Below are 216,752 nucleotides of genomic sequence, written 5' to 3'. Positions count from 1 at the left end.
GGGGGGGGGGGGGGGGGGGCGTCGCTGCCCGTGATCGCGGCTGTGGTGGTTGTTTTTTGCCTTCCGAAGGCTGTTGGACAGCGCGGTGTCCGCGGTGCAAGGGGTGTTGACGCCGTTGGTGCGTCGTTCGGCGCAGGACCGGCTCAACATCGCGGTCGCCGAGGTGGAGCTGTTGGCGTGGGAGGATTCCGACTTCCAGGAACTGGCCCGGCAGGGCGGCTACCGAGGTGTTCGGGCGGTCGAGTCGAGCGTGCGCAACATCGCTCAGATCTCCTCGGCGCTGGTGTGGCTGGCAGCCGCGTTGATCACGGCAGGGCTGCTCGACCCGTGGTTGGTGCCCGCGCTCCTGGTGCCCACGGCAGCCGAGGCGTGGGCGTCGATGCTGGTGGCGAAGCAGGGCTACGTGAACTTCCTGAGCCTGGTGACCCGCCGGTTGCGGCTGCACGTCGTGGAAAACGTGCTCGTGGCACGGGGTGTGGGCACGGAACGCATCGCGCTCGGCCTGCAGGAGCCGTTGTTGTCCGAGCACCGCCGCATCGCCGACCAGGTCACCGAAGAGGCGGTCCGCGCCGAACACCGGCAGACCTGGACTCGGTTGATCGGACGCACCTCAGCCGGCATCGGAACGGGTCTGGCTTACTGCTCGGGATGCTCCTCTACCTCGGCGCGATGGCCGTTGGCCATCGCCGGAGCCGCGGTCATCGCGATGCGGGCCGCGGCGAGCTCGCCGGCGACCACGATGGTGTCGGTCAACCGCCTCTACGAGCACTCGTTCTCCCTGCGGTTCTACACCCGGCTGCTCGAGGAGTCACAGCGTCGTCGCAGGCCCACGACCGGTGTGCGGGCTCCGCGCGATCCGAAGACCATCCGCCTGGAGAACGTGTCGTTCCGCTATCCCGACGCCGACGAACCGGCTCTGGTCGGGATCGACCTGACCTTGCACCGCGGTGAGGTCCTGCATTGGTCGGCGAGAACGGATCCGGCAAGACGACGCTGGGGAAGCTGATCACGGGGCTCTACCCGCCGACAGAGGGCAGAGTGCTGTGGGACGAGGTGGACCTGGCGAACGCGGAACCGCGGAGCGTGCACGAACAGGTGGCCCTGATCGACCAGGATCCCGCGCGGTGGCCCATACCGCCGACACCAACATCCGGATCGGGAAGCTCACGGCACCGGAACCCCACGGCACGACGTGGGAGACGGCGTTGGGCGAGTCGGGCGCGGACGAAGTCCTCGCCAAGCTTCCGAGAGGGCCGGGCACCGTCCTGTCCCGACAGTTCCGAGGAGGGCATGAGCTCTCCGCCGTGTCGTGGCAACGGCTCAGCGGGGGCGCGGGATCTTCCGCGACCACGCGACGGTGTTGATCGCCGACGAACCGACCGCCGCGCTCGACGCGAAGGCCGAATCCCGGGTGTTCGCCGGCCTGCAACGTGCGACCAAGGCTTCGCAGGAGGACGCACATCGCACGACGGTCCTCGTCACGCACCGGCTCGCCAACATCCGGAACGCCCACCGCATCGTCGTCGTGGAATCAGGACGTGTCGCGGAGGCCGGTACCCACGAAGAACTGGTGGAGGCCAACGGCCTTCACCGAGAACTGTTCACCATCCAAGCCCGAGCCTGCGCAAGTGAGCCCACTTGCCTCACAGGCGGAACGGTGCCAAGCTGACTGCGGAATTCCGCGGGGCTGAGGGCGGGGAGTCCGCTCGACGATTCCGCCGGGCAGGTGTCCCGCCCTCAGCTTTTCCACACCTCGCTCCGTGGAGCACCCCGGAGACCGCCCGGTCACCAGCGCGGTGCTTCCGCGGGCTGACGACATGTCGCGCGAGATGTCGTCAGCGGCGGCCAAGCCCACGGGATCACGGCCAGCGCGGTCTTGGACACTTCGTCTCCGAGCGCGAAAACCAGTGCGGGTGCTGCGAACGAGGCGATCGCCCGATCCCACCGCAGGAGAGCGACTGCGACCACCTCCGTTCGCTCGCCCCGCTTCCTGGGTGATGGTGAACCGTCGTGAACCTGTCTCGTGTGATGCACCTTCGTGAGTGTGGCCGATGAACCGGTTTGCCCTTCACAGGTGATGATGAGAATTCGAGCAGTGCTCAACTCTGCTCGCTAGAAGGGCGTTCGGCCTCCGCTCGACGGTTTCGCTCGGAGTCGGGATCGTCGTGGCGGTGGCGTCAGTCGTGAGCGAACATCGTGGTGCGTGTCGGCGGCTCTAGCGAACACTCGAGAGCCGAGTCGTCTCCTTCAGCGTGCCTCCACCTCCTGCCGGGTCCGCTCCGGTGGGCCGGATCACCGGGTCGACTGCGGGACCGCCGCGAGGTCGAGGACGAGATCGCGGACTGCGGAGGCGCTCATGCTGTCCCGTCGCGAGGACGGATCGCTGCACAGCAGCACCGGTCCGTCCAGCGGGTCGTCGGGGAGTCGGCCGTGCGTGCCCATGACCCAGCGTCCGGTGGTCGGGACGACGTTCATGGCGTAGCGGAGACCGAGCTTCTTGCGGACGAGGCCGAGTGCGGCGCGCAGCTTCACCGTCCGGTCGGCGGGGTCGAGGAACAGTTCGGCCGGGTCGTAGCCGGGTTTGCGGTGGATGTCGACGCCGCGGGCGAAGTCCGGGGCGTGGGCGTCGTCCAGCCAGTAGTAGTAGGTGAACCAGGAGCGGGGTTCGGCGACGAGGACCAGCTCGCCGGCGCGGTGGTGGTCGATGCCGAAGTCGTGCTGCGCTGCCCGGTCGAGGACCAGGTCGACTCCGGGCAGGTGCCGGCAGAGGTCGCGCACCGGGTCCAGGTCTGCGGGGTTCTGGACGTAGACGTGCGCGACTTGGTGGTCGGCGACCGCGAAAGCGCGCGAGGTCCACGGGTCCAGGTATTCCATGCCGTGCTGGGTGTAGACCTCCAGCAGGCCAGCTCCGCGCAGTGCTCGGTTGATGTCGACCGGGTGCGAGGCGGGGGTGATGCCGTACTCGCTCACCACGACGACCGTGGCGTCCTGCTCCTGAGCGTCGTCGAGCAGCGGTGCCACAGCGCGGTCGACGTCACGGACGGCAGAGAGCGCCTGCGGGCTGTCGGGTCCGTGTCGTTGCAGGTCGTAGTCGAGGTGCGGGACGTAGGCGAGCGTGAGGTCGGCCTCCGGAAGCAGCCGCCTGGTGGCCGCCACGATCCACTCGGTGGAGCGCAGCGACGCGGTCGGGCCCCAGTAGTGGAACAGCGGGAACGGGCCCCACGCGCCGGTGAGTTCCTCGTGCAACTCCGGGGGCCAGGTGTAGCAGTCCGGGGACTTGCGCCCGTCTGCGTGGTAGACGGGCCGCGGGGTGATCGTCCAGTCCGTGCTCGCCCCCATCGCGTACCACCAGCAGACGTTGGCCGTGCGGAAGCCGGGATCAGCGCGTCGAGCTGTTTCCCACACCTTCTCGCCGGTGACGAGCCGGTTGTGCTGGCGCCACAGGTAGACCTCGCCGAGGTCGCGGAAGTACCAGCCGTTGCCGACGGCGCCGTGCTCGCGCGGGGGCAGCCCGGTGAGCATGCTGGACTGCACCGAGCACGTGACCGCGGGCAGCACGGTCTCCAGCGGGGTCTGCCAGCCCTGCTCGGCGACTCGGCGAAGTCGAGGTGCGTGCTGGAGGAGGCGCGGTGTCAGCCCCACCACGTCGAGGAGCAGGACCTTGTTCACGATGGCTCCAATCCGGCGCGTCGCATCGACTGGGCCACCCAGCCCAGTTCGCCCGCGAGGCCTGCGATCAGGTCGGCGTCGTCGCGTGGCCGTTGGTGTTCCGGCAGCACCGACCAGGTGTAGGTCTCGACCTCGACGTGGTCGGTGAGCGCGGCGGGGCCGGCGAACAACGCGTGCAGCGTGGTGTCGAGGTCGTCTTGGGTGGAGCCCAGCGGAGGCTCGGGTCGCCGGTGGATCGGCACGTGGAAGTGCACCCGCCACGGTCCGTCACCGCGCAGGGGCCGATCGCCGTGGAGGGCGTCGGCCAGGTCGTCGAGCGCGGTGATCCCGGCGGGCCCGCGTTCCCGGACCTGGTGCAGGAAGCGGTCTTCGGCGTAGCGGTCCAGCGCGTCCCTGGTGTCCTGGTGGGCGGGCTCGGCGGCGTGCAAGGCGGTGGAGGCCTGGGTCTTCACGATCGGAACCCCGGCGGCGGTGGTGCGTCGCACCGCATCGTGGGGGTCTTCGAACCCCACCGCGAGGTGACAGGTGTCCAAGCAAAGTCCGATGTGGTCGGTGTCCACCTCGCTGAGCAGGTCGATCGCCTCGTCGATGGTTTCGACGACGCACCCCGGCTCCGGTTCGACCGCGACGCGGATCTCCTTGCCGGTGTCCTCGGCCAGGGTGGCGAGCCGCTTGCTGAGCTGCCGCATCGAGTCGACGGCGTGCCCTCGCTGCGCGGCGGACCACGGTTCCCGCCATGCGAGCGGCAGCGTGGAGATGCTGCCGCGTGCGACGTCTTCGGGCAGCAGCCGTGCGAGCACTCGCGCGCAGTCCAGCGTGTAGTCCCACCGGCGCTCGTCCGTCCAATCAGGGTGGTAGACCGCGTGTTTGACGATGTCGGCGTGGAAACGCTGGTAGGGGAAGGCGTTCAGCGTGACGACCTCGAGACCGCACGCCGCCAGCGTGGCTCGGAGGCGGCCGAGATCGGGGTGGGCGACCAGGTGGGCGGCCAGCGGTGCGGGCAACCACAGCCCGACGCCGAGGCGCTCGACGCCGAGTTCGGCGCGGACGCCGCCTCCGAAGGTGCGCAGTTGGCGCAGCAGCCCGTCCAGGTCCTCGGCCGGGTGGACGTTCGTGCAGTAGGCGAGGTGGATCCGGGTGCCGTCGTGGTGGGTGAAGCGCATGTGGGTGGGTCTCCCTGTGGCTCGTTCACCGTGGGCGTTGCCCGCGCAGCACCGAGTTGCCCGCGAAGGTTGCCGTCTGGTCCGCTTCGACCGGGTCGAGCATGAGCCGGCCGCTCTGGTCGTAGAACTCGACCGGGTTGCGCCACAGCACGCGGTCGACGTCGTCCTCGCTGAAGCCCGCGTCGAGCATCGCTCGGCCGGTCTTGGCTGTCGTGAGCGGGTCGCTGCGCCCCCAGTCCGCCGCGGAGTTGACGATCATCCGGTCCAGGCCGTGTTCGGCGAAGATCCGCACCACGCGGTCTTCGTCCACCTTGGTGTCGGGGTAGATGGAAAAACCGATCCAGCAGCCACTTCCTGCCACCAGGTCGACGGTGACCTCGTTGAGGTGGTCGATGAGCACGCGCTCGGGTGGGAGACCGGACGCGGCGACCAGTTCGAGGCTCCGCCGGGTTCCTTCCACTTTGTCGCGGTGCGGGGTGTGCACGAGCACCGGCAGTTCGTGTTCTGCTGCCATGGTGAGCTGCTGGGTGAAGACCTCCTCCTCGTCCGAGGTCATCGAGTCGAACCCGACCTCGCCGACGGCCACCACGCCGTCCTTGGCGAGGTAGCGGGGGAGCACGTCGAGCACCTCGCGGCACCGCGGATCGTTGGCTTCCTTGGGGTTGAGCGCGATCGTGCAGTGGTGGCGGATGCCGAACTGCGCCGCCCGGAAGCGCTCCCAGCCGACCAGGGAGTCGAAGTAGTCGTAGAACGACGCGGGGCTGGTGCGGGGCTGCCCGCACCAGAAGGCCGGTTCGGTGACGGCGCGGACGCCGGCGGCGTGCATGGCTTCGTAGTCGTCGGTGGTGCGCGAGCTCATGTGGATGTGCGGATCGAAGATGCGCATCCGTCCTCCTCGTCATCGCGTGGGCCCGCTGCCGTCGCGGCCCGGGTGCACTGCTGCAGCAGGCGGTGCGCGTCCTGCGGGACGCTTCGCCCGGCGGCCTGCCGCTCTTCGACGTAGGCGCTGACCATGCGCGCCAGTTCGGCGTCGGCCCGCTCGGCGACGCCGACGACCGCGTCGAGCGGCACCCCGGTGAACAGGCACTTGAGCACGCCGTGGCGCCAGGCGTGCTCGTCGAGGTGCCGCGCCGCGTACGTCCCCAGCGCTGCGGCGATCAACCGCAGGTCATTGCTGCGCAGCGCGTCGTGGACCAGCGGGAGGAGCCTGTCGCCGAGGCCGAGGTGGTCGAGCGCGCGCAGCACCGCGCGCTTCTCCTCCGCGTCGCCGTGCCGGTACAGCGCGAGGGTCTCGCGGGTCAGCCGGTCGGTGTCCCACCGGCGCGCTGCGGTCCTCAGAAAGGTGATCCGGACCTCGTCCTCGACGCGGGGTGTGATCAGCCCGTCGGGGTCGGCCGGGTCGACGGGACCGCGGGCGATCGCTCGAGCCGCGGAGGGGAAGAGCACCGCGATCCGGTCCGGGTTCGCCGCCACCTCGTCGACCAGGTCCGCCCACCGCCTCCGGGTGGTCGGTTCGAGCACGTCGGCCACGTTCCGCGCTGAGCTCATCGGGAGACCTCCTCCGCTCGGGCCTGCTCGGCGGCGGCCTGCGCGGTGCGCAGCGCCTGCACCGAGCGTGCGGCGACCGCGGGCGCCGCGTGGGAGTGGCGGGGGAGCTCGACGCTGACCAGGCCCTGGTAGCCGACGTCGAGGAGCGCGCCTAGGGCGGCCGCGAGGTCGACCTCCCCGTCACCGAACTCGAGGTGCTCGTGCACGCCAGGACGCATGTCGTCGGCCTGGACGTTGCCGAGCACGTCGCCCACCTGGTGCACGCAGTCCTGGGGCGGCGCGGGCTCGTTGCACACGCAGTGTCCGATGTCGACGGTCACCGCGAGCCGGGGCGGGTCGCCGAGCCTGCGGCGCAGCTCGGCGACACCGGCGAGGGTGTTGACGAACATGCCCGGTTCGGGTTCGAAAGCGCACCGCACGTCCCGCCGGTCCGCCTCGTGCAGCACTTCGGCGACACCGCGGGTGAGCCGCTCCCACCCCTGCTGCGGGGAAGTGCCCGCCGGCAGCGTGCCGGACCAGAACGAGACGGCTTCTGCGCCGAGCTCGTCCGCGACGCGGACAGCGCGCCGCAGGTAGTCGACGCGCCTCTCGCGGCCGGTGTCGGAGACCAACGTCGGTTCGTGCTTGTGCCAGGGGTCCATGACGTAGCGGGCGCCGGTCTCGACCACGACGGCCAGACCCCGCGCTGCGAGTCGGCGGTGGACGGCGTCGGTGCGCGCCGCGAGGTCGGGTGCGAAGGGGTCCAGGTGCGGTTGGTCGAGGGTGAGCGCGACACCGTCGTAACCCAGATCGGCCAGGACCGCCACGGCGTCGTCGAGGCGATGACCGGTGAACCCGTTGGTGCCGTAACCGAAGCGGAGGTTCATGTCGGCGACACCACCTCCGAGGCCGCGCGCGCCAGCGGTCCTGCGCTGAGCAGGGCCGCGGCGACGCCGAGCGCACCGGTGCCGGCCACGAGCGCCGCTTGCAGTCCGATGACGCCACGCACTCCGACGCCCGTGGCGGCGCGGACGGTGCTCGCGTCCGGGTGCTTCGCGGCGCGGGCCTGGGCCCGGCCGACGGTCACGGCGTAGCCGGCGGCGCAGGCGATGCCGGCGGCCCTCGCGCGGCGGGAGGAACGCGGGAGCAGGGCAGCCGAGGTCGCGGCCGCGGTGGTGGTGGCCAGTGCTGCCCAACCTGCGCGCGGCGCGGCTCCGTGGACCTCTCCACGGCTCAGCCAGGTCACCCCCAGGGTGTGCGCGGCGACCGCGCAGGCGGGCAGGAGCGCCTGGCGTCGCCCGCCGGCTCCGAGCAGCACGTCGCACCCTCGGGCCAGAGCCATGGTCGCGGGCCCGGCGAGGGTCTGCTTGGTCGCGAGGTCGTAGGTCCAGGCCGCGGCGGCCACGGGCACGGCGGCCCGCAGCGCGGTGCGCCCGCCTGCTGCACCGGCGATGCCCACACCTGCTGTGGTCAGCCCGGCGGCCACGGCCAGCGCCGTGCGAGGACGGATGCGGCCGGAGGGGAGGGGGCGTTCGGGGCGCTCCCGGGCGTCCAGGTCCCGGTCGGCGTAGTCGTTGAGCGCCATGCCCGCGAGGTAGAAGCAGCTGGAGACGACCGGCATGGCCCAGCTGCGCCTGCCGTGCGGCCAGCCGGCGGCTGCGGCCCCGGCGAGGCTGTCGCCGGGAGCGGTGAGCACGGCGGGCAAGCGCACCAGTTCGGCGAGGTCCCGCGCCCTCATCGCCGCTCCCCGGAGCCGATCCGGGCGCACCAGTCGAGCAGTGCGCGCCACTGGCCCGCCAGGTCGTGCGCCCCGTCGCCGGCGGGGTCCTTGAAGAAGAACCCGAGCGCTTCGACGGCGCCGACGGCACCTGCCCGGTGCGCGCGTGCCACCAGCCTGGCGAGGTCGAGCACCAGCGGGGCGGCGAGCGCGGAGTCGCATCCCTGCCAGGTGAACTGCATCGACATCCCGGTGCCGAGGAACCCTTCGAAGGACACGTGGTCCCAGGCGGTCTTCCAGTCGCCGAGGTCGGGGAGGTAGTCGATGTGCATCGGCCCGTCGACCGGGTGCCCGAGGATGGAGCCCAGCCCCGTGTTCTTGGAGCGGGTCTTGCTCTCCGCCGTGACCGGGTCGGCCAGGGCTTGGCCGTCGCCACCGCCGAGCAGGTTGACCGACGCCCAGGACCGCACCCGCAGCCCGCGGGTGGCGAACATCGGCGCGAGCGCCGACTTGATCAGCGTTTCGCCCGTCTTGCCGTCCGATCCCGCCCACGGCAGCTGCGTGCGCCGCGCGAGCTGGTCGATCGCGGGCAACCGGGGGCCTGGGCTCGGGGTGAACGCGACGAACGGGCAGCCGGCGCGCAGTGCCGCGTAGGCGTAGACGCCGCTGGCGGGCAGCGGTGACTCGCCCGCGGCCAGGGCCCGGTCGAGATCGTCCAGGTCGCGGTGTTCCGGCGTGAGCTCCAGCGGTGGTTCGGTGGTGGACACGTCGATCACGACCACGCGGTCGAGGCCGTGCGCGGCGCGGAAGCCGGCCAGGTCACGGCTGACCTGCTCGATGGCGTCGCGCTGAGACCCCTCGTGCGAGGTGATGCCCGGGCGGATCCGGCCGTCGACCTCCACCAGTCCACTGTGCACCGCGCGGGCCAGCTCGTGCCCGAACACCCCGCCGGCGGCGAGCGCCTCGGCGCGCTTGGGCAGTGCGTCACCGACGACGTCGTGCCCGCCGATGACGAGGTCGTCCACGCCCGGTGGACCCGCCACCGCCACCTCGGGGAGGTCGGCGACGCATCCCGTGCGCGGGGCCAGCCCCGCGGTCAGGGCGAGCGCGCCCACGGTGGCGGTGGTGGCCACCGAGCCTCGAGCGCCGATGAACCAGACTCCGGTCCTGGGTGCCATCTTCCCGGGCCTCCTCGATGGTGCGGGACGGTGCGTCCACCCGGGTGCGGTCGCCGGACCGGCGACCGCACCCGGAGGGTGTTGATCAGTTGGTCGGCTCCAGCACGACCTCGGCCTCACCGGTCAACGGCGGTATCCCGTCGACGCCCGGGTCGGTGTAGGTCGCCTGGAACACCCCGCGCAGGTTGTCGGTGCCGGGGTCGTGGCCTTCCGGCACCGTGGTCTTGATCGACCCGGAGCAACCGGAGGCTGTCGTCTGCGGGTGGCCGTGGGTGTCGTGCCCGAGGATGTAGGTCACCTCGACCTTCGAGCAGTCGACGGCCTGGTCGTCGGTCACCGTCACCTCGTAGTCGATGACGTCGCCGAACGTGAACTGCTGGCCGTCGACCGGTGTGACGAACTGGACCGCCGGTGCGGAGTTGCCCACCACGACGACGACCTCGGCGAGACCGATCTTGCCGGTGTCCTGCCCGCCCTGGTCGGTCACCCGCAGCATCGCGGTGTAGACGCCGTTCTCCGCGTAGGTGTGGGTCGGGTTCTGCTCCCGCGAGTCGACGGTGCCGTCCGAGTCGAAGTCCCACTCGTGGAGCAGCTTGTTCCCGTCAGCATCGCTGGTGCCCTCGCTGGAGAACGACACCGTCAGGGGCGCGTGGCCGTTGGTCACGTCGGCCGAGGCCTTGGCTTCCGGGCTGTGGTTGCCGCCGGGACCGATGTAGTCGATGCGCGACAGCGCCGCCTCCGGGTTCTCACCGAAGTAGCCCTTGCCGTAGTCGAGCACGTACAGCGCCCCGTCGGGACCGAACTCCATGTCGATCGGACCGGACAACGGGATCGAGGGCAGCACGTCCTCGATGCCGGTGAGCGCACCGGAGCCGTCCAGTCGGAAGCCCTTCATGTAATCGCGTGTCCACTCGTAGAACAGCGGCATGCCGTCGTAGTGCTCCGGCCACGCGACCGGCGCCCGGCCCCGCGTCGCCTCGTAGTCGTAGACAGGTCCGGCCATCGGGCCGATGCCACCGGACCCGAGTTCCGGGAACTGCTCGGACGGGCCGTACCCGTACCAGACCTGCGGCTGCTCGACCGGGGGCAGTTCGGTGAGCCCGGTGTTGTGCGGCGACTCGTTGACCGGAGCCGAGCAGGTGAACGGCTCGCCGGAGGTGCCGGTGGCGAAGTCGTAGTCGACGTAGGGGAGGTCGGGGGTGGCGCAGTAGGGCCAACCGTAGTTCCCGGCCTCGCGGGCGACGAACCACTTGCCGGTGCCGGCCGGACCGCGGTCCGGGTCGGCGCTGTCGGCGTCCGGCGAGTAGTCGGCGACGTAGAGCTCGTTGGTCTCGCGGTTGACCTCGATGCGGAACGGGTTGCGCAGGCCCATCAGGTAGACCTCCGGGCGCGTGCCCGGCGTGCCGGGCGCGAAGAGGTTGCCCGCCGGGACGGTGTAGGAGCCGTCCTCCTGGACCTTGATCCGCAGCACCTTGCCTCGCAGGTCGTTGGTGTTGGCCGCGGAGCGCTGCGCGTCGAAGGCGGGGTTGCGTCCGTCGCGCTCGTCGATCGGCGCGTAGCCGCCGGAGGCGAACGGGTTGGTGTCGTCGCCGGTGGACAGGTAGAGGTCGCCGTTGCCGTCGAAGACGATGTCGCCACCGACGTGGCAGCACAGGCCCCGGTCGACACCGACGTCGAGGATCTTCTGCTTGGTGGACAGGTCGAGCTGGTCACCGTTGAGCTGGAAGCGGGACAGCTGCAGCGTGCCGCGGAAGGGCTCGAACTGCTCGGGGGTGCCGGACTCCGGGGCGTCGCCCTCGTTGACGTCCGGGGTCGAGGGGTCGTCGGTCGGGGTCCCCAGCGGGGGCGAGTAGTACAAGTAGACCCACCGGTTCGTGGTGCCGTTGAAGCCGGGGTCGATCGCGACGCTCTGCAGGCCCTCCTCGTCGTGCAGGTAGACGTCCAGCGTGGCCGCCACGGTGTTGCGGCCGGTGTCCGGGTGGTGCATCCGGACCTCGCCCTGGCGGGTGGTGTGCAGCACCCGGCCGTCGGGGAGGACGGCGAGGTCGACCGGTTCGCCGGGGTGGTCGTTGAGGACGACCTTCTGGAACTCCTCGTCCGGCGGTGGGCCTTCGGCGGCCACCGCGGGGACGCCCATCAAGGCGGTGGTCACCGCGGCCACCGCCGCCAGTAACGGAACACGTCGCATGGCAACCTCTCATCGGTTCGCTGATCGTGCGGAAGTCGGAACGCAGCCGTGCTGCTCCCGCCACCGGAAGCGACTGCGTCGGCGGGGTCGTCGTACCCGTTGAAGGAGAAGGGCGCGCTGGTTCAGGTCTTCAGCGCGCGCAGGTACCGGTAGCCGACGTCGGCCGTCTGCTCCGGGGTGACGTCGGGGGTGTCGTTCTCCACGACGTACTCCAGCACCGCGTGCGCCCGGAAGATGCGGGCGAAGTCGATGTGGCCGGTGCCCAGGTCGGCCATGTCGCCGTCCTCGGGATGCCGGTCCTTGACGTGGTACTGCAGCACCGCCTGCGGCGCGGTCCGGATGACGTCGATGGCGAAGCCCTCCGGGTCGTCCGCCCCTTGCCCGCTCTCGATGCCACCGCGCACGGCCCAGTAGAGGTCGAGTTCGAGGTGCACCAGTGCCGGGTCCAGCTCGGCGGTCAGCACCTGCCACGGTGTCACGCCGCCGAGATCCGTGGTGAACTCGTGCGCGTGGTTGTGGTAGCCGTAGCGCAGCCCGGCCGACCTGGCGACCTCGGCCTCGTGGTTCATCTGCTCGGCCCACCGCTTCCAGTCGTCCCGGTTCGGGGAGTCCAGGTAGGGCACGACCAGGAACGACTGGCCGAGGGTGCGCGCGTTGTCGATCTTGGTCTGCAACGCCTCCTCATCGTCGGAGACCCCGTCGTGGCTCGACGTCGCGGAGAGGCCGATGCTGTCGTAGAAGGACCGCAGTTCCCCGGCGGTGCGGCCGAAGTAGCCGAGCGCCTGCTCGACCTTGGGGTAGCCGATCTCGGCGAGGGTGCGCAGGGTCTCGTCGAAACCGGGTTCACCCTCGAGGGCGTCGCGCATGGTCCACAGCTGGATGCTGATCTGCCCGGGCGGCACCAGGTGTCGCCCGGCCGGCCGCGGGGTCGCGTGTGCGGCCGGCGCGGTGGCACCGGCGGCGAGCAGACCCGCTCCCAACGCGCCGGCGGTGCGCAGCGCGCTGCGCCGGGAGAGTCGCGGGGCACCCAGCGACTGGGCCAGCGCCGCTTCACCGTTGAAACCGAAACACATCGTCCTGCACTCCTTCGTCCTACGTCTGCGGAGAACTGAAGGCCGCGTCGAATGCCGCGTCCGGTGGGTCGAAGAGCTGTGCGCGCACGAACTCGAGCGCTTCCGGGGCACCGCGCAGGCGGTCCATGCCCGCGTCCTCCCACTCGATGGAGATGGGGCCCTGGTAGCCGATCGAGTTGAGCACCCGGAAGCACGCCTCCCAGGGCACGTCACCGCGACCGGTGGAGACGAAGTCCCAGCCGCGACGCGGGTCTGCCCACGGCAGGTGTGATCCCAGCCTGCCGTTGCGGCCGTTGCCGAGGTTGCGCTTGGTGTCCTTGCAGTCGACGTGGTAGATCCGGTCGGCGAAGTCGTTGAGGAAACTCACCGGGTCGACGTCCTGCCAGATCATGTGGCTGGGGTCCCAGTTCAACCCGAAGCCCTCCCGGTGGCCGATCGCCTCGAGGGTGCGCACGGTCGACCAGTAGTCGTAGGCGATCTCCGAGGGGTGCACCTCGAGGGCGAACCGGACGCCTTCGGCGTCGAAGACGTCCATGATCGGGTTCCAGCGGTCGGCGAAGTCCTGGTAACCGGCGTCGACCAGTTCGGCGGGCACCGGCGGGAACATCGCGACGTACTTCCAGATCGACGAGCCGGTGAACCCGACCACCGTGCTCACGCCGAGCTTGGCGGCGACCCGCGCGGTGTGCTGCACCTCCTCGGCGGCGCGCTGCCGCACGCCTTCCGGATCACCGTCGCCCCACACCCGGTCGGACAGGATGGCCCGGTGGCGGACGTCGATCGGGTCGTCGCAGACCGCCTGCCCCTTGAGGTGGTTGGAGATGGCCCACACGCCGAGCCCGTACCGCTCGAGGACCTCCACGCGCGACCGCAGGTAGGCGTCGTCCTCCACGGCGCGCCAGACGTCGAGGTGATCACCCCAGCAGGCGATCTCCAGGCCGTCGTAGCCCCATTCCGAGGCGAGTCGGGCGACCTCCTCGAACGGCAGGTCCGCCCATTGCCCGGTGAAGAGCGTGACCGAACGTCCCATCCTTGCTCACTCCTCGTCGTCGGGGTCTCAGCACGGCGCGCGGTCGAGGGCGACGCGGATGCCGCCGAGCACGTGGCGCACGAAATCGGGTTCGGAGTAGGACTCCTCGGTGTGGCCGCCGCCGGTGTAGAAAGCGCGACCGGCGTCGACGTCGTGGCACCAGGCGATCGGGTGGTCTCCACCCATGGCGCCGTCGCCAGGGTCGTAGGAGCGCTCGTCCAACGCGGCCAGGACGTGCACGCGGGGACGCGGGCTGGCGCGGTAGTTGTACCACTCGTCGGTGCGCTCCCAGCGGTTCGGCAGGTGCGCGGTGGAGTCGTTGCGGTGGTCCTCGACGCGCACCGCGGCGGGTTGGATCTGCGGGTGGGAGGCGAAGTACGCGCCGACGAGCTCGCCGTAGAACGGCCAGTCGTACTCGGTGTCCGCCGCCGCGTGCACGCCGACGTACCCGCCGCCGTTCCGGACGTAGCGCTCGAAGGCGTCCTGTTGCGGCTGGTCCAGCACGTCACCCGTGGTGGACAACCACACGACCGCGTCGTAGCGGGCGAGCTCCCGGTCGGTGAACCTGGTTGAGTCCTCAGTGGATTCGACGTGGAAACCGTCCTGCCGCCCCAACTCCTCGATGGCGGCGATCCCGGACTCGATGGACGCGTGCCGGTACCCGGCTGTCTCGGAGAAGACCAGCACGGTGGCCTGGTCGACCGGTTCCGGTGCCGCCGCCCAGGCCGGCACCGCCATCGTGCCGGCCAGCAGCGTGCCCAGGACCGCGAGCGTGGTGGTGCGCACGGTGAACTCCTCTCGCATCAGGAGGCGAACCCGACGTCGAGGTACTGGTCGACGTTGTCGCGGGTCACCACGGCCGAATAGGTCGTCACCGAACGCGGGACCTCGTGCTCGGCGAGGTCGGACATGCCGCGCGCTTGCGCGAGCAGCCGCGCCAGCGAGACCGCCGAGGAGCACATCGACGGGTTGTAGAGCACGGTCGCGCGCATCACGCCGTTGCCGGCCTTGATCCGGTCCATCACCTGCCGCGATCCCGCGCCGCCGACCATGAAGAACTCGTCGCGCCCGGCGGCTTCGACGGCCGAGAGCACGCCGATGCCCTGGTCGTCGTCGTGGTTCCACACCGCGTCCAGGTGCGAGGCGGCCTGCAGCAGGTTGGTGGCCTGCCGTTCACCGGTCTCGGCGGTGAACTCGGCGGCCACCCGGCGCGTGACCTCGAGGCCGTGCTTGGCGAGTCCCTCCCGGAACCCCGCGCTGCGCTCCTGGGTCAGCGGCAGCGAATCGGTGCCCGCGATCTCGGCGATCACCGGGTTCGCCACGTTCGCCCGCTCCAGCTCGGCGGCGATGTAGTCGGCGGCGTTGATGCCCATGCCGTAGTTGTCGCCGCCGATCCACACCCGGTAGGCGTCCGGGGAGTCGAAGACCCGGTCCACGTTGACCACCGGGATCCCGGCCTGCATGGCCCGCAGGGCGACGTCGGTCATCGCCTTGCCGTCGGCGGGCAGCACCACCAGCACGTCGACCTTCTCGTTGATCAGCGTCTCGACCTGCGCGATCTGCTGGCTGACGTCGGACCCGCCCTCGGTGGGGCGGAAGGTGACGTCCGGCAGCTTCTCGGCCTGGGCGCGGGCGTAGGTCGTCATCGCGGCCATCCAGCCGTGGTCGGCGGCCGGTGCCGAGAACCCGATCGTCACGTGCTTCCCGGGAGCGGCGTTGTCGCCGCCGCCCGCTGCCACGGCGGCCTGGTTCTCCTGCTGCGGTGGGGTGTTGGCCAGGCATCCGCTCAGCACGGCGGACGCGCCGAGGGCCGTTGAGCCGAACAGGAGTCTTCGACGGGTCGTTTCGGGCACGGACATGGTTCCTCCACGGCACGAGGTGGGATGGGGTCAGCGGGCGTCGGCTCGGCGCCGGGATCGCGCTTGGACCAGCACGGCGAGCACGATGATCACGCCCTTGGCGATGTTCTGGATGTCGGTTTCCAGGTTGTTGAGCGTGAAGACGTTGCTGAGCGTGGTGAAGATCAGCACGCCGAGCAGGGTTCCGCCCATGCTTCCCCGCCCGCCGGAGAGCAGGGTTCCCCCGATGACCACGGCGGCGATCGCGTCGAGCTCGTAGAACAGGCCGTTGGTCGAGGCACCGGAGGTCGTCCGGGCCACCACCATGATCGCGGCGATGCCGCAGCACAGACCGGCGAGCGCGAACACCAGGGCGGTGTGCCGGCGGACGTTGATGCCGGCCAGCCGGGCCGCCTCGGGGTTGCCGCCGACGGCGAGCGTGCGACGGCCGAACGTGGTGCGGTTGAGCAGGACCCAGCCCGCGACGAACACGATCGCGAAGATCCACACCAGCACGGGCACACCGAGCAGGTGCGCCTTGAACACGGCCCCGAACCCCGGGGCGTCGACGACCTGGGTCTGCCGGCCGCTGATGCGTTCGGCCAACCCGCGCGCGGAGGCCATCATCGCCAGCGTGGCGATGAACGGCACCACTCCTCCGTAGGCGACCAGCAGCCCGTTCACCAGGCCGCAGCCTGCACCGACCAGCAACGCGCACAGCACCATCACGCCGACGCCGTAGGACTGCGTGGCCCAGGTCGTCATCCACACGCTCGACAGCGCCACGAGCGAGCCGACCGACAGGTCGATGCCGCCAGCCGAGATGACGAACGTCATGCCCACGCTGACCACCCCGATCGCCGCGGCCAGGCGCAGGACGGTGGAGATGTTGCCTTCGGTGAGGAACGCGTCCGGCCGGGTCGCGTAGCCGACCGCGCACAGCGCGACGAGCACGAAGAACAGCGCGGTCAACCGGATGTCAGCGCGCGACCACCACTGGCCGAGCTTGGACGCCGCGGTCGTGGTCGGCGCGGGAAGGGTGTGTTCGTTCATCTCGACGGTGCCTCCACAACCATGTCGAGCACGCTGGACTCGGTGATCTCGTCCGCCGCGGCGGTGTGCACCACGGCGCCGTCCCGCAGCACCAGCACCCGGTCGGACAGCGCCAGCACCTCCGGGATGTCGCTGGAGACGACCACGATCGCCAGGCCGTCGGCGGCGAGCTGCCGGATGAGCGCGTAGATCTCCGCCCGCGCGCCGACGTCGACGCCCCGGGTCGGTTCGTCGAGCAGGAGGACCCGGCAGCCGCGCAGCACCCACCGGCCGATCACGGCCTTCTGCTGGTTGCCGCCGGAGAACGTGGAGATCGGCCGGACCGGGTCGGCCGGACGCAGCTGGAGCCGCGTGGCCACCTCCGTGGTGCCGGCGTGCTCGGCGCTCCGGCGGGTGAACCCCCACCGGCTGTGCCGGGTCAACGACGCCAGCGTCACGTTCTCCGACAGCGCCATCTGCGGCAGCAGCGCCTGGCTCTTGCGCTCTTCCGGGGTCAGCCCGATGCCCGCGGACACCGCCGCGCTGATGCTGCCGGTGCGCACCGGGCGGCCGTCCACCACGACCTGACCGGCATCGGGCACGCGGGCGCCGAAGATCGTCTCCAGCACTTCGCTGCGACCGCACCCGACCAGCCCGGCCAAGCCGACGACCTCGCCCGCGTGCGCGGTGAAGCTCACCTCTTCGAACTCGCCGCGCCGCCGCAACCCCCGCACTTCCAGCACCGGCTGATCGGTCGCGGTGCTGCCGCGGGCCTCCACCTCGGGTGGTGCCCCTCCCGTCATCAGCGCCACCAGCTCACTGGTCGAGGTCTCCGCGACCGGGAGCCCCACCGCCACCGTGCGGCCGTCCTTGAGCACGGTCACCCGGTCCGCGATCCGCCGGATCTCCTCCATGCGGTGGGAGATGTAGACGACGGCGACACCGTCGGCGGTCAGCTCCCCGATGATCCGGAAGAGGTTGTCGACCTCCCCCGCGGACAGCGCCCCGGTGGGCTCGTCCATGATGATCAGCTTCGCCTGGTGGCCCAGCGCGCGGGCCATCGACACCAGCTGGCGCGCCGCCGCCGAGAGCTCGCCGACGGGCTTGTCGGGGGCGATCTCCGGGTGTCCCAACCGGGCCATCAACTCCGCTGCCGCGCGCCGGGCCGTGCCGCGCTGCGTGAAGCCCGCGCTGGCGGGTTCGTGTCCGAGGAAGATGTTCTCCGCGACGTTCAGGCCGGGCACGAGGTCGAGCTCCTGGTACATCGCCGCGATCCCGCGCCGCAGCGCCGCCGCGGGTGAGCCCAGGGTGACCGTCTCACCACGCCACTCGATCGAGCCGCCGTCGGGAGCGTGCGCCCCGGAGAGCACCTTGATCAGGGTGGACTTGCCCGCGCCGTTCTGCCCGAGCAGGCAGTGCACCTCGCCCGAGCGGACCCGCAGGTCGACCCCGTCGAGCGCCCGCACGCCGGGGAAGACCTTGACGATGCCGGACATCACCAGCAGGTCGGTGCCGCCGGTCATCTCTCCTCCTGGAGCACGGAGGTCCACCGGCTGTGCTCGGCGGCGCTGCGCTGCACGGCGTCGAGCACGCGCTGGACGTGCAGTCCCGCGGCGAAGTCGGGGCTCGGCGTGGAGCGGTCGGACACCGCGGTGATGAAGTCGCGCACCTCGTGGACGAAGGTGTGCTCGTAGCCGAGCACGTGTCCCGGCGGGTACCACGCTTCCAGGTAGGGGTGCTGGGGCTCGGTCGCCAGGATGCGGCGGAAGCCCGCGACGTCCGCGGAGTCGGTCCCGTCGTAGAAGGCCAGCTCGTTCATGGACTCGAAGTCGAAGGCGAGACTGCCCTCGGTCCCGTTCACCTCGATGCGCAAGCCGTTCTTGTTGCCGGTGGCGTACCGGGTGGCTTCGAAGGTGCCCAGGGCACCTCCGCGGAACCGCGCGGTGAACAGGGCGGCGTCGTCGACGGTCACCCGCCCGTTCTGCGCGGGGTCCTCGGGCAGGGGCCGCTCACCGATGAACGTCTCCACCGAGCCCGACACCGCGACGATCTCGTCACCGAGGAGGTGTTGCGCGAGGTCGACGATGTGCGCACCCAGGTCGCCGAGAGCGCCGGATCCGGCACGTTCAGCGCGCAGCCGCCAGCTCAGCGGTGCCTGCGGATCGACCAGCCAGTCCTGCAAGTAGTGCGCGCGGACCTGCCGGACCTCACCCAGCCGTCCCTGCTCCACGAGCGACCGCGCCAGGGCCAGTGCGGGGACGCGCCGGTAGTTGAACCCGACCATGGCCAGGATGCCGTTGCGCCGAGCTCGGTCGGCTGCCTCGGCCATCGCTTCGGCCTCGGCGATCGAGTTGGCCAGCGGCTTCTCGCACAGCACGTGCTTGCCGGCGTCCAACGCGCTGACGGCGATCTCGGCGTGGCTGTCTCCCGGGGTGCAGATGTCGACGACGTGCACGTCGTCGCGCATGAGCACGGATTTCCAGTCGTCGCTGCACTCCCGCCAGCCCAGCCGCGTGGCGGCCTCCGCTGCGGCGTCCTTGCGGCGCCCGCAGAGCACGACTCGTTCCGGTCGGGCGGGAAGGTCGAAGACCCGTCCCACGGTGCGCCAGGCCTGGGAGTGGACCGTGCCCATGAACGCGTGGCCCACCAGTGCGACTCCAAGTGTGTTCATCCGACCTCCTGGATCTCGCGGAGCCGCGAAGCCGACGTCCGCCGAGTGGAACGGGGGGTTCACGACTCCGGAGGAACGCCGAGGACGTGATCGCTGATCATCGCGGCGGCGCCGAGGATTCCGGCGTTGTCACCGAGTTCGGACAGCACGATCGGGAGGTTGCTGGTGGCCAGCGGGGTGGAGCGCCGGTACAGCTCGCTCCGCACCTCCGCCAGCAGCACGTGCCCGAGCTTCGACACGCCCCCGCCGACCACGATCATCGCGGGGTTGCAGAAGTTCACCAGCCCGGACAGGACCCGGCCGAGTCGACGTCCGCCGTCGCGGACCAGGCCGAGGGCTTGCGGGTCCCCGGCGCGCATGGCCACGCCGACGTCCTCGGCGGTGAGCACGTCGCGACCGGCGAGGAGTTCGCGCAGCCCGGGCGATTCTCCGCCGCGCGCGAGCGCCGTGGCATCGCGCGAGAGCGCCGCGCCGCTGAAGCACGCTTCGAGGCAACCGGTCCGGCCGCACCGGCACACGGGCCCGGTGTCGTGCAGGGCGATGTGCCCGACGTCCCCCGCACTGCCGTTGCTGCCGCGCAGCACACGGTGGCCGGTGACGATGCCGCAGCCGATCCCGGTTCCGATCTTGACGAAGAGGAAGTCGGCGACGGACTGAGCCAGTCCGCTGTACATCTCACCGACGGCCATGAGGTTGACGTCGTTGTCGACCAGGACCGGGCACTCGAACTGCTGCATGATGTGCTCCCGCACCGGGAAGCGGTCCCACCCAGGCATGATCGGTGGCGAGACGGTGAACCCGTCGCGGAAGCTGACCGGTCCCGGCACGCCGACACCGATGCCGTCGAGCGTCGGCAGGTGGCCGGCCGCGCGCAACTTCCCGATCATCTCCACGGCACGGCAGAGGATCGGTTCCGGGCCGGCCTCGATGTCGATGACCTCGCTGGTCTGCGCGACGATGTCGAGCCGGCCGTCGATCACGCCGACGTCGAGCGACGTGGCACCGATGTCCACTCCGACGAACCGGAGCCGCCCGGAGAGCTGCACCAACCCGGAACGTCGACCGCCGCGCGACTCGGCCTTCCCCGCGCGTTCGACGAACCCCATCTCCTCCAGCCGGGCCAACTCCTGCCCGATCTTGGAGCGCGACAGCGAGAGTTGAGCGGCCAACTCCACGGCCGCCTGCGGCCCGTTGCGCCGCAACGATGTGAGAACCCTGGCTTGGTGAGCGTTTTCCGGTTGCACCGGCTACTCCACTTCTTGCACAGAGCGAATGAAGTGCGTCACAGAGTAGGTCGAACGTCGCGTTCGAGGTCAAGGGAGAACTGACGTTGTCACTCCAACGGCCGCAGGGCGCTGGATCCCGCTTCTGAGTCTCTGAAGAAGCTTGCGCGCCAGGACGTCTCGGATGCGTTCCGCGGTAGTTCGGTCCACTGTGGAAACCGCCCCCAACCTGCGCAAATACCCCGAATTGACCTTGGTCGGTAGCGCGCACAGGTCGCGCGGAGTGCTCGGAACGCACCAGCACCGGTGTCGACTGGACGGCCCTGCCACGGCTGAGCCGTTCGCGCGTGTCCGGAAAGCGCCAGTCCGGATGCCCGACTTGTGGCGAGGAAGCGCCAAGCCGATCCGCGGGCGGGGGTGCGCGCCCTCATCTGCCAAGGAGGACGGCGTCGCGAGTCGACCGCTCTGCCGGGAGTTCTCGAAGGTCCGCCTCCACCGGGAACGGGTCACGGCGGCTGATGTCCAGGGCCGGGTGGTCCTCTGTTCCGAACCACCCCCTGCACGGCTCCGACAGCCCGGTCCCGACGTCTCCAGACCCTCGACGAGTCCAGCTGGGCGCCCGGTGCGGAGGGTGCTCCGGACTTCCCCGGCGGCCTGCACTACGCCGACGACGTCGCGACGATCTTCCTGCAGGGGTCGTCGCAGTACGACGTGCTCGGGCACGTCTGGTACGACGGCAAGATCTGGAACGGCTACGACGCCGACACCACGGTCGAGGGCTTGTCGAAGGCGTCGGTGCTGCCGATCGCCGAGAAGGGCGTCGTCGGCCGGGGCGTGCTGATCGACATGGCCTGGTATCGGGGCAAGGACCACCTGGACAAGGGCGAGACGGTCGACCACGAGGACCTGCTCGCCGCGGCCGAGAAGCAGGGCGTCACGATCCAGCCGCACGACGTACTGCTGATCCGCACCGGCTTCACGGGTTACGGGTACGCGACCACGCCCGAGGAGTTCCACGAGGACGTCACCGAGCCCGGGTTGACCTACTCCCGTGAACTCGTCGAGAGGTTCCAGGAGACCGAGAGCGCCACCCTCGTGACGGACACGATCGTCAGCGAGGTCACCGAGGAACCCGAGACCGGTGTGATGCTGCCGCTGCACTGCGCGCTGCTGCGCCACCTCGGTCTCGTGCTCAGCGAGGTGATCTGGTGGGACGACCTGGCGGAGGCTTGCGCGCGCGACAACCGGTGGAGTTTCCTCTACACGGCCGTCCCGCTGAAGGTCGCTGAAGGCGCCGGCGCTCCGGTCAACCCGATCGTCATCCGATGAGGAGCTGATGTGAGCCTCTACGACGACAAGCCGTGGCTGGCGCGGTACGCCTCGGGGCAGCCCTCCGAGATCGAGGTCGAGCACGACAACGCGGTCGACATGTTCGCCGCAGCGGTCGCGCGCGACCCGGAAGGCGACATCATCCGGTACTTCGACGGCCGGATCACTCGACGGGAGCTCGATGAGCTCAGCGACGCCTTCGCCGCGGGCCTCGCGGATGCGGGGTTCGCGCCGAGGGAGCGGGTGGCGGTCTACGCGCAGAACGTCCCGCAGTTCGTCATCGCCCAGCTGGGGACGTGGAAGGCCGGGGGGATCGCGGTGTCGGTGAACCCGATGAACCGCGAGCGCGAGCTGGAGCTGGTCCTGCAGGACTCCGGGGCGAGCGTGCTGGTGTGCCTGCGGGGGCTCTACCGCGAGGTGGCGCGCAACGTCGTCGCCGGCACGCAGGTCCGCACGGTCATCACCACTTCGGAGCTGGAGCACCAGACCCGCAACGACCAGCGCCTGTTCAGCGGTGTCGACGGTGCGCCCTGCGAGGGCGCGGTCGACATGGCGGAGGTGCTCGAGCGGTACCGCGGTCAGTCCGCTCCCGAGGTGTCGCTCGGCCCGGACGACGTGGCGCTGTTGACCTACACCTCGGGGACGACGGGGCCGCCGAAGGGCGCGATGACCACGCACCGCAACGTGGTGTTCAACGCCCAGACCTACCGGGACTGGATCGGGATCGGCTCCGAGGACGTGATCCTGGGTGTGGCTCCGCTGTTCCACATCACCGGGCTGATCGGGCACGTCGCGGTGTCGTTGCTGACCGGGGCTCCGCTGGTGCTGATGTACCGGTGGGACCCGGCGGTGACCCTGGAGACGATCCGCGAGGAGGAGGCCACCTTCACCGTCGGGTCGATCACCGTGTTCATCGCGCTGATGAACTCCCCCGGGGCGAAGAAGGAGGACCTGGCGAGCCTCACGAAGATCTACTCGGGTGGCGCGCCGATCCCGCCGAGCACGGTCACCGCGTTCCAGAAGACCTACGGTCACTACATCCACAACATCTACGGGCTGACCGAGACGACCTCGCCGTCCCACGGTGTTCCGCTCGGGGCGGACGCTCCCGTCGACCCGGCCACCGGTGCGTTGTCGGTGGGGGTACCGGTCTACGGCACCGTCGTGCGCATCGTCGGGGAAGACGGCGAGGACCTGCCGGCGGGCGAAGTCGGTGAACTGGTCACCTCCGGTCCGCAGGTCGTCTCCGGCTACTGGAACAAGCCGGAGGAGACCGCCCACGCCATGGGCGGCGGCCGGTTCCGCACCGGAGACGTCGGCTACATGGACGCGGACGGCTGGTTCTACCTCGTCGACCGCAAGAAGGACCAGATCAACGCTGGTGGGTACAAGATCTGGCCGCGCGAGGTGGAGGACGTGCTCTACGAGCACGAGGCCGTCCGCGAAGCCGCCGTCGTCGGCGTGCCCGACCCCTACCGCGGGGAGACGGTCAAGGCGTTCGTGAGCTTGCGGCCCGGCGCCACCGCCGAGCCCGAGGAGCTGATCGCCTTCTGCAAGCAGCGCATGGCCGCCTACAAGTACCCGCGCCAGGTCGAAGTCCTCGACGAACTCCCCAAGACGGTCACCGGCAAGCTGCTGCGCCGCGACCTCCGCACTCGGGAACAGCAGCGGTCCACGGCTACCTGACCCCCGTCGGGACGAACTGACACCTGGCCTCACCGCGTCACGTGAGGCAAGGTGCCGTTCGTGCTGGTCCCCTCGGGGCGCTGGCTCCCGGCAGACCGCGGCTCGCGGTTGCTCGGTGTGCAGACCATGCCCGGCGATGGACCGGGTAGGGAAGGCCTGCATGCGGACAGCGGGTGCGACCGCGTCGTCGCGAGAGGACATCCGTGATCGACCTTCCCCGGGGGACCGCCCCGGACGAGGCGGACCCCCGGGGAGGTGCGGTCAGTCGAAACCCATGCCGCGGCGGCCGATCTCGTTGAGCTGGTCGTAGGTGAACCTGCCGTCCCAATCCCGTTCGTAGTGCTCCGCGGGGAAGTCGGTCGGGCTGGAGCCGGTGAGGAACGCGTCGCGGACGCTGGGAGCGTAGGCCTCGTTGCGCGGGCACCACGGGGCTGCCGGGATGTACATGACGTTGCCCCAGCCCTGCTGGTCGGCAACGGGGGCGACGCTGTGGATCATGTCGCAGTGCCACCAGACGGAGTCGCCGGCCTTGACGTCGGGAATGCCGACGAGGCCCTCCAGCAGGTCGCTGTGCCACTTGTGCGTGGCGGGGAAGACCTGGTTGGTGGTCACACCGCACATGTCGTCGTCGGGGACGTCGGGGAGCAGCGGGCGCAGCATCAAGTACGCCATGGCTTCGGGGATCGGGACGGAGTGCAGGACACCCTGGTCGTGGTCCATGTCGGACAGTGCGGTCCAGCCCTGGAAGGTCCGGAACGCCGAGCACATCGTGGATCCCGGGTACTGGGAGCCGGAGGTGCGGTGAGCCGGGTCCCAGGGATCGTACTGCTCGACGGTGCCGTCGAAGAGGTGCCGGAACGCCTGCTGGTAGGAGCGGGTCATCCACAGGTCGAGCGTGCCGGGGTCGCAGTGGGTTCCGAGGCCCGCTGAGTCGGCGCCCGGTGGGCGGCGGCGGATGCGGTCGGGGTACATGGCGTCGCGGTCGGGGTCGAACCACTGGACGCCCTCGGACTCGTTCTTCCAGAAGGAGTTGAGGAAGGCCTGCACGTCGGCTGTGCGCCTGCTCTGGCGGGCCTCCACCTGAGCAGGGGACCAGTAGATCGGGTAGATCTCGGGTTTGGAGCCGACGCTGCCGAAGAAGTCGTCGCCCGGACCCCGGTAGTTCTCGAAGAAGTGGTTGCGCTCGACGTACTCGACGATGCCGGCGTCCCAGGCCAGCGCTTGGTCGCGGTCGAAGTGCCCGCGCACCACCAAGCAGCCTCGTCGCTGGAGCTTGCTGATCTGCTCGGCGCTGACGGTGCCGTTGGCGATGTCCGCGTAGTCGATGACGGGCCAGACCGTCTCGCCGCGTTCCTGCTCCGCCTTGATCTCGCTGACGCGTTCGGCGATGCGCTGCTCCACCACGGCGAAGACCTCGTCGACGCTGCGGCCCGATGCTTCGATGCGAGCGCGCAGCGCGGACTTGATCTTCCGGATCGCAGCGGACAAGTCCTCGGGCGGGCTCTCCCAGTGCGGCAACGCCGGCGTCTGCGGCCGGCCGGATGTGGCGGTCACCTCGAACTCCTTTGGTCAGGGCCCCTAACTAATGAGCAAGGTAGCTGCCGCGTGGTGTTTGGGCAACACTCCTGACTAAACTCCCGGCATGTCCTCCGCCAAGCCTTCGCTGGAGCTCCTGCGCTCGTTGACCGATGAGCACGTGCTGCGGGCGGTCATGGAGGCGCAGCGGATCACCCGGACGCAGATCGCGTCCCGCACGGGGATTTCGAAACCGACGGTGTCCGACAGCGTGCGCAGGCTCAGCGAGGCCGGTGTCCTGGTGGACACGGGGGAGCGGACGACAGGCCGCGGGCGGGCGGGCTCGTACTACTCGTTGAGCGAGGACTGCGGCGCGGTGCTGGTCGCGAGCATCACGCCGAGCGGAGTGGTCGCCGAGGCCGTCGACGCGTTCGGCCGCGTCGTCGCCCGCGAGCAGGAACCGATCGGAAGGGCACCGGGCGCGGAGGTCGCGGCGGACGTGCTGGCGCAGGTGGCGGCCCGGGTGCAGCGCGCGGGTCACGGCCCGCTCCGCTGTGCCGTGGTGAGCGCTGCCGACCCCGTCGACCGCGAGACCGGACGACTGGTGCAGCTGCCGGACGTGCCGTTCCTGGTCGGAGACCTGGACCCGGTCGCGGTCGTGGACCCGCTGGTCGACGGGCCGGTGCTCGTCGACAACGACGTCAACTGGGCCGCTCGCGCTGAGCAGGGCCAGGGCTGCGCCGCAGGTGTCGACGACTTCGTCTACGTCTACTTGGACGAAGGTCTCGGGTGCGCGGTCGTCACCGACGGGTCGGTGCGTCGCGGACACCGCGGCTTCGCGGGCGAGATCGCGCACCTCCACACCGAAGGCCCGGGCGGCACGGCCGTGCCCCTGATCGAGGTCTTCGCCGCCCTCGGACTCCGGCGCCGAGGAACGACTGCTGTCGACGTGGAGGCCCTGCACGAAGCGATCGCGGACGACGGCGCGACGGGCGAGGAGGTGCGGCGGGCTCTCTCGCGCGCGGTCCACGGCGTGCTCGCGGCCGCTGTCGCGCTCGCAGATCCTGAGCTCATCGTGCTCGGCGGATCCTGGGGCGCGGATCCGACGATGGTCCGGTCCCTCGACGAGCAGTTCGCCGAAGCACCGCGCCACGTCCCGGTCGTCCCAGCAGGACTCACCGAACCCGAGATCGCCGGCGCCCGCGCCCATGGCGTGGAGGAACTCCGCAATCACATCATCGCCTCACCTCGCTAGGGGCCGAGTCCCCCACCTCGCGTGCAGCGCTTGCGAACCCCACGGGACGACGAGGTCTTCCCTCCACAGGTCGGCCCGCCCGCCGCGACCTCGGCTCAGAGGCTGAGGGCGGCCAGGAGCAGGGTGGTGACGGCGGCTCGGTGTTCGGGTTCGTCCCGCCACCGCAGGGCGCGGCCGGCTTCGAAGGCGGCGCCGAAGCCGCTGTACACCAGGATCCGGGCCTCGCGGGCGTCGAGTTCCGGGCGCGCTGCTCGCAGGTGCTGCTCCCACACCGCGATGTGCTCCCGCTGCGCGGCGATGAGTGGTTGGCGGAGGTTCTCGGGTAGTCCGCCGAGTTCGGCGTTCGCGACCCTCGTGAGGGCGGTGTGCTCGAAGCTGTAGGCGACGTAGGTCGCTGCGAGCGCGACGACGGCCTCGTGCGGGTCGGCCACGCCGCGCAGGTTCTCCTCCACCGCTTGGGACAGCAGTCCCGCCGCTTGGCGGCAGGCGGCGGCGAGGATGTCGGCCTTGCCGGTGAAGTAGCGGTAGATCGCCGACGGGACGACTCCGACGGCCTCGGCGATCCGGCCGTTGGTCACGGTGGTGAACCCGTCGCGTTCGAACAGCGGGATGGCCGCGGCGAGGATCTCGGCGCGGCGCGTGCGCGGTACGGGTTGGGCTGGCAGTTCGACGAGGTGGGCCTTGTCGACGTCGGCTGTCGGGTCGGTCGCGGCCACGCTGAGCCCCGATGAGAGCAGCGCGTTCTCGATCCGGCGTCGTGCGACCGAGGTCCGGTGCATCGTCACCGACCCGATCACGCCGAGGACCGCCGCGGCGCGCAGGCGCTCGTCGGGGAGCGGGTGCTCGCGCCGCACCGCCTCGGTGACCCGGTTGACCACGTGCGCAAAGGTGGTGTTGAGCGCCTGACGGTCCTGGTCGTTGAGGTACCGGGCCTCCCAGCGGTACAAGCCGCCTGACTCCCGGTGGGCGACGGTGACCCGGGTGAGGGCGGAGAGCACCTCCGCCAGGGGGGCTTCGGCGGGGACCTCGTCCAGCGCGCCGACCAGCGCGTCCGCGGCGGTGTGCGCGCACTCCGCGAGGAGCGCGTACTTGTTGGGGAAGTGCCGGTACAGGGCGGCGGCGGTGATGCCGACGCCGGCGGCGATCTCCTCCATGGACGTCGCGTGGTAGCCGCGTTCGCTGAACGCCCGTCCGGCTGCTTCGGCGATGAGCTGCTTGCGGTTGCGCGGTCGCACGGCCGCGGTCGACTCGGTGATCAACGCGGCCCCAGGGAGCGTGCGCGCGGGAACGAGGCCATGCGGGCCAGTCAACCACGTCGACGACCGGGTCGTCGATGCGCTCCGCGGCCGTCGTCCACCCCGTCGGGGACGCGCCCACCGGGTGGGATCTCGGCGAACCGTCCGCGAGCCACCAAGCCGCACTGGGGATTCGGTGAACGGTGAACCGTGCCGCCGGTCGTTCCAGTGTTCCCGCAGGCCGGGGGCGTCCGCGTCGGCAGCGGACCGGTTCAGGTGCGGAATGGCCCTTGCCACAGATCACCAGGCTGGATAAGTTAATGGAAAATCTCTCGGTGGACGACGGTCTGCCAGAGGTTGCTCACCTGGAACCGCGCGAAGAAGCACCACCTCACGCCTACCAAGGAAGCTAGGTATGTAAATGAGCAATCTCAGCAGGAGGAACTTGCTGTCGCTCGGCGCCGCGCTGGGGCTGGTGGGAGCCACGGGCGCTGCACCGGCTCTGGCGGCTCCCAGCTCGAAGGCGGCCGCGAACGACCCGTGGTGGGTCTGGGACGACGAGTTGGACGCCCTGATGGGGCGCCTCCTCCGCGATGACCAGATCCCGGCGATCAACACCGCCATGGGGTCCTGGGTCAACAACAACGACTCGCTGCCCGAGGGACTGCCTGCCGAGCTCGCCGACTGGCTCCAGGAGGTCAACAAGCTGCCCTCCTGGGCCGACCAGGAGAAGCTGCGCCTCGCCGCCGACCTCAACCGGCGTTGGGACACCTACCAGTTCGTCGTGTACGGCATCGGCAGCGGCATCATGAGCACCGTGATCCCGCGGGAGGCCAAGTCGGTCTACTGGTCCGCGGGCGGTGCCGACATGCAGGACCGGGCGGCCAAGACCTTCACCTTCGGCTACGACCTCAACGAGCTCAACGCCTTCGAACCCGACGGTCAGATGGTGGTCACCGCCAACAAGACCCGTCTGGTGCACGCGGCGGTCCGCAACCTGCTGCCGCAGTCCGCGCACTGGCAGTCGGTCGCCGACGAGCCGTACCGGCTGCCGATCAGCAACGGCGACATCCTGATCACGTTCCACAGCCTCGGCACCTTCCTGCGCAAGAAGTTCCAGGAATGGCAGATCCCGATGACGCCCGAGGAAGAGGAGGCCTTCCTGCACATGTGGCAGGTCGCCATCCACCTGCTTGGTGTCCGGGACGAGTTCATCCCCAAGACGTGGGCCGAGGCGGAAGCGCAGTCCGCGGAAGTCCTCACCCCGCTGATCGCTCCGACCTTCGAAGGCCGCGAACTGGCCGAAGACCTCCTCGGCCTGACCGCGCAGGTCGACCTCGGTGTCAGCCGCGGGTTCCTGAACGAGTTCGTGCGTTACGTGCTCAACGACCAGATCGGCGACTGGCTGAACTTGAAGCGCGATCCCGCGTCGAAGGAGTTCATCCGCAACGGGTTCCCGGCCTACATCGCGTTCCGCGAGGGCTTGATCCCGGTCGCGCCCGCCGGCTTCTACGTCTTCGACCAGTTCATCCGCGCGTTGGCCATGATGTTCCTCAACAAGGGCGCATCACCGACCACCACGCCCATCACGATCCCGACCGGGAACCGGCCGGGCGCCTGAGACCTCGACTGCGCTGTCCGGGTTCGCCCGGACAGCGCTCCCTGGCGGCGTCGTGTCCGAGGTTCACGCTGCGAAGGCAAGTTACCGCCCGCGTGCGCATCGGATGCTGCTCGACGACCCTTCGCCTGCTCGGCTGTGTGATCACCCAGAGCGGCGTCACGCACGGCGAGCGAGGTGCCGAACCCCGGGCGGATCTGAACGGGCACTGTCGTCGAACGACCGCACCAACACCCATCATCACGGCCACCCGCGAGGAAACCGTGAGGAACGCGCCGAGAAGCGACACCGCGTCGGCGTCTCCCGGAGCGGCCCTAGCGAGAGGTGTGTGCCGGGAGGAGTTCTTCGAGTGGGGTGGGTTTGCCGAGGTAGTAGCCCTGTGCGTGGTCGCTGCCGAGGTCGCGGAGGAGGTCGAGTTGGTGGGCTGTTTCGACACCTTCGGCGACGACGGTGAGGCCGAGGGCGTGGGCCATGGCGATGATGCTGGTGACGAGGACGTCGAGCCCGTCGGAGTCGGCGAGGTCGGTGACGAACGACCGGTCGATCTTGAGGCTGTCGAAGGGGAGTCGCCGCAGCTGGGCCAGCGAGGAGTGCCCGGTGCCGAAGTCGTCGATGGCCAGTGACACGCCCAGCTCGCGCAGGGAGTGGAGCACGGGTGTTGCTGCCGAGGGGTCGCGCATGATCGCGCTCTCGGTGACCTCCAGGCACAGGGCGTGGGCGGGCAACCCGGCCTCCGCGAGGGCCTGCTGGACGATGGTCCGCAGACCGGGGTCCTCGAGCTGGCGCGGGGAGAGGTTCGCGTTCAGTCGCAGGTCGAGCCGGTGGCGCTGGCGTGCGGCGGCGAGTTGGCGGGTGGCGGTGCGCAGCATGTGCGCTCCGATGGAGTTGATCAGGTCGCTTTCCTCGGCCAGCGGGATGAACTCCCCCGGCGAGACGGTGCCGTGCAACGGATGCCGCCATCGCAACAGGCCTTCCACGGCAACCGTGCGCTCGGTGCGCAGGTCGAAGATGGGCTGGTACGCCACCCAGAGCTGGTCTTGTTCCACGGAGTGGTGCAGGTCCTGCTCCAGGACCATGTGCCGCTGCACGCGCTCGCGGAGCTCGACGTCGAAGAACGCGCAGCGACCCCCGCCTTGTGCTTTGGCTCGGTACATGGCGACGTCGGCATCGCGCAGGAGGTCTTGGCCGGCGCGGGGGTCGCCGGGTCGGGAGAGCACGATCCCGATGCTGGCTTGGAGGTGCAGCTGCCTGCCCTGCGCGTGGATCGGCTCGGCGAGAGCGCGCAGCAGGCGCTCGCTGAGTTCGCCGAGGGTGCGGGTGTTCTCGTGGTGGGTGAGCACGACGAATTCGTCCCCGCCGAGGCGGCCGACCAACGCCTCGTCCCGGGTGGCCTGCACCAGGCGTTGCCCGATGGTGTGCAGCACCTCGTCGCCGACGACGTGGCCGAGGGAATCGTTGATGCGCTTGAAGTTGTCCAGGTCGAGGAACAGCAGCGCAAGCGGGCGCGTGGGGTGCCGCAGGCGCCCGACGCAGCGCAGCACCAGTGTGCGGTTGGCGAGCCCGGTCAGCGGGTCGTGGGTGGCCGCGTGCTCCAAGCGCTCCTGGGCGGCGCGCTTGTCGGTGATGTCGGTGAACGAGGCGACCACCGCTTGGGGTGGCCGGTCCTGCGGGCCCAACAGGCGGGTGGTCACCGACAGCCACACGCTGCGCCCGTCGGGCCGTTCGAGCCGGACCACCCGTGCGGTCTGCGACACCCCGCTGCGCTGGGTCGAGGCCAGGGGGTGGGCCTCTGCGGGAAGCGGCTGCCCGGACTCGTCGAACACCGACCAGCTCTCGGGCGCCGTGCCGAGGAGGGTTGAGCGGGGCACGCCCAGGATCCGCTCAGCGGCGGGGTTGGCCGAGACGAACAGACCGGTGGGGGCGACCACGAGGATGCCCTCGTCGAGCGCGTCGACCACGGTGGCGAAGTCCTGCTCGGCTCGCCGTCGCGCGGTTTCGTCGGCGCACACCAGCACGTACCCGGAGTCCATCTTCGCGACCGAGAAGCGGATCACGAGGGCGGTGCCGTCGCTGCGCCGGTGCCGCGCTTCGACGCGGCCGCCGGCGGCGAGCACGTCCTCGGGCTGCAGGGGTGCGCCGACCAGCTCGGTGACCGGCCGACCCAGCGCCTGGTCGGCGGGCAGGCCGTAGACGGCTTCCGCGGCGGGGTTCCAGCTGGTGACCACGCCCTCCCGGTCGAGGGCGATGATCGGGTTGTTGACGTGATCCACCAGCGCGGCCTGGTAGCGCAGCGCGGCCTCGGCCGCTTGTTCGGTGGTGATGTCGCGTCCGATGACCTGCACCGCTGGGCGGCCCTCCCAGGTGGTGTGCACCGCCACCAGCTCCACCGGAACCGGGGTGCCGTCGACGCGCAGCAGCTCGGCCCGTGCCCGAGGGGCGACCGCACCCTCGGTCTCCAGTTCCCGGAGCCGCTCGCGCATCGGCGGGATCGAGTCCGGAGCGACGAAATCGACCAGCCGGCGCCCCATGAGCTGCTCGCTGGACTCGACGCCGAGGACGGCACCCATGGCCGGGTTGGCGTACCTGATGATCCCGTCCTGGTGGACGCAGATCGCCTCAGGGCTGAGATCGACGAGCAGCCGGTACCGGCCGGCGAGATCGGTCAGCGCCTGCCGGTCGTGGTGCAGAGCGGTCACGTCGCGGGCAAGCCCGACCAGACCTCCGGGGCGCTGGCCGCCGACCAGGCGGGCGTGGAAGTGGAGCACCCGCGTCTGCCCCTCCGCGGTGACCACCGACTGCTCCAGATCGAGGTCCTGGCCCTGCCCGGCCGTCCGCGCTGCCACTGTCCACGGCGCGAGGAGCTCGACCAACCGAGCCCTGATCTCCTCCTCACCGGCCCTGGGCAGGCCGAGGAGCACGTCCATCCCCTTCGTCCAGGTGATCTGCTCCTCAACGAAGTCGTACGTCCAGCTGACCGCGTCTTGCGCGGACAACGCCACCTCGAGGAGCTCCCGGTCGAGATCAGAACCGCCCGGCAACCCGCCACCAGGGTCAATCTCCATGAGCCGTCCAATGAAGTGCCGTCGCTCCGATGAGAAGTCCTCGATCAGCCGATCAGCAGCCTGCTTCGCCCGCTTCAGCCTTACGCGGCACCTGACCCGATCAGTGCGGTCCGCTTCCACCGCCTGCCAGCAACGCTCCCGATCGTACCGAGGGTTCCCGTACGCGCTGGCCAGACAACCGCGCGAGGAAGAGGGGCGACGACCCGGTCTCCCAGGGCGCCGCCCGCACGATCGTGACAGGTCAGCCGCACAGCCGACGCGGAATGTAGCGGAGTAGCGCCTTCCCTTGGATTGATCTTCATACAGACGTGTGTTAGAGCACGAGAGAGCGAACACAGCTAGTAGTGATCTCGGTGGATCGTTCCCCACGCTGACGAGGTGCCGGGACCCACCTCTGGTCCGTGCGGCGAGCACTGCAGTCCGTCTCGCCCCACGGCTGTGGCGGTAGCTCGAACTGAGCGTGAAGTGGCGGCTCCCGGCGTTGCCACACCTGCCTGCGCGTGATGCACGGATCGATTGATCACAACTCGGGAGATGAGACATGGTCGACCAGCGCTGTGGAATCAGCGGAATCGGAGCGGTGAGCGGCTACGGCTGGGGCCGCGAACCCCTCTGGGAGGGCTTGGCCACCGGCCGGGTGGCTGCCCGACCGACCGAGGGGCACGGCCCCGAGCGGGACCAAGCGGCGTGGGTGGCGACCGTTCCGGACGGCGGTGACGAGTTGGACGGGCCGAGCCGCTTCGCCAGGGCCATGCGGGCCGCCGGCCGCGAGGCGATCACCGACGCCGAACGTCGGGGTTGGGAACCCGGTCGGCGGGTAGGGCTGCTGCACGCCGCCGTGCTCGGCGATGTGGATCTGTGGCGGGACTTCTACGGCGTGCAGGACGCGGACGTGTCGGTCCGCGACTACTTGGCCCTGATGCCCTCGACCCCCATCTCGACGTTCATGCAGGAGTTCGGCTTCCACGGCCCGGCGATGAACATCTCCACGACGTGCGCCTCCGGCAACGCAGGTTTGATCATCGCGAAGGCCTGGTTGGACAGCGGCGTGGTGGACGACGTGATCCTGCTGGCCACCGACCTCTCCTCCGCGCCCGAGACCGTGCTGCACTTCAACCGGCTCGGGGTGGCGGTCACCGACGCCGAGCCGCTGCAGGCGTGCAGGCCGTTCCAGGAGGGCAGCCGGGGCTTCATCATGGGCGAGGCGTCGATCGGCATGGTGCTGTCGAACCGGTCGCCGAACCCGTACGTGCGGGTGCTCGGCGGCGCGATGTCGCACGATGCCCACCACGTCACCTCGGTGGACCCGGGGCTGGGCGAACTGGAGCGGTGCTTCTCCGAAGCGCTGACCAACGCCGGGGCGCAGCCCTCGCAGGTGCGCTACCTCAACGCACACGGCCCGGGCACCCGGCAGTGCGACCGCGCCGAAGCCGCCGTGGCCGATGCGCTGCTGCCAGCCGAAGCCGAGCTCTACTCGGTCAAACCTCTCGTGGGCCACTGCATGGCCGCGGCCTCGGCGGTGGAGATCACTGCGACCGCCCTGGGCTACGACCGCGGGTTCCTCCCGGCTCCGCCTCAGGTGGCACCCGCACACCCGCGGCTGATGGACGGTCCCACCGCCCCCGCCGACGGTCTCACCCTGAAGTCCTCGCTCGGCATGGGCGGCCACAACTCCGCGGTCGTGCTCGCACCCCCGGCCTAGCCACCCGGGGCACGGGTACGAGCTGGTCTGGCAGGACCAGACGGCGAGGCGGGAGAGGCGTTTGGGGGTGGGCCAGCGGACGTGGTGGACTCCACGGGGTCCGCTTGCTCCACCGGGCAGCGCCGTGACGTTCACCGCCTGCCGGGCGTGTGCGCGGGTGGCAGGTCAGCGGGGGTGAGGTCGGCGCGGATGCGCACGACGCGGAGTCGGTGTCGGAAGCGGCCGTGTTCCGCCGCGGTGTCGGCCTCGACTTCGACCACCGTGTCCGGATGCACGGCTTGGTAGACGGTCTCGTCACCGGAGAAACCGCCGACCGTCCCGGGCAGGTGGACGGGGTCGAGGCGGGCTTCGTCGAGCCGCAGCCGCGCAGCGAGCTCGGCGCGAAGGCCCGGCGGCACGGGCAGCGACAGTCCGGTCACCCACCACCCCCTGCTGAGATCCGGTGAGCCGAGGACGAGCGCGTCAGGTGAGGTCACTCCGAGCACCACCGCTTCGACGGTGCGGGTGGTGCGGACCTTGAGCCAGCCGCTGCGCTGGCCGGGTGCGTAGCGGCTGGTGACGGGCTTGGCCATGACGCCCTCGACACCGGTCACGCCCCAGTCCAAGCTCAGCCACTCCCGGGCGGCCTGCGGGTCGAGGGTCTGCTCGACGAGCTGCACGTGCGGCAACGGGCGGGTGAGGAGGTCCTCGAGGACGCCCCGGCGTTCGAGGTGGGGCTTGCCACGCAGGTCCCGCTCGTCGGCGGCGAGCAGGTCGAAGGCCATGAGGACCGCGGTGATCCGGTCGCGTTCCCGCCTCGCTGGACCGGCCTGCAGCGCGGAGAAGTCGAGGCGTCCGTGGCGCCAGGCGACGAGCTCGCCGTCCACCACGACATCGCCGAGCGTGGCGAGATCTGCGACGACCTCGGGGAACCGGCTGGTCAGCGCGGTGTTGCCCTGCCGGGTCTGCAGCAGCCGCCGTGCGGCGAAGCCGACCACGCGGTAGCCGTCGAGCTTCGGCTCGTAGGCCCAGCGGCCCGGGTCGACAGGCAGGTCACGGGTCGAGCCGGCCACGGTCACCGTGACCGGTGGGCGCAGCACCGTCACCGGCCCAGCTTGCGCTGAGCAACCTGAGCGTGCCCGGTGACTCCGGGCCCGCACCGCCGCCTGCGAGGGCGGTGCGAACCCGGAACGGCCTGTCGGCCTCGACCGGTTGTGCGAGCGGTCCGGTGTTCCCCGCGGTCTCAGACCGCGGCTGGCGCCTTCGCCGCCGGAGCGGACTCCGGGTCGTGGCGGCGCAGCGCGACCAGGGCGACCGAGCACAGCGCGACGACGACGGCCGCACCGACGTAGAGCTGGGTCGCCGACGCGCCCGCGTCCTTGAGCAGCCCTGCGATGGTCGGGGAGAGGATGGCGCCGATGCGGCCCATGCCCAGCGCCCAGCCCATGCCCACGCTGCGGACGTTCGACGGGTACAGCGGCGGCCCGACGGTGTACGCGCCGGCGATGCAACCGTTGATCAACGCGCCGACGATGACGCCGATCCCGAAGCCGAGCCACAGGACCGAGGTGCTCAGGATGAACACGACCATCATCGCGGCTGACAGCAGCGAGAACCCGATCAGCACGACACGCGGCGGGCGGAACCGCGCGGCCAGGCCGTAGAGCACGGAGCCGACGGTGCCGCCGATCGAGATCGCCATGCCGGCGGTGACCGCAGCGCTCTTGGACAGCCCTTCCTCGGCGAGGAGGGTCGGGGTCCAGCTGTTGACGAAGTAGAAGCCGAACATGATCGTGATGAACACGATCCAGAGCAGGACCGTGGGGGCCAGCAACCGCTTGAGCCACCCCGATTCCGCCTGCCCCGCTTCCTCCCGGGCGGCGCGCGACGCGTCGAGGTCGGAGGTGCTCGCCGAGTCCATCCCCATGCGCGCCAGCGTCCGGTTGATGCGCTCCAGTGCGCCTCGCGGACGCCGCTGCTCGAGGAAGGCGACCGACTCGGGCAGCAGCACGGCGATGACGACCAAGGCGACGAGCGTGCCGAAACCGCCTGCGTAGAAGACGATCCGCCAGTCACCGGCCACCGTGGTCTTCGCGACGAGGCTCGCCAGGGTCGCGCCGATGCCGTACCCGGCGGTGTAGATGCCGATGGCGAGACCGCGGTTCTTCGTGTTCGAGAACTCGCTGGCGATCACGTTGGTGCTGGCCAGGATTCCGCCCACGCCGATGCCGGTCACGAGCCGGAAGACGCCCATCACCAGCACCGAGGGAGCCATCGCGGCGCCGAACATGCCGATGGTGCCCAGGGCGAGGCTGATCAGGATCAGCGGGCGACGCCCGATCAGGTCGGCGAAGGGGGCGAGCAGCATCGAGCCGAGGGCCATGCCGATCAGGCCGACCGAGACGAGCAGGCCGAACTGGGAGCCGTTGAGACCGAACTCCTCGGTCACCGAGGGGCCGGTGAAGGCGACTGCCATGACGTCGAAGCCGTCGAGGCAGTTCATGAAGGTGCAGAGCGCGACGATCAGCCATTGGTAGCCGGACATGGGCGCCGCGCCGATGCGTGCCGTGAGGGTCATGAGCTGTCCAGAGGTGAGGGCCCCGGAGGACCGGATCAGGTGAGGTGGAGTGTGACGGTAGCGCGGTCGCCGCTGTCGCCGGCCACCGCGCGGGACACGCAGAGGCACAGGTTGGTGCAGCGCTGCTTCTGCGCTTCGCTGAGGAAGACGTCGCGGTGGTCGAGGGTGCCGTCGACCTCGACGATCTTGGCCAGGCAGAGCCCGCACTCGCCTTTGCGGCAGTCCGAGAGCGTTTCGACACCGGCCGCGTTCAAGGCGTCCAGGATCGAGGTGTCGGGTGCGACGGCGACGTCCCGGTCGAGCTGGGGGAGGCGCACGAGGAACTCCTCGGCGCCGAACCGGCCACTGGACCCGAAGGTTTCGAACCGCAGGTTGGTCGGCGGCAGTGCGTGGTCGGTCCAGCTCGACCTGATCGCGTCCATGAGCCCGATCGGGCCGCACATGTAGAGCTCGGTCGTGGCCGCGTTCGATCCCGCGGCGATCTCGCCGACCAGGTCCGGTACCGAGAGCGGCGTGCCCTCGTCGTCGACGTGCACCCGGACCCGGTCGCCGTGCTCGGCGCTGAGCTCGTCGAGGTAGGCCATGACCCGACGACTGCGGCCGAGGAGCACCAGCTCGTAGTCGGCGCCGCGGCGGCGCAGGGCCGACGCCATCGCGACCAGCGCTGTGACGCCGATGCCGCCGGCGACCAGGACGTAGCGGCCGGCACCGACCGCGAGCGGGAAGCTCTGCACCGGACCCGTCACGGTGAGCTCATCACCGACGGCCAGCGCGTGCATGGCCTGCGAACCACCCCGCGAAGCGGGGGAGAGCTGCACGCTGAGCGTGAGCCGACGACCACCGCCCTCGGACCGGACGACGGAGTAGGAACGGGTCTGCTGCCTCCCCTGGGCGGTCAGGGCGACGTCGACGTGCGTTCCGGGCGCGGCGTGTTCGGGGTGCTCGACCTCCAGCACGATCCGGCGGACGCCCTCGGCAACGAGTTCCGCCTCGACGACGTGACCGCGCTGCCAGCGGGCCTGGGAACGGGCCGCCATCAGGCACCCCGCCCCACGGCCGGCGCCGCCGACGGCCGTCCTTCGGCCGCCAGCATCCGCTCCAGGATCTGGCGCACCCACATGCCGCCCGCGTCGATGTTGAGGCTGTAGAACTCGTGCTCCGGGTTGGCGTCGATGGCGCGTTGCTGGGCGCGCAGCATGTCCTCGTCCTCGCCGAAGACGCCGTGCACGCCCTGGCGCAGCTGGGTGGTGATGGTCTGGCTGTCCAGGCGGTAGTTGCGCATGAACGCCCAGAAGTAGTGGCAGGTGCGGTCGGTCTCGGGCGTGATCGTGTTCATCACGTACCCGTTGACGCCCTGGCTGCGGTCTCCCTCGGGCGCGCCGGTCCCCGCCTTGGCGACACCGACGTCGATGCAGATCGTGGACGGTGCCTGGAACTCGATGATCTGCCAGCGGTCGACCTTGCCCTCGAAACCGGGGAACTTGTCGCGCATGTTCTTCAACCAGAACGGCGGGGCGTCGATGCCGCGCATCCAGCGGGTCACCGTGACCGCATCGCCCTCGTGGCTCACGTCGAACTCGGACTCGGAGAGCTCCTCCTGGCCGATGCTCGAGGAGTGCACGAACTCCTCGTGCGTGAGGTCCATCAGGTTGTCGAGGACCAGCTGGTAGTTGCAATCGGCGTGGATGGTCTCGCCGTCCCCGGCCCAGCCCGGGTCGTCCACCTGGTGCATGTCGGGGACGGTCGCCGGATCGGCGAGGTCCGGGTCGCCCACCCACACCCAGACGTAGCGGTAGCGCTCGACGACGGGGTAGGAGGGGACGAGCGCGCTCGGGTTGATCGTTTCCTGAGCGGGCATGGCGGTGCACCGACCGGTCGAGTTGTAGCGCAGGCCGTGGTACGGGCACTGCAGCTCGTTGCCGATGACCTTGCCTTGCGACAGCGGTGCCAGCCGGTGCCAGCAGGCGTCGGCCAGCGCGACGGCGCGTCCCTCGGCATTGCGCCACAGCGCGAGCGGGACGCCCGCGACGGTGCGCGCCAGCGGCTGCTTCCCGGTGACCTCGTGGTCCCAAGCAGCGACGTACCAGGCGTTGCGGGGGTGGTTGAAGATCTTCGCCGCTGCCTTGGTGGGCGCTGCGGCGGCCGTCGGTGCAGGAGGGGTGAGCGTCATTGGCCAACTCCCTATGGAGAGAGGTACGTGTAGCGTGAGCCACAAAGTATCTATCGATATAGTGAGTTGGCAAGGGTGGATACCGTGGTTGATCCGGAGAGGAGGCTGTCGTGTCGCTGCGGTGGGCGCTGATCGCGCTGCTGACGGGTCGCCCGATGACCGGGTACGACATCTCGAAGAGCTTCAGCACGTCGGTCGCGCACGTCTGGCACGCCCCGGATTCGCAGATCTACCCCGAGCTCAACCGGATGGAGCGCGACGGGCTGCTCTCCTCGGTCGAGGTTCCCTGGGGGAAGAAGGGGACCAAGAAGGAGTACCACGTCACCGACGAGGGGCTCGCCGCCTTCCGCGAGTGGATGGAATCGCCCCTGACGCCCCAGCGGCAGCGAGACCCCGCCTACCTGAAGGCCGCGTACTTCGACTTCGCCGACCCGGCGGCGGTGCGCGAACAGCTGCGGCAGCAGCAGACGTACTGGGAAGAGCACCTGACGATGCTCAGGGAAACCCGGAAGACCCTGGTCGACCGCACCCACCCCACCTTGGCGGCGCGCATCGCCAAGCTGGACGAGCGCGAGGCTGAGCTGACCGTCCGCTACAAGGTCCACGCCTACGACGGGCTCATCGCGCGTGCTCGCACCGAGCTGGCGTGGATCGAAGACGGTTTCGCGCTCCTCGACGAGCTCCACAGCACCTGAGGCGACCTCGCGCCTGACTCTCGTCGCTCCCCGCAGCGGTGGGAACCTGCTGTTGATCTCCTTCTTCGGGAAAGGGTCAGCCTCGGCTGAACGAACGAGGCCCGTCCTCACAGGGTTCTGCAGAACCGGACGCGTAGGCTTCGATTCTCGCCGGACCAGCGGATTGGCTCCAGTTGCGCCGCGTCGGCGTTTCCGGAGAATTGCGAGATCAACGGTCGCGAACGCAACTTGCTGCCGTTGCCGTGCAACGGAACTCCAGCCCATTCAGCATGTGATTGACGCACATGCCGAGGACGCGACTGCTCGGATGTCCACCGTGCAAATCCCGCGGGTCTGGGCCGTTCCCATTGCGCTCTTCGGGTGATCTTGGGAAAAAGCCCGGGGCGGCTCTGCTGAGCCGCCCCGGATCGACCGAACTGGTGTCTCGGTCAGGTGTCGCGCTCGAGGTGGCGGGCTTTGAGCTGCTCTTTCACCTCGGAGAGCAGGAACCTGCTTTGCCCGCCTGCCGTAGTGCTCGTGGCCGTGAGCCAGCCGGCACGCACCCAACGGGCGACAGTGCCGGCCGCGACCCCAAGCTCGCGGGCGACCTGTGCGCTGGTGAGCAGCGGTTCCTTGTTCGACATAACTCGAATGTATGAGTTGTTTGTGCTGTGCGCATTAGCCGCGCTAGCCTTGCGCGGAACGTGCGAGTTGTGTGGTTCGAACGGGATGAGCGAGGTGTTTGAGTTGGCGCGGATGCTCGCTCCGCGACCGCGAAAAAGCCACTCGCAGCCCTCTCGTCGTGCCGCCCGCACGTGGAAATCCGGCCACGAGGGCGAGATCTCTTCTCACGCCAGGCTGGCCTGGTCTCTCGGGAGCGGCGAACGCTTCCGATGCCCGCTCGGCCCGGTCGCAGGAACTGCGACGGCGTGCCGCGCGAGTACGAGCTTCCCCCCGGTCGTGGGGACAACGCCGACACGTCGTCGGCACGGGGGGAACCATCAAGTCCGGGCGCGATCGGGGGCCTGGTCCGACCGCGCCCGGGCTTGAACCCCACGCCCGACCCGCAGGCCTCGGCAGGCTCCGCTCGGCAGACGTCCGTGCCGCTCGATCCTCATGCGTGGTGCCGTCCGTCGCGTGCGGTTGCCCGAGCTTGATCGAGCGCCGGTGGCGCATCGATGGCGCGTTCGACCGAATCCGGTGACTCCCTTCAAGATCGGGAGTTCCTCGTCGCCGGCACCGGAGGTGGTCGCTCGTGCTCGACGGGTTCACGCCTCCTGCACGTCACACCGCTCGTCCGGTCGGTCGTGACACCGCCGCGTGGCGGGGACGTGGAGAGCGGTCGCGCGTCCGACAGCTGCAGGGACGGTAGTGCAGATGTCGGGTCTCGAAGGAGCTGGCGACTCGCCTGCTCGGCCCTGTGCCTCCTCGACGCCGAAGAAGGCCCGAAGACCGCGGTCCGCACACGGGATCGTGATCTCGCTCGCCGATCCCAGCCCACGACCCGGGTATGGCGACGGAATGGGACGGGAGTTCTGGGAGGGCGCACTCAGGGTGGGGGTGCGGTTTGCCCACCACCCTGGTGTGGCGCAGGTCGCAGGGCTCGTCGCCCGACTGCGGGAGATCGACCCACGATGCCACCGCGTTCCCGGTGGGGAGTGAATGGGCCCCTGGTGGACCCGGCGGTCCATTGCTCACCGGGTCTGGTCTGCGCCCTACTGGAATCGACCGCACGTCGGCAGCAGAGCGCCTCGAACGAGGCCGAGGGGGAGGACATCATGGTGGATTGCAACACCTACACCGTGCAGAGGGGCGACACGCTCTCGGAGATCGGGAGGTGGTTCCACGTTCCGTGGGAGGAGCTCCAACGCCTCAACCACATCCCTGACCCGGACGAGATCTTCCCGGGGCAGGAAGTGCGCCTCACCCGTGGTCGACCGGTGTGCGAGGTCTACACGGTGCGGCGAGGCGACACGTTGTCGGAAATCGGTGAGCGGCACCGGGTGAAGTGGGAGGAGCTCGCCTACTACAACCACATCACCGATCCTGACGTGATCCGCCCGGGTCAGAAGATCTGCATCCCGCAGCAGAACGGCGCGTGCTGAGCCTCAGCAGCGTTTCCCACGGCCCAGGCTGGGCGAGTCGACCTGAAGCCACGGAACTGATCGCGGGAACGGGCTTCGGCGGGGACGACAGGTGGTGGGTCGGAACCCCTCCCGTGCTTGCACCGCGAGGTGACGCGCCTGGAGCCTCTGCTGTTGCTCCACTTCTGCAGTTGTCGCCCGTTGCGGTTCTCGACATGCCTGGGCTGTGGGGCACGCACGGACTCGTTCCAGGCCACGGACAGGATCCAGTGCGCAGCTGCTCCCACGCGATGTCGGACATCCGTGCCACGGCGTGGACGCGCCGCCGAGGAAGGAATGCCATGAACACCTCCCGTCACCCGATCCAGTGCTTGATCCCCGACTACGTCTTGGTGGAGATCGCCAAGCAAGGCGATGCCGAAGAGCGGGAAGCCGCGCTGAACACGTTGGCGGTGTCCACAACGCTGCGTTCCGCGCGGTCGCAGGCCGAAGCCGCACGCATGGCGGCCGGCCCGGCGGTGGTGGCCACCCAAGGCCTGCGAGAACCGGCTGTCGACCGCATCATCCGCGACGCGAAGAACACCCGCGACACCGGGGCGCCGATCGTCCGCAAGGAGGGCGACCCTCCTGTCGGCGATGCAGCGGTCGACGAGGCGTACGACCACTTCGGACACACCTGGACGTTCCTGTTCGAGGTGCTCGCGCGGAACTCGATCGACAACGCGGGCATGACCCTCGACGGGGTCGTCCACTACGGAAAGAACGTCGACAACGCGTTCTGGGACGGCGACCAGATGCTCTTCGGGGACGGTAGCGGCACCTGGTTCACGCGCATGACGAAATCGCTGACGGTGGCCGCTCACGAGCTCGGGCACGGTGTCATCCAGTGCGACGGGCCGCTGGTGTACCAAGGCGAGTCCGGCGCGCTCAACGAGCACCTCGCGGACGTCTTCGGCGTGATGGTCCACCAGTGGTTGCTAGGCCAGACGGCGGAGGATGCCGATTGGCTGGTGGGCGCGGAGATCCTCGCCGAGGGAGTCCAGGGGAGGGCGCTGCGATCCATGAAGGACCCGGGCACCGCCTACGACGACCCGAAGCTGGGCAAGGACAGGCAACCCGCGCACATGAAGGACTTGGTCATCACCCTGGAGGACAACCGCGGCGTGCACATCAACTCCGGCATCCCGAACAGGGCCTTCTACGAGACAGCCATCGCTCTCGGCGGGTTCTCGTGGGAGCGCGCGGGTCGGATCCACTACGCAACGCTCGGCCACCCGCAACTGCGGCCGAACAGCGACTTCCGCCGCTTCGCCCGGCTCAACCACCGCGTCGCCACCCAGATGTACGGCGCGAACAGCACCGAAGCCGATGCCGTCGCGCACGGCTGGAACGCCGTCGGCGTGGAGCTGTAGGGGGAGTGGTGCACGAGCTTCGGCCTTGGCGGAAGGGTGCGGAGGCTCGAGCTAGGAGATCGCGGGGGCCAACAAGAGGAACCCAAGGAGGCAACCCGAAGGAGGGAGGTGAGCGACAGTGACCACGGTGAACGATGCGCAGCAGGTGCGCGTCCAGGAAGGTGCAGCGGAACCAAGGCTGACGTGGAGACGTGATGAGCAGAACCACTTCGTGCGCCGTTGGCCCTGGGCCCAGCGAACTCTCGCCCACATCCGCGAGTTGCGCACACTCGCGGAGTTCGTTCGCGACCAGACACCGACCTCGGCCGGCAATGCCGGCAATCGTGTGCTTCTGAAGGACGCGGAAAGCCATCTGGATGTTGCCGAGAACGCTGTGCTCGGCGCGCTGGTTGTGGCGTGGTAGTGCGGTGGACGGTGCGTTGGCGAACATGGATGCCGCGCACGCGTTGCTGCTGCAGGTCGCTCCGCGTCAAGACGTGAGGGCCATGCTGCCCGACCTCACAGAGGTGGTCGAAAGCAACCTCCCTCCCCACGATCACCGTCGGAAGGCCATCGTGGAGTGGGTGGAGACCCACACCCGTCCGGCCAGCTGGTTCATCCCACAACAAGCGAGAAGAGGTGTCCCAGAGGGCAACGGGAAGGTCCCCACCACCCTCCAGCGACGAACGATCGCCGACGCCATCCGTGCCGCCTACCGCGTGCGGGAGGACGAAGTGATCCGCGAACGGAGCTTCAACTACCTGGTGTACAAGTGGACCGCCGGGTTGTTCGGCATCGCCTTCCTGATCGCGCTCCTCGGGTTCGCGTTCCCCACAGCGCTTCCCCTGTGCTTCTCCCCCGAGCCGCCCATCCCGCCGGCGGCCGCCACGGTCGCGTGTCCGACGGAAGATTCCCCGAGAGCCGGGGACTACCTCCTGGTTGAACTGGCCGGGTTGATCTCGGCCGCCGTGACCAGCGCTGGAGCCCTGCACGAGATCAAGGGCAGTCCGACGGCCACGAACGTGCCCGTTGCTCTCGCGGTGCTCAAGTTGCCGACCGGGGCTCTCACGGCGGTCCTCGGGATCGTGCTCTTGCGAGGCGAGTTCGTGCCCGGGCTCAGCGCCCTCGACACGCCGGCGCAGATCATCGCCTGGGCCGTCGTCCTGGGAGCCGCCCAGCAGCTGTTCACGCGGTTCGTCGACGCACGCGGTTCCGCGGTCATGCGCGCAGTCCCGGATTCGAACCCGGAACCGCCTCGCAAGTCGGAGGAGAAGACACCGGTCCGGGCCTGATCACCTGCGGCGCTCGTCGAGCGCGCGTTCTTCGAGCCACTCGATCAACGGCCAGAGGTGGTCCGGCACCGCGGTCTGCGACGCGACGACGTCGAAGCGCCGGCCGCTGCGCTCCACGCTCACCTCGTACTGGTAGGTGTCCGCGCCCGGGCCCGTGATCGGCGAACATCGGGCGAGCTCGGCGACGTCCGCCTGCTCCAGGGCGTCTTCGAGCTCGTGGCGTGATCGCTCGTCGAGCTGGTCGAGCAGCACCGAGATCCCCAGCACGTCGCCGGCGAAGAGTCCACCTGAGCGGTGGAAGTCCACCCGGGTCATGTCCTGCTCCACCTCCACGCTCCAAGCCTACGGACCCCGGTGCGTCGTTGTCCTTCACGGTGACTGCGCGGCTCGGACGAGCGCCTGCGGGGACAGCTCGCCGAGCGGCTCGCAGCGGAACACCTCACGGCCGTCGCGCACGACCACCAGCACCGTTCTCGGGCGCTGTTCGAACAACCGCACCAGCACTTCGGCGGAGGTTGGCGGAGCCACGTCGAGGATGACGGTGTTCGCTCCCGCCTCGTCGATCGCTTCGAGGAGCCGGTCCGCGTCCTGTGCGCGCTCACCGACCACGACGAGCTCCGGGTGCTGTTCGACCGCCCTGGCGATGATCTCGCGCATCAGACGAGGCATGCCGATCAGGAAGATCTTGGTGTTCACGCTGCAGAGCCTCCTCACCCCGCTTCCAGCATGCGGTCGTCACCACCGCGGGGACATGAGCAGGCGGCTCCAGGAGGTGTTCATCCTGCGGGCTGGGGCCCAGCTGGGCACTCGTCGGTTCACCGGACGTGGCCGGTGACGGGGTTCAACGGCACCCGGCCGCCGGCCCAGGGAAGCACCACGGAGTGGTCGAGGCGTTGGCGTCGCGCCCACGCCGCCACGTCCGCCCTGTCCCGCAGGTCCAGCTTGGCGAGGATGTTGTGCACGTGGTTCTTCGCGGTCGCCAGGGCGATGCACAACCGACGGGAGATCTCCTGGTTCGACAGCCCCTGCTCCAGCAGCTGGACGATCTCGACCTCTCGCTGGCTCAACACCTCGAACCGGCCGCTGGGCTGCAGTTCGGCGGACAACTCCGCTACCCGGTGGCTCAGGGCGGCGGCCACCCGAGGGGAGCAGCGCAACTCGCCCGTTGCGGCGCTGTCGATGGTGTGCCCGAGCTCGCCGATCGACTGCTCCCGCGTCAGGTAGCCCGCAGCGCCCATCTCCGCGTAGGCGATGATGTCGGCTTCGTCCTCAGGAACACCCAGCACGACGATCTGCCACCCGGGGTGGTGGGCCGCCAGGCAGCTCACCGCACCAGGACCGTCGGGCACGCCCGTCACGTCGAAGAGGACCACGCCGCGCGGGTGTTCCGTCGGCGCGAGGGCGACGTCCTCCGGCCGGGAGACCGCGTCGACCACCTCGAAGTCGCCGATGTGGCGCAGGATGAGGACCAGCCCTTCCCGGTAGAACCTGGTCGGGGCCACGACGACGATCTCGATCATGGTGAACCACCCAGGCCGATGCGGCCGCGCTGCGGTGAGCCGCCGGAGCACGCCGGTTCCAGTGGCGCTGAGCACCGCTCTTCTTCGCCCCACCACGTGGTCCTCCAGTCGGGCGCGGATTCAGGCTATCGTCGCTACGACCTGCGACAACATGGCCAATGGTCCTCCTCGGAGGTGAACCGGTGCGATGCGTCCGGGGCGGCCATGGGCCGTCAGCACGGCGAAGTTGAGCACCTCGTGGGCCGCCAGGCCCATTCCGGTCACCTCGCGAGCCGCCGCACCATGAAGTCGGAACCCGCTGGAAGCGGCGTTCTACGACCTCGACCAGAAGGCGCGATCATGCACTCTTCGCCGATCGAGCTGAGCATTCCGCTCACCATCACGGTGGAAGTGGAGGAATCGGACGGAACAGCTCCGAGGGCCCACGTCGCGAGACCGTTCCCCGAACTCGTCCGCCCCCGCCCCTACTACGACGGCTGCACCGGTTACGACCCCGCCTTCCTCGGGCCGGAAGTAGCGCTGCCGGAACTCTCCGACGAGCAACGCCGCAACGCGGCGAAGAACAGCGCCGCGCCTGCTGGGGAGGACCCGACGGTCCTCCCGTACACGCACTTCAGCGTCGTGGTGAACCGCCGGCGGCAGCTCGCCTACTACACCGTGGTCAACATCGACGGTGCTGAGAGCGCCCGCGTCGGTCGACGGCGGGACGCGTGGTACCTGGATCCGCGCATCGCGGAATCCGAGCAGATCGGCGAATCCCTGTACCTGCGGAACGCCCTGGACCGAGGTCACCTGGTCCGGCGTCTGGACCCGGTGTGGGGCGCCGAGGCGGCGCGGGCGAACGACGACACGTTCCACTTCACCAACTGCTCACCCCAGCACGAGAAGTTCAACCAGGGGAAGGATCTCTGGTTGGGCTTGGAGGACTTCATCCTCGAGCACGCCGAGCTGGAGGACAGGAAGGTCACGGTGTTCACCGGACCGGTGATGAGCGAGGACGACCCGCTGTACAAGGGTGTCCGCCTGCCCTTGGCGTTCTGGAAGCTCATCGCCTACTGCAAAACGGGTGCCGGTCTCTCGGTGTCCGGTTACGTGCTGGAGCAAGCGCGGCTGATCGAGGACGTGCTGGGGTTCGAGGCGCTCTTCGACGCAGGCACCTACCGCGTCCCGCTGGCACACCTGCGTGACCGGACGGGGCTCGACTTCGGGCACCTCGAACCGTTCGAAACCGCTCTGGCGTCGGACGGGCTGTTCGCCCGGGACGACCACGTGCCGGTGAACGACGACTGCTCGAACCTGGTGCTCTGAGGAACCTGGAGGCGGTCGGTGCCGAAAACCCCGCGATGGGAAGGAGAAGAACAGTGACCACTGCTGACTTGGAGAGGGAAACAGGCCTTGCACCCGAGGACATGGAGGCACCCGCAGCCACCGGGATGTGGCGCTGGATGGGAAACTACGGTGATGTGTACGGACCGGTGCAGGCCGCGAACAGCGTGGGAGCCGGACCCGGTGCGATCCACTGCCAGATCATGAGCAACGGCCTCGTCGCGACGTGGCTGTACTACTAGGTCGTGCCGGAGGTGGTCCAGCCGAGCGCTCGCCAGGGTGCACCCCCGCGGTGAACGATCCGCTGGGAAGCTCTGATCGCGGAAGTGCCTTCTCTGCAGGAAGTGGCCTCCCGGCTTGCGGGGATCAACCGAGTAGGGAGGCGCTTTCGCCGCGTCGCGGTGGAAGAGGTGGATGAGCGACCCGATTCAGCCCACCTCCTCCGCTGCGCCGGGCGGGAGGACGCCGAGGACGTGGCGCAGCGCGGAGTCGAGTTCGGGGTGGCGGAACACGTGCTCCTGGGCGAGCAAGCGCGCGGGCCTGACGTTCTGGTCCGCCAGTGCGAGCTCGTCGGCTCCGCGCCGGCCGAGCAGGAGCCTCGGCGCGAGCGCGGGCACGGGCAGGACTGCGGGGCGGTGCAGCACGGACGCGAGCGTCCGGGTGTAGCGCTGGTTCCGCACCGGACGTGGTGCGACCGCGTTGATCGGACCGGACGTGGCCTGGTCGCACACCGCGCGCAGGTAGATGTCCGCGAGGTCGTCGATCCCGATCCAGGACAGCCAGTGCGTCCCGTCTCCGAGGCGTCCGCCCGCACCAGCGGCGAACAGCGGGTACAGCAGTCGCAACGTCCCGCCCTGGGGCGACTGCACGATCCCGGTCCGCACCCGCACGCACCGCAAGCCCGCCTGCTCGGCGGGCGCGGTCGCGGCCTCCCACTCGGCGACGACGTCGGCGAGGAAGCCCTCGCCGCGCTCGCTGTCCTCGGTCAGCGGCTCATCTCCCCGGTCCGGGCCGTAGATGCCGATCGCGGAGGCGGAGACGAAGGCCGTCGGCCCGTCCGGGCTGGTGGCCGCTCGCTGCGCCAGCAGGCGAGTGGGTTCGACCCGGCTGTCGCGGATGGCGACTTCGTGGGCATGGGTGAAACGGCCCGCGATCGGCTCACCGGCCAGGTGGATCACGGCGTCGACACCGCGGAGCAGGTCCGCCGCCGGGTCGAGCGGATCCCAGCGACGTTCCTCCGGAGCGCGGGCGGCCCGGCGCACCAGCCGGAGCACCCGGTGCCCGCCGGTGCTCAACAGGGCGGTCACCGCCTTGCCGACCAAGCCGTTCGACCCCGTGACGGCCACGGTCAGCGCCCGATCGGTCCAGGAACGAGCGCGGGCGTGCGCGGTGAGGTCGTCGGCGAGTTGCGCGTGGCGGTAGCGGAACATGGCTCGCAGAGCGCGACGGGGCACGGGCGTGGCCACCGAGTCCTCCACGCGGGTGCGGTCACCGTCCACCTCCGCGAACCGGTGGGTGTGGCGCCACCGCAGGACCCGGGCGAGGGGCCGTGACTCCAGCACGTCCTCGAACTGGTGCGGCGGGTCGTAGGCATCGGGCTGATGAGCGGCCACCCACCGCAGACCGCCGGGAAATCCCAGCACGGCGTGACCGTCGCGCAGCGACGACGCCTCGGCCACCACCCGCACGGGCTGCCACGGCGGTGTCAGCCGGGTGATCGCGCCAGGCCGGCCGTGCCAGGCGAACACCTCCTCGATGGGCGCGTCCACCACGCTCGAACAAGACAGCCCCACGCTCCGCACGCTCCCCCCGGGTCGACCTGGCACTCACGAGTAGACCACTCGCGCGGCGCTCGCCGCGCGCCGCGAACCGCCGGCGGCACGATCTAGCACAGCTGTGTTGTTCTGAGGGTGTGGTGAACAAGATCGACGCCGTCGGGCGTCGTCGCGTTCTGGCCGAGGCGGTGTGGCGGATCATCCTGCGAGACGGACTGCCGTCGGTGTCGGTGCGCAGCGTGGCACAGGAGGCGGGACTGGCGGCCGGTTCCGTGCGGCACTTCTTCCCCGCGCAGGACGAGCTGGTGAACTTCGCGATGACCGCTCTGGTCGAGGTGGTGACCGCGCGGGTCCAGGCCGCCGCGCAGACGCCGGACGTGCGCGAGCGCGTGTTCGCGATGCTCGTCGAGCTGCTCCCGGTCACGGACCGCACCCACGGCGAGTTCGCCGCCTACCTCGAATTCCTGGGCCGTTCCCGCACCGACGTGTCGTTGCGGGCGGTGGCGTGGGAGAGCATCCGGGCGGTGCGCGAGCTGGTCGTGACGGTCCTGACCGATCTGCGTTCCCTCGGGATGCTGCGTCCGGAACTGGACGTCGAGGTGGAAGCCGTGCGGCTGCACGCCTTCCTGGACGGACTCACCTTGCACCTGATCGTCGCGCCGGAGCTGAACTCCCGCGATGACGCCCGTCGCGCGCTCGGGCGGTGGTTGCAGGACCTCTGGAGCGCGGGGCCGGACGGGGGAGTGGACGCGTGATCGTCGCAGGCATCGTGGGAGCCGAGGTCGCCTTCTGGGTCGTCCTCGGCCTCGCGCTCGCAACCCGTTACCTGCTCCGGCGTCGACGGGCCAGCACGGTCCTCCTGTGGGCACTGCCCCTGGTGGACCTGGCGCTGCTCGGGTTCGTGGTCGCCGACCTCGCCAGCGGTGCCGAGCCCACCCAGTCCCACGCGCTCGCCGCGTCCTACCTCGGTTTCACCGTCGCGTTCGGGCGTCCCCTCGTCCGCTGGGCCGATGCGCGCTTCGCGCACCGCTTCGCGGGAGGGCCACCCGTCGTCAAACCGGCCAAGGGCAGCGCCGCGTACGTGCGAGGGCTCTGGGTCGAGTGGTTCCGGGTGGTGTTCGCCGCTGGGATCGCCGTCGTCGTCCTCGCGTTCCTGGCGCTGGTCGTCCGTCAGGAGCCGATCCCGGCATCGCTGGACCAGGCAGGGCCCAACCCGCTGTGGTCCCAGATGCTCACCCTCGGCATCGTCGTGACCGTCTGGTTCCTCGCCGGTCCCGCTTTCACGCGCCGCACCGTGCACGCTTCGTGATCACCTCGCGGGGCGTGCGGACGACGTGCTCGCCACGAGATCAGGACTTGCGGTCGTACCGGTCACGTCTCACGCCTGGAACACCGGCTCCCGCAGCGGTTTTCGAGCGCTCTCCGATGTTCCAGAGCTCACCCTCCGCCAGCGCGTGGGCGTGGGCCGGGCGCTCATCGGACATCAGGCAGGGGCCCGGCCCTCAAGCCTGACCGACCCAGTAGGCGGTGGTGTGGGCGAAGATGGTGGGCTTGGCGGAGATCCGCAGTTCACCGGGCTCCGAGCTGATCTCCCACACAGTGTGGAAGGAGACGTTCCCTCCGGGAGGGATCTCGACGTCGGGGATGGCGTCGCTGTTGAGGTAGGACTGCGAGGCGACTTGACCACGGTGTTGCGCGGTCAGCCCGACGGAAGCGGCGTTGAACGGGCGGCCGGTGCCGTTGTGCACCGTGACCGTCGTCTGCACCAGCCTCTCGCCCGTCGGCGCATCCGCGTACGGGTTGTCCGCGGGGTGCTCGACGGGACGCGAGATGGTGATCGTCTCCCCTCCGGAGAAGGTGTAGGGCTGGTCGAAGCCCACTTGGACCGCGGTCTCGGAGTCGTCCTGGGTCGCGCCGGGCATCGAGCCGGACGGGGGTGGGGTCGTGGCCACGTAGTAGCTGAACGAGGCCGCGTAGACGATGCACACCACCAGGCCGAGCGCCGAGAGCACGGTCCCCGCGACCGCCATGCCCAGGTTGGTGGCGATTTTGCGGCGGGCGCGCATGATGCCGACGACCCCGAAGATCAGACCCAGGACCACCATCGGCCAGGCCACGACGCCGATCAGCGGGAGCAGGGACATCAAGAACCCCACGATCCCCAGCACCAACGCGGCCACGCCGATCCCGTTCATCGGCGTGACCGAGTACGACGAGTCGCCGGAGGCGGGAGGCGGCTGCTGCGTCGACATGGCGGGCCTCACTTCGACAGGGCGGAAGAGCAGTGATCGGTGGCGCTCGGTTCGTCGGCGCGGGAGGCGTGGGGCCACAGAGCTGACCACGACGGCACGGACGTCGTCATGTGCGCGCGCCCTGTGGTCGCGGCCGTGCTCGTTCGTCGTCGACACCGCGGCGGCAGCCTGCGCTCGCGGCGGTGCACAGCCGCGGCGCCGGCGGGACTGCGAGCGTGCCTGTCACCGTGAGAGCTCTCCTCGGCGGGGAACTGCGCTGCTTCCACCAGGATTCGCAGGGATCAACGTCGATCGGGCAGCCGCGCGGTGAACGGGGCCAAAGTCCCGCGGTACGGGCCGCACGTTCGCGGTGGACGGTTCGGACGGCGCTCGGCGCACCGCGACGGGCGCCAGTTCCGCGATTCCGGCAGTGCGTGAAGCCTCATCAGTAGTTGGCGGTGCACTGCTGCAACTCCTGCTCGGTCTCCGCGCCGTGGAACCGGCACGACTTCTCGATCTCCCCGCTGTCGACGTGTCCGTCGTCGTGCGGTGAGTCGCCCGGGCACTCGTACGGGTCGTAGACGTCCGAGCTGGTGCAGTCGCTCGTCGTTCCGGATTCGGACTCACCGGTGGGTGGTTGAGCCGGAGGCTGACCCGTGCACTCGTCGTAGGTCAGCCCGGCGCACGAGCCCAGGCCCGGGTCGTCGTCGGGCACGTCGAAGTAACCACCTTCCACGCTGTTCCGGCAGTACCACCCCGCTTCGTCGTCCATCCAGCGGCAGTTGTCGTAGGACGGCGGCGGAGCAGTGGTCTCGGCGTCCGAGTCGTCGTTGCCCGGCTCCGACTCCGGCGCGCTGCTGGTGCCCTGCTGCTGCACGGGTGGCGGTGCGGGCACGGTCACCGTCACCGGCGGCGGCGGTGGTGGTGCCGGAGCCGGCGCCGGCGCGAGCCACGGCGAGCACCCGGTCAGCGCGAGCGCCAGCGCTGCGAAGGTGCCGAGGAGGAGTCGGGATGGCATGGACAGAACAGTGCACCACCGTGGTGCAGTCACCCAGGGTCGAAGGGCCCGCGCCTTCCGGGAACCGGAACCGGCGGTGTTGAACCCCCGGTCACCAGCACTGCTCGGACGGGTGACCGTCCGGGATCAGGGGTTGATCCTGATCCCGCTGCGCCCGGCGGCCTTCGCCTGGTACATGGCGTCATCGGCGCGAGCGACGGCCTCTTCCGGGCTGGCGTTGTTGCCCAGCTCGACGTAGCCCAGGCTCGCGCTGACCGCGCAGGAGGAGCCGTTCACGTGGACGGGCTGGCTGAACGCCTGCTGCACTCGCCTCCCGAACGCGTGAGGGTCGTCGGGGGCCGGGTCGAGGAGGATCACGAACTCGTCGCCGCCCATGCGTGCGAGCGTGTCCGTCCGCCGGATGCAGGACCGGACGCGGTCGACGACCGTGCGCAGGACGGTGTCGCCCGCTTCGTGCCCCAAGGCGTCGTTGACCTCCTTGAAGTCGTCCAGGTCGGCGTAGAGGAGTCCGAGGCGCCGAGGGTGGTGGTCCTGCGACAGCGCCCTGCCGAGGTGGAGCAGCAGGACGTTCCGCGTCGTCGCCCCGGTGAGGGGGTCGTGGCTGGCCTGGTGGCTCAGCTGCCGTCGAGCCGCGTGCAACTGCTGGAGCGTGAGCAGCTGGCGCACGGCCACCAGCAGCGCCACGCCGACGAGCGCGTACACCTCGCCGACGTGGGGGTCTCCGGTGGCGACCGTCGTGTAGAGCGTCCACCCCAACACCGCGGCGAACGGCACGTACGGCACGAACAGCAGGGGAGTCCGCGAAGCGATGTGCCACTGCCGACGGCGGCGCGCCGGTGCGGCGAACAGCAGCAGCACCGGCGCCACGACGTAGCCGGCATCCACGGCGAGCGGCGCCGTCGTGTCGTGGGCGAGCGCGTAGAGCCACACCGCGTCCGAGAACTCGATGCCCAGCAGGCCCACGACCAACCACCCCAGCGGGGAACGCAGGGTCCCGTACAACGCGAACGACAGCAGGACCGCGATGATGATGAGGACCAGGTGGGCGAGCGTGTACGAAGCTTCCACGAGGAGCCTGCTCGCGCGGGTGGTGTCCTCTTCCGTCACCAAGCTGAAGGCGATCTTCCAGCTCAGCGCCAGCACGCTCCCCGCGATGATCAACCCGTCGAGCACCACGACCACGCGGGACGGAGCCACGTCGTGCTCCCCGAACACGCCGTGGTCCTCCCGCGTCAGGACGATCAGGGCCAGGAACGAGCACAGCGGAAGGCCGAGGTACAACGCGTTCGCCGCGTTGGGGAAGTGCATCGGGTCGATGCTGCGGTACCAGGTCCACGACCCGTGCGCGGCGGCGAAGCTCGCGAGCGCGACGACCATCCACCAGCGCCAGCGGCGCTCGTCACCTCGCTGGCGCCACCCGGTCCACGCGAAGGTCGCGGCAGCGAGCAGGGCGGCTGACACGCTGCCCAGGTCTGCGACGAGCTGGCTGGTAGCAGCGTCCAGGGCACCCGACAGCGCCAGGACAACCGCGACGAGGCTCGCGATCGTCACGGCGGTGAGGTACACGGCGGTCTTGGTGACCGCCGTCCGGTACCTGGGCTGTCGTTCGTGCATCCTCGCACCCGACCTGGAGTTCCCGACCGTGACGTCAACGCGGCAGGGCAGACCACCGGGCTAGCCAGTCGGCTTCACCCTCACGATAGCGCTCTCCCGACCACGGCTCGTGACCGAAAAGCCGCGCCGCCCGGAGGATTCCACTCCGGTTCCGAGGTGCCATCCCGCCGGCGCTCACGAGCAGACAGCTCCCGTCGCCGCGGATCCGACCAGCTTCGCGTACTTCGCCAGCACGCCCGTGCGGCGCCCCGGCTCGCGTGGGGTCCACTCCTTGCGCCGCTCCTCCCACTCGTGCTCCGGGACCTCGAGGTCGAGGGTCCGGGTGGCCATGTTCAGCACGATCGTGTCGCCGTCCCGCACCAGCGCGATGGGACCACCGTCTTCCGCCTCCGGCGCGACGTGCCCGATGCACAAGCCCGTCGTCGCTCCGGAGAACCGACCGTCCGTCAGCAGCAGCACGTCCTTGCCCAGCCCGGCACCTTTGATCATCCCGGTGACGGCGAGCATTTCGCGCATCCCGGGTCCGCCGCGCGGACCCTCGTACCGGATCACCACGACGTCACCGGCGACGACGGTGCCGTCGGCAACGGCGTCGAGAGCGCCCTGCTCGCCGTCGAAGACCCGGGCGCGCCCGCGGAACTCGGTGGCCTCGAAACCCGCGGACTTGACCACGGCGCCTTCCGGGGCCAGCGACCCGCGCAGGATGGTGATGCCGCCCGTCGGGTGCAGGGGGTCGTCCATCGCGTGGAGCACGGTCCCGTCGAGGTCCGGCGGGTCGATCTCGGCGAGGTTCTCCGCGACGGTGCGGCCGGTGCAGGTGAGGGCCTCGCCGTGCAGCAGTCCGGCGTCGAGCAGGGCCTTCATCACCACGGGAACCCCACCGACCTGGTCGACCGTGCTCATCACGTGCGCCCCGAAGGGTTTGACGTCGGCCAAGTGCGGCACCCGGTCACCGATGCGGTTGAAGTCGTCGAGGGTCAGCGGCACCTCCGCCTCGTTGGCGATCGCGAGCAGGTGCAGCACCGCGTTGGTCGACCCGCCGAAGGCCAGCACGACGGCGATCGCGTTCTCGAACGCCTCCCGGGTCATGACCTGCCGGGCGGTGATGCCCTTCTCCAGCATCCCGATCACCGCCTCACCGGAGGCGCGAGCGATGCCGTCCCGCCGCCGGTCGACCGCCGGAGGGCTGGCCGAGCCCGGCAGCGCCATGCCCAGCGCCTCGGCCGCGCTGGCCATCGTGTTCGCCGTGTACATGCCCGCGCAGGCGCCCTCACCTGGGCAGATGGCGTGCTCGATCTCGGTGAGCTCGTCGCGGGTGATCAACCCGCGGGCACAGGCACCGACCGCCTCGAACGCATCGGCGATGTTCACCTCGCGACCGTCGACGTGCCCGGGCAGGATCGTCCCTGCGTAGACGAAGGCCGCGGCCAGGTCGAGCCGGGCGGCGGCCATCAGCATGCCGGGCAGGGACTTGTCGCAGCCGGCGAGCAGGATGGTGCCATCGAGCCGCTCGGCCTCGACGACCGTCTCCACGGAGTCGGCGATGAGGTCGCGGCTGACCAGTGAGTAGTGCATGCCGACGTGGCCCATGGAGATGCCGTCGGACACCGAGATCGTGCCGAACTCCATGGGGAAGCCGCCCGCGCGGTGCACGCCCTCCTTGGCGGCCTGCGACAGGCGCTGCAGAGGCAGGTTGCACGGGGTGATCTCGTTCCAGCTCGACGCGATGCCGATCTGCGGCTTGGCGAGGTCGGCGTCCCGCATGCCGACGGCGCGGAGCATGCCGCGCGCGGCGGTGCGCTCCATGCCTTCGGTGACCTGGCGGGAGCGGAGCTCGAGATCGGACATCATGCCTCCTCGGCAGGGTGGGGACGGGACGCCTTCACGATCGCACTCCTCGGTCACCCCGGCACGCCTCCCCGCCAAGAGCGGCACTGGGGCAGGGCCGCACGCTCGTCACCCGGTGTACTGCTGGCCGCGGCTACCACGGGGCGACCAGAGACACCCGCGCACAGGCGCGGTGCTGATCGGACACCGCAGCTGTGCCCGCTCGATCCGTGATCACCAGGTGGGAGAGGTGGTCCGGTCTCCCGCCTGGCGGACACGGCGACGTTGAGCGGCGAGCCAGGGGCTGGTGCCCAAACCAGCGGTGGACGGGAGGACCTTCCGATGCACGATGCCGCGAACCAGAAGCCCCTCTCGCCACACCAGCATCACTTCCCGCGCGGATGAGGACGAAGTGCCCGAGGAGCATGGGCTGTGCGCGATCACCGGTCCTACCAGGACCGGTTGTCAGCCCTCCGCAGTGGCTCGTTCAGGCACGAGGTAACCGCTGATGAACGCGACGAGCCCGAAGACGACGCCAGCGGTGATGCTCGGAGTGAGCAGCGTTTCGGAGGCCCACGTGATCCACGTGGGTTGCAGGAGGACCACCCCGGCGACCTGGGTCGTGACCAGGACCGCGGCGAGGGCGAGGAACACCAGGAGTGTGGTGACGAAGGCGGCTCGACACGCGGACTGCGTGCGGCTCGGTGCGGTATCGGTCGGCAAGGTGCGTCCCTTCACGTGGGAGGTGTCAGCGGAGGACGGGGAGCGTGCCCCAGGCGATCAGGCAGCCGATGAGCGTGATCGGGACCATGTAGTAGACGACGAGGGGGAGGAACGTCCTCTCGGGCCTGGCGCCGGTGATGCCGGCTGCGACGAAGATCGACCCCGAGGCCGGCGGCGAGGCACCTTCGGTTGAGGCGAACACCAGGATCGCCGTGACGGCCAGAACAGGGTCGACGCCCACGGAGACGAGGGCGAGCAAGGAGACGTGACCAACCGCGGTGAGGGTGGCGGTCGACGACAGCGGCCCAGCGACGATGGTGATGAGGACGCCCACCAGGACAGCCGTCACGTACATGTTGAGGTTCAGGTCGGCGAGGATGGCGTCGATGTCCTCGGCGAGGTCGAGCTCGCCGAGGATCTCGCTGGCGGCGACAGCGAAGAACAACAGCGCACCGATGCTGGTGAAGCGCGGCATCGCGTCGGCGAGCCAGGTGCTCCAGGCGCGGGCGCCGCGTGGGAGAGTCCGGCGACCGATCAGCAGGGCCAGGCCGGTGACCAGGATGGGGATCCAGGTCAAGATCTCGATGTCCTCGAGGGATTCGCCCAGTGGGCTGCGGGTCATGAGGAAGTCGGCGACGGGGCCGACCGTGATGCCGATCGGGATGAGCGCGCCGAGCACGATGATCAGCGCCGTGCCTCCTTCGCGGAACGCTTGGTGGAAGGGTCGGAGGTCTTCGTCTGGCGTCCGCTGGATCCGGTCGCGACGGACGAAGTAGGCCACGAGCAGCAGACGCCACACGACCTGGTAGATCCCCGCGCACAGCAGGGCGAGGTAGATCTGTCCGGTGGTGACCATCGAGCCCGCGAAGCCGATCATGATGACCATGGAGGCGCTCGGCGGCAGCGCCGCGCCGAGTCCACCGTTGCCGGCCAGGAACGTGGCGCTGCGTTCTGGGGACCACCCTGTGCGGATCATCCAGGGGCCGGTGAAAGCCCCGGTGGCGGCGGTGTTCCCGGAGTTCGATCCGGACAGGGCTCCCATGAGGGCCGACCCTGCGGTGTCCACCAGAACGGGACCACCGCGGACGCGTCCGACCAGTGAGTTGAGGATCTCGAGCAGTTTCTGGATCAAACCCGTGCGGTCGACGACGTAGGCCATGAACACGAATGCCATGGCGGCGTAGAGGACTTCCTCGTCGAGCGCTCCGAGCAATCCGCTGAGCAGGGCTTCCGGGGCTTCTAGACCAGCGAAGGACGCGGTGGCGAGGAGCCCGAGGAGCATTGCCTCGCCCATGTTCCGCTTGAGGACGACGTTCCAGAGGATGATGACGGCGATGAACGCGCTGAGCGCGATGAGGCCGGTGGGCATAGCGGTTCCCTCTTCGGCGCTGGAGCAGGGAGTGGGAAGGGGTAGGGCTGGGAACCGCGCGTCAACCAGCGCGTTCGCTGAGAATTCGCTCGTAGCGGGAGGTTTCGTCGTCGAGGACAGCATGCGCTCCGACGAGGGTTCGTTCCGCGTCGGCCAGCGGTACGACGATGACGCCGTCGGCGTCGGCCACGACGATGTCACCGCGGTGCACGACCACGCCACCGACGGCGATGTCGTCGCCGACGCGGTGAGGGCCGTTCTTGTAGGGACCCGCTGGGGAGGAGCCCACGGCCCACACGGGGAACCTGGCCTCCTGCAGGGCGTGCACGTCGCGGACGGCTCCGTCGATGATCATGCCGCGGACGCCCCGGTTGATCGCCCGGTGAGCGATGAGCTCGCCGATCAGTGCTCGTGCTGGCTCTCCACCACCGTCGACGACCAGGACATCTCCCGGCCCGGCAGCGTTCAGGGCCGCGTGAACGCCCTTGTTGTCCCCTGGCCGGCACAGCACGGTCAGGGCGCGGCCCGCGATGTGGGCACCCGGCCACATCGCGCGCACCTGCGGAGCGACGACACCGAGTCGATCCCGCGCGTCACCGATCGCGGCCGTGGGAATCCGGGAGTAGGCGTCGAGCAGGGCCTCCAGGTCGTGCGGTTCTTCCCGGGACAGCGCCCGGTGCCGGTTGGCCGCCCCTGTGGTGACCAACGGTGTGACGCCGAGGGAAGCCAGCAGGTCGGCCGCGGCTTCGGACTCGTGCGCGCGACGTAGCGCGTGCTTGCGGGTGCCTTGATTGAGCCGGTCGAGCGCGACGTCACCACCGACGAGTTCGGCGGCGATCTGGGCGCGAACCCATTCGATCTCTCCGCTCGCCTTCCCCGCGTCCACGGCCTCGGTGATCACCGCGCCGAGCCCTTTCATGAACACCGTCCGCAGGATCTTGCGGCGCGAGGCGTCCCCCGGGGTTCCGCCGATGGCATCCACTTCGGCTCCCAGGGCGCGGAACTGCTCGGCCACCTCCTCGGCCGCCGGACCCGAGACGACCAGTGCGGTGCGCGCGCCGAACCGGGGCACCGAACCGATGATGGCCACATCGGCGCAGCGTGTTGCGGCTTCGCCCAGGGCTGCGGCTACCTCAGCCTTGCGTTGCGGCGACGCCGCGTTGAGGTCGGCGTACACCGCGGTGTCAGCGAGCTCCGGCGCTACCTCGGCCGCAACGTCCACCGCGTGCGCCGCGGTCACCAGGCTGATGACCAGGTGGGCTCCTCGCACCGCGTCGGTGGTGGTCGGGGCCGAGGTCACGCCGTGCGGCGTCGGTGGGTCCGCCGGATCGAATCCGACGACTGTGGCGCCTATGGCGGCGAAACCTGCGGCGTAAGTGCTTCCGGCCTCGCCCATGCCCAGAACAGCGATCTTCATCTAAACCCGGACTCCCTATCAGTCTATGATAAAGATGAGCAGCTTATGATAGAGAGGAACTATGCGAGCTCCGAGGAAGCTCGTCAAGATGCATGAGAGCGTTTTTCATGCAGTGATAAGTTGAGATCTCTTCCACGGGGAGGTGGCATTGACGACCGCGAAGAACAGTCCGATGCGATCAGTGCACCGGGCGTTCGAGGTGTTGAAGGTCCTGGAGCTAGCGCAGCAGCCGTTGCGGCTGACCGACCTGGCGCAGCGCAGCGGCCTGCACGTCGCGACCGCGCAGCGACTGGTCAACGTGCTCGCAGAGCACGGCTATGCCAGCAGGCACGCCAACGGCTACACCGCAGGCCCCGCTGCACTGTCCACCGCGCACGCCTTCGCCACGACGAGTCCGCTGCGCCTGGTCGCCCGGCCCGTTCTGGAGGACATGGCCACGGCCACGGGGCTGACGGCCTCTCTGTACGTCCGCGTGCAGGACAACCGCGTTCTCATCGATCGCGTCGAAGGCGGGCAGCGTCCCCAGTACTCGCTTCCCATCGGCGAACGGCTACCGCTCTACCCCGGCGCCGCGGGCAAAGTGTTCCTCGCCGGGGACGGTCACTCTGATCTCGAAACCACGGCGGACGCCTTGCGGCACGTCACCTTCGCCAACGGCACCGCCCTCGATTACGCGGGCATACACGCTGATCTGAAGCAGGTCCGCGAAGAGGGGTTTGCGATCTCCGTCGACGAACGTCAGCGTGGCACGACCGCGATCGCAGCACTCATCGCAGACAACGCCGGCCGCGCCCTGGGTTCAGTTGGCCTCAGCGGAGCTACGAACACGCTCAGCAACGTGCGCGGCTCCGCGCTTCCGAACGACGTATGTCGCGCGGCGCGCACCATCGGAGCTCGCGTTCCCGCGACCACCTGACTGCGGGGAACCTTCCACGGTTCCGGCGACGCCGAGCGCGGAGTCGGAGTCGTCGTTCGCGCATCGCTGGCGAACAGCCTGGCCGGGTCCCTGCGCGCCGACGCTGTCCTGGTACGTGACGTTTCCTGGCGCGCTACGAGGACGCCGTCGCCGATGCCCTGCGCCCGTGCCGCAGGAGCTCGCAGGCAGGGTCTCGACGGTCTGCTCGGTTGCACCAGGCCGGAGGGTGGCCCGATTCTTTCGGAGAGTGTCTTCCAGGCCACTCGTATCGCAGGGCTGCTCCCGGCACTCTCGACTGGGTCGACGACAACGACTCGGAGGGAGACCGCTCATGGACGTCGTGGTGGTGTGGCTCGTTCTCGCTGGAGAGGCCGGTCTGGCTCTGCTCGTCGCCGCTCTCGGGGCGGCGTGGGCCCAGCGGCACTGGACGCGCCCGGGCAGGGAGGCGCACACAGCCACCGGCTCCGGCATCGACGCATCGCGGCCGAGCACGACCGGCCGGCGGCTGCTGGGCGCTGTGGCACCTGGTCGCGAGTGCGCGCAGGGGTAGCGCGAGTGCTGCGGCGTCGCGGTCAGCACGGCTGGCACTGGGGGCACCAGACCGTGCTGCGCCCTCCGATCCTGCTCCGCTTGAGGGCGGTGGAGCACCGCGGGCACCGGGCGTCGCGTTCGTCCCGGTGCCCGGTCAGCCAGGACGGCCGGTCGGGCACGTGCCCGACGCGCGAGGAGCTGCGCAGCACCGACCTCAGTCGTGCGTGCAGCCTCGCCCACTGCGCCGAGTCCAGGTCCGCGGTGCTCCGCGTCGGAGCCAGCCGCGAGCGCCAGAGGATCTCGTCCACGCACAGGTTGCCCAGCCCTGCCACGGCCGTCTGGTCCATCAGCGCGGGTTTGAGACGCCGCGACGTGCGGGTCAGCCGCTCGCGGAGGTCGCGGCGGCTGACACCGGCGGCGTCCGGGCCCAGCTCACCGAGCAGCTCCGCCACGTCGGACTCCTCGGTCGCCAACCACAGACCGGTGAGCTTGCGCATGTCGCGGTAGCGCAGCGAGCCGTCGCGGAACTCGAAGACGACGCGGTCGTGCCGGTGGTCGGCATCCTCGCCGGAGGTCCACACGAACGCCCCGGTCATGCCGAAGTGCGCCAGCAGCTGCGGATACTCGGGCCGGCTGCGCGTCGGAACGCGGAGCCACTTGCCCCACCTGATCGGCTCACCGAGCACCCGGCCCTCGAGAGCGCGGGTGAAGCCGGTGGCGGAGGTGTGCACGACACCGGGGTCGAGCACCCGCACCGACCGCACCTCCGAGCCGGTGGCGTGGTCGGCGACCACACGGCGGAATCCTTCGACGTCGGGGAGTTCCGGCATGCGGCGTCACCTAGGGACGTTCCACGCCCGGGGTGTGGGGATCCAATCCCTGCCCGTGGGTGACCAGGCGCTCGACGAGGGTGTCGTCCTCGGGGTCCAAGGGCATCGGCTGCTCCGCGTGCCCGGTGCGGTCGCCGGTGGCGAGCACGGCCAGCCAGCCCGCGGCCTCGTCGGGGTCGGGCAGCATCGAGGCGGCGTCGGCCTCACGTCCGACGCGGTAGTAGCGGCCGCCCCCGGCGCTGAAGCTCCAGCCGAGGTAGGGCGACCACTCCACGGAGATCTCGGGCGCACGCTGCACCGCGATCTCGAGGGTCATGCGCTGCGGGTCCAGCCGAGCCGTGTCCAGCTCGATCTCCATCGCCCGAGCAGCGGCTCGCACGTCGTCCAGGTACCGGGCCATCGCATCCAAGACGCCGAACCGCCCGGCGGTGCGGTCTCGCACGCGAACGTCCAACGGGTCCGGACTCATCACTGCACTCCAAGAACCTTCGTCACGGGCGCCGATCACCGCGCCCACGCATCTTTGGGGGTTCCCACCACCTCGTGGTCACAAACTCGATCACCACGGCCTGGTCAGGGAGCGGCCCGGCGATCTGGCGGCTTGGTGCCCTGCGGGCGCAGACTGGGACCGTGAGCGGTAGGCCACCGAGTCCCGCGTCCCGCGTCGTGACGCCTGCGGTCACCACGGGAGACACCCAAGAGGTCCTCCACTTCCTGGGCCAGCGGTACCGCGTCCGGGTGTCGGGGCAGGACACCGCCGGCACCTTCGCGGTGCTGGACACCGAGGCCACGCGTGGTCACGGCAGTCCGATGCACCTCCACCGGCACGACTGCGAGATCTTCCTGGTGCTCGAGGGCGCGCTGCGGATCGTCGTGGACGGGCAGGAACACGAGGCGGGCGCGGACAGCGCAGCGGTGTTGCCCGCCGGTCACCCCCACGGGTTCGTCGTCATCAGCGAGTCCGCCCGCTACCTGACCATGCACCACGGGCCTGCGTTCGAACGGTTCGTGGCCACCGCCGCTCGACGAGGCGTTGGCCTCTCCGACCCCTCGCACCTGACCGAGGTCGCCGACGCGCACGGCATCGACATCGTCGGTCCGCCCCTCGCCCCCTGAGCGAACAGCGGAGCGAGCGGTGTGGGTTCGGAGCGCGCACCAGGCGCTCCGAACCAACCCCTCCTGTCCCGGCGCTCGTCCGGCCGGGCAGAACACCCGGCGCGGGCTCGGGACAACTTCGTGGGATCCCAGCTGATCGGCCTCACGGACCCCACCGCGCACGCCACCCGCCTGCTGCACCAGGAGGCTGCTCCAGCTGAGCCCGCGGCGCGATTCGAAGCCGCCTCGGCCACCGCCTTTGCCGTGATGCCGTGGTGACCGCGTCGTGTGGCCCGCCCAGCGCGTGGGCCAGGTGTTCTCAGGATCGCTCGATGAGAAGGTGCCCGCCGTCGGTCTCCCAGCGGGCTTCAGGCGAGGTCTCGGCCTGCTTCGGGATGGGCGCGGAGGCCGGGCGCGGATCCTCGGTGAGAAGATCGTGCGGGGAGGCGGTGTTGTCAGGGCTCGAGGCGCGGGCGAGGACGGCGTTCCCGCGCCGTTCGGTCATCGTTGCGGGGATGAGCAGCAGCACCGTTCGGTTCCCCCGCGGGTCGGTCAGGCTGACCGTGTTCTGGTCCATGGCGTGGAAACCTTCGAGACGCACCTCGCGTCCGTCAAGGTCGAGTCGCCTCGGAGCCGCTTTCCACGCGGTCAGGTTGTAAGCGAGCCGGGTGATCGGTCCAGAAGTGGTGACCAGCGCGGTCAGCAACGAAGCGAACTCCGGTGCCGGGTTGTTCGATCGCGGCCACCAGGCACCGTCGACGAATCCTCGTCTGCACGGCGTGGGCTTGAGCGAGAGGCGGACAGCAGTGCTCGGGCCTGAGCGTTCGGGTCCCATGGCGGAACTCCTCCCCGGTCGGGCATCGACCGGTACTGACTCCCAGGGACCGGCGAGCTGGACTGCTCAAGTTGCCGAGAACCCCTGTCATCCCAGCTTACGCCTGGATTCGTCACTGATGTCGCTGCTCTCGCCTCGGTTCATGGGCACCTGGGGCTCCGGCGACTCCCCGGTCCGCGTCCTTGTGCCGGCAGCGAGATCGGGTCATCGGTGCAGGGGTCGGGCCTGGCGGCGCGAACTGCGCGTTCCACCGCCGGTTGTCCGGCGAGGAGGACGATCTTCAAGCCTCGATGCGGTGCGTAGGTGTTGGCGGCGGAGAGCAGCTCCAGCCCGGCGACGCCGAGGAAGGTCACGGCGGTGAAATCGAGTAGAACCGACGAACGTTCGCTGAGAAGCGCAGGCCAGAGCATGCCGGCGAGGTCGGCGGCGTTGCTGGAATCGATGTCTCCTGCTGCGGTCAGCACCGTGAGGTCGGCGCGTGGATGAGTGAGCTGGAGGCACAGTCGGGTCGGTCGCGCTTCCTCCGCGATCGAGGGCGGCGGAGCTGCGGGGACCGGCCAGGCTTCGTGGGGCTGCGTTGGGGTGCGGGTCATGTGGTGCTCCTGGTGTCCCGGAGCGAGCTGGGCTAGGAGGGATGTGCCGTCGGCGGACCAGGGAGCAACCGTGCTTCGCGAAAGGCACGTCGTCTGGAACGGGAAGGTGCTCAACTGGTCACGTTTGATGCTACGCCGCTGGAGCGAAACGATAGGGGCTGCTGGGGCCTGGTGTGCGCCGGGTTCATTCGTCCTCGAAGCCCGGCGGGAGTGCACCTGGTTGTGCTTGCGTGAGGTCGGCGGGCCGGAGCCGGTACAGCTGCATGGTCTGCCCGAAGTACTTGCTGGTTTCTCCGACCCATTCCATGCCGTTGCGGCGAACCGCGGAGACTGCGCGCGTGTTGTCGGGTCGGACGACCGCGTAGAGTTCGTCGACGTCTTGGCGGAAGGCCCATTGCGCCAGCGCGTGCGTCGCCTCCGTCGCGTACCCCTGGTGCCAGGCCGAGGGGTGCAATTGTGCCCCGATTTCGAGATCATCCCCTCCCGGCGGCAGGGGGAGCAGCGCGGCGCCGCCGAGGACGGCATCGTCGTCGCGTCGCTGGATGCACCACCTCCCGGTGGGAGGTTCTGCGCGCAGGTCCTCGATGATCCACTGCCGCAGCAGCACCTGCATCGCTTCCTGGTTCGGGACCTGGTCCATGATCGGGCTCAGCCAGCGAGCGACCTCGGCGTGACCGAAGACCCGGAAGGCTGCGGCTGCGTCTTCCAACTCCCACGTGCGAAGGAGCAGACGGTCGGTGACCAGGCGTTGGGCCATGTACCCAGTCTAGAGACCGGGCGATCCGGACCCCAGCCGGCGTGAGGATCGACCTGCGTCAGATCGGACACGTCGGTCGGTACGGCGCGGCTTGGCGAGGGCGAGGTGCTGAGCCGCACGTGTCCAGCGCGGGACGCACGGGGCGCACCCTGCAATTCGGTGGCGTGCGCGCAGGCGCTCGGTCATTCGTCGCCGGCTCGGCCTGGTTCGGGACCGCCCGGGCGTGCCGCGAGGACCTGGCCGATGAACAGGTCGTAGACGAAGGCCCCGACCACCGCACCGATGAGAGGGCCGACGATCGGGATCCAGAAGTAGAAGCTGAAGTGCTCGTACGTTCCCGGCAGGGCGATGTCTCCCCACCCGGTGAAGAACGTCCACAACCGAGGCCCGAAGTCACGCGCCGGGTTGATGGCGTACCCGGCGTTGGTGCCGAACGTCAGCCCGATCACCGTGACGACCATGCCGATCATGAACGGCCCGAGGTTCGCTGCTGGCGCGCTGTTGCGGTTGTCGATCAGCGCGAAGATGAGCAGCACCAGCACAGCTGTGCCCACGATCTGGTCGAGCAGCGGACCCCACCACGACCCGGCGAAGTACTCGGCGGGGAAGGTCGCGAAGATCGCGAAGGTGTCGAGTGATTGGTCGCGCGCCACACCGGCCTTCGCGTTGAACGCGTCGATCGCCCAGCTGTACACCGAGTACACGAGCGCAGCGGCGACGAACGCCCCCACCAGCTGCGCGAGCATGTAAGGCACGACCTTCACCCACGGGAAGGCCCTTCTCACAGCGAAAGCCAACGTCACGGCCGGGTTGATGTGGGCGCCGGACACGCCTCCGGCGACGTACACGCCGAACACCACGGCGAATCCCCAGCCGAACGCGACGATGAGCCAGTTCGCGGCGCCGAAGGAATCGGCCTGGCGCCCGGATCCCGGCAGACCGGCGACTGCGACCGCGACGGACGCGCAGCCCAGCAGGATGAGCACGAAGGTTCCCAAGAACTCCGCGAGGAGTTCGCCGCCGAGCCCTGCGCGGTAACCGGGGCGGCGTTGCTCTTGCTCGGCCATCGGTTTCTCCACAAATTCGGGCGAAGCGCAGGCGGAACACCGTGCGCGTCGCTGCTCTCCTGCGGGCGACAAGCGATGACGGGAGTGTAGGACTGGCAGCGTGCTGATGCTGTCGCTGCGCGGGTCCGGCTCCCCACGGCTCAGCGACGAACGCCCGAAAGCGTGAAGGGTAGGCGGCTCTGAGCCCGCGATGCGCAAACGGTTCACCAGCGACGCCACTGCCGGCGTGCGAGACGCTCTGCGAGTGCAGCGGCTCCCGCCCCCGACTTCGTGCGGTCCGAAACCTCCCTGCCCACGGTGACGTGGACGTTGCGCGGGCCTGCGGAGAGCAGCTTTTCGGTGGAAGTCAGTGGGGCGGCGGGGCAGGCGGCCACGTGGTGGCAGGCGGTGTTGTCCCTGCTCGTCGGGCTCATCACCGCTGGTGGGGCTTACCTGGGCGTTCGCCACGCCGTTCGAGCCAGCGACCGCAGCACGCGGCAGCGGGAGTGGGCAGCTCGTCGGGAGGAGTGGCGTCAGAGGTTCTCGGTGGCCGTGGAACACGCCTTGGACGACTCGCCCCCGAAACGAGCAGCGGGGTTGGCCATGCTCACCACGTTGGGCCGCTCCGAAGCGAGGGCGGACGACGCGGAACTCCTGGAGCGGACTCGCGGAGCTGTTCGCCTCGACGAAGGCGAAGACACCGCCCGAGCACTGGTGAAGGTGCGCAGGGGCGAACTCGGTGACGAGACCCCTATACCCTAGAAGCGATGAGCGAGCTGGCCAGGGAGTTCGAAGAGCGCGGCAACCTCACGGAAGCCGAGGCGTGCCTTCGCGCGCTGGTAATAGTGCGCCGACGCGTGCTCGGAGAAGACCACCCTGGCACGCTGCGCGCGAAGAGCGACCTGGGGCGGGTCCTCGGTTCCTCGTGCTGAACGCGCGTCGTAGGCCGCCCGGCATCGCATCGCGGGCTCACATGCGTGTTCGAACCGGGGCGAACGTCCGACAACTGGCGCAAGTGGCGACGATCGACCTCGCTCATCTCGCTCCGGCCCGGTCGATGAAGTCGACTTCGCACCGTCCGTCCCACCCCACAGCGGATTCCACGAAGACCCGCCCCTCGCCGCTCACCCACAGCACCACGGATCGGTTGCCGTCGAGCCGGCCGAGGTACCGCCCGGCGGCCGGGAGTGCGGAGTCGGGGACGACCACGAGCTCGCTCAGACCAGGGCCGGCGGGCCTGAGCACGCCTTCGACCCGGTGCGGTCGGCCGAGCGCGGCTTCGGCGCCGCGGAGGTCGCCACTGCGGAGGCACTCCCGGACGCGGGTCGAGGAGCAGCGGGCGTCGAGCTCGTGCAGCAGGTCGACGCTGGTGGTGCTGAACCCGTGCTTCCGTCCCAGGTCGCGCAGGGTGTCCACGGTGCCCGAAGCGCGATGCCCGAACGTGAAGTTGGCACCCACCGCCACCACCTCCGCGCGGAGTCGTTCGACCAGGACGCGTTCGACGAAGGCGGCGGGAGACAGGGCGGCGAACTCACGGGTGAACGGCAGTGCGCAGACGGCCTGCACCCCGAGCTCGAAGGCGAGCGCCGCTCGGCGTTCGAGGGTGCTCAGCCGTGCTGTGTCCCGAGGAAGTCCCAGCACCTGCGCGGGATGGGGGTCGAAGGTGAGCACGACCGCGGGCAGGTCCCTCGCCCGTGCGGCGCGCACCGCGTGGTCGATGAGGTGGGCGTGCCCGCGGTGCACCCCGTCGAACACTCCCAACGTCACGACCGACGGGCCGAAACCTGGTGGTACGTCGTCGAAGCAGCGCCACAACGGCGGTGCTGACGGTTGTGCGGCGAGAGAGGTCATGGGTCAACTCCTGGTGAACGCGCGCACGGCGTCGTGGTCGAGGTCCGCACACCGAGGTCGGGATCGTCGTCCTCGTGGCGCAGGGGAGTGGCCAGCCAGGTCGCAGGGGCGCACACCCCGCCCGGAACGGCCGGCGCACCGGGCGGGGTGCCCGTCCTCACACGGGTTCGAGCACGAAGTCGTACTCGGAGCGCAACCGGCCGTCCTCCTGCCGCTGCGGGGCGAGCACGAGCTCCGGCTTGGTCGCCTGAGCGACGTCGGAGTCGAGCCAGTCACCGCCGGCGAAGTACAGCTGCGTGGTGATGGGCCGGTGACCGGGTGCGCGGACGATCAGGTGCAGGTGCGCGGGGCGCCACGGGTGCCAGCCCGCTGCCTCGACCAACCTGCCCGTCGGACCGTCGGTCGGGATCTGGTACGGCGCGGGTTGCACCGTGCTGATCTCGAAGCGGCCCTCGTCGTCGGCGACCACGACCCCGCGCAGGTTGCCCGCTGGGACGTGCGGGGCGAACCCGGAGTAGTAGCCGGCGTGGTCGGCGTGCCACAGGTCGAGTTCCGCGGCGGGCACCGGTTCTCCCGTCGTGTCGCGGACTTGACCGGCGAACACCAGGGGAGTGCCCGGTTCGTCGTCGCGCATCGGCAGCGTGGCCACCGACGGCAGCCTCGTCGCACCGGGCAGGTAGTAGGGGCCGAGGATGGTTCCCTTGGTGCCCTGCTGGTGCTGCGCGGCGACCTCCTCGACCTCGTGCTCGACGAACACGTCGAGCAGCAGCGGCCATTCCCCTCCTTCGCCGACGTCGATCAGCCACTGCTTGGCCGCGGAGAACTCCGCGTAGGTGACCTGGTGAGCTGTGATCGCTGCGTGCACCCCGTCCAGCACCGCCTTGACGACGGTCGCCACGCGTTCCTGCGAGGTTCCACCCGCGCCGGCGTGGCTGCGCGCCCGGAAGGCTTCCGTGGCCGAAGCACCCGAGCCCGCGGCGGTCGGCGACGGCTGTGTCGTGCTCATCGCGACTCCTCTTCTGCTCGGTGGTCTCAGCGCTTGCCCAGCATCGAGACGTCGTCGTTGTTGATCAGGTCGGGCGCGGTCCACCCGTCGAGGTCGTACTCGGCCATGCACTGCTCGGCAAAACCGCGCATGGCGTCGGCCTGGCCGGAGTTCTCCACAGCGATGAGCTGTTCGAGCCGCACGCCTTCGTGGTTGCCCGCGTAGTTGCGCTCGTAGAGCTCGTGACGCCCACCGAACTCGCTGCCGATCGAGTCCCAGATCAGCTTCATCAGCTTGACCCGCTCGACCGAGTCGTAGCCGTTCGAGCCGCGCACGTACTGGTCGAGGTAGGGGCGCACTTCCTCGGAGCGGAAGTCGCTGGCGTGCGAGGGGAGGTAGATCAGCGCGCTGCCGAGGTCCTGCATGATGATCTCGCGGATGCGCGGGTAGCCGACCGTCATGAACCACCGGTAGGCCAGCCCGTAGTCGAGGTTCGGCAGGAGCGCGCCGTCCTTCCACTCGGTGGGGTTGGCGGCCATGGCGTCCGACAGACCCCAGAACATGTTGCGCCAGCTGATGACTTCGCCGATGCGGGTCTGGATCCCCCGGAAGTCCTTGGTGCCGGTGGCCTCCACGCCCTTGAGCAGCAGACCGGCGATGAAGTCGAGCTTGACGGCCAAGCGCGTGACGCCCTGGAAGGTGAACCGCTCCAAGAACCCCGAACCGGGGACGAAGGTGCTCACCTTGTCCGCGTCGCCGTAGATGAACACGTTCTCCCACGGGATCTTGACCTTGTCCAGGACGAAGATCGTGTCGTTCTCGTCGAGCCGGCTCGACAGCGGGTAGTCGAAGGGGGAGCCCACCTGGCTGGCCGTGCTCGTGTAGGAGTTGCGGCAGATCAGCTTCATGCCGGGCGTGTTCATCGGCACCGTGCACACCAGCGCGAACTCGCGGTCCTTGAACGGGAGTCCGTAGTGGGCGATGAAGTTGTAGTGGGTGAGCGCCGAGCCGGTCGCCACGACCTTCGCCCCGGAGACGACCAGTCCGTCGTCGGTCTCCTTCTCAACGTGGACGAACACGTCCTTGACCTCGTCGGGCTTCTTGTTGCGGTCCACCGGTGGGTGGACGATGGCGTGGTTCCAGTACAGGCACTTCTCCTGCGACTCGGCGTACCAGCGCTTGGCGTTGTCCGAGAAGGGCTCGTAGAAGTCCGAGTTCGCGCCGAGCGTGCCCAGGAAGGAGGCCTTGTAGTCGGGGCTGCGACCCATCCACCCGTAGGTCATCCTGGCCCATTCCGCGATCGCGTTGCGGTCGGCGAAGAGGTCGTCGACCGAGCGTGCGGTCCGGAAGAACGGGAAGGTGAATCCGCTGCTTCCCGTGTCGGTCGGGGCGGTCAGCACGTCCTGCTTCTCGGGGTCGTGCAGCGCGTCGTAGAGGCGCGCGGTCATCCGGATCGGGTTGCGGAACGCCGGGTGAGTCGTGATGTCCTTGACCTTCTCCCCGTACAGGAACACTTCACGGCCGTCCTGCAGGGACTGGACGTACTCCTCGCCGGTGAACGGGCGGGTGACGCGGGTGCCTTCGGACGCGGTCTGGTGGGCGGATTCCTGAGCGGTCATGCTTCTGCTCCTTCGCAGGGGTGCATCTGGTTGGTGGCGGTCAGGCCGACGGCGCGAACCACGAAACTCCTGGGCAATCACCGGATTCCAGCCACGGCGCTGACTCGTGGAGGGGGCCGAGGTGGCGGAACCCGCCGAGGTAGAACACGAGCGGGTCGTTGTCGGCGATCTCGAACTCGGCGACCTCGCCCAGGTAGATCAGGTGGTCACCGCCGTCGTAGCACCGCCACGGAGTGCAGGCGATGGTCGCCAACGCGCCGGTCAGGTGTGGCGCGAGGTGCGGGTCGGGACGGCGCCACTCCAGCTCGCCGTCCATCGGTTTGCCGGCGAAGTGCAGCGCGACCTCGCCCTGTTCCTCGGCCAGCACGTTCACGGTGAAGGGGGAATCGGCGAGGTAGCCGCCGATCTTGGACTTGCGGTCGAGCGACACCAGGACCAGCGGTGGATCCAGCGACACCGCGCTGAAGGCGTTCACGGTGGCTCCGTGAGGTGCGCCGTCGGCTTCACAGGTGACGACCGTGACCCCGGTGGCGAAGTGGCCCAAGCAGCGTCGAAGTTCTCGAGCATCTACGGGCATGGGCGTGACCTCCTGTGCACCGGCGTGGACGAAGTGGACTGGTGGAGAGCGCAGATCGGGTGGTGGGTCACCTCCGTTCACCGCTTGTGGTGTGCTGCCCACCGGGGACGAGACGACCGCTGTGCGCCAGGTTCAGCGGGACCGGGGAGGTGCAGTGCTGGGCGTGTTGGGAGGACGCCTCACCGCGCCACCTCCGCGTGCCACTGCTGGGCCCATTCGCGCAGGGTCGCGGCGCGGATCTTCGTGCCGTTGGTTCCCGACGTCGTCGGCATCCGGTCGAGGACGTGGACGGCTGTGGGCACCTTGAAGCGGGCCAGCGCTGCAGCGCACCAGTCCCTCAGGTCCTGGTCGGTCGCGACTTCTCCGGGCGCGAGCACCACGAAGCCGACCGCGAGCGTGGACCCGTCACCCACCCGCGCGCCGACCACCTTGGCGGTGGTCACCGCGGGGTGCGCCGCGAGCCGGTGCTCGATCTCCGCTGGATCGACGAGGAACCCGCGCAAGCGGAGCACGTCGCCGATGCGGCAGACGTACCGGATCGCGCCGTCCTCGTCGATCTCCGCGAGATCGCCCGTCTTGAACCAGCCGTCCGCGGTGAAGGAGCTCTCGGCCGCCTCCGGGCTGCCGAGGTAGGCGTCGACGACGTTGGGTCCGCGGAGATGAAGCTCGCCTTGCTCGCCCGGGGCGGTCACCTCGTCGGTCGCCGGGTCGGCCGTGCGGGCCTGCATCTCACCTGACACCAGGTGCCCGCCGCCGGTCCAGCGGCGCGGGGCGGGCTCGTCGTCCGGCCAGAAGCACGCCAGGGCGAAGACTTCCGAGGAACCGTACACACCGGAGGTGAGGGTCCCGAACTCGTCGCGCGCCCACGCGGCGACCTCGTGCGAGCGGCCGAGGAAGTCGGCGATCCCCAGCCATCGCCAGCGAGAGAGGTCGAGCGCGTGGCGTCGCCAGGCCGCGGCGATGCGGGTGAGCATGTCGTCGGCGGCGACCACGTGCGTCACGCCCCACCGCGCCATGTCGGCCACCACGCCGTCCTCGTCGAACACCGGCTCCAGCAGGCAGGCAGCGCCGCCAGCGAGGCCGGCCATCGCCGTGCTGAACCCGAAGACACCGGACAGCGGCAACGCGCACAACACCACATCGCTGTCCCGGATGCCCATCCCGTCGGCGTCGGCGCGGGCGTGCGAGACGACCGCCGATGCGGTGTGCGCGGCCAGCTTCGGCTTCCCGGTCGACCCGGACGTGGTGAAGGCGACCGCGAGTTCGTCGTGCTCGTGCGCCCCTGGCGACGGCGCGGCGGCATCGGAGGGCGTCCAGGCACCGGCTCCGACGTCGTAGTGGGTCGGGTCCTCGCAGGGGCGCCCGTGGGGACCGGGGACGACGACCACCGCAGGGGGCGGGGCGGTCGTGCCGGCAGTCCGCACCGCGTCCCGCAACGTCGCGATGAGGTCGAGGCCGTGGAAGTCGTGGGCGATCGCCAGCACCGCGGGCCGGGACCGCTGGAGCACGTGCGTGACCTCCTCGACGTTGTACCGCGTGTTGAGGCCGACGACGTGCGCACCGAGCGAGGCCGCGGCGAACTGGAAGACCAGCGAGTCGGACCAGTTCGGCAGCCACACGGCGAGGCAGTCCCCGCGGCCGAGTCCGGCGTCGGCCAGCTCGGTGCGCAAGCGCTGCACGCGGTCGCGCAGCTCGGCTCGGCGGACCGTGATCGGGCGTTCCGGGTGGGCGTCGATCGCGAGGGTCGCGTCGGGATCACGCCGCACCAGTTCGTCGAGCATCTCCGGCAGGTTCACGCCTTCCCCCTCTCACCAGGACCGGAAGCGCGTTGGAGCTCGCGGATCCAGTCGTGCAGCACGTCGGCGAACCCCACGATCTCCTCCATCGGGTAGTGACCGATGCCGGGAAGCACCACGCAGCTGGCGTGGGGGATGTCCGCAGCGGTGGCGCGCACCCGCGCCGGGTCCACCCACAGGTCGTCCTCACCCGCGACCAGCAGCGTCGGACACGTGATCGCGCCCAGGCGGTCCCGGACGTCGTGCGTGCCCCAGCCGATCAGGTCCGAAGTGGACACGACGGGGTCTTCGCGGCGGTGCATCTGCGCGATCAGCTCCGCGCGTTCCGGCGGGAGCGCGCTGCCGACCACTGCGAGGGTGCCGAGGTAGGTCCGGTCGGTGCGGCTCGCCGCGGCCACGTCTTCCAGCTCGCGCTGCAGGCCGGCGACCCTCACCGAGCCGGTTCCCGCCTCGGCGGCCATCGCGACGACCCCCGACAGCTCATCGGACCACCGGGTCGCCAGGTCGAGGGCGATCTTGCCGCCGATGGAGCAACCCACCACGAAGGGGCGGTCGAGGTCGAGCGCGCTGATGAGCCTCCGCAGCCATTCCGCGTACCTGCCGAGGTCGTCGACGGGCCCGTCGGGCGCCGGTTCGGAGCGGCCGTGGCCGGGGAGGTCAGGCACGACGACGCGATGGCCTCGCGCGGCCAGGTCACCGGTGGTGTGCCGCCACTGGACGCCGCTCTGGCCCGCCGTGTGGACGCACAGCACCGCGGGGCCGTCCCCGGCCACCTCCACGTAGGACAGCGATCCACCGACCTCCACGTAGTGCGCTTCGATCATCGTTCCGCTCCCGCCGCCAGCGCTCGCGCGTTGTCCACGATCAGGTGCAGCACCTTCGTGAGACGGAGGTACTCGTACCCGTTGCCGGACACCTCGAACTGACCGCGCATCGCGCGGTGCACGAGGTCGTTGCTCGGGCCTGTGATCAGCTCGGTCCACACCAGCTCACCCGCCCCGAGCGAGAACGTCGCGCCGAGCGGCGAGCGACGCGCCACGTCGATCACCTGGCCGCGGTAGAGGCGCAGGTGCACTTCGTCCTCGCCGCACCGGAGCCCGATGGTGCCGTCCCAGCTCGACGTCGCCGAGGTGAAGCGCTCGTCGTCGCCGAGCCGTTCCGCGAGTGCGGTCGCCCACCCGACGGTGCCGAACGCGTGCGAGGCGGAGTCGGAGGTGCCGTCGGTGTCCCGGGCTCGGACGAGCACCGCCGCGGTGCCTTCTTGGACGAGCTCGTCGCGTTGGTTGAGCAACGCGACGTGCCGGTTCACCACACCGCGGTCGCCTTCCGCGGTTCGTCGGCACCGCGTGGTCGTCATCTCGAACCTCACCGTGTCGCCCACCCGGATCGGCGCCAGGTAGTGCCAGTGGGTGTCCAGCAGCGCGACCACCGCCTCGTCCTCGGCGAGCTCGTGCAGGATCCCGGTGAACGCCGCCAGGCCGAACGGTCCTGGGAGGGCCTGGTCCGGCCGCGAGTCGGTGCGCAGGACGTCCCGGGAACCGGCCACCTCGGTGAAGGCGGCGAGGTCCCGCTCGGTGACTTCCCGCGGGCCGCTCTTGTGGTGCTGGCCGACGCGGAAGTCCTCGAAGTGCCGGGCCGTCATGACGCTCGTCCGAGGAGCTCGTCGAACGACAGCTCCCAGGTGTGCCAACCGTGGTAGCCGATCTTGCGCACCGGCGTGCCCGTGACGCCCGGGGGGAAGGAACCCCGTTCCTTCTCCACGAGGAAGGCGCTGATGCCGCGGTGCGGCTTCTCGGGATCCACGGCCGGATCGGTGCGGGCGAACAGGACCAGGTAGTCGGCCTGGTCCGCGTAGGTGCACCACATCTTCGTGCCGGTGATGACCCACCCGTCGTCGTCGCGGCGGGCGCGGCAGGAGAGGTGGGCGACGTCGGACCCGGCTTCGGCTTCGGACAGGGCGTAGGCACCGAGGTACTCGCCACGAGCGACCGCGGGCAACAGCCTGTTCCGCTGCTCTTCGGTGAACCCGCCACCCATCCCGTTGCCGCGGGCGAGCAGACCGGAGACGCTCAGCCACGCGCGGGCGAGCTCTTCGGCCACCAGGCAGTACTCGAAGACGCCCCACCCCAGACCACCGTGCGCCTCGGGGATGAGGATGCCGAAGAAGCCCATCTCGGCCATCTGGTCGCGCAGCCGGTCCGGGATCACGCCGTGCACCGGGTCGAGTTCGTCAGCCAGGGGGAGAACCTCGTTCATGGCGAACTCGCGGGCGAGCTTCTGCACCTCCAGCCGTTCCGGCGTGAGGGGGCCGGGTACAGCGCCGACCGGCCTGTCGGGTCGATGGGTCATGCGTTCTCCCAGGTGACATCAGCGGCACATGAACGAACGTTCTTTCTCAAGACAAGCATCCGCGCTTGAGCCAGTCAAGGCGTGTAGCCTGCCTGTATGAACGATCGTTCTCCGGCAGCTACGTTGATCAGCGGTTCGAGCAGGGGCAACGAGGCCGCGATCCTCAACGCGGCCTTGGCCGCGTTCGGGGAGAAGGGCTTCAACGGCGCCTCGATGCGGGACATCGCGCGCGGTGCGGAGACCAGCCTGTCCAACCTCTACAACTACTTCCCGTCGAAATCGCACCTGCTGGCGGAGCTGCTCCAGCGCGCCAACGCGGAGTTGCTGAACCGGACGAGCGCTGCGGTGCGCGATGCCGACTCCAGCGCTGCGGCGCGGCTTCGTGAGGCGGTCAAGGCTTACGTGGGTTTCGTCGTGGACCACCAGACGGCGGCCCTGGTCGCCATCAGCGAGATCCGCTACCTGCACGGAGAAGACCGGAACCAGGTCGTGCGGGCCCGGGACAAGACCCAGGCGATCTTCGGCGCGATCGTCGCCGACGGTGTCGCCGCAGGGGAGTTCGCCACGCCCTACCCGGACGGCGCGGCGCGCAACATCGTTTCGATGTGCTCGGCGATCTCCACCTGGTACAGCAAGCAGGGGCGTCTCTCCAAGGAGCACCTCGCCGAGCAGCACGCCCGGTACGCGCTCGCTCTGCTGGAGGCTCGACCGGACCGCGACCCGACCGGCTGAACACCGCCCGAGCGGTGGGGCGTCGTCCGCTTGATCGGCTCCGTCTCGTTCCTTGTCAGGGGGGCGATCGACGTCTACGTTGATGAACGATCGTTCGTCCCAGGGCGGCGGAGGTGGTTACGTGGACGTGGATCGCGACGCTCACCCGAAGATGGCGCGCCTGGCCGGTGCCGCCGTCCTGGCGACCGGCCTGGAGTGGTACGACTTCCTCATCTACTCCACCGCCGCAGCGCTGGTGTTCGGAGACCTCTTCTTCCCCGAGTTCAGCGGCGTGGCGGGCACGCTCGCCTCGTTCGCGACGTTGGCGGTCGGCTTCTTCGCCCGTCCGCTCGGGGGTGTGATCGCCGGGCACGTCGGCGACCGGTACGGGCGCAAACCACCGCTGGTCGGGGCCATGGTCGTGATGGGCGCGGCGACCTTCGCCATCGGTGTCCTGCCCACCTACGCGCAGATCGGCGTCTGGGCACCGGTCCTGCTCGTGGTGATCCGCCTCGTGCAGGGGCTCGGGGTGGGAGCGCAGTGGGGCGGGGCCGCCCTGCTGCTGATCGAGCACTCCGAAGTGGACAAGCGCGGTTTCTACGGGAGCCTGGTCCAGACCGGCGCCATCTTCGGTGCGGTCGCGGGGAACGCCACCTTCCTCCTGCTCACCACGCTGCTGCCCGACGAGCAGTTCGCGAGCTGGGGGTGGCGCGTCCCGTTCCTGCTCGGGCTGGCACTGGTGGTCATCGGGATCTACGTGCAGCTCAAGATCGAGGACACCCCGGTCTTCCGGCAGATGCGGGAGCGATCGCTCCAGGCCGGTCAGGAGGCAGGGCTCACGAAAGCTCCGCTGCGCGATGCGGTGCGGACCTGCTGGCGGGAGATCCTCCAGGCAGCCGGGGCCTTCTTCGTGGTGAACGGGACCTTCTACATCCTGATCAGCGGGATGCTCGACTACGGGACGACCTACGTGGGCCTGTCCAAGACCGAGGTCCTGGTGCACGTCCTGGTCGCCGGCGGCACCCAGCTCGTCACGATCCCGCTGTTCGGGGCGCTGAGCGATCGGTGGGGCCGCAGGAAGCTCTTCCTGGTGGGGACCGTCCTCATGGGACTGTTCGCCTTCCCCATGTTCTGGTTGGTCGACACCGGTTCCGCTCCTCTCGTCCTCCTGTCCCTGGTGCTGGGGTTCACGATCCACGCCGTGATGTACGGGCCGCAGGCCGCGCTGTACGCGGAGATGTTCCCCGCGGACGTCCGCTACACCGGTGCGTCGTTGGGCTTCCAGCTCGCCTCGATCTTCGCCGGCGGGCTGGCGCCGTTCGTGATGACCGCCTTGCTCGCCGCGACCGGTGCGGCGTGGTCGGTGTCGCTCTACGTCCTCGCCATGGCGGTGATCACCTTCGCGTCGGTGTTCACGATCCGCGAATCGTTCCGCCGCGACCTGCACGAGACCTCGGCCGACGTGGAGGAGAAGGAGGTCATCGCATGAGCGACCTGGAAGCCCGGATCCGGCGGCTCGAAGACGTCCACGAGATCGCGCAACTGCGCGCGAGGTACTGCCAGTACCTCGACGACGGCCGTTGGGACGAGCTGGCCGAGCTGTTCACCGAGGACGGGCGGTTCGTCGGGCTGTCCACCGCGGCGGGCCGGAGCGAGCTGCGCACCTTCTTCGCCGGCCTGCAGGGCGGGCCGCTCGCCGCGTGGTGGCACTTCAGCGCCAACGAAACGGTGACGGTCGAATGCGACGTCGCCAGCGGGCAGACGTGGCTGTACCAACCGTGCGTGGTGGACGGCGAGCCGCACGTCGCCGCCGGCCGCTACACCGATTCCTTGGTGAGGACCGACGGGACGTGGCTGTTCTCCGAACGCGCGGTGACCTTCTTCTGGTGGGTACCGCTGACCGAGGGGTGGGCCAGCGGGAAGATCAGCTGGGGCCCCGCCCGGCCGGCGAAGGACCCCCGCTACGCGGGCTGACCTCGCGCACCTCCTCGGCGGAGCAGGCCCGCGGGGTCGAGGAGGTGACGAGCGCTACCTGGGCCTCGACCGGCTGGGAGACCGGGACGACCACGTGCGGTTCGTCCTCGTCCGGTGGTTGCAGGGCGGCGAGCTGGCGGTCCAGCAGCTCTTCCGGGACGAAGTGCCCTTCGCGGCGCGAGAGCTGGTGGGCCAGAGCCTCTTTGGTGGCATCCAACAGCGCGAACAGCACCGGAGCGCAGGTGCGCCGCAGAGCGTCGCGGTAGGTGCGCGTGAGCGCTGAGCAGGCCAGCACCGCCGATTCGCTGCGGGCGGTCACCGCGTCGAGTTCAGCGCGGAGGCGTTCCAGCCCAGGGGCGGCGGTCTGCGTCGGACAGCGGTGTCCCAAAGCGCATCTCCTCGATGTTGCTCGGTGGGTGGAAGTCGTCGGCGTCCAGGTAGCGCCGGTGCAGCTGTGCCGCCAAGCCCTGACCGGTGCAGCGCTCGGGCCGAGGTGGTCTTCCCGCTCCCCGACACTCCCATCACGACGATGATGTCGGGTGCGCTCGGTCGGGTCGTGCCGCTCACCAGTCCTGCACCGTTCCGTCCAGCAGCTCTGAACGTGGACGGGTCCGGCAGGGCGTCGGCGTCCGCGCTCCCGTGGAGCCGGGAGCCCGCCGAGGTGCCTCGACCTGCGCCCGACCTAGGAACGGCGTACTAGGGTGGCAACTCGTTGCCACGTGTTGTCAGCCGTGGGCCACCAGGACGAGGAGCGGGCAGTGGAACAGGCACGACCGACGATCTACGACGTGGCGCGGCAGTGCGGCGTGGCCGCCTCCACGGTGTCGCGCACGTTCAGCAACCCCGCCCGGGTCAGCCCCGCCACGCGGGAACGGGTGCAGCAGGTCGCCCGCGAGGTCGGCTACGAACCGCGCCCGCTGGCCCGGGCCGAAGCCCCCGGGCGCATCCGGGTGCTGACCCTCGTGGTCAGCGACATCTCCAACCCGTACTACGTGACCGTGATCAAGGCGGCGCAGGCCCGGGCGATCGAGCGCAACTACACGTTGGCGCTGGCCGACAGCGATGAGTCGGCCCAGGTGGAGGCGAGCAACCTGCGGCAACTGCTGGCCACCACCAGCGGCGGGATCCTGGCGACCTCGCGGCTGTCGGACGAGACCGTCCGGCAGATCGCCGGGCACCGGCCGCTCGTGATGGTCAACCGCAGGATCGAGGGCGTGCCGAGCCTGGTGATCGACACCGCCTCCGGGATGCGTCAGGCCGTGCGGCACCTGGCGGTGCTCGGGCACCGCCGCATCGCCTACCTCTCGGGTCCGCGGAACTCGTGGATCAACGGCCGGCGCTGGCAAGCGGTGCGCGAGGAAGCGGCTTCGCTCGACCTGGAGGTGTCGTTCCTGGGCCCGTACGCGCCCCACCGCCAGGGCGGGCACGAGGCCGCGGACGCGCTGGTGCTGGGCAAGGTGACCGCGGCGATCGCCTACAACGACCTCATCGCGATCGGTGTGCTGCAACGCCTCCAGGTCGTGGGGATCCGGGTGCCCGACGACCTCAGCCTCGTCGGCTGTGACGACATCTTCGGCGCTGACCTCACCGTCCCGGGTCTGACGACGATCGCGGGGCCGGCCGACAAGCTCGGCTCGTACGCCGTCGACATCCTGCACTCGCGGTTGACCGGCCACGGCGAGGGGCCGGGCTCGCTCACCTTGGACGCGCACGTGGTGCTCCGGGCCTCCACCGGGCCGGCCCCCGCGTCCTGAGCTGACCCCGGATCACCGGTCGAGCACGCTCGGCGGCAACTGGTGGCAACTCGTTGTCAGCTACGTGTCCGGCCAGCAGGCTGCGGGTCCATGGACGGTGCCACGACAACGACGGCGGGACCGAGCACCGAGCAGCGAGGCTCGACTCGCGCGCCGCTCGCCCCACACCCGGCGCGCTTGCTGCCGAGCGATCCGACCCAGCGGGCCATCGCGCGGCGGCTCCACGACAGCGTGCGGGACCTCCCGCTGATCAGTCCGCACGGCCACGTCGACGCGGCCCTCCTCGATGCGGACCAGCCCTTTTCCGACCCCGCGTCGTTGCTGGTGACGCCGGACCACTACGTCACCCGGCTGCTGCACGCGCACGGGGTGCCGCTCAACGAGCTGGGGCTGCCGGATCGCGCGGGCGCACCGGTCGCCGAGCCCCGCGAGGTGTGGCGGACCTTCTGCGCGCACTGGCACCACTTCCTCGGCACGGCCACGCGGCAGTGGCTCGAATCCGAACTGCACGACGTCCTCGGCGTGCGGTGGCAGCCGTCGGCGGAGAACGCCGACGAGCTCTACGACGAGCTGGTCGCGAAGCTCGCCGAGCCCGCGCTGCGGCCCCGCGCCCTGTACGAGTCGTTCAACCTCGCGGTTCTGGCCACCACCGACGACCCGGCCGACGACTTGCGCCACCACCGCGCTCTGGCGGCCGACCCGACCTGGTCGGGCCGCGTCGTCCCGACCTTCCGGCCAGATCGCTACCTGGACGCGACCAGCGGTGAGTGGCCGAAAGCCCTCGAAGTCCTCGCCGAGGCCAGCGGGGTCGACACCGGGAGCTACCAGGGTCTCGTCCGGGCGTTGGAGGCCCGGCGCGACTTCTTCCGGGAGCACGGTGCGACGGCGACCGACCACGGCGCCCCGGATCCCGAGATGGTGTTCCTGCCGCCGGCCGAAGCGGCCCGGTTGTTCGACTCGGTGCGCTCCGGCACGGCCACCCCGGAGGACGCGCGGACGTTGTCCCGGCAGCTGCTGGGGGAGAACGCTCGGATGTCCAGTGAGGACGGCCTGGTGATGGCGCTGCACACCGGCAGCTTCCGCAACCACCACGCGCCGTCCTTCGCCCGCTTCGGCGCCGACACCGGGCACGACATCCCGACGCGGGTGGACTTCACCCGCGCGTTGCGGCCGGTGCTGGAGCGGTTCGGCACCCACCCGCGTTTCCAAGCGGTCGTGTTCACCCTCGATGAAACAGCGTTCTCCCGAGAACTGGCCCCACTGGCCGGTTTCTACCCCTCGCTGTACCTCGGTGCCCCGTGGTGGTTCCTCGACGCGCCCCGGGCGATGCGCCGGTTCCGCGACGCGATCACCGAAACCGCCGGTTTCCACCGCGGCTCCGGTTTCATCGACGACACCAGGGGTTTCTGCTCGATCCCGGCCCGTCACGACACGGCCCGACGGGTCGATGCCGGCTACTTGGCGAGCCTGGTCGCCGAGCACGTGCTCAGCGAGCAGGACGCGGCAGCGGTCCTGCGCGACCTCAACGACCAACTGCCGAAGCGGGCGTTCGGGCTGTGACGCGCAGGATCAGCAGGGCCGCGGCCGGCCTGGGCCCGGCAGCCCCGGTCCGCGTGGTGCACCTCGGGCTGGGCAGCTTCCACCGCTCCCACCAGGCCTGGTACACGGAGTGCGACCCCGAGTGGGGCATCGCCGCGCACACGTTCCGCAACACCGCACTGCCGCGCGCGCTCACCGAGCAGCAAGGGGCCTACACGCTCCTGCTGCCGGGGGAGGAGGCCAAGGCGGAGGTCGTCGGCTCGATCAGCCGCGCCCACGCCGGCGCCGAGCAGGAACGATGGCTGGCCGACCTGGCTTCACCCGACGTCGCGGTGGTCACCACGACCGTGACCGAAGCGGGCTACGCGGCACCCGTGCCGGGCCAGGACTCGGCCATGCAGCGCCTGGTCACCGGGCTGCGGGAGCGCTACCGCGCCGGTGGCGCGCCCCTCACCCTCGTGCCCTGCGACAACCTGCCGGGCAACGGCGGCGTGCTGCGCGACGTGCTGCGCACCGCGGCGCGGGACGAGCACCGGTTCGCCGAATGGCTCGACGAGCACGTGACTGTGGTGAGCACCGTCGTCGACCGGATCACCCCTGCCCCGACCAGCGCGGACCGGGCGACCGCACTGGCTGCCACCGGACTGCGCGACGAGGTGCCCGTCGTCACCGAACCTTTCGCGGAATGGGTGCTCGCAGGGGAGTTCCCTGCCGGGCGGCCGCGTTGGGAGCAGCGTGGTGCGCGGTTCGTGGACGACGTCGACGTCCACCAGAAGCGCAAGCTGTGGTTCCTCAACGGCGCGCACACCCTGCTCGCCCACGCCGGGCTCGCCCGAGGTCGCCGCACCATCCGCGAGGCCGTGGACGACGACGTGCTGCTCGCGACCGTGCAGCAGTGGTGGGACGTGGCGGCGCAGCACATCGCGATCGAACCGGGGGAGCTCGCCGAGTACCGACGGCGCCTGCTCGAACGCTTCGCTGCCCCAGGCATCGAACACCGCCTGGCGCAGATCGCCTGCGACGGCTCGCAGAAGATCCCCGCTCGACTGCTGCCGGTGCTGCGTGCGGAACGCGCCGCGGGACGGGTGCCCGAACCCGCCGTGACCGTGCTCGCCGCGTGGCAGTCGCACCTGCGCCACGACGACGTCCGGGACCCCCGCGCAGCGGAACTGGTCGAGCTGGCCCGGTCGCGGGGTCCGACGCGACGGCTGCTCCTCGCGCTGGACCAGGAGCTCGGGGCGGACGACGAACTCGTCGCCGCTGTCGAGGACGCCCTGCCCACGCGCCCCACCGGCCCGTCGCGTTAGGAACGGCACAGCAAAGCGGCGACACCGCACAGCTCACCACCGGCGAGGAACCGGCGCAGCTCACGCCGCCGGTACCACCGCAGCGGCAGTTCATCCGCCTGAGGAACCCATCGCTTGCCACAGCCGCACGGCGACCTGCAGCGCCGGTGCGGTCCGCTCGTCGGTGATGTCCCGGCCGAGCGCCCGGGTGATCCGGTCGAGCCGGTGGTAGAGGGTCTGGCGCTGCAGGTGGAGGCGGTTCGCCGTGGCGGTGCGGTTGGCGTCGCAGTCGAAGTAGGCGACGAGGGTGTCCAGGAGCCGCCGCGAGGTGTCGTCCTCCCGCAGGAGCGCGCCGAGCTGTTCGCCCACGAAGTCCTGCAGGACGTCGTGGGCGTCGAGCCGGTGCACGAGCCGCTCCACGGCGACTGCGCTGGCGTCGATGACCGGCTCCGAGGGTTCGTGGCGCAGGAGGAGACAACGACGGGCTTCTGCGAGGCTGTGCCGGATCCCGTGCGGGTCCCGGGAGAGCGGTCCGACCACCACCACGCCCGTCGTGGTGTGGGCGAGGACGTCTTCGACGAGCTGGTGCCTCGCCTGTTCGGGAGAACTCCCGGGCAAGGCGACGACGGCGAGGTGTTCGTCACCCCGCGCGCGGCTCAACGCCAGCCGCCCGCGGTGGCGGAGTGCCTGCTCGACCAACCCGAACTGCTCACCGGTGGACACGACGGCGACGTACGCGCACGCGCCGCCGAGCGACGTGGTCTCGACGAGGTCGGTGGAAGCGGCCGGTGTGGTGTCGGGCCGCTCCAACGCTTCGAAGAACGCGTGGGCCGCCGCCTCGTCCGGGCCGACGAGCTGCGACCGCTGCAACGCCAGGGCCAGCGACGGTGGCGCGCGGTCGAGCGCGGCGTCCAGGAGGTCGGGGTCGGTCGAGGTGAGCGGCTCGATCCGCAGCGTCGCGGCGACGACTCCGTGCACGGCGACCGGCACTTCGCGGTCGGCCGTGGTGGCGCTGGACTCGGTGAGGCTCTCCGCTCCGGCAGTGGCGAGGACGCTCCCCGACGGGTCGCGCACCGACACGCGCGCCTCCAGCTGGTGGGCCAGGCTCCCCACCAGAGCGTGCACGTCACCGCCCGCCAGCAGTTGCTCCGAGAGGTGGTCGGACAGGGAATCGGCCAAGCGCAGCCGGGAGACCGACGCGTGGATGAGCAAGCTGTTGATCGCCTCGGTGATCTCGACGAACGGGACGGTCCGGCGCAACTGCACGAGCGCGAAGTCCTGCTTCCTGGCTTCGTCGACCAGTGCAGCGGGAAGGTCCTGGGAGCGCTCCACGGCGACGGCCGTGACGTCCCGCTCGACGAGTTCCTGGACGTAACGGCGCTGCTGCTCGTCCGAAGCGGCGGTCAGGACCACCGCCGCGGTGAGGACGAGCTCGCCACCGCGCAACAGGTGCGCCAACTCGACGACCTCGCTGGAGTGCACCCACCTGACCGGCCGCGCGTCGTCGCCGGAGAGCAGCACGGGCTCCGCGGGCTCGAGGGCCGGATGGCGCAGCACCTCAGCGAGCGGGATGGACATGTGACGTTCCGTCCAGTCGATCCTAGGACATGTTTGACAGAACGTACCTTGTTCCACGGCTGATCCGCCACAAGTATGGCTGGATGGCTATGCGGAGGCGCCCATGAGGACAGACCCAGCGAGCAGCAACGCGCACCACCACGACGTCGAGCAGGAGCTGCAGTCGATCCCGGAGGAGGCCCGCACCCGCGTGGTGTCCGGGCAGTTCTGGATCTGGGCCGGCGCGAACATCGCTCCCATCAACTGGGTCCTCGGCGCGCTGGGCATCAAGCTCGGCCTGGGGCTGGCCGACGCGGTCCTCGTCCTGGTGGTCGGGAACCTGGTCGGCATGGCCCTGTTCGGCTTGTTCGTGCTGCTGGGCCAGCGCACCGGCGCTACCGGGATGGTGTTGTCCAGGGCCGCGTTCGGGCGGCGGGGAAACTACGTGCCCGCTGCGATCCAGGCCTGCTTGGCCGTCGGGTGGTGCGCCGTGAACACCTGGATCATCCTCGACCTGGTCATGGCGCTGTTGGGCGAGCTCGGCCTGGTCGATCCGGCGGCGCCCAACCACGTCGCTAAGGTCCTGGTGGCCGCGCTGATCATGGCAGTGCAGGTGGTGATCTCCTGGATCGGTTACCGGGCCATCGCCGGCTTCGAGAAGTGGACGGTGCCGCCGACGATCGTCGTGCTGGTGGCGATGTCCGTCGTGGCGTGGACGAAGCTCGACATCGATTGGTCGTACGCAGGGCCGCCGGGCCAACTGCTGCAGGGGTGGGACCGGTTCGCGGCGATGTCCGCGGTCATGACGGCGATTGGCATCGGCTGGGGCATCACCTGGTTCACCTACGCTGCGGACTACTCCCGGTTCGTGAGCAGGCAGGTCCCCCGGCGCAAGCTGTACGTGGCCTCTGCCCTGGGGCAGTTCCTCCCCGTGGTGTGGCTGGGTGTCCTTGGTGCCTCGCTGGCCACCGAGAACGGTGAAGCGGATCCCGGGCAGCTGATCGTGAGCTCCTACGGCGCGCTCGCCGTTCCGGTGTTGCTCCTGGTGGTGCACGGTCCGATCGCGACCAACATCCTCAACATCTACACGTTCGGCGTGGCGGCGCAGGCGCTGGACCTGCGCCTGTCCCGACGCGGGTTGAGCGTGCTGGTCGGGGTGTTCGCGATGGTGTGCGTGGTCTTCTTCATCTACCAGGGCGATTTCGCCACCGTGCTGGACTCGTGGCTGGTCTCCCTCGTCGCCTGGGTGGCGGCGTGGGGCGCGATCATGCTCGTGCACTTCTACTGGCTCGAGCGCGACGACGCCGGAGTGCAGCGGTTGTTCGACCCGGTCGGCACGACCCGTCTCCCCGACGTCAACCCGGCCGCCCTGGTGGCGTTCGCCGCGGGCATCGTCGCGACGTGGTTGTTCATGCACGGCGTCGTCGACGTCTTCCAAGGTCCCTTGGCCACAGCGTTGGGTGGGGTTGACCTGTCCTGGTTGGTCGGTGGCCTGGTGGCCGGTGGCACCTACGCGGTTCTGGGGTCGCGCGTCCACCGCAGGCGGTACGCCTCCGCAGCGGGACTCGACGAGGAGAGGAGTGCGAGGTGACCGAACAGGACGGTGCCGGGTTCGCGTGGCCTGCTGGCTGTCGTGCGGCGAGTGCGTTCACCTTCGACGTGGATGCCGAATCGTGCGTCCTGGTGAACGACCCCGCAGCGGTCGACCGGATGTCGCTGATGGGGCACCAGTCCTACGGGCCGCGCGTCGGAGTGCCCAGGTTGCTGCGGATGCTGGAGCGGCAGGAGGTGCGGGCGACCTTCTTCGTCCCCGGGTTCACCGCGGACTGCTACCCGGACGTCGTCAAGTCCATCGTGGACCACGGCCACGAGATCGCGCACCACGGTTACCTGCACGAACCCATGCGCGGGATCAGCGCTGAGGACGAGGCTGAGTTCCTCGACCGCGGGTTGGAAGCGCTGGACCGGGCAGCCGGCGTGCGCCCGGTCGGCTACCGGGCGCCGTGGTGGGAGACCAACTGGCACACGCCGCGGCTGCTCGCCGAGCGCGGGTTCGCCTACGACTCGAGCTTGCTCGACGACGACGTGCCCTACCGCATCGAGACGAGCGCTCCGGGAACGCCGTCGTTGATCGAGATTCCGGTGGACTGGGCGCTCGACGACTGGGAGCAGTACGCGTTCTACCCCGGCTGGACGGGGAGCGGCGTGATCGAGAGCCCGCTGAAGGTGCTGGAGATGTGGTGGCTGGAGGCACGGGCGCGGCACGCCGAGGGCGGTTGTTTCGTGCTCACCAACCACCCGTTCCTCTCCGGACGCCCTGCCAAGACCCACGCGCTGGAGGAACTCGTCGAGCGCGTCAAGGGACTGGACGGGATGTGGGTGACGACGTTGCAGGAGATCGCCGCGCACGCGGAGGAGGTGTGCGGCCCGGGCAGGGTGCACCAGCGGCCCGAGGTGCGTCCGGCGTGACAGCGGCGGTGTCCCGGCCTGCCGGCCGGGACACCGTCACCTCGTGGGGGCGCCGAGCCGCTCGGAGATGTCGTCCGCAGTGGCCCGGACGACCTGGGCCAGTTGGGTGCGCAAGGACTCCGACACGCGGAAGCTGGGCGCGGACAGCAGGACCGCAGCGGTCGTCTGCCCGCGGTGGTCGCGGACCGGTGCGCTGATCCCGACCTCTTCGACGGAGGTCTCCCCGGCGTTGACGGCGAAGCCGTCAGCTCTGACCTGCTCCAGCCGGTCCAGGTAGCGCTTGGCGGTGTGCTCGTCGCCGTGCGAGCTCGTCACCAGCTTCCGCTCGAGCAGGTCCTGCACGTGCGACGTGGACATCTCGGCGAGGAAGACCTGCACCGACGCGCTCGCAGCGGTCGCGTAGCGAGTGCCGATCGGTGTGGTGTGCTTGACCTGCTTGGGACTGGGCACCTGCTCGACCGACACGGACTCATCCCCGCTCCACACCACCAGGGCGCTGGTCTCGCCGGTGCGCGCGGTCAGCTCTTCCAGCGCCGGGTGGGCGATCCTGCGCACGTCCAGGTTGGCCAGCAGCGGACCGGCAAGCCCGATCAACCCCAGGCCGAGCCGGAAGCGACCGCTCTCCGGGTCCCGGACCACCAGGTCCAGCTGCTCCAGCTGGTTGAGGATGCGCGAGACCGTGCTCTTGTGGAGGTGGACCCGCCGGGAGATCTCGGTGACGCCCAGCGCGGGCTCGCCGACCGAGAAGGCCCGCAGGACGCTGATGCCGTTCTGCAAGGCCGACGGCGGGCTCGCGGTGGTCTCCTCATCGGCGCGGCCGGTCATGCGGGTGCTCCTCCATACCGCCAGTGCCGGTGCGGGACCCTCACCGCACCGGCACCGAGGGCTGCTCAGCGGTTGATGATGTTGTGCTCAGGGCCGTAGGGGAACCCGGTGATGTTCTCGGCTCCGTCCTCGGTCACCACGAGGATGTCATGTTCCCGGTAACCCCCGGCTCCAGGCTGGCCCTCCGGGATGGTGATCATCGGTTCCATGGACACGACCATGCCGGGCTCGAGGACGGTGGTGATGTCCTCCCGCAGTTCGAGCCCGGCCTCGCGGCCGTAGTAGTGGGAGAGCACGCCGAAGGAGTGGCCGTACCCGAACGTCCGGTTCTCCAGCAGCCCTTCGGCCTCGTAGATCGTGTTGAGCTCCTGGGCGATCTCGCCGCACACGGCGCCGGGACGGATGAGTTCGAGACCGCGCTCGTGCACCGCGGTGTTGACCTGCCAGTAGCGCAGGTGCTGGGCCGACGGCTCGCCGTAGAACAGCGTGCGTTCCAGTGCGGTGTAGTAACCGGCGATCATGGGGAAGCAGTTCAGGCTCAGGATGTCGCCGTCGCGGACCTGGCGGCTGGTCGCCCAGTTGTGCGCGCCGTCGGTGTTGACGCCGGACTGGAACCAGACCCAGGTGTCGCGGAGTTCGGCGTGCGGGAAGGTGCGGGCGATCTCGCGGACCATGGCCTGGGTCCCGGCGAGGGCCACTTCGTACTCCGGAACCCCCTCGGTGATCGCGTCGACGACCGCAGCGCCGCCGAGGTCGGCGATCCGGGCCCCGTGCTTGATCAGCTCGATCTCCTCGGGGGACTTGACCATCCGCTGCCGCATGGTCGTCGCGGAGATGTCGACGAGGCTGAACGAGGGGAGGGCGTCGGCCAGCTGCGCGCGCAGCACCGGAGGGATGTGGTCGTCCTCCACACCGAGCCTGCCGGCGGAGACGCCCGCGCGCGCCAGCACGGTGCTGATGGCGTGCAGGTAGTTGTCGCGCTGCCAGTCGGTGTAGACGATGTTGTCGCCGAAGCTGCGGCGCCACGGTTGTCCGGCGTCGATGTTGGCGGAGACGGTGACGTGCTCGTTCGCGGTCACCACGAGCGCGTAGTTGCGGCCGAAGGCGGTGTAGAGGAAGTCGCTGTAGTAGTTGATGTTGTGGTAGCTGGTGAACACGACGGCGTCGACGCCGTCGTCGGCCATGCGCTTGCGCAGCGCCGTGACCCTGCGGTTCATCTCCGCATCGGAGAACGTCGGTGGGACTCGCTCACCGTTGTGGATCTCCTTGAGCCGTTCGAGGTTCATCGAGCACGTCCCTTCGCGTTGCTGTCGTGTGGAGCGTTCCCGCGGTGGCTGCAAGTCCCGTGCGATGTGATCGGACGACGTGGAAGCCACTCGCGCTCACTGCAACGGTGTTGCACTCAACGAAACGTACGGAGGCCTTGTGAGGGTGTCAACCCAGTGCAATCGTGAAGTTCACAGAGACAACGCCAGTCCGGCTCGGCGACCGGGTTGTCTTTGCTGCAACAACGTTGCGCCATGTGAGCGGTGGTGTGAAGTCGATCCGGGCCTGCCGCTGGGGTGGACGGGCGTGGTGCGGAGGAGATCCCGACCGCACCCGCGCAGGCGGGGTCCGGCGCACCCGCCCAGAGTGGGGACGCGCCGGATCCTCGCGGTTCTGCGGACGGGGCCTCAGGCTCCCGGAGAGGTGGCCTCCGCCGGGCGTGAGCGACGGTCGGCGACCTCGGCGGTGATCTCGCGGAACCGGGATTCGGTGAGGGGGTAGGCCAGCATGATCGCGATCGCGATGATCACGCAGGCCGCGGGGACGATGCCGGCCGCGGACCGGATGCCCCACAGCGCGGCTTCGCTCTGCACCGGGGAGCCGCCTGCGTACCCGGCGAGTCCGATCGTGTAGGCCGCGGCCGAGCCGCCGAAGGCTTGCCCGAGCTTGCGGACGAACGAGAAGACCGCGTACGTCGCTCCTTCCATGCGTGCGCCGGTCAACCACTCGCCGTACTCGACGGTGTCGGCCTCCAGCGACCACATGAGGGTGTTCACCAGGCCGAGTCCGACCCCGATGAGCATGAAGCAGCCCAGCGCGATCGAGGGGAGCGAAGCCGGGGCCACTGTGGTGCCGACCGAGCCGACGATCATGACCGCGCCCGAGGCGATGTAGCCGTTCTTCTTGCCGAACCTGCGGACGATGGTCGGCGCCAAGGGCGCCAGCAGGAACATCAGGCCCATCTGGGCCACGGTGATGACGATGTAGTAGTTCGCGTTGCCCAGGACGTCGCGGGCGTAGTAGACGCCGATCGTCTGCAGGGAGAACATCGCGGTCAGGAAGAACAGGGAGCTGACGCACAGCAGGATCAGCGGCTTGTTGCGCCTGATCGTGTTCAGGCTCGCCTTCACGCTGACCTTCTGGACGTCGCGCTCGACCGTCTCACGGGCGGTGGCGAAGGCGAACAGGTAGAGCGCGCCTCCGACCACCACCACCGCGAGGGTGGTCACCAGCAGCGAGTGCTGCAGGTCGGCGGAGTGCTTGATCTGCGGCGAGACGACCATGCTCAGCAGGAGGATGGTCGCGGCGGCGCCCATCGACCGCGCACTGGCCAACTTCGAGCGTTCGACCGGGTCTTGCGTCATGGCCGCAGCCAGCGAACCGTACGGGATGTTGACCAGGCTGTAGGCCGTGCCGACCGCCGCGTAGGTGATCACGGCGTACGCCAGCTTGCCGGTCAAGCTCCAGTCGGGGACGGAGAAGGTCGCCACGTTCACCAGCAGCAGCGGCAGGGCCGCGAACAGCAGCCACGGGCGGAACTTGCCCCACCGGGTCGAGGTCTTGTCGACCAGTCCACCGGCGACGAGGTCGGCGAGCGCGTCCCACACGCGCACGACCAGCAAGACCGTTCCCGCCGCCGCGGCCGGGATCCCCGCCACATCGGTGTAGTACAGCAGCAGGAACATCGACGCCATCGAGAAGGCAAGGTTGTTGGCCATGTCGCCGGCCCCGTACCCGAGGAGCTGGGTGAAGCGGAGCTTCATGGAATTCCTCCTCACTGAGGAATCGCGGGTCACCGGGAGGTTCAGACGTCGTCGCGCCAGCGCTCGCGCAAGGAGAACGCGGCTGCCTTGGGGTGGCGCTCCCGGGTGAACACGCCCTTCTTGTTCCCCTGCACGCGGGCGAAACCGGACGCGGTGGCGAAGTCGGCGAAGTTCCAGACCTGTTCACCGACCACGGCCGGGATCCGGTCGAACACGCGGTGGTACACGTCCAGGAACGCGACCTGGTACTCCTCTGTCCACGGCTGCGGGACGACCGAGTGCAACCCCGCGACGGTGTCGGCTCCGTACTCGGTGACGATGATCGGCTTCCCGTGGCGGTCGGCCCACGCCGTCAGTTCGTCTTCCAGCGCGCGCTCGGCGTTCGCGAGATCACCCGGGTCGACGTACCAGCCGTAGTAGCGGTTGACCATGACCACGTCGGCCAGGTCGGAAACCACGCACGCGTCGGCGGGCGCGAACATGACGTTGACGAACCCGACCGGCCGCGAGGGGTCCAGCCGGCGAGTCTCGGTGAACAGCGGCTCGAAGTACGCGCGCGAGCCTGCGCTGTCCGACTCCGGCTCGTTGGCGACGCTCCAGAGCACCACGCTGGGGTGGTTCTTGTCGCGCGCCACCAGCTCTCGGATCGCCTGCAGGTGGGCGTGTTGCGTCACCTCACCGATCGTGTTCGCGGAGAAGGTCGGCTTCGTCTCGGCGTTCACGATGCCGCCGGCCAGACCGAGGTTCATGCCCACCGCGGCCGTCTCGTCGATGACCACGATGCCGTGGCGGTCGGCGTGGTCGAGCACCTCTTCGGCGTACGGGTAGTGCGACGTCCGCAGAGAGTTGGCGCCGATCCAGTCCAGCAGCGCGAAGTCGTGGACCATGGAGGCGTTGTCGTGGCCCTTGCCGCGCACCGAGTGGTCCTCGTGCATGCCGAAACCGGTGAAGTAGAACGGTTCGCCGTTGATGAGGAACTCGGTGCCGCGCACCTCGACCGAGCGGACCCCGACGTCGAGCGAGTAGGCGTCCACGGGCGAACCCGTGCTGTCGTGCAGTTCGGCCTCGAACCGGTGCAAGTAGCCCTCACCCGGTCGCCACGGGTGCACCTGGTCCACCACCAAGGTCCCCGAGGCGCCCTCACCGCGGGCGACCTCGTGGCCGTCCTCGTCGCGCAGCACCACGTGCGCGGTGAGTCCCTCGGCCGGGCCGGAGGTCTCGATCTCGTAGTCCACGGTCCCGGTGGTTCCGTCCAGGCCGGTGACCACGGTGATGTCGCTGATGTGGGCCGGCGGGGTGGTGTGGAGCCACACCGATCGGTGCAGGCCGGAGTAGTTGAAGAAGTCGTGGTAGTAACGCTGCCTCGGGCCCGCCGGAGTCTGCTCCACGTAGCCGGGCGGGACGGATTCCCAGGAGAGCCGGTTGTCGACGACCACCGTGATGCGGTTGTCCGCTCCGACGGTCACGACATCGGTGACATCGGCCTCGAAGGGCGTGTACCCGCCCTCGTGCTCGACCACCTGCGTTCCGCCCACCCACGCCACCGCGCGGTGGGTTGCCGCGTCGAAGCGCAGCACGATCCGCTGCCCCTCCCACGCCGCCGGCACGTGCACCGTGGTCTGGTACCACACGTCGCCGACGTGGTCGCGCACGGAGCCGTCGGCGAAGAGGTCGTTGTAGCTGGCGGGGACGGCGATCTCCGTGCGCCCGGGCAAGGGGGCCTGCCACCACTCCTGGTCACGGCCGACACCGTCGCTGTCGACCGCGAACCGCCAGAGCCCGTCGAGGCGGCGGCGGTCGCGCAAGGCGTGGGCACTGGGTCGAAGCATCGTCGCTCCCCTTCGTGAGTGCGTGGGCACGGGACCCGAGGCGATCCGTTGACGGCAGAAGCTACGGACGTCACGTGAGGCGCGGCAACGTGTTGCCGCCAGTTGTCACCGAGCTCTGACGCTCGTCCCACCAGGACGTTCACCGCACCTGGCGCGCTCCTGACAACCGGAGCCGTCCTCGCCGCTCCCGCCGCTGCCGTCGCGCGCTCCACGCGCGCGTGGCGGCGTCGGCGTGGCTCCTGAGCTGCGGGGATGTCAAGGGGACTTCCGTCCCTCCGGCAACCACCCTCCCGGTCACCCCTCGGGTGGATGGCCGCCGCGGGCCTGGCTGCTGGGCTGGAGGTACGCCCGTGTCGTGAGTCAGGAGTGGTGAGATGCTGACTGAGCGCTCGACGTTGACCCAGTACCTCATCGAGGAACGCCGGCGCCATCCCGGATCGAGCGGTGAGCTCAACTCGCTGGTCCTCGACGTGGCGCTGGCCTGCAAGGCTATCTCGAAGCGGATCGCCTCCGGCACGCTCACGGGAGTCCTCGGCAGCGCGGGGGCGGTCGACGGGCAGGGCGAGCTGCTCGCCACCGAGATCTTCCGGCGCACCAACGAGTGGGGTGGCCAGCTCGCCGGCCTGGCTTCGGCTGAGCCCCACACGATCCCGGCCGAGTTCCCGCGCGGCAAGTACCTGTTGGTGTTCGAGCCGCTCGACGGGTCGCCGAACCTCGACGTCAACGTCTCGGCGGGCAGCATCTTCTCGATCCTGAGGGCGCGAGAGCCCGGGGATGACGCCCGCGTCGAGGACTTCCTGCAACCGGGGACGGAGCAGGTGGCCGCCGGGTACGCGCTCTACGGCCCGTCGACGGTGCTCGTGCTCACCGTCGGGGCAGGGGTGCAGGCCTTCACCCTCGACCCGGACCTCGGCGAGTTCTTCCTGACCCGCCGGGGCGTCGAGGTGCCGGAGGGGACCTCAGAGTACGCGGTCAACACCGCCCACCGCCGTTCCTGGGACGCCGCGGTCAAGCGCTACATCGACGAAGCCCTGCAAGGCTCCGGCGGTCCGCGTGAGAAGGACTTCACCATGCGGTGGGTGGCCTCGCTGGTGGCCGAGGCCCACCGGATCCTCACGCGGGGCGGCGTGTTCATGTACACGCCGGGAGACGCGGTCATCGAGGAGGCGGGCCGTCTTCGGCTCCTCCGCGCGGCGAACCCGATCGGATTCCTGATCGAGCAGGCAGGTGGTCTGGCCACGACGGGCGTGGAACGCCTCCTCGAAGTGGAACCGGAGGGCCTGGACGAGTGCGTCGGCTTCGTCTTCGGCTCACGCGAGGAGGTCGAACGCATCATCCGCTACCACTCCGAGCCGACCGAGGACACGAACGAGCCGACGTGGAACTGGAACCCGCTGTACGGCGCGCGCGGCCTGTTCCACCCCGTCTGACCCGCTGGAGGAACCATGTCCGTCAAGCACCCAGTCGTCGCCATCACCGGGTCCTCCGGCGCCGGGACCACCTCGGTGATGCGCACCTTCGAGCAGATCTTCCGCCGGGAAGGGATCGACGCCGCCTTCGTCGAAGGCGACAGCTTCCACCGCTACGACCGGATGGCCATGAAGGGTGAGATGGCACGGGCGATCGCCGAGGGGGACCACACCTTCAGCCACTTCGGCCCCGAGTCCAACCTCTTCGAGGAGTTGGAGGAGCTGTTCCGCGAGTACGGCGGGAGCGGCACCGGCAAGGTGCGCAAGTACCTCCACAACGAGGCGGAAGCGGCTCGGTACGGCCAGGAACCGGGCACGTTCACCCCGTGGGAGGCGATCCGGCCCGACACCGACCTGCTCTTCTACGAAGGGCTGCACGGCGCGGTGGTCACCGAGGAGGTCGACGTCGCCCAGCACGCCGACCTGCTGATCGGCGTCGTTCCCGTGGTCAACCTCGAGTGGATCCAGAAGTTGCACCGGGACAAGGCGAAGCGGGGCTACACGACCGAGGCGGTCACCGAGACCATCTTGCGGCGGATGCACGACTACGTGCACTACATGTGCCCGCAGTTCTCCCGGACACACGTGAACTTCCAACGAGTTCCGGTGGTCGACACCTCGAACCCGTTCATCGCCAGGACGATTCCGACCCCGGACGAGTCCATGCTCGTCATCCGCTTCGCCAACCCGCGCGGGATCGACTTCCCCTACCTGCTCTCGATGCTGCACGGCTCGTTCATGTCGCGGCCGAACACGATCGTCTGCCCCGGCGGCAAGATGGACCTGGCGATGCAGCTGATCTTCACGCCGATGCTCTGGCGGCTCTTCGAACGTCGCGACAAGGCCCGATGACCGGAGCAGCGCGAGGCCCGACGTCCGGGTCCGGGGGCACCTCCGGTCGGGCGACCGGGAGGAGGTGGTCACGTGGTCGCTGCCCTCCTCGGAGCAGCCGTCACCGGCGATCGCAGGCGTGCGGTGGCCGGTGACTTCCGGATGTGCCTGGACGTTCCTCCGCCGTAGGCTTGGCACATGACGGCGTCGTCCCCGGAACCCCAGCGCTTGGTGCTCGTCGACGACCACGAGATGGTGTTGCACGGGCTCGGTGCGATGCTCGGCCACTTCCCCGACGAGGTGTCGATCGCGGGGCAGGTGACGACCGCTGCGGAGGCGCTCGCGGTGGTCGTGGAGCAGAAGCCCGATGTCGTGCTGTGCGACGTGCGCATCGGCAAGGAGAGCGGTTTGGACCTGTGCCGCCAGATCACCACGGAGCACCCGGACACCAAGGTCGTGCTGCTGACCGTCTACGACGACGAGCACTACCTCTACCAGGCCCTGCGGGTCGGTGCCTCCGGCTACATCCTCAAGCGCATCGACGGCCAGGAGCTGGTCGGACACCTGCGGAGGGTCCGCGAGGGCGAGACCGTCGTCGACCCCGCGCTGGCCGGTCGGGTGGCGCTCTCAGCCGCGCGGCTGCACGCCGGGGAGTTCTGGTCCGGTGCCCACCTCGGCCTCACCCAGCGCGAGTCGGAAGTGCTGGAACTGCTGGTCGCGGGCCATTCGAACAGGGCGGTCGCGAGCAAGCTCGTGGTCAGCGAGGACACCGTGAAGTCCCACGTCCGCGGCCTCTACCGGAAGCTGGGCGTCGCTGACCGCAGCGGAGCCATCGCGGTCGCGTTGCGGGAGGGCCTGTTCCGTTGAGGCCCGGCAGCTCGGTCCCCAGCGCCGCGGAGCTCGCAGGGCTGTTCGAGGCCGACGGCGTGCTGCTCTACGCCGTCGAGGGCCAGGACCTCAGCGTCGCCGAGATGTGGCCCGAGCACCCCTCCGCGAGCTGCCTGAAGCTGCAGGTCGGCTTCGGAGTCACGGGCCGGGTTGCCCGCACCGGAGAACCGCTCCTGATCGGATCGGACTCACCCCGCAACGCGCTGCACCGCCAGCTGCTGGGGCTGGAGGATCAGCAGACCGTGGCGCGGATGTGCCTGCCGCTGCGCGGGCTCGACGAGGAGGCCGGAGTGGTGGGCGTCCTGGCCGTCCACCGCAGTCCGCAGCGGCCGTTCGGGCAGGACGACCTCGCGCACGCGCGGTCCTTCGCGACCGTGCTGGGCCTGCGGGTGCACGCCGAGCAGTTGTGGCGGGCGGTCAACCGGCACCGCACCGAGCGCGACCGGCTCGTCAAGCAGGCCATCTCGGCGCAGGAGGCGGAGCGGCGCCGGATCGCGTTCGACTTGCACGACGGGGTGACCACCGCGTTGGCGTCGATGTCGTTCCACCTCTCCGCCGCCGACCTGACCGTCTCCGAGTTCGCCGCGCACGACGACGCGGACGATCCGGCGCGGGCGCAGGCGCTGGAGCGCGCGCGGGCCGAGCTGGTGAGCGCGCGCGAGCTGGCCGACATGGCCTATTCGCAGACGCGGGCCGCCATCTCGGGCCTGCACAGCCTGGTCCTCGACGACCTCGGCCTGGTGGCGGCGATGGAGTCGCTGGTGCAGATGGCCACCCGGGACGACGGGCCGTCGATCGAGCTCGTGGTGGATCCCTCGGTGGCCACCGACGACATCCCCGACCACGCGGCCGCGGCGCTCTACCGGATCGTGCAGGAAGCCGTGTCCAACGCGGTCAAGCACGCCGAAGCGGACCGCATCGTGCTCTCGCTGCGCCGGGTCGGCGGCTCGATCGTGCTCGGCTGCACCGACGACGGCAAGGGCTTCGACCCGGTGGAACGCCGCCAGGCGCGCAGCGCGGACGCTGGCGGGGCGCAGCACTTCGGCCTCAGCTCCCTCGTCGAGCGCTGCGCCATCATCGAAGCGTCCTTGCGCGTCGAGTCCCAACCCGGCCGCGGAACCACCGTCCTCGTCGAAGTCCCGCTCTAGCGGGATCGTCCGCGTGACGGTGCGGGCGGCAGGACCTGAGCGACTCCGCGCGCCGCACCTCGAGCACGCGAACACGCGCTGCACCGGCGTGGTCGCCACGAGAACCCCGCTCAGACCCTGTGGCGGCCTCGGTGGACGCGACGCCCGAAGTTCCTCGTCGAGGTTCGCGCGGAATTCGACGGGCTCTGCGGGGCGCGGGACGCCTGGACGGGTGGCTCGGTTCCAGTGGTCAGCAGTTCGTGGTTCACAGGGTTGCGGGAGGGCGGCTCGTGGCTTCTGCGGCGTGGCGGCAGTTGGCGCGCAGCGCGCCCTGGGCCGCGGCGGTGTGCGCCGCGTCGCCGGCCCAGGTGCGCAGCGCGTCGCTGACCAGCGCTCGGCCGAAGGAGAAGGTGACCTGCCACGGGCGCTCGGTGGTGGCGTCGAGCTCGGCGAGGAACGCGCAGGCATCTGCGGTCGGGTGTCCGCCGGACAGGAAGGCGATCCCGGGCACGGCGGGCGGAACGGTGCCGCTGAGCACTTCCAGTGTTGCGGCCGCGACCGTGGAGGCCGGGGCCGCTGGAGCTCCCAGACCGGGCGTCACGAAGTTCGGCTTGAGCACGAGCCCGCGCAGGGCGACCCCGCTGAGCTCGAGCTCGTCGAACACGCTGGCGAGGGCGAGGTGCGTTGCGCGAGCGGACTCCGCCAGGCCGTGGTCGCCGTTGCAGAGCACTTCCGGCTCGACGATCGGGACGATCCCGTGCTCCTGGCACAGCGCGGCGTACCGGGCGAGGGCGTGGCCGTTGGCGCGGGCGCTGTGAGTGGTGATCGTCCGGACGTCGAACACGGCACGCCACTTGGCGAAGGCGGCTCCGCGTGCGGCGTAGGACGCCAGCCGGGTGCCCAGCCCGTCGAGGCCCTCGGTGATGAGCGCCCCACCGAGTCCCGGCAGCGGGGTGGTGCCGGTGTCGACCTTGATGCCGGGCAGGAGTCCTGCATCGCGCGCGGCCTCGGGGAACGTGCGACCGTCGCTGAGGCGTTGGCCGAACGTCTCGTCGCACAGGATGATCCCGCTGATCGAGTCGGACAACCGTTCGGTGGTCAGCAGCAGTTCGCGGTAGTCGCGCCGGGTCGTCTCGTTCGCGGCGATCCCCTCGGCCTGCAAGCGGGCCGACATGGTCTTGATCGACTCGTCGGCGGCGAGGATGCCGCGTCCTCGGCACGTCATCTGCTCAGCGGTCGCTGCCAGGGCGGGCACGGTGCTGGTGGAAGTCGTCATGCTCAGCATGGTCCGAGCCGCTCCGTTCCGCGTGCTCACCCCTCGGGGCGGTGCCGGGTGTGAAACGCCGCCGCACCCACCGCGTCGGACGCGCACACGTGCTCGAGGAACAGCCGGGTCGCCGCGGTCGGATCCGGGGAGGTGCACAGGTGCCACGGGCGGTCGAGCGGAGTTCCCGTCACGGGGGAGGACGCGAGGTCCCCGGCCTCCAGCTGCTCCCGCACGGCCTCCTCGTGGACCAGCGTGACGCCGAGGCCCTCGCGCGCGGCGGCGACCGCGGCACCGGAGGTGCCGAGGGTCAGCAGCGGCGGTGCTGCCTGCAGGCGGGTGAGCAGCGCCAGGGCCGTGTCCCGGGTGCCCGAGCCCACGGCGGTGAGCAGCCAGGTCATCCGCAACGGGTCACCGCGCACCCCCGGCTTGCCGACGACGACCAAGCGGTTGGGCCGCCGCGCTCGGGTCACCAGCCCGGAGCCGCGCGGCGGACGCCCGGCGAGCACCACGTCGACGGCGTGGTCGGAGGCCAGCGAGAACAGCTCCTCCCGCGGCCGGACCGACAGGGACAGCTCGACCTGCGGGTGTTCCGCCGCGAACGACGCGATCAGCCGCGGCAGGACGTACTCGCTGGCCGTCGCGACGGCGCCGATCCGCACGCGACCGCGGTCCGCGTCCTGCACCGCGCTGGCCGCTTCGGCGAGCAGGCCCTGGAGCTTGCGCACGTAGCTCGCGAAGGTCTCGCCGGCGTCGGTGGGCACGATGCCTCGTCCGGACTTCGCGAACAGCGCCGTCCCGAGGGCGACCTCCAGAGCCGCGATGGCGGCGGAGACCGCGGGTGGTGTCACGTGCAGCGCTTCCGCGGCGGCTTTCACGCTGCCCGTCTCGTGGACCGCCATGAAGGTGTGCAGCCGCCCCCAGGTGGCGGCGGCCGGCAGGTCGGCAGGGATCGTCATAGTTCAATGATGCCTTAATCGTCCTCAAGGAAGTTTCCATTGTCGTTGACGGGTTGTCGCCCGAGACTGGTCGTGTGGCCAGCGGACCGGGAGGAACTGCCATGACGATCAGCGAGAACGGTGCGCGGACCGAGCAGCGCTGGGATCCGGGCGTGCAGAGCTACGCGGGGATGGGCTACTTCAACGAGGACTACGTCCCCAAGGACACCGACGTGCTCGCGGTCTTCCGCGTGACCCCCCAGGAAGGGGTGGACCCCGTCGAGGCGGCTGCGGCGGTGGCGGGGGAGTCCTCCACCGCGACCTGGACGGTCGTGTGGACCGACCGGCTCACCGCGCACACCCACTACCAGGCGAAGGCCTACCGCGTCGACGAGGTCCCGGGCCGGCCGGGGGAGTACTTCGCCTACATCGCCTACGACGTCGACCTCTTCGAAGAGGGCTCGATCGCGAACCTGACCTCCTCGATCATCGGCAACGTCTTCGGCTTCAAGCCGCTGAAGGCGCTGCGGCTCGAGGACATGCGCATCCCGGTCGTCTACGCCAAGACCTTCCAGGGCCCGGCGCACGGCATCGTCATGGAGCGCGAGCACCTCAACAAGTACGGCCGTCCGCTGCTCGGGGCGACGATCAAACCGAAGCTCGGGCTGTCGGCCCGCAACTACGGCCGCGTCGTGTACGAGGCCTGCCGCGGCGGGCTGGACTTCACCAAGGACGACGAGAACATCAACTCCCAGCCGTTCATGCGGTGGCGCGACCGCTTCCTCTACGGGATGGAGGGCGTCAACCGGGCGATGGCCGAGACCGGTGAGGTCAAGGGGCACTACTTCAACGTCACCGCCGGGACGATGGAGGAGGTGTACCGCCGCGCGGAGTTCGCCAAGGATCTCGGCAGCGTGATCGTGATGATCGACCTGACGATCGGCTACACCGCGATCCAGTCGATGGCGAACTGGGCCCGGCAGAACGGCGTGCTGCTGCACCTGCACCGCGCGGGCCACTCGACGTACACGCGGCAGAAGACGCACGGTGTCAGCTTCCGGGTGATCGCGAAGTGGTGCCGGTTGATGGGCGTGGACCACGTCCACGCGGGGACCGTCGTCGGGAAGCTCGAAGGCGACCCGGCCACCACCCGCGGGTACTACGACACGCTGCGGGAGGACCACGTCCCGCTCAACCTGCAGAACGGCATCTTCTTCGAGCAGAACTGGGCGTCGTTGCCGGGCGTCATGCCGGTCGCGTCCGGCGGCATCCACGCCGGGCAGATGCACCAGCTGCTCGACCTGTTCGGCGACGACGTCATCCTGCAGTTCGGCGGCGGCACCATCGGCCACCCGTACGGCATCGCCGCAGGCGCGGAAGCCAACCGTGTTGCGCTGGAGGCAGTGGTCAAGGCGCGCAACGAAGGCCGAGACCTGCTGCGCGAAGGTCCTGACGTGCTGCGGCGATCCGCGAAGCACTGCCAGTCCCTCGAGGCGGCGCTGTCCACGTGGGGTGACGTCACCTTCGACTACACCAGCACCGACGCGCCGGACTTCGTCCCGACCCCGCTGCCGACGGCTTGACCCACCACTGAGGCAGGAGCACGCCATGCAACTCCGCTACGGAACGTTCTCGTACCTGCCCGACCTCACCGACGAGGAGATCGCGGCCCAGGTGAAGTACGCCCTGTCCCAGGGGTGGCCGGTCTCGGTCGAGCACACCGACGACCCGCACCCGCGCAACGTCTACTGGGAGATGTGGGGCTTGCCGATGTTCGACCTGGTCGAGCCCGACGGTGTCCTCGCGCAGATCAACGAGTGCCGCGCCGCGTACCCGCAGCACTACGTGCGGGTGCTCGCCTACGACGCCAGCCTGGGCAGGCAGTCGACCGCGCTGCACTTCCTCGTCCAAAGGCCGCAGGAGGATCCGGGTTTCCTCGTCGAACGCCAGGAGGCGACGGGACGCACCCAGCGGTACACCGTGAAGTCCTACGCCACAGAGGAACCGGCCGGTGCTCGCTACGCGAGGAGGTGACGTCGTGGAGAAGCCCACGGGTTTCGGGTTCCCGAGGCCTCCCCAGGCCGACCCGGAGCCGGACGCGCCGATCACCGAGGCGGCCGTGCCCGAACCGAGACCGCTCGGTGACGACGCGGAGCTCGACCTCTCGGCCGACGAGTCGGCGACCCGGGTCGCGGAGACGCTGGCATCGCTCGACGCCGAGCTGGTCGGGCTGGCTCCGGTCAAGCGGCGCGTCCGCGAGATCGCCTCCTTGCTGCAGGTCGACCGCGCTCGCGAGCGGTTCGGGCTCACCTCCTCGACCCCGACCCTGCACATGAGCTTCACCGGAGGACCCGGCACCGGGAAGACCACCGTGGCCATGCGGATGGCGACCATCCTGCACGCCCTCGGCTACATCAGGACTCCGCGGGTCCACGTGGTGACCCGCGACGACCTGGTCGGTCAGTTCATCGGCCACACCGCACCGAAGACCAAGGAGGCGCTCGCGCGGGCGGCCGGCGGAGTGCTGTTCATCGACGAGGCCTACTACCTCTTCCGCCCGGACAACGAGCGCGACTACGGCCAGGAGGTCATCGAGATCCTGCTGACCGAGATGGAGGACGAGCACAGCGACCTGGTGGTCATCTTCGCCGGGTACCCGGAACGCATGGCGACGTTCTTCTCGGCCAACCCGGGCTTGAGCTCCCGCGTTCCGCACCACATCGAGTTCCACGACTACGACCACGCCGAGCTGGTGCAGATCGCGGACCTCATGGTCGCGGAGGAGAACTTCCGCTTCAGCGAGCACGCCCGCGAGGTCTTCGCCGAGTACCTGACCCGCCGGATGGAACGGCCGAACTTCTCCAACGCGCGCAGCGTGCGCAACGCCATCGAGCGCAGCCGCCTGCGCCAGGCCCGGCGCCTGGTGGCGCTGAACCGTCCACTGAGGAAGGAAGACCTCGTCACCATCACCGCGGAGGACATCTACGGGAGCAGCGTGTTCGCGGGAGCGTCGAGCGAGCACTGACCGGGCGGCGGATCACGCGGGTGCGGTCGGCAGGACCTCCTCCGCGAGGTCCAGGACGGCGTGCAGCGCCGCGGACTCGTCCGTTGCGCGCCAGACCAGGGAGACCGGCAGCACCGTTGCGGGCTCGGCGAGCGGGACGAAGACCACGTGCTCCAGGGCGATGCTGCGCGCGGCTTCGACCGTGAGGGCGATCCCGACGCCGGCACCGACCAACGCCAGGAGGGTGAACGAGTCCGGAGCCTCCTGGACGATGCGCGGGGTGAAACCGGCTTCGAGGCACGAGCGCACGCCGAGCTCGCGGACCTCCGACCCCCGTGCGGCCGGGAAGGTCACGAAGTGCTCGTCGGCCAGCTCGCCCAGCGTCACCTCGTCCTCGGCGGCCAGCGGGTGGGTGTCGGCGACGGCGAGCACGAGCCGGTCGTGCCGGATGACGCGGTTGCGGAGGCCGCGGGTGTTGCTGACCGTGGCGAAGGCGAGGTCGAGGCTTCCGTCGGCGACCCTGCCCACGGTCTCGCCCGAGTAGTACGGACCCTGCAGCACGAACTCGATGCCGGGCAGCTCGGCGGTGACGGCCCTGGTCAGGATCGGCAGCGTGACCGCGCTGCTGGTGCCTGCGAACCCGAGCGACACCCGCCCCACCTGTCCTCGACCGGCGGCCCGTGCGGCGCGGCGTGCCACGGCCGCGGCCGCCAGCACCTCCCGGGCCGGACCCAGCAGCGTTTCCCCGGCCGCCGTGAGCTTCACCGACCTGGTGCTGCGGTCGAACAGGGTGGTTCCCAGATCCCGTTCCAGCAGGCGGATCTGCTGGCTCAACGGAGATTGGGAGATGTGCAGGCGCGCCGCAGCCCGGCCGAAGTGCTGTTCCTCGGCGACCGCGACGAACCCCGCCAGGTGCCTCAACTCCACGTGCATCGGTCCTTCGGTCGCCGGTCGCTCCGGAGCGGCCATGTTCAGTGCCGATCCGCGATGAGTCAACCACCGATCCAGACCGGATGCAGCTCGGTGGCCCACCCGCATCGACCTCGCGCACCGCGCTGCCTCGGGCGGTGGTTGCGCGCGACGTGGCGGTCGGCGAGCGCGCAGACCCGCGGAATTGTGCTGGAAGACGTCTCACCGTGCGCTCAGATTGAGGTTGGACCTCCCACGATCACGCTGCGAGGGTGGACCCACCGCGCCGCGGGATCCAGGACGCCGCCACGGCGCCGCGGTCGCCCGCACTGGCACTTCCTGGACGTCGCCGTCCCCGATCTCGTGTGGAGACCACCGTGAACGTCGCTGATGGAGATCCCGCCCTCCGGCCGCTCCTCGACAGCTACCTCTCCGCAGACGACCGCGCCCGCGTGGAGCCGTTGCTCGACGAGCTCGGGGAGATCGCAGGCGGCGAGCTGGACGCCTTGGCGGCGACCGCCGACCGGAACCCGCCTGTGCTGAGGCAGTTCGCACCGGACGGCACGAGGATCGACGAGGTCGAGTTCCACCCTGCCTACGACCGGATGTGCGAGATCGCGTTCGGGACGTTCGGGCTCGCCGCGATGTCGCACCGGCCGGGTGTGCACGGCTGGTCGACCACGACCCCTCACCTGGTCAAGTACGCCCTCTCGTACTTGTTCGTGCAGTCGGAGTTCGGCCTGGCCTGCCCGGTGTCCATGACCGACTCGGCGGCACGGGTGCTGCGCATGTTCGACCCCGAGGCCTTCACGACCGAGATCGAGGCGCTGACCAGCCGCGATCCGGCCGCGGTGGCCACCGGTGCGATGTTCATGACCGAGAAGCAGGGCGGCAGCGACGTCGGCGGGACCGCCACGGTCGCGACCGACCACGGCGACCACTGGACCCTTGACGGCCACAAGTGGTTCTGCTCCAACGTGTCGGCCGACGTGATCCTCACCCTCGCCCGGGTTCCCGGACAAGGCGAGGGGACGCGGGGACTGGGGCTGTTCCTGGTTCCCCGGCACCGGCCGGACGGCAGCCGCAACGGCATCAGGATCGACCGCCTCAAGGACAAGCTGGGGACCAGGTCCATGGCCAGCGGCGAAGTCACCTTGCAGGACGCCTTCGCCCGCCCCGTCGGCGACCTCACCCGCGGCTTCGCTCAGATGGCCGAGATGCTCAACGTCTCCCGCCTGTCCAACGCGATGCGGGCGAGCGCGTTGATGAGGCGCGCGGCTCGGGAGGCCGTCGACCACACCCGGCAGCGCCAGGCCTTCGGCGCGCTGTTGTTCGACCAGCCCTTGATGCGGTCCACGCTGCTGCCGCTGCTGCTGGAAGCCGAGGCGTCCCTGGGTCTGGTGCTCGAAGCGGCGGACGTGCTCGACGCCGCCGATGGCGGGGACGAGCGCGCCCGCGCGCAGGTCCGGGTCCTCACCCCGCTGGCCAAGCACACGGTGTGCAAGCGGGCCCGCCACGTGACCGGTGAGGCGATGGAGGTGCGCGGCGGCAACGGCTACATCGAGGACTGGGTGGACCCGCGCCTGCTGCGCGACGCCCACCTCGGGTCGGTCTGGGAAGGCTCGTCGAACGTGATCGCCCTGGACGTGCTCCGCTGCATGCGGCGCGAGGGCTCCCACGCCCTGCTCATCGGGACCTACCGGGAACGGCTCGCGGCCCTCCACCAGGCGGCGTGCGCACCGGCTGCGAACCTCCTGTCGCGGCACTGGGAAGCGCTGCGCGTGCGGGGTGAGGAGCTGCTGGCCGCGGAGCGGTTCGACCAGGAAGTCGGCGTCGCCGCCTACGCCGACGACCTCAGCGACGCCGTGATGGCCACGCTGCTGCTCGAACAAGCGCACCGCGAGCTGGAGAACGGTCTCGGACACCGCAAGTTGCTCGTCGCCCACACCTGGTTGCACCGGCTCGTCGGAGGACGGCTGGGCTCGGTTCCCGCGCTGGCGGTTCTGCCGCAGATCGCCGACGGCGGCGACGTCGACGCCGAGACCGCACGCGCGGCCTTCACCGCCATCCCCGACAGCGCTCAGGAGGCGCACCGTGTCTGAGTCCACCGTCCCGCCCGGGGCCGGTCCGCTGGCCGGCATCCGCGTCGTCGACCTGTCCAAGATCCTCGCGGGCCCGTACGTCACGATGTCGCTGGCGGACCTGGGCGCGGACGTGGTGAAGGTCGAGCACCCGGATGGTGGCGACCCGACCCGCTCGTGGGGGCCGCCGTTCAACGGTCCGGACGCCACCTACTACCTGTCGGCCAACCGCAACAAGCGGTCCGTGGTCCTCGACCTGAAGTCCGCGGACGGGCACGAGGCGGTGCACCGGCTGATCTCCACCGCCGACGTGGTCGTGGAGAACTTCCGCCCCGGCAGCTCGCTGCACGAGCTCTACAGCTACGAACGCCTCAGCGAGCAGTACCCCGAACTGGTGGTGCTGCACATCTCGGCCTTCGGCGATGCGGGACCGATGCGGCTGGAACCCGGCTACGACATGGTGGCCCAGGCGGCGGCCGGGCTGATGTCGCTCACCGGCGAGCCCGACGGGCCACCGCTGAAAGCCGGGTACGCGATGGCCGACCTCAGCGCCGCGTTGTTCGGCGTCATCGGCGTGAACGCCGCGCTGGTCGAGCGCGCCCGCACCGGCCGCGGCCAGTACCTCACCACCTCGCTGTACGAGAGCCAGCTCGCGCTGCACGTGAGCTGGGCGACCGGGTACTTCGCAACCCGCGAGCGTCCCCGGCGGCTCGGCTCCGGCCACCCCAACCTGGTGCCCTACCAGGCGTACCCGGCCTCCGACGGGAACTTCGTGATCGCGGTCGGCAACCAGGACCTGTGGCGCCGGTTGTGCGTGACCATCGGCCGCGAGGACCTGCCGGCCGACCCGAGGTTCATCACCAACGCGGACCGGGTGACGCACCGCGACGCCCTCAACGCCGAGCTCGAGGTGACCCTGCGCGAACGGACCGTCGAGCAGTGGTGCACCTTGCTCGGCCAGGCGGGCGTACCGGTGACGCCGATCCGCTCCCTCGACGAGATCTACGCGTCCGAGCAGACGCAGGTGCTGGGCATGATCGGCACCGTCGACCACCCGGCGGTCGGTGAGCTCGAGCAGATCCGGTTCCCGGTCACCTTCCGGGGCGAGCGCCCGGAACTGCGCACCGCGCCCCCGGTGCTGGGGGAGCACAGCCGCGAGGTCCTCAGCGAGCTCGGCTACGACGACGCCGAGGTCGACCGCCTCCTCGCAGCCCCCGGTGACCTCCGCGAGGAAGCCCGTCCCCACCAGTAGGCCGACGCCCGTGGAAGCGACGCGGAACCGCAGCGGTGGACGGCGAGACCCCCCGGCGCGCCGGGGAGTTGCCACACCAGTGTCCACGGAGGACGGGACACTGCGCCGTCGTGCGTGCTGCGGGTGCGTCGCGCAACGGGGAAGTGACACGAGAGGACATCGCGATGGAGCGATCAGGAGCGGGCGCGACCACCGCCGCGGCGAGCGCACCTCGTGCGCGGGAGGCGCGCAGGGCGGGCATCACCGCGTTCATCGGGACCACCATCGAGTGGTTCGACTTCTACATCTACGGATCGGCCTCGGCCCTGGTGCTCGGCACGATCTTCTTCCCCGAGGTCACCCCGGCGCTGGGCACGCTCGCCGCGTTCGCCACGTTCTGGGTCGGCTTCCTCGCGCGCCCGCTGGGCGGAGTGGTGTTCGGGCACTTCGGGGACCGCTTCGGCCGCAAGAAGGCCCTCATCATCACGCTGGTGATGATGGGAGGTGCCACGTTCTGCGTCGGACTGCTGCCGACGTACGCCCAGATCGGCGCCGCCGCCCCGGTCCTGCTGGTGTGCTTGCGGATGGTGCAGGGCGTGGCGATGGGCGGGGAGTGGGGTGGGGCGGTCCTGATCGCCACCGAGTACGCCCCGCCCGGCAAGAAGATCCTCTACGGTGCCTTCGCGCAGCAGGGGTCACCGGTCGGCAACCTCCTCGCCACGCTGGCCTTCCTCGGCATCGCCCACCTCTCCGACAGCGCCTTCGCGTCCTGGGGCTGGCGCCTGCCCTTCCTGGTCTCGGCCGTCCTGGTGCTCGTCGGTCTGTTCATCCGGCTCCGTCTCACGGAAACACCGGAGATGCGCGCGGTCCTCGCGTCAGAGCAGCGCTCGAAGCTGCCCATCAAGGACGTGCTCGGGCGCTACCCGGTGCTGGTCGCGCTCGGCGTGGGAGCCGGTACCGCAGGTGTGGCGATCACCTACGTCAAGACGACGTTCGCCTTGTCCTGGGCGACCGAGGAGCTCGCCTTCAGCCGCTCGTCGTTCCTGACCGTGATCACGATCGCGCTCGTGGTGCAGGTCTGCGCGCAGCCGCTCGGTGCAGTGCTGGCGAGCAGGGTCGACCTCAAGCGCGCCGTCCTGTGGATGCTGCTGCCCGAGATCGTGCTGCTGCCGGCGATGTTCGCGCTGGTCAGCACCGGCTCGATGCCGCTCGCGATCCTGGGGATGGCCCTGGCCACGGTCCCGCACGCCACGTACTACGCGGCGCTGGCAGGCCTGCTGGCCCAGGTCTTCCCCGTGGAGGTCCGGTACACAGCGATCTCGTTGTGCTACCAGCTGTGCACCACGCTCTTCGCCGGCACGGCACCGATCGCCTGCCAGTTCCTGCTCGCCCGCACCGGGTCCATCGTGCCGGTCGTGGTGCTGGGCCTGGTCTACGTGCTGATCACCCTGGTCTGCGCAGTCGCCCTCATCCGCCGCAGCGGGGCGTTGTCGAGACGCGCCACCGGTGCGTGACCGCATCAACCTCCTGCGGGACTGCCTCACCCCTGCGGCGAGCTGGACCGCTGGAGGTCGGCCGGGTCCAGCGTGATCTCGGGTTGCATGGCTCCGGCGAGCAACCAGGTGATGGCCTGCCGAGCGTTCGCCTCGTCGCTGAGGACGACGACGATGTCCTCGCGGCCAGGGGCGGTGTAGTGCAGTGTCCACGCGCCGGCGCTGTCCTGGGTGATGTCCAGGCACCCGCCGTCGCCAAGGGGGATGGTGCGGTTCATCGGGGCCTTCTGCTGGATCGGGGCTGCTACTGGCCAGCATCCTCCCTGCGGGTGATCTTGACAGAGTCTTTCGGCCCTCGTTCGTTCCGGTTTTTCTCCGGGTCGCCGTCGGGTGGGCAATTGGCTCGCTCGCCACGCGCGCGGTGGGGTCCGGACGCGTCGGCCTCGGTCGCCTCGTGGGGGGCGGTCGGGACGCTGCGTAACCCACTCGGCGGTGACCCCACCAGCGGGGTGAACAGCGTTTGTCGTCGAGCCGGTGCTGGGCAATCTTGAGGAGCGCGCCGGTACCGGGCACCTGCCGGTGCACAGGATCCCCGACGCGGGTGCGGGCGTGGGCGAGCTGCCGGAGGCGCTGTCCGGACCGACTCGCGGATCGGAGTCCCGTGGGTGTGCCGAAGTGGCTGTCGACGGAGGAGGCGCTGATGCCAGAGCGGAAGATGCTCGGACGACAGTTGGCGCGACGCATGCCGTGGTTGGACCAGGTCGAGGACAAGCTCCAACCGCTGGTGCGCGACGCGTTGAGCAAGGCCATGCCGCTGCGGAACTTCTTGGACGGGACGTGGTTGGGAGCGCCGCTGCACCCCGCGCTGACGCACGTCCCGCTGGGAGCGTTCACGACGGCGCTCGTCCTCGACGCCGCGGAGTCGGTGTCCGGGGATTGGCGGTGCGGCGCCGCCGCCGACCGCGCGCTGACCGTGGGAGTGCTGTCGACCCTGCCCGCTGCGACGACCGGCACCGCCGACTGGCGCGACCTCCTGGGCGAATCGAGGCGGGTGGCCGGGACGCACGCCCTGCTCAACGTGGCGGGCCTCGTGCTCAACGTGGCGTCCCTGGTGGGGCGCGCGCAGGGGAACCGCCGGTTCGCCAAGCTGAGTTCCGGGGCGGCGTTCGCGGCGTCCGCGGTCGCCGGCCACATCGGGTCCGAGTTGAGCTACGGCATGGGCGTCCGGGTCAACCAGGAGTACGCGCACAAGGGCCCGGACGAGTTCACCGACGTGCTCAGCGAAGCCGACCTGGGCTCCGACGAGCTGAGGCGCGTGGAGGTCGCCGGGGAGGCCGTGCTGCTGGCTCGGTCGCGCGCGGGCACTCCCGTGGCGATCGGGGCGGTGTGCAGCCACGCCGGCGGGCCCCTGGACGAGGGCAAGCGGGACGGCGACCGGGTGATCTGCCCGTGGCACGGCTCCTGCTTCGAGATGGCGACCGGCGAGATCGTCGACGGCCCGGCGGTGTTCGACCAGCCGCAGTACGAGACCCGTGTGCAGAACGGCCGGATCTCCCTCCGACGCGTGCACCCATGAGAGCGGGGATCCGCCCCGGGCCGCGCGGTGCGGGCTGGCGTGGCCAGTGGTGCTCCGAGTCCGGTCGGGCCGAGGTGCTGCTAGCTCCTCCCACTACGCGCGCATCCTCGCCGTGGCGGAGGAGGAGGTCGCTGCGCGCGGTGCTGACGCCTCCCTGGAGCAGATCGCCCGCACCGCGGGCGTGGGCTCCGCGACCGTGCGACGGCACTTCCCCAGTCGTCACGCGGTCCTCGATGCCGTGTCCCGCAAGCGGGTCGACGCCTTGCGCGTCCGCGCCGACGAACTGGCGACCGAGCGCGGTGGTCGAGAGGCGCTGGTCCAGTGGCTCAGCGAGGTCGTCGACTACTGCGCCTCCGCACGCGGCCTGGCGGTCGCGCTGGCGTACGACCAGACCGGGGCGGAGGCCGCGCACAACTCCTGCTCGGAGCTGCTCGAGGAAGCGGCGAACCCGCTGCTGCGTCGTGCTGTGCGGGACAACGCCGTGGCGACGAGCACCACCGCTGCCGACCTGATCGCGGCGGCGGTCGGCGTCGCGCTGGCCACCGAACACCACGGCGATCCCGCCGCTGCGGCGCAGCGGCTGTTCCGGCTGATCCGCGCAGGTGTGAGCCCGCAGCGCTGACCACCCGCGGGACGCCTCCGTCCACATCGGTCAACGGTGATCAGCCGGCCGGGCGGTGGTCGGTTTCTGCGCGCCGTGCGGCGGGTAGGGCGTGGGCGACCGCTCGTCAACGGAAGGAGTCGACATCATGGAGCGCGGCTCGGACAAGCACGGACCGATCAAGGACGACGAGATGGAGAAGGAGATGGAAGAGCATCTCCGCCGGGGGCACAGCCAGCGGGCCGACGAAGCGTTGGACCCCGAACCGCCCGCGGACGACGACCCGGAGACCGTCGTCCGGCCCGAGCCCTCCGCGGAAGGCTGAGCGGCAGCCCAGCAGGCGGGTGGCCCGGGGACGGTTCCGTCTCGCGTGGGCCCGGTGCCTGCGGTGGCGATGACGACGAGGGCGCACCCTCCGCGCTAGGCGTGGGAGGGTGCGCCCTCGTCGTGTCCCTCTCTCCCGTCGGCGACCGTCAGCTGTGGTCGGTCTCCGGGTCGGCGCCGGGGTCGCGGCGCTGGTCGCGGGCGGTCTTCCTCGCTTCGGCGGAACTGGCGGCCGTGGGGCTGGAACCTGGGAGCGACCGGCGAGCGGACTCGCGGGTGAACAGCACCGAGACGGCCCCGACGACGCCCGCGATCATCAGCAGGAACGCCGGCGACATCGTGTTGCCGGTGAACCCGATGAGCGCCTCGGAGATCAGCGGCGTCGTACCGCCGAACAGCGCCACCGAGATGTTGAACCCGATGGAGACGCCGCCGTAGCGGACCGGCGTGCGGAACAGCGCGGGGATCGTCGAGGGCAAGGTGCTGCTGAAGCAGACCAGGATCAACCCCAGGACGAGGATGCCCAGGAACACGGCCCACCAGTGCCCGAGGCTCATCAGCAGGAAGATCGGCAAGGCGAGCACGACGAGGGCGACGCTTCCCACGGTCGTGATCGGCAGCCGCCCCCACTGGTCCGACCGCCACCCCAGCCGCAGCACCAAGCCGATCACCAGCAGCAGCGCCGACAGGACCAGCACCAGCGACTGCGGGTGGCTGAAGCCGAGCACGACGGTCAGGTAGGTCGGCATGTACGCCGTGAGCATGTAGTTGGTGACGTTGAAGACCAGCACCAGACCAACGCAGATCAGCAGCGGCCGGAAGTTGTCGACGAAGATCTCGCGGTAGGAGTTGCGCGGCTGGGACTCCTGCTCGGAGCCGCCGCCGCTGGACCCGCCGGCTTGGTCCTCCTGCTGGAAGGCGGGCGTTTCCTCGAGCCGGAACCGCAGGTACAGGCCGATGATCCCGAGCGGCCCGCCGAGCAGGAACGGGATGCGCCAGCCCCAGCTGAGCAGGTCGTCCTGGGGGAGGCTCACCGTCAGGACAGTCACCACGGCGGCACCCAGCGAATACCCGAGCAGCGTGCCGAACTCCAGCCAGCTGCCCATGAAACCGCGTCGCCGGTCGGGTGAGAACTCGGCGACGAACGTGGTGGCGCCGCCGTACTCACCGCCGGTCGAGAACCCTTGCACGAGACGGGCGACGAGCAGCAGGACGGGCGCCCAGATGCCGATGGTGGCGTAGCTGGGGATGAGCCCGATCATGAACGTCCCCGCGGCCATGGTGACCATGGTGATGGCGAGGACCTTCCGCCGGCCGATGCGGTCACCCAGCGGTCCGAAGAAGAACCCGCCGAGCGGGCGCACGAGGAACGCGACCGCGAAGGTGGCGAAGGTGGACAGCAGTTGGGCCGTCGGGCTGCTCGACGGGAAGAAGACCTGGCTGATCACGACGGTGATGTAGCTGAAAACACCGAAGTCGAACCATTCCATCGTGTTCCCGATGGCGGCGGCCGCGACCGCTTTGCGGAGCTTCGGCTCCTCGACGAGGGTGACGTCCTCGGGAGTCGGTCGAGTCCGCTTGCGCTTGCGAGCCCACCGCCCGTGGCGCGCCGTTTCGGCAGCCATGCCGCACCTCTCAGCTGTCGGTGATCACGTCCGCGTCGTCGGCGCCTCGCCGCCGCGTGGGCACTCCGCAGCGGTCGTGCACCGTCTCGTGCACCGCGCTGAACGGCTTGGCTGCCACCGGCTCCTCCTCGTGATCGAGTCGGTCCGGCTATCGGGTTGGCAACCTCGGGGACGTCTAAACCTCCGCTCCGAGCACGCGCGTCATGCGGAGGAGGTCTTGGCGAGCGGGTTTCCCCAGGACTGCGGCTCGGTCCCGCGAATGCTTCACGACCGTGCGGTGCCGGGTGCGCTCATCCGGCGGTGGACGGCGGCGACCAGGCGCTCTGGCAGCACCCGCGACAGCGCGACCTGCACGCGGTTAGCAGACGACCCGGCCACCACGGAATCACGGCCGCGCACCATCGCGGCGTAACCCTGGCGGGCGACCGTGGCGGCTCTGTCCTTCGGGCCGGCGCCGATCTTGGTGTCGCGCATCCGGGCCCGGTTGAAGAACTCGGTGTCGGTGGGCCCCGGCAGCAAGGTCGTGACGGTGACCCCGGTGTCCCGCAGCTCATCGCGCAGGGCCTGTGCGAACGACTGCACGAAGGCCTTCGACGCGTTGTAGACCGCCATGAACGGTCCTGGAGCGGTCGCGGCGATCGACGAGGTGAACAGCACCCGTCCGCGGCCCTGTTCGACCATCCCGGGGAGCAGCAGCTTCGCGAGGTGCACGGTGGCGCGCACGTTGAGGTCGACGACGCGCAACTGCTCGTCGAGCGTGGTGTCGTCGCCGGTGAACGGCCCGCCGACGCCGACACCGGCGTTGAGGGCCAGGACCGCGAGCGGCCGTCCGGTCACCGCGGCTCGCCCGGCGAGCTCCTCGACCCCACCGCGTTCGGCGAGGTCGACCTGGAGGGTCTCGACGTCCGCGCCGACCACCCGCATCTCGCGAGCGGTGTCGGCGAGCTGCGTGTTCTCGGCCGTCAGGAGCAGGTCGTACCCGTCCTGGGCGAGGCACCGCGCCAACTCCCGCCCGATGCCGGTCGACGCGCCGGTGACCAGGGCCAGCGGTTTCGCCATGGTGGAACTCCCTCCAAGGGGCACTGGGCGGAAGCGGCTCTTACACGGATTGCCGCGCGGGGACCTGGTCAAACTCCCTCCGACAGGGGAGTGCGGCGGGGCTGATCGCGAAGGGGCGAGCCGAGCGGTGCGTTGCCGGCCTCGAACGCACGGGCACAGCGGTGGTCCTGCGGACCGTGCGAGGTGCGCCAGGCGGGACACCGCCTGGCGCGGCGTCATCCTCGCTGATCGTGCAGCCGGATCGGTCCGTTGAGGACGAGTTCGTTGGTCTGATCTCCGATTCCGCAGGCGCACAACCGTTTCGCGTCGCGTCGAGCTCAGCGAGCGCGCTGCCCACATGGGACGTGGAACGGGGAAGATCGTCGGCTGAGGTGGAGCGATCCCCGGTCAGGCGCTACGGGCGGTTGCGGGCGGCGAAGGTGCGTGCCTTCTGGCGGTTGCCGCAGACCTGCATGGAGCACCAGCGGCGACTCCGGTTCTTGGTCGAATCCCAGAACACCCAGCCGCAGTCCTCCGCGGGGCAGCGTTTGACCCGCTCCACCTCGCCGGTGATCAGCAGGGTGGCGAGCGCGGACGCGATGGTCGCGAGCGCTCGCTGCGTCGGCGGCAGGTGCGGGTCGGGTTGGAGGGGCGACTCCGGGTCGAGCGACGCCAGCAGGGGCAGCTCGAGGAGCACGGCGTCCGCGTCGGCGAGCACGTGGGAGCGCTGTTCCTCGGTGCCGAGCACTTCGCGGAGGCCTGAGCGCAGGCGGAGTCCCCGATCGTGGTCGGCCTCGGTCACCGCGGGTGTTCTCGGAGTCAGCTCGTGCTCCCGCAACCAGCGGGCGAGGCCCGCGGGCTCGCTCAGCGCGTCGGTGCCGTCCTCGACGTCGAGCGTGTTGGCGAAGGCGATGACCAGCTGGGCGTGCCGGGACGGATCCATGGCGACGCACCTCCTCGGCGGCGCGGAGTAACCGGTCAACCTGATGACAGGTTACCCGTTCGCGGGATGGACGGGCGACTGCCCACCGGTGACACTATCCACCTAAGTGCTTTCACTGGTTACTCGAAGAGGGATGGGCAGCTGTGCACCGACTCGCCGAGCCTCCGGCCGCCGCGCCGTCCCGCGACCGCAGCGGGCACAACGCGCTGGTGCTGGTGGTGTTCACCGCCGTCACCAACTTGGCCGACGGCGTGCTGAAGATGGCGTTGCCGTTGATGGCGACCACGTTGACCAGCTCACCGGCGCTGGTTGCGGCAGTCTCGCTGGCGCTCACGCTGCCGTGGCTCCTCACCGCCCTGCACGTGGGCGTGCTGGTGGACCGGTTCGACCGGCGCCTGCTGCTGTGGCTGGCCAACGGCCTGCGGCTGCTGACCCTCGCGGCACTGCTGGTGGCCTGGCGCTCGGACGCCGTGACGCTGGTGTTGCTGCTGGTCGCAGGCGCGGTGCTGGGCATCGCCGAGGTGATCGCGCTGACCTCGGCGATGGCGCTGACCCCGACCGCGGTGGGGCCGCGCTGGCGCGAGCGGGCCAACGCCTGGATCACGGGTGCCGAAACGGTCTGCAACGAGTTCTGCGGCCCCTTCGTGGGCGGCCTGCTCCTCGCGGTCGGCAGCGCGTTCGCGTTGGGTGCTACCGCCGCCGGGTACGTGCTGGCCACCGTGGCACTGGTGTTCCTCCTCGGCCGCTTCCGCGTTCCGCGGGACGCAGCACCGCAGGCCAGCGTGGCCGGCCGGATCGGAGAGGGGCTGCGCTACCTGTGGCGGCGCCGACTGCTGCGGTTGATGGCACTGGTGCTGACCGTGCTGTGCTCCTGCTGGGGTGCCTGGCTGGCGCTCATGCCGCTCATGGCCACCACCGTGCTCGGGCTCGGACCGCGGGAGTACGGGCTGCTGCTGAGCGCGTTGGGGGTCGGTGGGCTGGTCGGTGCGCTGACCGTGACGACCGTGAACCGCCTCATCGGCCGGCGCTGGGCGTTGTTCGCCGACCTCGTCGGCACCTTCGCCATGGTGATCACGCCCGTGCTGACCACCGAGCTGTGGGCGCTCGCCGCGGGGGCCTTCTTCGGTGGGCTGGGAGGAACGCTGTGGACGGTCAACTCCCGCACCATCGCCCAGTACCTCGTCGAGCCGGAGATGATGGGTCGCTACAGCGCGGTCGCGCGCCTGTTCAGCTGGGGAGCGATGCCCGTCGGCGCCGGCGTGGCCGGGCTGCTGGCCGAGATGGTCGGCATGCGCGTCGCTTTCACCGCCTTCGCCCTCGCCGTGCTGATCACGATCCCACCGTTCCTGCGCACCGTCACCCCGCAGGTCCTCGCCGGCGTCGAGCGGGCGAGGCAGGAGCAGCTCGCCGAGGGCTGACCCGGTGCGCGCGCAAGACGCCGGCGGGCGGGCTGGAGGCGTGGCAGACGTGCTCGGCAGACCGATCGTGATGCTGCGGCTGGAGGGGAAGAAATGCCCTGGTCCCGATGTCCGGCGGCGTTCACGGTGGTCGAGGAACCGGAGTTCGCATGGGGTCAAGGCGATGAGGTGTGCGGGTACCAGCTGGCTCGTCCACGCGCTGGGGCTGGGGCAGAACCCGGTGCGCCGTCGGGTCGACCGGCTCGTGGCCGTGGCGCTGCTCCTCGTGCTCGTCGCCGGTGTGATCGGCGCGCCCGTGCTCGCGGTGTCCTGGGGCCAGGCCGAGTACGCCGCGCAGCAGCGCGAGGCGGCCGTCCTGGCCAGCAGCCAACGCGTGGTCGACGCCGTCGTGCTCACCGATCCCGACGAGGTCGGGTCCGAGGCCGGGGGAGACGTGAGCTCACGCGCTGACGTCCGGTGGACCAGCCACAGTGGTCTCCCGCGCGTCGAGCGCGCCGAGGTTCCTCCCGGCAGCGACGTGGGCGAACACGTCCCGCTGTGGGTCGACGCCGCCGACCACGCGGCACCCGCCCCACCCTCGGACACCACGATCCGTGCGTCCGCCGTGGGCACCTCGATCGGCGTGCTCGCTCTCGGCCTGCTCGCCTGCGCCGGGCTGATGAAGGCCGTGCGCGTGGCCGGGGACGCGTGGGCGCAGCGCCGGTGGGCGCGGGAGTGGGAGCGGGTCGAGCAGGAGTGGTCCGACCCCGGCCGGGGATGACAGGTGCCGCGCGCGCGATCACGCCGGTGCCCAGAGGACGCAGGTGACCTAATGCTCTGAACAGGCCGGGGCCGCACCGCACATCCTGGGGAGGCAGTCCGCTGGAAGGCGGTTCCCCACCGGGGTTTCGTCGGTGCGAGGTGGTTGCGGTGGCCGGGAACGAGCGGATCGTCGTGGGCGTGGACGGCTCGGAGGCGAGCCGTCGCGCTCTGCGGTGGGCCTTGCGCGAAGCCCGGGTGCGCGGGGCTTCGGTGGCCGCGGTCATGGTGTGGCATTCGCAGGCTGTGCTCGCCGGTCCGGCTCCGCTGCTGATGAACCCCCGCTTGGCGCCGCACCACGTGCGCGAGCAGCGGTGGCAGGAGCTGACCCGCGTGGTCACCGAGTGCAGCGCGGGCCTGGCCGCCACCGACGTGAGCGCCGAACTCGTCGAGGGGCACGCCGACGAGGTGCTCATCGAGAAGTCGAAGGACGCCGCGATGCTGGTGCTCGGAGACCACGGCCGGGGGAAGGTCGCCGACGCGGTGCTCGGCAACACGGCGTTGCGGTGCGTCGAGCACGCGAAGTGCCCCGTGCTGATCATCCCGAGCGGTGTCAACGACGCCGCGGGAGCGGAGGACGCCCAAGGCGCGCCGGAGGAGGGCCGTCGGGCCTTGAGGTGACCGCGCTCGGTGCACGTCGAGTGGAGCGTTCTCCTCGAACGGAGCGTCGGTCACGGGCGTGGCCCACCGACGTCCAGATCCGGTTGCGGCGGCTGCGGGCCGCCGTACGGTCGGCGTGAACGCGCCGGGGGAGCGAGGTGTCGGTATGCGGGAAGTGGCGGGCGTCGACGGCTCCGATTCCGCGCTGGAGGCCGTGCGCTGGGCGGCCGTGGACGCCGAGGTGCACGGACGTCCACTGCGCCTGGTGTGCGCCGTACCTCGCGTTCCGCACCTCGCGGGAGAGGGCTTCGACGAGGCCGAACGGCCGCGCTGGCTCACCGAGGCGGTGAGCACCGCGCGTGCCGCTGCCGGCGGTGTGGAGGTCGAGCAGGAGCTCCGGCATGGGACGCCCGGCGAGGTGCTGCTCGACGAGTCCCACGAGGCGCAGCGGCTCGTCGTCGGTGGGCGAGGGCTCAACGAGTTCACCGGGGTGCGGATGGCGCTGGGTTCGACGGCGGAACTGGTCGCGATGCGCTCCCGGTGCCCGGTGGTGGTCGTCCCGGAAACCGCCGGTCACGAGCGCGTGCGCACGGGAACGGTGGTGGTGGGTGTCGACGGGTCGCGGGTGGGCGAGCCGGCGCTCGCTGCGGCCTTCGAGGAGGCGTCGCTGCGGGGAGTGCCGCTGGTCGCCGTGCACGTCTGGAGCGACGTGGCCGTCGACTGGTTCGGGTCCCGGTCGGTCGACTGGGACACCGTCAAGGGCGACGAGGAGCGCGTGCTCGCGGAGCGGCTGGCCGGGTGGGAAGAGCAGTACCCGGACGTCGAGGTGGACCGGGTCGTCGCCCGCGACCGACCGGTCCGCTTCCTGGTCGAGTGCGGGGAGCGGGCGCAGCTGCTGGTGGTGGGCAGCCGCGGACGCGGCGGCATGACCGGGATGCTGATCGGGTCCACCAGCCGGGCACTCCTGCACCACGCCCCCTGCCCCGTCCTCGTCGTGCGCGCCGACCTGCCGTGATCCCGCCCGTGCAGCGGGAGGAACCGACCTCGCGGACAACCCTCCGGTCCGGCAGCCCGGTGCCCGCCGATGTCGGCAGCGGGGCGGGGATCACAAGGCGTGGTGCACTGCTGTTGTGGTCGGTCTGGCTAGTCCGGGTCCGATGAGGACTGCACGGTCCGGTCGCTGGAGGTGGACTGGCCGGCGCTCCCGTGCTGCCTGCCCTGCGGACCTGCACCGCGTCGAAGCCAGGTTCGCGCTCTGCCTCGAACAGCTCGCCGAGCGTCATCACGCTGAGGCCGACGTGCACCACGTGGCACGCGATCTGGCGCCGTGGTCGCGTCGCCACCTCGACGCGCTCCGCCGCGATGCGCGGTGGCACGGCCTCCGCCTGCCGCGCGAAACTCCTGGTGGCTCGGGCACGGGTGGGGCTCGAACGGCTCAGCGCGGTGATGTCGGACCGTGGATTCCCGTCCAGCGTGGAGCTCATCGCCGATCTGCCTCGCGCGCACCTGCGCGCCACGGGGTCAACCTCCTCTGGGAGGTGGTCGGTCCACGCGCGCAGGCCATCAAGACGCCGCGCTCGTCGACACCGCCGCCCAGGCGCGCGCAGAGTGGTGCGCGCCAGTGCCCCTGGCTGGACTCCACGCTCAAAACCCAAACCCCGCAGGCGTTGGCGAACTGAGGTGCCTCGGCTCCAGTTGCGTTTACCTCGCCGATCACGGGGTAACTCACCAGTAGGGAGGGACGCTCCGCATGAAACGCGCTGCGGCGGTTCCCGGCACGGCCGGGAGGTGCCGCACCGGCCCTACGGAGGCGCCATGTCCACGCACGGTGATGCGCGCACCACTTCGACGAACGACAGGTCTGGCGTGGGGCTCGTGCTGGGTGCAGGCGGGGTCCTCGGCGCGTGTTGGAGCATCGGCGCGCTCCGAGCGCTGGAGATGGTGGGCCGGTGGGATCCGCGCACGTGTGACACGATCGTGGGTACTTCCTCCGGTGCCGTGCTCGCGACGCTGTTGTCCCGCGGCATCAGCGTGCAGGCGTTGGACGCAGGTCAGCGCTCGCCCGACGAAGGAGTTCTGGCCGAACACGGGTTCAACTGCGCCAATCCCATGATGCTGCGCACCCCGTTGGGCCTCCTCGGGCTGGGATCACCGCGGCTGCTGGCGCAGTGCCTGGCGAACCCACTCGGCGCGCCCCTGTTGCACTGGTGCGTCGCGCTGGCTCCGTCCGGTCGTGGGTCCTTGGTGGAGCTGCGCGAGTTCATCGACCAGGTCGTGGACCGGAACCCCGTCACGGTGCCCATGAACGTGGTCGCCACCGACTACGACAGCGGGCAGCGCGAGATCTTCCACCCGGGCAGCCACGAGGACCTGGTCTTCTCCGAAGCGGTCGCCGCGTCCTGCTCGGTGCCCGGGCTCTTCCCGCCGGTGTCCATCGCGGGCCGGCGCTACGTGGACGGCGCGATCGGTTCGAGCACCAACGCTGACATCCTGCTCGAGACGGGCGTGGACACGGCCATCGTGGTGGCTCCGATGGCGGCGAACTCCTTCGACCGGCCGCGCTCACCGCTCGCCCAAGCCGAGCGGTTGGTGCGGCGACGGGTCACCGAGGGACTCCGGGCCGAAGTCGACCGGTTGCGCGAGAACGGGATCCACACCACAGTGCTGGCCCCGACCGCGGAGGACCTCGGCACGCTCGGCGTCAACGCGTTCGACTGCACCCGTCGTTTACCGGTCATGGACACGGCACTGCGCACGACGAGCCGGCAGCTGGAGGAAGACGGCACCCCGAGCCCGCACGTGGCGGTCGGGACGACCTGACCCGCCGCTGGAAGCAGGCCGAGAACACCCGCTGCCGAAGGACTTCCAGGCAGCGTCCCGACCCGACCACCTCGAGAGGCGCCCCTGGAGGACTTCCTGCCCTGGGCGCACGCGTGACGGCACGTGCGGGCGGAGCTGGTTCGCTCCTCTTCGCGTGTGCGAAGGGGTTGGTGAACAGGGCGGAAGTCGGTTCCGCTCAGCGGTGTTGCGTGCTGGTCGCCTTCACGAGAGCTCCTGGGCAGCGAACCGTCGTTGATAGCAACGTCGATCGAGGAGACTCGCTGCACAGAGGTCAGATCCGCATCGGTGCGACGGTCGTGTGTTCGATGAGGACGGTGCTAGCCGCGACCTCCCACGCGCTTCCGGGTGCAGGTCGCGGCCGAACGACTGCCGGCGCTCAGCGCGGTGCTGGTGACGACTCTGACCGGGGACGCGGTGCCGGTTCCGCCGGCGCTGTGGCCGGTCGGCTCGTACGGGCAGTGACGTCCGGCTCACGTCGACCTCGAGGCCTGAAGACGAACCCGCTCTTCGGGCGGGCGGGGATCCGGCGCAACGAGATCGTCAGGTCTTGCTCCGGCACCTCGTAGTCCATCCGCGCCAAGCGCCCGGCCAGGCCGGCCAGGATCGCCACCGCGGTGGGCTCCCCCGGACAGCGGTGCCCGGTCGCGGGATCACCCGCACCTTGCGGCACGAGTTCGAACGGTCCGATGTCGCGGCCCACGAACCGGTCGGGCCGGAAGGCGTACGGCTCGTCCCACAGCTCCGGGTCGTGGTCGTGCCCCCACAGGTCGAGCAGCACCATCGCGCCCTGCGGGACCGGTTCGCCGCGCCACGTCAGGTCCCGCACCGCGAGCCCACCGATGAACGGGGCGAACGGGTAGAACCGACGGACCTCGTGCGCGAAGGACTCGGCGAACTCCTCCTCACCGGCGGCGAGCCGCTCGCGGTGCTGCGGCCAGCGGTGCAGCGCGTGCGCCGCGTGGGTGACGAACCAGCTCACCGCTGCGGTCGGGCGGATGATGTTGAGCAGCTCGACGGCGGCGACCTCGGTCGCGAGCTCCCGGCCGTCGGCGTCGCGGTGCCGCGCTGCCGCGTCCAGCGCGGAGTCGGGCGTGACCTCGAGCCGGCCGTTCCGGACGGCGCTGATCAGGTCGCTCATCCACGCCTCGCGGCGGCTGCGCGCGCGTCGCGCCCGCCAGTGCCGAGGCCCGGGCGTGGCGAAGCCGTCGACCATCGCGATCAGGTCGCGCGCCACGTCGTCCGCCTCGGCCTCCGCGAGCGGGATCCCGACGGCACGGCACACCCCGCGCGTGATGGCGCGCGCCGCCTCGTCGAAGAGCACCAGCTCCTGGTCGGGCCGCCAGCCCGCGGCTCTGCGGTCCCAGGTCTCCCCGACGGACTCGGCGATGCCTTCGACGGCGCCGGTCGTGAGCACGGACAGGAAGAAGGCCTTGCGGTCGCGGTGGTCGCGGCCGTCGAGGGTGTGCACGGCGCCCCGGCCGAACAGCGTCTTCTGCAGCGGTATCGGGATCGCCGACCGCCGCTGCACGTGGTCCTCGTCGTAGAAGAACCGCGCAGCGTCGACTCCGCAGAGGCCGACCGCGCGCTGCCCCAGCAGCCGGGTGTGCGCCACGCCCGTGTCCGACCGGGCGCGCAATCCGGGCAACCACGCGTACCCCTCGAGCAGTGCCAGCGCGGACTCGTCGACCAAACCCCGGGGCATTCGCATGCGCCCGGATTACCCGGCGTGGAGCAGGCCAAACAGTGCTCACCCTTCCGGGTGCAGGCTCCGCGGAAGCCTGTGCGCTCGGTGACCCGTCGTGACCTGCTGCGGAGCGTCCTGCGCAGATCGCCGACGCGCACGGCGAGCTCACACGTCGAGACCACCGCGCTTGACGAGCTGGGCGGCGATGACGTTGCGCTGGATCTCGTTGGTGCCCTCGCCGACGATCATCAGCGGAGCGTCGCGGAAGTAGCGCTCGACGTCGAACTCGGTGGAGTAGCCGTAGCCACCGTGCACCCGGACGGCGTTGAGCGCGATCTCCATCGCGGTCTCGGAGGCGAACAACTTGGCCATGCCCGCCTCCACGTCCACCCGCCGCCCGGCGTCGGCCTCGCGGGCCGCGTGCAGGGTCAGCTGGCGTGCCGCGCTGAGCTTGGTCGCCATGTCGGCCAGGTAGTTGCCGACGGACTGGTGCTGCCAGATGGGCTTGCCGAACGACTCGCGTTCCTGCGCGTAGGTCAGCGAGTCCTCCAGCGCGGCGCGCCCGACCCCCAGCGCACGACCGGCGACCTGGAGGCGACCGGTCTCCAGGCCCTTCATCATCTGCGCGAAGCCCTTGCCCTCCACGCCGCCGAGCAGCGAGTCGGCAGGAGCGTGGTGGTCCTCGAAGGACAGTTCGCAGCTCTCGACGCCCTTGTAGCCGAGCTTCGGGAGGTCGCGGGACACGACGAGGCCCGGACCGTGCTCGACCAGCAGGATCGAGATCCCCTTGTGGGCGGGCTCGGCGTCCGGGTCGGTCTTGCACAGCAAGGCGATCAGCTGCGAGCGGCGCGAGTTCGTGATCCACGTCTTGGACCCGTTGACCAGGTAGCCGTCGTCGGTCCGGCGCGCGACGGTGCGCATGGCCTGCAGGTCCGACCCGCCGCCGGGCTCGGTCAGCGCCATGGTCGCGCGGACCTCCCCGGTGGCCATCTGCGGCAGGTAGCGCCGCTTCTGCTCCTCGGTGCCGAAGTGCAGCAGCAGCTTGGCCACGACGGTGTGCCCACCCATCGCCCCGGCGAGGCTCATCCACCCGCGCGCGAGCTCCTCGGTGATGAGCACGTAGCACGGGGTGGACACCGGCGTGCCGCCGTGCTCCTCGGGCACCGCGAGGCCGAAGATCCCGAGTTCCTTCATCTTCTCGATGAGCGCTTCGGGGTAGGTGTTGGTGTGCTCCAACTCCTGCACGACGGGCTGGACTTCCCGGGTGACGAAGTCGCGCACGGTGGTGACGATGAACTGCTCGTCAGCCGACAAGGTGTCAAGAGTGCTCACTCTTACTTTCTCCTTCGCCTGCAGGGGGTCGCTTTGCTTGACGGTGCGGGTGGCAGGACGTGAGCGGCTGCGTGGTCTCCGTGCGCCGCTCCTTGAGCATGTCGGCGCGGCGTCACGGCGTACTCGCCACGAAGCCGCTCAGAACCTGCGGCGGTGCGGGCTGAGTCCCACACCTGACGAGGCGGCTGCCGCCGCGGCCGCCTGGATCTTGCGTGCGGTTCGGGTTGAGTCGCACACCTGAGGAGGCGGCTGCCGCCGCTTGCCGGCTGGGTCTTGCGGTGGTGCGGGGTGAGTTCCACTGGTGGGACAGCGGCGCCGCTGCGGCTCGGCGCCACCAGTCCTGTGTGGACCCCTGCGTCAGACGTGGGTGAAGTCCGGGGGACGGCGTTCGAGGAACGCTGCTCGCCCCTCGGCGAACTGGGGTCCGCCCAGCAGCTCCACCTGCGTGTCGGCTTCGGCCGCGAGCAGGCCCTCGAGGCTCTGGTCGGGCTGCACCAGCAGTCGGCGGACGGCGGTGACCATGGGCGCCGACATCCCCGCCAGCGTCGTCGCGGTGGCGACCGCGGCGTCGAGCGCGGCACCGTCGTCGACCAGGGTCTCCACGACGCCGATCCGCTCGGCCTCCGCCGCGTCGAAAGCACGTGCGGTCAGCAGCAACTCGCGGGTCCTCCCGCGGCCCACGCGCAGCGGCAGCGTGTAGGAGAGACCGGTGTCCGGGGCCAGGCCGATCTTCGCGAAGGACGTGGAGAACGTCGCGCCGCGGCCCGCGACGACCACGTCGCAGGCGGCCGCCAGCGCGAGGCCGAGCCCGTAGGCACCGCCCTCGACGGCGGCGACGAGGGGACGCTCACCGGTGACCACCTGGCGCACGACGGCGTTGACGACCTCGAGCCGCCGCCGCGCGACCTCCGGGTCCTGCGACATCGACCGGATGTCGCCGCCGGCGCAGAACACCGAACCGGCACCGGTGAGCACGATCGCCCGCGCCTCCCGGTCGGCGGCCTTGAGCGCGTCGAGCAGCTCGAGCCGGTCGTCGAGGTCGAGCGCGTTGCGGCGATCCGGACGGTCCAGGGTGAGGACGCGGACGGGACCGCGGTCTTCGACGACGACGGCGCTCACGCGTCGAACTCCTGCACCACCTGCTTCGCGATGATCAGCTTCTGGATCTCGCTGGTGCCCTCGTAGAGCCGGAACAGCCGCGCGTCCCGGTAGAACCGTTCGACCGGCACTTCCCGCATGTAGCCCAGGCCGCCGTGGATCTGCACGGCGCGGTCGGCGATGCGGTCGACCGCCTCGGTGCAGAACAGCTTGCACATCGAGGGCGCCAGCCTGCGGTCGCTGCCGTCGTCCCAGCTGCGCGCCGCCTCGAGCACCATCGCCCGCCCGGCGTAGGCCTCGGTGCGGCTCTCCGCGAGCATCGCCTGGACGAGCTGGAAGTCGGCGAGCTGCTGCCCTCCCTGGCGGTTGGTGGTGGCGTGGCGCAGGCTCTCCTCGATGAGCCGGTCCGCCAGGCCGACGGTCAAGGCGGCGATGTGCAGGCGGCCCTTCGCCAGCGAGCGCATCGCGGCGGAGAAGCCCTCGCCCTCGACCTCGCCGACCAGGTTCTCGGCCGGGACGCGGACGTCGTCGAAGAAGATCTCCGAGGTCACGGCACCGCGCTGACCCATCTTGTGGTCCTTCGGCCCGATCGTGACGCCGGGCGTCCCGGTGGGCACGACGAAGACCGAGATGGTGCGCGCCCCTTCGCTCACCTCGCCGGTGCGGGCGAACACCATGAGCAGGTCGGCCCAGATCGCGTTGGTGATGAACCGCTTCTGACCGTTGATCACGTAGTGGTCACCGTCGCGCACCGCGCGGGTGGTCAGCCCGCTCGGGTCCGAACCGGCCTCCGGCTCGGTGAGCGCGAACGACGCGACCTGCTCGCCGCTGGCCAGCGCGGGCAGGTAGGCGTCCTTCTGCCGGTCGGTGCCGCAGTTGACCAGCACCTGGCCCGCGATGCCGTTGTTGGTGCCGAACATCGAGCGGAACGACGGGGTCGTCCAGCCCAGCTCCACGGCCAGGCGCACCTCCTCCGACATGCTGAAGCCGAGGCCGCCGTACTCCTCGGGGATGGCGTAGCCGAAGAGGCCCATCTCGGCGGCCTGCGCGCGCAACCGGTCGGGGACCTGGTCGGAATCCTCGATCTCGTCCTCGGCGGTGACGACCTCCTTCCGGACGAACTCGCGGACTGCGGCGAGGATGGAGGTGAACTCGTCGGGTTCCATGGCGCTGCTCCTCGGGTGGTGGGGCGGGTTCAGGACGTGGGTTCGGGGGCGGCGGCCGGGCGGCCGAGGACGCCGGAGTCGGTGAGGCGGTTGCGGGTGTCGGCGTCGATGCCCAGCTCGTCGAGCACCACGTCGGTGTGCGCGCCGAGCTCGGGGATGGCGCCCATCGGCAGCTCGACGTCGCGGAAGGTCATCGGGGGCAGCACCCCCTGGACCGGCCCGGTCGGCGTGGTCACCTCGCGCCACCGGTCGCGGGCGGTGAGCTGGACGTGGTCGACCAGCCCGGCCATGTCGTTGACCTGGGCCGCCGGCACACCGGCGGCCGCCAGCCGGGCGTCGAGGTCGGCGGTGGTGAAGCGCCGGGTCTGCTCCGACACGGCCGCGTCGCACTCCTCCCGGTGCTGGACCCGCAGCGGGTTGGTGGCCAGCCGGGGGTGGTCGGCGAGGTCCGGGCGGTCGAAGACGTCGGTGACGAGCGCGCGCCAGCCGCGGTCGTTCTGCACGCCGATCAAGATCTCGCCGTCGCTGGTGGGGTAGGAGTCGTAGGGGGCGATCGCGGCGTGGCTGAGCCCCATCCGCGGGATCTGCCGACCGCCGTACATCCGCATGTACATGGGGTGGCCGAGCCACTCGACGGTCGCGTCGAACATCGAGATGTCGACGACGCCTCCCTTGCCGGTGCGCTCGCGCCGGAACAGCGCCGCCACGACGGCCTGGGCGGTGTAGAGGCCGGCCGCGATGTCGGCGGAGGGGACACCGGTCTTGGTCGGCGTCTCCGGAGTGCCCGTCACCGAGATCAACCCGGCCTCGGCCTGGATCAGCATGTCGTAGGCCTTGCGGTCGCGCAGCGGCCCGTCGGTGCCGTAGCCGGAGATCCCCGCGACCACCAGCCGCGAGTGCCGGGCCGCGAGCTCCTCGGCGCCCAGGCCGAGTCGCTCGGCCGCGCCGGGAGCGGCGTTCTGGAGGAAGACGTCGGCCCCGGCCACCAGCCGACGCGCGATGGCGGCGCCCTCCTCGGACTTGAGGTCGAGCGCGACGGACTCCTTGCCGCGGTTGAGCCACACGAAGTGCGACGCCAACCCGTGCACGGCGTGGTCGTAGTTGCGGGCGAAGTCGCCTTCGCCGACGCGTTCCAGCTTGATGACCCGCGCCCCGAGGTCGGCGAGGTGACGGGTGGCGAGGGGCGCCGCGACGGCCTGCTCCAGGGCGACCACGGTGATGCCCTCGAGCGGCAGGAGGTCGGTGTCCATGACCCACAAGCATGGCCGCGGCCGCTTATGCCCGTCCAATACCTAATGCTTGCAGCACTGTTGCTCGGGGCGTAAAAGTGCACCTCATGGATCTCCACCACGTCCAGGCGTTCCTCGCCGTCGCCGAGGAACTCCACTTCGGCCGCGCCGCCGACCGGCTGCACATCGCCCAGCCGCCGCTGAGCCGGACCATCAAGCAGCTCGAGCGGGAACTCGGTGCGCAGCTCTTCGACCGCACCACCCGCAGCGTCCGGTTGACCAGCGCCGGCGAGGCGCTCATCGAGCCGGCCCGGCAGATCGTCGACGGCTTCCGGGTGGCCCGGCGGGCGGTGGAGTCCGCAGGTCGCGGCAAGACGGGCCGCGTGCGGATGGGTTTCGCGGGCCCGTCGTCGTACCGGCTCGTCGGTCAGCTCGGCCGCACCGTGCGGGAGAAGCACCCCGGCATCGAACTCAGCCTGCGCAGCCGGACTTTCAACGACGAGGCACTGCGCGCGGTGATGGACGGCGACCTCGACCTCGCGATCGTGCGGTGGTCGATCGAGCCACCCGGCATCGACCACCGCATCCTGACCGTCGAGCACCACGTCATCGTCGTCCCCGAGGAGCACCCGCTGGCCGACCGGGACCAGGTCAGCATGGCCGAGCTGCGCCACGAACCGTTCGTGATGCTGCCGGCCGACCCGGGTTCCAGCGTGCGTGACGGGTTCATCCGCAACGCCCACGCCGCCGGCTACGCCCCCAACATCGTGCAGACCGCGCCGGACTCGTGGACGGCCATGGCGCTGGTCGCGGCCGGGGTCGGCATCACCTTCTCCATCGACGTGGCGGTCGCCAACGTCGTGCAGGAGGGGATCCGCGCGATCAAGCTCGAGGAGGGGAGGACCCCCACCTACTCCCGGTTGATCTGGCGCAGCGGCGACACCAACCCGGCCCTGCGGGCCGTCCTCGCCGCCTCCGAGGAGGCGCTCCCGACACCGGACCTCCCGTCCGGCGCGCGCTGAACGACCGCCGCGCGTCGTCAGCGGACGACCTTGACCAGGCCGATCTGCGCGGCGGTGACGACGTGGCCGCCCGTCGGGTCGAAGAGCTCGCCGACGCCGTGGGCGCGGCCGTGCGCCACCGACTCCACGCGGCAGTCGAACTGGTGCCAGGAGCCCAGGTCGGGCTGCGCGTGGAAGGTCAGCACGTGGGTGAGGCTGAGGATCCGGGCGCCGGGAGCGTGGCGGGCTCCGCCGAGCGCCGTGAACGCCGGCTCCAGGACGCTCATGTCGGTCACGTAGGCGACCAGCGCCGCGCGCAGCACGTGGTCGTCGGGCAGCGGCCCGGGGGTGCGCAGGAAGGTGGTCTGCCGGTCGCCCTCCCCGGTCGGCGCGAGGTAGGGCGGTGCCACCACGTGCCGGAAGTGCACCGGCCGCGCCCTCCGCCACCACGGCGGGATGCGCTCGTCGCCGCCGAACCGGTCGGCGAGGTCCGGCAGCTCGTCCGGGTCGGGGGCGTCGACCGGGCGCACCGAGGAGTGGGACGGCTGGTCGTCGCGCACGCGTCCCCACCGCGACACCGCGCTGAAGAGCTCGCCGCCCTCCTCATCGATCAAGCGGGACCGGCGCGTGCAGAGCGACGCCGCGTCGGAAACCCGCTCCACCTCCCACCGCAGCGGCCGGTCGGTGGGCACACCGGCCACGAAGTCGGCCTGCAGGCTCACCACCCGCTGCTCGGGAGCGGCGGTGCGGCCGGCCGCCACCAGCGATTGCGCCAGCAGCAGACCACCGAAGACCCGGTCCGCCGGGCGGGTCTGCGGCCGGCCGGTCCACGTGCTCACCCGGTTGTCCGGGTCGTCGCAGCAGGCGAGGTCGAGCAGGTCCAGGAGGTCGGGCAGCGTCAGCGGAGCGGTGTGCGCCGGATCGGCGAGGTTGGTGTCCACGCGGGGCATCATGCCGCGTTTTCTCCTCACTTCCGATATCTTTCGGGTCCCATTGATGCCCGTTCGTCAACAACGGGTGGCGCAAGAAGTATTGGAGTTCAGCACGTCCGGGACGGCAGATTGGGTCCGACCGACCCTGCGACGCGAGGAGTGCCGATGCCATCTGCGGACAAGGTCACCGACATGGCTTCGGCCGTGGCCGCCCACGTCGAGGACGGGATGACCGTCGCGCTGGAGGGGTTCGGGCACCTCATCCCGTTCGCCGCCGGGCACGAGATCATCCGCCAGGCCATCACCGGCCTGACGTTCTGCCGGATGACCCCGGACCTGCTGGCCGACCAGATGATCGCCGCCGGGTGCGTCCGCCGGCTCGTCGCGTCCTTCTTCGCCAGCGGCTCGGCCGGTTCGCTGCACGAGGTGCGCCGCCGCGTCGAGCACGCCGACCCCGCGCCGCTCGAAGTCGAGGAGTACAGCCACTACGGCATGGTGTGCCGCTACCAGGCGGGCGCGTCCGGCGTGCCGTTCCTGCCGTTGCGCTCCTACGCGGGCAGCGACCTGCCCCGGCTCAACCCGATGATCCGCAAGGTCGCCGACCCCTACGGCGGACCCGACATCTACGTCGTCCCGGCCCTGCGGCCGGACGTGACGATCGTGCACGCGCAGCGCGCTGACCGCTCCGGCAACGTGCAGATGTGGGGGATCACCGGTGCTCAGCAGGAAGCCGCCTACGCCGCGCGCACCGTGATCGCCACCGTCGAGGAGGTCGTCGACGAGGACGTGGTCCGCTCCGACCCCAACCGCACGGTCCTGCCCTCGCACGCCGTCGCGGCCGTCGTCGAGTGCCCCGGCGGGGCGCACCCGTCCTACTCCCAGGGCCACTACGACCGCGACAACGCCTTCTACCGCGAGTGGACGCCGATCAGCAGGGACCGCGACGCCTTGCTGAGGTGGCTCGACGAGTGGGTGCACCAGGTGCCCGACCGGCAGGCCTACCTGGAGAAGCTGGGCGCGGAGCGGTGGGAGACCGTGCGGGTCGCGCCGCGACCCTCCCAGCCCGTGGACTTCGGCCGTCGGCAGGTGATCGCATGACCAGCCAGGCCCTGGGCGCGGAGGCGCTGTCGGACGTCGCGCCGTCGTCCACCGAGTTCCTCGCCGCCGTCGCGGCGCGCCACCTCGTCGGCAAGCAGCGGGTCTTCGCCGGTGTCGGCCTGCCGACCCTCGCGGTCGACCTCGCCCGCCGCACCACCAACCCGGACGTGGAGCTGGTCTACGAGTCCGGCATCTGCGGCGCCCAGCCCGAAGGCCTTGCCGAGGGCATCGCCGACTCGGTGCTGGTCTCCGGGGCGGCAGCGGTGCTCGGGATGCCGGCGCTGTTCGGCTACGTCCTGCAGCGCGGACACGTCGACGTCGGGTTCCTGGGCGCCGCCCAGGTCGACCGCTGGGGCAGCCTCAACACCAGCCTCATCGGGAACTGGGACACGCCGACGGCACGCCTGCCCGGAGCCGGTGGCGCCGCCGAGATCATGCCCAACGCCGGCGAGTGCGTCGTGGTGCTCCGCCGCCACGACCCGGGCGCGCTCCCGGCCGAACTGGACTTCTGCACCTCGCCCAGCCCCGTCCGGGCGCACGCCGAGGACCCGCGGATGGTGCCGCCGGGGCACGGCGTTTCGACGGTCATCACCCCGATGGCCGTGCTGCGCCGCCCCGACAAGCTCGGCGAGCTGGTCGTCAGCGAGGTCCACCCCGGACTGACCGTGGACGACGTGCGCGGCGCGACGGGCTGGGACATCCCGGTGGCCGACGACGTGCGGGAGACCGGGCGTCCCACCGTCGAGGAGGTCCGCCTCCTGCGGGAGGAGATCGACACCGTCCGGCTCTACCTGCGATGAGACGCGGCCGTCCGCGCTCCGCCCCGCCGCCGGCGGCCTACGCAGCGCTGCTGGCGTGCACGACGCTGGGCACCCTGTCGAGCACGATCATCAGCGCGCCGATCAACGTCATCGCGCACGCGATCGGTGCCTCGCCGCGCGGGATCGTGTTCGCGGTCAGCGCTTTCACGCTCGCGATGGTCCTCTGCGCGCCGTTGTCCGGGTGGATGTGCCAGCGCTTCGGCTCGCGTCAGGTGCTGGGCTGGTCGCTGCTGCTGATGGTCGGCGCCCAGGCCGGCGCGGCGTTCAGCCAGGACCTGGCGTTCCTCGTGGTGATGCGTGCCCTGCAAGGCGTGGCGTGTTCGGCGTTCCCGCCCGGGGTGCAGCAGGTCCTCGGCAGGCACTGGGTCGAGCAGCGGAACCGGGTGATGGCCGGGTGGGCCGCCGCCATCGGGGTGGGGCAGGCCCTCGGCCCGCCGCTGGGCGGGTTGGTCGCCGACACGCTCGGGTGGCGGTGGGTGTTCCTCACCCACGCGTCGCTGAGCGCTGTGCTGCTGGTGCTGTGCCTGACCATCGTGCCGGCGGTCCCCGCCGCGCCGGCGCAGCTCCACGTGCCGGGCATGGTCACCTCGGTGATCGGCACCGGTGCTCTCGTCGGCGCGGTCAGCTGGCTCGGACAGCAGGGCTCGCCCTGGGGTGCGGCCGTTCTCACCGCGGTGGGCGTTCTCGCGCTGGTGTGGCACAGCCGGCTGGGTCGCACGAAGGCCGGACCGTTCGTGCCCGCGGGTCTGCTCACCGAGCGCCGGTACGTCGCGAGCACCGCCGCCGCGTGCACGGTCATGGGCTGCCTGGGCGTGGCCATCGTGGCCACGCCGCTGCACCTCGGACGCGACTTGGGCATGGGCCCGGGCCCGATCGGCGTGGTCATGCTGACGCTCGCCCTGGCGATGACCCTCGCCGCCTCCGCGTCGTCCCGCGTCTCCGAGCGGTTCTCGGCCGGGCGGAGCCTGCGCACGGGCCTCGTCGTGCTCGTCCTCGGACTCCTCGCGCTGCTCCTCGCACCGGTGGCGCCCCGCCCGGTCGTCGTGGCCGCCACCGTCGTCGCGCTCGCGGTGACCGGCTCGGCGGTCGGTGTCGTGCAGGCAGCCGCCGGCCAGGACCTGATGGCGTCACCCGCCGCCGCGCACGGTGTCGCGCTCGGCCTGCACAACATGCTCCGCTTCGCCGGCCTCGCCGTCGGCTACTCGTGGGTGGCGATCGCCTACCCGACCGGCAACCTCGCTCTGGTTTACGGCGTCCCGGTCGTCCTCGTCGTCGCCACCTCCGTCGTCGCCCGCAGGACGGCCGCGGTCACCTCCACCGGAACCGTCCCGGCCCCCACCCGAAAGGCAGGCCCATGATCAACGCTGATCCGACTTCCGACCCCGCGCAGCCCGATCCCGCGACCGGTCCGCTCGCCGGGCTCCGGGTCGTGGAGATGTCGAGCTTCGTCGCGACGCCGCTGTGCGGCACGGTGCTGGCGCAGCTGGGCGCTGAGGTCGTGCGCGTCGAACCCCTCGACGGCGCCCCCGACCGGACGCGGTGGCCGCTCACCGACGACGGCGTCAGCCTCTACTGGAACGGTCTGAACCCGGGGAAGCGGGCCATCGCGGTCGACCTCACCCAGGAGGAAGGTCGCCGGCTCGTCTCCGACCTGGTGGTGTCGGGAGGTCCTTCGGGCGGCATCGTGGTCAGCAACAACGAGCGCTGGGCGGAACTCGGGTACGAGGCGTTGCGGGCGCGCCGTCCTGACGTCGTCCACGCGGTGCTCACCGGGCGGCACGACGGCGGCACCGCCGTCGACTACACGGTCCACGCGGCCAGCGGCTTCCCGCTGGTCTCCGGTCCCGAGGACCACGACGGCCCGGTCAACAGCGTCGTCCCGGCCTGGGACCTCTCCGCCGGGTACCAGCTCGCCATCGCCCTGCTCGCCGCCGAACGCCGACGGGCGCGCACCGGAGAGGGATCGGAGATCCGCATCGCGCTCGAGGATGTGGCCTTCGCCGGTGCCGGCCTCCTGGGCTACCTGGCCGAGGCGCAGGTCCGCCCGTCCGAACCGCGCGAACCGACCGGCAACTACGTCTACGGCACCTTCGGCCGCGACTTCACCACCGCCGACGGCGACCGGTTCATGGTCGTGGCCTTGACCCCGCGCCAGTGGAAGGACCTGCTGCGGGTGACCGGGCTCGAAGAAGCCGTCTCCGCGCTGGCCCGGGCGCTGGGCACGGACTTCTTCGACGAGGGGGAGCGGTTCCGGCACCGCACCGTGCTGGCGGGCTTGATCTCGGCCTGGTTCGAGCAGCACTCGACGGCGCACGTCACCGAGGCGCTCGCGGAAACCCGCGTCCTGTGGTCGCAGTACCGCACCTTCACCGACCTGGCGGCCGACGACGCTCGCGCGCTGCGCGAACTCCCGCTGTTCTCCACAGTGGACCAGCCGGGGGTCGGTAGCCTGGTCGCGCCCGGATCACCGCTGGTCGTCGACGGCCGGCGGGCCACTCCCTCGCCCGCACCGCGGATCGGCCAGGACACCGGCTCGGTGCTCGCCGATGCCCTCGGGATCGACGCGGAGAAGCTGAACGACCTGGCGGAGCGCGGCGTGATCGGCACCGCGGGCCCGGGAACGGTGAACCGGTGAACGCTCGAACCGCCGCCGGCACCGCGAGCACCTGGCTCTTCGTGCCCGGAGATCGCCCGGAACGCTTCCCGAAGGCCGCCGCCGCAGGGGCCGACCTGGTCGTGCTCGACCTGGAGGACGCCGTGGCACCGGCCCGCAAGCAGGACGCGCGCCGCAACGTCGTCGACTGGCTCGCCGACCACGACGCACCGTGCGCCGTCCGCATCAACGCGGCCGGAACCCCCTGGTACGCCGACGACGTCGCCGCGCTGGCCGGGGCACGGCCCGTCGTGGTCATGGCGCCGAAGTCCGAGGACGTGCTCACCACGAACGACCTCGTGCGGGCACTGCCGGAGGGGTCGGCCGTTGCCGCCCTCGTCGAGACGGCGCTCGGCGTCCGACGTGGCCACGACCTCGCGGCCGTCGAGGGGGTCCTCCGACTCGTCCTCGGCACCTACGACCTCGCCGCGCAGCTCGGCGTCGACCCGGACCACGCGCCCGCCATCGCTCCCGCGCGCGGTGCGCTCGTGCTCGCCTCAGCGGCGGTGGGGCTCGCGGGTCCGGTCGACGGCGTCACGGGCGACGTGCACGACGCGGACCAGCTGACCGCCGACGTGTCGGCGGCCGCCGCCGTCGGTTTCGCCGGCAAGCTGTGCATCCACCCGGCCCAGGTCGCCCCCGCCGCCGCGGCGCTGGCTCCCCCTGAGGACGAAGTCGCCTGGGCCCAGAGGGTTCTCGCCGCCACCGACGACGAGGGCGTGGTCGTCGTGGACGGGCAGATGGTCGACGCGCCGGTCGTCGCCCGCGCACGGCGCATCGCCGCAGCGGAGAACCACCCGTGATGTCCCACGCCACCGCAGTAGTTGAACTCGGCTGAGGAGCCGGGACGAGAACGACGAAGATCGGAGCACACCATGGCACTGCTCGAGGACAGGACGGCGCTGATCACCGGTGCCGCCCAGGGCATCGGACTGGCCATCGCCGAGCGCTTCGCGGCCGAGGGCGCCCGCGTGGTCATCGCCGACCTGGACGGGACCGCCGCAGAAGCGGCCGCCGAGGGGCTGTCCGCGGAAGCTCTCGGCGTGGCGTGCGACGTGGTGTCGGCCGACGACGTGGAGCGCGCGATCGCGACCAGCTGCGAGGCCTTCGGCTCGCTCGACGTCGTCGTCAACAACGCGGGCATCACCCGCGACGCGACCATGCGCACGATGAGCGAGGAGCAGTTCGACCAGGTGATCGCCGTGCACCTGAAGGGCTGCTGGAACGGCACCAGGTTGGCCTCGGCCCGCATGCGGGAGCAGAAGTCGGGAGCCATCGTCAACATCTCCTCCCTGTCCGGCAAGGTCGGCATGGTGGGCCAGACCAACTACTCCGCCGCCAAGGCCGGCATCGTCGGCATGACGAAGGCGGCCGCCAAGGAGATGGCCCACCACAACGTCCGGGTCAACGCCATCCAGCCCGGCCTGATCCGCTCGGCGATGACCGAGGCCATGCCGCAGAAGGCGTGGGACCAGAAGATGGCCGAGATCCCGATGGGGCGCCCTGGCGAGCCGGCCGAGGTGGCGAACGTGGCGCTGTTCTACGCCTCCTCGCTGTCGTCCTACATGACCGGCACCGTGGCCGAGGTGACCGGCGGGCGGTTCATGTGAACGCGCCGGTCACCTACGGGGAGTGGACCGCGCGCGGGACGAGCTCGGTCGAAGTCCTGGACACCACGCAGGTAACCGGACTGGGAGCCCTGCTCGACAGCGGCGCGCCCGTGCCCGGCGAGGGCGAGCTGCTCCCTCCGCTGTGGCACTGGGTGGCGCTGCCGCGGTGGCCCGTCTCGTCGACCATCGGCGCGGACGGCCACCCCCGGCGCGGCGAACACCTGCCGCCCGTCGAGCTGCCGCGCCGGATGTTCGCCGGGGGAGAGGTCGTCCTGCACGGCGACCTGCGGGTCGGCTCGCGGGTCGTCCGCGAGAGCCGGGTCGAGTCGGTCGAGGAGAAGACCGGGCGGAGCGGACGGCTGGTGATCGTGCGCGTGCGGGTCCACCTGCGCGACCTGGAAGGCGCTCTGCTGCTCGAGGAACGCCAAGACCTGGTCTACCGCGAGGCCGGAGCCACCCCGGCGCCGAGCGCGCTGCCGCAGCCCGAGGCCGCCGCTGCCGCTGAGCCGGTGGGTACTCCGCTGGTGCCCGGTCCGGAGGGGTGGCGCTTCCGCACCGACCCGACCTTGCTGATGCGCTTCAGCGCGGCGACCTCCAACCCGCACCGGATCCACTACGACTGGCCCTACGCCACCCGCACCGAGGGCTACCCGGGACTCGTCGTGCACGGTCCGCTCTCGACCCTCGTGCTCGCCGAGTGCCTGCGCCTGGAACACCCGGACCGCTCCGTGCGGAAGCTGGTCCACCGCAACGCCTCTCCGCTGTTCTGCGGCCAGGACGCCCGCGTGAGCCTGGCGCTGCCCTCCCACGGCACCACCGAGAACCGCCTGCTCGGCGGTGATGAGAAGACGCTCGTCACCGTCTCCGGCGAGCTCGCACCCGACACCGCGAAAGGCACCTGATCATGAACCGAACCGCACCCGACGTCGTGATCTGCGAACCTGTCCGCACCCCGATCGGGCGCTACGGCGGCGTGTTCCGCGACGTCAACCCCGTCGACTTGGGCGTGACCGCGCTGAAGGGGCTGTTGTCGCGCACCGGGGTCGACCCCGGGCGCATCGACGACGTGATCCTGGGGCACTGCTACCCCAACGCCGAGGCACCCGCCATCGGACGCGTCGTCGGCCTCGACGCGGGGCTGCCGGTCGAGGCCGGCGGCCAGCAGGTCGACCGCCGCTGCGGTTCGGGTTTGCAGGCGGTCATCAACGCCGTCATGCAGGTCGCCAGCGGCGCGAGCGAGGTGGTCGTCGCCGGTGGGGCCGAGTCGATGAGCAACGTGGCCTTCTACTCGCTCGACATGCGCTGGGGCGGGGCCCGCAGCGGGGTGCAGATCCACGACGGACTCACCCGCGGCAGGCAGACCCCGGGCGGCCGGTTCCACCCGGTGCCCGGCGGCATGCTGGAGACCGCCGAGAACCTGCGCCGCGAGTACGAGATCGGCCGCGACGAGCAGGACAGGCTCGCCGTCAGCTCCCACGAGCGCGCTGTGGCCGCCCAGGAGTCGGGCGTCCTGGCCGAGGAGATCGTCCCGGTGACCGTGCCCTCCAAGAAGGGCGAGGTGGTCATCGACACCGACGAGCACCCCCGCGCCGACACCTCGCTGGAGTCCTTGGCTCGGCTGCGCCCGATCCTGTCCTCCCAGGACCCCGACGCCACGGTCACCGCGGGCAACGCCAGCGGCCAGAACGACGCCGCGGCGATGTGCCTGGTGACCACCGCGGACACGGCCGAGCAGCTGGGCTTGCGCCCCCTGGTGCGGTTGGTGAGCTGGTCGGCGGCCGGTGTGCGCCCGGACGTGATGGGAATCGGCCCGGTCCCGGCCACCGAGGCGGCGCTGGCGCGAGCCGGGCTGTCCCTGCCCGAGGTGGACGTGATCGAGCTCAACGAGGCGTTCGCCGCCCAGGCCCTGGCCGTGATGCGGGAGTGGAAGTTCACCGACGAGGACCACGAGCGCACCAACGTGCACGGGTCCGGTATCTCGCTCGGCCACCCGGTGGGGGCCACCGGCGTGCGGATGCTCGGCACGCTCGCACGCGAGCTGCACCGCCGCGAGGCGCGCTACGGCCTGGAGACCATGTGCATCGGTGGGGGACAGGGCCTGGCAGCCGTCTTCGAGAGGGTCGCCTGATGCCGCCGCGGGTGTTCCGCGACATCGCCGAGGTCGAGGCGGCTGTCGGAGAAGACCTCGGGACGACGGGCTGGGTGGAGGTCAGCCAGCCCACCGTCGACGCCTTCGCCGAGATCACCGGCGACCACCAGTGGATCCACGTCGACGTCGAGCGGGCGGCGAGGTCGGCGTTCGGCGGGACGATCGCCCACGGCCACCTCACGCTGGCGATGCTCCCGGCGTTCGCAGCACAGCTCTACGCCCTGGAGACCGGGTCCGCCCGGCTGAACTACGGGCTCGGGGAGGTGCGGTTCCCCGCTCCGGTGCCCGTGGGGTCGAAGGTGCGGGGCACGCCCCGCATCCGGGAGGTCCGGCAGGTGCCCGCGGGCAGCCAGGTGGTGGTGCGGTGGACCGTCGAAGCGGACGGCGTCGAGCGCCCGGTCTGCGTCGCGGAGAGCATCACGCTCGTCATCCCCTGACCAGCACGTCCGGGCCGCGCGCGGCGCGGCCCGGCGCTGCCGGCGGGCCTCCCGCGGCGGCGCCCCGGGTGCGACCGGAACCCGGGACTTTTGCCGATCCGGTCATGAAACGCCTCCACATCTGGTCTTGGACAGGCAAGAAGTTCGCCCTTTAGCGTGAGTGCGCTCACAGGCCTGCACAGGGCGCGCAGAGGCATCCCCTGATCCCTCCGAGGAGTCCCATGTCCAGCACACCTCAGCTCGACGAGCGGATGGCGCGAAAAGCCGGCATCGCCGCTTTCGTCGGCACCACGATCGAGTGGTACGACTTCTACATCTACGGCACTGCCTCTGCGCTGGTGTTCGGCCCGCTGTTCTTCAGCAACGCCGACCCGGCCGTCGCCATGCTGCTGTCCTTCGGAACCTTCGCGGTCGGCTTCCTGACCCGTCCGCTCGGCGGCGCGGTCTTCGGTCACCTCGGCGACCGGATCGGCCGCAAGCAAGCCCTGATCGCCACGTTGCTGCTGATGGGTGTCACGACGGTCGGCGTCGGACTCCTCCCGACCTACGCCACCATCGGTGCCGCCGCGCCCGTCCTGCTGATCGTGCTCCGCATGCTGCAGGGCCTGGCAGTCGGCGGTGAGTGGGGCGGCGCGGTCCTGATCGCCACCGAGCACACCCGCGCCGACCGCGGTTTCCTCTTCGGTGCCTTCGCGCAGCAGGGCTCGCCGGCCGGACGTATCCTCGCCACCCTGTGCTTCTTGGGTGTGACCGGCCTCCTGCCGGAGTCGGCGCTGCTCGAGTGGGCGTGGCGGCTGCCGTTCCTCGCCTCCGCGCTGCTGGTTGTCGTCGGGCTGGTGATCCGCCTCAAGCTCGAGGAGTCGCCCGCGGTCAAGCAGCTGCACGAGCGCAACGAGATCGTCAAGGTCCCGGTCGTCGAGGTCTTCCGCAGCAACCTCCGCGAGTTGCTGCTCGGCATCTTCGGCATCCTGTGCGTCTTCGTCGTGGTCTACGCCCGCGACACCTTCGCCCTCTCGTGGGCCACGAAGACCTTGGACTTCTCCAAGGACGCCTTCCTCAGCATCATCCTGATCGCCAGCGTGGTGCAGTTCGTGGTCCAGCCCTTCGGCGCCGTCCTCGCCACCCGCTGGAGCCCCCGGGCGCTGGTCACGCTCCTGCTCGGCCTCGAAATCCCGCTGCTCGCCCTGATGTTCCTGCTGATCGGGACCGGGAACTGGACGCTGGCGATGATCGGCGCCGTCGCGGCGACCATCCCCGACGTGATGTTCTACGCGGTGATGGCGGGCATGCTGGCCCAGAGCTTCCCGGCCCGGGTCCGCTACACCGGCATCTCGCTGACCTACGGCCTGTCGGGAGCCCTGTGCGGCACCACGCCGATGATCCTCCAGTGGCTGCACAACAGCTTCGGCAGCATCGTGCTCCCCGTGGCCTTCGGCATCGTGACCACGTTCATCTCGCTCGTGTGCTCGCGCGCGCTGCTCGGTCGCCCCGCGGCCGACCCGACGCCGGCCGCCGACGAGGCGGCCACCGGGGAGGCGACCACACCCACCCGCTGACCCGACGTTCCCGCCCGTTCCCGCGGCTCAGCGGGGACGGGTTGGTCTCCGGGTTGCTGGCGACCGCGGTGGCGGCCGGGGGGGACGCCAGGGTCGACCAGCACGAGGCGGCGGCCACCTGCCAGGTGGCCGCCGCCTTCCCACGTCGAGGTCGTTCGTCAGCGGTGCGCCGGTCGCCGCCTCCCGGGGCGTGCGCACCGCGCTCTCACACCTGGTACTCCTTCAGCAGGCGCCGACCGATGATCATCTTCTGGATGTCGGAGGTGCCCTCGCCGATGAGCATGAACGCCGACTCGCGGTAGAGGCGCTCGATCTCGTACTCCTTGGCGTAGCCGTAGCCGCCGTGGATCCGGAACGAAGCCTCCACGACCTCGTTGCAGTACTCCGAGGCGAGCATCTTGGCCATGCCGGCCTCGACGTCCATCCGCCGGCCCGAGTCCTTCATCCGGGCCGCGCGGACCATCATGGTGTGCGCCGTTTCGACCTTGGTCGCCATCTCGGCCAGGCGGAAGAGCACGGCCTGGTGGTCGGCGATCCGCTTGCCGAAGGTCTCGCGCTGTTGCGCGTAGTCGATGCCGAGCTCGAAGGCGCGGTGGGCGATGCCGCACGCGCGGGCCGCGACGTTGACCCGGCCGACCTCCACTCCGTCCATCATCTGGAAGAAGCCGCGACCGGGCTCGCCGCCGAGCACCTGGTCCGCCGAGATCCGGTGGCCCTCGAACACCATCTCGGTGGTGTCGATGCCCTTGTAGCCCATCTTGTCGATCTTGCCCGGCACCACGATGCCCGGCGCCACCTCGCCGAAACCGGGCTCCTTCTCGACCAGGAAGGTCGTCATGCTCCGGTGGGGGGACTCGTCGTCCTCGTCGGTCTTGCACAGCACCGCGACGAGGTTGGCGGAGCCGCCGTTGGTCAGCCACATCTTCTGGCCGGTGATCTCGTACTCGCCGTCGACCCGGGTGGCCTTGGTCTTGATCGCCGAGACGTCGGAGCCCAGCCCCGGCTCGGACATCGAGAACGCGCCGCGCACCTCGCCGGTCGCCATCCGGGGCAGGTACCTGCGCTTCTGCTCCTCGGTGCCGTGCTGCATGAGCATGTGCGCCACGATGAAGTGGGTGTTGATGATGCCGGAGACGCTCATCCAGCCGCGGGCGATCTCCTCCACGCACAACGCGTAGGTCAGCAGCGACTCGCCGAGCCCGTCGTACTCCTCGGGGATCACCAGGCCGAAGACGCCCAGCTCCTTGAGCCCCTCGACGATCTCGGTCGGGTACTCGTCGGCGTGCTCGAGCTCGGTGGCCACCGGGAGGATCTGCTCCTCGACGAAGGTCCGCACGGCCTTGAGGATCTCGCCCTGCTCCTCGGTCAAGCCTTCGGTCTGGCACAGGCGACTCATAGCTGTCCTTTCTCTGGTTCGGCCCCCACCGGCTCCGGAGAGGACTGAGCGCGTGGACCGCCCTCGTGCCCTCCGGAACCGTGGAGGGGCCGCGTCGCTCTGGGCGCCCGCCATGACCCGGACCTCGCGATCGTGCGCCAGGGCGGACCACCCCAGGCCGCGGTGATGTCGAGCGCGACCGGTCGCCCCCCAGCATCGCCCGGCCTTTCATGGCCGTCCAATACCTGATCGCGACCCCATTCTTGATCCGAGGCGCAAAATTCGGACCGAGGTGCCCGAGGTGCCCGTTCCGCCGTGGGCGACGAGCCGATCAGCCACCGGGCCGGCGGACGCAGGGCACAAAAGCCCTGGAACGGCAAGATCAACAGCCGTAGAGTGCTCGCATGGTCATGCTGCGGACCGAGGTCACCATCGGTGACGAGGTGTGGGTGTTCGCCACGATGAGGATCGGGGCGGACCCGAACACCGGCAAGGACGAGTACGAAACGACGATCACCGAGCCCGGCTCGCGGGTGCCGAAGCCGGTCCGCCGCTGCCTGACGGGAGAACGGGCCTCCGAGGTCCACCAGATGTTCGTCGATCAGTTCGCCGCCACGGCGAACGGCAGCGCGGCCGTCAAGTCCTGGTCGCAGGGGAGCGGTTCAGACGTGCCCCCGCACCCGGAGGCCGGTGCTGATGACTCCTCGTGCCCCACGCGCAGCTGACACCCGATCGGCGCAGTGGTGACTCGCCAGTAACGGCGTAATCTCACCAACCCGGTTCGATCGACCGGAGGGGACGACTGGACCGGCTGCAAGGGGGGCGCACGGGGCGCTGGCGACGCACCCCGTGAGGCGGGCGCAGGCATCACGCCTACGCCCGCTCTCCCATGTCCGCCTCGGAGGTGCCGCCCAGGCCATCGGTTCGGACGGTCCCTCGCTGTCGACCGGCGAGGTTCACGGTCGAGAGGTTCGCCGAGATCGCGCGCTCGGGTACCGAACTGGCGCCGGAGAGCCGTCAGCCAGAACGAGTTTCGTGGCCACCCTGTGCCAGGAAGTGGCCCACTTGGTCGAGAGGAGCGGAACCGACCGCGCTACCGCTCCAGCACGGCACCTCGGTGGACTCCTACGTCGGGCGGGTGTCAGGGTCTTCTCCGGCACGATTTGGCCGGAGCGGCCGGTGCACGTCTCCGGGCACGGCATGGCCGAACGCGGGCACCTCGTCGCGAACCACGAGCACCGCCGCGGTGTCCCATCCCGGGCCGTCGTTCGCTGACCCTTGCGCCGGCGAACGACATCACGCGCGAGATGTTCTTCGTCCCGCTCACGACATGTCGCGCGAGATGTCGTTCTCGGTGGGAAGCAACGAGACCTGTCCGTCCCGCATCCACGCACCGCACCAGAACCAGCACTGCCCTGGAGAGGGGTGGGGGTGAAGCCGAGCCCTGCGGCCACCACCGCGGGTTCGAGGTGCGCGGGTTCGCGGTTGCTCGGTGGACCGCGGGAACCATGGTCGGCGCGCGGACGAGTGCTCCGCGGAGCCGCTCCGCGGGGCGCTCGACATGCGTCGAGGGCGCGAGGTGGTCGCGGGCTGCGCGGCTGGGCGTCACGACCCGAGTGACGCCGAGAGCGAGATGGTCGTCCCGGACAGCGCCTGGCTCACCGGGCAGTTGGCCTTGGCCTCCTCCGCGGCCTTGCGGAAGGACTCCTCGTCGGCACCGGGCACGTCGCCCTGCACCGAGAGGTGGATGCCGGTGATGCCCTCTCCCGGCTTGAAGGTGACCTCCGCGCGGGTGAGGAGCTTGGTGGGTGGCGTGCCGGCCTGGTTGAGGCCGTTGGAGAGCGCCATGGAGTAGCAGCTGGAGTGCGCGGCCGCGATGAGTTCCTCGGGACTGGTCTTGCCGTTCGGCTCCTCCGCTCGGGACGGCCAGGACACCGGGTACTGCCCGACCTCGGAGGAGTCCAGGGACACCGTGCCGGTTCCCTGCAGCAGGTTCCCCTCCCAGGTGGTGTGTGCGGTGCGCGTCGTGGTCATGCGGTTTCCTCCCTGGTCGAACGGTGGGCACGCGCCGAGCGGCGAGCGCCCTCCAGCATCGGACCGCGCTCGACCGTCCGCACGCCGAGGGCGCGGGCCGTGGGCGCGGCCCCTCAGAACGCGAAGTACCGCAGCCACACGTAGAGGGTGGACAGGGCGATGGTCACCGCGGTGACGACGAGGCCGTACTGGGTGAACTGCCAGAAGCTGATCGTGTAGCCGTTGCGGGCGGCCCAGCCGATGGCCACGACGTTGGCGCTGGCCCCGATCGCCGTGGTGTTGCCGCCGAGGTCCGCGCCGAGGGCCAGCGACCACCACAGCGCTTGGCTGGCCTCCGGGTCGGGCACGGTGGCCACGAGCTCTTCGACGATGGGGATCGTGGTGGCCACGAACGGGATCGTGTCGATCATGCCGCCGATCACGGCGGACCCGACCAGCAGACCGGTGGCGGCCACCAGGTAGTCGTCGCCGACCAGGCCGATCGCCGCGCGGCCGAGCGTGTCGATCACGCCGACGTTGACCAGACCACCGACCATGACGAACAGCCCCATGAAGAACACCAGGGTCGACCAGTCGACCTCCTGGAGGAACTCGGGCGCGGTGGTGCGCGAGACGAGCACCATGAGGCCGGCTCCGAGCAGACCCACGAAGGCGGGGTCGATGCCGATGGGGCCGTGCAGCACGAAGGCGAGCACGACGGCGCAGACGACGACCAGGCACCGTCGCAGGAGGCGGTGGTCGCGGATGCTCTCGTTGCCGTTGAGCTGCATGATCTCGGTCATGTGCTCCTCGGCGTCGAGGAAGGCTTCCCGGAACAGCACGCGGCACAGGCCGATGAACACCACGAGCAAGCCGACCGTGATCGGCGCGAGGTTGAACAGGAAGTCGGTGAACGTCAGCCCCGCCCTGCTGCCGATCATGATGTTGGGCGGGTCCCCGATCAGGGTCGCGGTGCCGCCGATGTTGGCCGCGAGGACCTCGGCGATCAGGAACGGCACCACGGGGAGCCGGAGCCGTTGGCAGACGGCGAGCGTCACCGGCGCGATGAGGAGCATGACCGTGACGCTGTCGAGGAACGCGGAGACGACGGCGGTCAGCAGCACGAGGATGACCATCAACCGGAACGACTTGCCCCGGCTGCGCTGCGCCGCCCAGATGGCGAGGTAGTCGAACACGCCCGTGTGCTTCAGGACGCTGACGGTGATCATCATCCCGAGCAGCAGGAAGATGACGTTCCAGTCGATCCCTGTCTTCTCGCTGAAGAAGGCGGAGTGGGCGTCCACGGCACCGAGCAGGACCATGACGGCGACGCCGCCGAGCGCCGCGGTGACCCGGTGGACCCGCTCGGTCGCGATCAGGCCGAACGAGATCAGGAACGTGACGATGGTCAGCGCTACTACCACGGTCACGCCCCCTCCGCCGACGAGCCCGCACCAGGACGGTGGGCGCAGGAGGAGGTGGCGGACCGGTGGCGAGGGGCGGCGGTGCCGGTGTCAGGTCCGTCCACTGGTCGGCACCGCCTTCCACGTCACGTCTTGCGAGCTCGTGTCCTTCGTCCGGGCGTCTTCGGCCCTTCGAGGCGGTGCACCGCGCTGAGGGCGAGGAGGGCTCCGCCTGCGATCATCAGTCCTTGTTCCAGCACGAGCCCGCCGAGGACGGCCGCGATCGCGATGACGATGACGGCCCAATCGGCGCCTCGCACCCCTCCGCCGCCGGAGTTCGCGTGCCTTCCTCGTCCGGTGGCGAAGTCAGCACCGGTTCCTCGTTGATGGGTGTGGCGCTCCATGACGGCTCCTTCCTGCCGACGATGAACACCGCTGCCGATCATCGAGGCTGGTCCAGCCTGTCGACGAAGGGTTCGAGCCCAGGATCGGACACAACGGTCTTTTCTGCCATCGGGGTGTGCACCCATCTTCCGAGGTCGCAGTGGTGTGGAGGTCGGTCTGCGGTGTGGTGTGGTGCGCGCACGGCGAGCCGGACCCGGGTGGCGGGGAAGAGGAGTCCGGAGTGTTCCGCCGTCGAGATCTGTTCTTCGCGGAAAACCCCGTGCGGGGGTGGGTTCGGCGCTGTCACTGCCCTGAACCGGTTGCTCAACTCGCGTGCGAACTACGGGGGGTGTGTTCTCCTCCCGGTCGTGATGGCGCCACTTCGTCCGAGGGCGAACTCGTCCTCCTTCCACCGCTGAGAAGACTCGCAGCGTCGCCGGTGCTTCGCGCCGAGGTCGAGCAGCTGTTCGACGTGATCGCCCGCCACGCGGGAGACGCCCCACCTCCGCCGGGGTGGGTGTTCGCACCCCTCTCGTCCCGGCCCGTGACCTGCGTCCGCGGAGGGGGTCAGGCGCGGACGAGTGGCGACCCCGCCGCCGCGGGGGATCTCGCGCGTTGCGGCGGGCCGAGCCTGACCCCGCGGTGACGTCAGTCCTGCTCGCGGGAGGTGGTGTCCTCGTGGATGTGCTGCGTCTCCTCCCAGTACTCACCCGCGTGCCGCATCGCTGAGGCGAGGACCGTGGTCACGCCCTCGAGGTCGTCGATCGCGCGGTCCAGGGCTTCGTGGGGGTGGTCGCGCAGTGCTTGCCGGTACAGGGCGTCCCGGTCCACCTGGTTGAGCTGGTGGGTCAACGCGTCGGCGAGGTGGTGCAGCGACCCCAGCACGCCGAGCATCGCCGCGCCGTACGGGGGCCAGTCCAGCTGGGTGAGATCGGTGCGGGCGCAGTTCCTCGCGGCGCGGTCGAGGGCGTCCCGGGCGGCGTACATGTCTTCGAGGGGATGTTGGGCCATGTCCCTCCTCTGCTGAAGTCGGGCCGGCGAGTCCCTCCACTGCGGAGGGGCGGCTCGGTGTTGCCGCTGCGCCCCACCCGTTGTCGAGCCGGACGAGCGGTGCTCGATCCTCGGGTGCCAAGAGGACCGGCCCAGGGTGAGTGCCCATTTTCTACAGCATCTGTGCAGGTCGTGCACCCGATCGGTGGAAGCGGAACGTGAACGCGTCCACCCCGTCACGCGCACCCCGCCTGCACCAGGGCCTGCGGGGCGTGCCCGCCGGCGGACCGCACCGGCACCCCGCCGTCGGAGCGAGCGGGAGGTGCCGTGCCCGGAAAGACCCGGGCCCGGCACCACTCACCGGCCCGCTCCGGTTCCGCCGGCAGGGTCGGTCTTGATCCTTCCTCCAGCCACGGGGCGCGAGCCGGGGAGATCAGCGGGCTACCTGCTCCGGCGTGACTGGAGGTTCCCGGATTCGCGGGTGCTCGTTCCCGCTGCGGGGCGGTTGGCCCGGACGGTCGCAGCTGCTGCCACCAACACACGTGGCCTCGGAGGGTGCGAGAGCGTCCTCACTCGCAGCGGTGTCACCACCGGGAGCCCGAGAGGCGCTGCCAAGGCGGGAGATCGCGACATCCACGGTGTGCCCACCCGCTTCGCCTCGTGCGGGTCAGGCTGCTCGCGGGACTGGGATCTCGAAGTGGATCGCAGGGCTGTAGGAGCCGTCGGCTCGAGCGTCGTAGACCTCCTCGGCCACGCTGCGCCAGAACGGCTCCGCGCCTTCGACCGCCGGGTTGGTGTGCAGGTAGATCGTGTCGTAGCACCCGGTCTCGCCGATGAACTCGCAGGACCGGTTGACGAGCGCGCGTGCCAGGCCGTTCCGCCGATGCCCGGCGTTGACGTAGGTGCGGAAGATCTGTGCGGTGCCGGGTCTCCCGTACCGCTCGGCGATCCACTCCGGGTGCGGCGGGCTCTGGGGTCCGCTGGCGCGGACGGCGGTGGTCCCGACCACCTCGTCGTCGAGCGCCGCGACGAACAGCGCCTGGCCGGGGGTGGTGAAGTAGGTGCGCTCGAGATCGATCACATCGGCGTGCCACGCGGGGACGTACCCGTGGCCCATGACCCGGTAGAAGGTGTCGAACATCAGCGTCCGGGCCTTCTCGACGTCGTCCAGGCGGGCACGCCTGACCTGGTAGTTCCCGATCTCGCAATGCTGCCCGTCGAGCATCCTCACCTCCACATGATCAGATGAACAGCCGCTCATTGTTGCGACTTCTGTGCAATAGATATCACTAGGCGATTGACCCGCTGTGGCTCGTGCTGCGATGTTGATCCGCGCAACCACGTGACGTCGTGCAGGAAGCCGGTGAAAATCCGGCACGGTCCCGCCACTGTGAGTGAGGAGCCGCCTTCGTTCGAGCCACTGCCGGGTTCCCGGTGGGAAGGCTGAAGGCGGCGTCGATCCACGAGTCAGGAGACTCGCGTCGTCACGCCGATTCGTACGGGGTCGCGGAGCCCCGGAGGAGGTGACCGGTGCACCCGGATCAGTGTGTCGGCGTGCCGAGAACGGCGCTGTCGAAGTCCCCCCGTGCCGCAGTCCACATCGCGTAGACCGAACTCGTTCCCGGTCATTCCCCTTGCGATGTGGAGAGAACTGTGCCTGTGAGCTCCCCTCACCCGCGCCAGCGCGCGCTCCCGGCGCTGGAACGGGTGACCACCGAACTGCGCCGTGCGAAGGAAGATTCCTTCACCGGTGCGCAGGTCGCGGTGGCCTTCCTGACGGTCCAAGCGGCACGGCACTCCAGCCGCCGCAACGGCTACGTGAACACGGTCTTGAGCGTGCGAGTGGGTTCGGCGGTGGGTTCCTGCGCCGCGGAGCCCGGCGAGCTGGACGACGAGCTCGTGCGTGAGATCGTCGGCGGCGACGTCGCGGCCCTGCTCGAACACCCCTCTGCCGCCGTGCGCGTGGCGGTGCTGGACGCGTACCTGGCGGACTCGGCGCCGCACGCGGGCCACCCGCGCTCGTCCACGGTGCGGGTGCCTGCGGGCACGTCGTTGGAGAAGTCGCTGGCGCGGGCGCGCGCCGTGGCGGATCTCGTGCTGGTGCCCCCGGGAGGTCGGGTCGCGGTGATCGGCGTCGTCAACTCGCTGCTGGCGGCGTTGCGCGAACGCGGGAGCAGTTGCGCGCCGTGCGACCTCAAAGGCGGCCTCACCGAGTGGGGCGAGACCGTCCTGACCGATCACCAGCAGGCGATCGACGGCGCCGACGCGGTGCTGGCGTCGGGAATGGTGCTGGGGAACGGCACCTTCGACGAGATCGCCGACGTGTGCCGAACGCGGGACCTGCCCCTGGTGGTGTTCGCCCAGACCGGAAGTGCCGTCTTCCGCGAGATGCTCGGCGAGGAGATCACGGCGCTGTCGGCCGAGCCCTACCCGTTCTTCTGGCTCAGCGGCGAGGACACCGCCATCCACCTCTACCGAGGAGGACCGGCGTGATCCCGCTGCAGCAGGGGCCCACGGGCATCGCGGGCGGCCGCAGGTGCGAGTCGCTGCTCGACCTCATCGGTGACACGCCGGTGCTGCGCGTGAGCACACCGCTTCCGCGGCGGCACCCGGGCTTCTGGGCGAAGTTGGAAGCGGTCGGTCCCGCGACCATGAAGGCCCGCGCGGCGCTGTCGATGCTGAGAGGCGCGCGAGAACGCGGCGAACTGCGCGACGGCGCAGCGGTGGTCGAGTCCAGCAGTGGAACCCTCGCCGTCGGACTGGCTTTCGTCGGTTCGGCGCTCGGGCACCCCGTGGTCGTCGTCGCCGACCGCGAGCTCGACGAGATGACCCGCAGGTTGTTGCGCGCCTACGGAGCGCGCGTGGAGCTCGTCTCCGAGCCGCACCCGGTCGGCGGGTGGCAACGAGCCCGGCTCGAGCGCGTGCACCAGCTGCTGGCCGACCTCCCCGGTGCGTACTGGCCGGACCAGTACAACAACCCGGACAACCCGGCGGGGTACCGGGAGATGGGCCGTGAGCTCGCCGAGCAGTTCGACGCGCTCGACGCCGTGGTCTGCAGCGTGGGCACCGGCGGCCACAGCGCCGGGATCGCCTCGGTGGTGCGCGAACGGTGGCCGGAAGTCCGGATCATCGGTGTGGATTCGCCGCGGTCCAGCGTGTTCGGCCACCAACCCGGACGCCGCCTGATGCGCGGCCTGGGCAGCAGCCTCCACCCGGACAACGTGGCCTACGAGCAGTTCGACGAAGTGCACTGGGTAGGCCCTGCGGAGGCGGCCGACGCTTGTCGGCGCTTGGCCGCGGGCAGCTTCGTCAGCGGCGGTTGGAGCACCGGAGCCACCGCGATGGTCGCGGCCTGGTGCGCGCGCGAGCTCGGGACCGACCGGGTGGCGGCGGTCTTCCCGGACGGCCCGGAGCGCTACTGGGAATCGGTGTACGACGACGAGTTCTGCCGCCGGCACGGCCTGACCGCCCGAGCCGTCGAGCCGGACACTGTGGACGATGTGCGAGCCACGGCGGGGAAGCGGTGGGCGCGGTGCCCGACCGTGCCGGACCCCTGCCGCCGACGGAGGACCGGGCAGCAGCACTGCCCGGTGTGCGAGGAGGACGCTGCGCTGTGACGAGCAAGGGTGCGTTCCTGCGGTTGTCCCCGGCCGCGCGGCTGCTGGTGGTGAACCAGTTCGGGATCAACGTGGGCTTCTACATGTTGCTGCCGTTCCTGGCCTCCTACATGAGCCACGACCTCGGCTACAGCGCCGCTGTCGTCGGACTCGTGCTCGGGGTCCGGAACCTGAGCCAGCAGGGCATGTTCCTGGTCGGCGGGACGGCCGCCGACCGGATCGGCTGCCGACCGATGATCATCCTCGGGTGCGCGCTGCGGGTGGTGGCGTTCGGCCTGTTCGGGTTCCTGACCTCGTTGCCGGGCCTGGTCGTGGCGGTGGTGCTGACCGGACTGGCCGGTGCGCTGTTCAACCCCGCGGTGCGGACCTACCTGGTGCACGAAGCGGGCGAGCACCGGGCCGAGGCGTTCTCGGTGTTCAACGTCTTCGCGCACGCCGGCACCCTGGTGGGGCCGCTGCTCGGCGCGCTGCTGCTGGCGATCGACTTCCAGGTGGTGGCGCTGGTGGCGTGCCTGGCGTTCGCCGTGCTGACGACCGCGCAACTGCTCGTGCTGCCGCACCGGGAGGTCGAACCGCAGCGCACCAGCGTTCTCGGGAGCTGGCGGGAGGTCGTCACCAACCGCCGGTTCCTGGCGTTCACGCTGTCGCTGTCGGCCTACTTCGGCCTCTACAACCAGCTCTACCTGACGATCCCGCTGGAAGCGCAGCGCGTGTCCGGCCTGTACTGGGCGATCGCGGTCGTCTTCGTGATCTCCACGGTGATCGGCGTGTTCGGCCAGCTGCGGATCACGAACTGGTGCCGTGCCCGCTGGTCGTCGGGACGGTCGGCGGCGATCGGGCTCGCCTGCATGGGGTTGTCGTTCGTCCCGCTGGTGGTGTGCGGCCCGCTGTTGCCCACCCGGGAGATCGGTGCCGGCGCGCCGGGCTCGGTCGTGCTGGTGATGCTGCCCGTGGTCGTGACGACCGCGCTGTTCACCGTCGGGCAGGCGATCACCAACCCGTTCGCGATGGAGCTGCTGCCGATCGTGGGCAGCGAGCGGCTCGCCGGGACCTACTACGGCTTCTACTACCTCGTGTCCAGCCTCGTCGCGGCCGCCGTGAGCTGGCTGGTGGGTGCACTGCTGGACGCCTTCCCGGCGCCGGAGGTGCGGTGGCTGCCGTGGATCGCCCTGTGCGCGGTCGGGATGGCCGGAGCGGCCGGCACGGCGCACATGCAACGACGCGGGTTGCTCACCCGGCGGGAGCACGCGGACGAGGAAGGGGCACGAGCATGACGGAACCCGGCAAGGGTCCTCTGTGGAATCGCCGACGCCTGCTGACCACGGCCGTGGGAGCCGCGGCCGCCCTGGCCTCGGCAGGGTGCGCGGGCGGCGGTGCCGCGGGCGGGGGTGACCGCCTCCGCGCGGCGTTCCCGACGACGGGGACCCGGGAGACCCTCGACCCGCACACCGGCTCGCTGTTCGTCGACCAGGCCCGGGCCAAGGCGTTGTTCGACACGCTGGTGGCCTACGGCGACGACATGAGCGTCGTGCCGCGGTTGGCCGAGTCCTGGGAACCGGACGGCACCGGCACGAGGTGGCTGGTCCGGTTGCGCCAGGCCCGTTTCCACGACGGCCGCCCGGTCACCGCCGAGGACGTGCTCTACAGCTTCCGCCGGATCGCCGACCCCGCCACCTCCGCGGCCGCGGCCAAGCAGTTCGCGGGCGTGGACTTCACCGCGAGCAGAGTTCGCTCACCCTCCGAACTCGAGATCGTCCTGCGCGCACCGAACTTCGAGTTCCCGTCCGCGTGGGGCGTGCCGGGGGCGGAGATCGTCCCGGCGGGGACCACGGACTTCCGCGCTCCGGTGGGGTCGGGCCCGTTCCGCTTCGCGGACTTCCGGCCCGGCGGCAGCGCGGTGTTCGCCCGGTTCGACGGGCACTGGTCCGGCGCTCCGACGCTGCCGGCACTGGAGTTCGTGCCGATCGACGAAGAACCGGCCCGCGTGGCGGCGCTGCTGTCCGGCCAGGTGCACTACGCACACGACATCGGTGCCAACGCGGCGCGGCGGCTCGAAGCCGACGGCCGGGCTCACCTGCTCTCCGCCCCGCGCAGCACCATGCAGGCGGTGGCGTTCAAGGTCGACCGCGCGCCGTTCCACGACCCTCGCGTGCTGGAGGCGGTGCTGCTGGGCGTGGACCGCCGAGCGCTCGTCGACGTCGCGCTCAGCGGCAAGGGCGACGTGGGTGACGACCTGTTCGGCAAGGGACTTCGCCACTACGCCCAGGACGTGGCGCCGAGGTCGCGCGACGTGGACCGGGCCCGGTCGCTGCTGCGCGACGCCGGTGCCGAAGGCGTGCGGTTCGACCTGCTGACCAGTGGTGCCGATCCGTACTTCGAGCCCGCGGCGACGCTGATCGCCGAGCAGCTCAGCGACATCGGCGTGACGGCGACGCCGCAGGTCCGCCCGTCGGAGACCTACTTCTCCGACATCAAGGAGCAGGGCGTGGCCGCCCACACCCGGACCGCGGCGCTGCCGGTGGCGACCTTCCTCGGCCAGCGGATGACCGCGGGAAGCGGGAGCAACAACTACACCCGCTTCCGGTCACCCGAGTTCGACGCGCTGTTCAGCACCGCGCTGGCCACCCCGGACGAAGCCGAGCGCGCTCGGTTGCTCGCCCGGGCGCAACACCTCGCGCACGACCGCAGCGGTCTGCTGGTGTGGGGCTTCAGCAACTGGAACGTGGCCGTTGCCGACGAGGTCCGCGGCCTGCGCGCCGCGACGCCGAACTCGTTGGACTGGGCGCGTTTCGACCGCGCCGTGCTGGGTTGATGCCGCGGTTCGCGGTTCGGCGCCTGGCCACCGGGTTCCTGCACGTCGTCGTCGTCGCGACCGCGGTGTTCGCGCTGACCTCGTGGCTGCCGGGTGATGCCGCGGTGGTCGTGCTCGGCGAGGACGCCTCCGACGGTCAGGTGGCGGCGTTGCGCGCCCAGCTCGGCGTGGACCGGCCGTGGGGCGATCGGTTCCTCGACTGGGCCGGTGGCCTGCTCCGGGGTGATCTCGGCACGTCGCTGCTGACCGGCGAGCCGGTGGCCGAGCAGCTCGGGCGGGAGCTGTCGAGCACCGCCGTGCTCACCGGGCTCGTGCTCGTGCTCGTGCTCCCGCTGTCCGCGGTGATCGGTGTGGTGAGCGGGATGCGGCCGGGTTCGCGCACCGACCGGTCGCTGAACGCGGTCGTCGTCGTGCTCACCGCGATCCCGGAGTTCGCCCTGGGCATGGTGCTGGTGGCCGTGCTGGCGCTGCACCTGGGCTGGTTGCCCGCCACAGCAGCGGGGTTGTCGGGCCTCTCGCTGGCCGACCAGCCGGCGGTGCTGGTCCTGCCGGTCACCGTGCTGGTGTGCAAGCAGCTGAGCGCGCTGGCGCGGCAGGTCCGGGTCGGTGTGGCGGGAGCCGTCGACGCCGGGTACGCGACGCACCTGCGGGTGCTCGGAGTGCCGGAACGCTCCGTGCTCCTGCGCCACGTGCTGCCGAACGCGCTCGCGCCCGCGGTGCAGCAGCTCGCCCGCACCGTGGACGGTCTGCTCGGCGGTGTGGTCGTGGTGGAGGCCCTGTTCGGGCTCACCGGGGTCGGAGCGGGCTTCGTCGACGCGGTCAAGACCCGTGACCTGCCCGTGGTGCAGGGTTACGCGCTGGTGTTCGTCGTGACGACCGTGCTGGTCAACACCGCTGCCGATGTCGCAGCACGCCGGCTGGTCCCGCAGCAGGAGGTGCTGGCGTGATGGCGGTGAACCCGGCGCGCGCGGTGATGGGGTGGCTCCTGCTCGCCACGCCCTTGGTGCTGGCCCTCGTCGGTCCGCTGGTCGCCGGGTCGACCCGCTCGCACGCCGGCCCGCTGCTGCCGCCGGACGCGGAGCACCCGCTGGGCACCGACGTGCTCGGCCGGGACGTGCTCGCCCTGGTGCTCACGGGTGGTCGCACGGTCGTGGTGCTCACCGGCGTGGCCCTGGTCCTGGCCTACGCGGTGGGTGTCCCGCTCGCGCTGCTCATGGCCGCGCAGACGCGGCGGTGGCTGGACGCGGTGCTGCTGCACGGGCTGGACGTGCTGCTCGCGCTGCCCGGGTTGCTGGTGCTGCTCGTGCTCGCGGCGACCGGGAGGAGCAGCGCGGTCACGCTGGTGGTGGCCGTGGCTGTGCTGCAGCTGCCCGCGGTCGTGCGGCTGGCGCGCAGCGCAGCGCTGGCGCCGGGATGTCGCGCGAGCGTGGAAACCATGGTCCTGCAAGGGGAGACGTGGTGGCGGACCCACCTGGTGCACACCGGACGCGCGGTCCTCGGGCCCGTCGCGGTGGACGCGGGTAGCCGGTTGGTGCTGGTGCTGCAGCTGATGGCCTCGGCGAACTTCCTCGGCCTGGGACTGGCGGCCTCGGCCAGCGATTGGGCGGTCCTGGTGGAACGCAACCGCGAGGCGCTGTTCCTGCAACCGCCGGCCGTGGTCGTGCCGACGTTGCTGCTGGTCGCGCTGTGCACCGGCGCCAACCTCGTGGTCGACCGCACGGCAGCGCGACGAAGCGGAGGCACGGCGTGAGCGAACCGGTCCTGAGCACTCGCGGGCTCCGCGCCACCGCGGGCGAGCACCAGCTGCTGGACGGGATCGACCTGGACCTGGCACCGGGGTCGGTGCTCGCCGTCCTCGGCCGCTCGGGCAGCGGCAAGACCACCCTGGGACGCGCGCTGCTGGGCGAATCCTCGCCCGGCACCACGCTTTCCGGGAGCGTCGTGCTGCGGGGAACCGACCTGCTGACGTGCAGCGAGCCGCAACGCCGGCGGGCCCGCGCGGGCACCATCGCGGTGCTGCCGCAGCACCCAGCCGCCGCGCTCAACCCGATGCGGCGCACGGGCTCCGTGCTGCGGGAACTCGCGGCGCTGCGCCACGCGGACCGGTCCGCACGCGAGCAGGCGGTCCGGCACGCCCTGGTCTCGGCCCAGTTGGATCCGGAACCCGGACTGCTGCGCCGCTTCCCGCACCAGCTCTCGGGAGGACAGCAGCAGCGACTCCTGCTCGCACAGGCCTTGATCACCCGGCCGAGCGTCATCGTCCTCGACGAACCCACCACCGGCGCTGACACCATCACCACGTCCGACACCGCCGACGTGCTGGCGTCCCTGGCCGCCGGCGGAACGGCATTGGTGCTGCTCACCCACGACCTGCCGCTGGCCCGGAAGCTGGCCCACCAGGCGCTCGTGCTGCACGACGGCCACGCCGTGGAGCACGGGGAGGGAACGCGCCCGCTGCGCACCCCCGTCCACGAGCACACCCGAGAACTCCTCGCAGCGCAGGCGGACCTGACCACCCGGGCCGGAACACCGCCCGTCAGGCCGGAACCCGTGCTGCGGGCCGACGGCCTCGGTCACCGCGCACGGGACGGATCGGTGCTGCTGAGCGACGTGGACATGACGGTGCCCTCCGGCTGGTGCGCGGCGATCGTGGGACGCTCCGGGGCGGGCAAGACCACGTTGGCCCGCTGCGTGGCCGGGCTGACCCGCCCGCACACCGGACGAGTGCTGCTCGGCGAGACCGCGCTGGCACCGACCGCGCGTCGACGACCTCGTGAGCACCGCCGCCACGTGCAGTACGTCCACCAGGACACCCGCGCCACCTTCGACCCGCGCACGCCGGTGGTCCGGCAGGTCGCCCGCACCGCCGAACTCCTGCGCGGGATTCCCGCACCGCGAGCGCGATCCGAGGCCGAGGAGGTGCTGGCCACGCTCGGCCTCGACCCGGCGTGCACCGGGCGGCGGCCTGCCGGGCTCTCCGGCGGCCAGCTCCAGCGCGCGGCGCTGGCCCGGGCGTTGCTGGCCCGCCCCTCGGTGCTCATCTGCGACGAGATCACCTCGTCGCTGGACGTGGTCAACCAGTCCGAGCTGGTCCGGGCGCTGGCCACAGCCCGATCGCGCTGGGGCACCAGCACGGTGCTGATCAGCCACGACTTCACGGCGGTGGCCGCGCTCGCCGACGAGGTGCACGTGATGCACGGTGGCCGCCTCGTCGAGTCCGCGGCACCTCACCAGCTGTTCGAGGCGCCGCGGACCGAGCCCGCCGTCGCGCTGGTCTCGGCCGCGCGCCAGCACGAGGACCGAGCCGTGGAGAGGTCGAGCGGGGCTGGGTGAAGCGGCCGCAGATTGCGGTCTCCAGGCAGGTGTGAGGGACTGCTGTGGTGGAGCTGGGGGCTCCTCGAGAGGGGGTGCGAGCGTGAGTTCGAGGAGAGCAGGACGACGGTCGGGCCGGCAGGAGACCGCCGCGCGGGTCTGCCGGCGGGGTGCCGTGCACGGCCTGGCGGCGGGGGCCGTCGGGGTCGCAGTGATGACGCTCAGCGAGAAGCTCGAACAGCGTCTCACCGGTCGCCCGAACTCCCACGTGCCGGGCGCGACGATGGCGGCGCTGCTGGGGATGTCGCGCGAACCGCCCGGGATGAACCACCTGATGCACTTCGGCCAGGCCGTGCTGCTCGGGAGCCTGCGCGGCGTGATGGCTCACGCGGGGCTGCGGGGGCCGTGGTCGTCCGCCATGTTCGCGGTGGTGCGCTTGACCAACGACCAGACCTGGGAGAACGCCACCGGAGTCGGCGCTCCACCGTGGACCTGGCCGCGCGACGAGCTCGTCGTCGACCTGGTCCACAAGGTGGTGTACGCGCTGGCGACCGGCGTGGTGGCGGACCGGCTCGCGGCCCGCGAGGGCCCCGGACCGGGCCAGCGGCACGCGCAACGCCTGCCCGGACGTCACGCCCACGTCGGACCGCCCCGGCGCTGAACCAGGCCCGTCAGCAGTGGCGCCGACCCCGGGAGCAGAGCTCGTAGCTCGCGGCGGTGGCCACCCCGAAGGCCAGGTGCGGCACGAGGTCGGACAGCCACGACGACGCCGACCACGTGCGCGGATCGGTCACGCCCAGCGCGGTCATCGGCGCCACGCTGCCCGCGTTGGCGACCGCCGCCGTGGCCAACGCCAGCGCCGGGAGCGGGATCCCGGGGAAGCGCTCGCGCAGCACGGCGTGGACCAGCCCGGAGCCCAGTCCGGTGGCGATGCCCAGCAGGGCACCGACACCGGAGCGGCGGTTGTCGGCACCTCCCGACGTGCCTCCGTCCGGCATGGAGGTGCCGATGAGCTCTTCGGTGCGGCGCACCGTCTCGTCCGGAGTGGTGCTGGCGGGCCGGGCCCGCAGCACCATGTCGAGGTAGGTGACCGCGTTGAGCGCGGTGGTTCCCGCCGCGCCGGCCACCAGCCCCCTCACCAGGTGCACCATGGGATCTCCTCTCGAGGTCGCGCGTCGGGTCGTCCTCCGGCGGCGAGGCCGGTCATCTCATCTTCGCGAGGTGCCGCGCGCGAGCGTGGTGCAGGTCTTCCAGCACCTGCACCTGCGCTTGGGCGCGGGCGAGTAACTCGCGGAGCAGCGGCGGGTCCAGCTCGGCGATGTGGTCGGACATCGCCAGCAGGGTGCGCCAGCAGGAGGCCTTCCCGTGGACTCCCAGGTGGAGCGCTTCGAGTTCGACGAGCGGGCTCAGCGGGGACCTCCGGACGATCCTCCCGTTGGTCTTCAGCTGACCCAGCCGCTCGGCGACCCGTGCGGCCAGCACCTTGTAGCGGGCCGGCTGCACGTCGAGCGCGCGCATGATCCGCAAGAGCGTCCGCCGGTCTTCGTCGATCTCCTCGGCGAGCGCCCACAACTTCTCGCTGCGGTGGGATTGCGCCGAGCGCTGCGCCAGGCCGACGCCGCCCATCGCGCCGGCGAGGTGGTCGTTGAGGTAGATGGCCAGGAATCGCCGCGGTGTGCTGGCTTGTCGTCGTCGCATGGCGCTCCCGCTGCTGCCGCTCCGGTTCCGGGACGAGCTCGGAGGTGCGGTCTCCGCCGAGCAGTCGAACCGCTGTGCGCTCGCCGGGGAGCCCCAGGCGGTTCCCGCGAGAACTACCCGGTGCGGAGGTCGCGAAAACGTCACCGACCCGGTGGCGCCGACACCGCACGGGAACGCGAAAGTCGCCCGCACGAGCCGGATTCGATCGTGTGCCGGCCGAGCGCGCGTTCGAGAGCCGTGCAGCGGAGCGGCGTCACCTGTTCCGCAGTGCGTAGCGCCTCTCGGCGTAAGCCAGGTCGTCGCGCCACAACCGCGCCGCCGTGCGCCTGATGAGCGGGCGCAACGCGGTCGCCGCCCGCCGGGCGAGCGCGAACCCGGGACGCGAGGAGTCGGCCACGACCGCCTCGATGACCGCGGACCGGAACCGGCCGTCGGCCGCGCGGCCGAGCGGGGTGGCGTGGGTCTCCACCACGCTGCCCGTCCCCTCACCCTCGACGATGCGCATGACCACGGTCCTGGGCTCCGGGCAGACGAACTCCGCGCGCACCGGAACGCCGATCCGTCCTGCGACCCGGAAGGTCACCTCCACCAGGAACCGGTCCTCCGCTTGGTCGTCGAGGACCGCCGGGGGAGCGCTGAGCACCTTCAACCGGGTGAACGAGTAGGGGTGGAACCAGGAGCCGTGCCAGGGGTCGAGCCGGTTGGCGATGATGTCCGACGGTTCGCAGACGCCGACCATCGACGCCACGGCCGAGATGCCGGTGGTGGCGGGAGGCCGCTCGGGCACGACGGGTTCGTCCAACGGCTCCTCGCTCCCGATCCGGTCCAGCCGCACCCACGCGAGGACCCCGTCGTCGTGGCACGGCACCGGTTTCCAGCCCCGCCCAGCGCCCGGGCCCACCCGCATCCCGTGCCACCGGCAGACCAGCGCGTCGCAGTCCACCGCGGCCTCGCTCAACGGTGCGCCGAGGTGCGGGCAGCTGCCCGGGCCGACGTGCAGCCCACCCCGCGAGTCGCGCCAGGCGACCAGTTCCGTCCCGGCGGCCCGGAAACCGCGCGGGCGTGCACTCGTGACGTCCCTGCTGGCGGCGAAGACGTACCAGTTGCCGGACGGTCGGGCCTCGGCGCGCTTGAGCGCGGCGTCGATGATGGCCGGCTCGGCTTCCCGGTAGGTCGGTTCCTGTTCGGCCCAGTCGCTCTCCACGACCGGCTGCAGGGGCCAGCGCTGCGGCCAGTGCCGGTCCAGTGCTCCCCACGTCTTCACGCAGCACCCTCCTCCACACGTGCGGTGAGCCGGCGCAGCACGGCCGATCGTCCTGCGGTCGGCACCGAGAACAGGTCGTGGCCGGGCAGGCCCCACCTCGCGAGCAAGCGGTTCGCGGCGTACCACCCGGTGGTCGCCGCACGTTCCATCAACGCCACCGGCAGGTCGATCCGGATGCCGTCACCGGCCAGCACCAGGCCCGGGTGCGGTGTGGCCACGCTCGGGCGCCGGGCGAAGTCGCCCAGGCCGAACAGCGGGCAGTCCTGGCGCCAGAGGAAGGATTCGGCGACCACACCGGCTCGCCCCGTCTCCGGGTAGATCTCGTGCAAGCGGTGCAGCAGTGCGCGGCGGAGCCGGTCGGTGTGCGTCCGCTGGTCGGCGTCCGCGGCCACCGCGTAGGCGTGCAGCTCGACGACCGACCCTCCGTGGCGGGCCGCCCAGTCCTGCGCGTCGCGGTCGTAGCGGTCGAGCACGCTGATGTTGTCCAACGGCGGGCGACCGGCCGTACCCAGGAACGCGGGACGTTCGGCGGCCACGGGCGTGTCGAGCCAGAGCCGCTGGACGAAGAACGGTGGCGCGGTGCGCAGGCTCCGCACCGCGTCGGTCCACTGCGGCGCGTGCAGCGTCGGGGAGGCCTCGACGATCGAGCGCAGCCCGGTGACGTCGGTGGCCAGCACGACCCCGTCGGCCTCGTCGGTGCGACCCGCGTCGTCGTGCACCCGGAACGGCCGTTCGGCGTCGACGAGGTCGATGCGCTGGACGGTGGTGCCGGTGCGGAAGTCGGTGCCGCGAGCGGTCAAGTACTTCTGCAGCGGAGTCCACAGGCTCCGGTCGAACCCGGCGTCGGGGACGTCGAAGAGCAGTCCCTCGCTGGATCCGAGGAAGTAGATGTGGAACATCGTGGCCAGTTCCGCGGCCGACATCTGCGACGGGGGCGCGAAGAAGCTGCGGGAGAACACCTCGAAGGCCAGGTGGCGGGCGGCGGGCGGGAAGTTGATGGAGTGCAGGAAGCTCTCGGCGTCGACGTGGTCCAGCCGCTCGTAGACCTTCGGCACGCCGACGTCACCCAGCGGTGCCGCCGCGCGGGGGTTCAGTCGCACCAGGTCCCGCAGGCGGAAGGTCGGGCTCTGCAGCGCGAAGGCGACCGCGTTCCACGGCGGTGTGCGGGGCAACCCGCGGAAGCTGTCCACCCGCCCCTGCGGGTCCAGCAGCGGGTAGTCGTCCAACGCCACCAACCGCTCCAAACCCGGGTCGGTGCGTTGGAACAGCCGGCGGAGGTTGTAGTACTGCCGGAAGAAGGCGTGGAACCCGCGGCTCATCGCGACTTCCTCGCCGTCGGCGAGCCGTTCGGTCCAGCCGCCGACCCTGCCGCCGAGGTGCGGTTCCCGCTCGATGAGCTGGACCTCCGCGCCGCGCTCGGCGAGCCCGGTCGCGGCGCTCAGCCCCGCGATCCCGCCGCCGACGACGACCACCCGCCGACCGCCCGGCGCCGCCGCCGCAGGTGCGCGGTGCGCCCGGTGCCGGACGATCTTGCGGTCGGAACCGATCTCAACGCCCATCGTGACCCCGACCCGTTCCCGCCGGTCGTTCGGCGACGAAGGTGTGCACCACGTTGCGCTGCCAACCCGTCATCGTCGCGGTGCGGACCCCGACGAAGCCGGCTTCGCCGAGCCGGCGGCAGAACCGGCCCACCCCGTCGAACTCCAGGACGCTGCGGCGCAGGTAGCGGAAGAGCGTGGCGTCTCCCGTGGTGACGAACCCGGCGGGGATGATCACGCCGGAGCACACCGCGTTCCACATCGCGCGCGCCACCGTCGAATCGCGCACGGAGTACTCGTGGACACCGAGCACTCCGCCCGGGTTGAGCAGGTCCAGGAACGCGCGCAGCTGCGCAGCCGGGTCGGCCAGGTTGCGGACCAGGTACGCGGCGAAGATCCCGTCGAACGGTCCGAGCCCCTCCGTCGATGATTCGACGGGCGCGTGCACGAACCGCACCGACGCCGGCCAGCTCTTGCGCCGCGCGCGGACGAGCATCTCCGCGGAGGCGTCCAGCGCCACGATCTCGGCGTGCGGGTAGACCGCTGCCAGCGCCGCCGTGGAGGCACCGGTCCCGCACCCGGCGTCGAGCAGCCGCAACCCCGAACCGCCTGCGGGCAGACCCATCCGGCGCGCCGAGCAGCGCAGGTGGCGGTGGTAGCCGGGGTTGGCCGCGACGAGCCGGTCGTAGGCGCTCGCCGCGCCGTCGAAGGCCGCGGGCACCTCCGGGCCGGCCGGACCGATCGCGTCGGGCTTCACCGCGCACCTCCCTCACGCACTGCGGGCGTGGCGCGACGCTGGTGCTCCCAGAGCAGCAGCACCGCGGTCACCAGCGAGAACCCGAACAGGAAGTCCTCCACCGGGATGTCCCACGGGAACCGCAGACCGGTGATGTGCTCCGCGGAGTACAGCACCACGGGCTCGTCGAGCCTCGTGAGCAGGCCGTCGACCGGGATCTGGAAACCCAGCACGATCAGCACGGTCACCCAGTAGCTCGGTCTGCCGAGCAGACCGGTGCGCAGCACCAGCGACTCCCACAGCAGCACGACGAGCACCGACAGCAGCGCGGGCACGGTGTAGCCGAGGCCGATCACGAAGCACGCTCCTTCCGGACGCGAGGGCGACCCGCCCGGCGCGAGGCGGCCAGCAGCGCCTCGACGCTGCCGAAGGTCAACAGCGCGCACAGCGGAACGACCACGAAGAACAGCACTTCCTCGACCGGCAGGCCAGGGGTTCCCAGACCGGAGACGTGACGCGGGTTCACCCACCACACGCCGTTCGCGATGGCCACCGCGTCCCACACCAGGAACACCGCCGCGACCGGCAGCACGGCCTTCATCGCGCGCAGCGGTCTGCGGTAGACCTTGCCGCCGAAGAACTCCAGCGGTGCGGTGATCGCCACGCACCCGGCGAGGACGAGCAGGTACCGGAGCTGATCGGTCGCCGTGGCCGGGTCCGCCGACGCGCTCATGCGATCTCCCTCCGCTCGTGACCGGCGCGCGGTGCGCGGCTGGTGCGGCGGGCCAGCGCCGAGCGGGTCAAGCCCGACGTCGCCACGCGGATCCGGTGCCAGCGGCCCACCGTCGCGCGGACCCGGAAGACGGCGAAGTCCTCGGCTTCGATGCAGTCCAGGATCCGGGAGTAGAGGGTGAACGCCGTCTCGACGCAGGGACGGGACACCGGCTCCAGCAGGGCGATTCCCGCCCGTGCGTAGCGGTAGACCTCCCGGGTGGTGGCGTGCTGCTCGACGAGCGCGCGACGCACCCGGGGATCGGTGCGCCGGTGCCGCCGGCACCAGGTGAGCAGCTCCCGGTCCACGCCGTGCGCGGCCAGTTCGTCGGCGGGGAGGTAGACGCGGTCGCGGTCGAGGTCTTCGGCGACGTCCCGCAGGAAGTTGGTCAGCTGAAACGCCTTGCCCAGCGCCGCTGCCCGCGGCGCCGCTCGCTCGGGCGGGCACGTGGTGCCCAACACGGGGAGCAGTTGGAGGCCGATGGCTTCCGCCGAGCCGCGCATGTACCGGTTCAGGGCCGCGCGGTCCGGGTAGTCGGTCACCGTCAGGTCCATGCGCATCGATTCCAGGAAGTCCTCGAACAGCGCCCGGTCCAGCCCGTACCGCGCGACGGTGTGCACGGTGGCGGCGAGCAGGTCGTCGTCGCTGCCGCCCTGGTCGAGCCCGCTCAGCAGCGCGCGGCGCAGCTCCGCCAGCGCGAGCTTGCGATCACCGGTGGAGTCCGGCGGCTGGGGTTCGTCGACGATGTCGTCGGCGTGGCGCGCGAACCCGTAGAGCGCGTGCACCGCCGGCCGTCGTTCCCGGGGGAGCAACCGGGTGGCCAAGAAGTAGGTCTTCCCGTGCTGCGCGTTGAGCGTGCGGCACCGCTGGTACGCCTGCCGGAGCCGCGGATCGGTGATTCCGGCGGCGTCGAGTTCAGAATCCCTCACGGGTGCTTCCCCACAGCTCGCATCGAGCCGCGCTCCCACGACGAGCGCGGCGGCCCACTGCTGCAACGCGGTCCGCGGCCAGGCCCCCTGCGGAGCCCCAGCCCAGCTCCCCTCGAATCGGTGCGCGAACGCGATCGATCGATCTGAGCCTAGGAACGCTGTGCACCCGCTGCAATTCGATCACCACGCCGTCACCGATGAGACCCCCGCGGTAACCCGTTCGTGTCTGGGACGGCTGAGTCCGTCACCACCGACGATTCGCCGGAGATGCTGGTCAACCCACGTTCTGCCGCTGGTTCGGCGAGTGCGGGTCGGGGGAGCTTGCGCAGTGCGGACGGTGCGCAGGGGAGCCCGCGATCGCTGTCGCCCGCTCACGCGAGATCCCTCGCGAGCCGCGTTGCGCGTCGGACCTGGTCCCTTGTGGACGCCGCGGGAGCCGCGGCCCCCGGGTCAGCGGCTCCCGGCAGGACTCGGTGAGGACGTCGAGCAGCGACTCGCGCTCCGCACCCCAGCGGCCCCGGGCCAGCGGCGGGCGACGTGGTTTCCCCCACCTCATCGCCGCCACGTTCTCGCTGGGCACCGGTTGTTCGCGGAGTTGCCCTGCGACGGGCCGCTGTCCGACGCGCACCACGCGCTGCTCTCGCCGGACGCCGTCCCCGGTGGGGGGCCGTCACGCACGAGGTCTACCGCGACGCGCAGCACTCGTCCCGGCTGACCGGCCGCACACCAGCGCGTGAGAGACGCCGCGCGGGCGGGGCGTATTCTGCGGTGCAGAACACCTGTGGGCGGGGAGGAAGCGGTGGCGACCGAGATGAAGAAGCCCCCGGTCTACGCCATCGCCAGCGTCGACCACGCGTTGCGGCTCGCGGCGATCCTGCAGTTGGAAGGTTCGCTGAGCGTCACCGACGCGGCTGAGCGGCTGGGTGTCGCGCGCTCCACCGCGCACCGGTTGCTGGCGATGCTCGTCTACCGGGACTTCGCGGAGCAGGACGAGAACAAGCGCTACCGGGCCGGGCCCGTCCTGGAGCTGGCGTCGCACTCGCAGTCCTCGGCCTCCCGGTTGCGGCAGGCGGCGCTGCCGCACCTGCGGGAGCTCGTCGACGTGCTGGGGGAGTCGGTGAACCTGACCGTGCGCACCGGCGCCACCGCCCGGTTCATCGCCTCCGCCGAGTGCCGGGAGGCCCTGCGGGTGGGGTCGAGGGAGGGCATGGTCTTCCCCGCGCAACAGACGACCGCTGGGCTCCTGCTGCTGGCCGAGCTCACCGACGAGGAGCTCGACGCCGTCTACGCGGGGGCGAGCGTGGTGCCCGCGATGGAGGAGTTGCGCCGCGAGCTGGCGAAGGTCCGCCGCAACGGGTTCGCGCTCAACCAGGGCCGTTCCGAGCGCGGCGTGGTCGCCGTCGGCGTGCCGGTGCGCTCCTCCGGCGGCGCTGCGATCGCGGGGATGTCGGTCTCGATGCCCAGCGTGCGGTACGACCGGCGGCGGCTGCGCCCGACCGTCGCGGCCCTCACCTCCGCCGCGGCCGCGCTGGAGGCGGACCTCGCCCAGCGGTGAGACCGAGTCCTACGACCTCGTCCTGTCGAGGGGCACGCCGGAGCCGCACGCTCCCAGGCGTGGGACTCATCCAGCACCACCACGGGTTCTGAGCTGCTGCGTCACTCGTTGAGGGGGTGGCCGACATCTCGCGCGAGATGTCGGCCACCCCCTCAACGAGTGACATCCGTGCCATGGATCCGCGTGCACCACGAGCGGTGGGAGGGTCCGCGGACCTTCGCTACCAGCACCGTTGAGCGGAGCGGTTCGCGAAGACGTCCTCCACGATTCTTCAGGGCAGAACTTCCTGTTGCTCGGGGCCCGGACGCCCGAGGCTGTGGTTCGCGACCCGGCGGCGGCTCGGCGCGCCGGCCGGCGAGTTCGACGGAAGAGGAGTGCCGAACAGTGCAGTTCTACCTCAACGGCTACACGCCCGGAGACCCGTTCGTCGAGGACCCGCACCCGTCGGTGGCCGAGCGTCCGGACGGGTTGCCGGACACGGCCGACGTGGTGATCATCGGCTCCGGGCCGGCCGGTCTGGTGCTGGCGGCGCAGCTCGCCCAGTTCCCCGAGCTGCGCACCGTGGTCGTCGACCGGCGGGACGGACCGCTCGAAGTCGGCCAGGCCGATGGCGTGGCCTGCCGGACGGTGGAGATGTTCGAGGCGTTCGGGCTCGCCGACCAGCTCATCCACGAGGGCTACCAGGTCAACGAGGTGACGTTCTGGCGGCCGGACCCCGAGCGCAGCGGCTCGATCGTGCGCACCGGACGCATCGACGACGTCGAAGACGGCATCTCGGAGATGCCGCACATGATCGTCAACCAGGCTCGGATGCTGGCCTACCTGCGCGACCACATGCGCCGCTCGGCCGCCCGCGCGGAGCCGTTCTACGGCCTGCACGCCACCGACGTGCAGGTCAGCACCGACTGCGAGGAGGAGCACCCGGTCGCGGTCACGCTGCAGCACGTGGCGGGCTTCGAACCGACCGGTGAGACCTCGATGATCCGCGCCAAGCACGTCGTCGGCTGCGACGGCTCGCGCAGCGGCACGCGCGAGGCCATCGGCCGTCGCCTGGAAGGCGATGCCACCGACAGCTCGTGGGGCGTGCTGGACGTCCTGGCCGTCACCGACTTCCCCGACATCCGGCTCAAGTCGGCGATCCACTCCGAGCACGGCAGCATCCTGATCATCCCGCGCGAGGGCGGGTACCTGGTCCGGCTCTACATCGAGCTCGACAACGAGCGCGACGCCGAGATGCTGCGCAACCGCAGTGCCACCCCGGAGAAGCTCGCCGCAGTCGCCAACCGGATCCTGCACCCGTACAGCATCGACGTGAAGCACGTGGGGTGGTGGGCCGTCTACGAGATCGGGCAACGCCTCTGCGACCGCTTCGACGACGCCGACCAGTCCGGCGAACGAGCGCCGAGGGTCTTCATCGCCGGCGACGCCTGCCACACCCACAGCGCGAAAGCAGGGCAGGGCATGAACGTCTCGATGGCCGACGCCTGGAACCTGGGGTGGAAGCTGGGCACCGTGCTGCGCGGCACGGCGCGGCCCGAGGTCCTGCGCACCTACTCCGACGAGAGGCAAGCGGTCGCGCAGGAACTCATCGACTTCGACCGCGAGTTCGCGGCGTTGTTCAGCGCCCGCTCGGACGGCGACGAGGGAGACCCGGAGCGGTTCCAGCGCTACTTCCGCCAGCAAGGCCGGTTCACCGCCGGCGTCGCTGTCCGCTACGGGCCCTCCCTCCTCACCGCGGCCTCACCGCAGCAGCGCCTGGCCGAGGGCTTCCCGGTCGGGATGCGGTTCCCCTCCGCACCGGTCGTCCGGCTGGCCGACGCCAAGCCGGTGCACCTCGGCCACGCCGCACGGGCGGACGGCGCGTGGCGCCTCTACGCGTTCGCGGACCGGGCGCACCCGGCCGCCGCCGGTTCCCGGTTGCGCGAGCTGGCCGCGTTCCTGGACTCGGCGGACTCCCCGGTCACGCGGTTCACCCCCGCGAGCGCCGACCCCGACTCGGTCCTCGACGTCCGAGCCGTGCTCCAGCAGGGCCATCGAGACGTCACGATCGAGGACCTCCCGCCGGCCCTCCTCCCGCGCAAGGGCCGGTTCGAGCTCGTCGACCACGAGAAGGTCTTCTGCCCCGACCCGGCGACCGACGTCTTCGACCTGCGAGGTGTGGACCGGCAGCGCGGTGCCCTCGTCGTGGTGCGGCCCGACCAGCACGTCAGCCACGTCCTCCCGCTCGACGCGCACGACGAGCTCGCCGAGTTCTTCGACGGCGTGCTCGTGCAGCGGTGACGCGAGGTCCTCTCGCGCCGGGGGCGTTCCGAGGTGGTACTTCCGTTGTGCCGCGGGCGGATCCGAGTGCGGCGTGTGCTGGTGGCTCAGCTCCTGCCCAGTTCCTGGGCGAGCATGACGAGGATGCCGCTGGGACCGCGGAGGTAGGTGAGCTTGTAGACGTCCTCGTAGGTCGCCACGCCGCGGAGCGGGTGGCAGCCGTGCCGCGCGGCGATCTCGAGCGCCTCGTCGAGGTCGTCGACCGAGAAGGCGACCCGGTGCATCCCGACCTCGTTCGGGCGCGTCGGTTCGGTCTCGATGGCGTCGGGGTGGAGGTACTCGAAGAGCTCGAGACGACCGCGACCGTCCGGCGTCTGGAGCATGGCGACGTGGGCGTGGTTTCCGTCGAGGCCGACGGCGGTGTCGGCCCACTCGCCGCGGACCGTGGTGCGGCCGAGGACCGTGAGCCCCAAGTCGGTGAAGAACGAGATCGTCGCTTCGATGTCGCGAACGGCGATCCCGACGTTCTCGAGTGTGATGGCCATCACCAGATCCTACCCAGCGGGAGCCCGGTGACCGCTTTCTCGACACCGGTGGAGGCGGTGTTCCGGCCCGAGCTCCCGCAGTCGGGCGACATCCAGCGGGACGCGCGGATCGACGGCTTCCTCCTCGAACGCGCCACGCGGCCACGGCGTGCGGTCACCCCCACGATGGCCACGTCCGCGTGCGACCACCACGGCCGTCCGGGAGGCGTTCCGCGCCTCCGGGAGCCCAAGGCTGCGGAGGGGCGTGGGGATCGAACTCGACTCGGACACCACCGTCGCGCTGTGCTGCTCGGTGCCCAGAGCCAGCAGAGCTCCTGAGAGCTGTTTCGAGGGCTTCGGCGGAGCAGCTCGACAAGTCCCTGCCCCGACCCAGGTTCAATTCCGCGCGAAGTTCGAGCCCGAACTTCCGAGGCGAAATTGCGCGCGAAGTTCCACTCCACTCCACCCGGCCACGGCGACGGCCACGGCCACGGCCACGGCACACGCCGAACCGGGCGTGATCGCTGATACCACAGCGAGGCAGGTGAAAGCCTCGTACCACCCGGCCGCGAGCGCCGAAGTGACATGTCGCGCTAGGTTCGAGGCGGAACTTCGAGCGTCGAACTTCGCGCGAACTTCGGCGGCGGGCTCGGCTCGCACCGCCGCAGTCCATGGCCAATCCGGTAGCGCGTGGTTGCAGCGCATCGCGCAGACGTTGCTGCGGGCACTGGGCCCCGAACAACTGCGCACCACCACGTGGGGCGGCGTAGCGGCGCACATCAGGAGCGAGGCGCGGAGTTCGCGGGGCTGCTGCGCTCTCCTCTTCCGGGGTTGCTGCTGCCCGTGCCGCCGCGGAGTTGTGGGGGCACGGGCGTTGACATGAACGTCAACGTCAACGAGTGTGGTGGCCGTCACGCGTCGCCGGTGATCGTGGAGGGGGTCTTGCCGCTGATGTCCCCGCCACGCACGCGCACACCGCAGCACCAGCGAGGTCCCGACAAGAGCGTCGTGACGACGAGCGCGGCGCAGGAACGCGCGCGGGCCAACCGGCGGGAGGCGTCGTGCCCGCGGCGGGAGGAACTGCTCGCAGCGGCCGCCGCCTGCTTCGACGAGCTGGGCTACGCGGCGACCACGGTCGAGCTGATCGCAGCCCGGGCACGGACCTCGCGGCCCACCTTCTACGCCTACCTGCGCTCCAAGGACGAGGCGTTCCTCGCCGTCACCGAGCAGGTCTGCGCCCAGCTGGAGGCCACCCAGCAGCTGCCGGACATCCACTCGCTGCCACCGGTCACGGTGTTGCGGGCGACCACGCGCGCTTTCGCGGAGGCGATCTTCAGCAACGGCTCGCTCGTCGCGCAGATCGACAGCCGGGCCGCCGTCGACCTCGAGGTCGACGAGCTCTGGAGCACGCTGCGGCGGCGGTTGGAGCGGCGCTTCACCCACTACCTCTCGGGACTGGAACCGACCGCGATCGATCCCTGCGCACCGCCCCGGCGGCTCGTGTCGATGCTCAGCGACGCGATCGTCTGCGGCGCCGCCCGGCTGGGCCACGCCTCCGACGAGGACCGCGAGCGTTTCGTCCGCGATCACATCCGGTTGACCGAGCGCGCCGTCGGCGTCGCCGACACCCTGCCCGACCCCTAGGAGCTGTGAGGTGTGCGGCGGCCGCCGCAGGTTCTGCCACCCGCCCGAGCGAAGTAGTTCCTGAACAGGCCTGAGGAGGTCCGAATGCCGTTGTCCCGCCGCGAAACAGCACTGGCCGACGTCCGCCGCCTGCAGGCGGCGCAGTGGCCGGACGAGGTCCCGCGCACCGTCGTCGACGTGGTCGAGGTCCCCGGTCTGCCCGAACACCTGAGGCACTGGGCCGCGACCCGTCCGGAGGCGGTGGCGGTCTCGTTCTACGGCCGCGACATCACCTACGCCGAGTACGACGAGCTCAGCGACCGCTTCGCCGGCTGGCTCCTCGAACGCGGTGTAGCGGCGGGAGACCGGGTGGGCGTGTTCCTGGGCAACTGCCCGCAGTTCCTCATCGCGATGGTGGGCATCCTCAAGGCGGGCGCGGTGCACGTGCCGATCAACCCGATGTTCCGGGGCCACGAGTTGCGGTACGAGCTGGAGGACGCGGGGGTCGCGGTGCTGCTCGCGCAGGACTCGTTCGCCGACCTCGTGGCGTCGGTGCGGGCCGGAACACCCCTGCAGCACGTGGCGTTCACCGGTCTCGCCGACATGCTCGAAGACGAACCCGACGTCCCGGTGCCGTTCGAGCTCACCGCGGCGCGGTCCGACTGGGCCGAGATCACCGCGGCGGAGCGCGCTGCAGCGCGGCCGAGCGACCCGGACGCGCTCGCGGCGCTCAACTACACCGGTGGCACCACCGGGATGCCGAAGGGCTGCGAGCACACCCAGCGGCACATGGTGTACACGGCAGCGACCGCCACCATCGCCGCGGGGACGCCGGTGGGCGATCCCGGGATGGTGTCGTTGAACTTCCTCCCGGTGTTCTGGATCGCCGGCGAGGACTTCGGGATCCTGAAACCGCTGCTGAACGGCCAGCAGGTCGTGCTGATGACGCGCTGGGACGCGACGGCGGCCGTCGCGCTCGTCGAGCGGCACGGCGTGACCGAGGTGGTCGCCACCGTCGACAACTACGTGGAACTGCTGGACCGGCCGGACTTCGACGGCACGCGGGTGTCCTCGCTGCGCAACGCCTTGGCGGTGTCGTTCGTGCTGAAGCTGACCCCGGACGTGCGGGCGCGGTGGCGGGAGGCGACCGGCAGCGTCCTGCGGGAGGCCTCCTACGGCATGACCGAGACGCACACCGCCGACACCTTCACCCTGGGGTTCCAGGACGGCGACCGGGACCTGCACGCCGACCCGGTGTTCTGCGGCCTGCCCGTACCGGGCACCGACGTGCTCATCGTCGACGAGTCCGGTGCTCCAGTGCCGGTCGGCTCACCCGGCGAGATCATCGTGCGCAGCCCGTCGATCCTGACCGGCTACTACGGACGACCGGACGCGACCGCGGAGACGATCCGCGACGGCTGGCTGCACACCGGTGACGTGGGCAGGCTCGACGAGTGGGGCGCCCTGCACTACCTGGCCCGCGCCAAGGAGATGATCAAGACCAACGGGATGAGCGTGTTCCCCTCCGAGGTCGAAGCGCTGTTGCGGCTGCACCCGGCGATCCGCTCGGTCTCCGTGGTTCCCCGGCCCGACTCCAGGAGAGGCCAAGTGGCGGTGGCCTTCGTGGTGGTCGACGACGGGGTCACCGGTGAGGAACTGCGCGGTTGGGCGGTCGAGAACATGGCCGGCTACAAGGTGCCCGAGTTCGTCCTCGTCGAGCAGCTCCCGATGACGGCCACCGGCAAGGTGCGCAAGGGAGAACTCCTGGAACGCGCCGCCGAGGTGTCCCGCGCTCGCGACAGCGCCTAGGACGGAACGCGGCGGAGCCGTTGCCGGAACTCAGCCGGCGCCGCCACAGGCGCTGCTACTCGAACGCTGAGCGAACCATCACCCCCACGTGCTTGAGGAGTCGGTGCCGATGAAGAAGCTGTTGGTCGCCAACCGCGGAGAGATCGCGCTGCGGATCGTGCGCAGCGCGCGCGAGGTGCGGGTGAGCACCGTGGCCCTCTACGCCGAGGACGACGCCGACACCCCGCACGTCCACGCCGCTGACGAGGCGCTGCCGCTGAGCGGGGCGGGCCCGTCCGCCTACCTCGACCAGCCCGCCGTGCTGGCGGCGGCCGCGAGCACCGGCTCCGACGCGGTGCACCCCGGGTACGGCTTCCTCTCGGAGAACGCCGAGTTCGCACGCGCGTGCGCGGCCGCGGGCGTGGACTTCGCGGGACCGGCTCCGACCGTCCTGGACACCTTGGGCGACAAGGTGTCCGCCCGCGCTGCTGCCGTGGCCGTCGGCGTGCCGGTGCTGCCCGCCACCCCCGGTTCCGCGACGGTCGAAGAGGTGCGCGAGTTCTTCGCGGCACACCCCGGTGGGGTCGTCATCAAGGCGCTGGCCGGTGGCGGTGGGCGTGGCATGCGGGTGGTGCGCGAGGCTGCGGCGGTCGACGAGGCCTACCGGGCCTGCACGTCCGAGGCCGAGCTGGGCTTCGGGAGCCGGGAGGTGTTCGCGGAGGCCCTGTTCGGCGACGCCCGGCACGTCGAGGTCCAGGTGGTCGCCGACGGCACGTCGGCCCTGGCGCTGGGTGACCGGGACTGCAGCGTGCAGCGTCGGCACCAGAAGCTGCTCGAGGTCGCCCCAGCGCCCGACCTCGCCCCCGAGGTCCGGCGTGGCGTGCACGAGTCCGCGGCGCGGCTGTGCGCGAGCCTCGGCTACCGCGGCCTGGCCACGGTCGAATTCCTCGTGCGCGGCGAGGAATTCGCGTTCTTGGAGGTCAACCCGCGGATCCAGGTGGAGCACACCATCACCGAGGAGGTCACCGGAGTGGACCTGGTGGCCGCGCAGCTCGCCCTCGTCGACGGTGCCGGCCTGCGCGAGCTGGCCCTGCCCGAGGGCGTGGTGGCCGACGCCTCCGGCGTCCGGGGCGATCCGGCGGTTCCCGCGAACGCGGCGGTGCAGGCGCGGGTGAACCTGGAGACGATGAGCGCCGACGGGGGTGCGGTGCCGACCGGCGGCACGCTGTCCACGTTCACCCCGCCCAGCGGGCCGGGCGTGCGCGTGGACACCTTCGGCCGGCCGGGCCTGGTGGTGAGCCCGCGCTACGACTCCTTGCTGGCCAAGGTGGTCGTGCGGGCGGGAACCCGCGGCGCCGCCCTGGCCAAGCTGGACGCGGCGCTGGGGGAGTTCGCGGTCGACGGGGCCGCCACGAACATCGCGTTCCTGCGCGCGTTGCTCGCCGACGAGGAACTGCGGGCGGAGCCGGTGAGCACCGCGTTCCTGGGCGAGCGCGTGCAGCGGCTGGTCGCCGAAGCGGGCACCACTGCCGCCGCACCGGTCGCCGCGGTGGAGCTGCGGCCGGGCGAGGACGTGGTGCGAGCCCCGATGGCGGGCACGGTCGTCACCGTCGCGGACGGGGACGAGGAGGTGCCGGCCGGTCGCTCGCTGGTCGTGCTGGAGGCCATGAAGATGGAGCACGTCCTGACCGCCGACCACGCCGCGCGGGTGGTGCGCGTGCTGGTGGCGCCGGGACGCACGGTGGCGCCGGGCGACCCGCTCGTGGTCCACGAGCCGACCAGCTCGGCCGAGGCCGAAGCCGCGTCCGAGCTCGACCTGGACGCCTCGCGGCCCGACCTCGACGAGCTCCACGAGCGGCTCGCGATCACCCAGGACGCCGCGCGGCCCGAGGCCGTCGCCAAGCGCCACCGGCTCGGTCGGCGGACGGCGCGCGAGAACATCGACGACCTGGTGGATCCGGGGAGCTTCGTCGAGTACGGGTCGTTGGTGCTCGCGGCCCAGCGCCGTCGGAGGTCCGAACAGGACCTGATCGTCAACACCCCGGGTGACGGCCTGGTCGGTGGGGTCGCGACCATCGGCGCGGACCGCTTCGGGCGGGCGGCGTCCGAGGCCGTGGTGTTGTCGTACGACTACACGGTGCTCGCCGGCACGCAGGGGATGCGCAACCACGCCAAGACCGACCGAGTCCTCGGCGTGGCCCGGGACCGGAAGCTGCCCGTCGTGCTGTTCGCCGAGGGCGGGGGTGGCCGTCCCGGGGACACCGACGTCGACCTCGTTGCGGGACTGGACGTTCCGACGTTCCGGCTCATGGGGGCGTTGCGTGGCGGTGCGCCGACGGTGGCGGTGGTCTCCGGGCGCTGCTTCGCCGGGAACGCCGCGCTCGCCGGGGCCTGCGACGTGGTGATCGCGACGCCCGACGCCAACATCGGCATGGGCGGGCCCGCGATGATCTCCGGCGGCGGGTTGGGGGAGTACCGGCCCGAGGACATCGGCCCCCTCGACGTGCAGCGCCGCAACGGGGTCGTGGACCTGGTGGCGCGGGACGACGCGCACGCGGTGGAGCTCGCGCAGCGCTACCTCTCCTACTTCCAGAGCCCGCTGTCGCCGGGGGAGGGCGTCGAGTGGCAGGCTCCGGATCCGCGCCTCGCGCGGCACGTGGTGCCCGAGAACCGGTTGCGCGCCTACGACGTCCGCCGCGCGATCGAGGCGGTCGTCGACGTGGGGTCGGTGCTGGAACTGCGGCCCGACCACGGCGTCGGCGTCGTGACCGCGCTGGTCCGCGTGGAGGGCGTGGCCTACGGCCTGGTCGCCAACAGCAGCCACCACCTCGGCGGCGCGATCGACGCCGAAGCGGCGGACAAGCTCGCCGAGTTCCTGGAGCTCTGCGAGGCGGGCGGTCTTCCGATCGTGTCCTTCTGCGACACACCGGGTTTCATGGTCGGCCCGGAAGCGGAGGAGGACGCGACGGTGAAGCGCTTCGGCCGGTTGTTCGTGCTCGGCGCCCGCTTGACGGTGCCGTTCGGCGCGGTCGTGCTCCGCAAGGGCTACGGACTCGGCGCGATGGCGATGACCGGCGGCTCCTTCCACGCCCCGCAGTTCACCGTGGCCTGGCCCACCGGCGAGATCGGCGGGATGGGCCTGGAGGGCTCGGTCCGCTTGGGCTACAGCAAGGAACTCGCCGCAGCGCCCGACGAGACCGCGCGGAAGGAGCTCTACGACAGGTTGGTGGCCGAGGCCTACGAGCGCGGACGCGCTCTGCACGCGGCCACCACCTTCGAGCTGGACGAGGTCATCGACCCGGCCGACACCCGCCGCTGGATCAGCACACTCCGTCCATGAGCCTGCTTGAGGGCCCGCTTTCCGTGGCGGGGTGGAGCGGCTCCGTGCGCCGCTCCCGAGGCACGCCGACCAACGGGCGCGATGTCACCTGAGCGGGGGTGGCGCACATGTCGCTCGAGATGTGAGCCACCCCTCGGAGGAGTGGCGCAGTAGCTCGGACCTGCCGATGTCGGCCGAGTCCCTCGCCGGGAACGGGGGCTGCGTCAATCCTCTCCTCGTTCCTCGTCCCGCAGTGGGATGATGTCTCGGGGGGTGGCAGTTCCGGGTCGAGCTCGTGGCGCACCTCGGGCCGGGGTGCAGCACCACCGCGTGCTCGGGCAGCTTCGCGAGCCGCTTCTCGTTGAGGCCGTAGGCGATCGGTCGTCACCGGCCGTGCCACTTGTGCATGTGCTCGGCGTGGGTGCCCAAGTAGGCGCCCGGCTTGAAGAAGTGGTCGTAGAAGTCCAGGTCGAGGTGGTGGGCCTGGACGTAGTTGAGGATGAACACCGTCGGCACCGTCGCGGGGAACTTCCCGAAGGTGTCGTAGACGTACTGGGCCTGGAGCGCGACGCAGGACTTGAACTCGTCGTCGTGGACCTGCGCGCTCCCGCGGAACCCGGGGCTGTCGGACCAGGCTCCGGGTGTGTCGCGGTGGAACGGGCCGCCGGGCCCGAACTTCCGCTCGGCGAAGGCCTCCACCGCGGCCCGCATGTCGTGGTGGTGCGGCGGGCAGCAGGCCTCGAAGACCCCGTCGCGGCCTGTGGGGTTGGGCGTCGACCAGCGCTCGTCCTCGTCGTAGCGGAACTCGAGGCCGGGCACGTTCGGGTCGCCGGAGGCGCCGAGCATCGTGAAGCGGTCGATGCCGTCGAACATCCAGCCGCCGAGGCCCATCGCCTGCAGCATCAGCACACCCGCGTAGCAGGAGGTCGCCAGCTCCGCCGTCGCCTCGGTGAGCGCGTACTGCTCCGTGAAGCTGAGCGGGAACGGTTCCTCGGTGTCGACCAGTCCGCTGAACTGGTCGAGACCGGGGATCGTGCGGCCGTTGAGGTCGTCGTAGATCGCGTAACCGTTCTGCGTGAAGAAGCACAGCACGGCGATGAGGTGCTGGGCGATGTCCGCGACCGGGATGACCAGCAACGAGCCGGGAACGTTGACGCACCAGGTGTTGTGCCCTTCGAGGTAGGGCTCTTCGGCGGGCAGGTACAGCCTGCTGTCCGAAAGCCGGTGCAGCCGTTCCCGGTGGCGCTCGACCATCAGCTCGGGTGTGACGTCCTCGGTGGCCGGGTCGACGAGCGCGCCGGCGTCGCGGGTGGGGAAGAAGTAGAGCCCCGAGTCGTCGGTGAAGAACAGTTCCGCGGTGTGGAACCCGGCCGCGGACGGGAAGGTGCGGCCGGCCGCCCCACCGGCGTAGTTCGACACGTGCGGCGCGTAGCGGGCGTGCCGGGTGATCGAGTAGTGCCAGCCCGTCGTCCCGCCCATCGCGCTGAGCACGAGCATCCGTTCGAGCTCGGAGAGCGCGACGGGCTCGTGCCGGGAGCGGTACGCGAGCGGTCCGTCGGGGATCTCGTCGCCCAGCGCGAAGCGCCGTGAGCGCCGACCGAAGAGCGCCTCCACCAGGGGGAAGGCCGCGAGTTCCGCGAGTGCCTCCGTTCCGGGAGTCATCGTCTGCTCAGCCTGCACCACCACGATCACCTCCGTCTCTCGACCTCCGCGGTCCAGTCCAGCGCCGGCATCGGGCGGGGACCAGGGTCGGAGGTCATCCCTCGTCGAACGCTCCCGCGCCACACCCGCGGAGTCACTCGAGCCGATCGGTACGTGCGACAGCTTCAGTGCCGATTGAAATCAAGCCCCCAAGCGCCGCGGGTCACCCGGGCAGGGGAGGCTCGGACGAGCCCTCCACGGCCGCGAGCGGAACGCCCGCTTTGCGTCGAACGTGTTGTGGTGACTGGGATTCCGGTACCGGTAACGGTGTGGAAAACCCTCCTGACTTCGACGGTCCGATGATCTAGCGTCACCCGAACGTGTCGCGTGGGTGGCCGCGCGGTCTTCGACGTGAGTGGCGCGGGCGTGTCGAGCCCGCGCCGGTGCCGGGAGGGTGGTCGCTGCATGGCAGGCCGGGCGTTGGCCAGTTCCAGGAAGTGGAGGCGTCGAGGCGCCGGAGTGGTCGTCGCCGCGATCGCGGCGGTGGTGGTGCCGGTGCAGCCGGCGCAGGCAGCAGGCGTCGCCTACCCGGACGCGGAGTGGAGCGAGGCGTGGATCGACTCCCCCTCGAGCGCCGGTGAGGCGAAGCTGCACGCGGACGTGCTGCGCCCCAAGGGCCTCAAGCCCACCGACAAGACCCCGGTGATCCTCTCCATCGGGCCGTACTTCAACCACTCCGGCCAGACCGGTCCCGCCGGGGCCGTCGAGGGCACGCCCTACGACCCGATCGGCCCCAACGCAGGGCCGTCGGAGCGGTTCCAGGACTTCGTCGAGGGTTCCGGCCTGCTGGAGAAGGGCTACACCTTCGTCATGGTGGACCTGCGCGGGTTCGGCGGTTCCACCGGATGCCTGGACTGGTCCGGGCCGGGCGAGAAGGCCGACGTGGTCAACGCCGTCACGTGGGCGGCGGACCAGCCGTGGTCGACCGGTCGCGTGGGCATGTACGGCAAGTCCTACGACGGCCTGACCGGGCTGGTCGGCGTCAACGAACGGCCTCCGGGGCTGGCCGCGGTGGTCAGCCAGGAACCGGTGTACGACGACTACCGCTACCTCTACGGCGACGGGATGCGGCGGCTGAACTCGGTGGCGACGCCGGCCCTCTACGACGGCATCGCGGCGACGCCGGGCCCGCTCACCGACGCCCCCGAGTACAACGCCCAGAGCCTCACCGACCCGGTCTGCCTCGCGCAGAACTTCGCGCAGCAGGCCGGCGACGACCGGCACGACTCGGCGTTCTGGCAGGAGCGCAACCTGATCCCCGGTGCCACCGGGTCGAACGTGCCGCTGTTCCTCACCCAGGGCCTGACCGAGAACAACACGGTCGCCGACGGGATGCAGGAGTACCTGGAGAACCACACGGGCTACGAGCGGAGCTGGCTGGGCCCGTGGGAGCACGTGCGCGGCAACGACGTCGACGAGACCGGTCGCCTCAAGATGGGCCGCCAGGGTTGGTTCGACGAGGTCATGCGCTTCTACGACCGGTACCTCAAGGACCAGGCCCCGGCCGTCGCGGACCCGCCGCACGCGGTGCAGACCAACGACGGCGTCTGGCGCTCGGAGGCCCAGTGGCCGGCCGCGGACGTGCGCGAGTTCCGCACGCCGCTGCACGGCGGCACCTACACCGACCACGCCCAGTCCGTCTCCACCGCGGCCCACTCCCAGTCCGGGAAGCCCACCGACCCCGCGGTGACGTCGGGCGTGTGGACGGTGTCGAACCCGCTGCCGCACGACGTGCACCTCTCGGGTTCGCCGCGCGCGTCGGTCGACGTCACCACGACGAGGCCGAACGCCAACCTGGTGGTCGACCTCTACGACCTGGGCCCGGACGGCACCGGCCAGCTGATCACCCGGCAGGGGCACTTGGTGCGCGAGCCGGGTGAGTCGACGGTCCCGCTCCGCCTCTGGAGCGCCGACTGGAAGCTGGCCGCGGGGCACCGCATCGGCGTGCGCGTCACCGACAACAACCAGGACTGGTGGCTCATGGCGGCGCCCAGCGGGCAGGCGGTCACGGTCCGCGGTGGCTCGGTGGACCTGCCCTTCCTCCACCACCGCCGGACGATGGCGGTCGAGGGCGCCCCGGGCGTGCAGCTCGCCGGCTACCTCGAACAGCAGAAGGCCAGCGCCCCGGCCGATGCCGTGGACCGCGCCGTCGACTTCACCTTGCCCGCTCCGCTAGCCGACCCGCCTCCGGGCTCGGTGTTCACCGGCGGCTACGTCGAACCGGTGGGCGGCAACTGACGGAACGTTCCAGCGGGGCGGCTCGGGAATCGAGCCGCCCCGCTGCTTTTCGCCGAGCGTGCAGGGTGCGTTCGCCTTCTTCCACCGAGGTTTCCTGCCCCGAGCTACGACACCGATCAGCGCTCGTGGGGAAGTCGGCGGGAAGACTGAGTTTCCGGTTCTCGCCAGGAAGTGCTCCCTTCGAGTGGTCTCCTCACGTCGAGCACGTGCTGATCAGCTCGTCCTGTTATCGCCGGAACAAGTGCTGTGAAAGTGGGAAATTCTGGCCGCCCGCGGCTGTGCGGAAACAGCACTTCCCGATTCAAGTCGCCCAATTCCCTTGGTAATGTCGCGGACCGCGCATTCGAGAGCTCTGGGGGCTCCTCTTCTCGGCCGCACGTCCACGTCGCGGTCTGAGGTCGAAACGATCTGGGGAGGTGAGCGCATGAAGAAGAAGACGGTGCACAACTCGCCGCACGCGGCCGGTGGTGGCACGACCGGCGTGCGTGTCTCGAAGTGACGGACGGGTGGAGCGGCAGCGGACCCGTGCAACGCCGCTCCACCCCCGTTCCTCCACCGGGTGGGAGTGGGAACGAGTGGACGTGACGCTGGTCAGCATGCCGTGGGCCTCGGTGTCCTACCCGTCGCTGGCGTGCGGGATCCTCAAAGCGGCCGCCGAGCGCGGCGGGAAGCACCGGGTCACCGTCGTCGACGCCAACCTCGACTTCTTCGACTGGATGCACCGAGAACTCGGCACCGGCCTGCGCGAGTACGACTTCTTCAGCCTCGACAGCTACTTCCAGGGCTGCGGCGATTGGGTCTTCACCTCTGCTCTGCACGACGACGAGGAGTGGCGCGTCGAGGAGTTCCGCGCGGCGCTCCGCGGTGAGGTCGACGACGAAGTGCTCCGGCTCTGCGAGCGTTTGCACGAACTCGTGCCGAACTGGATCTCCGAGTACGCAGAGGAGCTCGCGGGGACCGCTGGTGATGTCGTCGGTCTCACCACGACGTTCCAGCAGAACTCGGCCTCGCTGGCGTTGGCGCGTGGGCTGAAGCGGCTCGACCCGTCGGTGCGGACGGTGCTGGGCGGAGCGAACTGCGAAGGGCGGCAAGGGGCGGCCTGGCACCGCAACTTCGACTTCGTCGACTTCGTGGTCCGCGGCGAGGGGGAGGTCGCGTTCCCCGCGCTGCTCGACTGCCTCGCGTCGGGTGAGGACCCGCGCGCGCTCCCGGGACTGTGCTGGCGGGACGGTTCGGAGATCGGGGCGAACCCGCCGAGCGCGGCGCCGCTGGCGCCGGGGAGCATCGTCGCGCCGGACTTCGGCGCCTACTTCGACCGGCACGCTCGTTCCGCCGCGGCCGCCGAGGTGGAACCCAAGCTGGTCGTGGAAGGAGCTCGCGGGTGTTGGTGGGGCGAGAAGCACCACTGCACGTTCTGCGGCCTCAACGGCTCGTTCCTGCAGTTCCGCAGCAAGTCGCCGCAGCGGTTCCACGACGAGCTCCTCGATCTCGTCGCCCGCCACCAGGTGCTCGACGTCTACCTCGTGGACAACATCCTCGACATGGCCTACTTCGAGACGGTGCTGCCCCGGCTCGAGGAGTCCGGGTGCGACCTGCGGATCCAGTGCGAGGTCAAGTCCAACCTCCGCTTCGACCAGCTGCGCCGGCTCACCCGGGCCGGTGTGGTTCAGGTGCAGCCCGGGATCGAGAACCTCAGCAGCCGGGTGCTCCAGCTGATGGACAAGGGCGTGAGCGGCTGCCAGAACGTGCGCTTCCTCCGGGACGCGAGCTCGCTCGGGCTCACCGTCATGTGGAACTACCTCTGCGGCTTCCCAGGTGAGACCGACGACGACTACGAGGCGGTGATCGACCAGTTCCCGGCGTTGCACCACCTCCCGCCGATGGACGGCGCCGACCGGATCGCCCTGGAGCGCTTCAGCCCGTACTTCGACGACCCGGGGCTGGGCCTGCGGCAGCGCGGACCCGATCCCCAGTACGCCCGCAACTACGACCTGCCGCCCGCGGAGCTCGCCGAGATCGCGTACCTGTTCACCAGCGATCCCGCCGGGGTCGGGCACGAGCTCGAGAAGCGCCTGCTGGCCGCCGCTGAGGAGTGGCGAGCGCACCACCCCGCCAGCGAACTGGACCACGTGCGGATCGGCTCCGAGGTCGTGATCTCCGACGACCGCCCGTCCTTCGGGCAGCACGAGCACGTCCTGGTCGGCGACGACGTGGCCCTGTTCGACGCGCTCGACCGACCGCGGTCCGCGGCGACGCTGGGCCGCCACTTCGGGCCGCGGGTGCAGGACAGGCTCCTGCGCTGGCAGGAGGCGGGACTGGTCTTCACCGACGACGGGCACCACGTGCACGTCGTCCCCGAGGCCACCAACCAGTGGCAGTTGAGGATCGGGTGACGCACGCCGTGGACGTCGAAGGCTACCTCCACCACCGGGCTTGGCCGGGTCGAGAACCGGTGTTGCGGCAACGGGTGTCACCGACGGCCGGCGAGCAGGCCCGGGAGTTGTTCACCCGAGGCATCCGCCGTGTCGTGTTCACCGAACCGGTCGCACTGGCGGGCAGCGCAGGGCGCGACGCGCTCGACCTCCTGCGCGAGCTCGGGGCGTGGGGGGTGCGGGTCGAGTGGACGGCCACCGAGGTCCCGCCGGGGTGGGAACCCTTCGGCCACCTGCCGCCACCGCGGCGCACGAGCGCGGCAGCGGAGGAGTGGCACGCCCGCTTCCACCCGGGGAAGTGCGTCTTCCGGCAGGGGCCCGGTTTCCTGCAGGTGCGCGACCGGCGCTCCGGTGTGCTCGACTGCTACACCATCGAGGAACCCCACCTGCAGGACACCGTGCACCGGCTCGCCGGTGGCGCGGACCCGCGGGAGTGCGACCCGGACGCGGTCGCCCTCTTCGCCGAGCACGGGTTGCTGGTGCGGGCCGGGAGCCTCGCGTGGTGGGCGCCGGCTCGGCTGCGCCGGTGGCCAGTACCGGCCATGGTGATGTGATCGCCACGACCGGCCACGAGCCTGGGGGAGGGAGGGTGACGTTGATCGAGACAGGTGCTCCAGCAGCGGGCGTGCGAAGCCGCGCGTTCCGACGGCTGCTCGCCTCGTGGGGCGCGTCGTCGATCGGCGACGGAGTGCTGACCGCGGCGTTACCGCTGTTCACCGCGGTGAGCACGCGCGACCCGGTGTCGGTGTCGACCGTGGCCGTCGCCTCGGTGCTGCCCTGGTTGCTGGTCGCGTTGCCCGCAGGAGCGCTGGTCGACCGGTGGTCGCCGCGGGCCGTGCTCATCACCAGCCTGGTGGTGCGCAGCGGCCTGACGTTGTCGTTGAGCGCGCTGATCGTGCTGGGCCGTGCCGACGTGACCGTCCTGGCGGTGTGCGCGTTCCTGCTCAGCAGCGCCGAGACGTTCGCGGACTCGGCGGGGCAGACGTTGCTGGTGACGCTCGCGGCTCCGTCCGAACTGGAGCGCGCGAACGGCCGGGTGGTGAGCACCGAGACCGCGGGGGTGGAGATCGCAGGTCCGCTGGCCGCCGCGGCGCTGTTCGCGTGGCGGCCGGAGTGGTGCTTCCTGGCCGTGGGGCTCACGTTCGTCCTCGCCGGTGCGCTGGCCGCGGTGGTGGGCGTGCGCGTCGAACGGCCGACGGCTCGGGAGGTCACGACGCTGCGCACCGAGGTCTGCGAGGGGATGCGGTTCCTCGTGCGGCAGCGGACGCTGCGGGTCGTGGTCGGCGTCGTCGGGCTGACCGCCTTCGTCACCAGCGGTGTGAACGCCGTGGCGTTCCTCCACGCGATCGAAGCGTTCCACCTGCCGGCCGCGTCGGTCGCCACCTTGCTCGTGTGCACCGCCGTCGGTGCGCTCGTCACCGCTCCGCTCGCGTGCCGAGCAGCGCTGCGGTGGGGCGGTGGCAGCGTGATGGTCGCTGCGCTGGCAGTCCTGGCCGCGGGGATCGCGATGCTGGGACTCGGCCACGCGCCGTGGGTGGCGTGGCTGGCGTACCTGGTCATGGGCGTCGGCGCCGGTGGGTGGAACGTGTTGTCGTCGGCCAACCGCCAACGGCTCACACCGAGACCGCTGATGGGGCGGGTGACCAGCGCGCACCGGGTCCTGGCGTGGGGCCTGATGCCCCTCGGCGCCGCTCTGGCGGGACCGCTGGCCCAGGCCACCTCGCTGCGCGCGGTCCTCGTCGGCGCCGCCGTCCTGGTCATGGCCATCGCAGCACTCTCAGCACCGAGGTTGCTCGCCCTGAGCCGCACGAGCGACCACGCGACCCCGGAGCAGGTTGCGGAATCCCACCCGGCGTGAGCCCCGTCGAAGTCTCGCTTCGCCCAGCGGCGCCGGAACGGGCAGTCGAACTTCGCGCGAACCTCGACGTGGAACATCAACCCTCGTACTTCGCGCGACGTTCGAACGCACCAGCGGGGCGCAGGCTTGGCAGCGGCTCCCCGCCGCGTTCTCGGACCGCCCCTAGGGCGTCGAGCAGCGCTGAGGACGTGTGTCGTGGGGGCGTGAGGGCCTCGGCCGGCTCAGGGTTTCGAACTTCGCGCGAAGTTCGACGCAGCCGTACAGGGGAGAGGTCTGGGGCAGCGGCGTCCGCTCCGCCGTGTCCTACGACTGTTCTCGGGCGGTGAGGAGCGTTGAGGACGTGTGTCGTCGGGATGTGAGGGCTTCGGCTGCCTCGAGGTGGGTGTCTCGAACTTCGCGCGAGTGGTGAAGGTTCCTGCGTGGTGTGGGGGCCTCGGGTGGTGTTTGCCGCTCCGCCCTGTTGTGGAGCTGCTCAGAGCGTTGAGCGGTGTGGAGGACACGTGCTGTTGTGGCGGGGAGGCTTCCGCTGGAGCGAAGTTGGGTCTCGAACAGCGCACGAACTGTGAACGCTCCTGAAGAGCGGGTACCCGGGGTGCGGTTGCCGCTCCGCCGTGTTCTGGGACTGCTCCTAGGGCGCGCGGCGGTGCTGAGGGCGCGTGTTGTGGGGTCGGGAGGGTTTTGGCTGGCTCGGGGGTGGTTTCGGAATTCGCGCGAGTTGGGAGCGCTGTTGCCTGCGTGGTGTGGGGGCTTGGGGTGGTGGTTCCCCGCTCCGCCGGGTTGGCGGACTGCTCGTGGGGCGCTCGGTGGCGGCGAGGACGTGTGTCGTGGGTTCGGGAGGGCTGAGCCGGGTCGAAGAGGAAGGAGTGGGGCCGTTTCCACTCGGTCGATGTGTCGTTGACACCTGCTCCGACGGCGGCTGATCCTCGTACTCGTTGCGCACGAAGGGGGGCGGGCCATGCTGCGGACAACGCCGGATGACGAACCGCTGCGGCACTTTCCCGTGCTCCGCAGCCGTGACGTCGACGAAGTGCGGGAGCTGGGGGAGCGCCTGTTCGCCCCGCACCGGCTCGAACCGCTCGAGCAGGCCGAACCGCTGGACGCGCGGCTCAACGCCGTGCACATCCGCGACGTGACGATCGGGTACGTCCAGTACGGCCCGCAGGTGGGCATCACGGTCCCCGACATGGCCGACAGCTACCAGTTCAACATCCCGATCGCCGGGCGCATGGAGATCTCCGACGGGCGCCGCACCATCACCAGCGGCGTCTCCCGGTCGGCGGTGCTCGCACCCGGCGCGGGGTACGTGGGGCGTTGGACCTCCGGTTGCAGGCAGGTCGCGATCAACATCAGCCGCGCCGGTCTGGAAGGCGAGCTCGAACGCCAACTCGGTCGTCCGATCAGGGGGCCGGTGCGGTTCGACCTCGGCGTGGACCTCGATGAACCGATGGGCCAGAGCTGGTTGGCGACGGTGGAACTCGCGATGGGCGAGCTCGACCGGGCGCGCAGCGTCCTGCTGCACCCGCGCGCTGCCGACCACCTGGAGCAGCTGCTGATCCTGGGCGCGTTGCTCAGCGCGCGCCACGACTACTCCGCCGAGCTCGTCGAGCCGGCGCCGCCACCGGGTCCGCGAACGGTCACCCGCGCCGTCGAACTGATCGAGGAGCACGTCGACGAGCCGCTGACCGTCTCGGAGCTCGCCCACGCGGTCGGGGTGAGCGTGCGCTGCCTGCAGGAGGGGTTCCGGCGCCACCTCGGCACCTCGCCGATGGCCTACCTGCGTGAACTCCGCCTGGCCGGTGCGCACCGGGCGCTGGTCGAGGCGTCGGCCGACGCGACCACGGTCACCGCCGTGGCCCACCGGTGGGGCTTCACCCACCTCGGCCGCTTCTCGGCGGCCTACCGGCGCAAGTACGGGGTGTCACCGTCGCGGACGCTCCGCGGTGCGCCGGCCCGCGTGCCGCAGCCGCGATCGTGCGCGAAACCGGTCAACGGGCGCGCGCATCGGATAGTTGAGCCCCACCCCGGCCCGTAGCGTCGCCACCGCATCCGCTGGTCAGCACGCCGATTCCCGGTGTCCCGGCGGTGCGTTGACGCCCTCGAAGCGGGCTTTCCACGAGGAGGTGGGAGCTAGTGCGATCGACTGGAGCGAAGAACGAAACGCAGGTTTTCGACGCCGTCGTCGTCGGCGCGGGTTTCTCCGGGCTGTACATGCTGCACCGGCTGCGGGACACCTTGGGGCTGCGAGCCCGGGTGTTCGACGTGGCCGCTGACGTCGGTGGCACCTGGTACTGGAACCGGTACCCCGGCGCGCGGTGCGATTCCGAGAGCTACTTCTACTCCTTCTCCGACCGGTTGTCGGACGAGCTGCTCGAGGAGTGGACCTGGAGCGAGCGGTTCGCCGGGCAACCCGAGATCCTGAGCTACCTGCAGCACGTCGCCGAGCGCTTCGACCTGTACAAGGACATCCAGTTCGAGACCGAGGTCGTGGCCGCCGAGTACGACGAGTCGACCGGCCGGTGGACGGTGCGCACCCGTGACGGCAACGAGGTCACGGCCACCTACTTCATCACCGCCGTCGGGTGCCTGTCGACCACCAACCTCCCCGACTTCCCCGGGCGCGACAGCTTCCGCGGGCGCTGGTACCACACCGGGCTGTGGCCGCACGAGGGCGTCGACTTCACCGGTCAGCGGGTCGCCGTCATCGGCACCGGCGCCACGGGCGTCCAAGCCATCCCGGAGATCGCACAGCAGGCGGAGCACGTCCACGTCCTGCAGCGCACCCCGAACTACGACATCGCCGGTGGGAACCGGCCGATGAGCGCCGAGGACGGGCGCGCCATCAAGGACAACTACCGCGAGATCTGGCGGACGACCCGGGAGACCGGGTTCGGGTTCCCCTACCGGACGCCCGAGCGCACTGCCCTCTCGGTGCCCGACGAGGAGCGGCAGCGGATCTACGCCGAGGCGTGGGAGCGCGGTGGTTTCCGGCTCGGGACCACCTTCAGCGACCTGCTGCAGGACGAAGCGGCCAACGAGACGGCGGCGGAGTTCCTCCGGGCCCGCATCCGCGATAAGGTGCGCGACCCTGAGGTGGCGGAACTGCTCAGCCCGCGCGACCACCCGTTCTTCACCAAGCGCCCACCGCTGGAGAACGGCTACTACGAGACGTTCAACCGGGAGAACGTGACGCTGGTGGACGTGCGCGAGGCGCCGATCCAGGAGATCACCGAGACCGGGGTGCGCACCGCCGACGCCGAGTACGAAGTGGACAGCATCGTCTACGCCACCGGTTTCGACGCGATGACCGGCACGCTGTTCAAGCTGGGCATCCGCGGGCGGCGGGGGATCGGCCTCGAGGAGAAGTGGGCCGAGGGCCCCAGCAGCTACCTGGGCCTGACCACGCACGGTTTCCCGAACCTGTTCATGATCACCGGACCGCAGAGCCCGTCGGTGCTGACCAACATGCCGGTCGCCATCGAGCAGCACGTGGACTGGATCACCGACTGCCTGCGCCACCTGCGCGACCGCGGCCTGGACACGATCGAACCGCTGCCCGAGGCGGAGCGGGACTGGGTCGACCACCACAACGAGGTCACCGAGACCACGCTGCTGCCCAGGGCGAACTCCTGGTGGGTCGGGGCGAACATCCCCGGCAAGCCGCGCAGGCTCTACCCGTACGTGGGTGGGCTCGACGTGTACCGGCAGATCTGCGACCGGATCGCCGCGGACGGCTACGACGGCTTCGCGCTCGGCACCAGCGGTGCGACCACGACCGGCGGGTTCAACGGTGTCGCGCGGGCGACCTTCGACGAGCTCGCCGCAGCGGCCGCCGCCACGTGAGGCGTCGCCTCCGCTCCCCCGTCCCGTCGTCCTGATCGGAGGATCCATGCCCTTGCACCCCGAAGCCCAGAACGTGCTGTCCACGATGTCCGAGGCCGGACTGCCGCCGTTCGAGCACCTGACCGTGCCGCAGGCGCGTGCGGCCGGCGCGGGATTCGTCCACCTCCAAGGTGAACCCGAGGAGATCGCCACCGAGGACCGCGCGGTCCCCGGCCCCGCCGGGGACGTCCCGGTGCGCTTCTACACCCCGGAAGGGGACGGGCCCAAGGCGGTCATCGTGTACTTCCACGGTGGCGGATGGGTCATCGGCGACATCGACGTCTGCGACAACCCGGTGCGCCGGATCGCCAACCGGACCGGCGCGATCGTCGTGTCGGTGGACTACCGGCGCGCGCCCGAGCACGTCTACCCGGCCGCCTTCGACGACTGCTACGCGGTGACGGCTTGGGTCGCCGAGCACGCGGCCGAGTTCGGCGGTGATCCGGCGCGGCTCGCCACCTGCGGAGACAGCGCCGGCGGGAACCTCGCCGCGGCCGTCGCGATCGCGGCACGCGACCGCCAGTCTCCGAACCTGGTCGCCCAGCTGCTCATCTACCCGGTGACCGACTTCCACTTCACGACCGACTCCTACGAGCGCAACGGTGAGGGGTACCTGCTCACCAAGGGCTCGATGCAGTGGTTCTGGGCGCACTACCTCGGCGCGCAGGACCTCGGCAAGGACCCCTACGCCTGCCCGGCTCGCGCGGACGACCTCACGGGCCTGCCACCGGCCTTCGTGGCGACCGCGGAGTTCGACCCGCTGCGCGACGAGGGGGAGAACTACGCCGATGCCTTGCGGGCCGCGGGCGTGCAGGTCACGGCCAAGCGCTACGAGGGGATGCTGCACGGGTTCGCCTGGACGCTCGGGGCCACACCGAGCGGAGCGGTGATCATCGACGACCTCGCTTCCGCGTTCCGCAGCGCCCTCGACGGCGTTCGGTAGGGGACGCTCGTCCCGCACGGACCTACGGGAAGGACTGCGATGTACCGACTCACCGTGACCTACGACCACCCGGACGACCCCGACCAGTTCCTCCACCACTACCGCACCGTGCACGCGGTGCTGGCGAGCAAGATGCCCGGGCTGAAGTCCTACGACTGGGGCCTGTGCGAGATGCCGGACGGCAGCACTCCGCCGCAGTTCCTCATCGCGGTCCTGGACTGGGCGAGCAAGGAGGACGCGCTGACCGCGCTGCAATCGCCGGAAGGCCAGGCGGGCACGGCCGACCTCGGCAACTTCACCACGCCGGACAAGGTGAGCATGTCCTTCACCGAACTCACCAAGCAGGTCTGACGGTTCGCGAGGGCGGAGCGGCTCGGTCACCGGACGGCCGAGCGGCTCCGCCCTCCCGACGACGGAGAAGTCGAGGAAGCCCGTCGACCTGCCGCAGGACCAGGCGGGTTTCGGCCGAACCTGTTGCAAACCCGGGCTCGTGGCGCGTGATCCCCAGCGCACCCGGCGTCTGCTCGCTTGACTCGCCGTGGCTGGCACAGCACGATGTCGCGCAAAACGCGCACAGGTGTGCGTGCAGCGCACAGGAGGTTCCCCGTGGCGGAAGCGCCCGAGTCCGGACGAACGACGCCCGCCCGAGCAGCGGCGGGCAGCTTCGTCGGCGCTGTCGTGGAGTGGTACGACTTCCTGCTCTACGGGATCGTCGCCGCGGTCGTGTTCAACGACGCGTTCTTCCCCGGCATCAGCCCGCTGGCCGGAACGCTCGCAGCGTTCGCCACGTTCGGCGTCGGGTTCGTCTTCCGCCCTCTCGGCGGTGCGTTCTTCGGGCACTTCGGCGACAAGGTCGGCCGCAAGACCATGCTGGTGTGGACGGTGTCGATCATGGGCGTCTCCACGGCTCTGATCGGTCTGCTGCCGACCTACGCCAGCATCGGGTGGTGGGCACCGCTGCTGCTGGTGGTGCTGCGCGCCGTGCAGGGCTTCGCCGTGGGCGGGGAGTGGGGCGGCGCCGCGCTCATGGCGGTGGAGAACGCGCCCCCGAAGCTCAAGGCCTTCTTCAGCAGCGGAGTGCAGGTCGGCTACTCGGTCGGCCTGCTGCTGGCCACCGGCGTCGCCTCGGCGGTGCAGGCGTTCACCAGCGACAGCGCCTTCGAGTCGTGGGGATGGCGCGTGCCGTTCCTGGTCAGCGTCGTGTTCGTGGCCATCGCGTTGTGGATCCGCAGCGGCGTCCCGGAGAGCGAGGTCTTCCGCGAGCGGGTCGCCGCGCGCCAGCCGGCCCGGCGCAAGCTGCCCGTCCTCGACGCCCTCCGGCGGCACCCGGCCGCCTTCTTCCAGATCATCGGGTTGCGGCTCGGCGAGCTGCTGACGATGTACATCGTCACCACCTTCGCGCTCGCCTACGCCACGAAGCAGTTCGGCTTCGGCTCCGGGTTCATGATGACCGTGGCGCTGCTCGTCGGCGGCATCGGCATCGTCACGATCCCGCTGTTCGCCTGGGTCTCCGACCGCTACGGCCGCACACCGGTGTTCATCACCGGCGCGGTCATCGGCGCGATCGGTGCCGTGCCCTACTTCCTGTCCATGCAGGCCGGTTCGCAGGTCCTCCTCCTGGTGGCCTCCGTGGTCCTGGTCAACCTCGCCCACGACATGATCGTCAGCGTGCAGCAACCGCTGCTCACCGAGCTGTTCGGGCCCGAACACCGCTACAGCGGAGCGGGTTTGGGCTACCAGGTCGCCGCTGCGGTGGGCGGCGGTTTCACCCCGGCCATCGCCACCGCGCTGGTCATGCTCGGTGGAGGGGGCTGGCACTGGGTCGCCACCTACCTCGGCGCCGGGTGCCTGGTGTCGGCGCTGGTCGCGCTCACCGTGCGCCCCGCGGACGAACCGGCCGAGGTGCGCGCCCCCGCGTCCGCCTGAGCGGCGGTGATCCGCCGGACACCGCGGTGCCCGGCGGATCAGGAGGGGGCGTCATGCCCGGTGCGGCACCGCCTTGAGGAGCGTGACCTGGACGGTGCCCACGCCAGGGACCTCGTAGGACCGCTCGTCGCCTTGCCTGGCGCCGATCAGGGCAGCGCCCAGGGGCGAGTCCGGCGAGTAGACGGTGAGGTCGTCGGCCCCGTCGCGCGTGCCGAGCAGGAACGTCTCGGTCTCGCCGTCGTCGAAGCGGACGGTGAGCCGCATGCCGGGCTCGGCGACGCCGTCGTCGGCCGGTGTTTCCCCGATGATGGCGTGCGAGAGCAGGTCCCTGATCTCGCGGATGCGGGCGCGTCGACGGCCTTCGTCCACGACCACGTCGCCGTCGGTCGACGTGCGGCGCGACAGCAGTTCCGTGAGCTCGGCGCGCAGCCGGTCGTGGGCGTGCTGGGTCATCCAGTGGCCTTGCGTGGTGGTCATCGGTCACCTCTCTTGATCGGCCGGGCAGGTCGTCTCGCCCGGGATCCGGTGGGGAGTTCTGCGCCGCGCGGGGCGCGCACCGCGGTCCCGGACACCACCGGGATGCGGTTCGAGGGGGCTCGTGGCCGGCTGGGGGCGCGACGTCAGCGCGTGCGCTCGTCCCGCCGGTCCGGGTCGGTGATCACGGCAGGCGGGGCACCGGCCTGCGCCAGGTGGGCCTGCGGTGGGCCGGCCGTGGTCGGACCACGACGGACGCCACGATGTCGTCGCCCATGACCAACCCTCCTGCGATGTGACGTCACCGTTCGTGGTCGATCGTGGCAGAGGTCGAGCCCGCGGGGACTGTGGCGCACGAACAAGTCGGCGGGGCGGACTTGTGCGATTCCTCCAACGCTGCGTGCTGTTGTGGAACGGCGGCGTTCCCGTGACGAGGAACACCACGAGCACTAGGGACAAAAGTCCTGCTCAGTAGGCGGGGAGTGGCCTGCATGCTGGTGGTGGTCCTGGGAGGGGGCTGGGACCGCAGCGAACAGCACCACGGCGAGGAGAGAACGTTGATGAACCAGGGCGCACAGGTGACCGGCCTCTCCGGTGAGACCACGCGGCAGAACGTGGTGGCAGAGCACACGCACCCCTCCGTCGCGCCGCCGGCCGGGTTGATCCCCGCGCCGCGCGCGGCCGCCGAGGGCATGCGGTTGGTCGTCAGCCGGGGCCCTGACCAGGGCACCGAGTTCCCGCTCACGGGCCGGGTGACGGTGATCGGGCGGCACCGCGACTGCGACGTCGTGGTCTCCGACGTCACGGCGTCGCGGTACCACGCCGAGCTGGAGGTCTACGACGGTCGCTGCGTCCTGGTCGACGGCGGCTCGCTCAACGGCACCTACGTCAACCGGCAGCCGGTCGACTGCGTCGAACTGGCCGACGGTGACGAGATCTGGATCGGCAAGGCGCGGTTCATCTTCCGCGCCGGTGCTCCGGACACCGGCGCCGCGGAGCGGTGAGCCCCGGAAACCGCGGGCCCAACGCGGTTCTTCCAGAGATGAACGTGGAACTGCGTCTGGGTCCCGACCAGCGCAGGTCCTGCTCCCTGCCCACCGAGGCGGTTCCTGAAACGGGCCCAAGTGCCCTGGAGCGCCTGCGGGGCCGTCCGGAGCATCGGGCGGTGTTGAACCCGTCCCGACGTCGCGGGCGGTCACGGCCGCGCGTCCTGCGTGCGAGGGAGGAACCGCATGGGAACCATCACCACGGCTGACGGTGTGGAGATCTTCTACAAGGACTGGGGCTCGGGCCCGCCGATCGTGTTCAGCCACGGCTGGCCGCTGTCGGCTGACGACTGGGACGCTCAGATGTTGTTCTTCGTGCTGCGCGGCTACCGCGTGATCGCGCACGACCGGCGCGGGCACGGGCGTTCCAGCCAGACCGGCGACGGTCACGACATGGACCACTACGCCGACGACCTCGCCGCTCTGGTCGAGCACCTCGGTCTGGAGGGAGCCGTGCACGTGGGGCACTCCACCGGCGGTGGTGAAGTCGTGCGGTACCTGGCCAGGCACGGCGAGGAGCGCGCGTCCAAGGTCGCGGTGATCAACGCCGTCCCGCCGTTGATGGTCAAGACCGAGTCCAACCCGGACGGCACGCCCAAGGAGGTCTTCGACGACTTCCAGGCGCAGCTGGCCGCCAACCGCTCGAAGTTCTACCGCGACGTCGCCTCCGGCCCGTTCTACGGCTTCAACCGGTCGGGTGCCGAGCCCTCGGAAGCCCTTGTCGAGAACTGGTGGCGCCAGGGCATGATGGGCGGCGCCAAGGCGCACTACGACGGCATCGTCGCGTTCTCCCAGACCGACTTCACCGCGGACTTGCGGAAGATCACGATCCCGGTGCTGGTGATGCACAGCGAGGACGACCAGATCGTCCCGTACCAGGACTCCGCGCCGCTGTCGGCGAAGTTGCTGCAGAACGCCACGCTCCACACCTACCAGGGGCTTCCGCACGGCATGCCGACCACGCACGCGGCCGCGATCAACGAGGACCTGCTGGCGTTCCTCGACGACCGCTCGTGAGCGCGGGTTGCTCAGCCCTTGCCGCGGCTCTGCTGGAAGCGCTCGCGCGCGGCGTCGAGGTCGACGATCGGGGCCGGGTAGCCGAGCTCGCGCAGCTCGTCCTCCCCGAGGCGCCACGGCTGGTGCACCTCGCGGGGGGTCTCCAGGTTGGCGAGCTCAGGCAGCCAGCGGCGCACGTACTCGCCGTGGGGGTCGTAGCGCTCGGCCTGCCGGAGCGGGTTGAGGACCCGGTACGGGCGGGTGTCGGTGCCCGTGCCCGCGACCCACTGCCAGTTCATCTGGTTGTTGACGAGGTCGCCGTCGAGCAGGTGCCGCAGGAAGTGCGCCGCACCGGCCCGCCAGTCCACGTAGAGGGTCTTGGCGAGGAAGCTGCCGGTGATCAGCCGCGCGCGGTTGTGCATCCACCCCTCCGCGGCCAGCTGCCGCATCCCGGCGTCGACGATCGGGATCCCGGTCCTGCCCTCCTGCCAGGCCTGCAGCGCCTCGGGGTCGTCGCGCCAGGCGTCGCCGTGCGGGCGGTAGTCCTCGCGGGCGGTCCGAGGCCGGGCGGCCAGCACCTGGAAGTGGAAATCACGCCAAGCGAGCTGCCGGACGAAGGCGTCGGCACCCTCCGTGTGGCGGGCAGCCGCCTCGTCGGCGAGTTCGAGCGCCGAGATGCACCCGAAGTGCAGGTAGGGCGACAGCCGGGAGGTGGCGCCCTCGTGGGCGAGGTCGTCGTGGCTGGTGTGGTAGCGGTCGACGTCGTCGTTGAGCCACTGGTGAGCTCGGCGGCGGCCTTCGGTCTCCCCGCCGGGCATCGCCGAGTTCCCCTTCGGGGCGGAGGCGGTCTTCTCCGCCGACACCCCGGGGGGCAGGCGCAGCCGCTTCGGTGCGGAGGCGATCGTGCGGCGCGCGGTGTCCGCCCAACGGCGGTGGTACGGGGAGAAGACCGCGAAGTGGTCGCTGCCCTGCGGCGTGACGGCCCCCGCTGGCAGCACCGTGTGGACCGCCTCGTGCACGGTCAGCTCGCAGCGCTCCGCGGCGAGCTCGGCGCTGAGCCGCTGCTGCCGCCGGGCGGCGAAGCCCGAGGCGTCGGCGGCGAGGTGCACGGAGCTCGCCTCGACCTCGTGCGCGAGTCGGGCGACCTCGTTGACCAGGTCACCCTTGCGCTGGACGAGCGCGGCGCCGCACTTGCGCAACCGGGCGTCGAGATCGGCGAGGCACTCGTGGAGGAAGCGCGAGCGCGGCTCGGTGGCGAACCCGGTGCCGGCCAGCACGTCGTCGTGCACGAACACCGGCAGGACGTGGTCGGCCCGGGCCGCGGCGGCGAGCACGGGGTTGTCGTGCACGCGCAGGTCGCGGGTGAACACGGCGATCGCGGTGGTGGACATCGGTGGCGCCTCCGTTGTCTAGAACCTGGACACGGTAGGTGGGGGAGGACACCGCCGCCACTCGGCTCGGCGGCCCGTGCGCTGAGGAATCACGGGCGAGTTCCGGACGCGTCGTCGCAGCGTGCGGCCGGTGCGGGCGCTGCGGCAGGGGGTCGGCGTCGAGGGCGTGCGTGGCCGGGCCGACACGGGGCGTGTAGAGTTCCGGGTGGTCGTTGTTTCGGATGCGTGCTGGGAGCGCGCTCGCACGACCCCGTTGCGACTCGCCACTTCGCGCCGGGTCTGATCATCCCCGAGCATTGGAATCTCATCACCCCTGCATTGATCGACGCGCCTCAGGCGCCGACCGTCGACGGAGAACCCGTCGAGCCCCAGGCCTCCGCGCTGGCCGCGCGACTGTGGCCCCACCTGCTGACCGCCCCGCCGACCACGGTCCTCGACCTCGGCGCGGTCGCCCACCTCGATGCCGCGTGCCTCGACGTGCTCGCCGCAGCGCACACCTACGCGGTGCACCGCGGGTGCGTGCTGCGCATCATCAACGCCGAGCCGGGCGTGCACCAGGAGTTGCACGCCGCGGGCGTCCCGTCGTCCCCCGCTCGGGAGGTGGTGGCCTGATGCCGCACAGCCGCCACATCGCCCCCACGCTGTCCGACGACGCGTGGCAGATCACCGACGGCGAAGGCCAGCACACCGCGCGGGTGGCGGGCAGTGAGGAGGACGCCGTCGCGTGCGCCCACCGCCAGCTCGAGGCCTACGGCGGCGGGAGCGTCAGCGTCACCGACTGACGAGCACCGCCTCCTGAGGCGGTGCTCCTGCCTCCCGCGGCGCCGTGTCCGCGAAGAGCCTCCGGCGTCCTGCGCTCATTCGGCGTGCACGGTCCAGGTCGCGGCGAGGAACAGCACTCCGGCGAGCGCGCTGGACAGGAAGAAGGCGCCGGCTTCGCCGAGGAACAGGCACAGCACGGCCAGCCCCGCGACGGCGAGGCTGAGCGCTCGCGGCAGCATCCGCCCGGCCCGGAAGCGGGCGCGCGGGCCGGTCTCGCTGAGCTTGCGGGCGAACGCGGGATCGTCGGTGTGCAAGCGGCGTTCCATCTCGTCGAGCACTCTGCGCTCATCACGTGGGAGCACGGTTCTCCTTCCCGAGGGTCGGTGGAGGTCGCTCGCACAGCATTGCCCATTTCGCCCCAGGTGAAACAGCTTCCGACCGCGCACGGTCGGGGGACGGTGGCGCGGGCTGTCGAACAGCGGCGCGACCGCGCCCGCTCGACGTGCCGCTCAGCGCAGCGCGGGGGCGAGCCAACGCTGCAGGTAAGCGCGCAGTTCGGTGCCCGAGCGCGGCGGGTCTCCCGGGTCGAGGACCAGTGACTGGAGCGTGCGCAGCAGGTGCTCCACGAGTTCGGACTGCTTGTCCTCGTCCCAGCCCAGCGCGGCCCAGTCGATGCCGAAGTCGGTGATCAGCTCGCGGCCGAGGTGGATCGAGGCGTCCGAGGTGAGACCGGCGACGGTGCCGCTCATCCGGCCCGGGGTGAGCAGGCGGTTCAGCGCCGGGTCGTCCCGCAGGTTCTCGAAGGCGAAGGCGACGGCCTCGACCGCTGCGTCGCCGGCATCGCCGCCGGTGTCGGCCAGGTGGCTCCGGACGTGCTCGACCAGCTGGGAGACGAGTTCGGAGACGGCGTGGTTCGCCGCGGCGTTGAGCAGCTCTTCGGTGGTGGGGAAGTAGCGGTACACGGTCTGCCGGGTGACGCCGACGCGTTCGGCGACCTCGGCGGTGTTGGTCGTGCCCGCTTCGGCCAGCCGCTCACGGGTGGCGGTCAGGATCCGGGAGCGGGCCTCGGAGGGGTTCGCCGGCGGGTTGCCGGCCCATCCGTGCGCTCGCATCACCCCAGTATCCCATTCCATACACTTGTCTAGATCTGTATGGTCAGGATCCATGGCCGACGCGCTGCCTCCCGGTTTCGACCCCACCGATCCCGACCTCAACCTCGCGGGCGTCCCGCACGAGCAGTTCGCCGCCCTGCGCAGGACCGCACCGATCCACTGGGTCGAGCAGGCCCCCGAGGCGCGCGCCGGCATGTCCCCGGAGGCGGGCACGGGCTACTGGGCCTTGACCAAGCACGCCGACGTGGCCGCGGTGTCCCGCAACACGAAGGTGTTCAGCAGCCGCGAGAACGCCGTGATCATCCGCAACCCGGCGACGGCGACACCGGAGTCGATCGAGCCGTCCAAGGTCGTGATCATCAACCAGGACCCGCCCGAGCACACCCAGCTGCGCAAGATCATCAGCCGCGGGTTCACCCCGCGCGCCATCGGCGCGCTGGAAGACGCGCTGGAGCAGCGCGCGCGGCGGATCGTCCGCAGGGCCGTGGAGGCCGGCGAGGGCAACTTCGTCGACCAGATCGCCTCCGAGTTCCCGCTCGAGGTCATCGGCGACATGCTCGGCATCCCGGCCGAGGACCGGCGGAAGATCTTCGACTGGACCAACCAGATGACCGGGTCCGACGACCCCGACCTCGCCCGCGAGGACAACGACCCGGAGGCCGCGGCCGCCGAGGTGCTGATGTACTCGATGGGCCTGGCCGCCGAGCGCCGCGAGAACCCGCGCGAGGACATCGTCACCAAGCTCGTCAACGCCGACGTCGACGGGCGCGGGCTCACCGACGACGAGTTCGGCTTCTTCGTCATCGCCCTCGCGGTGGCGGGCAACGAGACCACGCGCAACGCCACGGCCCACGGGATGAACGCCTTCTTCGACCACCCCGAGCAGTGGGAGCTGTGGAAGTCCGCGCGCCCCAGCACGATGATGGACGAGGTGATCCGCTGGGCGACCCCGGTCACCTCGTTCCAGCGCACCGCGCTGGAGGACACCGAGCTGGGTGGCGTCCAGATCAGGCGAGGCCAGCGGGTGGGGCTGTTCTACGCCAGCGCCAACTACGACGACGAGGTCTTCACCGACCCGTTCACCTTCGACATCACCCGCGACCCGAACCCGCACCTGGCGTTCGGCGGGCACGGCGCGCACTACTGCATCGGCGCGAACCTCGCGCGCATGGAGGTCCGGCAGATCTTCGACGCGGTCGCCGACATGGCCCCGCACGTCCACCGCACCGGCCGGCCCGCCCGACTGCGCTCCGGCTGGCTCAACGGGATCAAGGACCTCCCGGTCCAGTACGCGGCATGACCTGCGCTCACCGCTGGGTGGTGAGGCGGCGGGTGAGCGCGTGGGCTTCGTGCAGCAGCAGGGCGCCGAGTTCAGGTTGTCGGTCTGGCCTGAAGCGCGATTCCACACCGGTGAGCGTCAGCGCCCAGGCCGGTTTCCCGTTGTGGTCGAACACCGCGGCAGCCATGCCCCAGCTGCCTTCGACGACCAGGCCGGGGTTGACCGCGTAGCCGTGACGGCGGGTCCGGTCGATGCGGGCGCGGACCTCTTCGGGGGAGTGGGACGGACCCCAGCGGGTCGTGAGGTCGGTGCGGCCGAGGTAGTCGTCGACGTCGGTGTCGGATTGGAAGGCCAGCAGGACCAGGCCCGCGGACACGACGCCGAGCGGGAAGCGGGCGCCTTCGTAGAGCACGAACGAGCGGATGGGGAAGTCGCCGTCCTCGCGCAGCAGGCACACGGTCTCCTCACCGCGCAGCGCGGAGAAGAAAGCGCTCTCCCCGGTCTTCGCGGCCAGGCGGTGAACGCTCTCCCGCGCGTGGTGGGTGACGTCGTAGCGGGTCCCCGCGGTCTGGCCGAGCAGGTAGAGCTCCGGGCCGAGGAACCAGCTGCCGGTCTGGCGGTCGCGGTCGACGAACCCCTCGTCGGCCAGGGAGCTGAGCAGGCGGTGCGCGGTCGGGCGCGGCAACCCGGCCTCCCGTGCGAGGTCGGTGGTGGTCGTGCCAGTCGCGTGCGTCGCCGACAGCGCCCGCAGCACCGCGCTGATCTTGCCGACGAGGTGGGCGCTCCGGGTGTCGCTCATGGCACGCACCCTAGCGTCCACTGGGTGGACGCCACCGCCTCGTCCTGCTCGGTGGGCGAGCGGATCAGCCGTGAACATTGCGGTGCCCGTGGACGAACGCCTTTACTCCTCGGCGTCCGTGAGTTGGACGTGGAAGGGGTGATGAGGTGTCGAAGCTGCGTTCCGACGCGTCGGAGGCGTTGGCCGGTGTGCTGACCGACGGCATGACGCTCGCCGTGGGCGGGTTCGGGCTGTGCGGTGTTCCGAACGACCTGATCGAGGTCGTGCGCGACAGCGGCGTCCGGGGCTTGACCGTGGTGTCGAACAACATGGGCGTGGACGGCAAGGGTCTGGGCCTGCTGCTGGACAACCAGCAGGTGTCGAAGGTGGTCGCGTCCTACGTCGGTGAGAACAAGCTGTTCGCCCAGCAGTACCTGGACGGCACCCTCGAGGTCGAGTTCGTCCCGCAGGGAACGCTGTCCGAGCGGCTGCGCGCCGGCGGTGCGGGCATCGCGGCCTTCTACACCCGGGCCGGCGTCGGCACCCCGGTCGCCGAGGGCAAGCCGGTGGCCGAGTTCGACGGGCACAGCTACGTCCAGGAGCGGGCGATCGTCGCCGACGTCGCCCTGGTGCACGCCCACACCGCCGACCCGGCGGGCAACCTCGTCTACCGGGCCAGCGCGCGCAACTTCAACCCGGTCGTGGCCACCTGCGGGCGGGCCGTGGTGGCCGAGGCCGAGCACCTCAGCGAACAGCACCTGGACCCCGAGCGGGTCGTGACGCCGGGCATCCACGTGGACCGGCTGGTCGCCGCCCGGCCGCGGGTCAAGGACATCGAGAAGCGCACGGTGCGCACCCACGCCCCCGCGAACTAGGAGCAGGGCCTGAGCGGCGGAGCCGCTGAGGCCCTGCCACCCGCACCGCTGAGCGAAGCAGGTTCCGGACAGTGTTCGAGGAGCAACAGGTGAGCTGGACTCGTGACGAGATGGCGGCCATCGCCGCCGCTGAACTGCGCGACGGCGACTACGTCAACCTGGGGATCGGGATCCCCACCCTGGTCGCCAACCACATCCCGGACGGCGTGCACGTGACCTTGCAGAGCGAGAACGGCATCCTCGGGGTGGGACCGTTCCCGTGGGAGGGCGAGGAGGACGCCGACCTCATCAACGCCGGCAAGCAGACCGTCACCCTCGCGCCGGGTGCGAGCTACTTCGACTCCGCCGCGTCCTTCGGGATGATGCGCGGCGGGCACATCGACATCGCCGTGCTGGGCGCCCTCCAGGTCAGCAGCTCCGGCGACCTGGCGAACTGGACGATCCCGGGTGCGCTGGTCAAGGGCATGGGTGGCGCGATGGACCTGGTCGTGGGAGCGCGGCGGATCGTGGTGCTGACCGACCACGTCGCCAAGGACGGCACCCCGAAGCTCGTCGAGCGCTGCACCCTGCCGCTGACCGGTGCCGGCGTCGTGAACCGGGTCGTCACCGACCTCGCGGTGCTGGACGTGACTCCCGGAGGCTTCGACCTCGTCTCCCTGGCCCCCGGTGTCACCGAGGACGAGGTGGCAGCCAAGACAGACGCCCCGCTGCACCACCCCGCAGCGGTGGGCTGAGCCGAGGTGGTGTGCCCACCGGGGCGAGCGTGGGGGCCGGTGGGTGGCGCGCCGCTGCCCGCAGGAGCGAGCCGTTCGGCGGGCGTGGGGTACCGAGGACCCGCCCAACCGGTCAGGTTCCTACTCTCTGGGCGGTGGTGGACGCTCCTACGGCGTTGCCGTAGGAGTCGACCGAAGTGCGTCCTAGGGGCCTGAACTCGTCGACGCTCCGGTGCTCGTCGCCGGAGCGGCAGGACAACGACAGCGCCGAGACGAGTCCGGCCAGTGTGGACAGTCCTGCCCTCCTGGTGGCGAGCCACAGCACCGAACCCACCGACCGAACTGGCCCCCACCACGAGGCCGACACGGTGAACACGACCCCGGTGCACGCGGCCGCGACTGAACCCGACGCCGGACGAGCCACCGTCCCCACCCACGACCAAGCCCGACGGGTGGGCTGACCGCCTTCGGCCTCCTTCCGAGTGAGGGGACGGTACGAGGTGAAGAGCGCCGTCGAGAAGCTGGTTCACAGGTGTCACCGTCGGCGAAGGCGCCGTCGATGGTGTCCGGGCAGGTGGTGAGGAGGGTTCGTTGGTCGAGCGGAAGTCAGTGGCAGGACGATTCGCCACAGCTTCCGGGGTTGGTGGGGGACGCGGCGTCGGGCGGGGCAGTGGCTCTCCGGGCGGTGCGGCGTCGCACGGGGCAGCAAGTCCCAGACTGATAGGTTCGGTGGATGAGTGGCCTTTGAACTGCGGTGATCGGTGGTCGGCTGTGCGAGGGGAGGCGGCGTGGACGCGCGGCAGCTGGAGTACTTCCTGGCGATCGTCGACCACGGGGGCTTCGGCCGCGCGGCTGAGAAGCTGCACATCGCGCAGCCGTCGCTGTCGCAGGCGCTCGCCGGCCTGGAACGTGAGCTGGGAGTGCGGCTGTTCCACCGCATCGGACGGGGCGCGGTGCTCAGCGACGCGGGCAAGGAGCTGATCGGTCCGGCCCGTCAGGTACTGCGCGACCTGCGCACCGCCAAGTCCACGATGGACTCGCTCAAGGGCGTGCAACGCGGGCACGTCGAGCTGGTGACGATGCCCTCGCCGGGCATCGAACCGCTGGGGACGCTCACCCGCCTGTTCACCCGCCGGCATCCCGGGGTGGTGGTCGGCGCGGACGCGGCGTTCACGCCTGACGAGGTCGTGCAGAAGGTCCGCGAAGGAGCGTGCGAGCTCGGCCTGGTCGGGGCCCCCGGTGAGGTGCAGGCCCCGGGCGTCGAGGTGCTGCCGCTGGAGTCGCAGAGCTTCGTCCTGGTCGGCGCGGACGACGCGGACCTCCCGGACGAAGACCCGGTGTCGACCACGGCGTTGGCCGGAGCTCGGTTGATCGCCTCACCACCCGGCAGCCAGATGCGGCGGATCGTCGACGAGGTGGTCGATGCCGGCGCGGAGGTCGTCGCGGAGGTCGCCCACCGCACCTCGATCCTGCCGCTGGTGCTGCAGGGCGTGGGACTGGCCGTGCTCCCCGCGGCCTGGGCGCCGTTGGCCCGCCGCTCCGGGGCGCGTGCCGTGCTGCTCGACTCACCGGCGCGGTTGCACGTGGCGTTGATCAGCCGGTCGGCCCCGCTGACGCCCGCGGCCCGGGCCTTCCTCGCCGTGGCCCGCTCCTACGCGCCGCTCGACCACCTCGGCCAGGAGGCATAGCCGCTCCCTATCGACCTGATCGGCAGCGCGTGTTGGACATCCGGTCCGCCGCCGGTCTTCACTGGTCGACGACGCGAGCCGACCGCACCGGGAGTGACCTGATGTCCGCACCACGCACGTTCCGCATCGCCGCCATCCCCGCCGACGGCGTGGGCACCGAGGTCGTGGCCGCGGGGCGTGCGGTCCTGGACGCGCTGGCCGCCGGGTCCAGCGGCCGGTTCGCCTTCGACTGGACCGACTTCCCCTGGGGCTGCGGGTACTACGAGAAGACCGGCCGGATGATGGACGAGGACGGGTTGGAAGTCCTGCAGGACTTCGACGCCCTCTACTTCGGCGCGGTGGGGTGGCCGTCGGTGCCCGACCACGTCAGCTTGTGGGGCCTGCGGCTTCGGATCTGCCAGAACTTCGACCAGTGGGCCAACGTGCGGCCGGTGCACTTCCACCCGGGCATCACCTCGCCGCTGCGCAAGGCCGACGACACCCCGTTGGACTGGGTCGTGGTCAGGGAGAACAGCGAAGGCGAGTACGCGGGCCTGGGTGGGCGCAACCTCGCCGGCCGCGGCCCCGGCAACGAGGTCGCCCTGCAGACCTCGCTGTTCACCGAGAAGGGCTGCGAGCGCATCATGCGCTTCGCCTTCGACCTCGCCCGCGAGCGCGACCGCAAGAAGGTCTCCTCGGTGACCAAGAGCAACGCCCAGCAGCACGGGATGGTGCTCTGGGACGAGGTCTTCGAGCGCGTGGCCGCCGACTACCCGGACGTGGAGACCGAGAGCGTGCTCGTCGACGCGATGTCGGCGACGTTCGTGCTGCACCCCGAGGACCTGTCGGTGGTGGTGGCCTCCAACCTCAACGCCGACATCCTCTCCGACCTCGGCTCCGCTCTCGCGGGCAGTCTCGGTCTCGCGGCCAGCGCGAACCTCAACCCCGATCACCGCTTCCCGTCGATGTTCGAACCGGTCCACGGCTCGGCTCCCGACATCGCGGGCCGGGGTCTGGCCAACCCGATCGGCGCGATCGGCAGCGCGGCGCTCATGCTGGACCACTTCGGCCTGGAGGAGGAAGCCACCCGCGTCCGCAAGGCGCTCGACGCCACCACCGGCTCAGGCCTGCTCACCCCGGACGTCGGCGGCACCGCCACGACGGACCAGGTCGTGGCGGCCGTCCTGGACAACCTCTGAGCGTCCGGTCGTACTGTGGGGCCGTGCTGGTCGTGGCCGCTGGCTCGGGAGGTGCCCGCGGGATCCTGCTCTTCGGCCCTGGAGCCGGTGGTGATCCCGCTCGCTACCAGCGCTTGCTCACTGCGGCGAGCGAGGCCGGCTTCACCGTCGCGGCCCCCGAGCACGAGCGCTTCGACGGCCGCGCGGTGACCGACGAGCAGATGCGCGACCGCGCGGTCGGGCTCAAGGCCGCGCTGGCGGAAGTCGATCGCGGCGATCTGCCGGTGGTCGCCGCGGGGCACTCGGCAGGAGGGTGGGCCGCGCTGTGCCTCGCCGGTGCCCAGCCGTGGGGACGGGATCGACGCCCGGTCGAGGTGCCGGTGGAGCCGAGGATTTCGCGGCTCGTGCTGGTGGCACCCACCCTCGAGTGGTTCCGAGGTCCGGGCGCGCTGGACGAGGTCACAGCGGACGTCGTCGCGATGGTCGGCGCCGAGGACCGGGTGACCCCGCCGGAGAACGCCGATCTCCTCCGAGGTGCCCCGGTGCGCACCGACGTCCGCACCTACCAGGGCGTCGGGCACCTCGACTTCCTGTCCAGCCCGCCGCCCGGCGTCGGCACCACACCCGGCCTCGACCACGAGGCGTTCCTCGACCGGCTCACCACCGACTTCGTCGCAGCCCTCACAGCAGGGTGATCCGGGGGCGGCACCGAGGAGTGCCGGGTCACCGCTCGGGTTCGGTTGCGGGGGGATCGTCCCGATCCGGTCGGTGGCCGTGGTTCGGGACGGTGGCCGCAGGAGGAGAACGGTTCTGGAGTTCGCCGATGTCCTGGCCGCAGGAGCGGCCCTGGCGGTGTCGGCCGCGGTTCCCGCTGCGGCCATCATCGGTGGTGTGGACGGGAGTGCCGAGCGGGATCCGTGGATGGTCTTCCTCGCGGATGCGCAGGCGGCCCCGGACGTGTCCTCGCACTTCACGTGCGGTGGCACGGTGGTCGCCCCGACCAAGGTGGTCACGGCCGCGCCTTGGGTGGACGAGGCCGTGGTCAGGAACCTGGGGGTCGTGGGCGGCCGGACCGACCTCCGCAGCGACGTCGGTGACGTTCGCCAGGTGGTGTCGACCTACGAGCACGAGAAGGTACCGCCGTCCCCACCGCCCCCCCCGGGGACGAACACCGCGCCCCGGAGGGGACATCGCAGTCTTGACCCTCGACCGGCCGATGCCCTCCCGACGCTCCTGCTGGCGAGGCCGGACGAAGCCGAGGAGCTCTCCCGCGCGGGCACACCGGCCCGCGTCCTCGGGTGGGGCATCACCTCGGGTTGCAGCTCGACGAACCGCCCGCCTGATCGGTGACACCGGTCCTGCAGCAAGCACAACTGCCGCTGGTGTCCGATGAGGACTGCGAGAGGGCCGCCCTGCACGGGTCCCCGCACCAGATCTGGTTCCACCGCGCGCACGTCGTCTGCGCGGGCTACGAGCGGGGTGGTGTGGCCAGCTCGGCCGGCCACAGCGTGGGCCCGCTGGTGGTGGCCGAGCTGGCGGGGATCACGGGCGCCCCGGTGCCCCGGGGGTGAGGAACAGGACTCGGCCGACTCCTACACCGGCTACACCCAGGTCCCCACGTTCTACGACGACATCGCGCCCACCTCCACAACACGCCCTGAAGCCGGACGACGTGCCCGGTGCCCGCGCGGGCACCGGGCACGCGCGGTCACGCGGGGCGACCGGCCGCCTGGTCGAGCTGGGCGGCGATGCCGTCCGGGAACGGGACGGCACGGCCCTGCGCGGTGTCGACGTGCAGCGCGACGATCTCCTCGGTGGCGACGACGGTCCCGTCCGCCGTCATCTCGTGGGCCACCCGCAGCTTCTTCGCGCCGCGCTCGGTGATCGTGGTGGTGACCAGCAGGTCCGCGTCCGGCCCGACCTCGTGCAGGTAGCGGACGTGGGCCTCCACCGTGTACAGCGAGCACCCGCTCCCGGTGCGGTAGTGCTCGTCCATGCCGGTGCGCTCCATCAGCGCATCGGTGGCGAAGCCGAAGACCAGCACGTAGTAGGCCTCGCTGAGGTGACCGTTGTAGTCGATCCACTCCGGCCGGACCCGCTGCCGGAAGGTGCCCACGTCGCTCATCCCGCCTCCTTGAGCTGCTGCATCGCCCGCATGACGGCGATGACCGCGCTGTCGCGCTGGGCGACGAGTTCCGCGTTGTCGCGGCCGTCGGCGGCCTGCTCGCAGCCGCTGACCATGCGGTCGCGCAGTTCGCCGGTCAGCTCCGGGGCCTCCAGACGCGTCCACGGCGCCTTCAACGAAGGGCCGAAGTGGTCCAGCATGTGCGCCATGCCGCCCTCACCACCGGCCAGGTGGAAGGTCAAGCAGGGGCCGAACAGGGGCCAGCGCAGACCCGGGCCCTCGGTGATCGAGGTGTCGATCTGCTCCACGGTGGCTTCGCCGTTGGCGACCATGTGCAGCGCCTCGCGCCAGATCGCCTCCTGCAGGCGGTTGGCGATGAAGCCCGGCACCTCGCGGTCCATGGTGATCACCGACTTGCCCGCGACCTCGAAGAACTCCGAGGCCCAGCGCACCGCCGACTCCTCGGTTCCCTCGCCGCCCACGACCTCGACCAGCGGGATGAGGTAGGGCGGGTTGAACGGGTGACCGACCACGAGACGCTGCGGGGTGGTGCAGCGCTCCTGCATCTCGGTCATCGTGAAACCCGAGGTGGAGGAGCTGATCACCACGTCCACCGGGGTGGCGGCGTCGATGCGCGCGAGCAGGTCGCGCTTGAGCTCCAGGTCCTCCGGGGCGCTCTCCTGCACGAAGTCCGCGTCGGCGACGGCGTTCTCGAGCGTCTCGGCGACGGTGAGGTTGTTCCGGTCGGCGCCCTCGGCGAGCCCGAGCTCGGTCAGCGCCGGCCAGGCGAGGTCGACCAGCCGGTGCAGCTTCTCGCTGGCGTCCGGGGCCGGGTCCCACGCCGTGACCCGGTAGCCGCGCGCCAGGAAGTGCGCCACCCAGCCGCCGCCGATGACCCCGGCGCCGATGCAGGCGATGTGGCCGACGTCGGCCGGTGCGGTCCGCGATCCGCTCATGTCAGGACCTCCGCTTCAGGCCGAGCTTCTCCCGCGCCTGGTCCGGCGTGGCGACCTTGGCGCCGAGCGCTTCGACGATCGTCACCGCGCGCTCGACCAGCTGCGCGTTCGTGGCCTTCACACCACGGCTGAGGTAGAGGTTGTCCTCCAGGCCCACGCGCACGTGGCCGCCCAGGATCGCCGACTGCGCGACCCACGGCATCTGGTTGCGGCCGATGGCGAAGCTGGCCCAGTTGGCGCCCTCGGGCAACATGTTGACCATCGACTGCAGGACGCCCGGATCGACGGGCGCGCCGTAGGGAATGCCCATGCACAGCTGGAACAGCGGCGGCGCGTCGATGAGACCTTCTTCGATGAGCTTGGTGGCGAACCACAGCTGCCCGGTGTCGAAGATCTCCATCTCCGGCTTGACGCCGAGCTCCTGGATCCGCTTGGCGCCCGCGCGCAGCATGTCCGGGGTGGAGATGTAGAGCTGGCTGCCCTCGCCGAAGTTCAGCGATCCGCAGTCCATCGTGCAGATGTCCGGCAGCAGCTCCTCGACGTGCGGCAAGCGCTCGAGGCCGTTGACCAGGTCGGTGCCGTCGACCGGCTTGAGCGGGTCGTCCTGGTCGATGACCAGGTCGCCGCCCATGCCCGCGGTCAGGTTGATCACGACGTCCACACCGGACTCGCGCACCTGCCGCACGACCTCCCGGTACAGCGCGACGTCGCGAGAACCCTTGCCGTCGTCGACGTTGCGCACGTGGATGTGCACGACCGCGGCACCCGCGTTGGCCGCGTCCACGGCCGAGGTGGCGATCTGCTCCGGGGTCACCGGCACGTGCTCGCTCTTGCCGACCGTGTCACCGGCGCCGGTCAGCGCCGCGGTGATGATCACTTCGTTGTTCACGCGATTCCTCTCTCGAACCACCAGGGGTTTCCGGGCAGCGCGCAGCACGCCGGTCACGCTCGTGCCGACGCCTGGGGTGAGCTGGTTGTGGGGAGGTGTTCCAGTTGTGCAGCGGTGGCCGCTGTTCCAGGTGTCCGGCTCCGCAGCACCGCCGCGGAGGTCCCCGAACCTGGCCGCCACTGGAGATCCCTCCCGAGGTCTCTAGTGGCGGACGATCTCCCGATCGACGTAGTCGTGCAGGACCTGCCGCATCCGTTCCACGGACCGGCCGGGTCGGTCGGTGAGGACCTGGATGCCGAGGCCGTCGATCAGCGCGGTCAGCGGCACGGTGAGGTCCTCGGGGTCGATGTCGGCGACGAAGACGCCCTGCTGCTGTCCCTCCCGGATGGTGCGGGCGATCGTGTCGTGCCAGCGGGTGTAGGAATCCGAGTGCAGCACACCCATCTTGGGGTTGCGCGCGCTCTCGTTCCACACCTGCAACCAGATCGACCACTCCAGCCGCAGCAGGCCCGGCTTGGGCAGCTGCAGCTCGACCAGCCGCAGCAGCCTCTCGTGCGCGTCTTCGATGCTGTGCAGCTCGGCGACCTGCCGGTCGAAGGCTTGCCGCACCGAGTGGCGGAGAGCTTCGGTGAGCAGGTCGTCGCGCCCGGGGAAGTGGTAGTGGATGGTCGCCGCGCTGATCCCGCACGCCTGGGCGACGTCGGAGATCCGCACCGCGTGGTAACCGCGCTCGGCGATCAGGTGCCAGGCGGCGTCGAGGATCTGCTGGTAGCGCCCGGCCTCGTGCGCATCGGTGGTCCGAGGCCGCACCGCGGAGCGCTGCGGGGCAGCGGCGACCGTTTCCGCCTCGTCGCTGCCGTTGATCAACCAGTTCACCGTGACGTCGCCGACCTCGGCGATGCGGGTGAGCTCGGCGGGCGTGAAACGCCTGGTGCCGGCCAGCGACTTGGACAGCTTGGTGGCGTCCAAGCCGATCTGCTCCGCGAACGCGCGTTGGCTGCCCGGGTGCTCCCGCAGCACGTGCCGCACGCGGTCGCGCAGTGCCGACTCCCTGTCCTCCACGGGACCGAACGTTAACAGCGCATTGCGACAATCGCAACGACGGGGTGGGTGTCGCAACGCGGGAGGCGGATCTCGAGCAGCATCACATCATGTGAAAACCTGCGATTTTCCTGGGATTATGCGAATCCGGTCTTGACGGTGGCGCGAAACCGGCTCAAGGTGTACGCCGTTGCGAAACTGACCCATCAGTCGAATCGCAACGCAATCCCATCGGTGCGGCCGGCGGCCCTGCACGGCGCCGGCCACGACTACCTGGAGGTGCTTCCGTCATCCTCGCGACAGGCGGACGAGTTCGGATCGACAGACGGATCTTCTGGTCCTCGGTGCTGCTGGTCGCCGCCATCTGCGTCCCGGTGATGATCGCGCCGGAACGCGGACAACAGGCACTCGACGGCGTGCTCGCTGTGCTGACCGGCAAGTTCGGGTGGCTCTATCTCTGGTTCGCCGCGGCGGTCGCCGGCTTCCTGGCGTGGTTGGCGTTCAGCCGCTACGGCCGGGTGAAGTTCGGCGGCCGCGACGACAAACCAGAGTTCTCCACGCACAGCTGGCTGGCGATGATCTTCACCTCCGGCATCGGCGGCGGGATCATCTACTGGGGTGTCATCGAGTGGTCCTACTACTACGTGGAGCCACCGATGGGCCTCCAGCCCCGCAGCACGGAAGCGGCCGACTGGGCGGCGACCTACCCGCTGTTCCACTGGGGCTTCACCGCGTGGGGCCTGTTCTGCCTCCCGGCCTTGGCGCTGGCCTACGCCTACCACGTGCGCAAGCAGCGGACGTTGCGGCTCAGCGACGCCTGCCGCGGCGTCATCGGGGACCGCGCCGACGGCTGGCTGGGCCGGGTCATCGACGTGCTGTTCATCTTCGGCCTCATCGGTGCCGCGGGCACCTCCCTGGGCCTCGAGGTCCCGCTGGTCTCCGAGGGCATCGCCGCGATGACCCCGCTGGAGAAGGGAACTCCGCTCGACATCGGCATCGTCGTGGTGTGGACGGCGCTGTTCGGCGTCAGCGTGTTCCTGGGCATGCAGAAGGGGCTCAAGCGGCTGGCCGACGTCAACGTGTGGCTGGCGCTCGGGCTGGGCGTGTTCATCCTGGTGCTGGGACCGACGGTGTTCCTGGTCGACACCTTCACCCAGAGCTTCGGGATCCTGCTGCAGAACTTCGTGGAGATGAGCTTCTACACCGACCCCGTGGGCGGTTCCGGGTTCGAGGAGACCTGGACCATCTTCTACTGGGGGTGGTGGATCGCCTACGCGCCGTTCGTCGGGCTGTTCACCGCGAAGATCTCCAAGGGCCGCACCATCCGCGGCATGATCGGCGCGATGTGCCTCGCGGGCAGCGCCGGCTGCTGGCTGGCCTTCATGCTGCTGGGCAACACCTCGCTGTACTTCGAGCTCAACGAGGTCGTGCCGGTGGCCGACATCGTGCAGGCCCAGGGCGACACGGCCGGCATCATCGCCACCCTGTCGCACCTGCCGTTCGGCGCGTTCGCGGTGGTGGCGTTCCTGCTGCTCATGGTGGTCTTCCTGGCCACGACGCTGGACTCCTCGGCATACACGATGGCCGCGGTCGCCTCGAAGGACCTGCCGCAGGACGTGGAACCGGCGCGGTGGCACCGGGTCTTCTGGGCGATCGTGCTGGCCGGGGTCTCGGTGGTGCTGATGTACACCGGAGGACTCGAAGCCCTGCAGACCCTGTCGATCATCACCGCGTTCCCGCTGATCTTCGTGCTGGTGCTGGTCGCGGTCTCGCTGGGCAAGTGGCTGCGCGCCGACTTCGGCAGCACCGAGGCGACCCCGCCGCTGGTGGCGGAGCGCACCGAACCGGGACCGGCCGACCCCGAGCCGGAACCGGTGGTCGCCACGAGCTGACCCCGCGGCGGGTCGGGACCGCACGCGGTCCCGACCCGCCGTTCCAGCGGTGCGGGACTCCACAGCGTGACCGACGACGTTCGGCGTGAAGCCGACGAACTCCTCCACGTACGGGGTCTGCTGGCCCTGGGCGTCGAGGTCGGGGAGACCGTCGTCGGAGGCAGTGACCACTCCGACCTGATGACCTCGCGCGACCCGGACCTCTCCCTGAAGGTCCGGACGTGGGCGTGGCCGAGTACTTCGCGTTCGGCGGCCGGGTCGCGCAACGCCTGAACGCGGTCAAGACGTCCTTCCGCGACAACCGGGACGGATCCGATCCCTCCCTCGCGCCCGGTCTGCACTTCGGTCTCAAGCAGGGCGATCCGCGCCAGGGGCCCGGAAGTTCGACCTGTGGGCGGTGGACGTCGCCACCTTCCAGCGCATCCGCAGCGACGCCGGGGCGTTCGCCGCCCGGCTCACGCCCCGGGCGCGAGCTGCGATCGGCACGACCAAGGCCTCGCTGGGCTGATCCCCGCTCCCGGGACACCGCCACCAGCACCCACGACCTACGACGCCGTCCTGGCGGACGGGGTGAGCACCCCGGAGCAGTCCGAGCACTGGCTCGGTGGGTGACAGCGGCTCGGACGCCGCGAGGCCCCGACGCGCCGGAGCCCTCCAACAGGCCTGTGACGTGGGCTTTCTCCGGGATCGCCGGTAGGGGCGCGGTGGTCCGACAGCGGGCACGTCGACGCCGATAGAGTCGTGCGGTTCCCGCTGTCGACCTAGCCCGGAGATCTTGGCGTGTCTGATCCGTTCGTCCACCTGCACGTGCACACCGAGTTCAGCATGCTCGACGGTGCCGCCAAGCACGACGCGCTGTTCTCCGAGGTCGCCCGGCTCGAGCAGCCCGCGGTGGCGATGACGGACCACGGGAACATGTTCGGCGCGCACTCCTTCTACACCAAGGCGGTCAAGGCCGGGGTCAAGCCGATCATCGGCATCGAGGCCTACATCGCCCCGGAGAGCCGGTACCACAAGAAACCGGTCTTCTGGGGTGAGCGGGCCCGCACCGGCAAGAAGGAGGTCGACGAGTACGGCGAGAGCGGCGACGTCTCCGGCGCCGGTGCCTACACGCACATGACCATGCTCGCGCAGAACTCGGCGGGGCTGCGCAACCTGTTCAAGCTGTCGTCGCTGGCCAGCATGGAGGGCTTCTTCCGCAAGCCGCGGATGGACAAGGAGCTCATCGCCGAGCACTCCGAGGGCATCATCGCCACCTCCGGTTGCCTGGCGGGGGAGGTCCTGACCCGGCTGCGGCTCGGCCAGAAGCAGGAGGCCATGCAGGCGGCCTCCGACTACAAGGACATCTTCGGTCCGGACCGGTTCTTCATCGAGGTCATGGACCACGGCATCCAGATGGAGCGCAACATCCGCGGCGAGCTGCTCGACCTCGCCGAGAAGCTCGGCTTGCGCACGGTGGCGACCAACGACAGCCACTACGTGACCAACGACCAGGCCGGGCACCACGACGCGCTGCTGTGCCTGCAGACGCGCTCGATGATCGCCGACACCGACCGGTTCAAGTTCAACGGCGACGGCTACCACATCAAGAGCTCCGAGGAGATGCGCGAGTACTGGGACGAGGAGGTCCCGGGCGCGGCCGACAGCACGCTGCTGATCACCGACATGGTCGAGGGCTACGAGGAGGCCTTCGCCGCGCACAACCGGATGCCGCAGGCCAAGGTCGAGGTCGGCCGCACCGACGTCGAGGTGCTGCGCGACGAGGTCGAGTCGTTCATCCCGACCCGCTTCAAGGACGGCGAGTTCACCCAGGAGTACCGCGACCAGCTCGAGTGGGAGCTCAAGGTCATCACCGAGAAGGGGTACAGCTCGTACTTCCTGGTCGTCGGCGACATGATCCGCTGGGCCAAGAACAACGGCATCCGCGTCGGTCCGGGCCGTGGCTCGGCAGCCGGTGCGCTGCTGTCGTACGTGCTGCACATCATCGACATCGACCCGCTCCAGCACGGGTTGCTGTTCGAGCGGTTCCTCAACCCCGAGCGCGACTCGCCGCCCGACATCGACATCGACTTCGACGAGCGCCAGCGCGAGCGGGTCATCCAGTACGCCAAGGAGAAGTACGGCGAGGAGTTCTTCGCCAAGGTCATCACCTACGGCACGATCAAGACCAAGGCCGCGTTCAAGGACGCCGCTCGGGTGCACCTGGGCCAGGCCGGCTTCCAGCTCGCCGACCAGTTCTCCAAGGCGCTGCCCGCCCCGATCGCGGCCAAGGACATCCCGCTGTCGGGCATCGTCGACCCCGAGCACGAGCGCTACCCGGAGGCCGCCGAGGTGCGGTCGCTGATCGAGACCGATCCGCAGATCGGCAAGATCTTCGACACCGCCCGCGGGCTGGAAGGCCTGATCCGCAACGCCGGCGTGCACGCGTGCGCGCACATCATCTCGCGCGAGCCGCTGCTGGACGTGCTGCCGCTGTGGAAGCGCGACGACGGCGAGATCATCACCGGCTGGGACGGCCCGCAGTGCGAGGACGTCGGTCTGCTCAAGATCGACATCCTGGGCCTGGTCAACATGACCACGATCGACGACACCGTGCGGATGGTGAAGGCCAACCACGGCGAGGAGGTCGAACCCCTCGAGATCCCGCTCGACGACGACCCGACCTACGAGATGCTGGGGCGGGGCGAGAGCCTGGGCGTGTTCCAGCTCGAAGGTGGCGGCATGCAGTCGCTGCTCAAGCGCATGCAGCCGACGCGGTTCGGCGACATCGTCGCGTGCGTGGCGCTGTACCGGCCGGGTCCGATGGACGTCAACGCCCACCTGGACTACGCCGACCGCAAGAACGGCAAGAAGCCGGTGGAGCCGATCCACCCGGAGCTCGACGAGCCGCTCAAGGACATCCTGGGAGAGACCTACGGGCTGATCGTCTACCAGGAGCAGATCATGGCGATCGCGCAGAAGGTCGCCGGGTACACGCTCGGACAAGCCGACCTCTTGCGGCGTGCGATGGGCAAGAAGAAGAAGGAGGTGATGGACGAGCAGTTCGCCCGCTTCGAGGCCGGGATGAAGGAGCGCGGTTACTCCAAGGAGGCCATCGACCAGCTGTGGGCGACCGTCCTGCCGTTCGCCGGCTACGCCTTCAACAAGTCCCACGCCGCCGCCTACGGCCTGGTGACCTACTGGACCGCTTACCTCAAGGCGCACTACCCGGCCGAGTACATGGCCGCGCTGCTGACCGCCAACAGCAACAACAAGGACAAGACCGCGGTCTACCTCTCGGAGTGCCGGCGCATGGGCATCCAGGTGTTGCCGCCGGACGTCAACGAGTCCTCGACCGAGCACACCGCGGTGGAGGGACGGATCCGCTTCGGCATGGGCGCGATCCGCAACGTCGGCTCCAACGTGGTCGAGTCGGTCATCGCCTCCCGGGAGGAGAAGGGGAAGTTCTCCTCGTTCACCGACTTCCTCGACAAGATCGAGATCACCGCGTGCAACAAGCGGGTCATCGAGTCGCTGATCAAGGCGGGTGCCTTCGACTCGCTAGGGCACACGCGGATGTCGCTCAACGCCCACCACGAGGCCGCGGTCGACGCGGTGATCGGGCTCAAGCGGCAGCAGGCGATGGGCCAGTTCGACCTGTTCGGCAGCGCTGACGACGGCCCCAGCGAGGAGACCTCGCCGCTGACGCACCTGCAGTTCACCGACGAGGAGTGGCCGCGCAAGCAACTGCTGGCCTACGAGCGCGAGATGCTCGGCCTCTACGTCTCCGCGCACCCGCTGGACGGGGCCGAGCGGCTGCTCGCGCCCTACCAGGACACCAGCATCGCCGAGCTCGTCGGTGGGGAGCGCGAACCCACCACCGGCCACGGGGGCAAGGAGCAGCAGCCCAAGATCGCGGGCATGATCTCCGGCATCCAGCGGCGGCTGAACAAGAACGGCCAGCCCTGGGCGATCGTGACGCTGGAGGACTTCGAGGCCAGCATCGAGGTGCTGTTCTTCCCGAAGTCCTACGAGATGTTCGCCGACTGCCTGGTCGAGGACAACGCGCTGGCGGTCAAGGGCCGGGTCAACGAGCGCGAGGGCGAGGTGAGCGTGTTCGCCTCCGACGCGGTCCCGATCGACATCACCGCGGCCGAGACCGACCCGGGCAGCGAACCGCCGCTGGTGCTGCGGGCCGACCACCGCAAGCTCAGCGCCGAGGTGATCAGCGAGCTCAAGCAGACCTTGACCGCGCACAAGGGCACCACGCCCGTCCACGTCCACCTGGGGAAGACGCGGCTGGAACTGCCGCAGTGGCCGGTCAACGTCTGCACGGAGCTCGTCGCCGAGCTCAAGTCGGTCCGCGGCATCGCGGTCGAGCGCACGGGCCGCTGACCGGCCAGGTCAGCCGACGGCGGGCCGAGGGCTCCCGGGCGTGGTGCCGTGGAGCCCTCCGCCGGTGATCACCAGGTGACCGGCAGTTCGTGCACGCCGAAGGCCAGCGCGTCGTGCTTGAGGTCCAGCTCGTCGAAGGGCACCGCGAGCGTGAGCGTCGGGATCCGGCGGAACAGCGTGCCGTAGACGGTCTGCAGCTCCGCGCGCGCCAGCTGCTGGCCGACGCAGTTGTGCGGGCCGAACCCGAAGGTCTGGTGCCGAGTGGCGTCGCGCCCCAGGTGGATGCGCTCGGGTTCGGGGAACACCGCCGGGTCCCAGTTGCCCAGCGGGAGGTCGATGATGATGCCCTCGCCCTCGCGGATGGTCTCACCGGCGATGTCGATGTCGGCGGTGGCGATCCGGCGCTGACCGACGTGCGGGATGCTCAAGTGGCGGAGCAGCTCCTCGGTGGCACCGGCGATCAACTTCGGGTCGTCGGCGACGGCGCGCACCACGGCCAGCTGGTCGGGGTCGTCGAGCAGCACCGCGGTCCCCAGCGCGATCATGTTCGCGCTCGTCTCGTGGCCGGCGACCAGGAGCTGGACGCCGATCAAGGCCGCTTCGAGCTCGGTGATCTCCCCGGCGCCGACCCGCTCGGCCAGGTCCGAGCACACGTCCTCGCCCGGGTCGTCGGCCTTGGCCCGGACCAAGCCGACGAGGTACTCGGTCAGCGCCCGGTTGGCCTTCTCGTGCTCCTCGGGGTCGGCGTTGCGGCTGATCCCGACGCGGCTGGTGCGCTGGAAGAAGTCGTGGTCGTGGTAGGGCACGCCGAGCAGCTCGCTGATCATCAGCGAGGGCAGCGGCAACGCCAACTGCTGCACCAGGTCGGCAGGCTTCTCGCCCGCGAGCAGCGCGTCGATGAGCTCGTCGGTGATCTGCTGGATCCGCGGCCGCAGTGCGGTGATCCGCTTGACGGTGAACGCTCGGGTCATGATCCGGCGGAACCGCGAGTGCTCGTCGCCGTCGAGGTTGAACACCATCTTCGGCCGCTGGTCGAGGGTGTCGGCCATCGACGAGCTGAAGTGCGGGAAGCCGGGCAGGTGTTCGTTCACGCTGACCCGCGGATCGCTCAGCAGAGCCCGTTGTTCGGCGTGCCCGGTCACCACCCAGGGCGCGCTGCCGTCCCAGATCTCGAGGCGGTGCAGCGGTTTCTCGGCCGCGAGTGCGCGCAGCGGCGGCGGGGGGCTGAGGGGGCAGCCGGACGCGCGCTGCATCGGGTATTCGGACATGGTGCTCCTCGTGGTGGGTCGGTTCAGCCGTGCGCGTCGGCGAGCGGGTTGTTCGGGTGTCCGGCGGTCATGCCGCCGTCGACCGGCAGCACGGTTCCGGTGACGTACCGGGAGCGTTCGCCGGCGAAGTAGAGAGCGGCTTCGGCGATGTCCTCAGGAGTGCCCTGCCGGTCCAGCGGGCGGATGGACCTCATGATGTCGCGCAGCTTCTCGGCCGTACCGGGCTCGAGCTGGGCGGTCGCGGTGGAGAGGATGTCGGAGACGACCGCGCCCGGCGCGATGCAGTTGACCCGGATGTCCTCGCGCGCCAGGTCGATGGCCACGCACTTGGAGAAGTGGGCGACACCAGCCTTGGCGGCGCGGTAGCTCCACTCGGCGCAGCCGGCGTGGATGCCGCCGATCGAGGTGATGTTGATGATCGCTCCGCCGCCGTGGGCGGCCATGTGCCTGCCGGCGTGTTGCGTGCCGAGCATGACCCCGAGCAGGTCCACGTCGATGACGCGCTGGAAGTCCGCGAGGTCGTCGTCGAGGAACCGCATGGTCATCGCGGTCGGGATGCCCGCGTTGTTCACCATCACGTGCAGCCCGCCGAAGCGCTCCACCGTGGTCGCGACCAGTGCTTCGACCTGAGAGCTCTTCGACACGTCGGTCTCGACGAACAGCACGTCCGGACCCAGCTGCTCCGCGAGGGCCGCCCCCTTGGCGCGGTCGATGTCCGCCACGACCACCTTGGCGCCTTCGGCCTGGAACCTCTCCACCATGGCCAGGCCGAGCCCGGCGGCTCCACCGGTGACGACGGCGATCTTGCCTTCGAGTTCGTTTCCCATCGTGCGCAGGTTATGGAGACCCACGAATTAAGTCAAACGACTGAATTAAGGGCCCCGGTCACGTCCGCGCCGCGCAGGAGCAGGGCGACGTCCTCGGGGGGCCTGCCGAGGACGTGGGGTGCGTCTCAGCGCGGGGTGGGAGCGGGCTTCTCATCCTCGACGTAGACGAGTGCGTCGCCGACGGCTCGTTCTTCCTCGCCGCTGGGCTGGTTGGCGAGGCGGCCGCCGACCGATGCGGTCGTGGAGCCGACCGCCGTCGAGGTTGACCGCGTCCGTCAGGCCCCAATGCCGCGGCGAGGGCGGCGGTTTCGTCCAGCGTCGTGCCGACGCTGGTGGGGCGTCGACCGTCCACTGTGGCTAGGACGATCCTGCCTTCGGCCGTGGTGCCGGCGATCGTGCGCGGGTTGCGCGCGAAGAAGTCGCCCGAACCCGGCGGCACCACGACCTCGCCATCGGCCACCAACCGGTACCGGCCGTTGACGCCGAACACGCCCGGGCGCACGAGGATCCGGTCGCCGTCGTCGTCGGTGAGCGTGGAGATCCGGTCGAGGCAACCGTTCTCGGTGGTGGACAGCAGAGCTGCCGCGTCTCGCCCGGTGGCCTGCAACGACGTCTGGTGGGGCTCGAGCGTCGTGCGGCGCGTCGCGGAGGTGCGCACGACGCAACCGCGCTGGTCCAGGACGACCTCCGTGCCGTGCCCGCTCGGGGTGGGGCCGAACTCGGGGTGGAACAGGACGACGTCTCCGGGGTGGTCGCACTGCGTCTGGTCGGGCAGCTCGGCGCAGGCGGGTGGGACCACCGGCGGGTGGTCGAGGTGGTCGAGCGGCAGGGTGTCGTCGCTCTGGCGGTTGCGCACCGCGCCGGACCAGGCGGTCCGGCCGATGAGGACCCGATCGCTGCGACTGTCGACGACCAGGTCCGCCTCCGCGCGGTCCGTGGTCGGCTCGCTGAGCAGCGCGCCGTCGTAGAGGCCCAGGCCGACCGGGTCCCCGGGGTGCTCGGGGCTCGCGGAGTGCGCGAAGAAGGACGCGTTGACCCCGGCCAGAGCACCCGCGGAGCGGACCAGGTCGGTCGTCCTCTCCACCGGAGCCAGGTGCGGGCCGTAGGTCGCTTCCAGGTGCCCGCGTGCCCGGTCGAGGTCGATCGTGAGCGTGGTGACCACCCACGGGCCGCGGGGCGTGGTGGTGATCTGGTCCGGCGGGGCGGGTTCGCTCCCGCGGACGACGCGGGTCAGCTCCACGCCCTCGGCCAGCGTTCGCGTCGACGCGTTTCCGCCAGGTCGCGGTCGCCGAGCGGGAGTGGGACGTGCTGCGCGTGAGCGTCCGGGGCCGGGAGGAAGGGGAGGACGGTCGCGAGCGCGAGCCCAGCCGCGAGAGCGGGTGACCGGCGCGCGCGTCGGGGTGACGAGATCATGCGGCTCAGGCTCGGCCGCTCGGGGAACGCTCTCGAGACCCTGCGGTTGACCGATCCGTGAAGTCTTCATGTCCTGGTGGTGCCACGGCCGGGTGAATTGCTCGGTGATCACCATGCGGATTGGTGATCTCCGGTGGCTGTGCGCGACCACCCTCGTTACAACGATCCGCAGCCGATCATTTCACTCTTCAGAGCCTCTAGGAGTGTTTCGTGCCGAAGTCAAGACACCGGGCACCGTCCATCTGCTTGCGTCAATGGGGCGTGTGGTTCGCGGCCGCGGTGGTGGTCGCCGCCGCGTTCGCGTTCATCTCGCCGCTCGGGGACGGCCCCGCTCCCGTGGCGTGGGCGTTCGTGCTGATCCTGCTGTGCTTCATGACCGGATCGCTGGCCAACTCGATGTTCCTGTCCCGCCCGCTGCGCCGGGGAGGGCAGATGGTCTTCCCCGCCGTGCGCGAGCCGGAAGCGATCGAGCGGGCTCCGGAGCGCTCGGAGGTGTCGCGGCCCCAGCCGCGCGCGATGACGAGCCGTCCCCGTCCGCGCGCGGTGCGTTCCGGCGGGGAGGAACCGTCCTTCGCCTCCTCGAGCGAGATCGGGAGCAGCATCGGCGTCACGGTGCTGATCTCCAGCGAGGTCGGAGCCGAGCCGGTCGGTGCGCACCGGGTGGACCTCAACGAGCTGCAGGTCATCGAGAGCATCCCCGCGCAGAAGACTCGCGACGAGGTCGTCGAGGTCGTGTCGGGCACCGGTGCGCGGGGGCCGGAGTCCGGCCCGTACCCGGGTGCGGTGCGGGCGAAGTCCGACGGCCGCTCGCCCCACAGCGCCTACCGGGTCAAGGGCAACACCCGCTCGAAGCGGTACCACACGATGCAGTCCCCGTACTACGAGCGCACCAAGGCCGGGGTGTGGTTCCGCTCGGCCGCCGACGCCGAACGCGCCGGCTTCGCCGCCTGGAACGCCCGGGTGAACGACGCGGTGTGAGCCTCGGACCGCTGCCGCCGTGCCGGGAGCGACCTGCGAAGCCCGTCGTCGCGGACGACACTGAAGCCGAGGCCGCCTCGTGGTCCGGCCTGCCGAGGCAACCGGCGGGAGGTTGTGCGAACGCATGGTGGATACCGAGCACTCCGAGCGCGTTCACGACGGACCGTGGTCGCGCGAGGAGACCGCGACCCTCGCTCGGGCGGTCAACCGGGCGCCCTCGGTGCACAACACGCAGCCGTGGTCGCTGTCGGTCCACGACCGGGTGGCGGAGTTGCACGAGCAGGTCGAGGACGACCCGTCCCGGCACGACCCCGAGGGCAGGGACCGCAAGATCTCCTGCGGCGCCGCCCTGACCAACCTCGTCCTCGCGGTGCGCGAGCTCGGGTGGCGGGCCGAGGTCTCGTTCAGCGGCTCCGAGGCTCCGCTCGTGTCCGTGACCGGGAGCGGCCGACAACCGCCGACCGACGCGGAACACGGCCGCTTCGAGGCGATCCCGCTGCGCACCAGCCACCGCCGGCCCTTCGACGCCCGTCCGGTCGACAGCGCCGACGTGGAGGCGGTGCGGGCCGCGGCGCAGACCGTGCCCTCGGTCCAGGGGCGGTGGGTCACCGGCGGCGAGGAAGCGCTCGAGCTGGCGCGCCTGCTGACCTACGCCGCCCGCGTCCAGCGCGCCGACGAGTCCTACCAGCGGGAGCTCGCGGGCTGGATCGTCAAGCACGGCGAAGCCGACACACGGGGGGTTCCCTCCGACGCGCTGGGCGCGCGGGGGATCGGTGCGGTCGGTCTGGTCAGCGGCTCCACGCACGTGCCGGACGAAGCGTGGCTGGCCACCCGCATCGAAGAGGAATCGGTCCTGGTGCTGAGCACGGAGGACGACGAGCCCCGCGCGCACCTCGACGTCGGTTCCGCCTTGGAGCACGCGTGGCTGGAAGCCACGCACCGCGGTCTCGGCGCTTCCGTGACCACCCAGTTCCTGCACCTCGGCGAAGTGCGCAGCGGGCTCTCGCAACAACTCGACCTGACCGGGGTCGTGCAGGTGCTGATGCGCTTCGGCCACCCGGCGGACCCCGGCTCGCGCAGCGGCCGCCGCCCCGCGGAGGAGATCGTCACCGACCACCGGGCATGAGGGCAGCGCCCACCGCCACTCGGGAGTGCAGATGAGCGATTCGAGCGTCAAGCCGGTCATCGTGGGCATCGACGGCTCAGCGTCCGCGGTGCACGCGGTGCGGTGGGCCGCCGCCGAGGCCCACCGCAGGAACGCGCGGCTGCGGATCGCCTACGCCGACGTCCTCTCGCTGGTCTACATCCCCGACCTGCCTGGCTACCCGTTGCCCGAGCCCTACGTCAAAGCCGCGCAGCAGCAGGGCAAGGAGTGGTTGCACCGGGCGGCCGACAACGCGCGCGTGGAGGTGGAGGGGCTCGACGTGGTGACCGAGCTCCACGTGGGTCCGGCGAGCTCGGTGCTGATCCGCCTGTCGCAGGAAGCGCAGCTGATGGTGGTGGGCAGCCGCGGACTGGGCGGGTTCACCGGGCTGGTGGCCGGGTCGGTGGCGGTGGCGCTCAGCGCGCACGGCCACTGCCCGGTCGCGATGGTCCGCGGACCGGACACCGCGCTGCCGGACGCACCGGTCGTGGTCGGCGTCGACAGCCCCACCGGCAACGAATCGGCGCTGACGACCGCGTTCGAGAGCGCCGCGTCGCGCGGCGTGGTGCTGCGAGCGGTGCACACGTGGAACTCCCTCGACACCGACGCGCAGTGGTGGGCCGACGGACAGGGCTGGGACACCGTCCAGACCGACCAGGAGCGCTGGCTGGCCGAGCGGTTGGCGGGCTGGAGCGAGAAGTACCCGGACGTCGAGGTCGAGCGCTACGTCTCCCACGACAAGCCCGCGAAAGCACTGCTGCAGCACGCCCAGGTCGCGCAACTCGTGGTGGTCGGCGCCCGAGGACGCGGCGGCTTCACCGGCCTGCTGCTCGGCTCCACCAGCCAACAACTCCTGCAGAACGCTCCTTGCCCAGTCGTAGTCGCGCGCTGACGGTCGAGGGCGCTCCAAGTGAGCGGCGGAACCGCTGTTCCCGTGATGCCGCTGGGTGCGCGGTGTGGTAGCAGACCTGAGCGGCTCCGTGGACTCCGCGCCCAGCTCCTCGAGACTCGTCCTCCACGCGGCGTCACGGAGCACTCGCCACCGAGCCGCTCAGGACCTGCGGCGGTGTGCCTGACCGAGCCCCCACGTTCGAATGCCGGGCTGTTCTCGCGAGGAGCCTTGGGCGTCGAACTTCTCGCGAAGTTCGAAGGGTCTGTGCGGCGCGGGAGGCCGGAACAGGGCTCCCGCCGCGGTCGCCCGAACAGGTCTGGGAGACGGGAAACCGGTGGCCGGGTGGGCTTCTCCGCCCGGCCACCGGTCCTGTGGCGGGGTCAGTCGGCGTTCATGTTCTTGGAGATGAGGTCCATGACCGAGGAGTCGGCGAGGGTGCTGACGTCGCCGACTTCGCGGTTTTCGGCGACGTCGCGCAGGAGTCGTCGCATGATCTTGCCGGAGCGGGTCTTGGGCAGTTCGGGCACGACCATGATCTGGCGGGGTTTGGCGATGGGGCCGATTTCCTTGGCGACGT

At 70.6% G+C, this 216,752-nt stretch carries 197 protein-coding genes, 1 pseudogene and 1 riboswitch; of the genes and pseudogenes, 100 read left to right on the top strand and 98 right to left on the bottom strand.

Going from position 1 to position 216,752, the window contains the following annotated elements:
* Positions 1-103: 103 nt before the first annotated feature.
* The 3 genes and pseudogenes from EIL87_RS12220 to EIL87_RS27430 all read left to right on the top strand — a co-directional run bounded on the left by EIL87_RS12220 (position 104) and on the right by EIL87_RS27430 (position 1,669).
* Positions 104-1,006, top strand: a complete 903-nt coding sequence (locus EIL87_RS12220) for an ABC transporter ATP-binding protein (RefSeq protein WP_125090359.1) — start codon at positions 104-106, stop codon at positions 1,004-1,006.
* Positions 961-1,071 (top strand): annotated as a pseudogene (locus EIL87_RS27935) (ATP-binding cassette domain-containing protein); the annotation flags it as partial. The gene EIL87_RS12220 and the pseudogene EIL87_RS27935, both read left to right, overlap by 46 nt.
* Positions 1,072-1,357: 286 nt before the next feature.
* Positions 1,358-1,669, top strand: coding sequence for a hypothetical protein (locus tag EIL87_RS27430; RefSeq protein ID WP_233576201.1), 312 nt, complete (start codon positions 1,358-1,360; stop codon positions 1,667-1,669).
* 623 nt (positions 1,670-2,292) lie between these two features.
* Here EIL87_RS27430 and EIL87_RS12210 read toward each other — a convergent pair.
* The 16 genes from EIL87_RS12210 to EIL87_RS12135 form a co-directional block, all read right to left on the bottom strand.
* Positions 2,293-3,669: an alkaline phosphatase family protein gene (locus EIL87_RS12210; RefSeq protein WP_199740384.1), complete on the bottom strand. Its 1,377-nt coding sequence runs from the start codon at positions 3,667-3,669 to the stop codon at positions 2,293-2,295.
* A complete protein-coding gene (gene eboE / locus EIL87_RS12205) occupies positions 3,666-4,832 on the bottom strand; it encodes a metabolite traffic protein EboE (RefSeq protein WP_125090358.1) in 1,167 nt (388 codons plus the stop codon). Before eboE ends, EIL87_RS12210 begins: the two co-directional genes overlap by 4 nt.
* 25 nt (positions 4,833-4,857) lie before the next feature.
* Entirely contained in the window at positions 4,858-5,718 is an 861-nt protein-coding gene (locus EIL87_RS12200) for a TatD family hydrolase (RefSeq protein ID WP_125090357.1), read from the bottom strand.
* On the bottom strand, positions 5,688-6,380 hold the full coding sequence (locus EIL87_RS27840; protein WP_125090356.1) for an EboA domain-containing protein: 693 nt from the start codon (positions 6,378-6,380) through the stop codon (positions 5,688-5,690). Before EIL87_RS27840 ends, EIL87_RS12200 begins: the two co-directional genes overlap by 31 nt.
* Complete coding sequence (locus tag EIL87_RS27835; RefSeq protein WP_125090355.1) at positions 6,377-7,246, bottom strand: sugar phosphate isomerase/epimerase family protein; 870 nt, start codon at positions 7,244-7,246, stop codon at positions 6,377-6,379. Before EIL87_RS27835 ends, EIL87_RS27840 begins: the two co-directional genes overlap by 4 nt.
* Positions 7,243-8,097 (bottom strand): SCO3242 family prenyltransferase, encoded by an 855-nt coding sequence (locus EIL87_RS12185; RefSeq protein WP_125090354.1) that lies wholly within the window; start codon positions 8,095-8,097, stop codon positions 7,243-7,245. The genes EIL87_RS27835 and EIL87_RS12185 overlap by 4 nt, the downstream gene beginning before the upstream one ends.
* Positions 8,094-9,254: an inositol-3-phosphate synthase gene (locus tag EIL87_RS12180; protein ID WP_125090353.1), complete on the bottom strand. Its 1,161-nt coding sequence runs from the start codon at positions 9,252-9,254 to the stop codon at positions 8,094-8,096. The genes EIL87_RS12185 and EIL87_RS12180 overlap by 4 nt, the downstream gene beginning before the upstream one ends.
* Positions 9,255-9,339: 85 nt before the next feature.
* Positions 9,340-11,442: a PQQ-dependent sugar dehydrogenase gene (locus tag EIL87_RS12175; RefSeq protein ID WP_125090352.1), complete on the bottom strand. Its 2,103-nt coding sequence runs from the start codon at positions 11,440-11,442 to the stop codon at positions 9,340-9,342.
* Positions 11,443-11,564: 122 nt separating this feature from the next.
* Entirely contained in the window at positions 11,565-12,515 is a 951-nt protein-coding gene (locus EIL87_RS12170; RefSeq protein ID WP_125090351.1) for a sugar phosphate isomerase/epimerase family protein, read from the bottom strand.
* A gap of 19 nt (positions 12,516-12,534) precedes the next feature.
* A complete protein-coding gene (locus tag EIL87_RS12165) occupies positions 12,535-13,545 on the bottom strand; it encodes a sugar phosphate isomerase/epimerase family protein (RefSeq protein WP_125090350.1) in 1,011 nt (336 codons plus the stop codon).
* 27 nt (positions 13,546-13,572) lie between these two features.
* On the bottom strand, positions 13,573-14,331 hold the full coding sequence (locus EIL87_RS12160) for a ThuA domain-containing protein (protein ID WP_325049445.1): 759 nt from the start codon (positions 14,329-14,331) through the stop codon (positions 13,573-13,575).
* 17 nt (positions 14,332-14,348) lie between these two features.
* Positions 14,349-15,404: a substrate-binding domain-containing protein gene (locus EIL87_RS12155; protein ID WP_125090349.1), complete on the bottom strand. Its 1,056-nt coding sequence runs from the start codon at positions 15,402-15,404 to the stop codon at positions 14,349-14,351.
* A gap of 30 nt (positions 15,405-15,434) precedes the next feature.
* Positions 15,435-16,436 carry an ABC transporter permease gene (locus tag EIL87_RS12150; protein ID WP_125090348.1) on the bottom strand — a complete coding sequence of 334 codons (1,002 nt, stop codon included), beginning with the start codon at positions 16,434-16,436 and terminating at the stop codon, positions 15,435-15,437.
* The gene (locus EIL87_RS12145; RefSeq protein ID WP_233576200.1) at positions 16,433-17,938 is read right to left on the bottom strand and encodes a sugar ABC transporter ATP-binding protein; all 1,506 of its coding nucleotides are present in this window, start codon (positions 17,936-17,938) and stop codon (positions 16,433-16,435) included. The genes EIL87_RS12150 and EIL87_RS12145 overlap by 4 nt, the downstream gene beginning before the upstream one ends.
* Positions 17,935-19,086, bottom strand: a complete 1,152-nt coding sequence (locus EIL87_RS12140; protein WP_125090347.1) for a Gfo/Idh/MocA family protein — start codon at positions 19,084-19,086, stop codon at positions 17,935-17,937. The genes EIL87_RS12145 and EIL87_RS12140 overlap by 4 nt, the downstream gene beginning before the upstream one ends.
* A gap of 59 nt (positions 19,087-19,145) precedes the next feature.
* Complete coding sequence (locus tag EIL87_RS12135) at positions 19,146-20,330, bottom strand: ROK family transcriptional regulator (protein WP_125090346.1); 1,185 nt, start codon at positions 20,328-20,330, stop codon at positions 19,146-19,148.
* Positions 20,331-20,849: 519 nt separating this feature from the next.
* Between EIL87_RS12135 and EIL87_RS12130 the strand changes: the two genes are divergently transcribed.
* Both EIL87_RS12130 and EIL87_RS12125 read left to right on the top strand, forming a co-directional pair.
* Positions 20,850-21,638 carry a cyclase family protein gene (locus EIL87_RS12130; RefSeq protein WP_125090345.1) on the top strand — a complete coding sequence of 263 codons (789 nt, stop codon included), beginning with the start codon at positions 20,850-20,852 and terminating at the stop codon, positions 21,636-21,638.
* Between the two features lie 9 nt (positions 21,639-21,647).
* Complete coding sequence (locus EIL87_RS12125; protein ID WP_125090344.1) at positions 21,648-23,324, top strand: class I adenylate-forming enzyme family protein; 1,677 nt, start codon at positions 21,648-21,650, stop codon at positions 23,322-23,324.
* A gap of 261 nt (positions 23,325-23,585) precedes the next feature.
* On the opposite strand, the gene EIL87_RS12120 is transcribed toward EIL87_RS12125, so the two are convergent.
* Positions 23,586-24,878: a DUF1479 domain-containing protein gene (locus tag EIL87_RS12120; protein WP_125090343.1), complete on the bottom strand. Its 1,293-nt coding sequence runs from the start codon at positions 24,876-24,878 to the stop codon at positions 23,586-23,588.
* A gap of 88 nt (positions 24,879-24,966) precedes the next feature.
* Here EIL87_RS12120 and EIL87_RS12115 point away from each other — a divergent pair, with 88 nt between their 5' ends.
* Positions 24,967-26,094 carry an ROK family transcriptional regulator gene (locus tag EIL87_RS12115; RefSeq protein WP_125090342.1) on the top strand — a complete coding sequence of 376 codons (1,128 nt, stop codon included), beginning with the start codon at positions 24,967-24,969 and terminating at the stop codon, positions 26,092-26,094.
* A 95-nt stretch (positions 26,095-26,189) separates the two neighbouring features.
* Here EIL87_RS12115 and EIL87_RS12110 read toward each other — a convergent pair whose 3' ends face one another.
* Positions 26,190-27,353, bottom strand: coding sequence for a TetR/AcrR family transcriptional regulator (locus EIL87_RS12110; protein ID WP_125090341.1), 1,164 nt, complete (start codon positions 27,351-27,353; stop codon positions 26,190-26,192).
* A gap of 397 nt (positions 27,354-27,750) precedes the next feature.
* On the opposite strand from EIL87_RS12110, the gene EIL87_RS12105 reads away from it, so the two are divergent.
* On the top strand, positions 27,751-28,950 hold the full coding sequence (locus EIL87_RS12105; RefSeq protein ID WP_125090340.1) for an oxygenase MpaB family protein: 1,200 nt from the start codon (positions 27,751-27,753) through the stop codon (positions 28,948-28,950).
* 311 nt (positions 28,951-29,261) lie between these two features.
* Here EIL87_RS12105 and EIL87_RS12100 read toward each other — a convergent pair whose 3' ends face one another.
* A complete protein-coding gene (locus EIL87_RS12100) occupies positions 29,262-32,009 on the bottom strand; it encodes a sensor domain-containing protein (RefSeq protein WP_125090339.1) in 2,748 nt (915 codons plus the stop codon).
* A gap of 541 nt (positions 32,010-32,550) precedes the next feature.
* On the opposite strand from EIL87_RS12100, the gene EIL87_RS12095 reads away from it, so the two are divergent.
* Positions 32,551-33,711, top strand: a complete 1,161-nt coding sequence (locus tag EIL87_RS12095) for a beta-ketoacyl synthase N-terminal-like domain-containing protein (protein WP_125090338.1) — start codon at positions 32,551-32,553, stop codon at positions 33,709-33,711.
* 131 nt (positions 33,712-33,842) lie between these two features.
* On the opposite strand, the gene EIL87_RS12090 is transcribed toward EIL87_RS12095, so the two are convergent.
* From EIL87_RS12090 to EIL87_RS12075, 4 genes are all read right to left on the bottom strand, one after another.
* Complete coding sequence (locus tag EIL87_RS12090) at positions 33,843-34,796, bottom strand: ATP-dependent DNA ligase (RefSeq protein ID WP_158628626.1); 954 nt, start codon at positions 34,794-34,796, stop codon at positions 33,843-33,845.
* Positions 34,797-34,933: 137 nt separating this feature from the next.
* On the bottom strand, positions 34,934-36,268 hold the full coding sequence (locus tag EIL87_RS12085; protein ID WP_125090336.1) for an MFS transporter: 1,335 nt from the start codon (positions 36,266-36,268) through the stop codon (positions 34,934-34,936).
* A 35-nt stretch (positions 36,269-36,303) separates the two neighbouring features.
* Positions 36,304-37,305 (bottom strand): PDR/VanB family oxidoreductase, encoded by a 1,002-nt coding sequence (locus EIL87_RS12080; RefSeq protein ID WP_125090335.1) that lies wholly within the window; start codon positions 37,303-37,305, stop codon positions 36,304-36,306.
* A complete protein-coding gene (locus EIL87_RS12075; protein WP_125090334.1) occupies positions 37,305-38,438 on the bottom strand; it encodes an aromatic ring-hydroxylating dioxygenase subunit alpha in 1,134 nt (377 codons plus the stop codon). The genes EIL87_RS12080 and EIL87_RS12075 overlap by 1 nt, the downstream gene beginning before the upstream one ends.
* 110 nt (positions 38,439-38,548) lie before the next feature.
* On the opposite strand from EIL87_RS12075, the gene EIL87_RS12070 reads away from it, so the two are divergent.
* Positions 38,549-39,133: a PadR family transcriptional regulator gene (locus EIL87_RS12070; RefSeq protein WP_125090333.1), complete on the top strand. Its 585-nt coding sequence runs from the start codon at positions 38,549-38,551 to the stop codon at positions 39,131-39,133.
* A gap of 428 nt (positions 39,134-39,561) precedes the next feature.
* Here EIL87_RS12070 and EIL87_RS12065 read toward each other — a convergent pair whose 3' ends face one another.
* Complete coding sequence (locus EIL87_RS12065) at positions 39,562-39,756, bottom strand: helix-turn-helix domain-containing protein (RefSeq protein ID WP_125090332.1); 195 nt, start codon at positions 39,754-39,756, stop codon at positions 39,562-39,564.
* A 1,134-nt stretch (positions 39,757-40,890) separates the two neighbouring features.
* Here EIL87_RS12065 and EIL87_RS12060 point away from each other — a divergent pair.
* The 4 genes from EIL87_RS12060 (at position 40,891) to EIL87_RS12045 (ending at position 43,879) form a co-directional block, all read left to right on the top strand.
* Positions 40,891-41,217, top strand: a complete 327-nt coding sequence (locus EIL87_RS12060; RefSeq protein WP_233576198.1) for a LysM peptidoglycan-binding domain-containing protein — start codon at positions 40,891-40,893, stop codon at positions 41,215-41,217.
* 320 nt (positions 41,218-41,537) lie between these two features.
* A complete protein-coding gene (locus EIL87_RS12055) occupies positions 41,538-42,608 on the top strand; it encodes a M4 family metallopeptidase (protein WP_125090331.1) in 1,071 nt (356 codons plus the stop codon).
* A 118-nt stretch (positions 42,609-42,726) separates the two neighbouring features.
* A complete protein-coding gene (locus EIL87_RS12050; protein WP_125090330.1) occupies positions 42,727-43,011 on the top strand; it encodes a hypothetical protein in 285 nt (94 codons plus the stop codon).
* A 310-nt stretch (positions 43,012-43,321) separates the two neighbouring features.
* Entirely contained in the window at positions 43,322-43,879 is a 558-nt protein-coding gene (locus tag EIL87_RS12045; protein ID WP_125090329.1) for a hypothetical protein, read from the top strand.
* Here the strand turns inward: EIL87_RS12045 and EIL87_RS12040 are convergent, their stop codons facing one another.
* The 3 genes from EIL87_RS12040 to EIL87_RS12030 all read right to left on the bottom strand — a co-directional run bounded on the left by EIL87_RS12040 (position 43,880) and on the right by EIL87_RS12030 (position 45,399).
* Positions 43,880-44,212: a protealysin inhibitor emfourin gene (locus EIL87_RS12040; RefSeq protein WP_233576197.1), complete on the bottom strand. Its 333-nt coding sequence runs from the start codon at positions 44,210-44,212 to the stop codon at positions 43,880-43,882.
* Between the two features lie 36 nt (positions 44,213-44,248).
* Positions 44,249-44,575 carry a helix-turn-helix domain-containing protein gene (locus EIL87_RS12035; protein ID WP_125090328.1) on the bottom strand — a complete coding sequence of 109 codons (327 nt, stop codon included), beginning with the start codon at positions 44,573-44,575 and terminating at the stop codon, positions 44,249-44,251.
* Positions 44,576-44,694: 119 nt separating this feature from the next.
* Positions 44,695-45,399, bottom strand: coding sequence for a LuxR C-terminal-related transcriptional regulator (locus tag EIL87_RS12030; protein WP_125090327.1), 705 nt, complete (start codon positions 45,397-45,399; stop codon positions 44,695-44,697).
* A 339-nt stretch (positions 45,400-45,738) separates the two neighbouring features.
* Here EIL87_RS12030 and EIL87_RS12025 point away from each other — a divergent pair, with 339 nt between their 5' ends.
* Positions 45,739-46,707 carry a DNA/RNA non-specific endonuclease gene (locus EIL87_RS12025; protein ID WP_125090326.1) on the top strand — a complete coding sequence of 323 codons (969 nt, stop codon included), beginning with the start codon at positions 45,739-45,741 and terminating at the stop codon, positions 46,705-46,707.
* 53 nt (positions 46,708-46,760) lie between these two features.
* The gene (locus EIL87_RS12020; protein WP_125090325.1) at positions 46,761-46,967 is read left to right on the top strand and encodes a hypothetical protein; all 207 of its coding nucleotides are present in this window, start codon (positions 46,761-46,763) and stop codon (positions 46,965-46,967) included.
* 186 nt (positions 46,968-47,153) lie between these two features.
* Here the strand turns inward: EIL87_RS12020 and EIL87_RS12015 are convergent, their stop codons facing one another.
* Positions 47,154-48,497 (bottom strand): TIGR01777 family oxidoreductase, encoded by a 1,344-nt coding sequence (locus tag EIL87_RS12015; RefSeq protein ID WP_233576196.1) that lies wholly within the window; start codon positions 48,495-48,497, stop codon positions 47,154-47,156.
* A 143-nt stretch (positions 48,498-48,640) separates the two neighbouring features.
* Here EIL87_RS12015 and EIL87_RS12010 point away from each other — a divergent pair, with 143 nt between their 5' ends.
* Positions 48,641-49,255: a TetR/AcrR family transcriptional regulator gene (locus tag EIL87_RS12010; protein ID WP_125090323.1), complete on the top strand. Its 615-nt coding sequence runs from the start codon at positions 48,641-48,643 to the stop codon at positions 49,253-49,255.
* The gene (locus EIL87_RS12005) at positions 49,252-49,809 is read left to right on the top strand and encodes a hypothetical protein (RefSeq protein WP_125090322.1); all 558 of its coding nucleotides are present in this window, start codon (positions 49,252-49,254) and stop codon (positions 49,807-49,809) included. The genes EIL87_RS12010 and EIL87_RS12005 overlap by 4 nt, the downstream gene beginning before the upstream one ends.
* A 193-nt stretch (positions 49,810-50,002) precedes the next feature.
* Here EIL87_RS12005 and EIL87_RS12000 read toward each other — a convergent pair whose 3' ends face one another.
* The 7 genes from EIL87_RS12000 to EIL87_RS11970 all read right to left on the bottom strand — a co-directional run bounded on the left by EIL87_RS12000 (position 50,003) and on the right by EIL87_RS11970 (position 58,699).
* The gene (locus EIL87_RS12000; protein WP_125090321.1) at positions 50,003-50,752 is read right to left on the bottom strand and encodes a DUF4190 domain-containing protein; all 750 of its coding nucleotides are present in this window, start codon (positions 50,750-50,752) and stop codon (positions 50,003-50,005) included.
* Between the two features lie 424 nt (positions 50,753-51,176).
* Positions 51,177-51,749, bottom strand: coding sequence for a hypothetical protein (locus tag EIL87_RS11995; RefSeq protein WP_125090320.1), 573 nt, complete (start codon positions 51,747-51,749; stop codon positions 51,177-51,179).
* A 126-nt stretch (positions 51,750-51,875) separates the two neighbouring features.
* Positions 51,876-53,363, bottom strand: coding sequence for a GGDEF domain-containing protein (locus EIL87_RS11990; protein ID WP_233576195.1), 1,488 nt, complete (start codon positions 53,361-53,363; stop codon positions 51,876-51,878).
* A 174-nt stretch (positions 53,364-53,537) separates the two neighbouring features.
* Entirely contained in the window at positions 53,538-55,211 is a 1,674-nt protein-coding gene (ilvD, locus tag EIL87_RS11985; protein WP_125090319.1) for a dihydroxy-acid dehydratase, read from the bottom strand.
* Positions 55,212-55,655: 444 nt separating this feature from the next.
* Positions 55,656-55,913, bottom strand: coding sequence for a hypothetical protein (locus tag EIL87_RS11980; protein ID WP_125090318.1), 258 nt, complete (start codon positions 55,911-55,913; stop codon positions 55,656-55,658).
* 25 nt (positions 55,914-55,938) lie between these two features.
* A complete protein-coding gene (locus tag EIL87_RS11975) occupies positions 55,939-57,282 on the bottom strand; it encodes a TRAP transporter large permease subunit (protein ID WP_125090317.1) in 1,344 nt (447 codons plus the stop codon).
* Positions 57,283-57,343: 61 nt separating this feature from the next.
* Entirely contained in the window at positions 57,344-58,699 is a 1,356-nt protein-coding gene (locus EIL87_RS11970; protein ID WP_125090316.1) for an RraA family protein, read from the bottom strand.
* Between the two features lie 148 nt (positions 58,700-58,847).
* Between EIL87_RS11970 and EIL87_RS11965 the strand changes: the two genes are divergently transcribed.
* Both EIL87_RS11965 and EIL87_RS11960 read left to right on the top strand, forming a co-directional pair.
* Positions 58,848-59,615, top strand: a complete 768-nt coding sequence (locus tag EIL87_RS11965) for an IclR family transcriptional regulator (RefSeq protein WP_125090315.1) — start codon at positions 58,848-58,850, stop codon at positions 59,613-59,615.
* 331 nt (positions 59,616-59,946) lie between these two features.
* Positions 59,947-60,165, top strand: coding sequence for a hypothetical protein (locus tag EIL87_RS11960; RefSeq protein ID WP_125090314.1), 219 nt, complete (start codon positions 59,947-59,949; stop codon positions 60,163-60,165).
* Positions 60,166-60,187: 22 nt separating this feature from the next.
* Here the strand turns inward: EIL87_RS11960 and EIL87_RS11955 are convergent, their stop codons facing one another.
* Positions 60,188-60,976: an Fpg/Nei family DNA glycosylase gene (locus EIL87_RS11955; protein WP_125090313.1), complete on the bottom strand. Its 789-nt coding sequence runs from the start codon at positions 60,974-60,976 to the stop codon at positions 60,188-60,190.
* A 10-nt stretch (positions 60,977-60,986) separates the two neighbouring features.
* The gene (locus tag EIL87_RS11950; protein WP_125090312.1) at positions 60,987-61,418 is read right to left on the bottom strand and encodes a hypothetical protein; all 432 of its coding nucleotides are present in this window, start codon (positions 61,416-61,418) and stop codon (positions 60,987-60,989) included.
* A gap of 188 nt (positions 61,419-61,606) precedes the next feature.
* On the opposite strand from EIL87_RS11950, the gene EIL87_RS11945 reads away from it, so the two are divergent.
* On the top strand, positions 61,607-62,092 hold the full coding sequence (locus EIL87_RS11945) for a cupin domain-containing protein (protein WP_125090311.1): 486 nt from the start codon (positions 61,607-61,609) through the stop codon (positions 62,090-62,092).
* Between the two features lie 298 nt (positions 62,093-62,390).
* Here EIL87_RS11945 and EIL87_RS11940 read toward each other — a convergent pair whose 3' ends face one another.
* From EIL87_RS11940 to EIL87_RS11925, 4 genes are all read right to left on the bottom strand, one after another.
* The gene (locus EIL87_RS11940) at positions 62,391-62,906 is read right to left on the bottom strand and encodes a DUF5994 family protein (RefSeq protein WP_233576194.1); all 516 of its coding nucleotides are present in this window, start codon (positions 62,904-62,906) and stop codon (positions 62,391-62,393) included.
* Positions 62,907-63,046: 140 nt separating this feature from the next.
* Complete coding sequence (locus tag EIL87_RS26810; protein WP_158628625.1) at positions 63,047-63,370, bottom strand: STAS domain-containing protein; 324 nt, start codon at positions 63,368-63,370, stop codon at positions 63,047-63,049.
* A 313-nt stretch (positions 63,371-63,683) separates the two neighbouring features.
* Positions 63,684-64,256 (bottom strand): GNAT family N-acetyltransferase, encoded by a 573-nt coding sequence (locus EIL87_RS11930; RefSeq protein WP_125090308.1) that lies wholly within the window; start codon positions 64,254-64,256, stop codon positions 63,684-63,686.
* Between the two features lie 182 nt (positions 64,257-64,438).
* Complete coding sequence (locus tag EIL87_RS11925; RefSeq protein WP_125090307.1) at positions 64,439-65,323, bottom strand: MIP/aquaporin family protein; 885 nt, start codon at positions 65,321-65,323, stop codon at positions 64,439-64,441.
* A gap of 339 nt (positions 65,324-65,662) precedes the next feature.
* Here EIL87_RS11925 and EIL87_RS11920 point away from each other — a divergent pair, with 339 nt between their 5' ends.
* Entirely contained in the window at positions 65,663-66,064 is a 402-nt protein-coding gene (locus EIL87_RS11920) for a hypothetical protein (protein WP_125090306.1), read from the top strand.
* Positions 66,065-66,069: 5 nt separating this feature from the next.
* On the top strand, positions 66,070-66,234 hold the full coding sequence (locus EIL87_RS11915; RefSeq protein WP_125090305.1) for a tetratricopeptide repeat protein: 165 nt from the start codon (positions 66,070-66,072) through the stop codon (positions 66,232-66,234).
* A 103-nt stretch (positions 66,235-66,337) separates the two neighbouring features.
* On the opposite strand, the gene EIL87_RS11910 is transcribed toward EIL87_RS11915, so the two are convergent.
* The 8 genes from EIL87_RS11910 to EIL87_RS11875 all read right to left on the bottom strand — a co-directional run bounded on the left by EIL87_RS11910 (position 66,338) and on the right by EIL87_RS11875 (position 74,479).
* The gene (locus tag EIL87_RS11910) at positions 66,338-67,153 is read right to left on the bottom strand and encodes a cytidyltransferase (RefSeq protein ID WP_125090304.1); all 816 of its coding nucleotides are present in this window, start codon (positions 67,151-67,153) and stop codon (positions 66,338-66,340) included.
* A gap of 157 nt (positions 67,154-67,310) precedes the next feature.
* The gene (catA, locus tag EIL87_RS11905; protein ID WP_125090303.1) at positions 67,311-68,159 is read right to left on the bottom strand and encodes a catechol 1,2-dioxygenase; all 849 of its coding nucleotides are present in this window, start codon (positions 68,157-68,159) and stop codon (positions 67,311-67,313) included.
* 26 nt (positions 68,160-68,185) lie between these two features.
* Entirely contained in the window at positions 68,186-69,757 is a 1,572-nt protein-coding gene (locus tag EIL87_RS11900) for a 4-hydroxyphenylacetate 3-hydroxylase N-terminal domain-containing protein (RefSeq protein ID WP_125090302.1), read from the bottom strand.
* A gap of 40 nt (positions 69,758-69,797) precedes the next feature.
* Complete coding sequence (locus EIL87_RS11895; protein ID WP_125090301.1) at positions 69,798-70,334, bottom strand: flavin reductase family protein; 537 nt, start codon at positions 70,332-70,334, stop codon at positions 69,798-69,800.
* Between the two features lie 179 nt (positions 70,335-70,513).
* Positions 70,514-72,130, bottom strand: a complete 1,617-nt coding sequence (locus EIL87_RS11890; RefSeq protein ID WP_199740382.1) for an AMP-binding protein — start codon at positions 72,128-72,130, stop codon at positions 70,514-70,516.
* The gene (locus tag EIL87_RS11885) at positions 72,127-72,954 is read right to left on the bottom strand and encodes an alpha/beta fold hydrolase (RefSeq protein WP_125090300.1); all 828 of its coding nucleotides are present in this window, start codon (positions 72,952-72,954) and stop codon (positions 72,127-72,129) included. Before EIL87_RS11885 ends, EIL87_RS11890 begins: the two co-directional genes overlap by 4 nt.
* Positions 72,951-73,772 carry a hotdog family protein gene (locus EIL87_RS11880; protein ID WP_125090299.1) on the bottom strand — a complete coding sequence of 274 codons (822 nt, stop codon included), beginning with the start codon at positions 73,770-73,772 and terminating at the stop codon, positions 72,951-72,953. Before EIL87_RS11880 ends, EIL87_RS11885 begins: the two co-directional genes overlap by 4 nt.
* The gene (locus EIL87_RS11875; RefSeq protein WP_125090298.1) at positions 73,769-74,479 is read right to left on the bottom strand and encodes an acyl-CoA dehydrogenase family protein; all 711 of its coding nucleotides are present in this window, start codon (positions 74,477-74,479) and stop codon (positions 73,769-73,771) included. The genes EIL87_RS11880 and EIL87_RS11875 overlap by 4 nt, the downstream gene beginning before the upstream one ends.
* Positions 74,480-74,575: 96 nt before the next feature.
* On the opposite strand from EIL87_RS11875, the gene EIL87_RS11870 reads away from it, so the two are divergent.
* The 3 genes from EIL87_RS11870 (at position 74,576) to EIL87_RS11860 (ending at position 77,164) form a co-directional block, all read left to right on the top strand.
* Positions 74,576-75,211 carry a TetR/AcrR family transcriptional regulator gene (locus EIL87_RS11870; protein WP_125090297.1) on the top strand — a complete coding sequence of 212 codons (636 nt, stop codon included), beginning with the start codon at positions 74,576-74,578 and terminating at the stop codon, positions 75,209-75,211.
* 127 nt (positions 75,212-75,338) lie between these two features.
* The gene (locus EIL87_RS11865; RefSeq protein ID WP_233576193.1) at positions 75,339-76,679 is read left to right on the top strand and encodes an MFS transporter; all 1,341 of its coding nucleotides are present in this window, start codon (positions 75,339-75,341) and stop codon (positions 76,677-76,679) included.
* Positions 76,676-77,164: a nuclear transport factor 2 family protein gene (locus EIL87_RS11860; RefSeq protein ID WP_125090295.1), complete on the top strand. Its 489-nt coding sequence runs from the start codon at positions 76,676-76,678 to the stop codon at positions 77,162-77,164. The genes EIL87_RS11865 and EIL87_RS11860 overlap by 4 nt, the downstream gene beginning before the upstream one ends.
* On the opposite strand, the gene EIL87_RS11855 is transcribed toward EIL87_RS11860, so the two are convergent.
* On the bottom strand, positions 77,115-77,552 hold the full coding sequence (locus tag EIL87_RS11855; RefSeq protein WP_199740381.1) for a hypothetical protein: 438 nt from the start codon (positions 77,550-77,552) through the stop codon (positions 77,115-77,117). The two genes, EIL87_RS11860 and EIL87_RS11855, sit on opposite strands and share 50 nt — an antisense overlap.
* Positions 77,553-77,922: 370 nt before the next feature.
* Between EIL87_RS11855 and EIL87_RS11850 the strand changes: the two genes are divergently transcribed.
* From EIL87_RS11850 to EIL87_RS11840, 3 genes are all read left to right on the top strand, one after another.
* Positions 77,923-78,918, top strand: a complete 996-nt coding sequence (locus EIL87_RS11850) for a LacI family DNA-binding transcriptional regulator (protein ID WP_125090294.1) — start codon at positions 77,923-77,925, stop codon at positions 78,916-78,918.
* A gap of 177 nt (positions 78,919-79,095) precedes the next feature.
* Entirely contained in the window at positions 79,096-80,478 is a 1,383-nt protein-coding gene (gene uxaC / locus EIL87_RS11845) for a glucuronate isomerase (protein WP_233576192.1), read from the top strand.
* Positions 80,475-81,764 (top strand): mannitol dehydrogenase family protein, encoded by a 1,290-nt coding sequence (locus EIL87_RS11840; RefSeq protein ID WP_233576191.1) that lies wholly within the window; start codon positions 80,475-80,477, stop codon positions 81,762-81,764. Before uxaC ends, EIL87_RS11840 begins: the two co-directional genes overlap by 4 nt.
* Before the next feature lie 90 nt (positions 81,765-81,854).
* Here EIL87_RS11840 and EIL87_RS11835 read toward each other — a convergent pair whose 3' ends face one another.
* Positions 81,855-83,321 (bottom strand): PucR family transcriptional regulator, encoded by a 1,467-nt coding sequence (locus EIL87_RS11835; RefSeq protein WP_125090292.1) that lies wholly within the window; start codon positions 83,319-83,321, stop codon positions 81,855-81,857.
* A 103-nt stretch (positions 83,322-83,424) separates the two neighbouring features.
* Here EIL87_RS11835 and EIL87_RS11830 point away from each other — a divergent pair, with 103 nt between their 5' ends.
* Both EIL87_RS11830 and EIL87_RS11825 read left to right on the top strand, forming a co-directional pair.
* Positions 83,425-84,891: a purine-cytosine permease family protein gene (locus EIL87_RS11830; protein WP_125090291.1), complete on the top strand. Its 1,467-nt coding sequence runs from the start codon at positions 83,425-83,427 to the stop codon at positions 84,889-84,891.
* Positions 84,888-85,769, top strand: a complete 882-nt coding sequence (locus EIL87_RS11825; protein WP_125090290.1) for a polysaccharide deacetylase family protein — start codon at positions 84,888-84,890, stop codon at positions 85,767-85,769. The genes EIL87_RS11830 and EIL87_RS11825 overlap by 4 nt, the downstream gene beginning before the upstream one ends.
* A gap of 36 nt (positions 85,770-85,805) precedes the next feature.
* Here EIL87_RS11825 and EIL87_RS11820 read toward each other — a convergent pair whose 3' ends face one another.
* The 4 genes from EIL87_RS11820 to uidA all read right to left on the bottom strand — a co-directional run bounded on the left by EIL87_RS11820 (position 85,806) and on the right by uidA (position 91,452).
* Complete coding sequence (locus tag EIL87_RS11820; protein ID WP_125090289.1) at positions 85,806-86,594, bottom strand: IclR family transcriptional regulator; 789 nt, start codon at positions 86,592-86,594, stop codon at positions 85,806-85,808.
* Between the two features lie 65 nt (positions 86,595-86,659).
* Positions 86,660-87,880: a M24 family metallopeptidase gene (locus tag EIL87_RS11815; protein WP_125090288.1), complete on the bottom strand. Its 1,221-nt coding sequence runs from the start codon at positions 87,878-87,880 to the stop codon at positions 86,660-86,662.
* A gap of 387 nt (positions 87,881-88,267) precedes the next feature.
* The gene (uidB, locus tag EIL87_RS11810; protein WP_125090287.1) at positions 88,268-89,623 is read right to left on the bottom strand and encodes a glucuronide transporter; all 1,356 of its coding nucleotides are present in this window, start codon (positions 89,621-89,623) and stop codon (positions 88,268-88,270) included.
* A gap of 41 nt (positions 89,624-89,664) precedes the next feature.
* The gene (gene uidA / locus EIL87_RS11805) at positions 89,665-91,452 is read right to left on the bottom strand and encodes a beta-glucuronidase (RefSeq protein ID WP_125090286.1); all 1,788 of its coding nucleotides are present in this window, start codon (positions 91,450-91,452) and stop codon (positions 89,665-89,667) included.
* Positions 91,453-91,826: 374 nt separating this feature from the next.
* On the opposite strand from uidA, the gene EIL87_RS11800 reads away from it, so the two are divergent.
* From EIL87_RS11800 to EIL87_RS11785, 4 genes are all read left to right on the top strand, one after another.
* Complete coding sequence (locus tag EIL87_RS11800; protein WP_125090285.1) at positions 91,827-92,882, top strand: class 1 fructose-bisphosphatase; 1,056 nt, start codon at positions 91,827-91,829, stop codon at positions 92,880-92,882.
* 15 nt (positions 92,883-92,897) lie between these two features.
* Positions 92,898-93,773 (top strand): phosphoribulokinase, encoded by an 876-nt coding sequence (locus EIL87_RS11795; RefSeq protein ID WP_125090284.1) that lies wholly within the window; start codon positions 92,898-92,900, stop codon positions 93,771-93,773.
* A gap of 177 nt (positions 93,774-93,950) precedes the next feature.
* Positions 93,951-94,619 carry a response regulator gene (locus tag EIL87_RS11790; RefSeq protein WP_125090283.1) on the top strand — a complete coding sequence of 223 codons (669 nt, stop codon included), beginning with the start codon at positions 93,951-93,953 and terminating at the stop codon, positions 94,617-94,619.
* Positions 94,616-95,788 (top strand): GAF domain-containing sensor histidine kinase, encoded by a 1,173-nt coding sequence (locus tag EIL87_RS11785; protein ID WP_125090282.1) that lies wholly within the window; start codon positions 94,616-94,618, stop codon positions 95,786-95,788. Before EIL87_RS11790 ends, EIL87_RS11785 begins: the two co-directional genes overlap by 4 nt.
* 244 nt (positions 95,789-96,032) lie before the next feature.
* Here EIL87_RS11785 and EIL87_RS11780 read toward each other — a convergent pair whose 3' ends face one another.
* Positions 96,033-97,043: a class I fructose-bisphosphate aldolase gene (locus EIL87_RS11780; protein WP_125090281.1), complete on the bottom strand. Its 1,011-nt coding sequence runs from the start codon at positions 97,041-97,043 to the stop codon at positions 96,033-96,035.
* A 35-nt stretch (positions 97,044-97,078) separates the two neighbouring features.
* Complete coding sequence (locus EIL87_RS11775) at positions 97,079-97,990, bottom strand: LysR family transcriptional regulator (protein WP_199740380.1); 912 nt, start codon at positions 97,988-97,990, stop codon at positions 97,079-97,081.
* A gap of 101 nt (positions 97,991-98,091) precedes the next feature.
* On the opposite strand from EIL87_RS11775, the gene EIL87_RS11770 reads away from it, so the two are divergent.
* The 3 genes from EIL87_RS11770 to EIL87_RS11760 are packed head-to-tail and all read left to right on the top strand — an operon-like array spanning position 98,092 to position 100,994.
* Complete coding sequence (locus tag EIL87_RS11770; protein ID WP_125090280.1) at positions 98,092-99,552, top strand: form I ribulose bisphosphate carboxylase large subunit; 1,461 nt, start codon at positions 98,092-98,094, stop codon at positions 99,550-99,552.
* 25 nt (positions 99,553-99,577) lie between these two features.
* Positions 99,578-100,003, top strand: a complete 426-nt coding sequence (locus tag EIL87_RS11765) for a ribulose bisphosphate carboxylase small subunit (protein ID WP_125090279.1) — start codon at positions 99,578-99,580, stop codon at positions 100,001-100,003.
* Positions 100,004-100,007: 4 nt separating this feature from the next.
* Complete coding sequence (locus EIL87_RS11760; RefSeq protein ID WP_125090278.1) at positions 100,008-100,994, top strand: AAA family ATPase; 987 nt, start codon at positions 100,008-100,010, stop codon at positions 100,992-100,994.
* Positions 100,995-101,006: 12 nt separating this feature from the next.
* Here EIL87_RS11760 and EIL87_RS11755 read toward each other — a convergent pair whose 3' ends face one another.
* On the bottom strand, positions 101,007-101,900 hold the full coding sequence (locus EIL87_RS11755) for a LysR family transcriptional regulator (RefSeq protein ID WP_125090277.1): 894 nt from the start codon (positions 101,898-101,900) through the stop codon (positions 101,007-101,009).
* A 359-nt stretch (positions 101,901-102,259) separates the two neighbouring features.
* Between EIL87_RS11755 and EIL87_RS11750 the strand changes: the two genes are divergently transcribed.
* From EIL87_RS11750 to EIL87_RS11740, 3 genes are all read left to right on the top strand, one after another.
* Positions 102,260-103,984 (top strand): acyl-CoA dehydrogenase family protein, encoded by a 1,725-nt coding sequence (locus EIL87_RS11750; protein WP_125090276.1) that lies wholly within the window; start codon positions 102,260-102,262, stop codon positions 103,982-103,984.
* On the top strand, positions 103,977-105,215 hold the full coding sequence (locus EIL87_RS11745; protein WP_125090275.1) for a CaiB/BaiF CoA transferase family protein: 1,239 nt from the start codon (positions 103,977-103,979) through the stop codon (positions 105,213-105,215). The genes EIL87_RS11750 and EIL87_RS11745 overlap by 8 nt, the downstream gene beginning before the upstream one ends.
* Before the next feature lie 164 nt (positions 105,216-105,379).
* Positions 105,380-106,708, top strand: coding sequence for an MFS transporter (locus tag EIL87_RS11740; RefSeq protein ID WP_125090274.1), 1,329 nt, complete (start codon positions 105,380-105,382; stop codon positions 106,706-106,708).
* A 26-nt stretch (positions 106,709-106,734) separates the two neighbouring features.
* On the opposite strand, the gene EIL87_RS11735 is transcribed toward EIL87_RS11740, so the two are convergent.
* Complete coding sequence (locus EIL87_RS11735) at positions 106,735-106,965, bottom strand: hypothetical protein (RefSeq protein WP_125090273.1); 231 nt, start codon at positions 106,963-106,965, stop codon at positions 106,735-106,737.
* Between the two features lie 422 nt (positions 106,966-107,387).
* Here EIL87_RS11735 and EIL87_RS11730 point away from each other — a divergent pair, with 422 nt between their 5' ends.
* From EIL87_RS11730 to EIL87_RS27065, 3 genes are all read left to right on the top strand, one after another.
* The gene (locus EIL87_RS11730; RefSeq protein ID WP_125090272.1) at positions 107,388-108,263 is read left to right on the top strand and encodes a Rieske 2Fe-2S domain-containing protein; all 876 of its coding nucleotides are present in this window, start codon (positions 107,388-107,390) and stop codon (positions 108,261-108,263) included.
* A 112-nt stretch (positions 108,264-108,375) separates the two neighbouring features.
* Positions 108,376-108,885 (top strand): TetR/AcrR family transcriptional regulator, encoded by a 510-nt coding sequence (locus EIL87_RS11725; protein ID WP_233576190.1) that lies wholly within the window; start codon positions 108,376-108,378, stop codon positions 108,883-108,885.
* Between the two features lie 127 nt (positions 108,886-109,012).
* Positions 109,013-109,189, top strand: coding sequence for a hypothetical protein (locus EIL87_RS27065; RefSeq protein ID WP_199740379.1), 177 nt, complete (start codon positions 109,013-109,015; stop codon positions 109,187-109,189).
* A 148-nt stretch (positions 109,190-109,337) separates the two neighbouring features.
* Here EIL87_RS27065 and EIL87_RS11720 read toward each other — a convergent pair whose 3' ends face one another.
* The 3 genes from EIL87_RS11720 to EIL87_RS11710 all read right to left on the bottom strand — a co-directional run bounded on the left by EIL87_RS11720 (position 109,338) and on the right by EIL87_RS11710 (position 112,794).
* The gene (locus EIL87_RS11720) at positions 109,338-110,813 is read right to left on the bottom strand and encodes an MFS transporter (RefSeq protein WP_125090270.1); all 1,476 of its coding nucleotides are present in this window, start codon (positions 110,811-110,813) and stop codon (positions 109,338-109,340) included.
* Positions 110,814-111,077: 264 nt separating this feature from the next.
* On the bottom strand, positions 111,078-111,872 hold the full coding sequence (locus EIL87_RS11715; protein WP_125090269.1) for an SDR family NAD(P)-dependent oxidoreductase: 795 nt from the start codon (positions 111,870-111,872) through the stop codon (positions 111,078-111,080).
* 394 nt (positions 111,873-112,266) lie between these two features.
* Positions 112,267-112,794, bottom strand: a complete 528-nt coding sequence (locus tag EIL87_RS11710; protein ID WP_125090268.1) for a CGNR zinc finger domain-containing protein — start codon at positions 112,792-112,794, stop codon at positions 112,267-112,269.
* 143 nt (positions 112,795-112,937) lie between these two features.
* Between EIL87_RS11710 and EIL87_RS11705 the strand changes: the two genes are divergently transcribed.
* From EIL87_RS11705 to EIL87_RS11685, 5 genes are all read left to right on the top strand, one after another.
* A complete protein-coding gene (locus EIL87_RS11705) occupies positions 112,938-114,212 on the top strand; it encodes an MFS transporter (RefSeq protein WP_233576189.1) in 1,275 nt (424 codons plus the stop codon).
* 163 nt (positions 114,213-114,375) lie between these two features.
* Entirely contained in the window at positions 114,376-114,972 is a 597-nt protein-coding gene (locus EIL87_RS11700) for an Rv1733c family protein (protein WP_125090267.1), read from the top strand.
* Between the two features lie 149 nt (positions 114,973-115,121).
* Positions 115,122-115,631 (top strand): universal stress protein, encoded by a 510-nt coding sequence (locus EIL87_RS11695; RefSeq protein WP_158628624.1) that lies wholly within the window; start codon positions 115,122-115,124, stop codon positions 115,629-115,631.
* A 145-nt stretch (positions 115,632-115,776) separates the two neighbouring features.
* Positions 115,777-116,625 carry a universal stress protein gene (locus EIL87_RS11690; protein ID WP_125090265.1) on the top strand — a complete coding sequence of 283 codons (849 nt, stop codon included), beginning with the start codon at positions 115,777-115,779 and terminating at the stop codon, positions 116,623-116,625.
* Between the two features lie 347 nt (positions 116,626-116,972).
* On the top strand, positions 116,973-118,430 hold the full coding sequence (locus tag EIL87_RS11685; protein ID WP_125090264.1) for a patatin-like phospholipase family protein: 1,458 nt from the start codon (positions 116,973-116,975) through the stop codon (positions 118,428-118,430).
* A 397-nt stretch (positions 118,431-118,827) separates the two neighbouring features.
* On the opposite strand, the gene EIL87_RS11680 is transcribed toward EIL87_RS11685, so the two are convergent.
* The 5 genes from EIL87_RS11680 to EIL87_RS11660 form a co-directional block, all read right to left on the bottom strand.
* Positions 118,828-120,159 carry a cytochrome P450 gene (locus tag EIL87_RS11680; RefSeq protein ID WP_125090263.1) on the bottom strand — a complete coding sequence of 444 codons (1,332 nt, stop codon included), beginning with the start codon at positions 120,157-120,159 and terminating at the stop codon, positions 118,828-118,830.
* Positions 120,160-120,300: 141 nt separating this feature from the next.
* Positions 120,301-121,467, bottom strand: coding sequence for an acyl-CoA dehydrogenase family protein (locus EIL87_RS11675; RefSeq protein ID WP_125090262.1), 1,167 nt, complete (start codon positions 121,465-121,467; stop codon positions 120,301-120,303).
* Between the two features lie 357 nt (positions 121,468-121,824).
* The gene (locus EIL87_RS11670) at positions 121,825-122,586 is read right to left on the bottom strand and encodes an enoyl-CoA hydratase/isomerase family protein (RefSeq protein ID WP_125090261.1); all 762 of its coding nucleotides are present in this window, start codon (positions 122,584-122,586) and stop codon (positions 121,825-121,827) included.
* Positions 122,583-123,731 carry an acyl-CoA dehydrogenase family protein gene (locus tag EIL87_RS11665; RefSeq protein ID WP_125090260.1) on the bottom strand — a complete coding sequence of 383 codons (1,149 nt, stop codon included), beginning with the start codon at positions 123,729-123,731 and terminating at the stop codon, positions 122,583-122,585. The genes EIL87_RS11670 and EIL87_RS11665 overlap by 4 nt, the downstream gene beginning before the upstream one ends.
* A 29-nt stretch (positions 123,732-123,760) precedes the next feature.
* The gene (locus tag EIL87_RS11660) at positions 123,761-124,981 is read right to left on the bottom strand and encodes a CaiB/BaiF CoA transferase family protein (RefSeq protein ID WP_125090259.1); all 1,221 of its coding nucleotides are present in this window, start codon (positions 124,979-124,981) and stop codon (positions 123,761-123,763) included.
* Positions 124,982-125,067: 86 nt separating this feature from the next.
* On the opposite strand from EIL87_RS11660, the gene EIL87_RS11655 reads away from it, so the two are divergent.
* The gene (locus EIL87_RS11655; protein ID WP_125090258.1) at positions 125,068-125,982 is read left to right on the top strand and encodes a LysR family transcriptional regulator; all 915 of its coding nucleotides are present in this window, start codon (positions 125,068-125,070) and stop codon (positions 125,980-125,982) included.
* 17 nt (positions 125,983-125,999) lie between these two features.
* On the opposite strand, the gene EIL87_RS11650 is transcribed toward EIL87_RS11655, so the two are convergent.
* Positions 126,000-126,914 (bottom strand): acyl-CoA thioesterase, encoded by a 915-nt coding sequence (locus tag EIL87_RS11650; RefSeq protein ID WP_125090257.1) that lies wholly within the window; start codon positions 126,912-126,914, stop codon positions 126,000-126,002.
* Between the two features lie 144 nt (positions 126,915-127,058).
* Here EIL87_RS11650 and EIL87_RS11645 point away from each other — a divergent pair, with 144 nt between their 5' ends.
* The 10 genes from EIL87_RS11645 (at position 127,059) to EIL87_RS11600 (ending at position 137,217) form a co-directional block, all read left to right on the top strand.
* Positions 127,059-127,991: a CoA transferase subunit A gene (locus EIL87_RS11645; protein WP_125090256.1), complete on the top strand. Its 933-nt coding sequence runs from the start codon at positions 127,059-127,061 to the stop codon at positions 127,989-127,991.
* A complete protein-coding gene (locus EIL87_RS11640; protein WP_125090255.1) occupies positions 127,988-128,791 on the top strand; it encodes a CoA-transferase subunit beta in 804 nt (267 codons plus the stop codon). The genes EIL87_RS11645 and EIL87_RS11640 overlap by 4 nt, the downstream gene beginning before the upstream one ends.
* The gene (locus tag EIL87_RS11635) at positions 128,788-130,170 is read left to right on the top strand and encodes an MFS transporter (protein WP_125090254.1); all 1,383 of its coding nucleotides are present in this window, start codon (positions 128,788-128,790) and stop codon (positions 130,168-130,170) included. The genes EIL87_RS11640 and EIL87_RS11635 overlap by 4 nt, the downstream gene beginning before the upstream one ends.
* A complete protein-coding gene (locus EIL87_RS11630) occupies positions 130,167-131,447 on the top strand; it encodes a CoA transferase (protein ID WP_125090253.1) in 1,281 nt (426 codons plus the stop codon). Before EIL87_RS11635 ends, EIL87_RS11630 begins: the two co-directional genes overlap by 4 nt.
* Positions 131,444-132,268 carry an HpcH/HpaI aldolase/citrate lyase family protein gene (locus EIL87_RS11625; RefSeq protein WP_125090252.1) on the top strand — a complete coding sequence of 275 codons (825 nt, stop codon included), beginning with the start codon at positions 131,444-131,446 and terminating at the stop codon, positions 132,266-132,268. Before EIL87_RS11630 ends, EIL87_RS11625 begins: the two co-directional genes overlap by 4 nt.
* Positions 132,269-132,340: 72 nt before the next feature.
* Positions 132,341-133,075 (top strand): 3-oxoacyl-ACP reductase FabG, encoded by a 735-nt coding sequence (gene fabG / locus EIL87_RS11620; protein WP_125090251.1) that lies wholly within the window; start codon positions 132,341-132,343, stop codon positions 133,073-133,075.
* Positions 133,072-133,977, top strand: a complete 906-nt coding sequence (locus EIL87_RS11615; protein WP_125090250.1) for an FAS1-like dehydratase domain-containing protein — start codon at positions 133,072-133,074, stop codon at positions 133,975-133,977. Before fabG ends, EIL87_RS11615 begins: the two co-directional genes overlap by 4 nt.
* Positions 133,978-133,979: 2 nt before the next feature.
* Positions 133,980-135,203 (top strand): acetyl-CoA C-acetyltransferase, encoded by a 1,224-nt coding sequence (locus EIL87_RS11610; RefSeq protein WP_125090249.1) that lies wholly within the window; start codon positions 133,980-133,982, stop codon positions 135,201-135,203.
* Positions 135,203-135,661: a MaoC family dehydratase gene (locus EIL87_RS11605; RefSeq protein ID WP_199740378.1), complete on the top strand. Its 459-nt coding sequence runs from the start codon at positions 135,203-135,205 to the stop codon at positions 135,659-135,661. The genes EIL87_RS11610 and EIL87_RS11605 overlap by 1 nt, the downstream gene beginning before the upstream one ends.
* A gap of 221 nt (positions 135,662-135,882) precedes the next feature.
* Positions 135,883-137,217, top strand: coding sequence for an MFS transporter (locus EIL87_RS11600; protein WP_233576188.1), 1,335 nt, complete (start codon positions 135,883-135,885; stop codon positions 137,215-137,217).
* A gap of 205 nt (positions 137,218-137,422) precedes the next feature.
* Here the strand turns inward: EIL87_RS11600 and EIL87_RS11595 are convergent, their stop codons facing one another.
* A complete protein-coding gene (locus EIL87_RS11595; RefSeq protein WP_125090248.1) occupies positions 137,423-138,613 on the bottom strand; it encodes an acyl-CoA dehydrogenase family protein in 1,191 nt (396 codons plus the stop codon).
* A gap of 383 nt (positions 138,614-138,996) precedes the next feature.
* On the opposite strand from EIL87_RS11595, the gene EIL87_RS11590 reads away from it, so the two are divergent.
* Positions 138,997-139,317: a hypothetical protein gene (locus tag EIL87_RS11590; protein ID WP_125090247.1), complete on the top strand. Its 321-nt coding sequence runs from the start codon at positions 138,997-138,999 to the stop codon at positions 139,315-139,317.
* A gap of 880 nt (positions 139,318-140,197) precedes the next feature.
* Here EIL87_RS11590 and EIL87_RS11585 read toward each other — a convergent pair.
* The 5 genes from EIL87_RS11585 to EIL87_RS11565 all read right to left on the bottom strand — a co-directional run bounded on the left by EIL87_RS11585 (position 140,198) and on the right by EIL87_RS11565 (position 144,607).
* Entirely contained in the window at positions 140,198-140,626 is a 429-nt protein-coding gene (locus EIL87_RS11585) for an OsmC family protein (protein WP_125090246.1), read from the bottom strand.
* Positions 140,627-140,739: 113 nt separating this feature from the next.
* On the bottom strand, positions 140,740-142,029 hold the full coding sequence (locus tag EIL87_RS11580; protein WP_125090440.1) for an ArsB/NhaD family transporter: 1,290 nt from the start codon (positions 142,027-142,029) through the stop codon (positions 140,740-140,742).
* A gap of 125 nt (positions 142,030-142,154) precedes the next feature.
* Positions 142,155-142,454 carry a hypothetical protein gene (locus EIL87_RS11575; RefSeq protein ID WP_148101516.1) on the bottom strand — a complete coding sequence of 100 codons (300 nt, stop codon included), beginning with the start codon at positions 142,452-142,454 and terminating at the stop codon, positions 142,155-142,157.
* Positions 142,455-143,040: 586 nt separating this feature from the next.
* Positions 143,041-143,403 carry a hypothetical protein gene (locus tag EIL87_RS11570; RefSeq protein WP_125090244.1) on the bottom strand — a complete coding sequence of 121 codons (363 nt, stop codon included), beginning with the start codon at positions 143,401-143,403 and terminating at the stop codon, positions 143,041-143,043.
* A 646-nt stretch (positions 143,404-144,049) separates the two neighbouring features.
* A complete protein-coding gene (locus tag EIL87_RS11565) occupies positions 144,050-144,607 on the bottom strand; it encodes a GNAT family N-acetyltransferase (RefSeq protein WP_233576187.1) in 558 nt (185 codons plus the stop codon).
* Positions 144,608-144,705: 98 nt separating this feature from the next.
* A riboswitch (cobalamin riboswitch) is annotated at positions 144,706-144,880 on the top strand.
* A gap of 161 nt (positions 144,881-145,041) precedes the next feature.
* On the opposite strand from EIL87_RS11565, the gene EIL87_RS11560 reads away from it, so the two are divergent.
* The 8 genes from EIL87_RS11560 to EIL87_RS11525 all read left to right on the top strand — a co-directional run bounded on the left by EIL87_RS11560 (position 145,042) and on the right by EIL87_RS11525 (position 153,784).
* Entirely contained in the window at positions 145,042-145,875 is an 834-nt protein-coding gene (locus tag EIL87_RS11560) for a Rossmann-like domain-containing protein (RefSeq protein ID WP_233576186.1), read from the top strand.
* Entirely contained in the window at positions 145,872-146,999 is a 1,128-nt protein-coding gene (locus EIL87_RS11555) for a PLP-dependent cysteine synthase family protein (RefSeq protein WP_233576185.1), read from the top strand. The genes EIL87_RS11560 and EIL87_RS11555 overlap by 4 nt, the downstream gene beginning before the upstream one ends.
* Positions 146,996-148,273 (top strand): MFS transporter, encoded by a 1,278-nt coding sequence (locus tag EIL87_RS11550; RefSeq protein WP_199740377.1) that lies wholly within the window; start codon positions 146,996-146,998, stop codon positions 148,271-148,273. Before EIL87_RS11555 ends, EIL87_RS11550 begins: the two co-directional genes overlap by 4 nt.
* Positions 148,270-149,811, top strand: coding sequence for an ABC transporter substrate-binding protein (locus EIL87_RS11545; RefSeq protein WP_125090243.1), 1,542 nt, complete (start codon positions 148,270-148,272; stop codon positions 149,809-149,811). The genes EIL87_RS11550 and EIL87_RS11545 overlap by 4 nt, the downstream gene beginning before the upstream one ends.
* A complete protein-coding gene (locus EIL87_RS11540; protein ID WP_125090242.1) occupies positions 149,811-150,758 on the top strand; it encodes an ABC transporter permease in 948 nt (315 codons plus the stop codon). Before EIL87_RS11545 ends, EIL87_RS11540 begins: the two co-directional genes overlap by 1 nt.
* Positions 150,758-151,561: an ABC transporter permease subunit gene (locus tag EIL87_RS11535; RefSeq protein WP_125090241.1), complete on the top strand. Its 804-nt coding sequence runs from the start codon at positions 150,758-150,760 to the stop codon at positions 151,559-151,561. The genes EIL87_RS11540 and EIL87_RS11535 overlap by 1 nt, the downstream gene beginning before the upstream one ends.
* Positions 151,558-153,144, top strand: a complete 1,587-nt coding sequence (locus tag EIL87_RS11530) for an ABC transporter ATP-binding protein (RefSeq protein ID WP_158628622.1) — start codon at positions 151,558-151,560, stop codon at positions 153,142-153,144. Before EIL87_RS11535 ends, EIL87_RS11530 begins: the two co-directional genes overlap by 4 nt.
* Before the next feature lie 193 nt (positions 153,145-153,337).
* A complete protein-coding gene (locus EIL87_RS11525; RefSeq protein ID WP_199740387.1) occupies positions 153,338-153,784 on the top strand; it encodes a hypothetical protein in 447 nt (148 codons plus the stop codon).
* Positions 153,785-153,794: 10 nt separating this feature from the next.
* Here the strand turns inward: EIL87_RS11525 and EIL87_RS11520 are convergent, their stop codons facing one another.
* The 8 genes from EIL87_RS11520 to EIL87_RS11485 all read right to left on the bottom strand — a co-directional run bounded on the left by EIL87_RS11520 (position 153,795) and on the right by EIL87_RS11485 (position 160,060).
* Complete coding sequence (locus EIL87_RS11520) at positions 153,795-154,274, bottom strand: hypothetical protein (RefSeq protein ID WP_125090238.1); 480 nt, start codon at positions 154,272-154,274, stop codon at positions 153,795-153,797.
* A gap of 52 nt (positions 154,275-154,326) precedes the next feature.
* Positions 154,327-154,821, bottom strand: coding sequence for a hypothetical protein (locus EIL87_RS11515; protein ID WP_125090237.1), 495 nt, complete (start codon positions 154,819-154,821; stop codon positions 154,327-154,329).
* 253 nt (positions 154,822-155,074) lie between these two features.
* Positions 155,075-156,085 (bottom strand): DUF5914 domain-containing protein, encoded by a 1,011-nt coding sequence (locus tag EIL87_RS11510; protein WP_233576184.1) that lies wholly within the window; start codon positions 156,083-156,085, stop codon positions 155,075-155,077.
* Positions 156,082-157,644: an FAD-dependent oxidoreductase gene (locus EIL87_RS11505; protein WP_125090236.1), complete on the bottom strand. Its 1,563-nt coding sequence runs from the start codon at positions 157,642-157,644 to the stop codon at positions 156,082-156,084. Before EIL87_RS11505 ends, EIL87_RS11510 begins: the two co-directional genes overlap by 4 nt.
* Positions 157,634-158,380 (bottom strand): class I SAM-dependent methyltransferase, encoded by a 747-nt coding sequence (locus tag EIL87_RS11500; protein WP_125090235.1) that lies wholly within the window; start codon positions 158,378-158,380, stop codon positions 157,634-157,636. Before EIL87_RS11500 ends, EIL87_RS11505 begins: the two co-directional genes overlap by 11 nt.
* Positions 158,377-158,715 carry a lycopene cyclase domain-containing protein gene (locus tag EIL87_RS11495; protein ID WP_125090234.1) on the bottom strand — a complete coding sequence of 113 codons (339 nt, stop codon included), beginning with the start codon at positions 158,713-158,715 and terminating at the stop codon, positions 158,377-158,379. Before EIL87_RS11495 ends, EIL87_RS11500 begins: the two co-directional genes overlap by 4 nt.
* On the bottom strand, positions 158,712-159,092 hold the full coding sequence (locus tag EIL87_RS11490) for a lycopene cyclase domain-containing protein (protein WP_125090233.1): 381 nt from the start codon (positions 159,090-159,092) through the stop codon (positions 158,712-158,714). Before EIL87_RS11490 ends, EIL87_RS11495 begins: the two co-directional genes overlap by 4 nt.
* The gene (locus tag EIL87_RS11485) at positions 159,089-160,060 is read right to left on the bottom strand and encodes a phytoene/squalene synthase family protein (RefSeq protein ID WP_125090232.1); all 972 of its coding nucleotides are present in this window, start codon (positions 160,058-160,060) and stop codon (positions 159,089-159,091) included. Before EIL87_RS11485 ends, EIL87_RS11490 begins: the two co-directional genes overlap by 4 nt.
* Positions 160,061-160,871: 811 nt before the next feature.
* Here EIL87_RS11485 and EIL87_RS11480 point away from each other — a divergent pair.
* On the top strand, positions 160,872-161,615 hold the full coding sequence (locus EIL87_RS11480; protein ID WP_125090428.1) for an IclR family transcriptional regulator: 744 nt from the start codon (positions 160,872-160,874) through the stop codon (positions 161,613-161,615).
* A gap of 384 nt (positions 161,616-161,999) precedes the next feature.
* Entirely contained in the window at positions 162,000-163,895 is a 1,896-nt protein-coding gene (locus EIL87_RS11475; protein WP_125090231.1) for an FAD-dependent monooxygenase, read from the top strand.
* Between the two features lie 86 nt (positions 163,896-163,981).
* Here EIL87_RS11475 and EIL87_RS11470 read toward each other — a convergent pair whose 3' ends face one another.
* Positions 163,982-164,419, bottom strand: coding sequence for a VOC family protein (locus EIL87_RS11470; protein ID WP_125090230.1), 438 nt, complete (start codon positions 164,417-164,419; stop codon positions 163,982-163,984).
* A gap of 858 nt (positions 164,420-165,277) precedes the next feature.
* Between EIL87_RS11470 and EIL87_RS11465 the strand changes: the two genes are divergently transcribed.
* The 3 genes from EIL87_RS11465 (at position 165,278) to EIL87_RS11455 (ending at position 171,149) form a co-directional block, all read left to right on the top strand.
* On the top strand, positions 165,278-166,042 hold the full coding sequence (locus tag EIL87_RS11465) for a TetR/AcrR family transcriptional regulator (RefSeq protein ID WP_233576183.1): 765 nt from the start codon (positions 165,278-165,280) through the stop codon (positions 166,040-166,042).
* A gap of 84 nt (positions 166,043-166,126) precedes the next feature.
* Complete coding sequence (locus EIL87_RS11460; protein WP_125090229.1) at positions 166,127-167,830, top strand: AMP-binding protein; 1,704 nt, start codon at positions 166,127-166,129, stop codon at positions 167,828-167,830.
* A gap of 109 nt (positions 167,831-167,939) precedes the next feature.
* Positions 167,940-171,149: an acetyl-CoA carboxylase family protein gene (locus EIL87_RS11455; RefSeq protein ID WP_125090228.1), complete on the top strand. Its 3,210-nt coding sequence runs from the start codon at positions 167,940-167,942 to the stop codon at positions 171,147-171,149.
* Between the two features lie 363 nt (positions 171,150-171,512).
* Here EIL87_RS11455 and EIL87_RS11450 read toward each other — a convergent pair whose 3' ends face one another.
* Complete coding sequence (locus EIL87_RS11450; RefSeq protein WP_233576182.1) at positions 171,513-172,814, bottom strand: hypothetical protein; 1,302 nt, start codon at positions 172,812-172,814, stop codon at positions 171,513-171,515.
* A 474-nt stretch (positions 172,815-173,288) separates the two neighbouring features.
* Here EIL87_RS11450 and EIL87_RS11445 point away from each other — a divergent pair, with 474 nt between their 5' ends.
* From EIL87_RS11445 to shiA, 9 genes are all read left to right on the top strand, one after another.
* Positions 173,289-175,067, top strand: coding sequence for a CocE/NonD family hydrolase (locus EIL87_RS11445; RefSeq protein WP_158628621.1), 1,779 nt, complete (start codon positions 173,289-173,291; stop codon positions 175,065-175,067).
* A 581-nt stretch (positions 175,068-175,648) separates the two neighbouring features.
* Positions 175,649-177,460, top strand: a complete 1,812-nt coding sequence (locus EIL87_RS11440) for a RiPP maturation radical SAM C-methyltransferase (protein WP_199740376.1) — start codon at positions 175,649-175,651, stop codon at positions 177,458-177,460.
* Positions 177,457-178,053, top strand: a complete 597-nt coding sequence (locus EIL87_RS26805) for a DUF5825 family protein (protein ID WP_158628620.1) — start codon at positions 177,457-177,459, stop codon at positions 178,051-178,053. The genes EIL87_RS11440 and EIL87_RS26805 overlap by 4 nt, the downstream gene beginning before the upstream one ends.
* A 41-nt stretch (positions 178,054-178,094) precedes the next feature.
* Positions 178,095-179,357 carry an MFS transporter gene (locus EIL87_RS11435; RefSeq protein WP_158628619.1) on the top strand — a complete coding sequence of 421 codons (1,263 nt, stop codon included), beginning with the start codon at positions 178,095-178,097 and terminating at the stop codon, positions 179,355-179,357.
* 955 nt (positions 179,358-180,312) lie between these two features.
* Positions 180,313-181,389 (top strand): AraC family transcriptional regulator, encoded by a 1,077-nt coding sequence (locus EIL87_RS11430; protein WP_125090224.1) that lies wholly within the window; start codon positions 180,313-180,315, stop codon positions 181,387-181,389.
* 98 nt (positions 181,390-181,487) lie between these two features.
* The gene (locus EIL87_RS11425) at positions 181,488-183,197 is read left to right on the top strand and encodes a flavin-containing monooxygenase (RefSeq protein WP_267898838.1); all 1,710 of its coding nucleotides are present in this window, start codon (positions 181,488-181,490) and stop codon (positions 183,195-183,197) included.
* A gap of 46 nt (positions 183,198-183,243) precedes the next feature.
* Positions 183,244-184,179: an alpha/beta hydrolase gene (locus EIL87_RS11420; RefSeq protein WP_125090223.1), complete on the top strand. Its 936-nt coding sequence runs from the start codon at positions 183,244-183,246 to the stop codon at positions 184,177-184,179.
* A 39-nt stretch (positions 184,180-184,218) separates the two neighbouring features.
* Positions 184,219-184,530, top strand: coding sequence for an EthD family reductase (locus EIL87_RS11415; RefSeq protein ID WP_125090222.1), 312 nt, complete (start codon positions 184,219-184,221; stop codon positions 184,528-184,530).
* A 255-nt stretch (positions 184,531-184,785) separates the two neighbouring features.
* Positions 184,786-186,105: a shikimate transporter gene (shiA, locus tag EIL87_RS11410; RefSeq protein WP_199740375.1), complete on the top strand. Its 1,320-nt coding sequence runs from the start codon at positions 184,786-184,788 to the stop codon at positions 186,103-186,105.
* Positions 186,106-186,156: 51 nt separating this feature from the next.
* Here the strand turns inward: shiA and EIL87_RS11405 are convergent, their stop codons facing one another.
* A complete protein-coding gene (locus EIL87_RS11405) occupies positions 186,157-186,582 on the bottom strand; it encodes a GreA/GreB family elongation factor (protein ID WP_125090220.1) in 426 nt (141 codons plus the stop codon).
* 488 nt (positions 186,583-187,070) lie between these two features.
* Here EIL87_RS11405 and EIL87_RS11400 point away from each other — a divergent pair, with 488 nt between their 5' ends.
* A complete protein-coding gene (locus tag EIL87_RS11400; protein WP_233576181.1) occupies positions 187,071-187,583 on the top strand; it encodes an FHA domain-containing protein in 513 nt (170 codons plus the stop codon).
* Between the two features lie 228 nt (positions 187,584-187,811).
* Positions 187,812-188,642, top strand: coding sequence for an alpha/beta fold hydrolase (locus EIL87_RS11395; RefSeq protein WP_125090219.1), 831 nt, complete (start codon positions 187,812-187,814; stop codon positions 188,640-188,642).
* A gap of 11 nt (positions 188,643-188,653) precedes the next feature.
* Here EIL87_RS11395 and EIL87_RS11390 read toward each other — a convergent pair whose 3' ends face one another.
* Positions 188,654-190,012 carry a cryptochrome/photolyase family protein gene (locus EIL87_RS11390; RefSeq protein ID WP_125090218.1) on the bottom strand — a complete coding sequence of 453 codons (1,359 nt, stop codon included), beginning with the start codon at positions 190,010-190,012 and terminating at the stop codon, positions 188,654-188,656.
* 318 nt (positions 190,013-190,330) lie between these two features.
* Between EIL87_RS11390 and EIL87_RS26800 the strand changes: the two genes are divergently transcribed.
* Together EIL87_RS26800 and EIL87_RS27060 are read left to right on the top strand one after the other, a co-directional pair.
* The gene (locus EIL87_RS26800) at positions 190,331-190,624 is read left to right on the top strand and encodes an STAS domain-containing protein (RefSeq protein WP_158628618.1); all 294 of its coding nucleotides are present in this window, start codon (positions 190,331-190,333) and stop codon (positions 190,622-190,624) included.
* Positions 190,624-190,794: a hypothetical protein gene (locus EIL87_RS27060; RefSeq protein ID WP_199740374.1), complete on the top strand. Its 171-nt coding sequence runs from the start codon at positions 190,624-190,626 to the stop codon at positions 190,792-190,794. Before EIL87_RS26800 ends, EIL87_RS27060 begins: the two co-directional genes overlap by 1 nt.
* 75 nt (positions 190,795-190,869) lie before the next feature.
* Here EIL87_RS27060 and EIL87_RS11380 read toward each other — a convergent pair whose 3' ends face one another.
* Both EIL87_RS11380 and EIL87_RS11375 read right to left on the bottom strand, forming a co-directional pair.
* Positions 190,870-191,136 carry a DUF3040 domain-containing protein gene (locus EIL87_RS11380; RefSeq protein ID WP_125090216.1) on the bottom strand — a complete coding sequence of 89 codons (267 nt, stop codon included), beginning with the start codon at positions 191,134-191,136 and terminating at the stop codon, positions 190,870-190,872.
* 147 nt (positions 191,137-191,283) lie between these two features.
* The gene (locus EIL87_RS11375) at positions 191,284-191,886 is read right to left on the bottom strand and encodes a TetR/AcrR family transcriptional regulator (RefSeq protein ID WP_125090215.1); all 603 of its coding nucleotides are present in this window, start codon (positions 191,884-191,886) and stop codon (positions 191,284-191,286) included.
* A 52-nt stretch (positions 191,887-191,938) separates the two neighbouring features.
* Between EIL87_RS11375 and EIL87_RS11370 the strand changes: the two genes are divergently transcribed.
* Complete coding sequence (locus EIL87_RS11370) at positions 191,939-193,186, top strand: cytochrome P450 (protein ID WP_125090214.1); 1,248 nt, start codon at positions 191,939-191,941, stop codon at positions 193,184-193,186.
* 7 nt (positions 193,187-193,193) lie between these two features.
* On the opposite strand, the gene EIL87_RS11365 is transcribed toward EIL87_RS11370, so the two are convergent.
* A complete protein-coding gene (locus tag EIL87_RS11365; RefSeq protein WP_125090213.1) occupies positions 193,194-193,964 on the bottom strand; it encodes an IclR family transcriptional regulator in 771 nt (256 codons plus the stop codon).
* Positions 193,965-194,110: 146 nt separating this feature from the next.
* Here EIL87_RS11365 and EIL87_RS11360 point away from each other — a divergent pair, with 146 nt between their 5' ends.
* Positions 194,111-194,818 (top strand): CoA transferase subunit A, encoded by a 708-nt coding sequence (locus EIL87_RS11360; protein ID WP_125090212.1) that lies wholly within the window; start codon positions 194,111-194,113, stop codon positions 194,816-194,818.
* Between the two features lie 89 nt (positions 194,819-194,907).
* Positions 194,908-195,552, top strand: coding sequence for a CoA transferase subunit B (locus tag EIL87_RS11355; protein ID WP_125090211.1), 645 nt, complete (start codon positions 194,908-194,910; stop codon positions 195,550-195,552).
* Between the two features lie 112 nt (positions 195,553-195,664).
* Here EIL87_RS11355 and EIL87_RS11350 read toward each other — a convergent pair whose 3' ends face one another.
* Entirely contained in the window at positions 195,665-195,865 is a 201-nt protein-coding gene (locus EIL87_RS11350) for a hypothetical protein (protein WP_125090210.1), read from the bottom strand.
* A 454-nt stretch (positions 195,866-196,319) separates the two neighbouring features.
* Between EIL87_RS11350 and EIL87_RS11345 the strand changes: the two genes are divergently transcribed.
* The 5 genes from EIL87_RS11345 to EIL87_RS11325 all read left to right on the top strand — a co-directional run bounded on the left by EIL87_RS11345 (position 196,320) and on the right by EIL87_RS11325 (position 199,947).
* The gene (locus EIL87_RS11345; protein ID WP_125090209.1) at positions 196,320-197,219 is read left to right on the top strand and encodes a LysR family transcriptional regulator; all 900 of its coding nucleotides are present in this window, start codon (positions 196,320-196,322) and stop codon (positions 197,217-197,219) included.
* A 101-nt stretch (positions 197,220-197,320) separates the two neighbouring features.
* Positions 197,321-198,397 (top strand): tartrate dehydrogenase, encoded by a 1,077-nt coding sequence (locus EIL87_RS11340; protein ID WP_125090208.1) that lies wholly within the window; start codon positions 197,321-197,323, stop codon positions 198,395-198,397.
* A 23-nt stretch (positions 198,398-198,420) separates the two neighbouring features.
* Positions 198,421-199,071, top strand: a complete 651-nt coding sequence (locus EIL87_RS11335) for an alpha/beta hydrolase (RefSeq protein WP_125090207.1) — start codon at positions 198,421-198,423, stop codon at positions 199,069-199,071.
* A gap of 73 nt (positions 199,072-199,144) precedes the next feature.
* A complete protein-coding gene (locus EIL87_RS11330; RefSeq protein WP_125090206.1) occupies positions 199,145-199,726 on the top strand; it encodes a trypsin-like serine protease in 582 nt (193 codons plus the stop codon).
* Entirely contained in the window at positions 199,723-199,947 is a 225-nt protein-coding gene (locus EIL87_RS11325; RefSeq protein ID WP_125090205.1) for a trypsin-like serine protease, read from the top strand. The genes EIL87_RS11330 and EIL87_RS11325 overlap by 4 nt, the downstream gene beginning before the upstream one ends.
* A gap of 137 nt (positions 199,948-200,084) precedes the next feature.
* Here EIL87_RS11325 and EIL87_RS11320 read toward each other — a convergent pair whose 3' ends face one another.
* The 4 genes from EIL87_RS11320 to EIL87_RS11305 all read right to left on the bottom strand — a co-directional run bounded on the left by EIL87_RS11320 (position 200,085) and on the right by EIL87_RS11305 (position 203,408).
* A complete protein-coding gene (locus EIL87_RS11320) occupies positions 200,085-200,501 on the bottom strand; it encodes a thioesterase family protein (protein WP_125090204.1) in 417 nt (138 codons plus the stop codon).
* Positions 200,498-201,457 (bottom strand): 3-hydroxyacyl-CoA dehydrogenase NAD-binding domain-containing protein, encoded by a 960-nt coding sequence (locus EIL87_RS11315; protein WP_125090203.1) that lies wholly within the window; start codon positions 201,455-201,457, stop codon positions 200,498-200,500. The genes EIL87_RS11320 and EIL87_RS11315 overlap by 4 nt, the downstream gene beginning before the upstream one ends.
* Position 201,458: 1 nt before the next feature.
* Complete coding sequence (locus tag EIL87_RS11310) at positions 201,459-202,346, bottom strand: BKACE family enzyme (protein WP_125090202.1); 888 nt, start codon at positions 202,344-202,346, stop codon at positions 201,459-201,461.
* Between the two features lie 201 nt (positions 202,347-202,547).
* Complete coding sequence (locus tag EIL87_RS11305; RefSeq protein ID WP_125090201.1) at positions 202,548-203,408, bottom strand: TetR/AcrR family transcriptional regulator; 861 nt, start codon at positions 203,406-203,408, stop codon at positions 202,548-202,550.
* Between the two features lie 104 nt (positions 203,409-203,512).
* On the opposite strand from EIL87_RS11305, the gene EIL87_RS11300 reads away from it, so the two are divergent.
* The 3 genes from EIL87_RS11300 to dnaE all read left to right on the top strand — a co-directional run bounded on the left by EIL87_RS11300 (position 203,513) and on the right by dnaE (position 209,653).
* Positions 203,513-205,279: a BCCT family transporter gene (locus EIL87_RS11300; RefSeq protein WP_325049450.1), complete on the top strand. Its 1,767-nt coding sequence runs from the start codon at positions 203,513-203,515 to the stop codon at positions 205,277-205,279.
* A gap of 66 nt (positions 205,280-205,345) precedes the next feature.
* Positions 205,346-205,552 carry a hypothetical protein gene (locus EIL87_RS11295; RefSeq protein ID WP_125090199.1) on the top strand — a complete coding sequence of 69 codons (207 nt, stop codon included), beginning with the start codon at positions 205,346-205,348 and terminating at the stop codon, positions 205,550-205,552.
* A 507-nt stretch (positions 205,553-206,059) separates the two neighbouring features.
* Positions 206,060-209,653, top strand: a complete 3,594-nt coding sequence (gene dnaE / locus EIL87_RS11290; protein ID WP_199740372.1) for a DNA polymerase III subunit alpha — start codon at positions 206,060-206,062, stop codon at positions 209,651-209,653.
* Positions 209,654-209,721: 68 nt separating this feature from the next.
* On the opposite strand, the gene EIL87_RS11285 is transcribed toward dnaE, so the two are convergent.
* Genes EIL87_RS11285 through EIL87_RS11275 form a run of 3 tightly spaced genes read right to left on the bottom strand, consistent with a single transcriptional unit; the run spans position 209,722 to position 212,988 of the window.
* Complete coding sequence (locus EIL87_RS11285; protein ID WP_125090198.1) at positions 209,722-210,921, bottom strand: cytochrome P450; 1,200 nt, start codon at positions 210,919-210,921, stop codon at positions 209,722-209,724.
* A gap of 23 nt (positions 210,922-210,944) precedes the next feature.
* Positions 210,945-211,748 carry an SDR family NAD(P)-dependent oxidoreductase gene (locus EIL87_RS11280; RefSeq protein WP_125090197.1) on the bottom strand — a complete coding sequence of 268 codons (804 nt, stop codon included), beginning with the start codon at positions 211,746-211,748 and terminating at the stop codon, positions 210,945-210,947.
* A 58-nt stretch (positions 211,749-211,806) separates the two neighbouring features.
* Positions 211,807-212,988: a phosphodiester glycosidase family protein gene (locus tag EIL87_RS11275; RefSeq protein ID WP_199740371.1), complete on the bottom strand. Its 1,182-nt coding sequence runs from the start codon at positions 212,986-212,988 to the stop codon at positions 211,807-211,809.
* Between the two features lie 383 nt (positions 212,989-213,371).
* On the opposite strand from EIL87_RS11275, the gene EIL87_RS11270 reads away from it, so the two are divergent.
* From EIL87_RS11270 to EIL87_RS11260, 3 genes are all read left to right on the top strand, one after another.
* A complete protein-coding gene (locus EIL87_RS11270; protein ID WP_158628617.1) occupies positions 213,372-214,139 on the top strand; it encodes a sunset domain-containing protein in 768 nt (255 codons plus the stop codon).
* Between the two features lie 124 nt (positions 214,140-214,263).
* Complete coding sequence (locus tag EIL87_RS11265) at positions 214,264-215,265, top strand: Acg family FMN-binding oxidoreductase (protein WP_125090195.1); 1,002 nt, start codon at positions 214,264-214,266, stop codon at positions 215,263-215,265.
* A 31-nt stretch (positions 215,266-215,296) separates the two neighbouring features.
* The gene (locus EIL87_RS11260; RefSeq protein ID WP_125090194.1) at positions 215,297-216,175 is read left to right on the top strand and encodes a universal stress protein; all 879 of its coding nucleotides are present in this window, start codon (positions 215,297-215,299) and stop codon (positions 216,173-216,175) included.
* 380 nt (positions 216,176-216,555) lie between these two features.
* Here the strand turns inward: EIL87_RS11260 and EIL87_RS11255 are convergent.
* Positions 216,556-216,752 (bottom strand): AMP-binding enzyme (locus tag EIL87_RS11255; RefSeq protein ID WP_148101515.1); only part of this gene is annotated, 197 nt, incomplete at its 5' end.

It is taken from the genome of Saccharopolyspora rhizosphaerae (genome assembly GCF_003931915.1).
In the GTDB taxonomy this organism is placed as follows: domain Bacteria; phylum Actinomycetota; class Actinomycetes; order Mycobacteriales; family Pseudonocardiaceae; genus Saccharopolyspora; species Saccharopolyspora rhizosphaerae.
The sequence above is the reverse complement of the archived record's forward strand: the minus strand, read 5'-3'. Positions and strand labels throughout refer to the sequence as shown.

Excerpts from the sequence above, each read along its gene's own strand:
- EIL87_RS11520 (WP_125090238.1), bottom strand. The coding sequence starts at position 154,274 with ATGGTGCACCTGGTGAGGGGGCTGGTGGCCGGCGCGGCGGGAACCACC.
- EIL87_RS12030 (WP_125090327.1), bottom strand. The coding sequence starts at position 45,399 with ATGATCGAGATCGTCGTCGTGGCCCCGACCAGGTTCTACCGGGAAGGG.
- EIL87_RS11975 (WP_125090317.1), bottom strand. The coding sequence starts at position 57,282 with ATGCCCACCGGCCTCATCGCGCTCAGCGCGTTCATCGCCGTCATCATC.
- EIL87_RS11280 (WP_125090197.1), bottom strand. The coding sequence starts at position 211,748 with ATGGGAAACGAACTCGAAGGCAAGATCGCCGTCGTCACCGGTGGAGCC.
- EIL87_RS11370 (WP_125090214.1), top strand. The coding sequence starts at position 191,939 with ATGGCCGACGCGCTGCCTCCCGGTTTCGACCCCACCGATCCCGACCTC.
- EIL87_RS12200 (WP_125090357.1), bottom strand. The coding sequence starts at position 5,718 with ATGCGCATCTTCGATCCGCACATCCACATGAGCTCGCGCACCACCGAC.
- EIL87_RS11660 (WP_125090259.1), bottom strand. The coding sequence starts at position 124,981 with ATGGACACCGACCTCCTGCCGCTCGAGGGCATCACCGTGGTCGCCCTG.
- EIL87_RS11420 (WP_125090223.1), top strand. The coding sequence starts at position 183,244 with ATGCCCTTGCACCCCGAAGCCCAGAACGTGCTGTCCACGATGTCCGAG.
- EIL87_RS11365 (WP_125090213.1), bottom strand. The coding sequence starts at position 193,964 with ATGAGCGACACCCGGAGCGCCCACCTCGTCGGCAAGATCAGCGCGGTG.
- EIL87_RS11735 (WP_125090273.1), bottom strand. The coding sequence starts at position 106,965 with ATGAACCGCACCATCCCCCTTGGCGACGGCGGGTGCCTGGACATCACC.
- EIL87_RS11995 (WP_125090320.1), bottom strand. The coding sequence starts at position 51,749 with ATGCCATCCCGACTCCTCCTCGGCACCTTCGCAGCGCTGGCGCTCGCG.
- catA (WP_125090303.1), bottom strand. The coding sequence starts at position 68,159 with ATGAGCACGACACAGCCGTCGCCGACCGCCGCGGGCTCGGGTGCTTCG.
- EIL87_RS11685 (WP_125090264.1), top strand. The coding sequence starts at position 116,973 with ATGCGCGGTGGCACGGCCTCCGCCTGCCGCGCGAAACTCCTGGTGGCT.
- EIL87_RS11375 (WP_125090215.1), bottom strand. The coding sequence starts at position 191,886 with ATGCGAGCGCACGGATGGGCCGGCAACCCGCCGGCGAACCCCTCCGAG.
- EIL87_RS27060 (WP_199740374.1), top strand. The coding sequence starts at position 190,624 with ATGCCGCACAGCCGCCACATCGCCCCCACGCTGTCCGACGACGCGTGG.
- EIL87_RS11900 (WP_125090302.1), bottom strand. The coding sequence starts at position 69,757 with ATGACCGCTCAGGAATCCGCCCACCAGACCGCGTCCGAAGGCACCCGC.
- EIL87_RS12060 (WP_233576198.1), top strand. The coding sequence starts at position 40,891 with ATGGTGGATTGCAACACCTACACCGTGCAGAGGGGCGACACGCTCTCG.
- EIL87_RS11910 (WP_125090304.1), bottom strand. The coding sequence starts at position 67,153 with ATGACCTCTCTCGCCGCACAACCGTCAGCACCGCCGTTGTGGCGCTGC.
- EIL87_RS11960 (WP_125090314.1), top strand. The coding sequence starts at position 59,947 with ATGGACGTCGTGGTGGTGTGGCTCGTTCTCGCTGGAGAGGCCGGTCTG.
- EIL87_RS11730 (WP_125090272.1), top strand. The coding sequence starts at position 107,388 with ATGCCAGAGCGGAAGATGCTCGGACGACAGTTGGCGCGACGCATGCCG.
- EIL87_RS12105 (WP_125090340.1), top strand. The coding sequence starts at position 27,751 with ATGAGCAATCTCAGCAGGAGGAACTTGCTGTCGCTCGGCGCCGCGCTG.
- ilvD (WP_125090319.1), bottom strand. The coding sequence starts at position 55,211 with ATGTCCGATCTCGAGCTCCGCTCCCGCCAGGTCACCGAAGGCATGGAG.
- EIL87_RS12115 (WP_125090342.1), top strand. The coding sequence starts at position 24,967 with ATGTCCTCCGCCAAGCCTTCGCTGGAGCTCCTGCGCTCGTTGACCGAT.
- EIL87_RS11740 (WP_125090274.1), top strand. The coding sequence starts at position 105,380 with ATGGAGCGATCAGGAGCGGGCGCGACCACCGCCGCGGCGAGCGCACCT.
- EIL87_RS11505 (WP_125090236.1), bottom strand. The coding sequence starts at position 157,644 with ATGGGCGTTGAGATCGGTTCCGACCGCAAGATCGTCCGGCACCGGGCG.
- EIL87_RS11790 (WP_125090283.1), top strand. The coding sequence starts at position 93,951 with ATGACGGCGTCGTCCCCGGAACCCCAGCGCTTGGTGCTCGTCGACGAC.
- EIL87_RS11430 (WP_125090224.1), top strand. The coding sequence starts at position 180,313 with ATGCTGCGGACAACGCCGGATGACGAACCGCTGCGGCACTTTCCCGTG.
- EIL87_RS11880 (WP_125090299.1), bottom strand. The coding sequence starts at position 73,772 with ATGACGGCCCGGCACTTCGAGGACTTCCGCGTCGGCCAGCACCACAAG.
- EIL87_RS11835 (WP_125090292.1), bottom strand. The coding sequence starts at position 83,321 with ATGTCCATCCCGCTCGCTGAGGTGCTGCGCCATCCGGCCCTCGAGCCC.
- EIL87_RS11715 (WP_125090269.1), bottom strand. The coding sequence starts at position 111,872 with ATGGCGAAACCGCTGGCCCTGGTCACCGGCGCGTCGACCGGCATCGGG.
- EIL87_RS12100 (WP_125090339.1), bottom strand. The coding sequence starts at position 32,009 with ATGGAGATTGACCCTGGTGGCGGGTTGCCGGGCGGTTCTGATCTCGAC.
- EIL87_RS12165 (WP_125090350.1), bottom strand. The coding sequence starts at position 13,545 with ATGGGACGTTCGGTCACGCTCTTCACCGGGCAATGGGCGGACCTGCCG.
- EIL87_RS12150 (WP_125090348.1), bottom strand. The coding sequence starts at position 16,436 with ATGAACGAACACACCCTTCCCGCGCCGACCACGACCGCGGCGTCCAAG.
- EIL87_RS11260 (WP_125090194.1), top strand. The coding sequence starts at position 215,297 with ATGAGCGATTCGAGCGTCAAGCCGGTCATCGTGGGCATCGACGGCTCA.
- EIL87_RS12000 (WP_125090321.1), bottom strand. The coding sequence starts at position 50,752 with ATGTCGACGCAGCAGCCGCCTCCCGCCTCCGGCGACTCGTCGTACTCG.
- EIL87_RS11775 (WP_199740380.1), bottom strand. The coding sequence starts at position 97,990 with ATGACGATCCCTGCCGACCTGCCGGCCGCCGCCACCTGGGGGCGGCTG.
- EIL87_RS12170 (WP_125090351.1), bottom strand. The coding sequence starts at position 12,515 with ATGTGTTTCGGTTTCAACGGTGAAGCGGCGCTGGCCCAGTCGCTGGGT.
- EIL87_RS11690 (WP_125090265.1), top strand. The coding sequence starts at position 115,777 with ATGCGGGAAGTGGCGGGCGTCGACGGCTCCGATTCCGCGCTGGAGGCC.
- EIL87_RS12025 (WP_125090326.1), top strand. The coding sequence starts at position 45,739 with ATGCACTCTTCGCCGATCGAGCTGAGCATTCCGCTCACCATCACGGTG.
- EIL87_RS11595 (WP_125090248.1), bottom strand. The coding sequence starts at position 138,613 with ATGAGTCGCCTGTGCCAGACCGAAGGCTTGACCGAGGAGCAGGGCGAG.
- EIL87_RS11395 (WP_125090219.1), top strand. The coding sequence starts at position 187,812 with ATGGGAACCATCACCACGGCTGACGGTGTGGAGATCTTCTACAAGGAC.
- EIL87_RS11600 (WP_233576188.1), top strand. The coding sequence starts at position 135,883 with ATGTCCAGCACACCTCAGCTCGACGAGCGGATGGCGCGAAAAGCCGGC.
- EIL87_RS11605 (WP_199740378.1), top strand. The coding sequence starts at position 135,203 with ATGCCGCCGCGGGTGTTCCGCGACATCGCCGAGGTCGAGGCGGCTGTC.
- EIL87_RS11830 (WP_125090291.1), top strand. The coding sequence starts at position 83,425 with ATGAGGACAGACCCAGCGAGCAGCAACGCGCACCACCACGACGTCGAG.
- EIL87_RS11590 (WP_125090247.1), top strand. The coding sequence starts at position 138,997 with ATGGTCATGCTGCGGACCGAGGTCACCATCGGTGACGAGGTGTGGGTG.
- EIL87_RS12085 (WP_125090336.1), bottom strand. The coding sequence starts at position 36,268 with ATGACCCTCACGGCACGCATCGGCGCGGCGCCCATGTCCGGCTACCAA.
- EIL87_RS11665 (WP_125090260.1), bottom strand. The coding sequence starts at position 123,731 with ATGGAACCCGACGAGTTCACCTCCATCCTCGCCGCAGTCCGCGAGTTC.
- EIL87_RS11800 (WP_125090285.1), top strand. The coding sequence starts at position 91,827 with ATGCTGACTGAGCGCTCGACGTTGACCCAGTACCTCATCGAGGAACGC.
- EIL87_RS11285 (WP_125090198.1), bottom strand. The coding sequence starts at position 210,921 with ATGTCCGAATACCCGATGCAGCGCGCGTCCGGCTGCCCCCTCAGCCCC.
- EIL87_RS27835 (WP_125090355.1), bottom strand. The coding sequence starts at position 7,246 with ATGAACCTCCGCTTCGGTTACGGCACCAACGGGTTCACCGGTCATCGC.
- EIL87_RS11720 (WP_125090270.1), bottom strand. The coding sequence starts at position 110,813 with ATGGCTGCCGAAACGGCGCGCCACGGGCGGTGGGCTCGCAAGCGCAAG.
- EIL87_RS11455 (WP_125090228.1), top strand. The coding sequence starts at position 167,940 with ATGAAGAAGCTGTTGGTCGCCAACCGCGGAGAGATCGCGCTGCGGATC.
- EIL87_RS11535 (WP_125090241.1), top strand. The coding sequence starts at position 150,758 with ATGGCGGTGAACCCGGCGCGCGCGGTGATGGGGTGGCTCCTGCTCGCC.
- EIL87_RS11925 (WP_125090307.1), bottom strand. The coding sequence starts at position 65,323 with ATGGCCGAGCAAGAGCAACGCCGCCCCGGTTACCGCGCAGGGCTCGGC.
- EIL87_RS11565 (WP_233576187.1), bottom strand. The coding sequence starts at position 144,607 with ATGCTCGACGGGCAGCATTGCGAGATCGGGAACTACCAGGTCAGGCGT.
- EIL87_RS11955 (WP_125090313.1), bottom strand. The coding sequence starts at position 60,976 with ATGCCGGAACTCCCCGACGTCGAAGGATTCCGCCGTGTGGTCGCCGAC.
- EIL87_RS11585 (WP_125090246.1), bottom strand. The coding sequence starts at position 140,626 with ATGACCACGACGCGCACCGCACACACCACCTGGGAGGGGAACCTGCTG.
- EIL87_RS11545 (WP_125090243.1), top strand. The coding sequence starts at position 148,270 with ATGACGGAACCCGGCAAGGGTCCTCTGTGGAATCGCCGACGCCTGCTG.
- EIL87_RS11320 (WP_125090204.1), bottom strand. The coding sequence starts at position 200,501 with ATGAGCGACGTGGGCACCTTCCGGCAGCGGGTCCGGCCGGAGTGGATC.
- EIL87_RS12075 (WP_125090334.1), bottom strand. The coding sequence starts at position 38,438 with ATGACGCTCACCCCTCCTGCACCGACGGCCGCCGCAGCGCCCACCAAG.
- EIL87_RS11780 (WP_125090281.1), bottom strand. The coding sequence starts at position 97,043 with ATGACGACTTCCACCAGCACCGTGCCCGCCCTGGCAGCGACCGCTGAG.
- EIL87_RS11480 (WP_125090428.1), top strand. The coding sequence starts at position 160,872 with ATGAAGAAGCCCCCGGTCTACGCCATCGCCAGCGTCGACCACGCGTTG.
- EIL87_RS27840 (WP_125090356.1), bottom strand. The coding sequence starts at position 6,380 with ATGAGCTCAGCGCGGAACGTGGCCGACGTGCTCGAACCGACCACCCGG.
- EIL87_RS11875 (WP_125090298.1), bottom strand. The coding sequence starts at position 74,479 with ATGACCCATCGACCCGACAGGCCGGTCGGCGCTGTACCCGGCCCCCTC.
- EIL87_RS12175 (WP_125090352.1), bottom strand. The coding sequence starts at position 11,442 with ATGCGACGTGTTCCGTTACTGGCGGCGGTGGCCGCGGTGACCACCGCC.
- eboE (WP_125090358.1), bottom strand. The coding sequence starts at position 4,832 with ATGCGCTTCACCCACCACGACGGCACCCGGATCCACCTCGCCTACTGC.
- EIL87_RS11710 (WP_125090268.1), bottom strand. The coding sequence starts at position 112,794 with ATGGATCCGTCCCGGCACGCCCAGCTGGTCATCGCCTTCGCCAACACG.
- EIL87_RS12065 (WP_125090332.1), bottom strand. The coding sequence starts at position 39,756 with ATGTCGAACAAGGAACCGCTGCTCACCAGCGCACAGGTCGCCCGCGAG.
- EIL87_RS11465 (WP_233576183.1), top strand. The coding sequence starts at position 165,278 with ATGAACGTCAACGTCAACGAGTGTGGTGGCCGTCACGCGTCGCCGGTG.
- EIL87_RS11610 (WP_125090249.1), top strand. The coding sequence starts at position 133,980 with ATGAACCGAACCGCACCCGACGTCGTGATCTGCGAACCTGTCCGCACC.
- EIL87_RS11970 (WP_125090316.1), bottom strand. The coding sequence starts at position 58,699 with ATGAAGATCGCTGTTCTGGGCATGGGCGAGGCCGGAAGCACTTACGCC.
- EIL87_RS11570 (WP_125090244.1), bottom strand. The coding sequence starts at position 143,403 with ATGGCCCAACATCCCCTCGAAGACATGTACGCCGCCCGGGACGCCCTC.
- EIL87_RS11990 (WP_233576195.1), bottom strand. The coding sequence starts at position 53,363 with ATGCACGAACGACAGCCCAGGTACCGGACGGCGGTCACCAAGACCGCC.
- EIL87_RS11640 (WP_125090255.1), top strand. The coding sequence starts at position 127,988 with ATGACCAGCCAGGCCCTGGGCGCGGAGGCGCTGTCGGACGTCGCGCCG.
- EIL87_RS12145 (WP_233576200.1), bottom strand. The coding sequence starts at position 17,938 with ATGACCGGCGGCACCGACCTGCTGGTGATGTCCGGCATCGTCAAGGTC.
- EIL87_RS11460 (WP_125090229.1), top strand. The coding sequence starts at position 166,127 with ATGCCGTTGTCCCGCCGCGAAACAGCACTGGCCGACGTCCGCCGCCTG.
- EIL87_RS11525 (WP_199740387.1), top strand. The coding sequence starts at position 153,338 with ATGACGCTCAGCGAGAAGCTCGAACAGCGTCTCACCGGTCGCCCGAAC.
- EIL87_RS11860 (WP_125090295.1), top strand. The coding sequence starts at position 76,676 with ATGAGCGACCTGGAAGCCCGGATCCGGCGGCTCGAAGACGTCCACGAG.
- EIL87_RS12185 (WP_125090354.1), bottom strand. The coding sequence starts at position 8,097 with ATGAGGGCGCGGGACCTCGCCGAACTGGTGCGCTTGCCCGCCGTGCTC.
- EIL87_RS11470 (WP_125090230.1), bottom strand. The coding sequence starts at position 164,419 with ATGGCCATCACACTCGAGAACGTCGGGATCGCCGTTCGCGACATCGAA.
- EIL87_RS11315 (WP_125090203.1), bottom strand. The coding sequence starts at position 201,457 with ATGAGCGGATCGCGGACCGCACCGGCCGACGTCGGCCACATCGCCTGC.
- EIL87_RS11795 (WP_125090284.1), top strand. The coding sequence starts at position 92,898 with ATGTCCGTCAAGCACCCAGTCGTCGCCATCACCGGGTCCTCCGGCGCC.
- EIL87_RS12080 (WP_125090335.1), bottom strand. The coding sequence starts at position 37,305 with ATGGCGGCCCGTTCCCAGGCCCGCTGGCAGCGCGGTCACGTCGTCGAG.
- EIL87_RS11340 (WP_125090208.1), top strand. The coding sequence starts at position 197,321 with ATGTCCGCACCACGCACGTTCCGCATCGCCGCCATCCCCGCCGACGGC.
- EIL87_RS11770 (WP_125090280.1), top strand. The coding sequence starts at position 98,092 with ATGACGATCAGCGAGAACGGTGCGCGGACCGAGCAGCGCTGGGATCCG.
- EIL87_RS11645 (WP_125090256.1), top strand. The coding sequence starts at position 127,059 with ATGCCATCTGCGGACAAGGTCACCGACATGGCTTCGGCCGTGGCCGCC.
- EIL87_RS27065 (WP_199740379.1), top strand. The coding sequence starts at position 109,013 with ATGGAGCGCGGCTCGGACAAGCACGGACCGATCAAGGACGACGAGATG.
- fabG (WP_125090251.1), top strand. The coding sequence starts at position 132,341 with ATGGCACTGCTCGAGGACAGGACGGCGCTGATCACCGGTGCCGCCCAG.
- EIL87_RS11265 (WP_125090195.1), top strand. The coding sequence starts at position 214,264 with ATGGTGGATACCGAGCACTCCGAGCGCGTTCACGACGGACCGTGGTCG.
- EIL87_RS11650 (WP_125090257.1), bottom strand. The coding sequence starts at position 126,914 with ATGATGCCCCGCGTGGACACCAACCTCGCCGATCCGGCGCACACCGCT.
- uidA (WP_125090286.1), bottom strand. The coding sequence starts at position 91,452 with ATGCTTCGACCCAGTGCCCACGCCTTGCGCGACCGCCGCCGCCTCGAC.
- EIL87_RS12155 (WP_125090349.1), bottom strand. The coding sequence starts at position 15,404 with ATGTCCGTGCCCGAAACGACCCGTCGAAGACTCCTGTTCGGCTCAACG.
- EIL87_RS11540 (WP_125090242.1), top strand. The coding sequence starts at position 149,811 with ATGCCGCGGTTCGCGGTTCGGCGCCTGGCCACCGGGTTCCTGCACGTC.
- EIL87_RS11680 (WP_125090263.1), bottom strand. The coding sequence starts at position 120,159 with ATGCGAATGCCCCGGGGTTTGGTCGACGAGTCCGCGCTGGCACTGCTC.
- EIL87_RS11870 (WP_125090297.1), top strand. The coding sequence starts at position 74,576 with ATGAACGATCGTTCTCCGGCAGCTACGTTGATCAGCGGTTCGAGCAGG.
- uidB (WP_125090287.1), bottom strand. The coding sequence starts at position 89,623 with ATGAAGCTCCGCTTCACCCAGCTCCTCGGGTACGGGGCCGGCGACATG.
- EIL87_RS11390 (WP_125090218.1), bottom strand. The coding sequence starts at position 190,012 with ATGTCCACCACCGCGATCGCCGTGTTCACCCGCGACCTGCGCGTGCAC.
- EIL87_RS11635 (WP_125090254.1), top strand. The coding sequence starts at position 128,788 with ATGAGACGCGGCCGTCCGCGCTCCGCCCCGCCGCCGGCGGCCTACGCA.
- EIL87_RS12055 (WP_125090331.1), top strand. The coding sequence starts at position 41,538 with ATGAACACCTCCCGTCACCCGATCCAGTGCTTGATCCCCGACTACGTC.
- EIL87_RS12180 (WP_125090353.1), bottom strand. The coding sequence starts at position 9,254 with ATGGCACCCAGGACCGGAGTCTGGTTCATCGGCGCTCGAGGCTCGGTG.
- EIL87_RS11820 (WP_125090289.1), bottom strand. The coding sequence starts at position 86,594 with ATGACCGGCCGCGCCGATGAGGAGACCACCGCGAGCCCGCCGTCGGCC.
- EIL87_RS11915 (WP_125090305.1), top strand. The coding sequence starts at position 66,070 with ATGAGCGAGCTGGCCAGGGAGTTCGAAGAGCGCGGCAACCTCACGGAA.
- EIL87_RS11940 (WP_233576194.1), bottom strand. The coding sequence starts at position 62,906 with ATGGGACCCGAACGCTCAGGCCCGAGCACTGCTGTCCGCCTCTCGCTC.
- EIL87_RS11815 (WP_125090288.1), bottom strand. The coding sequence starts at position 87,880 with ATGAACCTCGAACGGCTCAAGGAGATCCACAACGGTGAGCGAGTCCCA.
- EIL87_RS12140 (WP_125090347.1), bottom strand. The coding sequence starts at position 19,086 with ATGAACACACTTGGAGTCGCACTGGTGGGCCACGCGTTCATGGGCACG.
- EIL87_RS11885 (WP_125090300.1), bottom strand. The coding sequence starts at position 72,954 with ATGATCGAAGCGCACTACGTGGAGGTCGGTGGATCGCTGTCCTACGTG.
- EIL87_RS11415 (WP_125090222.1), top strand. The coding sequence starts at position 184,219 with ATGTACCGACTCACCGTGACCTACGACCACCCGGACGACCCCGACCAG.
- EIL87_RS11630 (WP_125090253.1), top strand. The coding sequence starts at position 130,167 with ATGATCAACGCTGATCCGACTTCCGACCCCGCGCAGCCCGATCCCGCG.
- EIL87_RS11655 (WP_125090258.1), top strand. The coding sequence starts at position 125,068 with ATGGATCTCCACCACGTCCAGGCGTTCCTCGCCGTCGCCGAGGAACTC.
- EIL87_RS11400 (WP_233576181.1), top strand. The coding sequence starts at position 187,071 with ATGCTGGTGGTGGTCCTGGGAGGGGGCTGGGACCGCAGCGAACAGCAC.
- EIL87_RS11930 (WP_125090308.1), bottom strand. The coding sequence starts at position 64,256 with ATGGCCCAACGCCTGGTCACCGACCGTCTGCTCCTTCGCACGTGGGAG.
- EIL87_RS11575 (WP_148101516.1), bottom strand. The coding sequence starts at position 142,454 with ATGATCGGCAGCGGTGTTCATCGTCGGCAGGAAGGAGCCGTCATGGAG.
- EIL87_RS11515 (WP_125090237.1), bottom strand. The coding sequence starts at position 154,821 with ATGCGACGACGACAAGCCAGCACACCGCGGCGATTCCTGGCCATCTAC.
- EIL87_RS12095 (WP_125090338.1), top strand. The coding sequence starts at position 32,551 with ATGGTCGACCAGCGCTGTGGAATCAGCGGAATCGGAGCGGTGAGCGGC.
- EIL87_RS11405 (WP_125090220.1), bottom strand. The coding sequence starts at position 186,582 with ATGACCACCACGCAAGGCCACTGGATGACCCAGCACGCCCACGACCGG.
- EIL87_RS11895 (WP_125090301.1), bottom strand. The coding sequence starts at position 70,334 with ATGCCCGTAGATGCTCGAGAACTTCGACGCTGCTTGGGCCACTTCGCC.
- EIL87_RS11765 (WP_125090279.1), top strand. The coding sequence starts at position 99,578 with ATGCAACTCCGCTACGGAACGTTCTCGTACCTGCCCGACCTCACCGAC.
- EIL87_RS11700 (WP_125090267.1), top strand. The coding sequence starts at position 114,376 with ATGAGGTGTGCGGGTACCAGCTGGCTCGTCCACGCGCTGGGGCTGGGG.
- EIL87_RS11490 (WP_125090233.1), bottom strand. The coding sequence starts at position 159,092 with ATGAGCGCGTCGGCGGACCCGGCCACGGCGACCGATCAGCTCCGGTAC.